Origin of the sequence: Pseudomonas lundensis (assembly GCF_015377145.2) — a bacterium.
Lineage (GTDB): Bacteria > Pseudomonadota > Gammaproteobacteria > Pseudomonadales > Pseudomonadaceae > Aquipseudomonas > Aquipseudomonas lundensis.
This window is the reverse complement of the sequence record NZ_CP062158.2, coordinates 4118001-4348686: the sequence shown is the minus strand read 5'-3', so window position 1 is coordinate 4348686 and position 230686 is coordinate 4118001. Positions and strand designations below refer to the sequence as shown.

The window sequence follows — 230686 nt, the reverse complement described above, 5'->3', positions numbered from 1 at the left end:
AAGACAGCGGCTTTTTCAAGAATAAAAAACCAATGGCACGCGCCTTGCTCAGCGCTTTAAGTGAAGTCGAAGTGCCAACTAAAAAAACCTCAGGAGCACCACCTCATGTCGCAGACGTTCTACAAGAAAGGTTTTCTGGCCCTCGCCGTTTCGGCTGCGATGGGCATGTCTTCGTTTGTTCTGGCGGATGTAAAAATCGGGGTTGCCGGTCCAATGACCGGCGCCAACGCGGCATTTGGTGAGCAGTACATGAAGGGGGCACAAGCGGCAGCGGATGCAATCAACGCATCGGGTGGCGTCAACGGCGAAAAAATCGTGCTGGTCAAAGGCGACGATGCCTGCGAGCCCAAGCAAGCGGTTGCGGTGGCCAACCGTCTGGTCGATCAGGACAAGGTAGCGGCAGTGGTGGGGCATTTCTGTTCTTCGTCCACGATTCCGGCGTCCGAGGTGTATGACGAGGCGGGTGTCATCGCGATCACGCCGGGTTCCACCAACCCGCAGGTGACCGAACGCGGCCTGAGCGCCATGTTCCGCATGTGCGGTCGGGATGACCAGCAAGGCATCGTGGCGGCCGACTACATCGTCGATGTGCTCAAGGGTAAAAAAGTGGTGGTCCTGCATGACAAGGACACCTACGGCCAAGGCCTCGCCGACGCGACCAAGGCCCAGCTTGAAAAACGCGGTGTGACACCCGTGTTGTATGAAGGCCTGACCCGGGGTGAAAAAGACTTCAGCGCCGTGGTGACCAAGATCCGTGCCGCGGGCGCGGACGTCGTGTACTTCGGCGGTCTGCACCCGGAAGCGGGCCCGCTTGTGCGTCAGATGCGTGAGAACGGTCTTAAAGACGTGAAGTTCATGTCTGACGATGGCGTGGTCACCGATGAATTGGTCACCACCGCCGGTGGTCCGCAATACGTTGATGGCGTGTTCATGACCTTCGGCGCCGACCCGCGCCTGTTGCCTGACAGCAAGGCCGTGGTAGAGCAATTCCGCAAAGGCGGCACCGAGCCTGAAGGCTACACCCTGTACGCCTATGCCTCGATCCAGGCCCTGGCAGATGCATTCAACGGCGCCAAATCCAACAAAGGCGAAGACGCGGCCAAATGGCTCAAGGCCAACCCGGTAAAAACCGTCATGGGTGAAAAGGCCTGGGACAGCAAGGGCGACCTCAAAGTCTCTGACTACGTGATGTACCAGTGGGACAAAGACGGCAAATATCACCAGCTGGAAAAACAGAAGTGAGTTGAATCCCTCGCCCGACCGTTGCCTGAGTGGCGGTCGGGCGGGTGAGGCTTTGCATCACCTGTCTTCTTTTCCAGGAGCCACGTAAATCCAGTCATTCAAACTGTCTTCGGACGGTGTGGGGGGCGTGTGTCTGCGGATTGGCTCCAGTGCGTGAGATTGCGTTATGGACGGTATTTTCCTACAGCAACTGCTGAACGGCCTGACCCTCGGGTCTGTCTACGGCCTGATCGCCATCGGCTACACAATGGTCTACGGCATCATCGGCATGATCAACTTCGCCCACGGCGAGGTGTACATGATCTCTGCTTACCTCGCGGCGATCAGTCTGGCTCTGTTGGCATACTTCGGTATTGAATCCTTCCCGCTGCTGATGCTGGGCACCCTGATTTTCACCGTGGTGGTTACCGGGGTGTATGGCTGGGTGATTGAGCGAGTGGCCTACAAACCCCTGCGAAATTCCACACGACTGGCACCGCTGATCAGTGCGATCGGCATTTCCCTTATCCTGCAAAACTACGTCCAAATCGCACAAGGTTCGCGCCAGCAAGGCGTGCCCACGCTGCTCAGCGGGGCGTGGCGGGTCGATATCGGGACCGGTTTCGTCCAGCTCACCTACACCAAGGTCTTCATTCTGGTCGCCGCCTTCGTGGGCATGGGCCTGCTGACCTACATCATCAAGTACACCAAGCTGGGTCGCATGTGCCGCGCCACGCAACAGGACCGCAAGATGGCGTCGATCCTGGGCATCAATACGGATCGGGTGATTTCCTACGTGTTCGTGATCGGTGCAGCCATGGCGGCACTGGCCGGTGTGCTGATCACCATGAACTACGGCACGTTCGACTTTTATGCCGGGTTCATCATCGGTATCAAGGCGTTCACGGCCGCCGTGCTCGGCGGGATTGGATCGCTGCCCGGCGCCATGCTCGGCGGCATCATCCTCGGCATCTCCGAGTCGCTGTTCGCCGGTCTGGTCAACTCTGACTACAAAGACGTGTTCAGTTTCTCGCTGCTGGTGCTGATCCTGATTTTCCGTCCTCAAGGCCTGCTGGGTCGTCCACTTGTGGCGAAGGTGTAAGTATGTCTGCAGCCATTAATAAACCGATTGATGTGAAAAAAAGTGTCGTGGATTCGATCCTGGCCGGGTTGATCTCACTGATTGTGTTCGGCCCGATTGTGGGGGTGGTGCTCGACGGCTATAGCTTCAATTTGCAACCCGCCCGGGTCGGCTGGCTGGTGGCGATCGTGATGGTCGGGCGCTTTGTCCTGAGCCTGTTTTTGCAAACACCCCGTGGTCTCAAAGTGCTCCAGGGTTTTGAATCCACGGGCTCGGGCGTGCACGTGTTGCCGCCGGACTACAAGACGCGGCTGCGCTGGATCGTGCCACTGCTGATCGTCATTGCGATTGTGTTTCCCTTCTTTGCCAACAAGTACCTGCTGACCGTGGTGATTCTGGGCCTGATCTATGTGTTGCTCGGCCTTGGGCTGAACATCGTCGTGGGGCTGGCGGGGTTGCTCGATCTTGGCTATGTGGCGTTCTACGCCATCGGCGCATACGGTCTGGCCCTTGGCTATCAGTATCTGGGGCTGGGGTTCTGGTCGGTGCTGCCATTGGCGGCGATTGCGGCAGCCATGGCCGGGTGCATTCTCGGATTCCCGGTGTTGCGAATGCACGGCGATTACCTGGCCATCGTGACGCTGGGGTTTGGCGAAATCATTCGTCTGGTGCTCAACAACTGGTTGTCTTTCACGGGCGGGCCTAACGGCATGCCGGTGCCATCGCCGACCTTTCTGGGCCTTGAATTCGGGCGCCGTGCCAAAGACGGCGGAGTGCCGTTTCACGAGTTTTTCGGGCTGGCCTACAACCCCAACATCAAGTTCCTGTTCATTTACATCGTGCTGTTTCTGGTCGTGCTGCTGGTGCTGTACATCAAGCATCGCCTGACCCGCATGCCCATCGGCCGCGCCTGGGAAGCCCTGCGCGAAGATGAAATTGCCTGTCGCGCCATGGGGCTCAATCACGTCCTGGTCAAACTGTCGGCGTTCACCTTGGGGGCGTCCACGGCAGGCCTGGCGGGTGTGTTCTTTGCCAGTTATCAGGGCTTTGTAAACCCGTCGTCGTTCACCTTCTTTGAATCGGCGCTGATCCTCGCGATTGTGGTACTCGGGGGCATGGGGTCGACTGTCGGCGTGGTGATTGCCGCGTTTGTACTGACGGTCGCGCCGGAGCTGTTGCGCAGCTTTGCCGAATACCGCGTGCTGCTGTTCGGCGTGCTGATGGTCTTGATGATGATCTGGCGGCCACGGGGCCTGATCCGCATCAGCCGTGTCGGGGTCACACCACGCAAGGGAGTCGCGCCATGAGCGAGCGTTCCATGGATAAAGACGTCGTGCTCTCGGTGGACAAGCTGATGATGCACTTTGGCGGGATCAAGGCCCTGAGCGATGTCAGCCTCAAGGTCAAACGCAATTCGATCTTCGCCCTGATCGGCCCTAACGGGGCCGGGAAAACCACCGTGTTCAACTGCCTGACCGGCTTTTATAAAGCCACCGGCGGCAGGATCGAACTCAACGCGCGGGGCACCCGCACCAATGTGATCAAACTGCTCGGCGAGCCGTTTCGGGTGACGGATTTTGTCTCGCCCAAAGCGTTCGGCAGCCGGCTGTATTACAAAATGTTCGGCGGCACTCACCTGGTCAACCGCGCCGGTCTGGCACGAACCTTCCAGAACATTCGCCTGTTCAAGGAAATGTCCGTGCTGGAGAACCTGCTGGTGGCCCAGCACATGTGGGTCAATCGCAGCCTGCTGGCGGGGATTCTCAATACCAAGGGCTACCGCAAGGCTGAAAGCGACGCGCTGGACCACGCTTTCTACTGGCTGGAGGTGGTGGATCTGGTGGACTGCGCCAACCGTCTGGCGGGCGAGTTGTCTTACGGCCAGCAACGGCGACTGGAGATTGCGCGGGCCATGTGTACGCGGCCGCAAATTATCTGTCTTGACGAACCGGCGGCGGGCCTCAACCCGCAGGAAACCGAAGCCCTGAGCGGCATGATTCGATTGTTGCGAGACGAGCACGACCTGACCGTGGTGCTGATCGAGCACGACATGGGCATGGTCATGAGCATTTCCGACCACATCGTGGTCCTCGACCACGGCAACGTGATCGCTGAGGGCGGGCCTGACGCCATTCGCAACGACCCGAAAGTCATCGCCGCGTATCTGGGTGCAGACGAAGAGGAGCTGATATGACGAGCACGATCCTCGAACTCAAGGAACTGGACGTTCATTACGGGCCGATTCAGGCGTTGAAAAAGGTCTCGATGCACATCGAAGAGGGCGAAACCGTCAGCTTGATTGGCTCTAACGGTGCCGGAAAATCCACCTTGTTGATGTCGATTTTTGGGCAGCCCCGCGCCAGTGGCGGTCAGATTCTTTATCAGGGTGTGGATATCACGCAAAAGTCTTCGCACTACATCGCTTCCAACGGGATTGCCCAATCGCCGGAGGGGCGTCGTGTGTTTCCGGACATGACGGTGGAGGAAAACCTGCTGATGGGCACCATCCCCATCGGTGACCAGCACGCCAAAGAAGACATGCAGCGCATGTTTGACCTGTTTCCGCGGCTCAAGGAGCGCCGTAATCAGCGGGCCATGACCATGTCCGGTGGTGAACAGCAGATGCTCGCCATTGCCCGTGCGTTGATGAGCCGCCCGAAGTTGCTGCTGCTGGACGAACCGAGCCTTGGGCTGGCGCCCATTGTGGTGAAACAGATCTTTGCCACCCTGCGGGAGCTGGCGCAAACCGGCATGACCATCTTTTTGGTCGAGCAAAACGCCAACCATGCGCTACGGTTGTCGGACCGCGCTTACGTGATGGTGAACGGAGAAATCCGCCTGACCGGCACGGGCAAAGAGTTGTTGAGCAACGAAGACGTGCGTAACGCCTATCTGGGCGGCCATTAAACCCCGCCGTCAGCATCACCCTGCTCGCCCCCTTGGGGCGAGCCGTTCTTACCCCGCCTGAAATTGTGGAAAACAAAATTGCAACCCTGCCAAAGCGCGACATAAAGACGCTGTAATTTGTTGTTTTGTCATCGTTTTGACTTGTCCCCGTTTGCTGTGGAGGTGGCTGTGGGTAACGTGGGAGTAGTTGGCTGTAGCCCTTTATTTATAAGGGCTGTAGCGGTGTGGTTGTTTTTTGATCGCTGTCTTTTCCGCGACCTCTCGGGTGATTTGTCAACAGCTTTGTTGATAAAAATACGGCCTTGAAAAAACCGCTGCGCCCTGTGGATAAGTCTGTGGTTAAACTCTGGAAAGAATGCCCTGAGCGGCGTAATTACTGGCCTCTGGCTATCCCTGCACTTTCAACTGCACGCACCTTTTTAGGGCGTGTGCATGGAGTGCGTATTCAGGTCAAGCAAAAAACCTTGGATAAACGCCTGCAACCCTTGCATGGCGGGGCTTTGCGCGTTTCGAGTTGCCCCCAAAGACTGTGGACGGGCCTGTGGATAAGGTGAGCGCACATGGCGCTATCCCTTGTGCGATGTGGTCTGGAGACGGTTGGTTGTTTATTGCACAGTACACGGTTGCCCACGCAACCTGCTTGCCGCTCAAACGCACTCGGGGCATTCTGCTGGCCGTCCCATTACCCCGGCGGACCCTGCCCGCCAGCCAAGGAGAACACGATGACTTCCACCCTGTTTATTACCGGCGCGACTTCTGGATTTGGTGAGGCGTGTGCACGCAAGTTTGCGCAAGCAGGCTGGAAACTGGTGCTGACCGGCCGTCGTAAAGAGCGTCTGGACGCCCTGTGTGAAGAGTTGTCCAAGTACACAGAAGTGCATGGCCTGGTGGTCGATGTGCGTGATCGTGGAGCGATGGAAGCGGCGATTGCCAACTTGCCGCCCTCGTTCAGCACGCTGCGCGGACTGATCAACAACGCCGGGCTGGCGGTCGGCACCGACCCGGCCCCGCAGTGCAAGCTCGACGACTGGGAAACCATGGTCGACACCAATATCAAAGGGCTGCTGTACACCACCAACCTGTTGCTGCCGCGCCTGATTGCCTACGGGCGCGGTGCCGGGATCGTCAACCTGGGTTCTATCGCGGGCAATTACCCGTACCCCGGCAGCCACGTGTATGGCGGCACCAAAGCCTTTGTGAAGCAATTCTCCCTGAACCTGCGCTGTGATCTGCAAGGCACAGGCGTGCGCGTCAGCAACATTGAGCCGGGTTTGTGCGAAAGCGAATTCTCCATGGTGCGCTTCGGGGGCGATCAGGCGCGCTACGACGCGACCTATCAGGGCGCTGATCCGATTCAGCCCGAAGACATCGCGGAGACCATTTTCTGGGTGCTCAACACCCCGGCACACATCAACATCAATCGCCTTGAACTGATGCCCGTGACGCAGTCCTGGAGCGGTTTTGCCATCGAAAGGCACGCCAAGGAGTAAACTCGCCCCTGGCAGCCCACCCGCGACCTCCTGAGGGGGTCGCATTCCATCGGGCTGAAAGGAGTTTTTGTGAGTAACCGTGGCGAGCAGATTCTGCTCAAACAATCGACTGTTCTAATGTTTGCGGTGGCCATTGCGGGCATCGTGACGGGTTTTATTTCGGGGTCGCAATCCATCCTGTTTGATGGCTTTTTCTCGTTGATCGCAACGTTTATCAAGGTGTTGATGCTCATAACGGCGCAACTCATCGCCAAGGAGAGCAACCAGCGTTTCCAGTTCGGCTTCTGGCACCTTGAACCCATGGTGTTGTTGATCGAAGGCAGCTTCCTCTTATTGATTGCGATCTATGCCTTTCTGAATGGTGTATTCGGCATCATCAATGGCGGGCGCGAGATTGAACTGGGGTTGGTCATCCTCTACGCAGCGGTGTTTACCGTGATCGAATTTGGCTACTACTTCTGGGTTCGGCGCAAAAATCGATCGTTGAAATCGACGCTGATTCAGTTCGACAACATCAGTTGGCTGGTGGATGCCATGTTGTCGGTGGGCCTGTTGATCAGTTTCCTCACGGCGCTGGCCCTGACGCATCAGGGTTATGCACAGTGGGCAGCTTATGTGGACCCGGCAATCCTGATTGTGCTGGCCCTGAGCATGCTTGCGCCTGCGTTCAAAATCCTCAAGCCGGCATTGCGCGACGTGCTGGGGATTGCCCCCGACGCACTGGACGACAAGGTGCGCGAGGCACTGGAAATCGCCTCGGCGCGGCATGGTTTTGAAGGTTACAAAACCTATGTGCAGAAGCATGGCCGGGCGCGTTTCATTGAAATTCACATCGTGTTGCCTTCGGGGTATCCGCTGACCAGTGTGAAAACCCTTGATGCCATTCGTGAGGAAATATCCGCGATGCTGGGCAAGGTTGACAGCGCACGCTGGCTGACCATTTGCTTTACCGGCGACCGCAAGTGGATTGCGTAATCATTGCGTAAGGATGGATCGCAGCCACACTCGGCTGCGATCAGGCGCGAAGCGCTCAAAATCCCCCTGATACCTCGCACTATTGAGTTATCAACAGCCCCTGACGCTCTATAAAAGCCACGATCGCATCGAGGCCCAAGCCGGTTTTCTGGTTACTGAACACAAACGGTTTGTCGCCGCGCATGCGCCGCGTATCGCTGTCCATCAGCTCCAGCGAGGCGCCCACCAGCGGTGCCAGGTCGATTTTGTTGATCACCAGCAAGTCCGACTTGCAGATTCCCGGCCCACCTTTGCGCGGTAACTTGTCACCCGCCGACACGTCGATCACGTAGATCGTCAGGTCGGAGAGTTCGGGGCTGAACGTGGCCGACAAGTTATCCCCACCCGATTCCACCAGAATCACGTCCAGGCCGGGAAAGCGGCGGTTCAATTGATCCACCGCTTCGAGGTTGATCGAGGCGTCTTCGCGGATGGCGGTATGGGGACAGCCGCCGGTTTCCACGCCAATGATGCGTTCGGGTGCCAATGCCTGGTTGCGTACCAAAAAGTCGGCATCTTCGCGGGTATAAATATCGTTGGTCACGACCGCCAGGTTGTAACGGTCCCGCAACGCCAGGCACAACGCCAAGGTCAGCGCGGTTTTACCTGATCCGACCGGCCCACCAATGCCGACACGCAGAGGTTGTGTATTCATTCAAAACTCCTAGGACCGAAACAGGCGGCTGTACTGGCGCTCGTGGGCCATGCTCGCTAAAGACAGGCCAAAAGCGGCGCTGCCCATGTGGGAAACATCCAGATGACTGGCGTGCAGTTGCGCCAGTTGCAGGCTTGGGGATAACTCGCTGGTCATGCGTTGTGCCGTTTGCTGGCCTAACGGCAGTGTTTTCATCAACACGGCCAACTGGTTCTCCAGCCAGCTCCAGAGCCATGCCGCCAACGCGTCCTGCGGGTTGATGCCCCACGCACGTGCGGCGAGTGCCCAGCCAAGCGCCAGATGCGGCTCGTCTTGCTGTAAGAGGAACTGCCGCGCGGGCTCATCCAGTTCAGGTAAGCCGCTCAGCAACTGTTGCAGGGAATAGCCCATTTGCCGGCTTTCCTGATGCAGTTCGCGGGTTTCCCGGCTGGCGCGGTGTTCGTCACAAAACCGTTGCAGGGCGGGCCAGTCTGCTTGGGCGGCAGCCTGGCAGTGAGCGAGCAATAGCGGGGCTTCGAAGCGGGCGAGGTTGAGCAGCAACTGGTCGTTGATCCAGCGCGCGGCGCTGGCCGGATCGCGCACCCGGCCTTGCTCCACCGCCATTTCAAGCCCTTGGGAATAGCTGTAGCCGCCAATGGGCAATTGCGGGCTGGCCAGACGCAGCAGCGCCCAGGCCGGGCTCACAAACGCACACCAAACTGGTGAAGTTTGGGCGCGTAGTTGAAGTCTTCTTCGCCCGCCCGGGAGTGGTGATGACCACCGCCGTAAGCGCCGTGTTCAGGCTGGAACGGGGCTTCGATGGCGTCGGTGCAGGCGCCCAATTGTTCGAGCATCGCCTTGAGCACGTAGTCATCCAGCAGTCGCAGCCAGCCGTCACCCACTTGCAGCGCCACGTGGCGATTGCCCAAGTGATAAGCGGCGCGGGTCAGTTCGAACGCGTTGTCGCACGTGACGTGCAGCAGGTGTTCAGGGCTGGCGCAGACGCGCACGATGCGCCCGTCCTGCGCCTGAAGGAATTCGCCGTCGTGCAGCGGCGTCTGCCCGCGGTCCAGAAACAGCCCGACCTCTTCACCGTCGCTGCTGAAACAGCGCAGGCGGCTTTTGCTTCGGGCTTCGAAGTTGAGGTGCAGTTCGGCGCTCCACACGGGGTGGGCGTCGACTCTTCGGTGAATGACCAGCATCGGTAGGCTTCCTGCGATTAACGATAGGCATGCTCACAGCAAGGGGCTTGCCAACCTGGCCGGGCATCGCTGATGTCGCGAATCGTATGCTCAAAAACAGAGCAGGAAGATGAAACTTGATCTAAACAAGTGCGCACACTGGGCTGTGTTGCACCAATGAGGTGCGAAGTCGCTTACTCGGTGCTGCCCAACCCTTGCCAGTGTTTGAGGCCAATGAAGATGAAGCGCAGTTGCTGGCTGATTTTGGCCTGCGGTTGCAGGTAGTCCGGCAGCGGTTCGGCGGGCGGATCAATCACATCGGGCAACGCCGCAAATACACTTTTGACCACCAGATCGGCAATCACGGTCAGCGCCGCCGGATTGAGATGGTGCAGCTTGGGCTTGGAGCCGAGGTCGGCGGCCAGGTCGGAGGTGATGTCTTCGCGCAACGCCGCGATGGCCTGCCGAACCGGTTGCGAACCGCCGTATTGCTCCCGCGCGAGGAACAGAAACTGCGAGCGATTGGCCTCGACCACATCGAGGAAAATCCGCACCGATGCGTTAATCACGCCGCCCATGAACAATTCGTTATGGCGTACCAGGCGGATGGTTTCGCGAAAGGTCTGGCCGACCTCGCTGACCAACGCCAGGCCCAATTGGTCCATGTCGCTGAAGTGCCTATAAAAGCCGGTGGGCACGATGCCAGCGGTTTTTGCGACTTCACGCAAGCTGAGGCTGCCAAAGCCGCGCCCCGATTCCATCAAGTGGCGGGCGGCGTCCATCAGCGCAAGGCGGGTCTGTTGTTTCTGTTCGGCGCGGGGGAGCATCTGGGCGGGTCTTCCTGACAAGTGCAGCGGCGCACTCTAGCAAATCAGCTTTGATGACGTCGAACGCAGTTAAAGACTCAGGCGGGTGAACGTGACGCAGTCGTTAGTGACGAATAACGCGGGGTCGGGCTTGCGATCGTTTCGCGCTGCTCGTCAGCGACGACTGCGGTGCGCTTAGCTGGCACGTTGATTCCTTTCGGCCAGACGCTCTGCGCCACCTTCGGCCAGGCGGTTTTGTTGCTGCTTCTGGGTGCGGTCGTAACCGTCTTCGGCCACACGGTTGTGTTGATCCAGCGTGCGTTGTGCGCCGTCTTCAGCAACCGGGTTCAAAGGCTCGCTCAAGGTGCTGGAGGCGGGTTGTGCCAAGGGTGCCGACTGATCTTCAGCGGGCAGGGCGAAGGCGTTAAAGGCAAACAGTGACAGGGTCAAACCAAACATGGCTGGGCGTTTCATGATGCGGGTGCTCCGTAGCAAGGCAGTCAGTGGGTACGGGGGCAATGCTACGCTTGGATTTTCGATAACAAAGTTCATACGGCCAATGGTGATAATCAACACAATTGATTGTTCAACCAAAGGCCTCTAGCCCGCTGCTTTGCGGACGGGTAAAAGAGAACACGAGGCTTTTTTGAGGCAAAGCGGCACACGGGTTAAACCTTGGACCGTCTTTGCCGGTCGTACTTTTATACGCGTCGCAATCTGGACGTTCAGACGTAATAAGGAGCCGTGTCATGACGCGCACCCGTAAAGTGCTTGCCTGGGTTGTGGGCCTGTTTGCCCTGTTGGTCGCCGTGCTGGTGGTGCTGATCGCCACCTTCGACTGGAACCGCCTCAAGCCGACCATCAACACTAAGGTTTCTGAAATTTTGCATCGCCCGTTTGCCATCAACGGCAATCTGGCTGTGCAGTGGCAGCGTGAGCCCGATGAAGGCGGCTGGCGCGCCTGGGTGCCATGGCCGCACGTGATCGCTGAAGACCTGACGCTGGGCAACCCCGAGTGGTCGAAGACGCCCCAGATGGCCAGTTTGAACAAGGTTGAGGCGCGTCTGTCGCCGTTGGCCTTACTGACCCAGACCGTAGCCATTCCGCGTATTGATTTGGTTCAGCCGAGCGCCGACCTGGTGCGGTTGGCGGATGGCCGGGCGAACTGGACCTTCACTTTCGATCCCAAGGACCCCGACGCCGAACCCTCCAACTGGACGGTGGACATCGGTGCCATCAAATTCGACAAGGGGCACGTGACCCTCAATGATCAGACCCTGAAAACCCGGCTGGATGTAGTGATTGATCCGCTGGGCAAGCCGATTCCGTTCAGTGAAATCGTGGGTGAGAAAGAAGCGAAAAAGTCGCAAGAAAAGGGCGCTGCTCCGCAGGACTACGCCTTCGCGTTGAAGGTCAAAGGCCAGTACCACGGTCAGAACCTCGACGGCACAGGCAAGATCGGTGGCTTGTTAGCGCTTCAGGACGCGAACCAACCCTTCCCGTTGCAGGCTCAAGTCAGCATCGCTGACACCAAGGTCGCGTTGGCCGGCACCCTCACGGACCCGCTCAACCTGGGGGCGCTTGATCTGCGCCTGAAACTGGCTGGCAGCAGCTTGAGCAACCTCTATCCGCTGACGGGCGTGACATTGCCGGATTCGCCGCCTTATTCCACAGATGGCCACTTGATTGCCAAGCTGCATGAGCCGGGCGGTGCCGTGTTCACCTATGAAAACTTCAACGGCAAGATTGGCAACAGTGACATCCACGGCGACCTGAAATACGCCGCCAGCCAGCCCCGCCCCATGTTGTCGGGCAAGTTGGTGTCCAATCAACTGTTGATGGCTGACCTTGGGCCGTTGATCGGCGTGGACAGCAGCAAAGCCGCCAACGCCCCGAAAGCCAGCGCAGGCGTGAGCAAGCAACCGGTGGGCAAGGTGCTGCCGGTGGAAGAGTTCCGTACCGAGCGCTGGCGCGATATGGACGCCGACGTGGAATTCACCGGCAAACGCATCGTGCAAAGCGCCGAGCTGCCGTTTACCGATCTCTACACGCACCTGGTGTTGAACGATGGTCAATTGAGCCTGGAACCGCTGCGTTTCGGCGTGGCGGGCGGCAAGCTGGACGCGCAAATTCGCCTCAACGGCCGCAGCACACCGCTGGAAGGGCGGGCCAAACTGACCGCGCGCAATTTCAAACTCAAGCAACTGTTCCCCACCTTCGAGCCTATGAAAACCAGCTTCGGTGAGCTCAATGGCGATGCGGAAATCTCCGGGCGTGGCAATTCGGTGGCCAAGTTGTTGGCCACCTCGAATGGCGGCTTGAAAATGATCGTCAACGACGGCGCCATCAGCCGTGGCCTGATGGAAATTGCCGGGCTCAATGTGGGCAACTACATCGTGGGCAAAATCTTTGGTGACGAAGACGTGAAGATCAACTGCGCGGCGGCGGACTTCGGGATCAAAGACGGCCTGGCGACGTCGCGGCTGTTCGTGTTCGACACCGAGAACGCGATCATCTACATCGACGGCACGGCTAACTTCGCCACCGAGCAACTGGACCTGAAAATCACCCCGGAGTCCAAAGGGCTGCGGTTGTTCTCGCTGCGTTCACCGTTGTACGTGCGCGGAACGTTTGGTAACCCGTCGGCGGGCGTGCAAGCCGTGCCGTTGATGCTGCGCGGTGCGGGCATGGTCGCTCTGGGGGTGATTGCTGGCCCGGCAGCCGGACTGCTGGCGTTGGTGGCACCGAGCGGCGACGAGCCCAACCAGTGCGCACCGCTGCTGCAACAGATGCAGCAAGGCAAAGTGCCCAAGACCGTGAAGTAAAGGCTTGCCCTCATTCCCACCTTTTCCCTGCGCGGGAGAGGGTGGGGGGCGAGGGCTCAAGCACGCAAAAAACCCGCAAAAAAGCCCGCCCCCACGTGACGGGGGGCGGGCGCTGTCAGGCCTGATGAGGCTTACAGGTCTTGCAGAATGTCGGCCATGTCGTCGGCGTGCTCTTCCTCTTGCGCGAGGATGTCTTCGAAGATCCGGCGGGTGGTCGGGTCTTTGTCGCCAATGTACTGAATGATTTCGCGGTAGCTGTCGACAGCAATCCGCTCAGCGACCAGGTCTTCGTACACCATTTCTTTCAAGGTCGTACCGGCCACGTATTGGGCGTGGGCGTTCTTGGACAGCAGGTCAGGGTTGAACTCCGGCTCGCCGCCCAACTGAACGATACGCTCGGCCAGTTTGTCGGCGTGTTCCATCTCCTGATTGGCGTGCTCCAGGAACTCATCCGCCGCGACGCTGGCCTTCAGGCCACTGGCCATGAAGTAATGACGCTTGTAGCGCAGAACACAAACCAGTTCGGTGGCCAGCGACTCATTGAGCAACCGCAGAATTTCTTCGCGGTCTGCGCTGTAACCTTCGGTTACGGCACCTTCTTCGACGTTCTTGCGAGCGCGTTCGCGAAGGGTTTGCTTGTCGGATAACGTTATCTCGGTCATTTCAATCTCCTCACTAATCCGGTTGCCGCCTCGCTCTGCTGGCGAAGTCGGTTCATAGGGTGTGAGTTCAGCGCACCGAGAAAGTTTTATCGGATGTTGCGCACCGGCGTGGTCCAGCGTTCCGACAGAATCACCCCGCCCAGCGTCAATGCCCCACCCACCAGATGAAACAGGTGCAACTGCTCTTTAAGCACCACGGCGGCAATCAAGGCGGTAATCAAGGGCAGCAAGTTGAAGAACAGGGTGGTGCGGCTCGGCCCCAGCAATGCAACGGCCTTCATCCAGGCCAACGGCGCAATCATCGACGCCAGCACGCAGGCGTACAGCACCAGGCCGATGTTGTGCACGGTCGGGCCGACCTTGGGCGAGATCAGGTACAGCGGCAGCAGCACCACAATCGCCACCAGCACTTGCAGGTAGAGCATCTGCAACGGCGGCAGGCGCAGTTGCCACTTCTTGAGCAGGGTGCTGTAAATCGCGTAGGCGAGGGTGGCGACGAGCATCATCGCGTCTCCCAGGTTCAAGCCTTGATCGAGCAAGGTGCCGAGGCTGCCACTGGAGACCACCACCAGCACCCCGAAAAACGACAGCACGGCGCCCACCAGCGCCCCTGCGGTCAGGCGCTGGCCGAGGCTGATGATGGACAGGGTGAGCACCATCAACGGCATCAGCGACAAAATGATGCCCATGTTGGTGGCCGAGGTGCGGGCCGCCGCGTAGTAGGCAAGGCTTTGATACACCGCCATGCCCAACACGCCGAGGATAAAGATCTTGCCCAGGTTGGGGCGGATGACCGACCAGTTGGCCAGCACCGGTTTGATCATGAACGGGGTAAACAGCAGCCCGGCCAGCAGCCAGCGATAAAAGCCGATCTCCGAGGGGAAGATCGCCCCCACGGCGAGTTTGTTGATCACGGTATTGCCGGCCCAGATAAAAATGGCCAGTAGCGGGTAAGCGTATTGCATCAGGAACAACCACAGGATTAATGAGCCGCGATTATCCGCTTGTCTGTCCGCAGGCCTATACTTCGATCCAGCTAACCTCTTCGTGAATCCAGACAGCATGCGCAAGAACCTGATCAGTGTTCCCGAGTTCGATCAATTACCGGCTCCGGTCTACTTTCGTTACGCCGAAATCGACGCGCACAGCCACGCGTGCCCACACCGGCATGCCTGGGGTTCGCTGGACTACGTGGCCCATGGCGTGATGCGTTTTGAGGTCGACGGGCAGCGGTTTATGTCGCCGCCGCAGTACGCGTTATGGATACCGCCCAATACCGAGCACAGTGCCTACAATGCCCAGGCCATTGTTTACCGTTCGGTGTATCTGGACGCAGCGCATTGCCAGCACCTGCCGCCCCGGCCGGTCACGTTGGCGATCAGCGACATCCTGAAAGCCATCCTTAGCGACTTCGCCCGCCGCGATGTCAACATTCCCGAAGGCGAGGCCGACCAGCGTCTGGCCCAGGTGCTGGTCGACCAACTGAGCCAGGCGGCCGTGCATCGATGCTTTTTGCCCTACGCCAATCACCCCGGTTTGCAAGGGGTGCTGGCCGCCTTGCAGCGACAGCCGGGGGACAACCGCCCGTTGGGGCAGTGGGCCGAACAGGCGCATGTCAGCGAACGTACGTTGGCGCGGTTGTTCGTGCGTGAGCTGGGCATGAGCTTTGGGGAGTGGCGCCAGCGCTTGCGTTTTCTGGCAGCCATCGAAGCGCTGGAGTCGTCGTCGCGCAGCGTGCAAGACATTGGTTTCGACATGGGTTACAGCACGGCGTCGGCGTTTATTGCGATGTTTCAGCGTCTGGCCTGTTGCACGCCCGAGCAGTATCGGCGCAAGGCGCGGCATGTTTAAGCGGTCATGAGGAAGCTGTAACAGAGTTTGTCTACACTGCGATGAAGTCCGCCGCGTCCGCTGCGGCCACAAGGAGAAAACTCCATGAAGATGCTGCGTGTTCCTCTGCTGCTGATGGGTGTATTGGTGTGCTCGCAAGGGTTTGCGGCCACGGCCCAACAAAACAAAATGACCGCGTGCAACGCCGAGGCCAGTGCCAAAACCCTCAAAGGCGACGCGCGTAAAGCCTTTATGAGCAGTTGCCTCAAAGCCAAGCCGGCCGGTGCGATGACTCAGCAAGAAAAAATGAAAACCTGCAATGCCACGGCCACCACCCAGGCACTCAAGGGCGATGAGCGTAAAGCGTTCATGAGCGATTGCCTGAAGAAAAAGTAGTCACTTGTCGCCCCGCGTTCTCACTGCCCCAGGCTGCGAAGCGTTGCGAGACACCGCGTTTATTCAAGCGCGGCGCTAACCGCTCGCAGCCTTGGCCAGGGCTGATCAGAGGGCCTGCCCCGTCCTCCGTCAGTCACATTATGTAGTGATCCCCGTCGAAGGCTGGCAGACTGCCCGTCCTTTTACCCTGCTTGTTTTGAGGCTGTATGCCATCGTTTTCTCAGCGTCACATCTTGCTGGCCAGCTACATCATTATTGCGGGCGGCTTGTTGCTGGTATTTCCTTTGCGCTTGTTGCCCAGCCTGTTGGCGGGTTTGCTGGTGTACGAGCTGGTCAACATGCTCACCCCGCAACTGCAACGCCTGATCGCCGGGCGCCGTGCGCGTTGGTTGGCGGTGATGTTACTGGGCACGTTGGTGGTCAGTGTGCTGGCGCTGATTTTTGCCGGTGCCATCAGCTTTTTGCTGCACGAGGCCGAGAACCCCGGTGCATCTCTGAACAAATTCATGGCCGTGGTCGACAAGGCCCGTGGCCAGTTGCCGCCGTTTTTAGACAGCTACCTGCCCGCCAGTGCGGCGGAGTTTCGCGTCGCCATCGGGGCGTGGATGAACAAGCACTTGAGCGACCTGCAACTGGTGGGGAAAGACGCGGCGCACATGTTCGTGACCTTGCTGATCGGCATGGTACTGGGCGCCATCATCGCCTTGCAGCGCATCCCTGATGTGAGCCGACGCAAACCCTTGTCCGCCGCGCTGTTCGAGCGCCTGCACCTGCTGGTTCAAGCGTTTCGCAACATCGTCTTCGCGCAGATCAAAATCGCACTGCTCAATACCGTGTTTACCGGGGTCTTCCTGGCCGTGGTGCTGCCGTTATTCGGCGTTCACTTACCGCTGACCAAGACCCTGATCGTGCTGACCTTCCTGCTGGGCCTGTTGCCAGTGATTGGCAACCTGATCTCCAACACGCTGATCACCATTGTTGGCCTGTCGCTGTCGATTTGGGTGGCGGTGGGGGCCTTGGCCTACCTGATCGTTATCCACAAGCTGGAATACTTTTTGAACGCCAAGATTGTGGGCGGGCAGATCAGTGCCAAGTCGTGGGAATTGCTGCTGGCGATGCTGGTGTTCGAAGCCGCGTTCGGCCTGCCGGGGGTGGTGGCCGGGCCGATTTATTACGCGTATTTGAAGAGTGAGTTGAAGCAGGTGGAGTTGGTCTGATCGCCGGTCTTCACCCAGCCCTCTCCTTGCGGGAGAGGGTGGGGTGAGGGCTATCAGCCGTAACGCTTTTTGGCTTCAATTGCCAGACCGCTGCCGATGCTGCCGAAGATGTTGCCTTCAACATGACGCGCATTGGGCAGCATGGCCGACACGCTCTGGCGCAATGCCGGAATACCGCTCGAACCGCCCGTGAAGAACACCGTGTCCACCTGCTCCACAGCCACGCCGGCATTGCCCAGCAGTTGGGTCACGCTGTTGCGGATGCGTTCGAGCTGGTTGTCGATCGAGGCTTCGAACAGCGCACGGCTCAGGTCAACGTTGAGCCCGGCCTCGATACGGTCCAGCGGCACGTGGCGACTGTCGTTGCGGGTCAGTTCGATTTTGGTTTCTTCGATTTCCATTGCCAGCCAGTGCCCGGCGCGCTGTTCGATCAACTTGAACAGGCGGTCGATGCCGCCGGTGTCTTCGATGTCGTAGCGCATGCTTCCCAACGCCAGTTGGGATTTTTGCGAGTACACCGAGTTGATGGTGTGCCAGGTCGCCAAGTTCATGTGGTGGCTGGTGGGCATGTAGGCACCGCTCTTCATGCGGCTGCCGTAGCCGAACAGCGGCATTACGCCTTGCAGGCTCAGTTGTTTGTCGAAGTCGGTCCCGCCCACGTGCACACCGCCGGTGGCCAGAATGTCGTCCTGGCGGTTGTCCATGCCGCGCCGCTCGGGTGACAGGCGCACCAGCGAGAAGTCGGAGGTACCGCCGCCGATGTCGACAATCAGCACCAGCTCCTCGCGCTCGATGGTCGACTCGTAGTCGAAAGCGGCGGCGATGGGTTCGTACTGGAAGGACACTTCCTTGAAGCCAATGGCACGGGCCACGTCGGTCAGGGTGTTTTCGGCTTCCTGGTCAGCCAGCGGGTCGTCATCGACGAAGTACACCGGGCGGCCCAGTACCACTTCTTCAAATTCGCGACCGGCGGTGGCTTCGGCGCGTTTTTTCAGTTGGCCGATAAACAGCCCCAGCAGGTCTTTGAACGGCATGGCCGTGCCCAGAACACTGGTGTCGTGCTTGATCAGCTTGGAACCCAGCAGACTTTTGAGTGAGCGCATCAGGCGGCCTTCATAGCCTTCCAGGTACTCATGCAGCGCCAGACGGCCATACACCGGGCGGCGTTCTTCAATATTGAAGAACACCACCGAGGGCAGGGTGATTTTGTCGTCCTCCAGCGCAATGAGGGTTTCCACGCCTGGGCGCAGCCAGCCGACGGTGGAGTTTGACGTGCCGAAGTCGATGCCGCAGGCACGGGCCGGAGAGGCGTTTTTCATGTCTGTCGTGTTCCGGTTAAAAAACGGCCGCGCAGTGTATGTCAGACGGTCACAGAATCGAAGCACGACTATTCGTTAATTCGCAGGTTTTAATCCCCTTGAAAGACTATCCTTCACCCCCAAACTTCCAGACATTGGCTTGGTGGTTGTAAGGCAATTGAGTGAAGCCCGTAGGCTGCCGATAAACTTTTGCAGCGCCGTAGCGTCGGAAGATTGAGATCGGTCAATCGACAGACTGGCTAACCCAAGCATTGTGGGTGGTCTGAGTGGCGCGATATTGATAACGGATGGTGATCCTTACATGGACTTCAAAGACTATTACAAGATTCTGGGTGTAGAACCCACGGCTGACGATAAGGCGATCAAGACCGCTTATCGCAAGCTGGCGCGCAAATATCACCCGGATGTCAGCAAAGAAAAGGACGCCGAGAGTAAATTCAAGGACGTGAACGAAGCGTATGAAGCGTTGAAAAGCGCTGATAAACGCGCCGAGTACGATGAAATTCGCAAGTACGGTCAGCACGGCCAGCCGTTCCAGGGGCCACCGGGCTGGCAGGGTCGTTCCAGTGGCGGCTTCGAAGATGCAGGCGATTTTTCGGACTTTTTCAGCTCGATCTTCGGTTCGCGCGGTAATGGCTTTGGTGGTCAATCAAGCCGCAGCGCGGGTCGTCGCGGGCAGGATGTTGAAATGGAATTACCGATTTTTCTGGAAGAAACCCTGTCGGGCGAGTCCAAGCAGATCAGCTTTCAGGTGGGCGGTACCAGCAAGACCCTGAACGTGAAGATCCCGGCCGGTGTGACCGACGGCGAACGCATTCGCCTCAAAGGCCAGGGTGGCCCGGGCATGGGCGGCGGGGCCAATGGTGATCTATACCTGATCATTCGGTTTGCACCGCATCCGAAGTTCGACGTGGAAGGCCACGATTTGGTGATTACGGTGCCTTTGGCGCCGTGGGAAGCCGCATTGGGGACCAAGGTCGCCGTGCCGACGCTGACCAGCAAGATCAACCTGACCATTCGTCCGGACAGCCAGAGCGGCCAGCGTTTGCGCATCAAGGGCCATGGTTTGATGGACAAGAAAGGTCAGCGCGGCGATTTGTATGCCCAATTGAAAGTGGTCATGCCCAAACACACTGACGAGGCGAGCAAAACCTTGTGGCAAGAGCTGGCTGACAAAGCAGCCTTTGATCCGAGAGCCCAATGGAGTAATTGATCATGAGCAGCACCCTGATCGTTCAGCTGGACATGGAAAGGTTCTGCGAGGAGGCCAATTTACCGGCCACTTACGTGATAGAGATCGTCGAACACGGAATTATCGAACCTCAGGGCCACGCACCGGAGGCGTGGCGTTTTGAAGACTATGAACTGGTCATCGCAAAGCGTGCAGCCAAGCTGCATCAAGACCTGGAGCTGGAATGGGAAGGCGTCGCCCTGGCGCTGGACTTGCTCGAAGAGGTGCAGCACCTGCGGTCTGAAAACCGCCGCCTGAAGCAGCAACTGGGGCGGTTTGTGGGCAGCAACCCCAACGCCTGACCGGCTTAAGGAGCAACCTGGTACCCCGACAGCGACTGCGCAGGGTTAATGCCCTGACATGCAGTCGCTGGCGCGCGGTATCAGGCTTTTTTCGGTAACACCACGGTAAAGGTGGTGCCTTCGGCGGCGGTTGAAGTGACTTCAATCGTGCCGCCGTGGGCATTGACCGACTCTTTGACGATGTACAGGCCAAGACCGAGGCTGGTGGATGTGCCCGGCAGGCTGACGTCTTCACTCGGGCTGCGCACCAGCGGGTCAAACAGGGTTGCCAGCGAGCCTTCATCAATGGGCGTGCCACGGTTGTGTACCGAAAGCAGAACCTGCTCGGCGCCACCGGTCAGTGTCACGGTCACCACGCGGCTGTGGCTGCCATGTTGCAGCGCATTGCCAATCAGGTTTTGCAGCAACTGATTGATCAGGCCGCGATCCCACTCACCTTGCACAGGGCCATCAATGGTTAACACCGGCTCGCAGTCCGGTTGCCCGGCGCAGGCTTCGGCCAATGCCGCGCGGCAGGCTTCGCCCAGGTCCAGGGACACCGGTTCGATCGGCAACTGGCTGCCCAGACGGCTGCGCACAAATGCCAGCAGATCGCTGACCATCGAACCCATGTGCCGCGCACCGTTCTTGATGGCGTTCACATAGTTCAGGGCATCGGCGTCGAGCTTGGCTTTACGCTCCAGCATCTCGGTGGACATGCTCACCGCTTGCAGGGGCGCGCGCAGGTCGTGCCCCAGAATGGCCAGAAAGATGTCCCGCGAGCGATTCACCTGATCGGCGTAGGCCGAGGTGGATTCGGCCAGCGCTTCATCTATGGCTTCGTTGAAGCGAATCATGTCCTGAAAGTGCCCGTGCTCCGGGAATGGCAGGCTGTCGACCCACAGGCGGATGACACACGCGCGCAGGTGCCGGAATTCGGATGTCATCTGCACCAGATCGAAACCGACCGTATGGCGCAGCTCGCCGTGGCTGGCGGCGGCCTCGTCCAGGCTCGGGGTTTTATCCGGACCTTCGCCCTCAGCCTTGGCCTGTTGCTCGCTGGCCGTCTGGGCGGTGGTCATGTCACGCGAGGCCGCCAGCAAAATGGCCTTGGCATGGTCGCGCAGGGCCACGCTGTCCATGTGTTCGGCCGCAGGCGTAATGGTTTCTGCAAAGCGCTCCCACTCATCGACGATGCGATCAGCGTTTTGCACGATGAATTCGGATAGGCGCATGCCCAAATACCCTTGCTGTAAGAGCGGTAGTCAAAAAAGGTGACGCATATTAGCGCATGCGCGAGTATCGCCCTCAACTCAATATGCCGTATATCGTAATCCCCCAAGATCGCGGATCCAGCCGATAAGCTGCAGGTCTGCGCGTGCCTGAGAATGTCCTGGCCGATTGGCTGATTCACCCGCGGCCTCCCGGCTGGGATCGGTGTGCGGGAGGGCCTGCCGGGGGGTAGATGAAAAGAACATTCGGCAGGGGCTATATATCGCTGCGCTGTATACAAATGCTCGCTCGTTCAGGCGCGATTTAACGCAACGTTTTGCGTTATTTAAAGGACGGCAATCGGGTTTAGATGTGGGAGGACTTACGCATCGAAAAGAGCTTTATATGAATAAACAACCTGCTGCCCCTGACACCTTTCATCCTCAGGCCTTGCTGCACATGGATGAAACCTCCGAAGCCGTCAAACAAAACATGCCGCTCTGGCTGTTACAGGCTGATGACGATACCCGACAAAAAGTCATTCAGGCGTTCATCACGACGCATGCCCTCGAACAGCAATTAGCCGCGCATCTTTCTAAAGTGGTTGCCCCTGCCGACTTTGCCAAAGGCTTGCTGAACCCGGCGCTTTCAGCCAGATGGGGGCGAGAGGTGGACAGCGAGCGCAATATATTTGTCAATGTGCAGCGCTTTTCCTTTAACCCGTTGGGAGATGCGATCAGAGAGCCGCTGGATATTGTCTTGCCCACAAAATGGCGACCGATTACCTCCATGACGCATTTGACGTTATTGGAAGCGGCCATGCAGAACTTCTCACGGGAAGAAGTTGAGCAGGACTTTAACGGCGTAGCCTTTATTCTGGAACACAGTGGGAGTGCCAAGCGCACAGGGTTAAATCCACAGCACTTTGCTCAGTTATGCCGAACATTAAATGTGGGCGGCCAGTATCAAACGTACTTGAAAACTCTTTTTTATCCTTATGAACGCATCGACCGTTTTCAAACGGACCTTTCCGGATACGGTATTTATTCGGACTTTATAACCCATGCAAAAAGCCAACTTGAATTACTCAGTCATCAGGCCTGTTTGACGCATGCGATTGGCGTAACGGCCTACCAGATGCTCTTGCAGTGGGTCAGGGGGGAGCCGCAGCCGCGTTGGGGCAGGCGCACGGTGCGGGTGTCTCACATGACGATGCTCAGCGTTAAACATGACGGGGTGGGGCAAGCCGGGTGCCCGATACACGGGGCCCTGGTGTTCATGCCCACGCCCCTGAACGCTGAAAATTCGCTGCCTTGTCTTGTGTATACCCCTCACGATCAGGGGTTGCCCTTGTGTGAATACGCGTCGCTGCAACGTTTCAATGACCTTTACGCCTTGCGCTTACGGGAGGAGGAGCCGAAAGCCGCATTGATCAAAGCCGTGGAACAGCGTTATCAAACAGAATTTGCCAAACAACTTGATCATGCACTGCGCGTCAAAGGTAAAACGACGTCGCTGGTATCAGTAGAGACCTGGCGGCCTCGTCCTGATTTACAGATTCAGTTGTCGGACTCGGGTCACACGCCGTTTGTGACGCTCTATACACAATTTATTGACTCTGTTTTGAGCAATGCGCGCTTTGTGATGGTGCCCACCCAAGAACAGGACACCTCCCTCCTCACCTCGTTGACTGCCTTGTTTGAAGCCGCCCTGCCTTTTTTGAATCTGGCGGCTTTTTTTGTGCCCCTCGTTGGTGAGCTTATGCTGTTTTCCACCGGCGTGCAGTTACTGTCACAGATTTATGTCGGGGTCGAAGATTGGTCCCATGGCGAGGTGAAGCAGGCGTTCGCGCACTTTGAGTCTGTGGCGCAAAACCTGATCGTATTGCTCGTAGGGGCCCGTGCGACCATCGCGTGGTCTTCCTTCAACCCTGAAATTGCCTACCCCTCGTTGATCGAAACCCTTCGCCGGGTGAATACCGCGGCAGATGAAACACGTTTGATGAAAGTCGATCTCGCGCCGTTTATCAGCGACGTTCAGTTGCCCGAGCATCTTCAGCCGGACAACGACGGGATTTACCACACCCAAGACCGCGCGTTCGTCCACATCAAAGGCCAGCCGTACGAGATTAAACATGACGAGGCCAGTCAGCACTGGCGCGTGCAGCATCCCAAGCGTCAGGGCGCCTACGCTCCGGTTGTTGAACACAATGCCCATGGGGGCTGGTTTCTGGGCGTCGAGCGTGCCGGTGAATGGGACAAGGTGGAGTCACTGCACCGGGCCTCCTCGCATAAGTCGGCGTTAAGTGAGTCCGAGGTGGAGCAGGTGCTCAACATCGTGGGGGCGCAAGACGATGCCCTGCGCTGGAGCCATGTCAATCGTGAACCGCCCCCGGCGCTGGTGCTCGATACCCTCAAACGCTGGCAGCTGGCAGATGACGTTGAGCGTCTGGTTGAACGATTGCAGGCGTCTGCGTCGGTGCAATGGAGTGATAACCGTCACATTGTGCGTTTGCTGGAGCGTATGCCCGGTTGGCCGCCGGGCACGTGGCTACAGATTTTGGGTGCAGATGGGCGTGTTCTTCAGGATGTGACGCTGGCCGGTGAATGGCGCTCGCCCCTGCGTGTGAACATGACCGATGTGCAGCAGCAGGGGATATTCAGCGCATTGGCGGCGGCCATGGATGACGCCTTGGCCGCGACATTTCTTGGAGCTGAAGCGATCACCCCGCAACAGCGTGCCGACGCGTTGCTCAACAAGGTCGCCGGTTTCGCCCTGACCCAAAAAAAGGCCTTGTTCAGCGAGGGGTACAAGGCAAGCGAAGTATTCGCTACCGGGCCCAGGCAAACACTTCATCGGCACCACCCCACGCTGCCCGCCAGTGTGGTGAGCGAAGTGCTGCGACACGCCAGCGTCAGTGAAATCCGCGTGTTGAACAGCCTCAAGAAGGTTCCGTTGCGACTGGCCGAAGAGTTGCGGCTCTATCGCCACGCGCTCAACGTGACGCGTGCGCTGGAAGGGTGCTATCTCGATACCGAAGACCCCGCCCCAACCCTTCGCCTGGTCGGGGCGCTGTTCTTGAAAACGGCTCAGGGCAAGCAATATGTGAGCGCAGGCCAAGAGCCTTTGCTGCGCAGCGCTCAAGCCGGGACGCTATTAGACAACGCGCAAACGTTGCGGGCGCTGGCGCTTGTGAAAGGGGATGCGTTGTTGCGCGATCAACTGGTCGCCTACGCCCATGACCACCAGGACGAAACCCGGGGTGCGCTGGGGTTGCAGCCCATCAAGCCGTGGTTTAAATCCCCCATGCGACTGGCCCGTGGGCGCGTGGGTTATCCCCTGAGTGGCAGAATCACGGATGCCGGGCGCAGTGCGTTTCAGATCCGCCGCGTAAAAAGCCTCTATCCGCAATACACGCATACCCAGTGCGAAGCATTCCTTCGTGCGCTGGAGACCTCTAAGGCTAATCCAGAGCTTGAACTGGTGCGCCGCGAGCTTGAATACGAAGCGCTGCAGGACGCTTTGCGCAGTTGGGTCGGCCAGCCGCTGCCGGAGTATTCAGTGGCTGCCCGCCGAGATGTCTCGCCGCTCACGATCAAGCGGGCAGCGAGCAACGTTATCAGCCGTGCCTGGCGGCGCGAGACCCGGCTGGAAGATCAAATCGGCAATCTGAATGAGTACGTGGAGGATGCAAGCCTGTCTGCCCAAGACCTGCCTGATCCACGGCGCTATGTGCTGGACCTCAGCGGCATGCCCGTCGGTGACTTGCCGACGCTGCCGGGCAGTTTTCGCCATATCTCAGTGCTCATCATGGATGACATGGCGTTAAACGAAGTACCTGAAGGTTTTCTCGAATGTTTCCCTGACCTGCGGTGGCTGTCGATGGAAAACAACCGGCTCAGCACGTTGCCGCGGGCGCTGAAGCAGATGAAAGGTTTGCTAAAGCTCGACCTCGCTCATAACGAAATAGCCCTGACCGCTGAGGCTGGCAGCACCCTGGCGGGGCTGACAAACCTCAGAGAGCTGAATCTGGGCAACAATCCTTTAGGCCAAGCGGTGGATGTCAGTGGCATGCAGCGTTTACGCCATATTGATCTGCGCCATACCGCAAGCACCCATTGGCCATCCGGCGTTGAGACCTTGAATGAAGTCGCTTATCTGGACTTGCGTGACAACAACATCACTCAAATTCCCGATGCGGTTTTCAATTCCGATACGCGCCTGAATGCGGTGACCTATGTGCATGACAACCCGCTCACACCGGTCAGTGAGCAACGGCTGGATTCATACGCAGAGCGGACCGGGATCAACATGGGCTACGTCTCCACGCGGGGGCACAGCTTTCTGACCGACCCGCGCAGCTATAGCTGGTTTTTGAGTGGCCCCGAGCCGTTGGCGGCCAGGAAACAGGAGATCTGGCAAAGCCTGGAGCAAGACCCGCAGACCCAGGATTTGCGACGGGTGCTCATGGGCCTGACAGCCACTCCGGCCTACGCCAATGAAAGTACGCGTGACTCACTGATCGAACGGATTGGCACGATGCTACTGGCCTTGGGTGACGATACCGAGTTGCGGGAAAACCTCATGCTCAGGGCCGGTCATGGTTCGACATGCGGGGATGGGCTGGCGTTGATTTTCAGTGATCTGGAAGTGCTCACTCTTGTGGCCAAGGCCAAGGAACCGGTGGGCGCGGAAGAATGCGAGCTTAAATTGCTGCGTTTGGCGCGCAGCTTATATCGCCTGGATCAAGTGGAAGTGATCGCGCGGCATTTGATGCAAGAGCGATACACCCGCGGGCACGATGAGGAACTTGGCGAGCTCAATGAACTGGACGAAGTGGAGTTCCGGCTGGCGTTTCGCATCGCGTTGGCGGAGCCGCTGGAGCTGCCGGCGCAACCGCTGGCCATGGAGTACGAGCACTTGGCGGATGTGTCGCAAATGCTCATTGACGGGGTGCGGTATCGGGTACTGGCCAATGAGCGTTCCACCAGCAATTTGTTCGACTCAATCTGTGAGCGGGAATTTTGGGTGGATTTCTTGAAGAAAAAATATGCTCACCAGTTCGCGGCCATCCTTGAACGGCACATGGTGCGCACCCACGAGGTTGAAGTCGGGGCGCATGCCTCCTCGGACGAGGCCTACAAACAATCGCTGGAAAAGATCGGTGAGGATTACAAGGCGGCCTGTAAAGCGTGGGTTCAGCGCTTGACCCATTGGGAAATGACGGTGCATCCGTTTTAACCCTGGCCCTCACGCCAGCGTGTGCTTGCGTGAGGGCATACCGGTCAAAACAGAAAGTAGCGTTGCGCCATTGGTAACACGTCGGCCGGTTCGCACCACAGCAACACACCGTCCGCCTTGACCTGATACGTCTGCGGGTCGACTTCAATGTCGGGCAGGTAGCCGTTGTGGATCAGGTCGGTCTTTTGCACGTCGCGGCAGCCTTTGACCACGGCAATTTGTTTTTTCAGGCCCAGGGCTTCGGGCACGCCGGCTTCGGCAGCGGCCTGGCTGATAAAGGTCAGGCAGGTGGCGTGGCGCGAGCCGCCGTAGCTGGCGAACATGGGGCGATAGTGAACCGGTTGCGGCGTCGGAATGGAGGCATTGGCGTCGCCCATCAGGCTCGACGCAATCGCGCCGCCCTTGAGAATCAGCGTCGGTTTGACCCCGAAAAACGCCGGGCGCCAGAGCACCAGGTCGGCCCATTTGCCCACTTCGATCGACCCCACTTCATGGCTGATGCCGTGGGTGATGGCCGGGTTGATGGTGTATTTGGCGATGTAGCGTTTGGCACGAAAGTTGTCATTGCCAATCGCGTCTTCCGGCAATGGGCCGCGTTGTTGCTTCATCTTGTCGGCGGTCTGCCAGGTGCGGGTGATGACTTCGCCCACGCGGCCCATGGCCTGACTGTCGGAGCTGATCATCGAAAACGCGCCCAGGTCATGCAGGATGTCTTCGGCGGCAATGGTCTCGCGGCGGATACGGCTTTCCGCGAAGGCCACGTCCTCGGCGATGCTCGGATCCAGGTGATGGCAGACCATCAGCATGTCGAGGTGTTCGTCGATGGTGTTGCGGGTGAAAGGCCGGGTCGGGTTGGTGGAGCTGGGCAACACATTGGTCAGGCCGCAGGCCTTGATGATGTCCGGTGCGTGCCCGCCGCCCGCGCCTTCGGTGTGATAGGTATGAATGGTGCGGCCCTTGAAGGCAGCGAGGGTGGTTTCGACAAAACCGGACTCGTTCAACGTGTCGCTGTGAATCGCCACTTGCACATCGTATTGGTCGGCCACATTCAGGCAGTTATCGATGGACGCAGGGGTGGTGCCCCAGTCTTCATGCAGCTTGAGGCCGATGGCGCCCGCTTCGACTTGCTCGATCAGCGGTTGCGGCAAACTCGCATTGCCCTTGCCGGTAAACCCCATGTTCATCGGGAACGCGTCAGCCGCTTGCAGCATGCGCGCCATGTGCCACGGGCCCGGGGTGCAGGTGGTGGCGTTGCTGCCGGTGGCCGGGCCGGTGCCGCCGCCGATCATGGTGGTCACGCCGCTGTTGAGTGCTTCTTCGATCTGCTGCGGACAGATGAAATGAATGTGGGTGTCGATGCCGCCTGCGGTGAGGATCATGCCTTCACCGGCGATCACTTCGGTGCTGGCGCCAATGGCGATGGTGACATTGGGCTGCACGTCCGGGTTGCCCGCCTTGCCGATGGCGTGGATCCGGCCGTTCTTCAGGCCCACGTCGGCTTTGACGATGCCCCAGTGGTCGATGATCAGCGCATTGGTGATCAAGGTGTCCACCACCTCGGCGGCCAGTAACTGGCTCTGGCCCATGCCGTCGCGGATCACCTTGCCGCCGCCGAATTTCACTTCTTCCCCGTAAGTGGTGAAGTCCTGCTCGACCTCAATCCACAGCTCGGTGTCGGCCAGGCGAACCTTGTCACCCACAGTCGGGCCGAACATATCGGCATAGGCGTGGCGGGATATTTTCATGATGCGTTCCTGAGCGTTAAGTCAAAACCGGTCGCCGCCGGGGGCGGCAACAGAGCGTTCACGTGCCAATGTCACGGTCAGTCCAGATCGCCCATCACGCGCCCGGCAAAGCCAAACACCCGGCGCAGGCCCGCCAGCTCGACCAGTTCCACGTCGCGGGTCTGGCCCGGTTCAAACCGTACGGCGGTGCCCGCCGGGATGTTCAGGCGCATGCCACGGCTTTCGCCGCGCTCGAACATCAGCGCATCGTTGGTTTCAAAAAAGTGGTAATGGGAACCGACTTGAATTGGCCGGTCGCCCCGGTTGGACACGCTCAGCCGGTGCGTGCGCCGACCCGCGTTCAGCTCGATCTCGCCCGCCTCGATGCAGTATTGGCCCGGAATCATTGCGGTTCACTCAAGGTTTTGAAGTAGATGGCGGTCGGGCTGTAGTGGCCGTCGGGGCTGCGGCAGTAGTTGGGCAATTCACCGACACGGGTATAGCCCAGGGCGCTGTAGAAGTTTTCGGCGGGCGATCCGGCCTCGGTGTCGAGGTGCAGCAAGCCGCGTTTGTGCTGACGCGCGCCGTGTTCCAGTGCCTGAATCAGCACCTGGCCCAGCCCGCGGCGGCGCGCTTCGTTGAGTACCAGCAGCTTCTGCACTTCGGCCCGGTTCAGGCCATTGGCCTTCTGGCACAGCGCCAACTGCACGCTGGCCAGCACCCGTTGATCTTCGACCAAGACCCACAGCAACAGGCTGCCTTGTTCCAGTTGGCTCAGCACCTCGCAGAAGTAAGCGCTGGCCTTCGGCACGTCCAGATCGTCCATGAACCCGACCGATGCGCCGTGCTGCACGGCATCGACCAACAGGGCGATCAGCCCTTCACGGTAGTCATTGAAGGTGTGCGGGGTGACTTGTAACACCTGCTCGTGGCTCATTGGCCGTGCTCCTGCGGGGGAAGGGCGCCGGGGTTGATCATCAGTTGCATGAAGGTCAGGTCCAGCCAGCGGCCGAACTTGATCCCCACTTGTGGCAGGCGGCCGCTGGTCACGAAACCGAGTTGCTTGTGCACGTGAATCGACGCGGCGTTGGCGCTTTCAATGGCGGCGACCATCACGTGTTTGCCGCAGCCGCGGGCGCGTTCGATCAGGGCGGCGAGCAATTGCGGGCCCAGGCGTTTACCGCGCTGATCGGGGTGTACGTACACCGAGTGCTCGACCGTATGGCGAAACCCTTCAAACGGACGCCAGTCGCCAAACGAGGCGTAGCCCAAGGGCACGTTGGCGTCATCCACAATCACCAGAACGGGATAACCCTGTTGTTGCCGGGCTTCGAACCATTGTTCGCGGTTGGGCAGGTCGACGGTCTGCTCATTCCAGATGGCGAGGGTGTTCAGCACGGCATCGTTGTAAATATCGCGAATCGCCGGCAAGTCGGCCGGGACTGCATCACGAATAACGTAAGACATGACGCGGCCTCAGGCGATGGGTTGATGGACAGTGACCAGCTTGGTGCCGTCCGGGAAGGTCGCTTCGACCTGAATGTCGGGGATCATTTCCGGGATGCCTTCCATGACCTGCTCGCGTGTCAGCAGGGTGGTGCCTTCATGCATCAGCTGGGCCACCGTTTTGCCGTCGCGTGCGCCTTCCAGCAAGGCGGCCGAGATGAAGGCGATGGTTTCCGGGTAATTGAGTTTTACGCCGCGCGCCAACCTTCGTTCAGCCAGCAGGCCAGCGGTGAAGATCATCATCTTGTCTTTTTCGCGGGGGGTCAGGTCCATGTCAGGGTCCGTGTTCGGCAGTTAAAAAGTAGCGGAGCGTTTGCTCTGTCCGTAACAACTGTAACGGTGCTTCAGGTACTCCAGATTCTCGGCGCAAGCGCTTCACGGCCCAGCAACGCGGGGCGCAGCAGTCGCCACAGATCAATCAGCCAGCCGCGTGCCTGGAAGGCTTCGCCCGCCAGGCAGCGGGCTACCAGCAGACCCGGCAGTTGGGTCAGGTCGCCGCGTACCGGGTGAGGCAATGAGCGACAGGCGTCGAGCAGTTCGGGGCTGACGTCTCCGGTCACCAGCAGCGTCGCAAACACCGGGTTGCCGTCCAGCCCGATGGGCGAGTCCAGCAGACCGTCGCCGCCTACAATGCGCTGGCGCTCATGCCAGAGCAACTGGCCATCGCGGCGAATATCCAGGTGCGACTGGAAGTGCCCGCGCTCGAACCGTTCGCCGCTGGCCTGCCTGCCCAGCGCAATCATGTCCCAGTAAAACAGCCGCGCATCGCCTTGCAGCTCGATGCGGGTGCTCAGTTCGGCCTGGGCCGAGCTGAAGACGATGGTTTCCTGGGGCAACCATTCCAGCGTGGCCCCCGCTGCGACCGTTAACTCAATGCGTTGATAGGCCGGGCCTGCCGCGCGATACCACTTGGCCGCGCCGGGGCTGGTCAGTTGAGCCCAGGCATCTGGGCCGACGCTGGCGCGAATGTCGAGCTGATCGCCACCGGCAATGCCGCCGGGCGGGTGCACGATGATGTGTTGGCACACCTGCGGCCCTTCGGCGTACAGGTGTTTTTGCACGCGCAAGGGGCCGCAGTGACGGCGAAAGGTCGGGCGCGTGCTGTCGCCAAAACGCCCATAGCCCAGCTCCAGCTCGGCGAGCCAGTGGGGGGTGAACAGGGCGGTGTTGGCGGGTAGATTCATGGGGGGCTCAGCCAGGTAACAAAGAGTTACAGATTAAATCGTCACGAGGCCGCGCACACCGTCTGTTTGCATATTTTCACCGCGGCCTTGCTGAATGATTTCGCCCCGTGACATCACCAAGTATTGATCGGCCAGTTCTTCGGCAAAGTCGTAAAACTGTTCCACCAGCAAAATCGCCATGTCCCCGCGTGCGGCCAGTTGCTTGATGACCGCGCCGATTTCCTTGATGACCGAGGGTTGGATGCCTTCGGTGGGTTCGTCGAGGATCAACAACCGTGGGCGGCTGGCCAGTGCGCGGCCAATCGCCAGCTGTTGTTGCTGGCCCCCGGACAAGTCGCCGCCGCGTCGATGCTTCATCTCCAGTAGCACCGGAAACAGTTCGTAAATGAACGCCGGTACGGCTTTGGCCTCGGCGCCGGGGAAACGCGACAGGCCCATCAACAGGTTTTCTTCCACGGTCAGGCGCCCGAAAATCTCCCGGCCCTGAGGCACGTAGGCAATCCCGGCATGCACCCGTTGGTGAGGTTTGAGCGAGGTGATGGTCTGGCCTTCCCATTGCACGTCGCCTTCCTTGACGGGCAGCAAGCCCATCAGGCACTTGAGCAGGGTGGTTTTGCCGACGCCGTTTCGGCCCAGCAGGCACGTGACCTCACCGACGCTGACGGCAAACGACAGCCCGCGCAGGATGTGGCTGCCGCCGTAGAACTGATGCAGTTTTTCAACCTTCAACATGTGTGTCCCCTTTTGACGGCGCCGCTGCGGGCCCGATGACTCAACGACCCAGATACACCTCAATCACGCGTTCATCGGCTTGCACGTGTTCCAGCGACCCCTCGGCCAGCACGCTGCCCTGATGCAACACGGTGACGTGGTCGGCAATCGAGCCCACGAAGCCCATGTCGTGTTCCACGACCATCAGCGAATGCTTGCCCGCCAGGCTTTTGAACAGCTCGGCGGTGAACTCGGTTTCAGCGTCGGTCATGCCGGCCACCGGCTCGTCCAACAGCAATAACGCCGGGTCTTGCACCAGCAACATGCCGATTTCCAGAAACTGCTTTTGCCCGTGGGACAGCAGCCCGGCCGGGCGATGCGGCGCGTGGGCGAGGCGCAGGGTGTGCAGGACCTCGTCGATGCGATCTTTTTGTTCGCCCGTCAGTGTGGCGCGCAAGCTGGCCCACACCGACTTGTCGGTTTTTTGCGCCAGCTCCAGGTTCTCGAACACGCTCAGCGCTTCGAAAACCGTGGGTTTCTGGAACTTGCGGCCAATTCCCGACTGGGCGATCTGCACTTCGCTCATCTGCCGCAGGTCGAGGGTTTCACCAAACCAGGCCTGGCCTTCGGTGGGGCGCGTCTTGCCGGTAATGACGTCCATCATCGTGGTCTTGCCTGCGCCGTTAGGGCCGATGATGCAGCGCAACTCACCGACGCCGATGTACAGGTTCAGGTTGTTAAGGGCCTTGAAGCCATCAAAGCTGACGCTGATGCCTTCCAGGGTCAGGATTGTGCTGTGGCGGGTGTTGAGCCCCGTGCCAGCGGCCTGCCCCAGACCGATGGCATCGCGGCTGCTGCCCTGATCCTTGTTGGGTTCGAGCATGGGTTCGAGCAACACATTTCTCATTGATCACCCCTTTTGTGCCACAGCCCGATGACGCCCTTGGGCAGGTACAGCGTGACGACGATAAACAGCGCGCCGAGGAAAAACAGCCAGTATTCGGGGAACGCTACGGTGAACCAGCTTTTCATGCCGTTGACCACGCCCGCGCCCAGCAGCGGGCCAATCAGCGTGCCGCGCCCGCCCAGCGCCACCCACACCGCCGCTTCAATGGAGTTGGTGGGCGACATTTCGCCGGGGTTGATGATCCCCACTTGCGGCACGTACAGCGCGCCAGCCAGGCCACACAGCACCGCGCTCAACACCCATACGAACAGCTTGAAACCGCGCGGGTCGTAGCCGCAGAACATCAGGCGGTTTTCGGCATCGCGCACGGCGGTCAGCACGCGCCCGAACTTGCTGCGTGCCAGGCGCCAGCCGAGGAACAGGCTGCTGACCAACAGCACCACGGTGGCGAAAAACAACGCTGCACGGGTCGCGGGCTCGGTGATGCCGAAGCCCATGATTGTTCGAAAGTGAGTGAAGCCGTTGTTGCCGCCAAAGCCGGTCTCGTTGCGAAAAAACAGCAGCATCCCGGCGAAGGTCAGGGCTTGGGTCATGATCGAGAAGTACACGCCCTTGATCCGTGAGCGGAAAGCAAAGAACCCGAACACCAGCGCCAGCAAGCCTGGCGCCAGCACCACCAGGCACATGGCCCACCAGAAGTGATCGGTGCCCACCCAGTACCACGGCAGCTCGGTCCATGACAGGAAGGTCATGAAAGCCGGCAGCTCATCGCCCGACGCCTGACGCATCAGGTACATGCCCATGGCGTAGCCGCCGAGCGCGAAGAACAGGCCGTGGCCCAAGGACAGCATGCCCGCGTAGCCCCACACCAGGTCCAGTGCCAGGGCGACGATGGCGTAACACAGGATTTTGCCGACCAGCGTCAGGGTATACGCCGACACGTGCAGCGGGCTGTCGGCAGGCAGCAACGACAGCGCCGGCAACGCCAGCAGGATCACTAGCGCGATCACGCCGATCAGCGCCGTAGCAGTCGGTCCGGCTTTTTGTGTTGCGGTGATTAGCAATGGCTGGTTCATCAGTCGATCACCCGTCCTTTAAGCGCGAAAAGGCCTTGCGGGCGTTTCTGAATGAACAGAATGATCAGCCCCAGGATAAGGATTTTGCCGAGCACCGCACCGATCTGCGGTTCCAGGATTTTGTTCGCGATGCCCAGTCCCAACGCCGCGTACACCGTGCCCGCCAATTGCCCAACACCGCCCAGCACCACCACCAAAAACGAATCGATGATGTAGCCCTGGCCCAGATCGGGGCCGACGTTGCCGATCTGGCTCAGGGCCACGCCGCCCAGCCCGGCAATGCCCGAGCCGAGGCCGAAGGCGAGCATGTCCACGCGCCCGGTGGGCACGCCACAGCAGGCGGCCATGTTGCGGTTTTGGGTGACGGCGCGGACGTTGAGGCCCAGACGGGTTTTGTTCAACAACAGCCAGGTGAGCCACACCACCGCCAGCGCGAAGACGATGATGACCAGCCGGTTGTACGGCAGCACCAGGTTGGGCAATACCTGAACGCCGCCCGACAGCCACGCCGGGTTGGCCACTTCGACGTTCTGCGCGCCAAACAGCAGGCGCACCAGTTGAATCAGGATCAGGCTGATGCCCCAAGTCGCGAGCAGGGTTTCCAGCGGTCGCCCGTAGAGGTGACGAATGATCGTGCGCTCCAGCACCATGCCCACCCCGGCCGTGACGAAAAACGCCACGGGCAGCGCCAGCAGCGGGTAGAACTCGATGGCGGCGGGTGCAAAACGCTGGACCAGCACCTGCACGCAGTACGTGGCGTAAGCGCCGAGCATCAGCATTTCGCCGTGGGCCATGTTGATCACGCCCAACAGACCGAACGTGATTGCCAGCCCGAGGGCCGCCAGCAGCAGGATCGAGCCCAGTGACAGGCCGCTGAACGCCTGGCCCAGCAGATCGCCGATCAGCAACTGGCGCGTGACTTGCGCCAGGCTGGTTTCGGCGGCGGTGCGTACGCCGGCATCGGTTTCGACGTCCGGTTGCAGCAAGGTTTCAAGTCGGGTACGGGCCAACGGTTCGCCGGTTTCGCCCAGCAGGCGCACCGCCGCCAGCCGCACGGCGGGGTCGGCGTCCACCAGTTGCAGGTTGGCCAATGCAAGGCTCAGGGCGGTGCGTACCCCCTCATCGGTTTCGAGGGTCAGGCGACGATTGAGCAGTGCGAGCTGGGCAGGGCGGGCCGTTTTTTGCAGCTGTTGCGCGGCGCTCAGGCGCTGTGTGGGGTCCGCCGCCAGCAGTTGATGGCTGGCCAGTGCGGTCTCGATCAAGCTGCGCAGGCGGTTGTTCAGGCGCACGGTTTTAGGCTGGCCATCGACGATCAATTGGCCGTTCTGTAACCCGCTGAGCAGTGTGGTTCGCGCAGGCTCGGGTTGGGCGGCCCAGCCCTCCAGCAACGCGACCTGTGTGGGCAGGCTGGCGGCGGCAAAGTCGCTGGCGTCATCGGCCTGCGCACCCAACGGCACGAGCAGCAGGCAGGCGACGATAAAGCGGTAAAAGGCAGTGGGCATCGTGTGCGTCCCTGTAAGCGCGGCGTCCTCTCCCTCCCCGAAGGTCGAGGGGAAGAGGGGCCTTTGACGGTGTTATTGACCTTTCACCGGGTGATCCGGTTTTTTGTCGTTGCCCGGGAGATACGGGCTCCACGGCTGGGCACGGATCGGGCCGTCGGTTTGCCATACCACGCTGAACTGCCCGTCCGGCTGGATTTCACCGATCATCACCGGCTTGTGCAGGTGATGGTTGGTGGCGTCCATGGTCAGGGTGTAGCCCGAAGGCGCGGCAAAGCTTTGTCCGGCCAGCGCTTCGCGGACCTTGTCCACGTCGGTGGACTTGGCTTTCTCCGCGGCCTGCGCCCACAAGTGAATGCCGACGTAGGTGGCCTCCATCGGGTCGTTGGTCACGGCTTTGTCGGCGCCCGGCAGGTTGTGTTGTTTGGCGTAGGCCTTCCAGTCGGCCACGAATTTCTGGTTGACCGGGTTTTCCACCGACTGGAAGTAGTTCCACGCTGCCAGGTTGCCTACCAGCGGTTTGGTGTCGATGCCGCGCAGTTCTTCTTCGCCTACCGAGAACGCAATTACCGGCACGTCGGTGGCTTTAATGCCCTGGTTGGCCAGCTCTTTATAGAACGGCACGTTGGAGTCGCCGTTGACGGTTGAAATCACCGCCGTCTTGCCCCCGGCCGAGAACTTTTTGAGGTTGGACACGATGGTCTGGTAGTCGCTGTGGCCGAACGGGGTGTAGACCTCGTCGATGTCTTTATCCGCTACGCCTTTGGTGTGAAGGAAGGCGCGCAGGATTTTGTTGGTGGTGCGCGGGTACACGTAGTCGGTGCCCAGCAGCACGAAGCGTTTGGCGCTGCCGCCGTCTTCGCTCATCAGGTACTCGACGGCCGGGATGGCCTGTTGGTTCGGCGCGGCGCCGGTGTAGAACACGTTGGGCGACATTTCTTCGCCTTCGTATTGCACCGGGTAGAACAGCAAACCGTTGAGTTCTTCAAACACGGGCAATACCGACTTGCGCGACACCGAGGTCCAGCAGCCGAACACCACGGCGACCTTGTCTTGCGTCAGTAACTGGCGCCCCTTCTCGGCGAACAACGGCCAGTTCGAGGCGGGGTCGACCACGACGGCTTCAAGCTGCTTGCCGTTCACGCCGCCCTTGGCATTGATCTCATCAATGGTCATCAACGCCATGTCTTTGAGCGACGTTTCGGAGATCGCCATGGTGCCGGACAGCGAGTGCAGAATGCCGACCTTGATGGTCTCGGCTGCCTGCACCGTCCAGGTCATGCCCATGGCAACGATGGAGGCTGTGAGGGTGAAAGCTTTGATCAAGTGACGACGCTGCATGGTGCGATCTCCAGAGTTCTGATGGTTGGCGAGCCAATACCTGCACTGACAAGGGCTATAGCAAGGGCTGTGCCGGATTGGTCGGTGCCTCTGAAACCGGGGTTTGCACACAAAATGTGCTTTTTTTCGCACCATCAGAGCGCCCGTCAGGGCTGGCGGTGCACGCGAGTGCGCCGCCTTGGTGCCTGGCACGGGAGACGGGCACCGGCTGCGAAGGGACGTCTGAACGGGGGCGTTTGAGACGCGCGGGATTTTATTATTTAAATATGACCTCCCTTCGGGGCGGCTCCTGATGATGTGGAAGCGCGACCGCGTTGCGCTAAATCATCTGAATCAGGAGAGTGAACGTGAGCCAATTTTTCCACGAGCGCATCGAGCGCGGCACGGCCGCGAAAACGGTGCCGCTGCCCGCCTTAAGCCCGGCGTTTGCGTATGCCGATGATGCGGCCCGTTTCGCCCACGAAATGATTGGCGATCGACGTGAGGGCGAGTACGGCGGAGTCATCCTGCAACACCATGACGGAAAGTTTTTCGCCACGTTACCCGTCAAGGGTGAGAGCAGGATGTTCTCTCACGAGCTGGTGCTGTCGACAGACGCCGACAATAATTTTTTGCACCCCCCCGGTTATACCTGCCATGCGTTCTATCACTCGCACCCCAACAACTACGCCGAGGTGAAGCGGTATTTTGCGCAGTGGTCAAAAGAGTCGGTCGAGACGTCGATGAACTTCTTCTCACCCCCCGATGTGGTGTTCACCGTGGGCATGCGCGGGTTCGCAGGCGTAGGTTATTTATCGGGCCTCAATGGTTCGCTGATCAAATATGTACCCAGCGGGTCCGAGCAAGAGGCCGCGTTGGTGCAGAACTATCAGAAAGGTTTGGTCCGAGCCAAGCAGTTGATCAGTTACGTGCATGAGTTAGCGGCTGTTGGTGAACTCAGCGTGATTCAAACCAATGACATCTGGGGCTGGAAAGTCGGAAAGGTCGACGCAGACTTTAAGATTTACAACCCGGCGACGCTTCCTCAGGGGCCAAACAAGCAGATTCAGCAACCGGCCTACAGCCCCGTGTTTTCAAGCCTGCTGGATGCGGTGAAATACACTCGGCTGCGCCTGTACCAACAACCTGAACAGCAGTTCGGCTACCTCCTCAAGTACAAGGATCAGGAGCAATACCTGGCGACTGAGCCCGTGCCCGGCGCTGAAAAACTGTTTAAACCTGACGCCGTGTTCACGCTCAACGCAGCGGGGGCTGTGGTCATCCCCCGTAATCTGGATGTGGTGGCCCAGTATTACTGCGACAACCTGTATCACGCGCCGGATCAGGTGCCCGCGCAGCAGCGTCAGGTCTACAAGCGTTTCGTCGAGCCCGACGCCATGGCGCAGGGCATTCGCCTGTCACTGGCCCTTCGGTTTGGGCGGGACGTGGCACCGCTGCCCCTCTACATCACGGTGCGTGACGGCGCCTTGCTTGAGTATCAACCGTCCAGCACGTTGGCCGAAGAACCTTATATGCGAACGCTCAGCCTGGCTGAAGGGGGTGGGCTGGCGATCAAGCGTGACCTGCTGGGCGGCCACGTTACCCCCACGGCCTATGTCCATCGGCTGGCGCAAATGGGGACGCTGAAGGTGCTGTACCACAGCGATCTGTGGGGGTTGCCAGGCACGGTCGATCAACACTGGACGCCTTATGCGCGCCTGAGTCGCAGGGCCTTGAGCCCGTCTTTTTTAACGATGGATGACGCTGCCCGTTATGTTCACCGCAAGATTAAAAAGTCACCGAATGCGGACCGTATCTTCGGAGGGTTGATATTTCAGCGCCTCGACCAGCGCTTTGTGGCCACCGAGCCGTTGGCGGGTCGCGGTGAGACCTTTGATCCTTACGGCATCATCCCCGCTGAACGCCTTGACCTGACCCCCACGGGCGGAACCATTGTGGGTTTTTACCATTCTCATCGGCCGCAAGACTCGATGTTGTTGCCGCCGGGTGTCGAACAACAGCTCTACGCGGACATGCTGGAACCCCATGAAGTGTGTGCCGCCATCCAGGACCGTGACTGGGCGCCGGTGCGCTTTCTGTCGACCCCGCAAGGCGCGTTGCTCAAATACGTGCCCAGTGGCACTGACCGGGAAAAGAAATTCCTTGCTCGCGTCGCCCCCCCGGTGAGCAACCCTGAAAACGTGCGGCACAACGCGCTGCAACTCAAGTTGCGCACGCATACGCTCAAGGCCACCGAATACGTGGGGCAGATCGTGCGCACCGGTGATTTGTATGTGGTGGAAGGCAACACCCTTTGGGGCAATCCGGGCAAGGTCACGACCCACTGGAAGCCTTCACCTGAACCGGCACCCGTGCCACTGGCGACCGAGCAGCCCGCCTTAAGCCCGGTGTTTACCCAGGCGCAGGATGCGGCGCGCTATGCCCACCACCGCATGGGGGCGCGCACGAAGCGCCAGTTCGGTTTTATTCTCAAGAGTGTTCACAGCGAAGAGTTTGTCGCGACGTACCCGCTCGAAGGTGGCGGTCTGGGGCTGGATCGGGTGTTCCCCCGCAAACCCTCCGAGCGCGACAACACACTGCCCGGCGATTTCAAAATCCATGGGGTTTACCTGGGAACGCCCGCGACGTATTTCTCATCACCCTCGCACGTGAAGGACGTGCGCAACCTCAATACGCTGCTGGGGTTTGTGACCCCTGACGATTTTGCCGACGCGCTGGGTCTGGTGAACCTGGTCAAACAGCAGCGGGGCGCGTTCACGGGCGACGTGCCGCTGTACCTGTCGACTAACGACGGCGCGTTGCTCAGCTATGTGCCGGTCAACCTGTGGGCACAGCTGACCTCCGGTCTGTTTGGTTCTTGGGGCCGCCCGTTACTGACGCAGATCCTGAACGGTGAATTGCACGTGACGGAGTACGTGCATCAGGTGGCGGCCAACGGCCAACTGGAGGTCGTAATAAAGAGCGCCCTGTGGAATGCACCGGGGCACGTTACGCAACAGTGGGTGCCTTATAAAAAGGCGGCGGCGATGCCGTTTCCGGCCACCCGACGCTTCCCGCTCAGCCCGGTGTTTGCCCACCCCGATGACGCCGCCCGCTATGTGCACGCGCACATCCCGCACCCCAACCAGTTGAATGTGGTCGCCGCCATTCTGGGCAAGGCCGACTACAACACCTATGTCGCCATTGAGCCGAACTCGGGCGGGGAAGTGGCCAATGCGCCGCAAACCCTGCTGTTCACCCACAAGCACGTGGACGGCCAGTTGCACCCGGTGCCGCTGTTTGCCGCCGGGTATTCGCGCAAGCACCTGCTGTTTTCGCGGGCGTATTCATCGCAGGCGGGTTACAGCGCGCTTGAAAATAACTTGCTGAACAACATGTTCTGGCCAGTGGATATTTGCTACGCCACCCGCCTGCTAAAAACCTATGACAGTGACAACAGTTTTGAGGTGATCTACCACTCGACCAATGATGGCGCCCTGCTCAAATACCGGCGCGGCGCGACCCTGGCGACGCAGCAACTGTGTGAGTCCATCAGCGGCTCAAACCTGACCTATGAGGGGTACTTTGCCGAGAACTATGAACCTGACCGCACCACTCGCCGTTACTACGAAAAGGCGCCCGAGCCTCAAAAGCCCGTCGAGCTGCTGACCCGCGTTCTCAATACGGGGCAACTGAGCGTGATTACGGTCAGCCGCACTTGGCCGAACAAGGGCGAGGTGCAGCACACCTTGACGATCAACATCGAGCCTGCACCGGGGTTGTTCGAGTGGGACGATCCTCGCAAGGTGCAACTGGTGCCCACCAACGGCGCGGACACGCCTTCCGCGCCCTGGCATGACGAGCTTTAGCGTTTGCGCATCAGGCCAATAAAAAACAACCCGCCAATCGCCGCCGTCGCCACGCCGATGGGCAGGTCTTCAGGGGCGATCAGGGTGCGGGCCGCGACGTCGACCCAGACCAGAAACACACTGCCCAGCAGCGCTGAGACCGGCAGCAAGCGGCGATGTTCTGCACCCACCAGACGGCGGGCAATGTGCGGGATCATCAAGCCGACAAAACCAATCGAACCGCTGATGGCCACCAGTACGCCGGTCATTAGCGAGGCGATCAGAAACACCCGCAGGCGCACGTTGCGTGCATTCAGGCCGAGGGTGACGGCGGTTTGTTCGCCCGCCATCAGGGCATTCAGCGGGCGGGCCATGCCCAACAGCAGCACCAGCCCCAGCAACACGCTGGCGCCGGGGATGGCCAGCAGTTCCCAGCGCGCCAGCCCCAGACCGCCGAGCATCCAGAACAGCACGGCGGAACTGGCGCGGTGGTCGCCCAAAAACAGCAAGGTGTTGGCCACGGCCATCATCACAAACGACACCGCCACGCCGCATAACAGCAGGCGGTCACTGTCCAGTCGGCCCTGACGGCTGGCGATGACCAATACCAGCAGCATGCTCAGCAACGCGCCAATAAAGGCCGCGATGGGCAGGGTCAGTAAACCGATGATCTCGCCCACGTGCAGCACCACGATCACGGCGCCCAAGGTGGCGCCGCTGGTGACGCCCAGCAGGTGCGGGTCCGCCAGCGGGTTGCGGGTCACGGCTTGCAGCACCGCGCCGATCAAGGCCAGCCCGGCCCCGACCAGCGCACCCAGCAGCATGCGCGGCACCCGTATCAGCCACACGATGTGTTCCTGCCCGGCGCTCCAGTTCACCTCGCCAATCCCGAACAGCTTGTGCAGCACGATGTGCCACACCACGTCCACGGGCACCCGCGCCGGGCCGAACCCAAGCGACACGACGCACGAAACCAGCAGCACAGCGCCCAGCCCCAACAGCAATAGCGCATAGCGACGCGCCATCATTGCGGATGAAAGCCTTTGGCCAGGGTCTGGATGGCCAGCACGTTGTCGATACCCGGCGTGGCCTGGACGTAGGGGATGACGATGAAGCGTTTGTGACGGATTGCGTCCACCGATTGCAGCGCGGGGTGGGTTTCCAGGAAGTGCTGTTTCTGTTCGGCCGTCACTTCGCTGTAGTCGACGATCACGATCACCTCGGGATTACGTTCGACCACGGTTTCCCAGTTGATGCGCGTCCAGCTGGCGTCGATGTCGCTGAGGATGTCGTTACCGCCTGCCGCTTCAATCAGCGCGTGCGGGATGCCCAGACGGCCGCTGGTCATGGCGCGGTCTTCACCGCTGTCATACAGGAAGACCCGCGGTTTTGAGGCGGGAAGGGTCTTTTGCACCTCAGAAATTTCTTGCTGCATGTGAGCGATCAGCGCGTTGGCACGGTCCTGCACGTCGAAGATTTTGCCGAGGTTGCGCAGGTCGTTGTAGGTGTCTTCCATGCTGGCTGGCGGGCGCTTCATGACAAACGCGCAAGACTCGGTCAGCTCGTACACATTGATGCCCAGCGGTGTCAGGGTCTGGGGAGTCAGGTCGCCGCCCACACGCATGCCGTAGTCCCAGCCGGCAAAGAAGAAATCCACATTGGCATTGAGCAACGTTTCAACGGACGGGTACTTGCTCGCCAGTTCGGGCAGGCCGTCGAGGATCACCTTCATTTGCGGGGTGACGGCCTTCCAGCCGCTGATGCCGCTGTAACCGGTCATGTGCGGCTTCAGGCCGAGGGCCAGCATCATGTGCGTCATGTTGATGTCATGACTGACGGCATGCTTGGGGGCTTCATTGAAGGTCACGTCACGGTTGCAGCTTTGGATCGTCAGCGGGTAGCGGGTGGCGTCGGCCTGGGCCAGTTGAGTGCCGAACACAGCGCAGACGCAGAGAACGAGGCGGATCAGGTTCATGGTTGGGTTATCCAGGTGATGCGCGGGTAGCCGGCCAGCGGATGTTCATCGATCAGGGCGTCGACGCCAAACACCTCGCGCAGCAGGGTGACGGTCAGCACCTCGCGAGGCGTGCCGCTGGCAACGATTTTGCCGTGGTCGATCACATACAGGCGGTCGCAAAAAGCGGCGGCGAGGTTCAGGTCATGGATGCTGGCGAGGGTGCCGATGTTCAGGCGTTTAACCAATTGCAGCAGTTGCAGTTGATAGCGCGGGTCGAGGTGATTGGTCGGCTCGTCGAGGATCAGCAGGTCCGGTTGCTGGGTCAGGGCGCGGGCCAGAATCACACGCTGTTTTTCACCGCCCGACAGGGTGGCAAACGCGTGGTCTTCAAAGCCCTGCAAGCCCACGGACGCGAGGGCGTTTTGCGCCAACTGGCGGTCGGTGACAGTGTCGCCGTCAAACAGCCCTTTGTGCGGGGTGCGGCCCATGGCGACCACTTCATCGACGGTCAGGCCAAAGGCATCGGGGAATTCTTGCAACACCACGGCAATGCGTTGCGCGCTCCAGCGGGGGGATTGTTGCCACAGGTTGTGTTGCTCAAGGTGAACGGTGCCGGCTTCGGGCTTGCTGAAGCGGTAGGCGCACCGCAGCAGGCTGGTTTTGCCGCTGCCATTGGGCCCGATCAACCCCACGAACTCGCCGGCGGCCACGTGCAGGTTGGCGTCACGCAGGTGGAACTGGTGATGACAATGACCGTGCCCCAGGGGGGACCAGGCGAGTTGCGTGAGGGTGAGGCGCGGCATAAGTGTCCAGGTCAAACGTTAAAAGGCGTAATCGGCCGTCACAAAGAACGAGCGCGGCTCGCCCATGATCCATTGCTGGCCGCCATTGTATTGGGTTACGGCGTACTGGCGATTAAACAAATTATTCAACCGCACGCCCAGGGTGGTGTTCGGCAGGGCGTGCCAGCTCACCGTGGCGTCTACCACGGTGTAGCTCGGCAGTTCGACGCTGTTGGCCGTGTCGGCGTAACGCGCATCGACATAGCGCACTCCGGCGCCTGCGTTCACGTCGTCGGTGATGACCTTGCTCACCCACAGGTTGGCGGTGCGACGGGGGACGTCGGTGGGGCGGTTGCCTTTGCGCGATACGCCGTCTTCGTTGAAGGTGTCGTATTGCGCCCGCACGATCGAGGCGTTGGCTTGCAGCGCCCAGCGGTTCGGCAGTTGCAGGTCGAGGCTGGCTTCCAGACCGTTTGACGATTGCTCGCCCACTTGCAGGGTGCGAGTGACGTTCGCGGGGTCAGTGGTCAGCAAATCCTTTTTGACAATGTGATACGCCGCCAGCGTCCATTCGCCCCGCTGGTCCCAGAACATCTGCTTGAAACCGACCTCGGTCTGACGCGCATGGGCCAGACCGTAGTCTTGCTGGCTCTGACTCAGGCTGATCAACCCGCCGACGCCATCCACGCTGGTGGCCTGCTGGGCATAGAGCGACATGTCCGGGGTCAGTTCATAGACCAGGCCGACTTTCCAGCTGTTGGCGGACAGGCCACGGTCGCTGCGGGTGGTGTCGCCGTTTTCGGCGAAATCATCGCGATCCAGGTGCACGATGTCGCGGCGCACGCCGGTGACCAGCGACAGTTGGTCGGTCAGCTCAGTGCGGTTTTCGGCGAACAGCGACACCTGCTGCGTCGTGCTGGTGAATTGATCGCGGTACGGCGAAGCACTCTCGAACTGGCCCCGGTTTGGGTGGTACAGATCGACAGGTTGGCCGTTGGGGGCGACATCGTCATACGGCGCATTGCTGTGCAGGCTGAAGTGGATGCGGTTGTAGTCCATGCCCACCAGGGTTTTGCTGTTGAGGCCGAACAGGTCGTGATTGAGGGTGAAGGTCTGACGGTCACCGAGTTGTTCCTGATCGTGCTTGATGCTGAAAAACCCGCTACGCAACAGGCTTTGGCTGGCCTGGTCCCACGCATGGTTTTCGGCGTTCTGCCAGCGCCGCTGGGCTTTCAAGTAATACAGTTCGTTGCTGGCGCTCAGGGTGTCGCTGATCTGCCATTCGGTGTTCAGGCGCGTCCACTGATCGTTGTAGTGCAGTTTGGCGTCGCGCACGTTGTAGTTTTTGTCGCGCAGACCCTTGTGGTAACGGCCGTTGATCAACGGCACGCCAAAGTCGTTTTGCGGTTGCTGGTCGCCGTAGTCGTGGCTCAGCGTGAAGGCCAGGTCATCCGTGGCCTGCCAGCGCAGGGCGGCGCTGATGAAGGTGTTTTCTGAATCGCCATGGTCGATCCAGCCGTTGCTTTGAGTGTGGTTGATGTTCAACCGGTAGCTCAGGGTGTCTGTCAGTGAGCCACCGCTGTCCAGCGCTTGTTGTCGGGTGTCATAGGACCCGTAGCCGATGCGCACGTGGTTTTCGATGTCGCCACTGAACGGTTTTTTCGGGATCACGTTGATCACCGCGCCTGTCGCGCCTTCGCCATACAGCACGGACGCCGGGCCGCGCAGGACGTCGATGCGTTCCACCGACCAATCGTCAACCGGGAAGGTCACGGTGCCTGCGCCGCTGTACAGGCGCACGCCGTCATACAGCTGCATGACCGAGCCTTCGCCGACGAAACCGCGGGCCGAGTACGCAGAGCCGCCGTTACCCGGTGTGCCGGTGTTGCTGATGCCGGTGGTGCGGGTCACGGCGTCTTGAACGCTGCGATCGCCACGGGCCCGGATCTGCGCGCCGGTCAGGTTTTCGACACTGGCCGGAGTTTGCAGACTGTTGAGGTTCAGGCGCGAACCGGTAGACGTGGCGGTCTTGAGGTCGATGTGGGAGTCATCGGCTTCAGGGGCCGTGATGGTCGCGGCAGGTAGCATCAAGGACGGTGCAGTGTCGTCCGCTTGCGCAGCGGTGACGGTCAGCAGGCAAAGGCTGGAGAACAGGTACTTATTCATCGGGGCAGTGAGTCGCTTTTCAAAGGTATGCCCGCTGCCTCCTGGCGGCGGGTGATGAAGCCTCAATAAAGCGGTTACACATAACCGCCTTAGTGGGTTTTTTATCAGCGCGCCATTATCCCCGAGTCTCTAGCGCGCGGCTCTCGAACTATTCACGTTGGTCATGAGTGCTGCTCACGTTGTGGTTTAGCGCGCATCAGCAATAACAACCGGTCAAGCACCCAGACGGCAATCAAAGACACGCCCACCAGCGGGAACAGCACCGCCAGCCCCAGCATGATCAGCACGCCGGTTTTCCAGGTGGGCAGCGCATGGCGCAGCGGCGGTACGCCCAAGCGGCCTTGTGGGCGACGTTTCCACCAGATCACCAGGCCGCTCACCGAACTGAGCAGAATCATCAGGCACACCAGCAGGATGGCGATCTGGTTCAGTGAGCCGAAGAGTTTTCCTTCGTGCAGCATCACGCCCATTTCAGTGGCGCGGGCGACGTTGCTGTAATGCTGCCAGCGCACATCGGCCAGCACTTGGCCGGTGTATTGATCGACATGCAGGGTGGCATCGTCACGCGGATCGTCAGCGAAGACGGCGACGGTAAAGACGCCTTCGGCGGTGGTCGGCAAGGTGATGCTGTAACCGGGTTCGACGTTGCGCCGGGTGGCGGTGTCGACCACCTGTTGCAGGGTGATGGTCGGCGCGGCCGGGCCACTTGCCTGGGCGCCGTGGCCCATGTGTTCGGCATGGGCGCCCGAGACGGGCATCGGGGTGTTCTCCATTGCCCAGGGCACGGTTTGACGGGCTGCGGTGTTGAGGCTGCGCGCTTCCAGGTCGGATTTGGGGACGTTGTTCCACATGGCCGCCGGGAACTGATTCCACAGGTCGGCGTATTGCTTGCCCCAGAAACCGGTCCAGGTCATGCCGCTGATCAACATAAACAGCAGCAATGCAGCGCCCCAGAAACCGGTGACGGCGTGCAGATCACGCCACAGCACACGCCCGCGACGGGTCAAGCGTGGCCACAGCACGCCTGCCGCCGATTGCCCGCGCGGCCACCACAGGTAAAGCCCGGAAATCACCAGCACCACGCCCCAGCCCGCGGCCAGTTCGACCAGGCGATCGCCCAGCGTGCCGATCATCAACTCGCCGTGCAGCGCTCGGGCCACGGCTTGCAGGTTGAGCTTGGCATCCTGCTCGCCCAGCACCTCGCCGTTGTAGGGGTTGATAAACACGTTCAGCTCGCGCCCGCCGTTATGGATGACAAACTGACCGCTGCGCTGCGGGTTGATCGGGGGCAGGTACTGGCTGATATGCCCCTGTGGATAAGTGGCCTGGACGCGGGTGAGTTGTTCGTCGGCGCTGAGGCTGTGATGACCGGGGCTGACGTTGATCAGGTGGTCGTAGAGCAACGGGTCAAGCTGGGGCTTGAACAGGTAAATGATGCCGGTCAGGGCCAGCAGGATCATGAACGGGGCAACAAACAGCCCGGCGTAGAAATGCCACCGCCAGGCCAGGTTGTAAAAAGAGGGGGTTGGTTGGCTCATGTGAGCGGCTCCGCAAGGTCAGCAATTGTTTTCAGGCATCACCCCGGCCCTTGCCTTAAGCACAGGACCGGAGTGAGGGGCAACGTGGTGCTTAGAAGCTCACGTCAATTTTTGTCCACAGCGTGCGGCCGGGCTCGTTGATCGGCGTCGGGTCGCTTGCCGGGTAGCCGTAACCTGCGTTGCCGGCCATGTTCAGGTGTTCGCTGTAGTTTTTATCCAGCAGGTTGTCGACCCCGGCGCTGACTTTCAGGTTTTTGCTGATGCGGTAGGCGCCGTTGAGCGAGAACACGCCAAAGCCTGCGCTTTTGTCGTAATCCTTGCCCACCACGTTACCGGCGTTGCGATCGATCCGGTCTTGCCGGGCCACCACGCGCCACAAGGCACCGGCGCTCCAGTCGTCTTCGCTGTAGGTCAGGCCGAGGCGGGTATCGAGCGGCGGCATTTGCGGCAGGGCCTTGCCATCCGTGGTGTTTTTGCCCCAGGCATACGCCAGTGTGGCGTCGGCTTTCCAGCGGGCGGTCAACTGATACGCGGCTCCCAGTTCGCCGCCCATGACCCGGGCGTTGACGTTCTGTGCCTGGGACGATCCCTTGGCGTAATCGAACAGGATGTAGTCGCGAATCTCACCGGCGTAGACCGAGGCCCAGGCTTCGAGGCGTTCGGTTTTGTATTGCAGGCCCATGTCGAGCTGGGTGGTCTTCTCGGGTTTGATCGCGTCGAATGCGTTCACCGAGCCTGCGGGGCCGGATGACGGTGAAAACAATTCCCAGTAATCCGGGAATCGCTGGGCGTGGCCCAGACCGGCGTAGACGGTGGTCGGGCTGTCAGCGAGGTCGTGTTCGTAGCGCACAAAGCCGCTGGGCAGTGTGTCGGCGCGGGTTTTATCGAGTGTCGGGTTGGGCTTGCTCATCATTCCCGAGCCAATCCGCGCGCGGAAGTCCTTGGCGGACGCACGGTCAAGGCGGGCACCGGTGATGACACGGTCGCGCTCAGCGGCGTACCAGGTCAGTTCGCCAAAGGCCCCGTAATTGTGGAAGTCGGCGTCTTTGCTCCAGTTCTGGTCCTTGTAGGTGTCGATGCCCATTCCCATACGTTTGCGGTGTTCGTTGGTCTGAGCGTCGATGCCGCTGATCAATTGATAGTCGGCCCAGCGCCAGGTGGCCTTGATGCGTGCGCCCAGGGTGCGGCGATCGACGTTGGAGGCCATGGGCCCGGCCATCATGCCGGTGCCGGACGGGGTGCGCAGGGTGTAGTTGTCCATCACGTGGTCGGCGTAGTTGTAGTAAACCTGCGCTTCGACCTTATCGAGCACTTCACCGATGTTGGACTTTTCAAAGCGCAGGCCCAGGCTTTCGCGCTTGTACTGGCTGCCGTCCATTCCGCGACCGGCCGAACGTGCCTCGCCGTCGCCCTTGCCGGCAGTGAGTTCCAGCAGGGTGTCGGCATCGGGGGTCCATCCGAGGGCGATGTCGCCGTTCCATTTGTCATAACGTGACGGCACCGTGTCGCCATTGCCGTCTTTGTAATCGTCGGAATGCGCGGTGTTGCCGATCACCCGCACATAACCCAGCGGGCCCCCGGCGGCGGCGTCGATGGTTTTGTCGAAGCGGCCATTGGAACCCGCCAGCACACTGGCGTTTACCCGCGTGCCCAGCTCACCAAAGTGCTCGGGTGCGCGATCAAACAGGATGGTGCCCGCTGAGGCGCCTGGCCCCCAGAGCACGGTCTGCGGGCCTTTGATTACGGTGAGTTGATCGTAGGTTTCCGGCGAAATGTAGGACGTTGGGGCGTCCATTCGGCCAGGGCAGGCGCCGAGCATCATGCCGCCGTTGGTGAGGATGTTCAGGCGTGATCCGAACATGCCGCGCAAGACCGGATCGCCGTTGGTGCCGCCGTTGCGGATCAGGGCAAAGCCGGGGATGGTTTTGAGGTAGTCGCCGCCGTCGCTGGCGGGCACGGGCTGACGCGGGTCTTTCGGGTTGGTGACGATGGTCAGCGGGGAACTGGGCGCCACGGCAGTCACTACCGTCGGGCTGAGTTCACGCACGTGCCCGGCGTGCTCATCCACGGGGTCGGCGGCCAGAGCCAGCGGGGCGAACAACGCGCAGCACAGCGCGCTCAGGGCGAAGGGGAGCACCGTCTGGGGGTGAGGCAAACGGGAGGCAGCAGTAAAACGGGACATAAACATTCCAATATTCAATCGAATACAACACGGCCACGCGCCTGCCTGGGGCAGGGCATAAGACGGGCCAAGGTGAAGTTGTTGTGTCGGTGTTTAAAGGAAGGCGGGCGGCGCGCGTGATCGGGCGCCGGGGAAGACCGGTTGCCGGGCGTGGCCCAGCCGGGGGTTGGACGCCAGATAACTTTCGGGCTCAGGGGGATTGAACAGGGCCAGGTCAACCGTGCCGGGGAGCGCGGGGCAACTGAACAGCAGTGTGCAGTACCCGCATTTTTCCCACATGGCGTGGTGGTCAGCGGACGGTTGTTGAGGCTCGGCGTGTTCGCTGTGCGCCGACACCCGCATGTCCATCGGCATGGGCATGGAGGCGTGATGATCCATCGGCATCGCTTGGGAAATCAGCGGGCCGATGAAAATCATCAACATGGCAAACAGGCTTAACCAACTGCCGCGGATCTGCGACATGGGCGGCCTGGCGCGACGGGCGCTCACGGGGCTCAAAGACCTTGGCGGTTAGTGGGCGTGCGAGGTTTCCTTGCTGGCGCCCGGTGCCTGTTTCTGCACGTTTACGTCGACTTGCACAGCGCCTGCCTTTTCAAAGTGCAGGGTCAGGGGGAAGCGCTTGCCGTCTTGCAGCAGGCTGCGGTCTTTGAGGTTGAACAGCATCACGTGGTACGCCATGGGGGCAAACGTGACAGTGCCCCCTGCCGGGACATCCACCGTGGGCACGCGCTGCATTTTCATCAGGTCGCCCTGCATGACGTGCTCGTGGATCTCGGCTTTTTCGGCAATCGGGGTGTCTGCGCTCAACAAGCGGTCGGCGGTGTCGCCGGTGTTCTTGATGATGAAATACGCCGCGACGGTCGGCGCATTGGGCGGCAGCTCCTGGGACCAGGGGTGAGCGATCTCCAGCGCACCAGCGGTGTATTGATGAGCGTTGGCGAAACAGGCAGGCAACATCAAAGCCGCCGCCATCAGGGCGTGCTTGACCAGTGACAGATTCAACATGGTAATTCTCCGGAACGATTCAAAGCGCAAAGGGGTTGCGAGGATGAATCACACCAGAGGAGAGGCGCGGGGGTTGAGGCTTGGCCATTGCTGGCGCGGGGTAGGGCGTTTCAGGTGATCCGGCACTTGGCTATGGCCGTGCTCGATGGCCGCGAAATACAGCGTCGGGACATGGGACGGCAAGGCCACCAGTGGCGCCGAGCCCGAGCAGCACCAGCAATGCTGCATGGTGGAATGATCGTCGTTCTGGCTGTCGCCAGCGTCAACCTTGCCCAGCGACACGGCTACCATTTTGGTACCGGTCGAGGTGCAAAAGCTGCTCCACATGAACTGCTCGGTGGACGCCTGACGGGCACCGCTCATCGCCCCTGCCGTCGACATGGCGAGCATGTTGAACAGCACTGCGAAGCAGGCGATCCAGGCAAATGCAAAGCGTTGTCGGGACATGACGAATTCCGTGAGTGGAGTGATCAAGGGCGCTATTTAGCCTGAATGATCGGCGTAAGTAAAAAGGCCGGGTGCGGCGAAGTGTCGCCCGGCATTGCTGGCTAACCTCAGGCCGCGCTTGCGTGGAGTTTAAGTCCGAGCGCTTTCATGACTTTAATGATCGTTGCGAACTCCGGATTGCCGCTGCTGCCGAGGGCTTTGTAGAGGCTCTCGCGGCCTAACCCGGTGTCCCGAGAGATCTGGCTCATGCCTTGGGCGCGCGCTATATCGTTAAGCGCGGCACGAATCAGGCTGCCATCACCCGGATCTTCCTCGAAACAGGCATCGAGGTATGCAGCCATTTCTGAAGGGGTTTTCAAATAGTCAGCAGTATCGAAACGGGTAAATTGTTCGGTCATTGTTCAGTCCTCACAACTCAATGTTTTTGCTATATGTTTTGCGCGTTTTATGTCCCGCACCTGTGTTGTTTTATCGCCGCCCATGAGCAACAGGTAAATGACTTCTCCCTTGCGTGCGTAGTAAACGCGGTAGCCGGGCCCGCAATGAATGCGCATTTCGTAAACACGATCCCCCACAGGTTCGCAGTCCGCAAAATGCCCTAATCCTGCGGCTCTAATGCGGGCCAAAATACGTGCTTGCCCGGTTTTGTCTTTTAATGAGCTTAGCCATTTTGCGAATTCATGGGTTTGTTCGAGAGTGATCATGGAACGAATCGTATCTCGCAGGATACAACATCGCTACTGAATACACATTCACAAATATTTTTCTTGCTTCAATACCTCAAGCACTTCCCCAACCCCCCAAAACACCCGATCTACCTCCGCCAATTCGGGGCGTTTGAGGATCAACACGGGCACGCCGCGTTCGCGGGCAACCTCCAGTTTGGGCTCGGTGGCGCAGCTGCCGCTGTTTTTGCTGATCAGTACATCGATGTGTTGCTGCTCAAACAGGCGCCGTTCGTCGTCGATCCTGAACGGGCCGCGGGCGCCGATGACCGTGCAGCGTTCGTTGCCGGGATACGGGTCCAGCGCGCGCAAGGTCCAGAATTGATCGGCGGGAATTTCGTGCAAATGCGCCAGCGGTTCTTTGCCCAGCGTGAACAGCGGGCGTTTGAAAGGCGTGAGCGCCGTGACCAGTTCGTCCCAGTCCGCCACCTCACGCCAATCGTCGCCGGGTTGCGGCTGCCAGACCGGACGCCGCAACGCCCAGCATTCAATACCGCAGGCGCGGGCGGCCAAGGCTGCATTGCCGCTGATTTGCGCGGCATACGGGTGTGTCGCATCCAGGAGCACATCGATGTGCTGCTCGCGCATATAGCGGGCCAAACCCTCGGCACCGCCGTAGCCGCCGACCCGTACTTCACAGGTCAGGTCAGTCGGCACACGGCCCACCCCGGCGAGGCTGTACACGTGCTGTGGCCCCAGGGTGCGGGCAATGGCCAGCGCTTCGGTGACGCCGCCCAGCAGTAAAATCCGTTTCATTCAAAGGCTCCCGCATGGCCCACAATCCCGCCCTGGCGGTCGATGGCGAAGACTTCAACCTGTACCTGGGTGGGCACCACGCTGCGAGCGAAGTTCAGCGCGTGCTGACACACCGCGTCGCCCAAGGCGATGCCGGCTGCATGGGCCATGGCCAAGGCTTGCTGGCTGGTGTTGGCCTGACGAATGGCGGTTTGCAGTGCGGCGTCAGCCCCAATGGCGGCGGCCCAGTCAGCCAGTTGCGGCAGGTCGATGCTGGAGTGGCGACTGTGTAAATCCATGTGCCCGGCAGCCAGTTTGCTGATCTTGCCGAAGCCGCCGCACAGGCTCAATTTATCCACAGGGACTTTGCGCAGATGCTTGAGCACCGCGCCCACGAAGTCGCCCATTTCGATCAGCGCGATCTCCGGCAGGTTGTACACGCGGCGCATGGTGTCTTCGCTGGCATTGCCGGTGCAGGCGGCGATGTGCAGGTAGCCGTTGGTCTTGGCCACGTCGATGCCCTGATGGATCGAAGCAATGTACGCCGCGCACGAGAACGGGCGCACGATGCCGCTGGTGCCCAGAATCGACAGGCCGCCCAGAATTCCCAGTCGCGGATTCATGGTTTTCAGTGCCAGCGCTTCGCCGTCGCGGACGTTGACGGTCACTTCAAACCCCCCGGCGTAATCGCAATCACGGGCCAGTTGCAGTAGGTGATCGGTGATCATTTTGCGCGGCACCGGGTTGATCGCCGGTTCTCCCACGGCCAGTACCAGACCGGGCCGGGTGACGGTGCCTACGCCCTGGCCAGCCACGAAGACGACGCCCGCGGCGGGGATCAGGCGCACTTGCGAGTACAGCAGCGCGCCATGGGTCACGTCCGGGTCGTCGCCCGCGTCTTTCAGGGTGCCCGCCTCGGCGCCCCCGGCCAGCAGGCGACAAAACTCCAGGCGCATCGTCACCACCTTGCCCTTGGGCAGGGTGATTTCAACGGCGTCATGACACACGCCACTTAGCAACAGGCGTGCGGCAGCCAGGCTGGTGGCCGTCGCGCAACTGCCCGTGGTCAGGCCGCTGCGCAGCGGCGCGGGTTGTTCAGCGGTTTCGTCACGCATCGTGGGGTTTGGTCACATCTAACAGGGTGATCGGCAGCGCTTGGCGCCAAGTGTCGAACTCCCCCAGCGGCCGGGCGTGAGCGACGTGCAGACGGGTCAGTTCCCCGCCATGCAGCGCGCGCCAGTTCATCAGGTGCAGTTCGCTTTGCAGGGTGACGGCATTGGCCACCAAGCGGCCACCGGGCTTGAGTTGCTGCCAGCACGTGTCGAGAACGCCTTCGCGGGTCACGCCGCCACCAATGAAAATCGCGTCGGGGCGTTCGAGCCCGGCCAGCGCATGCGGGGCCTTGCCGCGGATCAAGCGCAGGCCGGGTACGCCCAGCGCGTCACGGTTGTGTTCGATTAACTGCTGACGGCCCTCATCAGCTTCGATCGCCAGCGCGCGGCAGCTCGGGTAGCTGCGCATCCACTCAATGCCAATCGAGCCACTGCCCGCGCCTACGTCCCACAACAGTTGGCCGGGCAGGGGCGCGAGACGCGCCAGGGTCATGGCGCGCACGTCACGCTTGGTCAACTGGCCGTCATGCTTGAACGCGCTGTCGGGCAGCCCGCCGATACGCGACAGCGGGTGCGCGTCGTGAGAGGCAATGCATTCGATGGCAATCAGGTTCAAGTCGGCCATGTCGCAGGCGTTCCAGTCGTCGGCGCTCGCCTCGATGCGCCGTTCGGTCGGGCCACCAAGGTGTTCCAGCACATGCACCCGGCTCGGGCCAAAGCCGCGCTCGCGCAACAGCTCGACGACGGCAGTCGGGCTGCTGGCGTCATTGCTCAGCACCATCAGGCGCACACCGCTGTGCAGGTGGGCATTGAGCGCAGCCACGGGCCGCGCCACCACCGAGAGCGTCACAACGTCCTGCAGCGCCCACCCCAAACGCGCCGCCGCCAGCGAGAAAGACGACGCTGAGGGCAGTACGTGCATTTCGTCGCCGGGGATCACACGCGCCAGACTGGCACCCACGCCGAACAGCATCGGATCGCCGCTGGCCAGCACGCAGACCGGTTCGCCGCGCAGTGCCACTACCGGCGCCAGCGAAAAGGGGCTGGGCCACGTCAGGCGTTCAGCGCCGATGCAGGCTGGCAGCAAGTCCAGCTGGCGCTGCCCGCCGAACACCCGCGCAGCGCTCAACAGCGCGCGCCGGGCCGTTTTGCCCAGACCGCTGAAGCCGTCTTCACCAATTCCCACAACTGTTAGCCAGGGCGACATGCCAATCCTCTTGTTAAACGCCGAAGTCATCGTTTACCCGCCTGTGCAAGGCGGTGCGCATGATAGCGCGCCTTGTGCCTGTCGGTTGCGCACGCGTGTCAGGAGCACGCCTTAACTATGTAGCGCCAGGGGCGGGAAGGGCCACGGTAGCGTTTGGGAACACCTCTGGGGCCCGACAGGCGGTCCCGACAACCGTCAGGAGTTTCCATGAACCTTATTGCACACGCGGCGTTGACCGAGCAGGCCTTGCATGCCCTTTACCTGCGCGGTCTTGACGCTGCGCAAACAGCCGGGGTTATCGGCGCGTTTGAACATGACTGGCTGAGCCAGGCGCTGACTGCCGTGCCCGATGAAACCGGCAATGCGATCCCCGCTCACGTCAGCAGCGTGTTTTTGAGTCGGCATCAGTCCCGTACGGCGCAGTGGGCAGGTGCATTGCTGCTGACGCACACAGCCGCCACGCAGTCCCCGGTATTTCTGCTGACCCCGCTGGGGGCATTGGAAAAATTCAATGACATCGAGGCGCTGAGCGCTGCGTTGGAACTGCTGCTGGATGATCCCTTGCTGCGTGAACCGGTGCTGCGTTTTTGCCCGGTGGACGTGCGACCGTTCCTGAGCCTGACGGGCGAGCTGACCCTGCGAACCCGTGACGTGCCCGCGCCGGTCCTGACGTACCTCAGCCAGACACTGAAAGATTTTCTGACCGCCAGCCAGGCCGATACGCTGGAACGGCTGCTGGCCACGCCCACTCTGAGGGCCTTGGTGGATCAACAGTTACAGGTTCAGCTGGAGCTGCACTTTGCCGGGCAGCCCGTGACGGCTCAAAACATTCACCGGGCCAATACGCCGCAGGGTCAGACACCTGACGACCCCGGCCCCAGCCTGAGCAGCGTCGCGCTGGAGTTGTTTGTTAACGGCCAGTTAGCAACGGACCGTTCATACACCTGGACCGGCCCTTTTACCCGAAGTCCGGCAGAAAGTGACGCCGACCTGGATCGGCGATTTACGCGTGTGCTCACGGCGGCGACCGAGCAACTCATGACCCGTATGAGCGAAGCGATGTCTGTTTTTTGGGACCTGCCTGCGGGCCCCCAGCCGAGCCCGCATGCGTATGGCGTCGCACGGCTGGGTGATGTGTTTTTTCAGCACCTGGTGCAAGCCCGTCAGGCAGGCGAAATCTCTGCGCAGACGTTTCAGGCTCTGCAACAACTGCTTGCCTCACAGCATGACCCCGCACGCATCGGGGCGGCTCGCCTGTTGGTGTCGCAGGGCAATGGCACTGAGGTCGAGCTGGCGGGGTTGTTGTGCCTTTATTTTCCGGGGCAAAACAATGGCGTGTACGTGTTCAGTGCCTCGACCGGGCTGGTGAGCATATCGACCCGTGCACGGCTTTCCAGCTATGTGCTGAGCAAGCTGCGCAGCCCTGCCACATTTGACACCATTGCTCGTCATGCGCCTCAGGATCAGCATCCCTTGCTGGCCGGCATGGTCTCGCCCACGCTGCGTGTCGAAAACATTGCCGGTGCGGTCTTTGAAGATTGCATTCATGCCGTACGGGCCAAGCAGATCCGCGACCTGGTTTATCTGGCGGGCCAGTATCAGGACCGTCGACTGGCGCTGGCTGCGGTGGACCACGCACTCGATATGCGCGCGCTGATCGATCCCGGTCTGTTGGCGCTCAATAGCCGGGGGCGCTGGGACAGTCGGTTTTTGCCCGACAGCAATGGCTTGCCGCTGGCCGTCAACGAGAACGGTTTGTCCGACGTGTTGAGTCTCAAACTGCCCAAGACCCTGGCCCAGAGGGATGCGTTACTCAGGCAGTGGCCGACGCCACGGATGTGCGCCCGTCATTTATGGGTGGCGGTGTTGAATCAAGAGGGGCAACGCTTCATCGATGTCTCTGAGGTGTGGGTGCAGGTGTTTGACGCGGATGAGTCTTCAGTTGGCCGTGTGCCGGTGCGCACGCTGACAGTCATTGATGCCTTGCTTGAGCGTGTCACCGGTCGTTACCCCTTGCCGCAGAACCCGGCGTTCCTACAGGGCGGGATCAGGTCCTCAATCGATGAGGAGATCAAACCCCTCAAACGCGTGAGCGGCACCAAGTTGCTGACACTGCTGGACATGCTGGCAAAAACATTCGATCAGGCCTTCAAGCAGCAACTCTCGACCTTCTTCTATACGCCCTACACCTCGCTGGCGCCGGATACCCTGGCCCGGCATCTGGCCACACTCAGGCACGTGATGTTGCGCGCTGATCTGCGATTGATGGTGAGGGGCAATCACCTTGAGACCCAGGACAAACACGTCATTTCTACAGTCTTGACCTACCCGGTGAGTACTCAGCGTCCGGCGCTCAATCAGTTTGTGCCGGACGTATTCGGCGTGTTTCTGAATCTCGGCGCGCCGTTGAGTGGGGTCAGCCTCACCCACTGCCTGCTGATCACCGAGCGGGGCGGGCAGGCGTCTGAAAGTGCAGGTCGGGCAATCCTCTGGACGCCAGTGTCAGGCTTTGAGGGTTTTGCGTCGGTGGACCAGTGCAAGGCGCATCTGGAGGCGCTGTTACTTGATCAAAGTCTGCGCAGCGACCTGTTAGACCAGGTTCGCAGGGATGAGCAATCGCTGATTGGCGAACACCTCGACAGTCGCAGCGATTGGGCGGTGGAGGGGGAGAATCAGTGGGTCAACTTCGAGCGCTTCGACGAGGACTTTGTGTATCAGAGTCAGGAAGCGGCCATTAACAAAGTGTTGCTGGATGCCGATTACGTGTGCCGTCAGGCCCGGGATACTCCCTTGACCGCGCACAGCTTTGAAAACCTCGCCCGCAGCCTGTTGAACGAGGGCCTTGCCGGGCTCAACCTTGAACGCCATCGCGAAATGGCCGAGACGCAGCAGTTAGAACATGCACTGCCGCTTTGGTTAAAAAATGCATCCCGGGCCGACCAATTGGCGTACGCCAACCTGCTGCAACGCTACCCGTTGGCCGTGCAGGAAAATGGCAATTACTTGCAGGGCATTCCCGACATTGAGGGCTACGCCCGCACGGAGCTCAAGGCGCAGTTGGCGCTCGATTTCCCAGATCGTGCCCTGGACCCGGACGCCATTGAAGTTGTGCTCGACACTTACGTGGCCGCGCCGGTTGCGGTGGGCAGCACCCCGTCGTTCCTGGCCGCCGCCACGTCCCGTGATATCCAGCCGTTGACCCGGTTCGCGCTCAACGGCTTCAACCGGCTCGAGGGCGGATCGATGTTTTTGCGGCCCGTAAATGGCAACGCCTTGCCGCTGGCGCTGGACGCACGCTATGCCACGCGTCTGGTGCGAAGGCTTGATATCGGTCGGCACTATCAAGCCTTGCTCAAAAGTACCCTGGCTCCTGAAAGCGAAGGCGCCGCACAACGGCAACGGCAGTTCGGCGACCAATTGTTGCTGCAAGTGCTTGAACAGGGGCTAAGAGAAAAACTCAGTGGTTCATTGTCCGCCACGGCGTATGCCTATTTGAAACACGTCATCGAACGCCCCGACGGCATTGCGCGCGACCCGCTGAACGGTGTTGCGCTCATCATCCGTCCGCTGGAACTGATCGCCGACCCGGGCCGCACCCCGGACTTGGCCACAGGCCTCTATATCGTGGGCCCGCCGTCTGGCGAGGTGGGTCCACAGTTGCTGTGGGTGATGTACAACGAACATTTTTCACTCAAGGAATACGCCAGCGAAGGGCAGTTGCTGGCGGACCTCTACACCCGTGAGTCTTTGCAGAACGTGGTGTTGCAACGCTTGCCCGCCTTCGAGCGAAAAACATACGCCAATGGCGGATTTGTCGAACCGCACTTGCCGCACTATTCGGATTCGCAATTGCTGAACGGATGGCAGACCCCGCCGCCCGTGGCACTGGCCAATCGCCCTATTCTGGGCAATCTGTTCTCCACCTTGTACCGGGACAACTACCGACTGTTATTGGAAATGGCGGGCTTGCAGTCCAAGACCACGGCGCAGGCCGATTGGGAGTCCTTCACGTATTTAATGACGTTGGTGGTTAATACGACCGTTATGTTTGTGCCCGGCAAGCTGAGTATTCCCATTGTGGTCTGGCAGGCGCTGGGGCTGTTTCGTGAAGGCTTGAGCGCAGGGAAGAAGGGCCAATGGGTTGAAGCGGTGGCCAATTTCGCCCTGTCATTGGTGGTGCTGGCGACGACACGTCGCGCTTGGCATTCACTGATCCGTTCGGCGGGTACGGGCGTGATTGATGAGGTGGGAGCCGAAATAAGTGCGCGTGCCGATCTGCAGTTTCAAGGGCCTGCGCAGGGGTTGACGCCCTATCGGGCCAATGATGTCGCGCTGGTGGATTTAACCCACGACCCGCAGACACAGATTTACAGTGACCCACAGACCGGTCTGTATTACGTCCCCTTGAGCGCGCAGGTGTTTCGGGTGCAGGCGTGGCGCAATCGCTGGCGCATCTACCTGGATGAAACCCGAGAGGGCCCGTTGATTAAACTCAACGCACAACAACACTGGGAAGTGGACGTGGCTGAGCCGCTGCCGGGCGGTGGGCCTGCCGCGTCCAGGATGAGCGAGTTCGGCACCTTGGCGACCAATGCCCTGACCTATGAAATACAGGCCATCGGCATGGACAGTATCGGGCGTCGCTTTCCGGGTAAGGCGTTGAACATCCGCCAGGCCCATGAATTGGCCACGATTTATCTGAAACGCGCAACGCAGGTCCTCAAGGACCTGGATGCGCCGGGCAGCACGAACAGAAAAAACCGTGAGTTTCTGAAAACGTTTTTTGGTCTCGAAACGCTGGAGCCGGTTCATCTTGAGCACGTCAAGACACGCATTGACGCGTTACTCGCGCGGTTCCTGCACCCTGACTTGTCGCCTTACACGTCGCGTAAATACGTGGTGTGCCGCTCCCGTTTCAACTCGCGGGCCTCAGCCTTTGTCAATCGCGCCGACAGTTCAAGGCGCATCTATTTGACGGAGGTTTTCTTCAATACCTTGTTTGAGCGCTCTTATGCGTTGAACCACCCGTATTTAAAGGCCGCGTCACCGCCTTTTCGCGCCGGCCAGCATTTGCGTGCGTCGTTTCTGCTGCACGAGGTCACCCACGATGTGCTCGACACCGAGGACATTCATTATTTGAACGCGGGTTTCCCCTACCCCGACGTGTTAGACGAGGACTTGCCCTTTGGGCGCCACCTGAAAACGCTAAACCAAGAGATCCAGAGAAATCACTCACCTCACGCGACCACGGAGCATTTGTTTAAAGTGTTCAACCCCGAAACCCAGCAGTGGGAAGACATCCCCCGTGGCCCGGCTAAAACGTACATCAAGCAAATTGCGGGCGTGAGCACGTTGGATCAAGCCCGTCTGGTGTTCAGAAATGACCCTGTCAAACGGGTTGAGATGATGCTGGCCAATGCCGATACGCTGGTGCTGCTGATTGTTCAATTAGGGCGTGTCTACCCAGTATTGGCTTAGGGCAGGGCAGCGGACGAAGGAACGGCGTGGGCATTCCGTCCGGCAGGCTTTTCATGCATCGCCCCAAAGCAGGCATAATGCGCGACCCGCGATAGCGCATTGCCTGCTCTGGATTGATCCTTGACCTTGCCACCTGATTTCCCTGCCACGACGCCAGTGCGCCCTTCGGGCTGCCCCGGCTTACTGCGCATTGTCCAGGCGATGGACGGTGGCATTTGTCGCGTCAAGCTGGCAGGTGGCCTGATCACCGCTCAACAGGCTGAGGCGGTGGCGGACGTGGCGCACCGTTATGCCAGCGGCGTGATTGAGGCCACCAACCGCAGCAACCTGCAGATTCGTGGCGTCGGCCCGGCGCATCAGGCGTTGATCGAGCCGTTGCTGGCCGTGGGCCTTGGGCCAGCGAATGCCGCCAGTGACGACGTGCGCAACCTGATGCTCAGCCCGACCGCGGGCATCGATCCGCAACAGGTGATCGACACATGGCCGCTGGCACGCCAGATCCTCGGCAGCCTGGAGAGCACGCCGCGTTTTGCCGAGTTGTCGGCCAAGTTCGCGGTGCAGCTGGACGGCGGCGAAGCGCTGGCCATGCGGGAGCATCATCACGATCTGTGGCTGTGCGCTTTTGAATGCAATGGCCAGCCACTCCTGGCCTTCGGCCTTGCGGGTTGCCCGGCGCAGGATGCGGCGCTCGGTAGCGTGCCGGTCGAGCATGGGCATGCACTGGTGATGGCCGTACTCACGCTGTTTCTGGAGTGGGCGCGCCCCGAGCACACCCGAATGCGCCACCTGTTCAAAGAGCGGGCGATCACCGATTTTGTCGCGCAACTGGCGCAGCGCCTCAGCGTGGCGATCGGCCCCGCGGCCGCGTGGCCGCGCGCGCCCCACAGCAGGCAATCGCCCATCGGAACTTATCCACAGCGAGAAGCAGGTCAGGTCTACGTAGGCGCGACCTTGGCGTTGGGGCGACTCGATGCCGCCCTGCTCAGCGGGCTGGCGAAGGTCGCCACACGCTATGGAAATGGCACTTTGCGCTTTACCCCTTGGCAAGGCGTGCTGGTTCCGCATGTGCGCGCCGAACAGGCTGCGTGTGTCACTCAAGCGCTGCACGCCTTGGGCCTGTTGTGTGATGCGCAACACCCGCTGACGCAAATAGTCGCGTGCACCGGTTCCAGCGCCTGCATCAAAGGGCTGGCCGATACCAAGCAGGATGCGCGCCGACTTGCGAGCCTGATCTCGCAGCCGCAGCCCATTCACCTGACGGGTTGCCTGCGCTCTTGCGCGGCGGCCCATGTGGCGCCGGTCACGTTGCTGGCTGTAGCGCCCGGTCATTACGACCTCTATTTACGTGACCCGCAGCACGCCGGATTCGGTGTGCTGCGCGAGCGCAATCTTACTATTGAAGCGGCGGGCGCCTGGCTTGAAGCCCGCCAACGGAGCAACACCCATGATTGATTACATCCGCGACGGTCAAGAGATCTATCGCAACTCGTTCGCCATTATTCGTGCCGAGGCCAACCTCGACAGCATCCCGGCGGACCTTGAAAAACTGGCCGTGCGGGTGATCCATGCGTGCGGCATGGTCGATGCCATCGAAGACCTGCGCTTCTCGCCGGGCGCGGGCAAAGCCGGGCGAGATGCATTGGCCGCTGGCGCCCCGATTTTGTGTGATGCACGCATGGTGCTCGAAGGGGTGACCCGCACGCGCTTGCCTGCCAACAACAAGGTGATTTGCACCCTCAAGGAAGACGGCGTGGCCGAGATGGCGCTGGAGAAGGGCAATACCCGTTCGGCGGTCGCCCTTGAACTGTGGCGTCCGTATCTGGAAGGCAGCGTCGTGGTGATCGGCAACGCGCCGACCGCACTCTTTTATTTGCTGGAAATGATCGATGCCGGTGCGCCAAAACCGGCACTGATCCTGGGCTTTCCGGTGGGGTTTGTCGGTGCGGCCGAATCCAAGGCCATGCTCGCGGCTGACAGTCGCGGCGTGCCGTTTGTGATCATGCAGGGCCGTCGTGGCGGCAGCGCCATGGCGGCGGCTGCGGTGAACGCCCTGGCCACGGAGATCGAGTGATGGTGCAACCAGGACGTTTGATCGGTTTGGGTGTGGGGCCCGGCGATCCTGAATTGATCACGGTCAAAGCGTTACGCCTGCTGCGCGAGTCGCCCGTGGTGGCGTACTTCGTGGCCAAGGGTAAAAAAGGCAACGCGTTCGGCATCATCGAAGCGCACCTGCAAGGCGCACAAACCCTGATGCCTTTGGTGTACCCGGTGACCACCGAAGCCTTGCCGGCGCCGTTGTCGTACGAACAAATCATCAGCGATTTTTACGATCAAGCCGCAGTCGACGTGGCGCAGCATCTGCAAGCCGGACGCGACGTGGCGGTGATCTGCGAGGGCGACCCGTTCTTCTACGGGTCTTACATGTACCTGCATGATCGCCTCGCGCAGCAATTTGAAGCCCAAGTGGTGCCGGGTGTTTGCTCGATGCTGGGCGGTGCGTCAGTGCTGGGCGTGCCGCTGGTGTATCGCAATCAGAGCTTGTCGGTGTTGTCCGGCGTGTTGCCGCACGAAGAGCTCAAGCGCCGTCTGGCGGATGCCGATGCCGCCGTCATCATGAAGTTGGGGCGTAACTTCCATAAGGTGCGCGAAGTCCTGAGCGAGCTGGGCCTGGCCGAGCGGGCGCTGTACGTGGAGCGTGCCACCATGAGCAATCAGAAAATTGTGCCTTTTAATGACGTCGACCCCCTGTCGTCGCCATATTTTTCGCTGATCATCGTGCCCGGCGAACGGTGGCAAGGATGAGCCGCCCCGCTGCCGCCATTGTCATCCTCGGCACTGGCAGTCTGGCCACCGCCCGGCGTATCCAGCAGATATACCCCACCTCACTGATTTATGGCCTGGCTGAACGGGTAGCGGGTGCGGACCGGGTTTACACCGACTTTGGCGCCAACCTGCGTCAGCTGTATGCGCAGGACACGCCCATCATTGCGCTCTGCGCGGCTGGCATTGTGATTCGCACCCTCGCCCCGTTGTTGCTGGAGAAGGGGGCCGAGCCGCCGGTTCTGGCCGTTGCTGAAGACGCCAGCGCCGTGGTGCCTTTACTGGGGGGCTTGAGCGGGGTCAACGATCTGGCGCGGGAAATCGCTGCGGGCCTGGGGATTGCACCCGCCATCACCACCAGTGGCGAACTGCGTTTTGGCACCTGCCTGCTGAATCCGCCGAGTGGCTATGTGCTGGGTGATGTGGAGCTGGGCAAGCGCTTTGTGTCAGACCTGCTGGCCGGGGAATCCGTGCGCATCGAAGGGGACGCGCCCTGGTTGGACAGTGCGCAACTGCCCGAACACCGAGATGCGCGTCTGGCGATTCATGTGGGCAGCGAAGCGCGCGAGCCTGTGGCGGACGAGTTACGGATTTACCCGCGCAATGTGCTGGTGAAAGTCAACGCCGTGGTGTCAGCGCACACCGTTGGCGACGTGCTGCGCGAAGCGAAAGTCGCCTGGCAATCCCTGGCGTGCGTCGTGGCCGGCGAATCCCTGATGGCTGATATCCAACTGCGTGAAGTGGCCACTGAACTGGGTGTGCCGCTACGTTTTGCAACTGACGATGATGATTTTGCCGAGCAGTCAGTCGCCTGGAGTGAGCCTGTGAATGCTGTGACCGTGGGGGTGGCGCCCGTGCCACTGGTCATTGAGCGACTGGGACGTGCGCGTGGACGCCTGGCCGTCATCGGGTTAGGGCCAGGCGCTGCCGAGCTGATGGTGCCCGCCGTCAAGGCCGAGCTGGAACGGGCCAACGACGTGTTGGGCTATGAAACCTATGTGCGCATGGCCGGGCCGTTCCGTAACGATCAAGTGCTGCACTGCACCGACAACCGCGAAGAAATGCAGCGAGCCCGGCATGCCTTCGAGCTGGCGACCCAAGGGCGCTCAGTGGTGGTGGTGTCGTCTGGTGACCCTGGTGTGTTCGCCATGGCGGCAGCCGTACTGGAAGCGCTGCACGAGTCCAACAATCCGCTCTGGCACAGCGTTGACCTGGAGATCCTGCCGGGCGTGTCGGCCTCCCTGGCGACGGCGGCGCAGGCTGGAGCGCCGTTGGGGCATGACTTCTGCGTGATGTCGCTCTCGGACAACCTCAAGCCATGGGCCATCATCGAAAAACGTTTGGACCTGGCGGCCGAGGCGGATCTGGCGCTGGCGTTCTATAACCCGATTTCCCGCTCACGCCCTTGGCAGCTAGGCGTGGCACTGGACATCGTCGCCCGTCATCGTCTGCCTGCGACGCCGGTCGTCTTGGGTCGCGATATCGGCCGTCCGGGCCAGACGCTACGTGTGACGACCCTTGGCGCGTTGACGCCGGATCAGGTGGACATGCGCACCATGGTCATCATTGGTTCGTCGACGACATGCGCATTCCGTCGTGCTGACGGACTGGAATGGGTCTACACACCGCGTTGGTATGGGCAAAAGCCCTGACGTACTGAATAAATGGCCTCTTTAATGAGGCCATTTTTTTATAACGGTAATGTTTGGCCATCCTAATGCCCTAGCACTGTCGGAATATTCGTCAGTGTGCGTCAAATAAATATATGAGGCTTACTGGTTTTTATTAATGTGGCAGTGTGAATAACTCCTATGCTGGCTATATAGAGTTTGAATCAGGTGGCGTACGTGGCAAAAGCCCGTGTGCGAAGGGGGAGAGGTCGATTAAGTTAGTTGTAATGAGCTCGATGTAAGCGTCATTGTTTCTAATGCGCAGGATTCGGTTGAGGGGCAGGCCATGGGAAAGTGTTCTGGGCGTTGGTTCGGCTCTGTACGAAAAGTAATATCACAAACACTGCATCGCACAAACCGTTGAGCATCAATCGACTACCTGCGCTCATGCGCCCGCCACGGCGAGGTTGTTCGACTCTATCCGCAACCAAATCCCAGGGTACATCAAGGTAGTCAGGGCGACTCTCCAGTCCAGTCTGATAAGTGCTGTCTTATTGTTCTGTTCAGGGATGAACGTCGGATGGAGTTGATCGGGGCGGGAAGCAACGTTTTAGTAATGCGTGTTTCTGTAATATTAAGTAAGGAACCATTTTTTGTATTGTAGAAAAAGCAGGCTATGTTTTATTTAACGGGTCGGGAAGGCTCGCTAAATAAAATCAAATGGAGTGATTGTATGATTGTTAGTGAAAACGTTGCTTTTACAGACCAAGAAGCCGAACAGTTTTTTAATGCGTTGCCCGTCAAGCAAAAAATGCAATTTTTAACGACGCCTGAATCGCCAAGCGTGGGAGGCGAGACAACAGAAGAAACTGCCCTGATCGGGAAGGAAACACCAATCGTTATTGCATTTGCTGATGGTGTGGCTCCTGAGAAGCGTCAGGCGGTTATGAATATTGCCCAGCTCTCTGAAGCTTATGCCGATACAAAAGCAAACCGTAAAACCAATGCCTTGGCATGGTACGAGGCTTACCATGAATCAATGAAGGCGTGTGGTTGGACCTTCACCAATTATATATATACCACCCATGATACGAAAAATGTCAATGTCACCATGGACAGTCTCGTTTTGGAAATAGTTGCTATGGCTGCAGGGGCGAATGCCGCAGCGATCGTTCCTTTACTGGGTAAAGTCTTCGATAGAATCAAAAAAGACAATGCCATCATTACGTTGTTTGATAACAACAGTAAGGGCAGTAGCGTAGGCAGTTGTCAGATCATGCCGTGCATAGAGTCTGAGGGCGGTATTGCTGTGACTGTCCTGGCCGGTCTGGAATGTACTTTTAACTCCTCCGAAGGCGGTGCCTGGTTCTGGAAGTGGAAGGCTTCGAGTCTGAGTGTTCAAAAAGCGGCGACTCAGATGAACTTGAACTTTGATTCCTATAAGCGCCGTGAGCACCATATACTCGGTCAGCTTGATAAGTCTTCTGATGATTTTTTTGCAAACATAAATCTGAAATGATTCGTCAGCGGGGCGGCACTTTATAGTGTCGCCTCGTTCATTAGCGCTATGTCCGAATAAGGGGGATGTACATGGAGTACAAGCTCAAAGTCGTATCAGGCCAGTTAATTTTTTTACCGGATAACTTGCCTGTGCCGTTTGAAAGTGATCTTGCCTGTTCGCAATTGTTTATGCAGTTTTATGCGGACGGCAGAGCTGACAGATTCGCTGAACTCGGCAGCTGGGATCAACATATCGGTGAGGCGCGTATACAGACGAAGTGGATAACAACGCTTTCACAGAATGTTGATGTAAAGCCAAGTGAGGATGCTTTTTTTGACGTGCTCTCTGTGATATCAGAGCTAATTAATCAGGCACACACTATTAACTCCGGGGTTTCACTGAAGCTCCTGCGCGATGGGCTAAAGGCTTTAACGTGTGACGCACAGGCGCAGAAAGTGTTTTTTGATTCAGTCTTTAAGCGTTCCGTCTCTGATCTGACCCTGAATGATCAAGGTTCTTTAAATGTTTGTTTCCTGCTCAGTGTGCTCAATCCTCAGAATCAGCTGTTAACGGTTCAGGTTCGTTTGAGCGTTCATGGGGATCCGGGCGCAAATATTTTTATTCGGCCCTTAGAGGGTAAAGAACTGATTGGTACGCCCTCGCTGACGGTATCAAGTGCTGAGTTGAATACGCGCATGTACGATAAGGTCAGAGGTAATATAAATGCTTTAGTGAAAGATATAGCAGTCGATCAGATTGTCGACTTGGCGATTCATTAAAGCATCGGGCTGTTTAATCGAGTAGATACCCCATCTACCCCGCGCAACGAGTAGGGATGAAGCAGGAATGTGATTTGCCGAGCCCGGCGGGTTTGCGCGGTAACTTATTTAAAGCATACGTGCTACGAATGGAAAATACGGAATGAGTAATCGCGTCGTTATGGTCGGTGGTAGTCTTCTTTCATTTGTTGACGGATTCTCGCCCCAAGAACAACAGGATATTATGAACAGCCTTGCGCTTGCTCAATACAGTGCTGACAAGTCTTTGAAGAACGACAAACTGCTTGTGGACTGGTTCGATTTGTTCACTGAAAGCCTGATGGCGGTGGGGTGGGAGGTCGATGAAGATATGCGTTCCGGCTGGGCCGAAACAGGTATTTTTTATAGCCTGGAAGAGGCCGTTTTAGACGGCCTTAAGTACGTAAATCAAGCGTCGCTTCGTGCTTCGCTCAAGCATTCGATTGAAATGTTGAAGTTGGACAAGGCGTCACAAGACATATTTGAGAGCCGTAATCGCAATGGCTCAATGGCCCATTATCAGTTTGTTCCCTGTGAGCATCGCAAGGCCTTGGGGAGCTATATGTTCGTAAGCGGGATGAAAGTTAAATCGCGCGTCAATCTCGATAATATTTTTTTCGATGGTAAAAAAATCAAGACGGACGATGCTTTGGATGTGCAAACAGCCTGTTCCGGGTTTTATTTGAGGACCGAAAACTACAACCCTCATCGAGAGATTGTTCTGCAAAAAATGAGTGAAATTGGTGACGATTTTTTCAAAAATCTGAAGCAATAGGCCTCCAGAGAGCTTATGCAGAGCTTTAGCTATCAGCTCAAGGCACCAGATACCCCTTCACCCCGGTAAAGATGATCTGTGCCGCGAGCGCGCATACGAATAACCCCATCAGGCGGCTGACGATTTGTAAGCCTTGTTCACCGAGAATGCGTTCAATCCGGTTGGACAGGTACAACACGATGCCGACCGTCAGGCTGGCCAGCGCGATGCTGGTGATCGCCATCAGTTTGTCGTCCCAATGCGGTTGGGTAATTCCCATCACCAATAACGCACCGATGGTCCCAGGGCCGACGGTCAGCGGGATGGTGAGTGGAACGATGGTCACATCCTGCTGCACGTTATCTGTCTGCACCGCCGACTTGCCTTGAGCCATGCCCAACGCCGAGATGAACAACACACTGCCGGCGCCGATGCGGAACGCATCCACCGTGATGCCGAAGACATTGAAGATCGTGCGCCCGAACAGGTACAGCAACACGCTCGAAATCAGGGTGGCCAGGGCGACTTTCCAGGCCAGACGGCGACGTTCCTTGTTCGAGTAACCCCGCGTCAGGCTGATAAAGCACGACAGCACGAAGAACGGGCTGTAGAGCACCAGCATCTTCAAATACACACTGAACAGCACATGGAGCATGGTATGAGCTCACGTCGAAGGAAGGCGCCGAAAGTCTATCAGGCGGTTGGAGGTCTGTCGGCAAACTCGCCATTAATGTAACGAGGGCGATTGTTCCTGAGATTGACGCAGCTCACGTTGGGCAACCCAATATTCGACCAGTTCGCGCAGTTGCGAGAGTTCGACCGGTTTGGCCATGTGGCCGTCCATGCCCGCCTGACGGGCGCGGTCTTTATGTTCGGTCAAAATGTGAGCCGTCAATGCCACCACGGGTGTGCGTACCCGTTGGTTGCTGACTTCCCACGCCCGCAATTGCTCAGTGGCCGAGAAACCATCGAGCACCGGCATTTCGCAATCCATCAGCACCAGGTCATAGCGTTCGGCCTTCATGGCTTTCAGGGCTTCGGCGCCATTGCAGGCGGTGTCGGGTTGCAGATTGAGTTTGCCGAGCATGCCGCGAATCACTTTGGTGGAGATGTTGTTGTCTTCCGCCACCAGAATCCGGAAGTCCCCTGGCACAGTGGTGGGCAACGTCGGGGTGCCGGCTGTGGCTTTGCTGCTGATGACCTGACCTTTATTGCGCTGGCTGAGTTCATCGGCCAGTGTGGTTTTCAAGGTGTAACCGGCCACTGGTTTGGCCAGGATGCGTTTGATCCCGCAGTTTCGTGCAATGATTTTGCTCGGCGCATTGCTGATGCCCGTCAGCATGACCAGCAGAATGTCGTGATTGAGGCTCGGGTCTTCCTTGATTTTGGCCGCCAATTGCATGCCCGTCATGCCGGGCATGTTCTGGTCGAGCAGGACAATATCGAAATAGTCACGCAAGTGGGCCTTGGTCCGCAGCAGTGCCAAGGCTTCTTTGCCGGAGGCAGCCGCATTGACGTTCAAGCCCCACGCGGTGCATTGCTGCACCAATACTTTGCGGCAGGTGTCGTTGTCGTCGACCACTAGCACGCGGGCGCCTTTGAGCGGGCTGTCGAGGTCGGAAGTTTGGTGCTCCAGGTGCTGAGGATCCAGCGGCAAGGTCATCCACAGGCTGCTGCCTTTGCTCTGGCCGGGTTTGATGCCGAACTCGCCACCCATCAGCATGATCAATTGCCGAGCAATCACCAGCCCCAGGTGCCCGCCCAACCGCGTGGCGGCCAGGAAGTTCTTGCTGTGCAGTTCCGCGTGCAGCAGGGCATCGCGCTCCTGCTCATCCATGGGCTGGCCAGAATCCTGAACCGTGATGCGCAGGCGTGGCGGGTCGCTGCGCTCTTCAAGTGCCACGACAATCAGGATTTCGCCCTCATCGGTCTTCTTCAGCGCACTTTCGAGCAGGCTCAGCAACGTCTGGCGCAAGCGGGTTGGGTCACCGCTGATTACCCGCGGTACTTGCGGTTGAATGAAGCTGATGAGTTCGACGTTCTGTTGCTCTGCCTTGGTGCGGAAAATACTCAGGCAGTCATCGATCAGGGCGTTGAGGTCAAACTGCACGTCATCCAGCTCGATTTGCCCGGACTCCAGCTTGGAGATGTCGAGAATTTCGTTAATCAGCGTCAGCAACTCGTTGCCGGCGCTGTGAATGGTTTGCACGTAGTCCCGTTGTTTGACGGACAGCGGCGTGCCGAGCAGCAACTCCGTCATGCCCAGCACGCCGTTCATCGGGGTGCGGATCTCATGACTGATCTTGGCCAGAAATTCGGCCTTGGCATTGACCTCGGCGTTACTGGCCGCCAATTCACGGCTGATGCTGAATTCGTCTTCTGTGATGCTTCGATTGCGCTCACTTAACGCCAGGCTCATCAGGAAACCGCTGATGCAGACGATCAGCATCAGGGCCAGTACCAGCTCTTGGGGGGCTATCAGGGTCAGGCCCAGCAGGGCAGGCAGAATCACCAGCGTGCCGAGGTTGAAAATAGCGATGGCCACCACGAACAGCCGGGCCGGGCGATAGCCTTTTTGCAGGTGATAGACCGACACCAGCAAGATGCTCAGGCTCGCCAGGGCGACCAAGGCGTAGGTCATCAGGTTGAGCGGCAGGTTGTCGATGAACAGCAACAGCAGGCCGCCGAGGGCAATGATGAGGATGTCAGCCAGCAGTAGCCTGTTGATCGGGTGCGGGCCGCGCGATGAGAAAAAGCTGTAGGCGAACATCAGGCCGCAGGGGGCTGTCAGCAGTAGCGCCAGATAAGCGCCGGGTGTTTGCGCGCCATGCCATTCGGGCAACCACGGGCCCAGCAGGTTCAGGAACAGCGCAGAGCTGGTGAGCAGCAGGGCTTCACAAATCGCTAGCCACAAGCTGCTGATCGAGCGGGTGAATCCGAAACGGGTGAGGTTGTGCAGAACCAGCATCAGCAGGCAACCCAACAGCAAGCCGTAGAGCAAGGGTTTGCCCTGATTGGCCGCCAGCATGACAGCGGTGTCGAGGGTGATGTAGGGCCGTAACTGATGGTCGGAGACCAGCCGCAGATAGACGTCCAGTGTGCGACTGCTTTGGGGCAGCGGCAGCATGTAGTCACTGCTCGGCAGGGGTTTGTCGGCCTGTGTCAGGGTATTGCCGGCGGTGACTTCTTCGATCAGTTTTTGATCGTCGAGCACGTACAGGTCCAGCCGGGACACATCGGGCGCAAACACCCGCAGAATTTGCTCGTGTTTGTCCGGCACCAGCCGGAAACGCAGCCACAGGGCTTCTCCCGGCTCAGCGGCTTTGAGCTGATCGAGTTCAATGGGGCTGAATTGAGTCGCGAATCGAGATGAATGCACATCGCTGATTTGCAACGTGCCTTGAGGGTCTGACAGCACAGACCAACTGCTGCCCTGAGCAGCATGTGCCGGCAGTAAAACAAGCAGAGCGGTCAATAAACTGACAAAAAAACCAATGGCGATCCTGAGCCAGCGCACGGCGAAATCCCTTCGTAGAGTAAAGCCTGATGAATAACTATGCGCGGCGCTGGAACAGTTAGGCAAGGGTGGGGTGCCCTTGCCTATCCATCTGGATTGCTTATTCCTGACGGTCGCCACGTTCGCGTGCAATTGCACGATAACCAATGTCGTTACGGTAGAAGCAGCCATCCCACTCGATGGCTTTGGCCAGCGCGTAAGCGTGCTGCTGAGCGGCTTCGACCGTGTCGCCCATGGCCGTTGCACACAATACACGACCACCGGCCGTGACCACTTCCTGCGCGGCATTCAACGCCGTACCGGCGTGGAACACTTTGCCCTCGAGCTGCGCCGCAGCGTCCAGACCGTGAATCACCGCGTCTTTAGCGTAGTCGCCTGGGTAGCCGCCGGCTGCCAGGACAATCCCCAGGCTTGGACGCGGGTCCCATTGCGCTTCAACCTTGTCCAGTGCCTGAGCCAGTGCCGCTTCGATCAGCAACACCAGGCTCGACTGCAAACGCAGCATCACCGGTTGGGTTTCAGGGTCGCCAAAACGGCAGTTGAACTCGATGACCTTAGGATTGCCGGCTTTGTCGATCATCAGGCCTGCATACAGGAAACCGGTGTAGACATTGCCTTCTTCGGCCATGCCACGAACGGTCGGCCAGATCACCTGATCCATCACGCGTTGGTGAACCTCGGCCGTCACGACCGGAGCAGGGGAGTACGCGCCCATGCCGCCGGTGTTCGGGCCGGTGTCCGCATCGCCGACGCGCTTGTGGTCCTGGCTGGTGGCCATTGGCAATACGTTCTTGCCGTCGACCATCACGATGAAGCTGGCTTCCTCGCCGTCGAGGAACTCTTCGATTACAACGCGCGAACCCGCTTCGCCAAAGGCATTGCCAGCCAGCATGTCGCGTACGGCGTCTTCGGCTTCAGCCAGGGTCATTGCGACGATCACGCCTTTACCCGCAGCCAGGCCGTCAGCCTTGATCACGATCGGCGCGCCGACTTCTTGCAGATAGGCCAGCGCCGGTTCGATTTCGGTGAAGTTCTGGTAATCGGCGGTCGGGATCTTGTGACGCGCCAGGAAATCCTTGGTGAACGCCTTCGAACCTTCCAGTTGAGCAGCGCCTGCGGTTGGGCCGAAGCAGTCCAGGCCACGGGCGCGGAACAAATCGACCACGCCGGCCACCAGTGGCACTTCCGGGCCCACGATGGTCAGGGAAACGTTCTTCTCGGCAAAGTCGGCCAGTTGCTCAAGGGCCAGTACGTCGATATCGACGTTTTCGCACTTGGCTTCAATGGCTGTACCGGCGTTGCCCGGCGCCACGAACACTTTCGCAATGCGTGGGTCCTGAGCGACTTTCCAGGCCAGTGCGTGTTCGCGGCCACCGCTGCCAATGATCAAAACATTCATTTCAAAAACCTCGGATGACGCTGAATTCTATTGAGAGCCCAAAACGTTTCACGCTTCAGGAGACCGAACTGAAGCCGGTTGATGCCAGGCGTGGGTCTTGCTCGATGAGCGCAATTGCCGGTTGGCAATACGCATCATCGAGGTCGGCCCCACGCCGCAGAAACCGGCTTCAGCGTGGCCGTCGCCTAAATTAATGGCGGAAGTGGCGCATGCCGGTGAACACCATGGCAATACCGGCTTCGTCAGCCGCGGCAATCACTTCGTTGTCGCGCATCGAGCCGCCTGGCTGGATCACCGCCGTAATGCCAGCCTTGGCTGCATTGTCGATACCGTCACGGAACGGGAAGAATGCGTCAGAGGCCATGACCGCGCCCTGAACCTGCAAGCCGGCGTGCTCGGCCTTGATGGCGGCAATGCGGGCCGAGTTGACGCGACTCATCTGGCCTGCGCCCACGCCGATGGTCTGGCGGCCCTTGGCGTAGACGATGGCATTGGACTTCACATACTTGGCCACTTTCCAGGCAAAGATCAGGTCGTGGATCTCTTGTTCGGTCGGTGCGCGTTGGGTCACGACTTTCAGGTCTTCGCTGCCGATCATCTCGATGTCGCGGCTTTGAACCAGCAGACCGCCGTTCACACGCTTGAAGTCCCACGCCGGGGCGCGGTTCTCGCTCCACTGGCCGCAGGCCAGCAGGCGTACGTTGGCTTTGGCAGCCACGATGGCGCGGGCTTCTTCGCTCACGGACGGGGCGATGATGACCTCTACGAACTGGCGCTCAACGATGGCTTTGGCCGTTTCGGCGTCCAGCTCGCGGTTGAAGGCGATGATGCCGCCGAACGCAGACTCGGTGTCCGTGGCGTAGGCCAGTTCGTAAGCCTGGCGGATACCGCCTTCGGCATCCGGGCTGACCGCAACGCCGCACGGGTTGGCGTGCTTGACGATCACGCAAGCCGGTTTGACGAAGCTCTTCACGCACTCCAGCGCAGCGTCGGTGTCGGCCACGTTGTTGAACGACAGCTCTTTGCCCTGCAGCTGGGTGGCGGTGGCGATGCTGACTTCGGCCGGTTTGGCTTCCACGTAGAACGCCGCTTTCTGGTGCGGGTTCTCGCCGTAGCGCATTTCTTGTGCCTTGATGAACTGGCTGTTGAAGGTGCGCGGGAACTGACCGCGGTCTTCGGTGCTCAGGGTCTCGGCGGCCTGGTTCACGGTGCCCAGGTAGTTGGCGATCATGCCGTCGTAGGCGGCAGTGTGTTCAAACGCCTTGAGCATCAGGTCGAAACGCTGGGCGTAGGTCAGGCCACCGGCCTTGAGGTTTTCCAGCACATTGGCGTAATCGCTGGCATTGACCACAATGGCGACGTCTTTGTGGTTTTTGGCCGCAGAACGCACCATGGTCGGGCCGCCAATGTCGATGTTCTCGATGGCGGTCGGCAGGTCGCAACCTGGCTTGTTGATGGTGGCTTCGAATGGGTAGAGGTTCACCGCGACCAAGTCGATCGGCTTGATGCCGTGCTCGTTCATGATGTCGTCGTCAATGCCGCGACGGCCCAGGATGCCGCCGTGGATTTTCGGGTGCAGGGTTTTTACCCGGCCGTCCATCATTTCCGCGAAGCCGGTGTAATCGGCGACTTCAACCGCGGCCACGCCGTTGTCTTGCAGCAGCTTGAACGTACCGCCAGTGGACAGGATCTCGACGCCGAGGGCTTCCAGTTCACGGGCGAAATCAAGGATTCCGGTTTTGTCGGAAACGCTGATTAGAGCGCGGCGGATCGGCAGGCGGGTAGTCTGATCGGTCATCTCGATTTCCATCAAAAGCAAAGGAGTCAGCAAAAAAGGCGGCCCGTTTTACGAGGACGCCTTTCAGGTTTGATTGAATGCTTACAGCAGATCGTACTGTTTGAGTTTCTTGCGCAGGGTGCCGCGGTTGAGCCCCAGCATCTCGGAAGCCTTGGTCTGGTTGCCCTTGACGTAGTTCATGACGCATTCGAGCAAGGGGGCCTCGACTTCGGAAAGAACCAGGTTGTACACGTCCGTGACTTCTGCGCCCTCCAGGTGGGCGAAATAGTTGTGCAGCGCCTTTTCGACACTCCCGCGAAGGGTCTGGCCTTCTTCGCTCGGCGTATTGAGGTGCTGTTTCAAATTGACGTTGTCGCTCACGGGCGTTGTTCCACTCACTAATGTCTCGGTCATCATCGTCATGCGGCCACCCATCCTTCGTCCCCTGTCCCCAGGCTCTTGTGTCGTTCGGCGAAAAACGCCTGAACGTTGGCGCATTGTGCTTCCGTATCTTCTAAACGATTGAAGTGGGCGCGAAACTCCTTGGCGCCCGGCAAGGTTGCGAGATACCAGCCGACATGCTTGCGGGCAATGCGAACGCCCAACACCTCCCCATAGAAGGCATGCAATGCGGCCAGATGCTCTAGCAGAATACGTTCCACTTCGCTCATCTCCGGTGCCGGCAATAGCTGCCCGGTACGCAGAAAATGATCCACTTCGCGGAAAATCCAGGGCCGCCCTTGAGCCGCCCTGCCTATCAACAGTCCATCTGCGCCGGTCGCGTCGAGGACGTGACGGGCCTTGTGGGGTGAATCGATGTCGCCGTTGGCAAAGACCGGAATCGACACCGCCTGCTTGATCGCGGCGATGGTGTCGTACTCGGCTTCACCGGTGTAGAGGTCGGCACGGGTTCTGCCATGAACCGCCAGTGCTGTGATGCCGGCCTGTTCGGCGATTTTTGCCACGGCCAGGCCGTTTTTGTTGTCCCGGTCCCAGCCGGTACGGATTTTCAAGGTGACCGGCACATCAACCGCAGCCACGACGGCCTGCAGGATCTCGTTCACCAATGCTTCGTCTTTCAGTAGTGCGGAGCCGGCGGCCTTGTTGCAGACCTTTTTTGCCGGGCACCCCATGTTGATATCAATGATCTGTGCGCCCAGTTCCACGTTGGCCCTGGCGGCGTCTGCCAGCATCTGCGCATCACCGCCGGCGATCTGTACCGAGCGAGGCTCGGGATCACCGTCGTGAATCATGCGCAAGCGCGATTTACGGCTGTTCCAGAGACTCATGTCGCTGGTGACCATTTCCGAAACAACCAGGCCTGCACCCATGCGCCGGCAAAGCTGACGAAAGGGCTGGTCGGTGACACCCGCCATCGGGGCGAGGATCAAACCGTTGTGCAATGTATATGGGCCGATGCGTACCGCCGACATAGGACTTCCCTGTTGTGGGGCCGGATCTTGGGAGTTCGAAAAAGGGTTGGCATGATACCCGCTCTCGATGACCGGATAAAGACGCAATTGGATAAAAATTGAACAGCGCGCCAATGCCTGAGCCGCCTGTCAAGGCGCCAAAAGCAGGTCGCTGTTCAGTGGCCGCTTACGCGTTCGGGCAAAAAGCCGGGGTTTTCATTCCGGAGAATGGAAACTCAAGCTGTAATTCACCGCTTTTGGGCCCGGATCCAGAATATCCAGTGCAACGTGGATCGGGGTTTGAGGCGGCATTTCAGCCTTGCCGGCCATCTCCCCGCTCAGGTACTCGCCGGGTTTGAAGCGACGACTGGCAATCATTTTTCCGTTGAGGTCTGCAAAGCGCAGTTCCAGCAAAGGGAACGGTTGCGAAAACTGTGCGCGGTTGTAGAGGATCGCATCGACCACCAGGGCTCCGGCAAACTCGGGGTGACTGCGCACCACTAGATTGCTGCTTTTGATCCGATCAATGTCAACCTTGGAGGGCACCGTGCAGCCGAGGGTCGGGCACAGTTGCTGGAAAATCGGCCGGTACTGGTCCTGGCGAGCCAGTTCTTCAAAGTGGTAGGCAATGTATTGGGCGCCCAGCGCGGCAGCGGCCACTAACACCAGCACGAACCACAGCAGGCGCTTGCCCCAGGGGGTACGGCGCTTTTGCCAGTCGAGGTGCAGCGGGTCGTCGACCAGATTTTGCAGCACTTCTTCGCGCACAACCGGTTCGTGGCGTTTGCGTTTGTCCTTGGTGACGGAGGGCGGCGCCAATGGCTCGTCGTCATCGTTATCATCCACGGCGGACAGATGCATCAGTGGCGGTTCCGGCTCTTTATCCAGCGACAGCTGAAGCGGGGGGGGGTCATCCGGATCGTCGAGGTCCAGGGACAGCGACGGCTCGGTGCGGCCCGAGTCAGCAGGTTCGAGGCGCTCAGGCTCGGCCTCGATGGCCTCGGCACGCTCGGCGGCCGAATCGCTGAACAGGCTGTCTGACCACTGACGTTCTTCGCCCTCATCGCTGTCGCGGCGTGCGCTCAGTGTGTCTTGCCGGGTGGCGGAAGGCTGGCCGAAGCTTTTGCTGGGCTGGATCTCCAGCTCTTCGAGTCGGGCCAGCTCCTTGTCCAGATCCAGATGGTCGAGGTCCAGCTCGGCAGCCTGCCATTGCTTCTGGCTGATGGGCTCAGGCGCGGCAGGCGACTCGATCGGCCGGGGCTCGGCTGCCGGTGCAGCAACGACGGGTTGCTGTTCCTTTTCAGCGCTCTTGTTGAGCAGTTGCTGCGCAGCATTGAACACTTGCAGGCAAGCGCCACAGCGCACCACGCCGCGGGCCATGCTCAATTGAGAATGGTTGACGCGGAAGCTGGTTTGGCAATGTGGGCACTGTGTTACGAAGCTATCGCTCATGCGGCCACCCGGATTAGACAGGCGTGCATTCTAGCGCCGACGACCACTGATGCGCACCCAGCCATCGCGGTTAGCGATCGGGTCCAGATCAAAGTCGTGCGCATAGGCGGCTGCCACGTCCTCGCCTTGTTCGGCCAGGATGCCGGAGAGCGCCAGACGGCCGCCCGGTTTGACCAGGCTCGACAGTTGCGGCGCCAGTGCGACCAGCGGACCAGCCAGAATGTTGGCCACCAGTACGTCTGCCTGAACCTGCGGCAGGTCTTCTGGCAAGTAGAGCGGGAACAGTTCTTCAGCGATGTTGTTGCGGCCAGCGTTATCGCGAGACGCTTCCAGCGCTTGCACGTCGATGTCCGTGCCGACGGCCTGTTTGGCGCCAAGGAGCAGCGCGGCGATGGCCAAAATGCCCGAGCCGCAGCCGAAGTCCAGTACGTCGCAGTTTTTCAGGTCCTGACCGTCGAGCCATTCAAGGCACAGCGCGGTGGTCGGGTGAGTACCGGTGCCGAATGCCAGGCCCGGATCGAGCAGCAGGTTCACGGCCTCGGGTTGCGGCGCGGCGTGCCAGCTTGGAACAATCCACAGGCGCTGACCAAAACGCATCGGCTCGAAGTTGTCCATCCAGCTGCGTTCCCAGTCCTGGTCTTCGATCACTTCTGCGTGATGTTCAGGCAGTGGTGCGCCGGTCAGCAGCTCCAGATGGGACAGGACGAGTTCGGCTTCAGTGCCGCCTTCGAACAGTGCCAGCAAATGGGTGTGCGACCACAGCGGGGTGGTGTTGAGCTCGGGTTCGAAGATCGGCTGGTCTTCGGCATCCATGAATGTGACCGAAACAGCACCGACTTCGAGGAACGCGTCTTCGTAGGTTTCGGCTTGTTCCGGGCTGATGGCGAGGCGTACTTGCAGCCAAGGCATGGCGGGCACCTTTGAAAAATAGGGATGTGCAGCCAGTGGGCTGCGAGAAGCGCGCCAGTTTACGCGAGCGCAGGCCTCCCTGCTATGGCAGGCCATCTGTAGACGGGTGGGCAGGGCCATTCGCGCAGGAATTCGATATTGGGCTGATGGCGTTTATGGACACGTCCTACATACCGTGATCGCCAATCTGAGCACTCTCTTCCTGATTACTGTGTATGAGGTTCGTTCATTCAATGACTGGGCTTCATGGTTCTCAGCCGTGCTCCCTGAGGGGCTATGCAATAGGAGAGGCTTATGGCCTTGGGCTATTTTATTGGTCTGGACGACAAAACGACCTGCGGTGGAAAGGTGCTCGAGTCAGACCCTGGCATTACGTGGAGTGGCATGCAGCATGCCCTCGAAGGCCACTTGGTCAGTTGCGGGCAAGACGGCAAGGCCTACCCGATTTGCGGCGGCGTTGAGGGGTTTATCAGCCATGGGCGGCGGGTGGCTGGCACGCTGGACAGCCGCAGCGGTTGCCCTTGCCAGGCCGAGCTGATTGCCTCTGTGACTGTGCATTCTTATGTCACCGATTCAGCCCCGGCATTTAATGGCGGCTTGACCGCCGGGCCACAACCCATGCCCGCCACCTTCAGCACAACGTGCGACGAGCGTTTCCAATTGTTCAATCAACATGGCCTGCCCCTGAGGCAACTGGGATATGCCGTGCTGCAAAACGACCACTGTATGGGCTACGGCACACTCGATGCACAAGGCCACACCTGCTCTTGCGCCAGCGTCAGTCCTGAACCATTGAGCATCGCCATCAACGCCCCGTCACCGGTTATGAAGTAAGCAGCATGTCCTTGAATGATTTCCAGCGTACCAACGCCACAGGCCCGCAAGCCTTGTATCAACTGCCACAAACCAGCTCGCGCACCTACAGCCCCATCCATACACCGGCCAAAAAAGTGGTCGTCCAGAGCCTTGCCCTGAGCCGCTTGCCGGGCGCCATGCGCGCGATGGGCTGGCACACGTCAGCGGCCTTGATGCAGCGCTGGTTTGACAGCCCGGCGTGGGCGATGCCGGAGGCGTGGAAGGAGCGTAAAACCCAGCCTGACCCCCTCAGTCTGAAACCGGCGCAGTGCGATGAGAGCATTGTAAAAATGGAGTGGGCTATGGGGTATGAGCGCTGTCGTGAGGCTGTTGACGAGGCAGAGTCTCTGCTTACGACCTCTAATGGGATTGAGCGCTTGAAAGACCTGTTAAAGAGGTCTGGATGGATGGGGTATGGAGCGCGAAAGCTGGGTTCAAACTTAATGTCATCTTTGCAAATGGATGTTGTATCGCAAGTGAATTTCACTAGGTTCGGGTCCGCTTGGCACTCGCTCGACGACATGTACGGAGCCTTGGGTAATGCCGTTTTGAAAGTTGGAGTAGTAGGAGAGGCATTTACTGAGGTAAATCCAGTTACCAAACAACTTCGTCATCTATTTCATGTGGAAAGGGTTGGTTTCTATATTCGCGACCATTACGACTTCAATGGTCTGCAATATCTGGGCACTTGGACAGAGGATCGTGTACTGACCAAGGCAGAGACCGCTTTTACCTTGAGCCTTCATGGTCAACTCGTATTGCGTCTAAAGGAGGGGCCTTTTGCTGCTGTCACCAATGGTGATTTTCGGGACTATCGTGACAAAACAGGCAAAGGCGGCGACTTCATCATTTATTCAGATGTACTCTGGAAAAAATCTGGGCAAGTCATTGATCTTGGGGGATGGGTGTGAAACCAGCCTCACGACGGTTAGCCTTTCGCATGGTCTTTATCTGTATTGCCGGAGGGGTATGGGAGGCCTCGCAGTGGTGGGAGAGAGGCTTGGCGGAGCGTTTGGGTGATCCTGAAGTAAGCCCCGGCGGTTGTTATAGGGTTGAGAGTTTCAAACCTTTTTGGGTGCTACCCAATATTTTTCATAGGCGACCGGATCCTAACGAAGTTCACTCACCAGAGTGGTTTCCGTGGTGGGGATATCCAGGTTTTTTTCGCCTGTACGATCATCGCACTGAAGAATTGATCTCAGAAACCAAGGTTCATGACTGGGATTCGATCGTTGAGAAGGTGAGTTGGGGAGGTGGTTCAGGTCAAGTGAGGTCCGGCATGATTCGTATCGGGCCCAATCTCTCCGACTGCCCGGGTGATGTTCCCGGAAAAATGAGGCGCGAACAATGAAGTCCAGCTCGCGACGCATCGCCTTTTTCGTCACCTATATCACCATTGCGGGCGGGTTATGGACCGCTTCGAACTGGTGGGAAAGAGGATGGGCAACTAGGGACGGTGAGTCGAGTATCAGCCCTAATGGCTGTTACCGAATTGATAGTTTCAAACCCTATTGGGTGCTCCCTGATTTTTTGCATCCCATGCCCCATCCGTTCGGGGACCTGCCGCCAAAATGGTTTGCTGGGTGGGGGTATCCAGCTTTTTTGCGTCTTTACGATCATCGAAATGGCGATCTGATCTCAGAAACTGAAATCTATGATGCGGAGTCAGCAGGCGGGCAACTGGACTGGGGGAATGGATCAGGCGATGTGTGGATTGGGATGATCCGCATGGATCTCAACCTCCCCGACTGCCCGGGTGATGTCCCCGAAAAAATGAGGCGCGAACAATGAAGTCCAGCTCGCGACGCATCGCCTTTTTCGTCACCTATATCACCATTGCGGGCGGGTTATGGACCGCTTCGAACTGGTGGGAAAGAGGATGGGCTACGCGACTGGCGACCGATAGCGTCAGTCCCGATGGCTGCTATCGAATTCAGAGTTTCAAGCCCTATTGGGTTCTTCCGAATATCTTTCATCGTGAGCCTGATGTTAATGGAGTTAATTCCCCTGCGTGGTTTCCGTGTTGGGGTTATCCAGGTTTTTATCGTCTTTTCGATAACCGCAGTGGCGAGTTGATTTCAGAAACGAAAATCTATGATCTGGAGTCGGCGGGAGGCAGGCTTAGTTGGGGGGAGGGTTCTGGCTATGTTATGGCCGGTTTGATCATCATCGCCTCCAACCTCCCGGATTGCACCGGCGATCACCCCGGCGAAACAAGGCGCAAGCAATGAAAGCCATGTCTCCACCTATCGCTTCTACGCGGCCTGAATCAACCGTGTAGTCGGGTACCCAAAAACCTGGCGCCCCAGACACAACAAAGCCGCTCGAAAGCGGCTTTGTTGATCAGGAATCAAACTTACTGGTTAGCCAGTTTGTGTTCCAGGTAGTGAATGTTGACGCCGCCTTTGCAGAAGCCTTCGTCATTCACCAGGTCGCGGTGCAGCGGGATGTTGGTTTTGATCCCGTCGACCACGATTTCGTCCAGGGCATTGCGCATGCGTGCCATGGCTTCGTCACGGGTCGAGCCCCAGGTGATCAGCTTGCCGATCAGGGAGTCGTAGTTGGACGGAACCTTGTAGCCGCTGTACAGGTGCGAATCGACGCGAACGCCGTTGCCGCCCGGCGCGTGGAAGTGCTTGACCATGCCAGGGCTTGGCATGAACGTCGCAGGGTCTTCCGCGTTGATCCGGCACTCCAGGGAGTGGCCGTGAATGTTCACGTCATCCTGGGTGAAAGACAGCTTATTGCCTGCCGCAATGCTCAACATCTCTTTAAGGATGTCGATACCGGTGACCATTTCGGATACCGGGTGTTCTACCTGCACGCGCGTGTTCATTTCGATGAAGTAGAAACGACCGTTTTCGTACAGGAACTCGAACGTGCCCGCACCCCGGTAGTTGATATCGATACAGGCTTGAACGCAGCGTGCCAGTACTTCCTGGCGGGCTGTTTCGTCGATGCCCGGCGCCGGTGCTTCTTCCAGGACTTTCTGGTGACGGCGCTGCAGCGAGCAGTCGCGGTCGCCCAGGTGGATCGCGTTGCCCTGGCCGTCGGAAAGCACCTGAACTTCCACGTGACGCGGGTTGGTCAGGTATTTTTCGAGGTAGACCATCGGGTTGCTGAACCAGGCGCCCGCTTCTTCACGGGTTTGCTTGGCTGCTTCGATCAGGTCTTCTTCACGGTTGACCACGCGCATGCCGCGACCACCGCCGCCGCCAGCGGCCTTGATGATCACCGGGTAGCCGACTTCGCGGCCAATGCGCAAGGCGGTTTCAGGGTCTTCGGGCAGCGGGCCGTCGGAGCCTGGCACCGTGGGAACGCCCGCCGCGATCATGGCGTGCTTGGCCGATACCTTGTCGCCCATCAGGCGGATGGTGTCAGCTTTCGGGCCGATGAACGCAAAACCGGATTTCTCGACCTGCTCGGCAAAATCGGCGTTTTCCGCCAGGAAGCCGTAGCCCGGGTGGATCGCCGTGGCGCCGGTCACTTCGGCTGCCGCGATGATGGCCGGGATGTGCAGGTAAGACAGGTTGGCTGGTGCCGGCCCGATGCAAACGGTTTCGTCTGCCAGGCCCAGGTGCATCAGTTCCTTGTCAGCAGTGGAGTACACCGCGACGGTCTTGATGCCCAGTTCCTTGCACGCCCGCAGGATGCGCAAGGCGATCTCGCCGCGGTTGGCGATGAGAACTTTTTCCAGCTTCTGAGGCTTCAACATCGTTGGCTCCCCGTGGTTCAAACGATGGTGAACAGCGGTTGGTCGAACTCAACCGGCTGACCGTTTTCTACCAGGATGGATTCAATAACACCGGCTTTTTCAGCCTGGATGTGGTTCATCATTTTCATCGCTTCCACGATGCAGATGGTGTCGCCGACCTTAACGGTCTGGCCCACTTCAACGAACGCTGGCGAAGTAGGCGACGGGGTGCGGTAGAACGTACCGACCATTGGCGACTTGACCACAAAACCGTTCAGTGTTGGCGCAGCCGGTGCGTCAACTACGGTGGCTACCGGGGTCGCGGCAACAGGAGCAGCGGCAGCCGGCGCTTGCATTGGAGCCGGTGCGTAGAACTGCTGAGCAGGAGTCTTGCTGTGACGGCTGATGCGTACGGACTCTTCGCCTTCTTTAATTTCCAGCTCGTCGATGCCGGACTCTTCCAGCAATTCGATCAGTTTCTTAACTTTACGGATATCCATGAATCGTCAACTCCCAGTGGGTCGGTCAGGGGCGTTTAGCTTGTAGTTCAAGCTGTTCCAGGGCGGCCTCCAGGGCCAGTCGATAACCGCTGGCGCCAAGGCCGCAGATCACACCTACCGCAACGTCGGAGAAGTAGGAGTGATGGCGGAAAGGTTCGCGTTTGTGCACGTTGGACAAATGCACTTCGATGAATGGGATGCTCACCGCCAGCAGCGCGTCACGTAATGCCACGCTGGTGTGGGTAAAAGCAGCCGGGTTGATCAAAATAAAATCCACGCCTTCATCGCGTGCGGCATGGATGCGATCGATCAATTCATACTCGGCATTGCTTTGCAGGTAGAGCAAATGGTGACCGGCCTCGCGGGCCCGTAGTTCGAGATCCTGATTGATCTGCGCCAGCGTTGTGGCGCCGTAGACGCCCGGCTCGCGGGTGCCTAGCAGGTTCAGGTTGGGGCCGTGCAGCACCAGAAAGGTCGCCATCTGCTTTTCCTTGTTATGTCAGTGCGGGGCGACTATGCCGAAAAGCGTAAACGCTGTCCAGTTACCTGCAATAGCCAGCACGATGCCCGATGTTCACGCAAAGTTTGTGACTCAGGCTTTAAATCTGGTCATTTGCGTTAGCGACACGTTCGGCGAAGTCCGCGGCATTGATCTCGCCGATGACCCGTTGGTCACTGATTTCGCTGCCATTTTTGCCAAAGAACATCAGCGCCGGTGGGCCGAATAATTGATAGCGGTCGAGCAGGGCACGTTGCTCGGGGTTACTGGCCGTGATGTCAAAACGCACCAGCCGATAACCGCTGAGCAGATCCAGCACGCGCGGGTTGTTCAACACCTCATGTTCGATGACTTTGCAGCTGATGCACCAGTCGGCGTACCAATCCAGCAACACCGGCTGCCCTGCGGCCTTTGCCTCGGCCAGCGCCGCGTCCAGTTGGGCCGGGGTGTTGACGGTCTGCCATTGGCGGGTGGTGGTGTCGGCACGCTCGTCGAGGGTGACAGGCGCGGGGCTCGCCAGAGGTTTGAGCGGATCGCCTTGCCCGCTCAAGGCGCCGTACCAGCAAAAGAGCGCATACACCAGCAGGAACAGGCCCAGCAGTTGCGCCAGGCGCTGGCGCGGCGATTTAAAGGCAAACTCCAGCGTGCCCAGAAACAGGCTGACCCCGGCCGCCAGAAAACCGATCAACAGCAGGGTGGCCGGGCCCGGCAGCACCCGGCTGAGCAGGCCCACCGCCAACCCCAGCAACAACACGCCGATGGTGTTTTTCACGGTCACCAGCCACGGGCCGCTTTTGGGCAGCCACGCCGCCCCGCCCGTCGCCACCAGCACCAGCGGGGTGCCCATGCCGAGCCCCAGCACCAGCAGCTTCAGACCGCCGCCCAGCGCATCGCCGCTGGCGCTGATGTACAGCAACGCACCGGCCAGAGGCGCCGATACGCACGGCGAAACCAGCAAGCTGGACACCACGCCCAGCACCGCCGCGCCCCACAGCGAGCCGCCTTGAGTGTTATTGGCCACACGGTCCAGGCGATTGCTGATGGCGCGTGGCAGTTTGAGTTCGAACACCCCGAACATCGCCAGTGCAAACACCGCAAAAAACAGCGCGAACGGCACCAGAACCCACGCCGATTGCAGGCGCGCTTGCAGGTTGAGCTGCGCACCGAACAGTCCCATCAGGGCGCCGAGCAAGGCAAAACAGGCCGCCATGGGCAACACGTAAGCCAGCGACAGGCTGAAACCGCGCCAGCCGCCCACTTGGCCGCGCAGCACCACGCCCGACAGAATCGGCAGCATCGGCAGTACGCACGGGGTAAACGTCAGGCCCAGGCCCGCAAGGAAAAAGATCGCCAGTTCACGCCAGCTCCAGGCACTGGCGGGCGCGCTTGATGCGTCAACTGACGCGGCGGGCGTGCCTTCGATGGCCAGGCGCACGGTTTCGGGCGGGTAGCACAAGCCCTTGTCGGCGCAGCCCTGATAGGTCACGACAAGCGTGAAGGCGCGTTGAGCATCGGCCGGGCGCGGCACGTCCACGTCGACAATGCCGTGATACACCTGCACATCGCCAAAATACTCATCATGCTTGGGTTCGCCGGGCGGCAGTTGCACCGGGCCCAGGGTGATATCGGCGGGGTCGGTTTTGAACGCAAAGCGGTGCTGGTACAGGTAGTAACCGTCGGTCGGCACAAAACGCAGCTTGATGTTCGTGGGCGTGCTTTCGATCAGGTTGAGCTTGAACGCCTCGCTGACCGGCAGAAAATCGCGGCTGTTATTCACGGCGCCCAGCGTAGCGCTGGGGCGGTTGTCCAACAGTCCCGCGCCCATGGCGGGCACGGCGACGAGTAAACACAAAAGCAAAAACAGGCGGCGCATAGTGATCTCGCTAATCAAACGTGCGCGCATGATAGCGGAGTGAGAAACGCTGTGCCGAGCGGGGCTGACCGTTGACGGGGAGCGGCGGTATCGCAACGATCCGCGCGCCCGGCATCACACTCGAAACGCCTGCACCGCGGCATTCAACTCGCCCCCCAACACCAGTAAGCGCTCACCTTGCTGGCGACCCTGGCTAATGCGTTGCAAATTGTCGTCACCCAACTGATGAATGCGTTCACTGTGATCGCGTATTTCACTGACCGCGCCGCTTTGTTGAGCAGTGACGTCGGCAATGCGGATGGCGGTGTCGGAGATGGTGGCTATCGCTCCGACGATTTCATCCAGCGCGCCATCGGCGGCTTGCGCCTGCCGGGCGGTGTCCCGGGCATGTACGACTTGGGCGCGCATGCCTTCGACTGACTGGCGCGCGGCCGTTTGCAGCCCGCCGATCAGGGTTTGAATTTCGCCGGTCGCCCCTGCTGTGCGTTGGGCAAGCGTGCGCACCTCTTCGGCGACCACTGCAAACCCGCGTCCCATTTCACCGGCACGGGCCGCTTCAATGGCGGCGTTGAGCGCCAGTAAGTTGGTCTGATCGGCGATGGCGCGAATCACCGTCAGCACGCCACCGATGGTGGCCGACTCTTCGGCCAGTTGCTCGATCATTTGCGCGTTGCCTTGCACTTCACCCACCAGTGCATGCAGCCCGGTCAAACTTTGACCAATGACTCGCTGGCCTTGGGCAACCGCCACCCCGGCGCTGCGGCTGGCATCGGCCGCCTGACTGGCGTCGCCCGCCACTTGTGAAATGGTCGCTTCCAATTCACCCAGGGCGTCGCGGATTTGCGCCGTATCGCCTGCCTGCCGTTCGGCGCCGCTGTGCAAACCGTTGCTCACCTCGGCCAGCGCCTCACTGCTGCCGGCCACCTGTTCGGCGTTGACGCGCAAGGTGCCCACCAGATTGACCAAGTAATTGCGCAGGCGATTGAGCGAGGCCTGAATGTCGTGCAGTTCGCGATTGGTTTTGCCCAACTGAATGTCGCGGCTGAAATCCCCTTGTGCCCAGGTCGACAGCATCGGCACCAGGCGGGTCAACACGTTGGCCAGTCTGCGCTGTAACGTGTCGATCAGCAGTGCGATCAGCAGAATCAGGCCAATCATCGAGCCTTGAATCAGCCGCACTTCGCTTTGAATCTGCCCGTGTTCAGCGCGCACTGCCGGCTCCAGTCCGGCGATGGCTTGTTGCACTGCGCCCAGCTTTTCATGCGTGGCGTCAGCCAGTTGAGCGCGTTGTTCGATCTGGCTGCGGGTGCGTTGCAACTCGGCGGGGTAGCGGCTCAGCAGGTTGTTGAGTTCACGTTTGAGGGGGATGCCAGCGTCTTCGGTCGCGCCCGTCTGTTCGGACTCAAGGCCCATCAGTGCCGCGAAATCGTCACTGGCCGAGGCGCTGTTGGCGCTGACCCCCAGCAAAGGCAGCGCCTCGATGGTTTGCGCTTGCGCACGCATGTTGTCCAGCTCGCGCGTCACGTCCGCCGCCAGCTCACTGCGCCCGCTACTGACCAGTTTGTCGCGGCTTAAAGAGAGTTTTGCCAAGTGTTGGGAGGCATTGAGCAGCGGCACCAGATAGGCGTGGGCGTCGGGGCCGCTGGCTTGATTGGCATACTGGCTGAGTTGCTCCAGAGTGGCGCCCAGCTCCCGTTCGGCCTGCAACAGCAACGCTTGCGGGTCACCGGCCAGTTTGCCAGCGGCCAGCAGTTCGTTGCCACTGTACGTGCTCAGGCGTTCGAGGCTGGGGCGCAAGGCCTCGGCCAGCGCAACCGGGAGCGGGGTCAGTTCGGTTTTCAGCGTGTTGAGCGCGGTCGTGGCATCGCTCAGGCGCAGGGCGTCGCCGCTGGCCAGGTAATCTTCAATATTGCGCGTCACCTGGTTCTGGAACTGCTGGGACAGGCTCAAGTAGCGTTCCATCAGTTGAAACGGCCGTTCAAGCGCGTGTTGCGACCACGCCAGGGTGGCGCCGAGGGCGAGGCACACGGCGACCAGCAACAGGGTGTTGAGGTTGGTAAGCAGCTTCAGGCGCATCTGGGATTTTGCCTACGACGCAATGAGAAGCGGCTGAAGTTATTGCACGTGCGTTACAGCGATGTGACGGGATTCGGCAATTTGACCGAAATAGTGGCAATTTGCCTTGCCGGGTGAAAGCGCTCGATCCGGTTGCGCCCGTTGTGCTTGGCGCGGTACAGCGCTTCGTCTGCCTGAGATGCCATGACCAGGCCGTCTGTGTCCTCTTTGAGTTCCACCACGCCCGCGCTGAAGGTGCAGCATAAATCTGTGGGCTGGGCCGGGTAATGAATCTCCGAGAAGCGCTCGCGGATGGTGTTCAACACCGCGTGGGCCGCTTCCTGATCGGTGTCAGGCATCACAATGGCAAACTCTTCGCCGCCATAGCGCCCGATGAAATCGGTCTTGCGCAGACGCTGTTTGAGGAACAGCGCCAGGCTTTTGATCACCCGGTCGCCCATGGGGTGGCCGTAGGAGTCGTTGACCCGCTTGAAATGGTCAATGTCGATCATGGCAAAGCTCAGCGAGCGACTTTCGCGGCGGGCGCGGAAGGTGCAGTCTTCGAGCAGTTGCAGAATGTGCGTGTGGTTGTATAGGCCGGTCAGGCTGTCGCGCACCATCCGCGCCTTCAAGTGCCGTGCCCGGGCGGCGCGGTTGCGCACGGTGGTAATCAGGTGCCGGGGTTTGATCGGTTTGGTCAGGAAGTCGTCGCCGCCTTCGCTCATGGCGTCCAGTTGCTTGTCCAGGTCATCTTCGGCCGACAGGTAAATGATCGGCACGCTGACGTAGCGATCATTGTGGCGGATCACCTTGGCCAGCTCGGTGCCGGTGCAGGCGGGCATGTACATGTCGAGGATGATCAGGTCGGGCTGGAAGTCGGCCAGTTCGGCCATGGCCTGAATCGGCTCGATCAGGGTGCGGGTCACGATCCCGGCGCTGTTGAGCAGCCGTTCGGTGTGCAACGCCTGAGCCCGGGAGTCATCAATGATCAGCACTTTGTACGGTTCGTACTGCGCGACGCAGGTCAGTACCTCGATTTTTTCCATCAGGCTGGAGGCTTCGAGGGTGCCGGTCAGGAACTCCTGCCCGCCCGCGCGCACGGCGGCCAGTCGGGTGGGGGTGTCGGTTTCATGCAGGCTGAAAAACAGCAGCGGCAATTTCTGCTCCAGCCCCTCCTGCGCTTCGGCGGCCAGCAGCAGGCCATTGCTGGCGCCACTGAAATCCACGTCCATCACGATCGCGCAGGGCAGGCGTTCGGCCATGGCGCTGCGAAAGGCATTCACGCTGGGCAGCGATTGCGCGCCCAGGCCGAAAAAATCCAGTTGCTTGGCCAGTCGCTCGGCCCGGTCATGGTCCTGAAGCAGGATGTACACCGGCTTGCGCAGCGGTGGCAGAAAGGTGTGATCCAGCTGGTCGCCGTGGCGCAGACCAGTACGCGACAACCGCTGCATCAGGCGGTTGAGTTCTGTAATTAACGTACTGCTCAGGCGCCCGCGGTTGGCCTCGACCTGCTGCAAGGCCTGGCTGATGGCGCGGGCCAGTTGCGAATGCTCGGGCTGCTCGAAGCGTGCGGCAAACCGCAGCAGGCGCAGGTTGGCGTCGCTGAGTTCCGCGAGGTCTGAGGGGGCCCATTCATTGCCCTGTAAACGTTGCCAGATCTCAAGAATTTGACGTGCCTGATGGATGACCCGCTGGGCAAAGTGGTTCTTGAGGCGCTCGCGGTTCGGGTCTTCTTGCTCGGTCATATCCAGACTGCTTCGTGAGTGGGGCATGCTGAGGTTCGACTAGTGGCTCTATGCTAGCAGCTCTTTGGAAATGCACGAGCCCTCACACGAAATTAACGTTGGCCGGTTACATTTAGGCGTTGAGATCCTTCTGTGAGGGGCGCGAGCGTGGTTTATAGTGGCCGCCGCCTGTTGCCAGCGCCTTGTTGCAGATCAACCGGCAGGCGATTAAAAACAGGCATATAAGGCACGATGGGTTAGGGTTGTGGTCGAACCGTTGAATTCAGTAATCGAAAGGATATAGCCATGCTGGACTGGAAAAAACGTGAGGGCAGTGCCCGCGAGTCGGTCAAGGAGACCAGGACAGAGCCGCGTGGCTATTTCAAAAGCATCTTGCTGAGCCGCTCCATTGCCACCCTGGTGGGTGTGTATGTGCTGGTGTGCCTGGGGCTCGGCTGGTACTGGAGTCAGGAGCCGGATCTGTTCCCGGTGCAGCAAAACGCCCAGCAGGCTGCCGAGCGCGACGGCAAGCAAATGGTGCCGGGCTTCACCACCGTCGAAACCCTGAAAACCGTGGCCGGCACGTTGCTCAACAAGCCGGGCGGTTACCTGTCCAATGACCGCTTCCCGCCGGGCCTTGTGCTCGACAACATTCCGAGCTGGGAATACGGCGTTCTGGTGCAGGTACGCGACCTGACCCGTGCCCTGCGCAAAGACTTTGCCCGCTCCCAGTCGCAGTCGGCTGAAGACGCGGATCTGGCCAAGGCCGAGCCGCGTTTCAACTTCGACAACAAGAGCTGGATGCTGCCGTCCAGCGAGTCTGAGTATCAGGAAGGCATCAATTCCCTGAGCCGCTACCAGGCTCGCCTGTCTGACCCTAATCAGAAAAACGCCCTGTTTTACGCCCGTGCCGACAACTTGAACAACTGGCTGGGTGACGTGGGTACACGTCTGGGTTCGCTGTCGCAGCGTCTGTCGGCCAGTGTGGGCCGGGTCAAACTCAATAGCGCGCTGAAAACCGAATCCCTGCAACCGGGTCAGGTGCCGGTGGTTGACGAAGAAGTCGTCGAAACCCCGTGGATGCAAATTGACAACGTGTTCTATGAAGCGCGCGGTCAGGCCTGGGCCTTGTCGCACCTGTTGCGTGCCATCGAAGTCGACTTCGCGGACGTGCTGGCCAAAAAGAACGCAACCGTCAGTGTTCGCCAGATCATTCGTGAGCTGGAGGCCGCTCAAGAGCCGGTCTGGAGCCCGATGATCCTCAACGGCAGCGGCTACGGCATGCTCGCCAACCACTCGCTGGTCATGGCCAACTACATTTCCCGCGCCAACGCGGCGGTCATGGACCTTCGTCAATTGCTCTCACAAGGTTAAGTGATGGCCATTTCACCCCGGGAGGCCGCCCACCGCGCGGCCTCTGACGCCGAGCAAGTCGCTTGGGTCGATCGCGAAGACCGGCTGCTGGGCAGTTTGCCCCGTGCCGAGCTGCGTGATCGGGGGGAAATCGGGCGGGGCACCTTCATTTTGTTGTTCAACTCCTCCGGCGAGCTGTGCGTGCATCAGCGCACGCTGAGCAAGGCGCTGTACCCCGGTTACTGGGACGTGGCGGCGGGCGGCATGGTCGGGGTGGACGAAACCTATGCCGAGTCGGCAGCCCGCGAGCTGTACGAAGAGCTTGGCGTCAGCGGCGTCCCGTTGACGGCCCATGAGCGTTTTTACTTTGACTGCCCGGACAACCACCTGTGGTGCGCCGTGTTCTCGGCGGTGTGGGACGGGCCGTTGCACGTGCAGCCCGAAGAGGTCCAGCAAGCGTGCTTCATGCCCGTGGCGCAGGCCTTGCGTTTGAGTCAAACCCAGCCGTATTGCCCGGATTCACTGGCGGCGCTCAAGCGTTATCTCGACAGCGTCTGAACGCAGTCGCCTCCCTCGTCAGCGACCCCGAGCGATACACAACATTTGCGCCGATTGGCTCTTGGGCACTGGCGAATTTGCCGTTACACTGCGCGACCTTTTTCAAGCTCAAGCGGCATTCCCGTCTGAGTTGCGCTGCCCCTGCCAGAGTGGGGCTTCGCGGTCGGTATCCCATGGCGCTCCCGCGCCTTGCACCGGCCAATTTTTTGTCCTCCATCTAGAGGATTGCCGGTGGCCAAAAAAGCCGCATCCTTCGCCGCCCTTGGTGGCCTGGTATTTTCCACCGACGCAGGTCGTCACTGTCCGGACTGTCGCCAGCCGGTGGACGCCTGTACCTGCAAACAGACCCGCCTCCCCGAAGGTGACGGCATTGCCCGCGTGCGTCGCGAAAGCAAAGGCCGCGGCGGCAAGACCGTGACCACCATCACCGGTGTGCCGCTGGCTGAAGACGCGCTCAAGGAGCTGGCCACTGCGTTGAAAAAACGCTGTGGCACCGGTGGCGCCTTGAAAGACGGCATCATCGAGATCCAGGGCGATCACGTCGACCTGCTGCTGGCCGAACTGGTCAAGCAGGGGTTCAAGGCCAAAAAGTCCGGCGGCTAGCAGCCTCTGTGAAAACCACCGTTGAGCGCGCCTGTTGCCCTGTCGGGCTGACAGTGAGGGCTTGACCATGGTTTTCACAGAGCCTGTTATGACGGGTTTCTAAACTCCGCGCTGTTGCCAGGGTCTACCTTGCACAGACGAATCGTCACTTTCACGCCTTAGACTGCGCCAGCCTGGTTTCAGGTTGGGCTATTTGACTTATATATAGGGGACTTCGATGTCCGTACGACGCACACGCAAAGACGATGGCAGCCAATGGACAGTTGCGGACAGCCGCAGCGTTTATGGGATCCGCCATTGGGGGGCCGGGTATTTCGCGATCAATGAAGCCGGTCGCGTAGAAGTACGTCCGAACGGCCCGAACAGTTCGCCCATCGACCTGTACGAGCAAGTTGACGAGTTGCGCAAAAGCAGCGGTCTGTCCTTGCCGTTACTGGTGCGCTTTCCCGATATCCTGCAAGACCGTGTACGCCAGCTGACCGGCGCGTTCGATGCCAACATCGAGCGTCTGGAATACCAGAGCCAGTACACCGCGCTGTACCCGATCAAGGTCAACCAGCAAGAGGCCGTGATTGAAAACATCATCGCCACCCAGGACGTGTCGATCGGCCTTGAAGCCGGTTCCAAGCCCGAACTGCTGGCCGTGCTGGCGCTGGCCCCCAAAGGCGGCACCATCGTCTGCAACGGTTACAAGGACCGCGAGTTCATTCGTCTGGCGCTGATGGGCCAGAAGCTGGGCCATAACGTGTTCATCGTGATCGAAAAAGAATCCGAAGTGGATCTGGTCATCGAAGAAGCGGCATCGCTCAAGGTCAAGCCGCAGGTCGGCCTGCGCGTGCGCCTGTCGTCCCTGGCATCGAGCAAATGGGCAGACACCGGCGGCGAGAAATCCAAGTTCGGTCTGTCGGCGGCGCAGTTGCTGTCGGTGGTCGAGCGTTTCCGCGCGGCCGGTCTGGATCAAGGCATCCGCCTGCTGCACTTCCACATGGGTTCGCAGATCGCCAACTTGGCCGACTACCAGCACGGCTTCAAAGAGGCGATTCGCTACTACGGCGAACTGCGCAACCTCGGCTTGCCGGTTGACCACATCGACGTGGGCGGCGGTTTGGGCGTGGACTACGACGGCACGCACTCGCGCAACGCCAGCTCGATCAACTACGACATGGACGATTACGCCGGTGTGGTGGTGGGCATGCTCAAAGAGTTCTGCGATGCGCAGAGCCTGCCGCACCCGCACATTTTCTCCGAGAGCGGCCGCTCGTTGACCGCACACCACGCCATGCTGGTGGTGCAGGTGACCGACGTCGAGAAGCACAACGACGACGTGCCGGTGATCGAGAACAAAGAAAGCCTGCCTGAAACCGTGCAGTGGCTGATCGACCTGCTGGGCCCGACCGACATCGAGATGGTCACCGAAACCTACTGGCGCGCCACCCACTACATGAGTGACGTGGCTGCCCAATACGCCGATGGCAAGATCAGCCTGGCTGAAAAAGCCTTGGCCGAGCAGTGCTACTTCGCCGTATGCCGTCGCCTGCACAACTCGCTCAAGGCGCGTCAGCGTTCGCACCGTCAGGTGCTGGACGAACTCAACGACAAGCTGGCCGACAAGTACATCTGCAACTTCTCGGTGTTCCAGAGCTTGCCGGACACGTGGGCAATCGGCCAGGTGTTGCCGATCCTGCCGTTGCACCGCCTGAACGAAGAGCCGCTGCGCCGCGCCGTGCTGCAAGACCTGACCTGCGACTCCGACGGCAAGATCAAGCAATACGTCGACGAGCAGAGCATCGAAACCAGCCTGCCAGTCCACAGCCTCAACGAAGGCGAAGACTACTTGCTGGGCATCTTCCTGGTGGGCGCCTATCAGGAAATTCTGGGTGACATGCACAACCTGTTCGGTGATACCGACTCGGTGAACATCTACCAGAAAGCGGACGGCAGCGTGTACCACGCCGGTATCGAGACCCACGACACCATCGAAGACATGCTGCGTTACGTGCACTTGTCGCCTGAAGAGCTGATGAACCACTACCGCGACAAAGTGGCCAGCGCCAACATCAGCGTCAAAGAGCGCACCCAGTACCTCGACGCCCTGCGTCTGGGCCTGACCCGTTCGTCCTACCTGTCTTCGTAAGCCGTTCGAAGCCAGACAAAACGCCGCCCTCGGGCGGCGTTTTTTATGTGCGCGCAATCACCCCGAGTTCACGCGTTGGGGTTGAACCACTGGTCCTTGCGTTGCATCGCCCAGGCATAGGCCGCCAGCGTCAGGCTGCGCAGCACCATGAACAACAGAAAACTGATCCACAGCCCGTGGTTGCCCAAGCGTTGCATGGCCCAGGCGACGGGCAGGGCGAAGATCACGCTGATGACCATGGCGTTGCGCATTTCGCGCGCGCGGGTGGCGCCGATAAACAGCCCGTCCAACAGGTAACTCCAGACGGCAATCAGGGGCAGCAGCGCCAGGTACGGCACGTAGTGAAAAGCGGTTTCGCGCACACTCGGGATGTCGGTCTGCATCTCGATAAACAGATGCCCGCCGAACAGGAACAACACCGCAAAACCTGCGCTGGCGATCAGCGACCAGCCACTGGCCACTACCATCGAACGGCGCAGGGCGGTCCGGTCCCGGGCGCCAATGGCATGACCGCACAGGGCCTCCACGGCATGGGCCAGGCCGTCCAGCGCATGGGCCGCCAGCAGCAACCCGTTGAGCAGCAGTGCGTTGGCGGCCACGGTGGCATCGCCCAGGCGCGCACCTTGCAGGGTGATGAGGAAAAACACCGATTGCAGCATCAGGCTGCGGATAAAAATGTCGCGGTTGACCCCCAACAGCGGCTTCCAGTTCTGCCATACGCGTAACGCCTGCCACATCACCCTGCCCGGAAACCGTCGCAGCGCGCCGCGTGTTAGCCACAGCCCGAGCAGTGCGCCGCTCCACTCGGCAATCACCGAGGCGCGGGCGGACCCGACCACCCCCCAGTCCAGCCCCAGGACAAACCAGAGATTGAGCGCGATATTCACCAGGTTGGTGGTGAGCAAAATCCCTAGCGGGGCCCGCGCGTTTTGCGTGCCCAGAAACCAGCCCACCAGTGCATAGGTGGCCAGCGCGCCGGGCAGGCCAAACAGGCGGGTATAGAAGAAATCCAGCGTCAGTTGGTGCAACTCGGGAGAGGGCTGCATCACGGTCAGGGCCAGGGAGCTGAACGGCAGTGCGATGGCCCCTAAAAACAGTGAGAGCAGCACACTGAGCAGCAACCCCTGCAACAGGATCTGGCGCAGCGCCGTGCCATCGCCCCGCCCGGCCGCCTGGGCGGCGAAGCCCGTGGTGCCCATGCGCAGAAAGCCCATCATCCAGGCCAGAAACACATACAGGCTGGCGCCCACGGCAACGGCGCCCAACTGATGCGCGTGGGGCAAGTGGCCGATGACGGTGCTGTCGACCAGCGCCACCAGCGGCACGGAAATATTGGACAAAATCATCGGCGCCGCCAGCGCCCACACCCGGCGATGGGTCAGGCGGTCGCGCCAGTCAGCAAGTAGGGAAAACGACATGCAGGCTCCTTGAGGGAGCGGCATTGTAGCCGAAGCGGCCTTCCCTCAGCCCCTTTGCTCCGTGAGACGGCCGGGGTGAGGGGGCGTGGGGATTTGTTATATAGTCGTGCCCTTCATTGCCTAGCCAACGAGTACACCATGCTTAACAAAGGACTGTTCCTGGCCTGCGCACTGGCACTGCTGAGTGCGTGTGATGCTTCCTCTCCCGGCAACCCTCCTGCGCCTTCGGCGGCGGTTGGCACGCAAGCGGCCAAGCCTGTGCAGGATGTCAAAGCCCTCGCTGAACGCTACGCGGGGCGCGAGTTGAGTGTGGTGGATGTCTCGGAAGTGCAAGTGGACGGCGCCAGCACCTTGTCGGTGAGTTTTTCCGTGCCGCTGGACCCGGATCAGCCCTTTGGCGAAAAACTGCATCTGGTGGATGCCACCTCCGGCAAGGTCGACGGCGCCTGGGAGCTTTCCGACAACCTGATGGAGCTGCGTCTGCGTCACCTTGAGCCGCAGCGCAAACTGATCCTCACCGTCGACCCCGGCCTGCGCGCGGTCAACGATGCCGAACTGGCCGCCGAGTACGTCAGCCGTCTTGAAACCCGTGACCTGCAACCCACCGTCGGGTTTGCCAGCCGCGGCACGCTGTTGCCGACGCGACTGGCTGAAGGCTTGCCCGTTATCGCGCTCAACGTCGATAAAGTCGATGTGGAGTTTTTCCGCGTCAAACCTCAGTCCTTGCCTGCATTCCTCAGCCAGTGGGGCCGCAACAGCAGCCTGCAAAGCTATGAAGCCAAAGACCTGCTGGGCATGGCCGATCTGGTCTACGGTGCCCGGTTTGACCTGAACCCGGCCCGCAACACGCGTGAAACGGTGATCCTGCCAACCTCCGGCATCAAGCCCTTGCAGCAGCCGGGCGTGTACCTGGCGGTAATGAAAGCCTCCGGCACGTACAACTATTCAACCCCGGCCACGCTGTTCACCCTCAGTGACATTGGCCTTTCGGTACACCGCTATCAGAAACGCCTGGACGTGTTCACGCAGGCGCTCGAAGGTGGCAATGCGCTGGGCGACGTGGCGCTGGAACTGCTCGACGGCAAGGGCAAAATGCTTGCCCAGGGCACGACCGACAAAGACGGCCATGCCGAACTGGCCCTGCCGCCCAAGGCCGAGGTGCTGTTGGCGCGACAGGGCGATCAGACCAGCCTGTTGCGTTTGAATACCGCGGCGCTGGACCTGGCCGAGTTCGACATCGGCGGGCCGCAGGCGCATCCGTTGCAATTCTTCGTATTTGGACCGCGTGATCTGTACCGTCCCGGCGAAACCGTGCTGCTCAATGCCTTGCTGCGCGACCGTGATGGCCATCCGGTCAAGCCGCAGCCGGTCAGCCTGGAAGTCCGTCGCCCGGACGAGCAGGTCAGCCGCAAGTTCGTGTGGGAGCCCGATGCTGCCGGCTTCTATCAATACCCGCTGCAACTGGCGGGCGAAGCCCCCACCGGGCGCTGGCAACTGGTGTTCGACCTGGGGGGCGGCAAGCCACAGCTCTATGAATTTTTAGTGGAAGACTTCCTGCCCGAGCGTCTGGCGCTGGAACTCAAGGGCAGCGATACGCCGCTGCGTCCGGATCAAACCGCCGACATCCACGTGAACGGCCGCTACTTGTATGGTGCCCCCGCGGCCGGGAACCGCTTGAGCGGTCAGGTGTATGTGCGTCCCTTGCGTGAGGCGGTGAGCGCATTGCCGGGGTATCAGTTCGGTTCGGTGACCGAAGAAGAACTGACCCAGGACTTTGAACTGGATGAAAGCGTGCTCAACGCCCAAGGCGAAGACACCCTGCATCTGGAGAGCAAATGGAGCGACGCCAAATCGCCGCTGCAACTGATTGTGCAGGCCAGCCTGCAAGAGTCCGGCGGTCGGCCGATTACCCGTCGACTGGTGCAACCGGTGTGGCCTGCCGAGCGACTGCCGGGGCTGCGCGGCCTGTTCGACGGTACGGAAACCGATGGCGACGGCCCGGCCGAATTCGAGGTGCTGATTGCCGATGACGCAGGCAACAAGCTGGCGGCTGATAACGTCAACGTGCGGCTGGTGCGCGAGCGTCGGGACTACTACTGGAACTACTCGGACAACGACGGCTGGAGCTACCACTACAACGAGAAGTTTTTGAACCTCGGCGAACAAACCGTGAGCCTCAAGGCAGGCGGCACGGCCAAGGTCAGCTTCCCGGTGGAGTGGGGCCCGTATCGGGTTGAAGTTCAAGACCCGAAAACCGGTTTGATCAGCAGCCTGCGCTTCTGGGCGGGTTATCAGGCGCAGGACAATGCCGAAGGCGGCGCCGTGCGTCCCGATCAGGTCAAGCTGGCGCTGGATAAAGCGGCCTACGCCGAGGGCGAAACAGCCAACGTCACGGTCACGCCACCGGCGGCCGGCAAAGGGTATTTGCTGGTTGAAGGCAGCGACGGGCCGCTGTGGTGGGAAGAAATTGACGTCCCGGCCGAGGGCAAGACCTTCGCCGTCAAACTGGACCCGCGCTGGGCACGCCACGACCTGTACGTCAGCGCGCTGGTGATTCGTCCCGGCGAGCGCAAAGCCAACATCACGCCAAAACGGGCCGTGGGTGTGCTGCACCTGCCGCTGGACCGCACGCAGCGCAAACTGGCGCTGACCCTGGATGCCCCGCAGACCATGCGCCCCAAGCAGCCGCTGAAGGTCAAGGTGCAGGCTAAAAACGCCGACGGCAGCGTGCCCAAGGACGTGCATGTTCTGCTGGCGGCCGTGGATGTCGGGGTGTTGAACATCACCGATTACCCGACGCCCGACCCTTACGCCAGCCTGTTCGGTCGCAAGGCTTATGGCGCTGACCAATTGGACATTTATGGGCAACTGATTGAAGCCGGGCAAGGCCGTTTGGCCAGCCTGGCCTTTGGCGGTGACGCAGGGCTGGCCAAGGGCGGCAAGCGCCCGGCCACCAGCGTCACCATCGTTGCCCTGCAAAGCGCCCCGGTGACCCTCAACGAACAGGGCGAGGGTGAAGTCAGCCTCGACATCCCCGACTTCAATGGCGAGTTACGCGTAATGGCCCAAGCCTGGACCGACGACCGCTACGGCATGGCGCAAGCCAAAACCGTGGTCGCCGCGCCGCTGGTGGCCGAGCTGGCCGCGCCGCGCTTCATGGCGGGGGGCGATGAGACCCGGCTGGCGCTGGACCTGTCCAACCTCACGGCCACGCCGCAAACCCTTGAAGTCCACTTGAACGCCGAAGGCCAACTGAACCTGTCGGGTCTCAGCAGCCAAACACTCACCCTCAGCCCCGGCCAGCGCAGCACCTTGCAGGTGCCAGTCAAAGCCCTGGGTGGCTACGGCACCGGCAAGCTGACCGTCACCGTCAAAGGCCTGAATCTGCCCGGCGAGACACTGGCGCCCTTTACCCGCGAATGGACGCTGGGGGTGCGCCCGGCCTACCCGGCGTTGCTCAAGCACTACCGCGCCGTGCTCAACGATCAGCCATGGACGTTGCCAGAGGGCGAGCTGCAAGCCTTCGAACCGGCGGGGCGTGAAGCCTTGCTCAGCCTGTCGAGCCGTCCGCCGTTGAACCTGGGCGAGCAGATCCGTGCGCTCAAGGCGTATCCGTACGGGTGTTCCGAACAGACCACCAGCGGTCTGTACCCGGCGTTGTATGCCGACGCGGCGTTGCTCAAGCGGCTTGGCCTGGAAGGCGAGCCGGATGCCGACCGCAAGCGCAAAATCGAGCTGGGCATCGAGCGCCTGCTGGGCATGCAGCGCTACAACGGCAGCTTTGGCCTGTGGGGCGCAGACGGTCAGGAAGAGTACTGGCTGAGCGCCTATATCACTGACTTCCTGCTGCGCGCTCGCGATCAAGGTTATGCCGTGCCGCCTGATGCGCTGAAGAAAGCCAGTGAACGACTGCTGCGCTACACCCAGGAGCGCAACCTGATCGAGTCGGACTACAGCGATAATCTCGATCACACCCGGTTTGCCGTACAAGCCTACGCCGCCATGGTGCTGGCCCGCAGTCAGCAGGCGCCGTTGGGTGCCTTGCGCAGCCTGTTCGAACGCCGCAGCGATGCGCGCTCCGGTTTGCCGCTGGTGCAGCTGTCGATTGCCTTGCAGAAGATGGGCGACCAGCCCCGAGCCGATCAAGCCCTGGTCGCCGGTCTTGCCGTGACCCGCGCAGCCGATCAATGGCTGGGTGATTACGGCAGCCCGCTGCGCGATCAGGCGCTGATTCTGGCCCTGCTCGAAGAAAACAACCTGATGAGCGACCAGCGTGAAGCCCGAGTATTTGCCCTGTCGGATCAGTTGGCGGCGAGCCAGTGGCTGTCGACTCAGGAGCGCAACGCGTTGTTCCTCGCGGGCCGGGACTTGCTGGGCCAGCCTGAACAACCGTGGACCGCGCAACTGGTCAGTGGCAGCCAGACCCGTGAGCTGAACCCGGCTCAAGCCGGTCTCAAACTGGAAGGGCCGTTACTGGCGTCGCCTTTGAGCCTGCGCAATGAAGGCAGCGTGCCGGTGTACCAACAGCTGACGATTTCGGGTTATCCACAGCACGCGCCGCCTGCCGGGGGTGAAAACATGAGTATTCGCCGCGACTACCTGGGCATGAACGGCGAGCCGCTGAACCTGAAAAACCTGCAAAGCGGTGATCTGGTGCTGGTGCACCTGGCTGTCACTGCCAAGCAGCGGGTGCCGGACGCGCTGGTGGTTGACCTGCTACCGGCGGGGCTGGAGCTTGAAAACCAGAACCTCGGTCAAAGCGCGGCCAGCCTTGAGAACGCCAGTAGCCAGGTCAAACAATGGCGCGAGTCCATGCAAAACGCGGGTGTGCAGCATCAGGAATACCGCGATGACCGTTACGTGGCTGCGTTGAATCTGGAAGGCTACGGCACCACGCACCTGTTGTATCTGGCGCGGGCCGTGACGCCCGGCACTTACCGCGTGCCGCCACCGCAAGTTGAGTCGATGTACCGCCCGAACTGGCAAGCCGTGGGCGAGACGCCCGCAGACATGGTGATCAAGGGCCGCTGATGCACGAAGCGAGGCTGGAGGGGGACAGCGACGGCGCCCCCGCCGCCTCGCCGCGTGTCAGCTGATGACCCAGCTCAACACCCACAACCCCAGCAACAGCCAGATCACGCCACCGATGATGGAAGCCCGCATGAAGGCGCGCACCGCGTTGTACAAAAACAGCAGGCCGATCACCAGCACCGCAATGCTGACAATCGAGGTGTCCATGCCGAGCGCACGGGCCATGCCATCAATGAAATGACTGCCTGCCTGGGTAATCGCATTGAACAGGCCGCTCAGGCTTTCGACGATCCAGCGAACCAGCGTGCCCAACCAAAGGCCCAGATTTCCTACAAAACTTTCGACGTGCATGGGGATGTTCCGATTAAGAAGACGGCCACTGTGCCAGAGATACCCCTTGGGCAACCAGTCAGGGCGCAAAGTTGCGTCACGGGCGGATGTTAATGGGATCGCGGCTTAAAAAATGCCTGCGCGGGATACTCGCCGCCACAGTGCTGCTGTGTGCCGCGCTGTGGCTGGCCGATAAAATCTGGCCGCTGCCCTTGCCCCAGGATGATCTGGCCCGTGTCGTATTGGCCGAAGACGGCACCCCGCTGTGGCGCTTTGCCGATGCCAATGGGGTGTGGCGCTACCCGGTGAGCACGGATGAGGTGTCGCCGTATTACCTCGACGCCTTGCTGACCTACGAAGACCGCTGGTTCTTCCGTCACCCGGGCGTGAACCCGCTGGCGCTGGGGCGTGCCGCCTGGCAAAACCTCAGCGGCGGGCGCGTGTTGTCGGGCGGCAGCACGCTGTCGATGCAGGTGGCGCGGCTGCTCGATCCCCATGAACGCACGTTGCCCGGCAAACTGCGCCAGCTGTGGCGCACGGCCCAGCTGGAATGGCATTTGTCCAAGGACCAAATCCTGAACCTGTACCTCAATCGCGCGCCGTTCGGGGGTACTTTGCAAGGGGTGGCAGCGGCCAGTTGGGCGTATTTGGGCAAGTCCCCGCAACACCTCACGCATTCGGAGGCCGCGCTGTTGGCCGTGTTGCCGCAAGCCCCCAGCCGCTTGCGCCCGGACCGCCACCCGGCGCGCGCGCAGGTGGCGCGGGACAAAGTCTTGCGGCGGTTGGCCGAGTACGACGTGTGGCCGCGCACCGCCGTGGACGATGCCCTGCAAGAGCCGCTGCTCCTGGCGCCGCGCCTGGAACCCAGCCTCGCTCCCTTGCTGGCGCGGCGATTGAATCGCCCCCACAGTCCGCCGCTGATACGCACCACGCTGGATGCCAACCTGCAACGTCGTCTGGAAGACCTGTTGCTGGGCTGGCGTGCGCGTTTGCCGGATCACACCTCGGCGGCAATTGTGGTGGTCGAAACCGACAGCATGGCCGTGCGTGCTTACTTGGGGTCGGTGGACATCAACGACGCGCGGCGTTTCGGCCATGTGGACATGATCAGCGCCATGCGCTCGCCGGGTTCAACGCTCAAGCCGTTTTTGTACGGGATGGCGATGGACGCCGGGCTGATTCATTCCGAGTCGCTGCTGCAAGACGTGCCCCGGCGCTATGGCGACTACCGGCCGGGCAACTTCTCTATGGGCTTCAGCGGCCCGGTCTCGGCCAGCGCCGCGCTGGCCCTGTCCCTCAACTTGCCAGCGGTGCAGTTGCTCGAAGCCTATGGGCCGAAACGCTTTGCGGCGGACCTGCGCAACGGCGGCGTGCCGCTGACGCTGCCCGCTTTGGCGGAACCCAATCTGGCGTTGATTCTGGGTGGGGCGGGCAGCCGACTCGAAGACCTGGTCAGTGGTTACAGCGCGTTGGCCCGCGACGGCAAAAGTGCCACGTTGCGCTTGCAGCCCGACGATCCACTGCACGAACGGCGCCTGCTGTCGCCGGGCTCGGCATGGGTCATCCGGCGCATTCTGAGTGGCCAGGCACGCCCGGACCGTGACCCGCGTGCCGAATTAGTGCAACGCCCCGCGCTGGCGTGGAAAACCGGCACCAGCTACGGCTTTCGCGATGCGCTGGCGATTGGCGTAGGGCCGCGCTACTTGATTGGCGTGTGGATCGGGCGCCCGGACGGCACGCCGGTGCCGGGCCAGTTCGGGCTGGCCTCGGCAGCCCCGCTGATGCTGCAAGTGCACGATGTGCTGAGTAATCGCGACAGCCAGCGTGGCATCGTTGCCCCGGTGCAGGCCGTGCCGGGCAATGTTGGCGTGGCAGCCATTTGTTGGCCGTTGGGCCAGCCGCTGAGCAAGGGCGACCCCAACTGCCGCCGCCAGCGTTTTGCCTGGACGCTGGATCACACCACGCCGCCGACCTTGCTGGCGGCCGATCAACCATTGGGTGTGGGGTTGCGCGAGCAGGTATGGGTCAACCCGCAAGGCGAGCGTGTCGGGCCGCAATGCCCCGGCGCGCAACCTCGCGAGGTGGCCCTGTGGCCCGCGCCGCTGGAACCCTGGTTGCCAAGGGCAGAGCGACGGGACACCCGCATGCCGCCAGCCTCGGTCGAGTGCCCGCCACCGGCGCTGCATTCGGTCACGCCGTTGTCGATCGTTGGCGTGCGCGACGGTGACCGCCTGCGCAGGCCCGCGGCGAGCGTGCAAGCGTTGCGGCTCACGCTGACGGCACTGGGCGGTGATGGACGACGCTGGTGGTTCCTTAATGGCGTGCCGCTGGGCGACAGCGCCCACCAGGACGCGCTCAGCACCTCGCTCGAACAACTCGGGCGCTACGAACTCAGCGTGCTGGACGAAGGAGGGCACACCGCGCGTGTCGAATTCAGCGTGGTTGAGTGATCGGCTCAGTGCGCCTTGGCGCTGCTCGCCCGCGACGAGCGACGAGAAAACACCGTACCAATTGTGTTTATCACCTTGGTGTCGTGTGCGAAGTGCCTCTTTCAAGCGTGTTGATAATTCACGCTTTTTAAACCCTTGTCCCCCCTAATGGATTAACCCCAACGTATAGGCGCGCCCCCGCTATATAAGGGGTTAATACCAAATTGAGAATTGTCCGACGCGTCCCTCGGGGTTGTTATGTCTGCAACGGATAAACGTATTGCTGGCGACAGATCAGGAAACGTTTGAACTCAGGCAAGCAGGTGCAAGGGACTCAATCATGAATACTCAACTGTGGTTAAAAACAAGTACTGCCTTACTGCTGGTCATGACAGTCAGCCTCAGTGGCTGCCATAGCGGTGGCGGCGGGTCCAAAAGTCATGTGGCCGCCAGCACTCCCGACAGCACCACGGATGGAGGCGATGGCGGTACAGATGGCGGTACTGGCGGTGGAACGGGTGGCGGTACAGGCGGTGGCACCGGTGGTGGTACTGGCGGCGGAACAGATGGCGGTACAGGCGGCGGTACAGGCGGCGGAACTGGTGGCGGAACTGGTGGTGGTACTGGTGGCGGAACCGGTGGTGGTACTGGCGGCGGAACAGATGGCGGCACAGGCGGCGGAACCGGTGGTGGAACTGGCGGTGGAACCGGTGGTGGAACTGGTGGCGGCACAGGCGGTGGAACCGGTGGCGGTACAGATGGCGGAACTGGCGGCGGAACCGGTGGTGGCACAGGCGGCGGAACCGGTGGCGGTACAGGCGGTGGAACTGGCGGTGGCACAGGCGCTGGTACGACTCCGCTGGTCACCGGTCAGGTGGTCGGCCAGGTTGGCACGGCGCTCGGCGGGGTCGGCACGACCGTCAGTGATCTGGGCACGACGTTGGCCACTGTTCCCGTGGTCGGTGTGGCAGGTGGTCTGGTGACCAATACCGGCAACGCCGTCACCTCGGTCACCGGGGGTGTCACCAATGGCCTGGGCTCGCTGGGCACTAATAAAGACTCGCTGGGCATCACCGTGGCAGGCGCTACCAACGCCGTGAGCGATGTCGGTAAAGGCGTCACGTCATTGGGCACAGGCGTCAGCACGTTGATCGATAACACGCCGATCAGTCAGATCCCCGTGGTGGGCGGGGTGGTCAATAAAGTCACGGATGCAACGGGTGGTCTGGTGGGCAATGTGGGCACAACGGTCACCATGATCGGCAACACCCTCACCGGCGCCGCCACCACCGGGCCATTGAGCAAAGTGACCGGTGGCCTGAATGACAAAGTCGTGGTGCCCGTGATTTCACTGGTGGAAAACACCACAGGCAAAGTCGGCACGGCGACCGGACTCGGGGCGCCTGTGGATGGCCTGCTGAACAAAGTCGGCGGCGTGGTTGGCGGGTTGGGTGACAAGGTGGCCGGCACCGGTAATGGCAACCCTGTGACCGGTCTGGTGGGCGGGGTGTTGACGGGCGTTGCCGGGGCTACGGACAAGACCGGCGGCTATGTCAATCCGGCACCCGCAGCGGGCGGCGGCACGGGTGGCGGGGCAGGCGGCCTGCCGGGGATTGCGGGCGCCGGGTTGCTGGAAACCGTGGGTGGCGTGGTCAATGGGGTAAGCACCGGGCTGGCCGGTGGCAGCACCAGCGGTGTGGTGGATGCTGCCGGTGCCAATGGCAATGCCATCGGCAATACCGTGGCCTCCATTGGCGGTGCGCTGGGCGGTACCGGGGTGGCGAACAACGCCGCGGGCGCCCCGTTGGCAGCGGTCACCACCACCGTGGGCACGGCGCTTAATCCGGTCACCAGCGCCGTGACCAGCGTGACGCAAAACGTCGGTGCAGCCACGGGTGTCGGGGCGCCGGTCAGCGGCTTGCTCAATCAAGTGGGCGGGGCGGTCAGCAGCGTGGGTGTGAAAGTGGATGCGGGCAGCAACAACCAGGTCGTGAGCGCAGTCGGTCAAACGGTCAATACCGTGGGCGCAACGGTGGGTGCGGTTGGAGGGCTGTTGAACGGTGGCACCACCGCGCAAGGCGGCGCGACAACCGGTGCTGTGGGCGGCTTGGGTGGGGTACTCGGAGGCCTGGGCAATCTGGGCAAGAAAAACTAACGAATTGCACCTGGCCGGTTCGACGGCCTCACCTACAGCGCCTACGCTTGGTTGAGACGAGAGGTTCTGATGAACCTCTCGTCTTTTTTTGAGCCAAGGATCTAGGGCTTGCACCGGGTAGCGTCGCCCTGAGATGACGCGCCCACCTGGTTATGTCGCTGTTGTTGACCATGGAGTGTCATATGCGTACTTACGTTCCTCTCGTATTTGTTGTGCTGACCCCGTGCGTCATGGCCGAGCCCTTGCCGCGCTACCTCAACAGCAACGAAATGATGCAGACCCTGCCCACCCCCAACCTGCCAGTAGACGCTTACCGCCCGCAAAAGCCAGCGTTGCAATTGCCCAAGCCCGGCGCGGTCGAGCCGCCACCGTTGGTGATGGGCACCAGACTCACCATCCGCAAATTGCAGATTGAAGGCGGCACCGTGTACCCGCTCAAGGAGCTGGGCGCTGCCTATCAATCGTTACTGGGCCATGAGATCACCCTGGCGCAATTGATCGATGCCACGCGCACCATCACCCAGCGCTACCAAACCGATGGTTACTTGTTGTCGTACGCGTTTTTACCGCCGCAAAATTTTGATCAGGGGCTGGTGCGGGTGGTGCTGGTGGAAGGCTACATCCGTGATTACACCGTGCAGGGTGATGTCGGTCGGGTGAAGGGCTTCATCGATGAACTGGTGGACAAGCTCAAGGGCGAGCGCCCGCTGACCCGCAAAACGTTCGACCGCTACGCGACCTTGATGGGGCGCCTGCCGGGCGTCACCTTGCAAGCACAAGTGCCGCCGCCCGGCACCACGGATGGCGCCTCGACCCTGACCATCAATGCCAGCCGCAAACCGTTCACCACCAGCATGAGCCTCACCGAAGGCAGTCGCGACAGCACGCAGGCACTGTTCGGGGTCAGCAGCAACTCGCAAACAGCGATGGCCGAGCAATTGAGCGTCAGCGGGTTGTTCCCGCCCGGCAACGATAAAGAACATTACTACCGCATCGACTACAGCCAGTACCTGAACGCTGAGGGCACGCAGTTGAGCCTGTATGGCGCGCGGTATCGCAGCGATCCGGGGAGCAGCATTGCCACCAGTGACGGGTTTGAACTCAAGCCGCATCGCGAGAACGACCGTTTCTCCATCGGTGTCAGCCACCCGCTGATCGCAGCCCCCAACCAATGGCTCAGCGTGGGCGCCCGGTTGTACGGCGTGAATGACCGCACCGATTACGAGGTGGTCGGCTTCCCGGTCAGCCTCAGCGAGAAAACAGACGTACGCGCCCTGGCGTTTGAGGGTGACTGGCGCAAGTCCGATAACAAACAGCTGCGCATCGTCAGCGCGGGTGTGTATCAAGGCATGAAAGGCCTGGGCGCCAAGAGTGAAACCAACCTCACCGGCAATCAGTACGACCTGGATTTCTTGCGCCTGCGTTTGTCGGGCGTGCAGAGCGACACGTTTTTCGAGAATTGGCAGGGCGTGATGTCCGGCGCCCTCTATTGGAGTGCAGACAGCTTGCCCGACAGTGAGCGGGCGGTGTTTGGCGGGCAGAACTTTGGCCGCGGCTACCCCGACGATCAGGCGTCGGGCGACAAGGGGTGGGGGGTGGCGTATGAGGTCAACTACAGCTTCAACCGCGAAGGGCCGTGGGTGAAATTGCTGCAGCCCTACGCGGTGCTGGACAAGGCCAAAACCTGGTTCAACGAGTTGCCATTCAAAGGCTCGGACATGTCTTCGGCGGCGGTCGGGCTGCGTTTTGGCGACAAGCGTTACTACAACATTGCCCTTGAAGCGGCCAAGCCGATGTCTGACATGGCGCTGGACAGCTTCAACCGCCGCCCGCGCTACACCTTGAGTTTCAGTTATCAACTCTAGCTGCAGGGCTCGCGAGGGCAACCTCGCGAGTGTTCGCCACGCGGACCGGCCTCAGCCGTCGATCAACTTGAGCGTCGGCTGAGGGAAAAGGGCATTCAGGGTATCGAGCAAACGCTCGTGATAGATGGGTTTGCGAAACAGGTCCAGCACCTGCAACCGCAACAGATCGCTGACGTCATCCATGTCGGCATGCCCGGACACGACGATGACCGGCAGGTGTTGACGCGAGGTGTGTTCACGCAAGCGCTTTATCAGCGAGATGCCGCTTTCTTCCGGCATGCGCAGGTCGGTAATCACCAGGGCAATGTCGGGATGCCGGGTCAGCTGTTGCAATGCGGCTTTCACCGACGTGGCGGTGTGGCAACAAAACCCTTCGCCCTCCAGCAGTTCGGCCAGCTCAGAAAGAGCCTCCTCCTCGTCATCCACGAGGAGGAGCTGTTGGCGTGGCGAAAAGGCGGTCATGTTGCGTTCCTGTAAAAGGGGCCAGAGCAGGATTTACGCATGATGCGCATGCTTAAGTCACTGCCGTTCCGCCCAAACCTTTGACCAGGTTGTTAAACGTGGATTTGACGACGCCCGACAGCGGCGTGACAAACAGTGCGAGCACCACCGCCACCATGGCCGCAATCAGGGCGTATTCAATGCCCGAAGCCCCGTCCCGGCGCTTGATTAATTGACGGGTCTGATAGACGCAGAACGCCTGTGTCGGCACATACACTTTCAGAACAGTATCCAGAAGCATCTGACTTCTCCTTAGTGCGCCGAAGCGGGCACTGTGTAACGTAGGTGCTACATACTTCCCATTTGCCATCAGAGCATTGCCAACAAAGCCCGACCTCACAACTGTAAGAAAGGATTAATCCGAAAGTAGTAATCCAAACGGATCAGGTCATCCGCCATCAAAAACGTTAAACAAATCAAAGTCCTCGAATGTCCTGTCAGAAATAACCCGGTCAGTAATGGCGTTTTGTCCTACCTGCGCTACCTTCAAATAGCGAAATGGTTGCAACTGGCCAACCGTTCATAGCTGCCTGATTGCGCATGATTTTTTGTCTGCCGTACGCAATGGGAAAGGGAGAGCCATATGAACAATCGCCGGAGTCTGGTGCTCGCCGCGATCTTGTTTTTGGGGGCCATTGCCGCCGGTTTCTGGGGGTTGATGCTGGCCCGTCAACAGCCTGTGCCACCTGCTCCGGTGGCGCAGGTGGTGGAGCAGGGGGTGAGCCATCTCGAAGACCAGACCAAGCAAAGCGTGGTGGTGTTGACCCGCGATGTCGCCCCGCATGTGGCCCTGACTGCCGATGATTTGACGCTGGAAAAATTGCGCACGGCGCCCGCCGGGAGCCTCACCGCTATCGACCAGGCGGTGGGACGCACCCCATGGCGAGGGCTGAACGCGGGCACCTGGCTCAATGAACACAGCTTCGAAATCGGCGGGCCGCTGGCGCGCATGATTCGCCCTGACGAACGCGCGCTGGCGGTGGCGATTGATGAAGTGGCCGGGGCCGCGGGGCAGTTTGGTCCGGGGGATTACGTCGACATTCTGCTGTTTCTGCGTCAGGACACCACCAACCCTGAATCCTCCACACAAGTGGTGCTGCCTGCGGTGCGGGTGTTGAGCATTGGCGATGAATTGGGTCTGACCAGTGACGGCCAACCGGTGAGTCAGGCGCTGACCGCCGAGCAGGCGCAACTGCAAACCCAGCGCCGGGTGACGGCACGCACCGTGGTGCTGGCCATCCCCGAGCCGCTGGTCAATCAACTGATGCTTGCCGCGCAGGCCGGAACCTTGCGTCTGGCGGTGCGCAGCGCGCAAGAACAACGCTTGAGCCACTACTGGTCAGGTGAAAAAGACGCGGCGAGCAATCTGGCGGCCGCCAGACGCAGCCTCTACCAGTTCAATCAACTGGCGATGGCCACGCCGGCCAACAAGGCGCCACTGACAGCCCCGGCCGGTCCGCCTCGGGCCCGTGGGATAGAAATCATTCGAGGCACCCAGGCGCCCGCCCACTAAAACATTCCTGATCTGCAAGGAAGCCCAGCATGAGTCAACGTTGTGTGCCGCTGTTGAAACAAGTTGTCTGGACGCTGATGCTGGGCGGCCTGTGTGTTGACATGGCAATGGCTGCGTCGGCGCATTGCGCGTTATTGGGGCCATTGCCCGCGGTGCTGGAAGTGGCCCAGGGCACCCAGCAAGCACTGGATTCCCCCGTCAGCATCACCCGCATTGCCGTGGGCGATCCGGCCATTGCGGACGTCTATGCCAACGGCGACAGCGCCTTTTTGCTGACCGGCGTCGCCCCCGGCACCACCAGCCTGATGGTCTGGACCGCGTGTTCCAACAAACCGCGCCAAAGCATGGTGTTCGTCAAAGGTAAAGCCGCTGCCGGGTTTACCAGCGCGTCACTGTCCCCATCGCAAGACCCGACGTTGCCCAGCCAGGTACAGACTGATATTCGCTTTGTCGAAGTCAGTCGCACCAAGCTTCAGGAGGCCAGCACCTCGATTTTCGGTATGGGCAGCAACTTCCTGTTCGGCTCGCCGGGGTCGCTGATTACCACCGCTGAAAACGTCATCACGGGCGGCCCCCCGGCCGACAACAAGTACTTCAACATCGGTTTTGGGGGCGGTCGGGTCAAGGCCATGATCAATGCGCTGGAAGGCAGCGGGTTTGCCTACACGTTGGCGCGTCCGAGCCTGGTGGCGCTGAGCGGTCAAAGCGCCACGTTTCTGGCCGGCGGCGAAGTGCCGGTGCCAGTGCCCAGCAGTGGCAGCGACAACGTGTCCATCGAGTACAAGGAATTCGGGATCCGCCTCACCCTGACCCCCACGGTGGTCAGCCGTGATCGCATCGTGCTCAAAGTCGCGCCCGAAGTCAGCGAGCTGGACTACACCAACGCCGTGAACATCGCAGGCACGCTGGTCCCCGGCCTTAAGGTGCGCCGCACCGACACCAGTATTTCCCTGGCTGACGGTGAGAGCTTTGTCATCAGTGGCCTGATCAGTACGCGCAATAGCTCACAGGTCGACAAATTCCCCGGCCTGGGCGATATCCCGATTCTCGGGGCGTTTTTCCGCTCCTCCAACATCAGCCGCGAAGAGCGCGAGTTGCTGATGATCGTCACCCCGCACCTGATCCAGCCGCTGGCGGCCAATGCCCAGTTGCCTTCATTGCCCGGAGAAAAGCTGCGCAATTACGACCCCAACTGGTATCGCCTGTATTTTCTCGAAAACGGCAATTTCAATCGCCGTAGCGGGTTATCCAAATGAGCCAGGGACTGAGCCAGACATTTCTCGCGTTAACGCGCAACAACACCGACCTTGAATGGTTGCAAGGCGCGCTGGCGCCCATCGGCCAAGTGGTGGGCGCCAGCACTGGCAGCCTGGATGAGTTGCTGGCGCTGGTGGACGTGACCTTCGCCGGGCTGGTGTTCGTGGGGCTGGACCGCGAGAAAGTGGTCGCTCAGTGCGCCTTGATTGAAGGCGCGCTGGAAGCCAAGCCGATGCTGGCCATCGTGGCCCTGGGCGATGGCATGGACAACCAGTTGGTGCTCAACGCCATGCGCGCCGGGGCGCGGGATTTTGTCGCGTATGGTTCGCGCTCCAGCGAGGTGGCCGGGTTGGTCCGGCGCCTGAGCAAGCGCCTGCCTGCCGTCACGCCCAATGCACAATTGGGCGGCCTGACGGTGATGTACAGCGCGCAATGCAACGCCGATGGCGCCTTGCTGACCAGCCACCTGGGGCTCGTGGTGCAAAAGAGCGACCAGCAAACCCTGCTGCTGGATTTGGGCCTGCCCCGTGGCGACAGTCTCGCGCTGTTGGGGCTGCAAAGCGCGTTCTACTTCGGTGATGCCCTGCGCCATTTGCGGCGCCTGGACAGCACGTTGATCGACAGCGCCTTCAGCGTCGCCCCCGGTGGCTTGCGCATTCTGGCGTACAGCGACAGCGACGAGCCCCTGGAGCACACCAGCGCGGCCGAGTTGTACATGTTGCTCAGCGCCTTGCGTCAGCACTTTCAGCACATCGTGGTGAACCTCACCGGCCAGCCCGACAGCGAAGCGCTGCGCACCTTTGTCAGCCATTGCGACAAATTGCTGTGGTACACCGACCAGAACGTCCTCGACTGCCGACGCAATCTGGCGATTCTCAACCTGTGGCGCGCCAAAGGCATGAACCTGGAACACGCGCGGATGCTGGTGGACCGTTACCTGCGCGGCGTGGCGCCCGACGCCGACGCACTGGCCAAGACCTTCGGCCTTGAAGTGCTGGCCACGCTACCACCTGCTGACGAACTGCGGATGAACGCCAAGAACCAGGCCACCACCCTCTTCGAACTCGGCCCGCGTGAGGCGCTGACCCAAGGCCTGAAAACCCTGGGCGAGCGCCTGGCCCAACGTTCTCAAGGGCTTGCCAGGCCCTCAGCCCACTGGCTGAGCCGCTTCTGGGGGGCTAAATGAACGGTGAAAAACTGTTCGGTGCCGGCCTGCACGGGGCGCACGGGCATGCCGAGCACGACAGCCTGAAACGAGTGCTGCACCGCTACATCATCGAGGCCATTGAAGAAACCGGCAAAAACCTGCTGGAAGACGCGCGCCCCGCGCTGGCTCATTTCGTCACCGACAAAGTGGCTGAATACGTGTCGCGCCTGCACCTGGCGATTTCACGCTATGAAATGGAGCGTCTGGCCGAGGAAATCGTTGACGAACTCACCGGCTTTGGCCCGCTGGAAGTGCTGCTGCGCGATCCGGCGGTCACCGAAATTCTGGTCAATGGCCCGCACCGGGTGTTTATCGAGCGCGACGGCATCCTGCACCAGAGCGAACTGCGTTTTATCGACGACCACCACGTCGAGCGGGTCATGCAGCGCATTTTGGCGCCATTGGGGCGGCGGCTCGATGAGTCCTCGCCGATGGTCGACGCGCGCATGCCCGATGGCAGCCGGGTCAACGCGATCATCCCGCCGATTGCACTGGACGGCCCGTGCCTGTCGATTCGAAAGTTTCGCAAGGACATGCTCAAAAGCACGGACCTGATGGCCATGCAAACCATCGATCAGGCGATCTATGACTTCATTCAGGAGGCCGTGAGCAAGCGCTGCAACATCCTCATCAGCGGCGGCACGGGCACCGGTAAAACCACGCTGCTCAATATCCTCAGTCAGTTGATTAACCCCTATGAGCGGCTGGTCACCATTGAGGACGTGGCCGAATTACAGCTCGGCCACCCGCACGTGGTGCGTCTGGAAACCCGCCCGCCCAATGCCGAAGGCCATGGGGAGGTCAAAGCCAGCGACCTGATCCGCAACGCCCTGCGGATGCGCCCCGACCGCATCATCCTGGGGGAAATCCGCGGCGTTGAAGTACTCGACGTACTGACCGCCATGAACACCGGCCATGACGGCTCCATGAGCACCGTGCACGCCAACACCGCACAGGATGCGCTGTTGCGCCTGGAAACCCTCGTGGGCCTGACCGGGCGCACCGTGGCGGAGAAAACCCTGCGCCAAATGATCTGCGCCGCGCTGGACGTCATCATCCAGCTCACGCGCATGCCCGACGGGCGTCGCTGTGTCAGCGAAGTGCTGGAGGTGGTGGGTGTGCGCGATGACGTGTATGTCACCAATACCCTGTTCCGGCTGGATCGGCGCACCGGGGTCGGTTTCATGCGCGAAGCGCTCAACCCGGCGGGCGACAAGTTACGTCGCGAGCCAATCGTGAACCTTCAAGGTTGAGGGGCCCGCCATGATCCCGGCCCTGCTGCTGTTATTGATCGCGTTGCTGATGGCGTGCCTGGCGCTGTTTATTGTGTTCCGTGTGTTGCGCAATCCGACCACCAGCCGGGTGCTCAATCGGTTAGCGCAAGGGCAACCGCAACCGGCCCCGCATTTGGGCGGGCTGCTCTGGCTGGACCGCGCCTTTTTGCAGGCCGGGCTGCCCCGACCGTCGGAGCGCTTGCGGCTGTGGCTTGGCCTGTGGCTCGGGGCGATGCTGCTGGCCGGGCTCGCAGGCGGCTGGATGGCGGTGCTTGCCTGCCTGCTGCTGCCACCGCTGTGCCTGAAGCTGTACCTCAGTTGGCGCTACCACCGTCAGGTGCGGCGCATGGTTGAACAACTGCCGCCGTTACTGGATCACGCGGTGCGCAGCTTGAAGGCGGGTCGCACGTTGGCGGATGCCGTGCTCAATGCGATTGATGCCTCCAGTGACCCGCTCAAGACCGCGCTGGGCCGGGTGTCGCGCAATGTGCAATTGGGCGTCAGCTTGCCGGAAGCGGTGCAGGACGTGGCCGAGCTGTACGAGCGCGAAGAGTTTCGCCTGTTTGCCCTGGGCCTCAAGGTCAACCAGCGCTACGGCGGCAACGCCAGTGAACTGCTGGAAAACCTCATCACCCTGATTCGCGAGCGCGAACAAGGTGCCCGTCAACTCAAGGCCATGACCGGTGAGACGCGCTTCACGGCCATGGTGCTGGCCGTTTTGCCGCTGTTGGTGCTGGTGTATTTCATGTTCACCAACCCCGCTTACCTGCCCAAAATGTGGAGCGACGCCTCCGGGCAGCATTTGTTGCTGACGGCGCTGGCGATGCAGGTCATCGGCTGCTTTACCCTGTGGCGCATGGTGCGGAGCGTATGACATGGCCTTGCTGATAAGCGTTGTCTTGCTGTTGGCCGCCCTGGCACTGGTCATCAATAGCGTGATCCAGCAGCGGCTGCGCCAGCAACGTGTGATGCAGCGCCTTGAGGGCGGGAAAACCGGTACGCACACGCTTGGCACTTGGCTGCGGGCTGTCGGCAGCAGCAAAGTGGGCCAGCGCTCGGTGTCGCTGGACCACGAAACCCAAACCCTGTTGACCCGGCTGGGGTGGCGCACGGCCAGTCAGCGCTCGCTGTTTGCCGCCTTTCAGATTGGCACCCCGGTGGTGCTGGCCGGGTTGGTGTTCGTGGGGCATAACGTGTTCTACCCGGACACGGGCAATGTGTGGGTGGGGCCGCTGTTCGGGCTGGCCATCGGTTACTTGATCCCCAAACGGTTACTGGCCTACGCAGCCGCCCGGCGTCAGCAACAGGTGGCGATTGAGGTTTCTACATTTATCCCGCTCCTGCGCATTCTCTTTGAGTCAGGCATGGCGGTGGAGCAAGCACTGCGCGTGCTGAGTCAGGAGGCGCGGCAGTTGTTGCCCGTGTTGACTGGCGAGCTGCGACTGGTGCTGGCCCGTGTCGATTCCGGGCTGGAACTGGGTCAGGAGCTGCAAAAAGCCGCGAGCTTGCTGGCGGTGGATGAGTTCGACGACACCTGTGTGATTCTTCAGCAACTGATCCAGCAGGGTGGCGGCGCCATGAAGTCGTTGCAGGCGCTCAAAGCATTGCTCGATGACCGGCGCCTGACGCGCATGCAGGAATACATCTCGAAAATGTCGGCCAAGATGTCGGTCGTGATGATGGTGTTCCTGTTTCCGGCGCTGCTGATTGTGTTGGCTGGCCCCAGTTTTATCGCTATTTCACGGGCCTTCGGGTCTTGACCGGGAGTGTGAACATGAAAGCTGTGATCGTCGCGTGCGGGCTGCTGATGCTGGGCGGTTGTGCGAGCGGGGGCGCGAGTAACCCGCCGTGGCTGGCCCTGAACAGCAGTTGCGCCAAGTTGAGTGGCGATCAGGAGTTGTCAATGAACCTGGCCGACGACATGGCCAAAGAAGGCAAGCTGCACGCCAGTCTGGCCAATCTGCAAAGCCTGCCCGAGCGCTACGGGCAGGTGCAGTTGCGCAAGGCGCGCCTCTATCGTCAGTTGGGCCGCAGCGAGGCCGAGCCTCTGTATCGAAGTTTGCAGGGCACCTGTCTGGCAGCCGAGGGCGAGCATGGCCTGGGGCAACTGGCGGCAGCCCGAGGAGACAACGCCCAGGCCCTAGCCTACCTGCAAAAGGCCGCCAGCCTGGCCCCCACCGATGACAAGATCCGCAATGACTTGGGGGTGGTGTACCTCAACCTGTTGCGCCTGGACGACGCACGCTTTGAGTTTTTGACCGCGCTGGAACTCAGCAAAGAGGACGACACGTTGGCGGCGTTGAACCTGGTGACGTTGTTGATCTATCAGGACAACTGGAAGCAAGCGGCAGAACTGGTCACCCGCGCCGGACTGACACCCGAGCAAGTGACCGATGCCCAGGCCCGTGCGCAAGCACTCAAAGCCCCGGCCAGCGATCAGGTGGCGGTGCTCAAATAATCGGAGGTGTGCGATGGCGATGACTGTACGTGTCGGCGTGTTACTGGTGTGGATGCCCTTGAGCGCGCTGGCCATCGAGCCGGGGCCGTCGTCCCGCTACCAGCAGGAAACCGAAAACTGGTTGCAGGTTCAGGTCAGCGGCAAAGAGGGTTCAACGGTGCCGCAGACGCTTACCCCACAAGAGCGCGAACAAAGCCTGCAACGTTTGCTGAAAAGTTACGATCACGAAATCCCGGAGTACTACAAACAGGAATCGGGCGGCGGGGGCGGGACGTCCAATTAACGCGCGCGCCACCGCCTGTGCGCGCTGAACACCGCGAGCACAGGCGTGCGGGCTTCAGTGGGCCGTCAGCCGGTGCTGTTTGGCGCTGGCATTGGGCGACAGCGCCAGGGCCAGTTGAGTGCGGTTGTTCATGTGGGTCAGGCGTAATACTTGTGACACGTAGAGTTTGACCGTGTTTTCCGTGATGCCCAGGTCGCAGGCGATCTGGTAGTTGGTCTGGCCTTTGCCCACCAGTCGGGCCACGTCGAGCTGGCGCGGTGACAGTTGCTGGAAAATCGCCGGCATGGCGTGCGAATCCTCTTCAGCGACGCCGTCAACGCCCGCGGTCAGTGGCGGTTGGCGCACGGATTCCATGTCCTGATACAGGTCGTCAATGGAGTCCGCCAAAAACTGAAGCTTGCGGTTCAAGTGCCCGAGCTGGACGCTTTTCATCCGTTCGCGCAGTTGCTCTTCCTGACGCTGGATGCCTTCAAGCAGTTCATTGAGGTCGACCGGTTTTTGGTAGTAATCCGCGATGCCGATGCGTAAGGCTTTGATCACATCCTGTTTGTCGGCGCGGCCGGTCAGCAGGATGCTTTCGAACAGGCGTTGTTTACCGGCGTGCTTTTGCAGGTGTTGGGTGAGTTCGATGCCATTCATGTCCGGCATGTGCAAGTCACACAGCACCAGACCGATTGCAGGGTCTGCGTTGAAGCACTCAATGGCTTCACGGCTCGACTCACAGGGCACGCACCGGTAGCCACTGCTTTCCAGAAACTCGCAGAGTTCTTCGACGATCAAGGGCTGGTCGTCGACCACCAGTACTTTTATGAGAGGGCTGAGCTGGTTCACGCGGTACTCCATGCCTGGCAAGCCTGTTCAAGGCAAACTGCGCCACTCATCGTGAGCAGGCTGGTTTAAAAGTAGACCCAGTTTCCCGTGCTGTACATGGAATAAATCCTACGTCTGCACTAGGGCATGCACAGCGTAGCCAACGCAAAACCGGCCAGCAAAAAGGGCGCGAAGGGGACTTTTTTTGACAGTGGACCAGGGTCGCCGGGTGCAGGTGTTGTAACCCGTTGATACACAAGCGGCAGGATTTTTGACGCGATCAGCAGCCATAGCGCGGCACACAGGCCAGCGCCGATAAAGGTGCCCAGCACCGTCAGACGATCGGTGGCCAATGCCAGGGTTACTAGCAGCTTGACATCCCCCGCGCCGAACTTATTGAGCGCATAACCGGGCAGGGTCAGCACCAGCGCAATCAGCAGCGCCACCAGGGCTTCGCTGGGGGGGGCGCCGAGCCAGGTGTGGCCGCTCCAGAGCAGGTACAGCACTGCCAGGGCCATGCCGCCGAGGGTCAGGGTGTTGGCGATCTGGCGTTGGTACAGATCCTGAAGTGCGCACGCGGCCAACCAGAGGAACAGGATGAGTAATTGCGTCACGTAATCGGCGTCCCTTTTTGGCGAATGATTCTATGCTGATATGACGTGTGGTTTTCAGGGTAGACGCAGTCATGAAACCAGGCCTCCCCAGAAAAGAAAAAGGCGCAGCGGCCATCGAATTTGCGCTGGTGTTTGTGGCGTTTTTCGCTGTGTTTTACGGCGTCGTGAGTTACAGCTTGCCGCTCTTGCTGATGCAGTCGTTCAACCATTCCACGGCCGAGGCGGTGCGCCGCAGCGTGGCGCTGGACCCGACCGTTTCCCCCGCGACCTACACTCAGGATGTGCAAAATCGCGCCCTGAGTGTGTTGAGTGACCAACTCGCGTGGGTGCCGAGCGCCTTGAAAGGCAGCCTCAATCAGCAGGCGGTCTATAGCGGCGGGGTGCTGACGGTCACCGTCAGCCTGCCAGCCTCGGCGTTAAGCGCCATCATGCCGGTGCTGGTGCTGCCGGGAGACATCACGGTGCCCAGTTTGCCGACCACGTTAACGGCCCAGTCGAGTCTGCAGTTTTGATCAGCGGCGAGCGCTTGTTGGGGCGGCTGCTGGGGCGGGCAGACGAGCCCGTTGCGTTGGCGGATACGCCTGCCCTGCGTGTGCACGCGGGCATTCAATTGCGGCTCGATCAGCACGGCCATGTGCTGGAGCAGCATGGGCTGGCCATGGCGATGGGCAGTGGCCCGCCGCGCCTGTTGATCGATTATCTGGTGCCGGGCAGCACGCTGGCACTGGAAGGTGCGCCCCGGGATTGGCAGGGGCAAAGCCTGGACCTCATGTTTCAGGTCGGCGGCGGCCCTGTTGTCTACACCCGCGGCTGGGTCCAGCCGCACGGTGACGACTGGTTACTGCAATTGCTGGACATCAGCGATGTGCTAATGGGTCAACAGCAGGCGCGCAGCCGGGAACTCACCCACCTGCTCACCACCCACATGGGGGAGCAATTGCGTCATTGCGGCCATGGCCGGCTGCCCGCGGTGGTGACCGATCTGCTGCAGCAGGTGGCGCACCATTGGCATATCCCGTGTGTAGCCCTAGCGTTGCCCGACACCACACAGGCCGAATGGCGCATTTACAGTGTTTACCGCCAGCATGATGCCCCCGCGCTGTGGGAGGTCGATCAAGCTCTGGGCAGCACCCTCGACAGCTTCAATGGCCACGCGCCCCAGCGGTTTGAGGCGCTGTATGGCCTCAACGACAAGCCCCGGCTGAGCGGGCTGTTTGGCAACACCGATGGCTTGCTGGTGCCGTACAACGATCATCAAGGGGTGAGCGCATGGCTGTTGTTCGGCCAGTACCCGGCGAGTCGTCACGCCCCGGCCATGGGCGACATGGATTGGCTTCTGGTGTGCGCGGCATTGGCCGGGCCGCTGCTCAGTCGCTTGCGTGAGTTGCAACATGTGCAGCAGATGGAGCGCATGGAGGCATTGCAGGGCCTGCTGGGCAGCGGCTGGTGGGAGTGGTCGGCCAGCACCCGGCAACTTTTGCTTGCCCCGCCCCTGGCCGCCAGCCTGTTGCCCGATCAGCCTGCGCATGTGCCTCGAGAGGTGTGGTTGGGGCTGTTTCACCCGGCGGACCGCGAAGAGCTTGCCAGCCGCTTCAATGACCTGCTGTCCCACGACACGCCTCTGTTGCTGTGCGTGCGCTTGCACCAACCCGACAGTACGCGGCCGGTGATCTGGTACCGCATTCAGGGCCAGGTGCTGGGCGGGGAAGGCGGGCCGCGTGTTGTGGGGTTCATGCTGGATGTCAGCGACATGCAAAATCAGCAACAGCAAGCGGCGGCGGCCCATGCGCGACTCGACAACCTGATCGCCAGCTCCCCGGCGGTGATTTATGTACAGCGCTATGCCGAGGGCGCGTTGCTGCCTGAATTCTTCAGCGCCAGTTTGCAGCCCTTGTTGGGCTGGACGCGTGAAGAATGCACGGCCGCCACGTTGATTGAGTGGGTACACCCTGACGACCGTGCGCAGTACTTCGAGCGCACCCGACGCCTGTTGCGCGAAGGCAATGTGCGCAGCCGCTATCGACTGCGCGACCGTGAGGGCGACTACCACTGGTTACTGGACGAGGCCCGGTTGCTGCGCGACGACCTGGGCCTGCCGGTCGAAGCCGTGGGCCTGTGGCTGGACATCACCGACGCCACGGAAGCCGCAGAGCTGGTCAAACACAGCGAAGAGCGCTACCGCATGCTGGTGGAGGATTCCCCGGCGATGATCTGCCGCTACACCCCCGACTTGACCCTGACCTTCGGCAATCGCCCACTGGCCAATTACCTGGAGTGCGCGCCCGAGCAGTTACCGGGCATCAACCTCAGCGGCTGGTTGTCGCCGGAGCAGCAGCGGGCGTTTGTGCAACGTTTGGCCACCTTGACCCCCGAATTCCCGGTCAGCACCGCCGAAATCAGCCTGCAACTGCCGGGGCGCGAACATGCGTGGTGGGTCTGGTCGGATCGCGGCGTGTTTGATGAGCTCGGGGTGTTGGTCGAAGTGCAGGCGGTCGGGCGCGACAACACCGAAGTGCGGCGTTCGCAACAGCAACTGACCCAGAGCGCCAAAATGGCCACCCTGGGCGAGATGGCCACCGGGCTGGCCCATGAGATCAACCAGCCGCTCAATGTGATGCGCATGGCCATCGTCAATGTGCTCAAGCGCCTGAGCAATGGCGATGTGCAGATCGATTACCTGCAAGACAAACTCAATCGCCTCGACACCCAGGTGCAACGCGCGGCGCGGGTGGTGGACCACATGCGTGTGTTTGGTCGACGTTCGGAGATCGAACAGCAGGTGTTCAACCCGGCCATTGCCATCGACGGCACGCTGTCACTGCTCAGTGACGGCCTGCGCGGCAAAGGCGTGGAGATTCGCTGCGAAGGGCTGGACTGCGCCGTCCGCGTACGGGGCCATGTCGATCAACTGGAACAGGTGCTGATTAACCTGCTGGTCAACGCCCGCGATGCCTTGCTCGGCCAGCGTGAAAAAGGCCCTGACTTCGCGCCGTGGATCGCCCTTGGCATCGAAACAGACCCCGGCCACGTGCGCTTGTGGGTACACGACAACGCAGGCGGCATTGACCCGCGACTGCTGGAGCGCATCTTCGAACCCTTCTTCACCACCAAACCGGTCGGTGTGGGCACGGGGCTGGGGTTATCCGTGAGCTACGGCATCATCGAGAACATGGGCGGTCGGCTGAGCGTCAGCAACACCGAACACGGCGCCCGCTTTTGTATAGCGCTGCCGGTGGTGGGCGATCAGAGCACCAGTTGAGCGCGGCCGCCCTGATTGCAGGAAAGATTGGCACCTACTTCCGCATTACCCAGGCTGACCCCTAGCGCCCCCAAGAGCGTGTTGAGGATCGGGTCCAGCAGGTTGGACAGTAAGCCGCTTAACGCGGTGGAAAGAATGCCCGTCACTTGATTGATCAGTCCGGCCACGCCCGTCAGGGCATCGTTGGCCACGCTGCCGGTCTGTGGCGTGTACGTCACCACCATGTTGTCAGCCAGCGAGTCACCCAGACTCTTGATGATGCTTGCATTGCTATTCAGAGGTTTTTGGTAAACGGGCGGATTGTTGACCTCGGGTAGCAAAGGCGCGCTCCATGTTTGCGGCTGAGCGTTGGCCGCTATTTGCGTTTGCACCTTCAGGCCCAGCCCGCCCCCTTTGCCGACTTGCAGCGGGCCGCATAGCAAAATGATCGAGCACTTGGTGACATCAATACTGATCAGTTTTACCGGGTCCACGGCCAGGTAATTCAGCTTGTTGATTTCAATCGACGATGGAAACGCACCGTTGGCTGGCGGGCTGCCAATACTCAGCTTGGCTGCCGCGGTAGATGTTTGCGCTGTCAGGCTTTTGGTGGCCTGACTGGAGCAGTTGTAAGCGGTCACATAACTGTTGGCACTCGCCGCTTCCAGATAAATATCCAACGACGACGCAATGCTAAGGGACGTTCGCTCGCACGCCAGGACGCACTGCAAGACTCCGATTAAATCCAGATTCAGCAATTTGTTGACGATATCGGTCAGGGGCGAGAGCAGTTGGGTGAGCGCAGACACAATCTGCGACACCAGTTTGAGAACTGCCAGATCAATATGAATGTGCGTCTGAACTTGCGCTGTTTTGACGTAGATGCGGTTAGCACCGAAAACCGGATCTTTAATGGCCAGTGCCGGGTTGCCAATCACCGACATTTGCGGGGGCTCAATCACTTTGATTGACACCGTGACGGTGCCCACCAGCGCAATCGTTGACGTGATATCGGCGGCCACTGCACTTTTGCCATTTGACAGTTGCACAATCCCTTGCAACAGATCAAAGACTGTCAGATTGGTGTTCAGGCCAGCACTTGAGGTGCCATTCTGGAGCTTCAACAAGTCGCCCAATTTCAGTATTTGCGTGTTAGCGGCGATTAACTTGATGGTGGTCAGCGCTTGCACAGCAACCGTGGCGCCCGGCCCGCCTTTTTGCAGCACATTAATCGCGGCATTAATCAACTGAGTTGCAGACACGTTTGTATTGAGCAATTGCGCGTAATCACCGGCATTCAGGTTCAGGTCGATGGCCAGTTGATCGAGATAACTCAGCAAGTTGATATTGGTGTTGGCCAGCCCCTGCCACGATGCAAGGCTCAAGTTCAATTTGCCCCCCAGCAGGCCGCCCACAAGGCTGTTGAGCAACGGCGAGTTGTTTGAATTGATATCTGCCAAAGACGACCTGATAGTGAGCGCTGCCAGCGGGGAGCCTCCCGTGGCCCCCACCGCACTGGCCGTCAGTTGGGTATTGAAGCCGAAGGTCCCGTTGGAAAACAGGTTCCACAGCCCGCCTGCCACGCTGGTCGGCACGACGGTGGTGGCGATGACGCGTATCGCGTCGGACTTGCTCGCATCGGCGCTGAAGGTGCGCAGTTTGTCGCTGCCGGTCACCAGGGTGCCGCAGGTGGCGCTCAACGTTTGCGTACTGCCGGGGGTGAAACTGTTTCGCGTGGCGCTGGCGATGGCGTAGGTGCTGGCGGTCGTGGTGCCGGTTGCCAGGCAGTTACCGCCCCGGCTGACGGCCTCCAGCACGGCGACGTCAGCGACCCGTTGCAACTTGCGCTGTTCCAGATACAAGCGGCCGCTGTCGACCACCAGCAGCATGAACAGCAACACCACGCCGAGGGTCACGGCGGCCATCAAGCCGATTGCACCGCGCTGCGAACGAAGGGTGCACAGACGCGGGCCACGCAATGGGGGAGACATCGAGCACTCCTTTGCCGGCCTGCTGCCGAGCGCAACTCTCCACGGGTGAAGGGGAGTGTAGTCAAGGTGTGCGGACGCTGCGTACCCGATCTCGGCTTCGTTGCTCAGCAGCGACTACAGCCGGTGTCGTCGCTGCCGGGCGCTTAGTTCGCTGTCGGTTTGGGCGGGTAGTCGCTCAGGATTTTGCTCACGGCTTCGTGGATCGCCGCGCTGCGTTGCGCCGGGTCGGGGTTTTTATCCACGACTTTTTCCGCGCTGCCACGCCACACCAACTTGTCGGTTTTGGCGTCGATCAGGTCGATTTGCAGGGTGCCCACCTGGTAGTTGATGTTGCGCACTTCATCGTAGACCGGTGCGCCCCAGTAACCTTCCCACGGGCCACCCCAATAGCCGCCCCATGGCCCACCCCACGGGCCGCCGTAGCCATAGCCGTAATTGGTCACCACCTGTTCCTGGCGTTCGGCAACGATCAGGTAGGTTTGTACCCACAGGTCGGCTTTGGTCGCCGGGGTGACTTGGCGCAAGCCGCGCTGGTCCAGCTGATAAGCCACCGCCTGGGTGATGCGTTGTTGGGTCAGGTCGCTTTTGAGCATCGGGTTGTTGGGCACAAATTGCAGGGCAGGTTCCTTCCACGCCCAGGTGTGGAACGTGGCGAAATCAACGGACGGGTTGTAATCGTGTGTGACCTGCATCGATTCGCAGGCGCTGAGCAGCAGTGCCAGCCCCACGAGCGCTATTCGACGTAGCATGATGATTCTCCACTTCAACAATTAGTCTTAATGAGGAGGGTAGGCCTGTACTGCTTTGTTCAGCGATTCGCGCAACGCATTCCCGCGTTCGCTCAGGCTGCCCGTGCTGCTGGTTTCAGCGCTGGAGCTCCAGACAGGCTCGCCGGTCTTGCCGTCATACAGCGTCAGCCGCACCACCATGACGTCCACTTCGTAGGTTCGAACGATGGGCACGGTGTTATACATGCCGTACCGATTGCCATAACGACCGTAGCGATCCCCATAGAACCCGCCGTAACCAGCCCCATAACCATAGTCGTCCTGAACCTGACGCAAGCGTTTTTCTGCATGTAAATCGGCGCTGACCCGCACATCAGCTGGGCGGCCGGGCTGGGCCGGGCGCAAGCCTCGCTGATCCAGGGCTGCGCTCACCGCTTCGGCGATCTGTGCTGAATCGGCCCAGGCCGTTCCTGCTGGCAGGCGGCCGTTGAGCCAGGCCCAGCTCTGGTAACGGCCGTAGTCGCGTGGGGGCGCCGGGTAAGCGCTCAGGTCAATGGCGTTGGCGGCCTGCGGCGGGGCGCCAGGCATGGGCAGTGACGAGGCGGTGTACGGGTTGGGGCTTTGGCAGGCGCCCAACCCCAGGCTCAGAACCAATAGAGCAACGCGGCGATACATGACACTCCCCCCCAGTTGAACGGTTAAAGCGGGCGGCACACCCAATGCAGGTAACGGCCCAGCCCCGCAAAGGCAGGGTGGCGCCGATGAGCCAGTTCCATTTCAACCAGTGCGTCGAGTTCGGCGCGGGCCTGGAACTCCACGGGCATGTAGTCGTGGAACACGCGCACGCCACTGTGGCTTTCAACCTGCCATAGCGCTTGCATCGCCTGCGCCAGCTCCCGTGGATCAAGGGGCTGTTGCGGGGTAAGGCTCTGCTTTTCGCCCGCCATATCGTTTTTTCGCATCTTGCGGAAATGGCCTTTGAGCAAGTTGCGATAAATCAGCGCATCGCGGTTGTAGAACGCCAGCGACAGCCAGCCGCCGCTGGCCGTCAGTTGATGCAGCACCGGCAGGATCGCGTGGGGTTCGGCCAGCCATTCCAGCACCGCATGGCACAACACCAGGTCATACGGTTCGGTGAGTTGGCCCAACAGCTCTTGCCAGGACGCCTGAATAAACGTGCCCGTCTGGCCGGCGTCGGCGAAACGCTGACGCGCGCCTTCAAGCATCGGGGCGGCCGGTTCTGCCAGCGTCACGTCGTGGCCTTGCTCGGCCAGCCACAGCGACATGTGCCCCAGGCCCGCGCCGATGTCCAGTACGCGCAAGCGCCGCTGGGGCAGCGATTCTTTAAGGTCGGCTTGCAACACGGCGAGGCGGATGGCCCCTTTGGCGCCGCCATAGATTTTTTCCGCGAAGCGGGTGGCCAGCAGATCGAAGTGACGGTCGCTCATCGGCTGAAACGCCTTTCGCTGTCGGCCAACTTGCTGCGCACCACCTCGTTCATGTCCAGGCCCAGTTCGCTGCACAGCAACAAGAGGTACAACACGATGTCACCCACTTCCTGACCGGCATGGGCCAGTTGGTCGGCGGGCAGTTGGCGGGACTGGTCTTCGGTCAGCCATTGGAATATTTCCACCAGCTCGGCCATTTCAACACTGGCGGCCATGGCCAGGTTTTTTGGGCTATGGAAGGGCTTCCAGTCGTTGTTATCGCGGATGCGGTGCAGGCGTTGGGTCAATTCGTCGAGGTTCATTGCAGGTGTGCTCTCCAGAAGGCGCAAAGCTTGCGACCGAATGGACGTGGGCGCAAGGGGGGCGCTGGCGCGGCCGACACCTGCGCCGACTGGAGGTGAATTAACTCAACGGCCGCCAGCGCCCGACCATGTGCACCAGGTCTGCATGGCCATTGAGCTGAAAGTCGCCACTGGAACCGGCTTCGCTGCTGTGCAAGTTCACTTCGGCGGGCAGGCGCACCGGTTTTTTGAAGTCCACCGTGATTTCGACATTGGCCGCAGGCAAGTGCGAATTCAACGCGGCCAGCGTGCGGGCTTCAAGCCACAGCCCGTGGGCGATAGCGGTCGGCAGATCGAACAGCTTGGCGCTGGCGGCGCTCAGGTGGATCGGGTTGTAGTCCCCAGACACCCTGGCATAACGGCGCCCGATGTCGGCCGGGGCGTACCAGCGCGTCAACTCGGTCATGCCGCTCGCAATACTCGCAGCAGGCTGGGGCGCGTCGCCCGGTAAATCGACGCCTTTGCACAGCAAGGTACTTTGCGCCTCCCACAGCGGTCCGATGAGGTCGTCCACCTGAGTCACCACGTCGAACGTCGCACCTTTGGGGTGTTTTTGCAGATTGTTCGCGGACACGCCAATGCGCAGTTGAGACACGCCGCCCATGGGCCGCAGCACGCGAATCTGATTGCTCAGGTGGATCAACCCCAGCAGCGGAAACGGAAAGTCTTTGTCGGTCAGTAACTGCATTTGCAGCCCGAACGCCAGGAGGTGCGGGTAGGTCGGTGGCAACAGCGGGCTGGAAGGCAGGTCGCAGACTTCACGAAACGCCTCCAGCGGTTTGCCGTCCACCGTCACCCAGCAACGCAGCCCTTTATCAGGCAGGGTGTCGCCGGTGATTGTGCGCTTGGTCGCCGCGCGGGCGTACAGGGCGGGCAAGTGCGGCGGGGTGTCGAGGTCGAGCCAATGGACAGTCATGGGTCAGGCCCCCAACACGCTTTGGCCGCACACCCGCAGCGTTTGGCCACTGATCGCGCCCGAGCCCGGTTGAGCGAGCCAGGCCACTGCTTCAGCGACGTCCTGGGGCAAACCGCCCTGGCCCAGCGAACTCATGCGTCGACCCGCTTCGCGCAGGGCAAACGGAATGTGCGCGGTCATTTGCGTTTCAATAAAGCCCGGCGCCACGGCGTTGATGCTGATGCCGCGCTCACCGAGCAACGGCGCCCAGGCTTGCGCCAGACCGATCAGCCCGGCTTTGCTCGCGGCGTAGTTGGTTTGCCCGCGATTACCGGCAATGCCGCTGATGGAGGCGAGCAGAACGACGCGCCCGTTGTCCTGCAGGGTGCCGCTGTCGAGCAGGGCTTTGGTCAGCACTTGGGGCGCATTCAGGTTGACCGCCAGCACTGCGTCCCAGTACTCGGGGGTCATGTTGGCCAGGGTTTTGTCCCGGGTGATGCCGGCGTTGTGCACCACGATGTCGATGCCCTCCGGTAAGTGTTCGATCAGCTGCGGGGCGGCGTTTTCAGCACAAATGTCCAGCGTGATACTGCGCCCGCCGATACGGGCCGCGAGGGCTTCAAGGTCGTTTTTGGCCGCTGGCACGTCCAGCAGGATGACGTCGGCGCCGTCCCGGGCCAGGGTTTCCGCGATGGCTGCGCCAATGCCGCGGGCCGCGCCGGTGACCAGCGCCTTGCGCCCGGCCAGTGGTCGCGTCCAGTCACTGACCGGCGTTGCGCAGGCAGACAGGCGCAGCACCTGGCCACTGATAAACGCGCTTTTGGGCGACAGGAAAAACCGCAGCGCCCCTTCCAGTTGATCTTCGGCGCCCTCGTTGACGTACAGCAATTGCAGGGTGCCGCCGTTGCGCAATTCTTTGGCCAGCGAACGGCTGAACCCTTCAAGCGCCCGCTGGGCACTGGCGGCAAACGGATCGCGTTGACGTTCAGGCGGGCGGCCAAGGATCACCAGATGCGCGCCAGATTGCAGGCTACGCAGCAGCGGCTGGAAAAATTCGCGCAGCTGTTTGAGCTGGTCGGTGTGCAGCACATCGCTGGCATCAAACACCACGGCCTTGAGGGCGGGGCCCTGGCCTGGAATCCACGGGCTGGCGGCCAAGGGCTCGGCGCCATAGCTGAACACGGCGTCGGTGAGTTTATTGGCAAAAGCCTTGATGTGTCGGACCAGCGGGCCGCCGCCCATCAGCAGCGGGCCTTCTACCGGGCGCAGACGTCCGGCTTGCCAGCGTTCCAGTCGCACCGGTGACGCAAGCCCTACCGCGCCGACCAACCGTCGGCCGAGGGATGAGTTGGCGAAGTCGATATAACGGTCTGACATGGAACACTCTCCGACACATGGGGTTCAAAGGGTTGACCACAGAAAGACAAGGGTCGTTCGTTAAAGGGTGATAGCACCTACGCTTGTAACGACAAATGGTTACTCAATCAAAGGGGACGTCTTATGACTTTGCGCCGTGTAGCGATTATTGGCGGTAATCGAATTCCGTTTGCCCGGGCTAACGGGCCGTACGCGAGGGCCAGTAATCAGGCGATGCTGACGGCTGCGCTGGAAGGGCTGATCGAACGCTTCAACCTGCATGGCGAGCGTCTGGGCGAAGTGGTGGCCGGGGCGGTGCTCAAGGATGCACGCGATTTCAGCCTGACCCGCGAATGTGTACTGGGCTCACGCCTGTCGCCGCAAACCCCGGCCTACGATCTGCAACAAGCGTGCGGCACCGGGCTGGAAGCAGCCTTGCTGGTGGCCAATAAAATCGCCTTGGGGCAGATCGAGTGCGCGGTGGCAGGCGGGGTCGACACCACGTCCGATGTGCCGATTGGCCTGAATGACGGGTTGCGTCAGTGGCTGTTGCAGCTCAACCGCACCAAGGCGCCGCTGGACAAGCTCAAAGCCGTGCTGCAATTGCGTCCGCAGTTTTTGAAACCGGCGTTCCCGCGCAATGGCGAGCCGCGCACCGGGTTGTCGATGGGCCAGCACTGCGAGTTGATGGCGCAAACCTGGCACATCCCCCGCGCCGATCAGGATGCCTTGGCCCTGCACAGCCATCAGGCGCTTGCCACGGCGTATCACGAAGGCTGGGAAGACGATCTGGTCACGCCCTTTTTGGGCCTGACTCGGGACAACAACCTGCGCACGGATTTGACCCTGGAAAAACTGGCCGCGCTCAAGCCGGTTTTTGAGCGCAGTGCCAAAGGCACGCTGACGGCCGGTAACTCGACGCCGCTGACCGATGGCGCGTCAGTGGTGTTGCTGGGCAGTGAAGCGTGGGCCAAGGCGCGCGGCTTGCCGATTCTGGCGTACCTGCGCGATGGAGAGACCGCAGCGGTGGATTTCGTACACGGTGCAGAAGGCCTGCTGATGGCCCCGGTGTATGCCGTCCCACGTTTGCTCGCGCGCAATGGCCTGAGTCTGCAGGACTTCGACTACTACGAAATACACGAAGCGTTTGCAGCGCAGGTGCTCTGTACGTTGAAAGCCTGGGAAGACCCCGAGTACTGCAAAACCCGCCTGGGGCTGGACGCGCCGCTGGGGGCGATTGACCGCAGCAAGCTCAACGTCAAGGGCAGTTCGTTGGCGGCGGGGCATCCATTTGCGGCCACTGGCGGGCGTATCGTGGCCAACCTCGCCAAGTTGCTCGACGCCGCCGGCCAAGGGCGCGGGCTGATCTCGATTTGCGCGGCGGGCGGGCAGGGCGTCACCGCGATTATCGAGCGTTAACCCGCGCGTTAGGGCATCGGCGCGGCCGGGGCGTTGGGGATAAGAGGGTCGGCCGCTTGCCGACGGCGGCTGGCATAGTTTTCTGCCATCACTGAGCACACGATCAGTTGCAGCGGGTGGTAGATCATGATGGGCAGCAGGATCAAGCCCAGCCCAGGGTTGGCGCCGAAAATTAGGGCGGCCATGGGCGCACCCGCCGCCAGGGATTTCTTGCTGGCGCAGAACACGGCGGCAATTTCATCGGGCGTGCTGAAGTGCAGCGCACGGGCGGTGCGGGTGGTCATCCACAGAATGACCGCGAGCAGCACGGCGCTGCCGACAAAGGCGCTGAGAATCACTGACGATCCCTGTTGTTGCCACATCCCCGAGACCATCGAGTTGCAGAACGCCGCGTACACCAGCAACAGAATCACCAGTTTGTCGACGATGCTGGTGTAACGCTTGTGCCGGGCAAAAAAACGGCCGAACAGCGGGCGCACCAGTTGCCCCAGCACCAGCGGCAGCAACAACAGGGCGCAGAGGTCGAGCAGGGTGGCGCCGAGGTCGATTCCGCCTGTGCCGCTGCCGACCACGACACTCACCAGCAAGGGCGTCAGGAAAATCCCCAGCACACTCGACAGGCTGGCGTTGAGAATCGCTGCCGGTACGTTGCCGCCCGCGCTGCCGGTGAGTGCCACCGACGATGAGATGGTGGAGGGCAGCGCGCACAGGTAGAAAAAGCCCAGCATCAACAGCGGCGGGACATGGCTGCCCATTAGGAGGTCGGCCCCCAGCCATATCAGCGGGAAGACGACAAAGGTGAAGCCTTGCACCATCAGGTGCAGGCGCAGGTTTTTCAGGCCGTGGCGGATCTGCTCGCTGGACAGGTTGACCCCATGCAGGAAGAACACCAGGAACACGCCGATGTTGATGACCCACTCTGCGTGCATGGCGCCGCCGGTGCTGCCGAACGCGGGGAACAGGTACGCCAGAAACGTGGCCAGCACCATGCCGCACAGAAACCAGTCAGTGAATACGCGTTTGAAGTGTTTGAGCACAGGCATCGCAGGCACCGCAATGTTGTAAGAATTGATGACATAGCCTAACGTCGGCCTGATCTGACGTCTCGCGACATAAGGCCAATCCATGCCGCCAAACGGACAACGCGGCCCTCAACGGGCGATTCCCCAACTCGACGCACTGCCCCGGCCGCTTTATGCGCGGGCCGAGAGCCTGGGCGCGGGTTCCTGGACGCCGCGCCATCGGCATGACTGGGTGCAGTTTTCTTACGCCATCAGTGGCGTATTGGGGGTGCACACCGACCAGGGCAGCTTTTTCGCCCCGCCGCAGTGGGGGATCTGGATTCCGGCGGGGCTGGAGCACGAGGTCATGACCTCGATGCGCGCCGAGATGCGCAGCCTGTATGTGCGTCGTGAAGACTGCCCGTGGGCGCCCGATCATTGCCGGGTGCTGGAGGTCACGCCGCTGGCCCGCGAGCTGATCAAGCGCTTTTGTGCGCTGCCGGCCAACTACCCCGAAGCAGGCGGCCCCGAACAACGACTGGTGAGTGTGTTGCTGGACCAATTGGCCGAATTGCCGGAAGTGGGCTTTTCGTTGCCATTGCCTCACCACCCGCGCCTTCTGGTGCTGTGCAATGAATTAATTGAAACCCCTGATGCCGAAGTCAGCGTGGGGCTGTGGTCGGCCCGGCTGGGCGTGTCGGAGAAAACCTTGATGCGATTGTTTCAACGTGAGACAGGCTTGAGCTTTCGTGGCTGGCGCCAGCGGGTACGCTTGCTGTCGTCGTTGCGGGTGCTGGAAGACGGTGCTCACGTCACCCGGGCGGCTCTGTCCTGCGGCTATGAGTCGACGTCGGCGTTCATCGCCGCGTTCAAGAAACTGTTTGGCGCCACGCCCGGCGAGTTGTTTCGCCATCACTGAGCGTCGGGCGTTCAGGCGGTGCTCGCCCATCGGGGCTCGTCTATCATTCAGAAGGTTTGGCGCAGGATGTGCCGGACTGTCAGGTGTACAGGGAGTGCTTGCAAGCGACTTGGAATGCGGCGCCCCTCTCCCCGTGGTGCGCGGATTGCCGTATAACGAGTGACATTCGCGTGTTTGGTAATAAAGGACCCACAATAAAAGCTGATGAAGACTCCAAAACGCTTAGAACCCCTGATCGAGGACGGTCTGGTCGACGAGGTGCTGCGCCCACTTATGAGTGGTAAAGAAGCAGCTGTGTACGTAGTCCGCTGCGGCAATGAGCTGCGATGCGCCAAGGTTTACAAGGAGGCTAACAAACGAAGTTTTCGCCAGGCCGCCGAATATCAGGAGGGTCGCAAGGTTCGTAACAGCCGTCAGGCCCGAGCGATGGCCAAAGGCTCGAAGTTCGGTCGTAAAGAGACCGAAGACGCCTGGCAAAACGCCGAAGTGGCTGCGCTGTTCCGTCTGGCTGGCGCCGGGGTGCGGGTTCCCAAACCGTTCGACTTCCTGGAAGGCGTGCTGTTGATGGAACTGGTGGCCGACGAATACGGCGACGCGGCTCCGCGTCTGAACGACGTGGTGCTGGAGCCGGACCAGGCCCGTGAATACCACGCGTTTTTGATTCAGCAGATTGTGCTGATGCTGTGTACCGGTCTGGTTCACGGTGACTTGTCCGAGTTCAACGTGCTGCTGACCCCGACCGGCCCGGTGATTATCGACCTGCCGCAAGCGGTCGATGCCGCCGGCAACAACCACGCGTTCAGCATGCTGGAACGTGACGTGGGCAACATGGCGTCGTACTTCGGCCGGTTTGCGCCGGAGTTGAAGACGACCCGATACGCCAAGGAAATGTGGGCGCTGTATGAAGCGGGCACGTTGCACCCTGGCAGCGTGTTGACGGGTGAGTTTGATGAGCCGGACGAGCTGGCCGATGTCGGCGGAGTGATGCGCGAGATCGAAGCGGCGCGGCTGGATGAAGAACGCCGTCAGGCCGTACGGGCTGCCGATGAGGCTCCCCCGGGCAAAACCGAAGAGCCGCCTCCACCGTGGATGCAGTGATTCGATGAAGCAAAAAAACCGGCTGCGGCCGGTTTTTTTGTGGGCGTTGTTCCCCCCGCTGGCTTAAAACCGGTTCAGCGGGACTTTCAGGCTGTGTATGCCTTTGTCGTCGGCAGGCGGCAGGTTGCCCGCGCGAATATTGATCTGGATCGCCGGAATCAAGAGTTGCGGCACCGACAAGGTTGCGTCACGGGCGGTGCGCATCGCCACAAAACTTTCAAGGTCGAGGGTGTCATTCACGTGGATGTTGCGCGCCCGCTGTTCACCCACGGTGGTTGTCCAGGCCACGTCGCGGCCTTCGGGCGGGTAGTCATGGCACATGTATAACCGGGTGGTCGGCGGCATAGACAGCAGGCGTTTTATGGACTGATACAGTTGCCTCGCGTCGCCCCCCGGGAAGTCGCAGCGGGCCGTGCCGACATCGGGCATGAACAGGGTGTCACCGACAAAAATGTGGCTGTCTTCGATCTGGTACGCCATGTCCGCCGGGGTGTGGCCGGGCACATGCAAGGCGCGCACGTGCAGCGGCCCTATGTGAAACACCTCGTCAGGGGTAAACAATTTGTCGAATTGTGATCCGTCCTGCCGGAACTCAGGCTCAAGGTTGTAGAGGTCGCGGAACACACCCTGCACCTGGGTGATGGGCGCTCCAATGCCAATGTGGCCGCCGAGTGTTTTCTTCAGGTAGGCACTGGCCGACAAGTGATCGGCGTGGGCATGGGTTTCCAGCAGCCAGTGCACCGTCAGGCCACGGGACTCGACAAAGGCGGCGATCCGGTCCGCACCCTGGGTGCTGATGCGCCCGGCGGCGGCATCGTAATCGAGCACCGGGTCGATGATCGCGCAGGCGCCCGCCGTGGCGGCGTACACCACGTAGCTGACGGTGGAGGTAGCGGGATCGTAAAAGCCCTGTATTTCGGGGTGCATGGCGGCCTCACATCAGTCGATACAATTCTTAATATATTGAAAGATATATTATTGAATCGTAAACTGTCGACCGTTATGTCGGCAGGGGTTTTTTCAATGTCTGTACAGCTCACCCATCACCAAATCGGTCTGCTGCGCGATTCGGCGTCCAAAGCCTGCCTGCTGCTCAAGGCGCTGGCCAACGAAGATCGCCTGTTGCTGTTGTGTCAGTTGACCCAGGGCGAGCGCAACGTGGGCGAGCTTGAGGCGCTGACCGGTATTCGTCAGCCCACGCTGTCTCAACAGTTGGGTGTGCTGCGCGATGAAGGGTTGGTCAATACCCGGCGCATGGGCAAGTTCATCTTCTATTCCCTCGCCAGTTTCGAAGTGGTCTCGGTCATGCAAACCCTGTCCGGTTTGTACTGTGGTCAAGCGTTGAAGCAGTAACGCGCAGCGGGACCCGATCCATTCATTTTCAGTTGTGCCTGGAGTGCTCAATGGAGCAAAACATCAAGCGAATCGACGCGTGCTTTTCGGTGGCGGGTCAAATCGGTCAGTCTGATCTCCAAACGTTAGCGGGGCAGGGGTTTCGCAGTGTGATCTGCAACCGGCCCGATCATGAAGGCGGCCCCGAACAACCCGAGCACACCGCGCTCCGCGACGCCGCGCAGGCCCTGGGGTTGAGTTTTGCGTATGTGCCTGTGGCCACCACCGGGGCGACGGCGCAGGACGCCGAACAGATGCGCACCGTACTGGCGCAACTGCCGACGCCGATTCTGGCGTTTTGCCGCACCGGCAATCGCTCCTCCAAATTGTATGAACTGGCCACCCGTGGCACTCGCGAAGCGGCACCGTATGACATCGTCGTGATCGGCGGCGGCTCGGCCGGGATCTCGGTGTGCGCGAGCCTGCTCAAGCGGGATGCGGCGTTACGCATTGCCGTGGTTGAACCCAGCGCCGAGCATTACTACCAACCCGCGTGGACGTTGGTGGGTGGCGGCGCCTATGACGTGAAAAACACCGTGCGTGCCACGGCTGACGTGATGCCCAAGGGCGCCACCTGGGTCAAGGCGTCGCTGTCTGCCTTTGCCCCCGAGCGCAATGTGGTGCTGCTCAGTGATGGCAAGGAGTTGACCTATCAGCAATTGATCGTCTGCCCGGGGTTGGAACTGGCTTGGGAGAAAATCGAGGGCCTGGAAGAGACGCTGGGCCAGCATGGCGTGACCTCCAACTACCGCTATGACCTCGCGCCCTATACCTGGGAGCTGGTGCGCACGTTGCGCGGCGGTACGGCGCTGTTTACCCAGCCGCCCATGCCGATCAAGTGCGCAGGCGCGCCGCAAAAAGCCATGTACCTGGCCTGTGACCACTGGCGTAAACAGGGGGTGCTGGACGCGGTAGCGGTCGAGTTCAACCTGTCGGGCGCGGCGTTGTTCGGTGTCCCGGCCTTTGTGCCGCCCTTGATGAAATACGTTGAAGCGTACAACGCCACACTGGTGTTTCAGTCCACGCTGGTGAAGGTCGACGGCCCTGGCAAAACGGCCTGGTTTGATGTGACGGACGCTGACGGCAATGTGAGCCGTCAGCAGAAAACATTCGACATGTTGCATGTCGTGCCGCCGCAACAGGCGCCGGATGTGATCCGTCGCAGCCCGTTGGCGGACAGTGCCGGTTGGTTTGAAACCGACCCGGCCACCTTGCAGCACCCGCGCCATCCGGAGATTTTTGCCCTGGGCGATGTGTGCGGCACGCCGAATGCCAAAACGGCCGCAGCGGTGCGCAAGCAAGTCGTGGTGGTGGCTGAAAACCTGATCGCCCTGCGCAAGGGCGCTGCGCTGAGCAAACGCTATGACGGCTACGGTTCGTGCCCGCTGACCGTCGAGAACGGCAAAGTGATCCTGGCCGAGTTCGGCTATGGCGGCAAATTGCTGCCAACGTTCCCGCTGGACCCGACTGTCGCGCGTCAGTCAGCGTGGTTCCTCAAGGCGTCTTTCCTGCCGTGGTTCTACTGGCAAGGCATGCTCAAGGGGCGCGAGTGGTTCACCGACTGCTCGGGAAACTGACCGGCCTATGTTGACCATTCTGTTGGGCGTTTTGGTGGGCGTGGTGCTGGGGTTGACCGGTGCCGGGGGTGGCATTTTGGCGATTCCGGCGTTGACCCTCGGTGTGGGGTGGACGCTGGCACAGGCCACGCCGGTGGCGTTGCTGGCGGTGGGCACAGCGGCAGCGTTGGGTGCGCTCGACGGCTTGCGCAAAGGCTTGGTGCGCTACAAGGCCGCCGCGCTGATGGCGTTGGTGGGTTCGATCACTTCACCGGTGGGGTTGTATCTCGCCGCGCTGTTGCCCGCCAGGGTGCTGGTGTTGCTGTTTGGCTGCGTGATGATTTTTGTGGCCGTGCGCATGTTTCTCCAGGCCCGGGCCGATGGCCGTGAAGGGGCCAGCGAAGGGGTTCTGGAAAAAAACTGCATGCTCAACCCAGCCACCGGCCGCCTGACCTGGAATGCACGGTGCAGCCTCACGCTGGTGTCGATTGGCGCCACGTCAGGCTTGCTCACCGGGTTGTTGAGTGTGGGCGGCGGGTTCTTGATCGTGCCGGCGTTTCGCAAGTTCAGCGATGTGCGCATTCACGCCGTGGTGTCCACCTCGCTGATGGTGGTGGCGTTGGTGTCACTCGGCACGTTGGGCAATTTGATGCGTCAGGGCGTGAGCCTGTCCACCGAGGGTGTGCTGTTTATTGTCGCCACACTGGTGGGGATGATCGCGGGCCGGGTGATTTCGCCCAAGGTCTCCGCGCAGTTATTGCAGCAGGGGTTTGCCGTGTTGTGCGCGTTGGTGAGTGTGCTGATGTTCGCCAAAGTGCTCATGATGAGCCTTTGACGAAACGCCTGGCTCAGGCGCAGCAACTGCCCGACGCCAGGCCCTTGAGGATCGGGCAGTCAGGACGGTGGTCGCCCTGGCACGTATCGACCAGCTCTTGCAGGGTGTCGCGCAGGCTGGTCAGTTCAACGATTTTTTGGTTCAGCTCATCGATATGCTGGCGCGCCAGCGCTTTCACGTCGCTGCTGGCGCGCTGGCGGTCTTGCCAGAGCGCCAGCAGTTTGCCGACTTCGTCCAGAGAAAACCCCAAGTCCCGCGAACGCTTGATGAAGGCCAGGGTGTGCAGGTCGTCGTCGCTGTACAGCCGGTAGCCGCTGTCACTGCGATGGGCAGGCTTGAGCAGGCCGATGGACTCGTAATAACGAATCATCTTGGCGCTCAGTCCACTGTGCTTCGCGGCTTGACCGATGTTCATGACGACTGCCTCCTCACTCAAGGTCCTTGGGTTTCCAGAACTTCAGCAACAGTGCATTGCTGACCACGCTCACGCTGGAAAAGGCCATCGCGGCCCCGGCCAATACCGGGTTCAAAAAGCCGAAGGCCGCCAGCGGAATCCCGATCACGTTGTAGATAAACGCCCAAAACAGGTTTTGGCGGATTTTGGCGTAGGTCTTGCGGCTGATTTCCAGCGCGGCAGGCACCAGACGCGGGTCGCCGCGCATCAGGGTGATACCGGCCGCATGCATGGCCACGTCTGTGCCGCCGCCCATGGCAATGCCGATGTCGGCCGCCGCGAGCGCCGGGGCGTCATTGATGCCGTCGCCTACCATGGCGACCACCCCGGTTTTTTTCAACTCGGCCACCGTGGCGGCTTTGTCGGCGGGCAGCACCTCGGCGTGAACATCCTGAATACCCAACGCTTCGGCCACCACCTTGGCACTGCCTTTGTTGTCGCCAGTCAGCAAGTGGCTGCTGATATGGCGCTCGGTGAGCTGCTGCACGGCGGACAGTGCCCCCGGCTTCAAGGTGTCGCCAAAGGCGAACAGGCCCAGCACTTTGGGCTGTGGGCTTTGCTCGATCAGCCACGACAAGGTGCGGCCTTCGGCTTCCCAGGCCGCGGCGGAGTCGGCCAGCGGGCCGGGGGTGAGCCCGGTTTCTTCCAGCAGGCGACGATTACCCAGCGCCAGACGACGGTCCAGCAAGGTGCCAGCGATCCCTCGGCCCGTCAGCGACTGGCTGTCCGTGACATCGGGCACGGTCAACTGACGCGCTGCGCAGGCATCGAGTACGGCTTTGGCCAAGGGGTGCTCGCTGCCGCGTTGCAGTGCCCCGGCGGCTTGCAGCAATTGCGCTTCGTCCCCCGAGACGGCACTGAAATGGGCAATTTGCGGGGTGCCGGAGGTCAGCGTGCCGGTTTTGTCGAAGACCACGGCGCTGACTTCATGGGCGCGCTCAAGGGCTTCGGCGTCTTTGATCAAAATGCCATGCCGGGCAGCCACCCCGGTTCCGGCCATGATCGCCGTCGGGGTGGCGAGGCCGAGCGCGCAGGGGCACGCGATGACCAGCACGGCGACAGCGTTGATGAGCGCGGTTTCAATCGGCGCGCCGTAGAACCACCAGCCCAGTAACGTCGCCAGCGCAATCAGCAGCACCACGGGGACGAAAATCTGGCTGACTTTATCCACAAGCTTTTGAATCGGCGCCTTGCCCGCCTGTGCGTCTTCCACCAGGCGAATAATGCGCGCCAGTACGGTTTCAGTGCCCAGCGCCAGGGTTTTGATCACCAGACGACCTTCGCCGTTGATGGCGCCACCCGTGACGTTATCCCCAGGCTGTTTTGGCACCGGCAGGCTTTCGCCGCTGATCAGGGCCTCGTCGGCATGGCTTTGACCTTCGACCACTTCGCCGTCTACCGGGAAGCGTTCGCCGGGTTTGACCAGTACCAGGTCGTTGAGGCGCAGGTCGCTGATGGCCACGTCCTGTTCCTGCCCATCGACCACCCGCAGGGCGCGTTCGGGGCGCAAGGCTTCAAGTGCCCGGATGGCGCTGGCGGTTTGGCGTTTGGCGCGGCTCTCAAGGTATTTACCCAACAGCACCAGCGCGATCACCACGGCCGAGGCTTCGAAGTACAGGTGGGGCATGGTGCCGGGGGCGGCGATGGCCCATTCATACAGGCTGAGGCCGTAACCGGCACTGGTGCCCAGTGCGACGAGCAAGTCCATATTGCCTGCACCGGCTTTGACGGCTTTCCAGGCGGCCACGTAAAACCGTGCGCCGAGGATGAACTGCACCGGAGTGGCCAGCAGAAATTGCGCCCAGGCGGGCAGCATCCAGTGCAGGCCGAACGGCTCGACCAGCATCGGCAGGACCAGCGGCAATGCCAAAACGATGGCCGCCACCAGCGACCAACGCTCACGGCGCAGGCGTTTGTGTTGATCGTCTTGGGTGGCGTGGACATTTTCTGTGAGTTGGGCGCTGTAGCCCGCCTTGGTCACCGCCTCGATCAGGCGGGCGGGGTCGATAGGTCCCAGCGATTCGATGTGCGCCCGCTCACTGGCCAGGTTGACGGTGGCGTTTGTCACGCCGGGAACTTTGGCCAGGGCTTTCTCGACCCGACCTGCACAGGAGGCGCAGGTCATGCCGCCGATGTTCAGCTCTACGGTCTGGCTGGGCACGCTGTAACCGGCCTGGGCGACCGCTTCAAGCAACAACGGCAGGCTGTCGGCAGGCGCTTCGATACGCGCCTGTTCAGTGGCCAGATTGACACTGACCGATGTCACACCGGGCACCTTGGCCAGCGCTTTTTCTACGCGGCCGGCGCAACTGGCGCAGGTCATGCCGGCGATCGGCAAGTCGTATTGAATGGGCACGAACAATCCTCCTCAAGAAGTTATCTATCCATAGAATCGACCTTGACCCGGTGGGAAGGTCAAGGCGCTTGTCAACCGTGACGGCCGTCTTCTTGACGGTGCTTAATATTCGAGCTTGGCGGGCTTGAGGTAGAGGCCGCCTTTTTGCAGGGCAATGCGATATTTGCGTACATCGCCCGCTTTCAAGGTGAGGGTTTGAGACGGCGGGGCCAGCATGCCCGGCAGACAACCCGGGGCTTGGCCCGGCAACGACTTGAGGCGAATGCTGATCGGGCCGGGCGGGAAGTTAAAGGACGTGGCTTGTTCCTGGAACAAGCGGCCAGCCAGTTGATCGTCTACATAAAGACCGATTTCGCAATTGGTGGGCACCTCAAGGCGCTCGCGGGAAATGATCAACACGCCGTAGTCCTGATCAGCGTTTGCCCACAACGGCAAGCTGGCAAGACCTAAAAGGCTGACTAGGCTCAAAGCGGACCAGCGCATGGCTACGTATCCTGTTTTTAAATCGGAAGGTTTGCAGCTTGGCCGAGCGCGAAACAGATTGCCAGCCTCGTGTCACTGCACCCGGGCTTGACCTTGCCATGATGGCAAGGTGGACACTCTGAACCTCACTAACCAAGGAGTGAACACAATGCACGTTTTTAAAGTTGACGGTATGACCTGTGGCGGATGCGTGGGCTCGGTAACTCGGGCACTCATAAAGGCAGACGAAGACGCAAAAGTTGAAGTGGACTTGCAGAGCAAAACCGTGAAAGTGGAAAGCAAATTGCCTGCACTGGAAATCATCGATGTCATTACCACGGCGGGTTTTGACGCGCGCACGGCCCATTAACGCATTGTCGGGTTGTGCCTCATCAGGGGTTTATTAGCTAGCTCGCTATCTTTATGTTCAAGATCCGTCAGCACAGCTAGACTACCGGGTCGCGCTGACACTCGTCCGACCTGGATCCCTGATGAACTTTAGAACCATTTTGATTCTCGGCGCTTTGAGCGCCTTCGGTCCCTTGGCCATCGATTTTTACTTGCCGGGTTTCCCGGCGATGGCCCAGGCATTTGCGACCGATGAAAAACACATTCAACTTACGCTGGCGGTTTACTTTCTGGGCCTGTCGATCGGTCAGTTGGTCTACGGTCCCATTGCTGACCGCTTCGGTCGGCGCGTGCCTTTGTTGGTGGGCGTCGGGTTGTTCACGGCGGCGTCGTTTGCCTGTGCCTTTGCGCCCTCGCTTGACTGGCTAATCGGGGCGCGTTTCGTTCAAGCCCTCGGCGGTTGTGCGGGGATGGTGCTGTCGCGGGCGATTGTCAGTGACAAGTGCGATGCCGTGGGCTCGGCCAAGGTGTTTTCGCAACTGATGCTGGTCATGGGGCTGGCGCCCATCCTGGCCCCGATGCTCGGTGGCCTGCTGGTCAATCTGTACGGCTGGCAGGCGATTTTCATTGTCCTGACGTGCTTCAGCGCCCTGGCGGCGTTGGCCGTGGCGCTGGGCTTGCCGGAAAGTTTACCGGCCAATGTGCCACGTCAACCGTTGTCCGGTGCGTTGCGCCAGTACGGCCGCTTGCTCAAGGATCGTGAATACCTGGGGCATGCGCTGACCGGCGGGATCGCCATGGCCGGGATGTTCGCCTACATCGCGGGCTCGCCGTTTGTCTTCATCCAGTTGTATGGCGTCCCGGCCGAGCATTACGGCTGGCTGTTCGGCAGCAATGCGGCGGGCTTCATTCTCGTGGCTCAGGTCAACGCGCGGTTACTGGCCAAGCGTGGCCCGGCCTTTTTGCTGTCGCGCATGGTGTGGCTGTACCTGGCCGCTGGTTTGACGCTGTTGGGCATCAGCGCCTTGCACACGGAACAACTGTGGCCGCTGTTGATCCCGCTGTTTATTTGCATCGCCAGCCTGGGTTGCATCATTCCCAATGCTTCGGCCTGCGCCATGAGCGGGCAGGGCGCACGGGCGGGTAGCGCCTCGGCGTTGCTCGGCTGTTTGCAGTTCAGCGTGGCGGCCGCGGCGGCGTGGCTGGTGGGGGTATTGCACGATGGCAGCGCCATGCCGATGGCCATGGTCATCAGCTTGTGCGGGATTTTGGCGGTGTCGATCGCGATGGCAACCCGGCGGCTGTACACCGCGCGGATTGCCGCTCAAACCTCGATTTGATTCAGCCCGCCATTCGCTCAGGCAATCTGTGCGGGGCTTGCAAGCGTGTGCGCAGCGTGTCCACAAAGGCTCTGGCCTCCGATTCGCTGCGAAAGTTGATGGCTTGCTGGTCGATTTGAACCTGCCACTGGCAGTCGCGGGATCTTGCTAACGCTTTTATCAGGATTTTCATTTCTGGCCTCCTCAGGTTCGCAAAGGAGGCCAGTGTATGCCCGATAAGGCTGAGAAATATGACGGACATCAAGTCTCTGACTGACGGTTACACAATGGCCAGATCAGTCACGTCAGGCGTTTCTCAAAACCCTTCCAGCACAATTTTGCCCTTGGACTTTCCGCTCTCCAGCAGCGCGTGGGCGCGGCGCAGGTTAGACGCGTTGATGGTGCCGAAATGTTCGCCCACGGTGGTGCGCAGGGTGCCCGCGTCGATCAGTTCTGCGACCCGGTTCAGCAAGTGATGCTGTTCAATCATGTCCGGGGTTTCGAACAGCGACCGGGTGTACATGAACTCCCAATGCAGGGACAGGCTTTTGCGTTTGAGCAGGGCAATGTCCAGCGTCTTGGGGTCGTCGATCAGGGCCAGTTTGCCCTGGGGTGCCAATGCCTCGACCAACTGCGCCAGGTGTTGATCGGTCTGGGTCAGGCTGGCAACGTGAGTCACGGCGTCGATGCCTGCCTGCTTCAAGGCTTCGCTCAGGGGCTGGCGATGATCGACGATCACATCGGCGCCCAGTTCGCGCACCCACGCCTGGGTCTCTGGACGCGAGGCGCTGCCGATGACCTTGAGCCCGGTAAGCTGACGGGCCAGTTGTGTCAGGATTGACCCCACGCCGCCCGCCGCACCGACGATCAACAGACGTTGGTGCAGGTCAGTCTTGCCTTGCGCGATGCCGAGGCGTTCAAACAACAGTTCCCACGCAGTGATGGCCGTTAAAGGCAGTGCCGCGGCGTCGGCGAAGCTCAGGCTGTTGGGCATGTGACCGACGATGCGTTCGTCGACCACGTGACGTTCACTGTTGGCACCGGGGCGGGCAATCGAACCGGCATAAAACACCTTGTCGCCCACCTGGAACAGACTGACGTCACTGCCTACGGCCTTGACCACCCCCGCCACGTCCCATCCCAACACCTTAGCTGTGCCCGCGTCGGGCTGTGTGTTTTGCCGCACCTTGGTGTCGACCGGGTTCACGGAGATAGCCTTGACCTCCACCAGCAGGTCTCGCGGCCCGGCGACAGGTTCAGGCAGTTCAATATCTTGCAGGGCTTGCGGGTCTTGAATGGGCAGCGAATGGTAATAACCGACGGCTTTCATGGGGGCATCCTGTAGAGAGGGACAGCGTGGGGCGATGATTCGCTATTTCCTGGCGTAGTAAAACCGGCTAAAACGGCAGGCTCTTTCAATATTTTTTTGATAATAGGCGGTGTTTTCAGCATGGTGCGCTTTGACGACCTGCAAGTATTTGTCCGCGCGGCTGATCTGGGCAGCCTGTCAGCCGCGGCCCGGGTCATGGACATGTCACCTGCGGTGGCGAGCGCCGCCCTCAAGCGCCTGGAGGCTCAGTTAGGTGCGCGCCTGCTGGCACGCTCAACCCGCAGCCTGCGTTTGACGGCCGAGGGGCAGGGGTTTCTGGACTATGCGCGCAAGGCATTGGGTAGCCTGGAGGAAGGTCGGCGGCTGTTGTCCCGTGGGCAGGATCAGGTCAGTGGGGTGCTGCAACTCTCGGCGCCTTCAGACTTCGGGCGAAATGTCTTGCTGCCCTGGCTTGATGAGTTTCAGCGTGAGCATCCGCAACTGACGGTGAGGCTGCTGCTGGGGGACCGTATCGCCGATCTGTTTCGCCAGCCGGTGGACATCGCCTTGCGCTATGGCGAGCCAGAAGACTCCAGTTTGGTCGCCTTGCCGGTGGCGGCGGACAATCGTCGGGTGCTGTGTGCGTCACCCGCCTATCTGGCGCGGGCTGGCGAGCCGCATCAGCTCGAACAATTGCTGCAACACAATTGCTTGCTGTACATGCTCGGCACGCGGGTGCACGACCATTGGCGATTTGATGACGGCAAGCGTGAGACCGGGCTGACCGTGAGCGGCGACCGTTTCAGCGATGACGCTGATGTGGTGCGTTTGTGGGCGCTGGCCGGTGCGGGCATTGCTTATAAGTCCTGGCTGGACGTGTCTGCGGATGTGCAGGCGGGAAGGTTAAAGGTGCTGATGCCCGAGCGGGTGGGGGAACGGGCGCCGTTGAACATGTTGTGCGCCCACCGGGCGCAGTTGAGCAAACCGGTGAAATTGTTACGTGACATGCTCAGCGAGCGCTGTGCTGAACGGGCGCTGCGCCGGTAATCGCCGCCGCCCGCCACGGCAGCGATTACGCACACGCTTTACGGCTTGATCAAACGGGCATCCAGGCCGTTTTGCGCCAGACGCTTGGCCTGGTCTTCGGTCATGCCCAAGTGGGTGTGCAAGGCGTGGAAGTTCTCAGTCATGTACCCGCCGAAGTACGCCGGGTCATCGGAGTTCACCGTGACGTTCACGCCACGCTCCAGCATGTCGAGGATGTTGTGTTGCGACATGTGATCGAACACGCACAGTTTGGTGTTGGACAGCGGGCACACGGTGAGCGGTATTTGCTCCTCGATAATGCGCTGCATCAAGCGCTCATCTTCAATGGCACGCACGCCATGGTCGATCCGCTGAATTTTCAGCAGGTCCAGGGCTTGCCAGATGTATTCCGGCGGACCCTCTTCGCCAGCGTGGGCTACGGTCAGGAAGCCTTCGTCGCGGGCGCGATCAAAGACGCGCACAAACTTGCTGGGCGGGTGGCCCATTTCCGAGCTGTCCAGGCCCACGGCGATAAAGGCATCGCGGAACGGCAACGCTTGATCGAGGGTCTTTTCGGCTTCTTCTTCGCTCAAGTGGCGCAGGAAGCTGAGAATCAAACCGCTGGTGATGCCCAGTTGCTGTTCGCCGTCCTTGAGTGCAGCGGCGATGCCGTTAAGCACGACTTCGAACGGGACGCCGCGGTCGGTGTGGGTTTGCGGGTCGAAGAAGGGTTCAGTGTGAATGACGTTCTGCTCTTTGCAGCGCAACAGGTACGCCCAGGTCAGGTCGTAGAAGTCTTGCGAGGTGCGCAATACGTCCGCGCCCCGGTAATACAGGTCGAGAAACTCTTGCAGGTTGTTGAAAGCGTACGCTTTGCGCAGGGTTTCGACGTCGTTCCACGGCAGGGCGATCTTGTTGCGTTCAGCCAGAGCGAACAGCAGTTCAGGTTCCAGAGAACCTTCAAGGTGCAGGTGCAGTTCCGCTTTTGGCAGGGCGTTGAGCCAGTCGTACATAGAGGTTGTTCTCATCAAATCAGGTACAGATGGCGGCATTCTACAGGCCCGGGCCGACATATTTGGTAAAACCCGACCAAGCTATTTGCCGCGTCGCGGCCATTGGCGGGGTGCGCAGGGGCGGAGTGGTGCGTTCAGTGAACTAAGATGTAACGAAACGTTAGCGAGTTGCGGCAGTCTGTAACCCAACGACGTGTATTGGTTCACAGGTAAAAGGCTCGCGATGCTGACTTTATTAAAAGATGAAAAACTCCTGCTGCTGGCGATTGTTATGGCGTGTGTGGCCTTCCCGCTGGAGCCCTGGCTGCTGCATAACGGGCAAGTGACAGCGCTGGTGGCGGGTGGCGTCCTGATTGCAGCGATTGTGTGCGCGTCCATGCGTGTGGCTCATCACGCCGAAGTGTTGGCTGAAAAGTTCGGTGATCCTTACGGAACAATGATTTTGACGCTGTCAGCCGTTTTGGTTGAGGTCGTCATCCTCGCGATCATGATGAGTAATGAAGCGTCTCCAACGTTGGTGCGGGATACGATTTATTCAGCGGTGATGCTGGATATCAACGGGATTCTCGGCCTGGCAGCGCTGATGGGCGGGATCAAGCACGGCGAGCAGTCCTACAACGACGATTCGGCGCGCACCTACAGTGTGATGATTCTGACGGCCATGGGCGTGTCGATGGTGGTGCCGGAATTTATCCCCAAGGCAGACTGGAAAATTTACTCGGCGTTCACCATTGGCGCGATGGTGTTGCTGTACACGCTGTTTTTGCGCATGCAGGTCGGGCCGCACAGTTACTTTTTCAGTTACAGCTACCCCGAGAAAAAGGGCCGTAAACGTGCCCCGGAAGGGGAAGCGACCAACCTGAAACTGTCAGTCGGCGTGTTGGTGTTTGGCATTATCGTAATTGGCGCGCTCGCCGAGGTGATGTCCAAGGCCCTCGATCTGGGGTTGGAAGGGACGGGCGCACCGCCTGTCATGACTGCGATTGTGGTGGCCGCGATCTCGGCGGCTCCGGAAATCTTGACTGCGCTGCGTGCCGCCTTGGCCAATCGCATGCAGTCGGTGGTGAATGTGGCACTCGGGGCTTCGCTGTCCACCGTTATCTTGACCGTGCCGGTCATGGAGGCCATGGCGCTGTATACCGGTCAGCCGTTCCAGATGGCCATGACGCCCGTGCAGACGGTGATGGTGTTGATTACGTTGGTGGTGAGTGCCATCAACTTGAATGACGGCGAGACCAATGCGATCGAAGGCATGACGCACTTTGTGCTGTTTGCGACCTTCATCATGCTGTCGCTGCTGGGGCTTTGACGTAAAGGGCGGCGTGCAGGCGCCGCCCGATCGGTCGCCTACCAGGGAATCGTCTGGCCTTTATAGTCGATGAAGTAATGGCCCCCTTTGCCTGCATAGGCCTTCACTTGCTCAACCAGCCCACGGGTGCTGGTTTCAACGTCGATATCGGCACCTTCGCCGCCCATGTCGGTTTTGACCCAGCCGGGGTGCAGGGTCAGAACAGTAGGCCGGTCCTCGCCCAGTTGACTGATGAAGGTATTGGTCATGGAGTTGAGTGCGGCTTTGCTGGCTTTGTAGAGCGCTAGTTCAGGCGCGTCTGGCGATGCAACACTGCCCAGACCGGAACTCATAAACGCCAGCACCCCACTGCCTTTACGGATTTTGCTGACAAAGGCTTGCGCCAGGGTGATCGGCGCTACGCTGTTGGTCAGGAACAATTGACCGATGTCGGACAGACTGGCGCGCCCTGACGTTTGATCGTCCGGCCCCTTGATCCCCGCGTTCACAAACACCAGGTCAAATACGTGAGTGTTCAGCTTTTGGCTCAGGTTCCCGATAGCTTCAACGTTGTCCAGATCCAGCTGTTCGATGTTGACGTTGCCCAACGCTTTAAGCTTCTCAACGTTGCCAGGGTTACGCACGGTGGCGGTGACGTTCCAGCCATCGTTGATGAGTTGCTCGACCAGGCCCAGACCCAGTCCACGTGAGGCGCCAATGATAAGTGCGTTTTTTGCTGTCATGAGTCGCGTCCTATACAGGGTAAATGAGGTTCACCGCACACGGTTTTACTCCTTCAGGCGTCGACTGCCCACCCATGCAAGTTGGTTAAAAAACGTACAGCCATAAGCAGCCGTTACAGAATGTGCGCTCCCGTTGGGTTTGCACGGCTTATCCACAGGTTGCTCCACAGGAACTGTGCGCAACCTGTGCACCTGGGTATAAGCGCGCGCAGGGATGGTTCGAAGGGCTATAAATCAGAGTAACGCGCTGTTTGCATTGAGGTTTCTACCCTTTGAAGGCGCAGTCGATCAAAAAACGTACAAAGCGGCGCAGGTCACGCCAGTCAAGGGCTGTAGAGGAGTGTGCTCAGGTTATCCACAGTCGGGTGCACAGTGGTTGTGGGCAACTGTTTGACGGGGGATAAAGTGGGTCACTCTTCACTATTGATCGACTGGCGGGTCAGCACAATGCGGCCACGGCTGAGGTCGGCCAGTTGCTGTCGCAAGTCAGGAATCTGCGCTTCACTGACTTCCAGGACTAGCTCCACCCCGTTAGCGGTGAAGGTTTCATTGCTGAGCACGCCGTTGAGTTCAGACAGGCGCAGTTTGACCAGCGCCAATTCGCTGAAGCTGCACGCGCATTCCAGCGCGACTCGCGTGATAAGCGGTGACTTATCGGCCGCTTGCAGGCATTTGTTGGCGCCACCCCCGTAAGCGCGTGCCAAACCGCCCGTGCCCAGTTGAATGCCGCCATACCAGCGGATCACCAGGACCACGACTTGATCGCAATCCTGCGCTTCGATGGCGGACAGAATGGGGCGTCCGGCCGTGCCGCCGGGTTCGCCGTCATCGCTGCTGCGGTACTGATCGCCCAGCTTCCAGGCCCAGCAATTGTGGGACGCGTTAAGGTCGCTGTGCAGCGCGATAAAGTCCTGTGCCTGTTGAGCGCTGGTGATGGGCGCCGCATGGGTGATGAAGCGGCTCTTGCGGATTTCTTCGCGGTACTCGCATGGACCGGTCAGGGTTGAAGGCATATCGATTCCGGGCTGGGCGCGAGGCATGCAGGCTTCGCGGCGGGGCTGACGAGGGGGACGAACGTTAGCGTGTCGATTCGAGGCTCTCAAGGAAACTTTCAAGAACCAGATGGGGGCGGCGGCCTTTGCGTGTGACCGAGGCCAGGCTCAAGTCATAAAAACGGGTATCAGGTTTGAGCGCCCGCAGACGACCTTGTTGTACCCACAAACTGGCGTAATGGTCCGGCAGGTAGCCTATGTAGCGGCCGGTCAGAATCAGGAACGCCATGCCTTCACGGTCCGATGCACTGGCGGTGCACTTGAGCGCCTGATAATGCGCCTGAATCTCTGAGGGCAGACGAAACGTCGGTGCAATGGCGTCCTGATCGTTGAGGCGTTCGTCTTGCAACTGGTGGTCATCGACATAAAACAGCGGGTGGCCGACGGCACAGTAAAGCAGCGACCGCTCGCTATACAGCGGCTGATATTCCAGACCGGATAACGCACTGGCCTGGGGTACAACGCCGACGTGCAGACGGCCGTCCAGCACGCCCTGTTCTACCTCGTTGGGCGAAATCATGCGGATCTGGATTTGCACATCGGGCCCACGCTCTTTGAGTTGGGCCAATGCGTGGGTGATACGCATATGGGGGAGGGTGACGAGGTTGTCGGTAAGGCCGATGGTCAGCTCACCGCGCAAGTGTTGATGCAGGCCGTTTACCTCTGTGCGAAAACTCTCAAGTGCACCGAGTAATTGGAGTGCGGATTGGTAGACCTCGCGACCTTCTTCCGTCAGGGAAAAACCTGCACGCCCGCGCTGGCACAGGCGCAAGCCCAGTCGCTGCTCAAGATCGCTCATTTGTTGGCTGATTGCTGACCGGCCAATGCCGAGGACTGTTTCTGCCGCAGAGAAACCGCCGCACTCTACGACACTGCGAAAGATGCGCAACAAGCGAATATCGAAGTCGCTGACTTGCGCCAAGGCATCGGAACGACGGCTGCTCATAGTTTAGTAAATGCCTAACTGAAGGTTAGAAGAGTTGGATTTCACCGACTTTATAGGCGTGGCAATTTAGCTGCAACAACGATTTCGACCCGACACTGCACTCTGTCTTGCGAGGTTTTGCTGATGAACATGCCTGAAAACGCCGAGTTAAACGTAGCCAGCCAGTTCAAGCTGGATGCGCACTGGATGCCTTACACCGCCAACCGCAACTTTCATCGGGATCCGCGTTTTATCATCGGCGCCAAGGGCAGTTATCTGACCGATGACAAAGGCCGACAAATTTACGACTCGTTGTCCGGCCTGTGGACATGTGGTGCAGGGCATACGCGCACAGAAATTCAGGAAGCCGTGGCGAAGCAACTCGGCACGCTGGATTATTCGCCGGCGTTTCAATATGGCCATCCCTTGTCGTTTCAGCTGGCTGAGAAAATCACCGAGCTAACGCCGGGCAACTTGAACCATGTGTTCTTCACGGACTCGGGTTCTGAATGCGCGGACACGGCCGTGAAAATGGTGCGTGCGTACTGGCGGCTGAAAGGCCAATCGACCAAGACCAAAATGATTGGCCGGGCGCGCGGCTATCACGGTGTGAACATTGCGGGCACCAGCCTGGGTGGCGTGAGCGGCAACCGTAAACTGTTTGGTCAAGCAATGGCGGATGTCGATCATCTTCCGCACACCTTGCTGGCGAGCAATGCCTTTTCACGCGGTATGCCTGAGTTGGGCGGTATTGCGCTGGCGGATGAACTGCTCAAGTTGATCGAACTGCATGACGCTTCGAATATCGCCGCCGTGTTTGTCGAGCCGATGGCAGGGTCTGCCGGTGTGCTGGTGCCGCCTCAGGGCTATCTGAAACGTCTGCGTGAAATCTGCGATCAGCACAACATCCTGCTGGTATTCGATGAGGTCATTACCGGGTTTGGTCGCACAGGCTCCATGTTCGGTGCTGACAGCTTCGGTGTGACGCCGGACCTGATGTGCATCGCCAAGCAGGTCACTAACGGTGCGATCCCGATGGGGGCTGTAGTTGCCTCTACCGAGATTTATCAGACATTCATGAATCAGCCGACGCCTGAATATGCGGTGGAATTCCCACACGGCTATACCTACTCCGCGCATCCGGTCGCGTGTGCCGCGGGCCTGGCCGCGCTGGATTTGCTGCAAAAAGAGAACCTTGTCCAGAGCGTCGCGCAGGTGGCACCGCATTTCGAGCAAGCATTGCACGGCTTGAAAGGCGTGAAGAATGTGATCGATATCCGTAACTACGGTCTGGCTGGTGCGATCCAGATTGCACCGCGTGATGGCGATGCGATTGTGCGTCCTTTCGACGCCGCCATGAAACTGTGGAAAGCCGGCTTCTACGTCCGCTTTGGCGGTGACACGTTGCAGTTTGGTCCAACCTTCAACAGCAAGCCTCAGGATCTGGATCGTTTATTCGATGCGGTGGGTGAAGCGTTGAATCAGATCGACTGACCCCTTCTATATAGAAGAGGCTTTTTTGGATTTTCGACTGGCGCGTAGTGTTCGCGTCAGCAAACCTGTTTTGGAGTGGCAATGAGCACGATTCAACATTTGATCAATGGTGAGCTGGTTAATGATTCTGGCCGTACCGCCGATGTGTACAACCCGTCGACGGGCAAGGTGATTCATCAAGTGCCGTTGGCCAGTCGCGAGACGATTCAACAGGCAATCGACACGGCCAAGGCTGCCTTCCCGGCCTGGCGTAATACGCCTCCAGCCAAACGTGCTCAAGTGATGTTCCGTTTCAAGCAGTTGCTGGAACAGAATGAAGCCCGGATTTCACAGTTGATCAGCGAAGAGCATGGCAAGACGCTCGAAGATGCGGCGGGTGAACTCAAGCGCGGGATCGAGAACGTGGAATACGCGTGTTCCGCACCGGAGATTCTGAAAGGCGAGTACAGCCGTAACGTAGGACCGAATATTGATGCTTGGTCGGACTTTCAACCGATCGGGGTTGTGGCGGGGATTACGCCTTTCAACTTCCCGGCCATGGTTCCGTTGTGGATGTACCCGTTGGCGATTGTGTGCGGTAACTGCTTCATTCTGAAACCGTCGGAGCGTGACCCGAGTTCGACCTTGTTGATTGCGCAGTTGCTTCAGGAAGCGGGCCTGCCTAAAGGGGTCTTGAGTGTGGTGCATGGCGACAAGACAGCCGTAGACGCCCTGATTGAAGCACCAGAGGTGAAAGCCTTGAGTTTTGTCGGCTCCACGCCGATTGCCGAATACATCTATGCCGAAGGCACCAGGCGCGGTAAACGTGTTCAGGCGTTGGGTGGCGCGAAGAACCATGCGGTATTGATGCCTGATGCCGATCTGGATAATGCCGTGAGTGCCTTGATGGGCGCTGCTTATGGCTCGTGTGGTGAGCGCTGCATGGCGATTTCGGTAGCCGTGTGCGTTGGGGACCAGGTGGCGGATGCCTTGGTTGCCAAGCTGGTGCCGCAAATCGAGGCGTTGAAAATTGGCGCGGGGACTTCATGCGGTCTGGACATGGGGCCTTTGGTCTCCGGCCAGGCGCGGGATAAGGTCAGTGGCTATGTGGCGGACGGTGTAGCGGCGGGCGCGCAGTTGGTCGTTGATGGGCGTGGTTTGAGCGTCAAGGACCATGAAGACGGGTTCTTCTTGGGTGGATGCCTGTTTGATCGCGTTACACCAGAGATGCGCATCTATAAGGAAGAGATCTTCGGACCGGTTCTGTGCATCGTGCGTGTGAATAGCCTGGAAGCGGCGATGCAACTGATCAACGATCATGAGTACGGCAACGGCACATGCATCTTCACGCGTGATGGCGAGGCTGCACGTTTGTTCTGTGATGAGATCGAAGTCGGCATGGTGGGGGTTAACGTACCGCTGCCTGTGCCGGTGGCTTATCACAGCTTTGGCGGCTGGAAGCGTTCATTGTTTGGCGATCTGCATGCCTATGGCCCGGATGGTGTGCGTTTTTACACGCGTCGCAAGGCAATTACCCAGCGTTGGCCGCAACGGGCCAGCCATGAAGCGTCGCAGTTTGCATTTCCGAGTCTTTAACGGCTCTGTTGCCTAACAAGAAGCCAGCCGCAAGGCTGGCTTCTTTGTTTTAAGCTTTCGATGGTTTATGACAGAAATATGAAATTGAGGCTTGACTCAGAATTCCAGCGGCCTATAATTCGCCCCACTTCCGGCGCAGTCGAAACTGAAAACTCCTTGAGTTTCAATGAGTTAGACGGTTTTGACGATGCCAGCTTCAAATCATCGAAGCAGGAAATGAGGTGTTGACAGCAGCGTGTAACGCTGTAGAATTCGCCTCCCGCTGACGAGAGATCGAAAGCGCAAGTGGTTGATGTTACAGAGGAAGCTTTGAAAACATCTTAAAATAACCGCTTGACAGCAACAGAGGCTGCTGTAGAATGCGCGCCTCGGTTGAGCGAAAGCTTAACCAACCGCTCTTTAACAACTGAATCAAGCAATTCGTGTGGGTGCTTGTGGAGTCAGACTGATAGTCAAAAAGATTATCAGCATCACAAGTTACTCCGCGAGAAATCAAAGATGTAACCAACGATTGCTGAGCCAAGTTTAGGGTTTTCTCAAAACCCAAAGATGTTTGAACTGAAGAGTTTGATCATGGCTCAGATTGAACGCTGGCGGCAGGCCTAACACATGCAAGTCGAGCGGTAGAGAGGTGCTTGCACCTCTTGAGAGCGGCGGACGGGTGAGTAATACCTAGGAATCTGCCTGGTAGTGGGGGATAACGTTCGGAAACGGACGCTAATACCGCATACGTCCTACGGGAGAAAGCAGGGGACCTTCGGGCCTTGCGCTATCAGATGAGCCTAGGTCGGATTAGCTAGTTGGTGAGGTAATGGCTCACCAAGGCTACGATCCGTAACTGGTCTGAGAGGATGATCAGTCACACTGGAACTGAGACACGGTCCAGACTCCTACGGGAGGCAGCAGTGGGGAATATTGGACAATGGGCGAAAGCCTGATCCAGCCATGCCGCGTGTGTGAAGAAGGTCTTCGGATTGTAAAGCACTTTAAGTTGGGAGGAAGGGCATTAACCTAATACGTTAGTGCTTTGACGTTACCGACAGAATAAGCACCGGCTAACTCTGTGCCAGCAGCCGCGGTAATACAGAGGGTGCAAGCGTTAATCGGAATTACTGGGCGTAAAGCGCGCGTAGGTGGTTTGTTAAGTTGAATGTGAAATCCCCGGGCTCAACCTGGGAACTGCATCCAAAACTGGCAAGCTAGAGTATGGTAGAGGGTAGTGGAATTTCCTGTGTAGCGGTGAAATGCGTAGATATAGGAAGGAACACCAGTGGCGAAGGCGACTACCTGGACTGATACTGACACTGAGGTGCGAAAGCGTGGGGAGCAAACAGGATTAGATACCCTGGTAGTCCACGCCGTAAACGATGTCAACTAGCCGTTGGGAACCTTGAGTTCTTAGTGGCGCAGCTAACGCATTAAGTTGACCGCCTGGGGAGTACGGCCGCAAGGTTAAAACTCAAATGAATTGACGGGGGCCCGCACAAGCGGTGGAGCATGTGGTTTAATTCGAAGCAACGCGAAGAACCTTACCAGGCCTTGACATCCAATGAACTTTCCAGAGATGGATTGGTGCCTTCGGGAACATTGAGACAGGTGCTGCATGGCTGTCGTCAGCTCGTGTCGTGAGATGTTGGGTTAAGTCCCGTAACGAGCGCAACCCTTGTCCTTAGTTACCAGCACGTAATGGTGGGCACTCTAAGGAGACTGCCGGTGACAAACCGGAGGAAGGTGGGGATGACGTCAAGTCATCATGGCCCTTACGGCCTGGGCTACACACGTGCTACAATGGTCGGTACAAAGGGTTGCCAAGCCGCGAGGTGGAGCTAATCCCATAAAACCGATCGTAGTCCGGATCGCAGTCTGCAACTCGACTGCGTGAAGTCGGAATCGCTAGTAATCGTGAATCAGAATGTCACGGTGAATACGTTCCCGGGCCTTGTACACACCGCCCGTCACACCATGGGAGTGGGTTGCACCAGAAGTAGCTAGTCTAACCTTCGGGAGGACGGTTACCACGGTGTGATTCATGACTGGGGTGAAGTCGTAACAAGGTAGCCGTAGGGGAACCTGCGGCTGGATCACCTCCTTAATCGACGACATCAGCTGCTCCATAAGTTCCCACACGAATTGCTTGATTCATTGAAGAAGACGATAGAAGCAGCTTTAAGCTCCAAGCTGATAGCTCACGCTAACAGTTACAAGCTCGAAATTGGGTCTGTAGCTCAGTTGGTTAGAGCGCACCCCTGATAAGGGTGAGGTCGGCAGTTCGAATCTGCCCAGACCCACCAATTTTGTATGGGGCCATAGCTCAGCTGGGAGAGCGCCTGCCTTGCACGCAGGAGGTCAGCGGTTCGATCCCGCTTGGCTCCACCATAAACTTGCTTCTGCATCGTAAAGCTTAGAAATGAGCATTCCATGAGATGATGGTGAATGTTGATTTCTGATCTTTTGATTAGATCGTTCTTTAAAAATTTGGGTATGTAATAGAAAGATAGACTGAATGACACTTTCACTGGTGTTTATTCAGGCTAAGGTAAAATTTGTGAGTAATTGCAAGTTTTCGGCGAATGTCGTCTTCATAGTATAACCAGATTGCTTGGGGTTATATGGTCAAGTGAAGAAGCGCATACGGTGGATGCCTTGGCAGTCAGAGGCGATGAAAGACGTGGTAGCCTGCGAAAAGCTTCGGGGAGTCGGCAAACAGACTTTGATCCGGAGATGTCTGAATGGGGGAACCCAACCATCATAAGATGGTTATCTTGTACTGAATACATAGGTACAAGAAGCGAACCAGGGGAACTGAAACATCTAAGTACCCTGAGGAAAAGAAATCAACCGAGATTCCCTTAGTAGTGGCGAGCGAACGGGGACCAGCCCTTAAGCTGTATTGATGTTAGCGGAACGCTCTGGAAAGTGCGGCCATAGTGGGTGATAGCCCTGTACGCGAAAACATCTTTGCAGTGAAATCGAGTAGGACGGAGCACGAGAAACTTTGTCTGAATATGGGGGGACCATCCTCCAAGGCTAAATACTACTGACTGACCGATAGTGAACTAGTACCGTGAGGGAAAGGCGAAAAGAACCCCGGAGAGGGGAGTGAAATAGATCCTGAAACCGTATGCGTACAAGCAGTGGGAGCCCACTTTGTTGGGTGACTGCGTACCTTTTGTATAATGGGTCAGCGACTTATTTTCAGTGGCAAGCTTAACCGAATAGGGGAGGCGTAGCGAAAGCGAGTCTTAATAGGGCGTCTAGTCGCTGGGAATAGACCCGAAACCGGGCGATCTATCCATGGGCAGGTTGAAGGTTGGGTAACACTAACTGGAGGACCGAACCGACTACCGTTGAAAAGTTAGCGGATGACCTGTGGATCGGAGTGAAAGGCTAATCAAGCTCGGAGATAGCTGGTTCTCCTCGAAAGCTATTTAGGTAGCGCCTCATGTATCACTGTAGGGGGTAGAGCACTGTTTCGGCTAGGGGGTCATCCCGACTTACCAAACCGATGCAAACTCCGAATACCTACAAGTGCCGAGCATGGGAGACACACGGCGGGTGCTAACGTCCGTCGTGAAAAGGGAAACAACCCAGACCGTCAGCTAAGGTCCCAAAGTTATGGTTAAGTGGGAAACGATGTGGGAAGGCTTAGACAGCTAGGAGGTTGGCTTAGAAGCAGCCACCCTTTAAAGAAAGCGTAATAGCTCACTAGTCGAGTCGGCCTGCGCGGAAGATTTAACGGGGCTCAAACCATACACCGAAGCTACGGGTATCACGTAAGTGATGCGGTAGAGGAGCGTTCTGTAAGCCTGTGAAGGCGAGTTGAGAAGCTTGCTGGAGGTATCAGAAGTGCGAATGCTGACATGAGTAACGATAATGGGTGTGAAAAACACCCACGCCGAAAGACCAAGGTTTCCTGCGCAACGTTAATCGACGCAGGGTTAGTCGGTCCCTAAGGCGAGGCTGAAAAGCGTAGTCGATGGAAAACAGGTTAATATTCCTGTACTTCTGGTTATTGCGATGGAGGGACGGAGAAGGCTAGGCCAGCTTGGCGTTGGTTGTCCAAGTTTAAGGTGGTAGGCTGGAATCTTAGGTAAATCCGGGATTCTAAGGCCGAGAGCTGATGACGAGTGTTCTTTTAGAACACGAAGTGGTTGATGCCATGCTTCCAAGAAAAGCTTCTAAGCTTCAGGTAACCAGGAACCGTACCCCAAACCGACACAGGTGGTTGGGTAGAGAATACCAAGGCGCTTGAGAGAACTCGGGTGAAGGAACTAGGCAAAATGGCACCGTAACTTCGGGAGAAGGTGCGCCGGTGAGGGTCAAGCATTTACTGCGTAAGCCCATGCCGGTCGAAGATACCAGGCCGCTGCGACTGTTTATTAAAAACACAGCACTCTGCAAACACGAAAGTGGACGTATAGGGTGTGACGCCTGCCCGGTGCCGGAAGGTTAATTGATGGGGTTAGCTAACGCGAAGCTCTTGATCGAAGCCCCGGTAAACGGCGGCCGTAACTATAACGGTCCTAAGGTAGCGAAATTCCTTGTCGGGTAAGTTCCGACCTGCACGAATGGCGTAACGATGGCGGCGCTGTCTCCACCCGAGACTCAGTGAAATTGAAATCGCTGTGAAGATGCAGTGTATCCGCGGCTAGACGGAAAGACCCCGTGAACCTTTACTATAGCTTTGCACTGGACTTTGAATTTGCTTGTGTAGGATAGGTGGGAGGCTTTGAAGCGTGGACGCCAGTTCGCGTGGAGCCATCCTTGAAATACCACCCTGGCAACTTTGAGGTTCTAACTCAGGTCCGTTATCCGGATCGAGGACAGTGTATGGTGGGTAGTTTGACTGGGGCGGTCTCCTCCTAAAGAGTAACGGAGGAGTACGAAGGTGCGCTCAGACCGGTCGGAAATCGGTCGTAGAGTATAAAGGCAAAAGCGCGCTTGACTGCGAGACAGACACGTCGAGCAGGTACGAAAGTAGGTCTTAGTGATCCGGTGGTTCTGTATGGAAGGGCCATCGCTCAACGGATAAAAGGTACTCCGGGGATAACAGGCTGATACCGCCCAAGAGTTCATATCGACGGCGGTGTTTGGCACCTCGATGTCGGCTCATCACATCCTGGGGCTGAAGCCGGTCCCAAGGGTATGGCTGTTCGCCATTTAAAGTGGTACGCGAGCTGGGTTTAGAACGTCGTGAGACAGTTCGGTCCCTATCTGCCGTGGACGTTTGAGATTTGAGAGGGGCTGCTCCTAGTACGAGAGGACCGGAGTGGACGAACCTCTGGTGTTCCGGTTGTCACGCCAGTGGCATTGCCGGGTAGCTATGTTCGGGAAAGATAACCGCTGAAAGCATCTAAGCGGGAAACTTGCCTCAAGATGAGATCTCACTGGAACCTTGAGTTCCCTAAAGGGCCGTCGAAGACTACGACGTTGATAGGTTGGGTGTGTAAGCGCTGTGAGGCGTTGAGCTAACCAATACTAATTGCCCGTGAGGCTTGACCATATAACACCCAAGCAATTTGCGTCGAAAGGCCAGATTGCGGTGTGTGAAGACGATACAAACCGAAAGTTTGCACCTCACAAAACACCACTCTATTACATACCCATTCGCTGGAACGTTGACCGTAAGGTAAACGCACCGGCTACAGAATTTCTTGACGACCATAGAGCATTGGAACCACCTGATCCCATCCCGAACTCAGCAGTGAAACGATGCATCGCCGATGGTAGTGTGGGGTTTCCCCATGTGAGAGTAGGTCATCGTCAAGATTAAATTCCGAAATCCCTGTCTGCTCACGCAGATGGGGATTTTGTTTTTGTATAAGTACAAGCTTTGTAAAAAGCATGTGCAGTGAGTCAGGTAGTTACCTGATAAACAAAGAATAAAGTGGGGTTGACAGCAGCGTGTAACGCTGTAGAATTCGCCTCCCGCTGACGAGAGATCGGAAGCGCAAGTGGTTGATGTTACAGAGGAAACTTTGAAAACATCTTAAAATAACCGCTTGACAGCAACAGAGGCTGCTGTAGAATGCGCGCCTCGGTTGAGCGAAAGCTTAACCAACCGCTCTTTAACAACTGAATCAAGCAATTCGTGTGGGTGCTTGTGGAGTCAGACTGATAGTCAAAAAGATTATCAGCATCACAAGTTACTCCGCGAGAAATCAAAGATGTAACCAACGATTGCTGAGCCAAGTTTAGGGTTTTCTCAAAACCCAAAGATGTTTGAACTGAAGAGTTTGATCATGGCTCAGATTGAACGCTGGCGGCAGGCCTAACACATGCAAGTCGAGCGGTAGAGAGGTGCTTGCACCTCTTGAGAGCGGCGGACGGGTGAGTAATACCTAGGAATCTGCCTGGTAGTGGGGGATAACGTTCGGAAACGGACGCTAATACCGCATACGTCCTACGGGAGAAAGCAGGGGACCTTCGGGCCTTGCGCTATCAGATGAGCCTAGGTCGGATTAGCTAGTTGGTGAGGTAATGGCTCACCAAGGCTACGATCCGTAACTGGTCTGAGAGGATGATCAGTCACACTGGAACTGAGACACGGTCCAGACTCCTACGGGAGGCAGCAGTGGGGAATATTGGACAATGGGCGAAAGCCTGATCCAGCCATGCCGCGTGTGTGAAGAAGGTCTTCGGATTGTAAAGCACTTTAAGTTGGGAGGAAGGGCATTAACCTAATACGTTAGTGCTTTGACGTTACCGACAGAATAAGCACCGGCTAACTCTGTGCCAGCAGCCGCGGTAATACAGAGGGTGCAAGCGTTAATCGGAATTACTGGGCGTAAAGCGCGCGTAGGTGGTTTGTTAAGTTGAATGTGAAATCCCCGGGCTCAACCTGGGAACTGCATCCAAAACTGGCAAGCTAGAGTATGGTAGAGGGTAGTGGAATTTCCTGTGTAGCGGTGAAATGCGTAGATATAGGAAGGAACACCAGTGGCGAAGGCGACTACCTGGACTGATACTGACACTGAGGTGCGAAAGCGTGGGGAGCAAACAGGATTAGATACCCTGGTAGTCCACGCCGTAAACGATGTCAACTAGCCGTTGGGAACCTTGAGTTCTTAGTGGCGCAGCTAACGCATTAAGTTGACCGCCTGGGGAGTACGGCCGCAAGGTTAAAACTCAAATGAATTGACGGGGGCCCGCACAAGCGGTGGAGCATGTGGTTTAATTCGAAGCAACGCGAAGAACCTTACCAGGCCTTGACATCCAATGAACTTTCCAGAGATGGATTGGTGCCTTCGGGAACATTGAGACAGGTGCTGCATGGCTGTCGTCAGCTCGTGTCGTGAGATGTTGGGTTAAGTCCCGTAACGAGCGCAACCCTTGTCCTTAGTTACCAGCACGTAATGGTGGGCACTCTAAGGAGACTGCCGGTGACAAACCGGAGGAAGGTGGGGATGACGTCAAGTCATCATGGCCCTTACGGCCTGGGCTACACACGTGCTACAATGGTCGGTACAAAGGGTTGCCAAGCCGCGAGGTGGAGCTAATCCCATAAAACCGATCGTAGTCCGGATCGCAGTCTGCAACTCGACTGCGTGAAGTCGGAATCGCTAGTAATCGTGAATCAGAATGTCACGGTGAATACGTTCCCGGGCCTTGTACACACCGCCCGTCACACCATGGGAGTGGGTTGCACCAGAAGTAGCTAGTCTAACCTTCGGGAGGACGGTTACCACGGTGTGATTCATGACTGGGGTGAAGTCGTAACAAGGTAGCCGTAGGGGAACCTGCGGCTGGATCACCTCCTTAATCGACGACATCAGCTGCTCCATAAGTTCCCACACGAATTGCTTGATTCATTGAAGAAGACGATAGAAGCAGCTTTAAGCTCCAAGCTGATAGCTCACGCTAACAGTTACAAGCTCGAAATTGGGTCTGTAGCTCAGTTGGTTAGAGCGCACCCCTGATAAGGGTGAGGTCGGCAGTTCGAATCTGCCCAGACCCACCAATTTTGTATGGGGCCATAGCTCAGCTGGGAGAGCGCCTGCCTTGCACGCAGGAGGTCAGCGGTTCGATCCCGCTTGGCTCCACCATAAACTTGCTTCTGCATCGTAAAGCTTAGAAATGAGCATTCCATGAGATGATGGTGAATGTTGATTTCTGATCTTTTGATTAGATCGTTCTTTAAAAATTTGGGTATGTAATAGAAAGATAGACTGAATGACACTTTCACTGGTGTTTATTCAGGCTAAGGTAAAATTTGTGAGTAATTGCAAGTTTTCGGCGAATGTCGTCTTCATAGTATAACCAGATTGCTTGGGGTTATATGGTCAAGTGAAGAAGCGCATACGGTGGATGCCTTGGCAGTCAGAGGCGATGAAAGACGTGGTAGCCTGCGAAAAGCTTCGGGGAGTCGGCAAACAGACTTTGATCCGGAGATGTCTGAATGGGGGAACCCAACCATCATAAGATGGTTATCTTGTACTGAATACATAGGTACAAGAAGCGAACCAGGGGAACTGAAACATCTAAGTACCCTGAGGAAAAGAAATCAACCGAGATTCCCTTAGTAGTGGCGAGCGAACGGGGACCAGCCCTTAAGCTGTATTGATGTTAGCGGAACGCTCTGGAAAGTGCGGCCATAGTGGGTGATAGCCCTGTACGCGAAAACATCTTTGCAGTGAAATCGAGTAGGACGGAGCACGAGAAACTTTGTCTGAATATGGGGGGACCATCCTCCAAGGCTAAATACTACTGACTGACCGATAGTGAACTAGTACCGTGAGGGAAAGGCGAAAAGAACCCCGGAGAGGGGAGTGAAATAGATCCTGAAACCGTATGCGTACAAGCAGTGGGAGCCCACTTTGTTGGGTGACTGCGTACCTTTTGTATAATGGGTCAGCGACTTATTTTCAGTGGCAAGCTTAACCGAATAGGGGAGGCGTAGCGAAAGCGAGTCTTAATAGGGCGTCTAGTCGCTGGGAATAGACCCGAAACCGGGCGATCTATCCATGGGCAGGTTGAAGGTTGGGTAACACTAACTGGAGGACCGAACCGACTACCGTTGAAAAGTTAGCGGATGACCTGTGGATCGGAGTGAAAGGCTAATCAAGCTCGGAGATAGCTGGTTCTCCTCGAAAGCTATTTAGGTAGCGCCTCATGTATCACTGTAGGGGGTAGAGCACTGTTTCGGCTAGGGGGTCATCCCGACTTACCAAACCGATGCAAACTCCGAATACCTACAAGTGCCGAGCATGGGAGACACACGGCGGGTGCTAACGTCCGTCGTGAAAAGGGAAACAACCCAGACCGTCAGCTAAGGTCCCAAAGTTATGGTTAAGTGGGAAACGATGTGGGAAGGCTTAGACAGCTAGGAGGTTGGCTTAGAAGCAGCCACCCTTTAAAGAAAGCGTAATAGCTCACTAGTCGAGTCGGCCTGCGCGGAAGATTTAACGGGGCTCAAACCATACACCGAAGCTACGGGTATCACGTAAGTGATGCGGTAGAGGAGCGTTCTGTAAGCCTGTGAAGGCGAGTTGAGAAGCTTGCTGGAGGTATCAGAAGTGCGAATGCTGACATGAGTAACGATAATGGGTGTGAAAAACACCCACGCCGAAAGACCAAGGTTTCCTGCGCAACGTTAATCGACGCAGGGTTAGTCGGTCCCTAAGGCGAGGCTGAAAAGCGTAGTCGATGGAAAACAGGTTAATATTCCTGTACTTCTGGTTATTGCGATGGAGGGACGGAGAAGGCTAGGCCAGCTTGGCGTTGGTTGTCCAAGTTTAAGGTGGTAGGCTGGAATCTTAGGTAAATCCGGGATTCTAAGGCCGAGAGCTGATGACGAGTGTTCTTTTAGAACACGAAGTGGTTGATGCCATGCTTCCAAGAAAAGCTTCTAAGCTTCAGGTAACCAGGAACCGTACCCCAAACCGACACAGGTGGTTGGGTAGAGAATACCAAGGCGCTTGAGAGAACTCGGGTGAAGGAACTAGGCAAAATGGCACCGTAACTTCGGGAGAAGGTGCGCCGGTGAGGGTCAAGCATTTACTGCGTAAGCCCATGCCGGTCGAAGATACCAGGCCGCTGCGACTGTTTATTAAAAACACAGCACTCTGCAAACACGAAAGTGGACGTATAGGGTGTGACGCCTGCCCGGTGCCGGAAGGTTAATTGATGGGGTTAGCTAACGCGAAGCTCTTGATCGAAGCCCCGGTAAACGGCGGCCGTAACTATAACGGTCCTAAGGTAGCGAAATTCCTTGTCGGGTAAGTTCCGACCTGCACGAATGGCGTAACGATGGCGGCGCTGTCTCCACCCGAGACTCAGTGAAATTGAAATCGCTGTGAAGATGCAGTGTATCCGCGGCTAGACGGAAAGACCCCGTGAACCTTTACTATAGCTTTGCACTGGACTTTGAATTTGCTTGTGTAGGATAGGTGGGAGGCTTTGAAGCGTGGACGCCAGTTCGCGTGGAGCCATCCTTGAAATACCACCCTGGCAACTTTGAGGTTCTAACTCAGGTCCGTTATCCGGATCGAGGACAGTGTATGGTGGGTAGTTTGACTGGGGCGGTCTCCTCCTAAAGAGTAACGGAGGAGTACGAAGGTGCGCTCAGACCGGTCGGAAATCGGTCGTAGAGTATAAAGGCAAAAGCGCGCTTGACTGCGAGACAGACACGTCGAGCAGGTACGAAAGTAGGTCTTAGTGATCCGGTGGTTCTGTATGGAAGGGCCATCGCTCAACGGATAAAAGGTACTCCGGGGATAACAGGCTGATACCGCCCAAGAGTTCATATCGACGGCGGTGTTTGGCACCTCGATGTCGGCTCATCACATCCTGGGGCTGAAGCCGGTCCCAAGGGTATGGCTGTTCGCCATTTAAAGTGGTACGCGAGCTGGGTTTAGAACGTCGTGAGACAGTTCGGTCCCTATCTGCCGTGGACGTTTGAGATTTGAGAGGGGCTGCTCCTAGTACGAGAGGACCGGAGTGGACGAACCTCTGGTGTTCCGGTTGTCACGCCAGTGGCATTGCCGGGTAGCTATGTTCGGGAAAGATAACCGCTGAAAGCATCTAAGCGGGAAACTTGCCTCAAGATGAGATCTCACTGGAACCTTGAGTTCCCTAAAGGGCCGTCGAAGACTACGACGTTGATAGGTTGGGTGTGTAAGCGCTGTGAGGCGTTGAGCTAACCAATACTAATTGCCCGTGAGGCTTGACCATATAACACCCAAGCAATTTGCGTCGAAAGGCCAGATTGCGGTGTGTGAAGACGATACAAACCGAAAGTTTGCACCTCACAAAACACCACTCTATTACATACCCATTCGCTGGAACGTTGACCGTAAGGTAAACGCACCGGCTACAGAATTTCTTGACGACCATAGAGCATTGGAACCACCTGATCCCATCCCGAACTCAGCAGTGAAACGATGCATCGCCGATGGTAGTGTGGGGTTTCCCCATGTGAGAGTAGGTCATCGTCAAGATTAAATTCCAAAATCCCTGTCTGCTCACGCAGACAGGGATTTTGTTTTTGTGCCTGAAAAAGAGCTTTCAGGTATTTCTACGGGGAGCCCCATTCCGCAAGAAGAGTTACACGCCTCCGACGGCCTCAATTGACGAAACTCTTGCCGGCCAACCTTGCTTGGCCTCAACGCTACCAGCGCCAACAAAGCTCTTCCCTCCTACAGGCTCAAAGGCCCGGTTGTTCAGTCAAAGCCGCAGTGCCCATGCGCCTACTTTGCAGCTCGCAACTTGCCTTCACGCGCCTGCGCAGTGGTAAGGTTCGCCTTTGATTTTCGCCTTCTCCTAAGGATGCTGTCATGACGGTTGCTACGTCCCTCAATGCGGGTTTTATGGTGGTTCACGGTAACCGTCTTGATGAACTGCGCAGCTTGGTCGTCAGTTGGATGCGCATGTATCCCTTGGCTCCCTTGGAGAACGAAATTGCTCTCGTCCAGAGCAATGGCATTGCTCAATGGCTGAAGCTGGCCTTAGCCGAAGATGCACAGGACGATGATACGGGTGGCTGCGGCATTGCGGCAGCGATAGACGTTCAGCTCCCTGGCACGTTTTTGTGGCAGCTGTATCGCCTTGTGCTTGGCAGCGAAGAGATCCCCGCCAAATCCTTGCTCGATAAAGCCCCCTTAACGTGGCGACTGATGCGCCTGTTACCCGCCCTGATCGATCAGCCCCATTTCGAGCCTCTGCAGCGTTTTTTGACGCATGACACTGATCTGCGCAAACGCTATCAATTGTCGGAACGCCTTGCAGACCTGTTTGACCAATACCAGGTGTATCGCGCGGACTGGCTCGAAGATTGGGCCGCCGGGCGCCATCAATTACGAAATGCGCGAGGCGAAACCCCGCCGTTGAGCCCTGCCAATTGCTGGCAAGCGGAACTGTGGCGCGCCTTGTTGCTGGATGTCGGTGAAGAAGGCATGGCTCAAAGCCGTGCCGGTGTTCATCAGCGTTTTATTGAAAAGATAAACAGTCTTGAACAAGCGCCGCCGGGCTTGCCTGCCAGGGTCATCGTATTTGGTATTTCGTCACTGCCAGCTCAGGCCCTCGAAGCGCTGGCGGGACTTGCACGCTTCAGCCAAGTGTTGCTGTGCGTGCACAACCCGTGTCGCCATCATTGGTCTGACATCGTTGCCGATAAAGATCTGCTACGGCATCAATACAAACGCCAAGCGCGTAAAGCCGGCATGCCTACAGCATTGGACGTAGACATCCTGCATCAACACGCCCACCCCTTATTGGCAGCGTGGGGCAAGCAGGGCCGCGATTACATTAACCTGCTCGACAGTTTTGATGACCCCAACAGCTATCGATCTGCGTTTCGTGATGGCCGCATCGATCTGTTCAGTGAAGTGGAACCCCTCAACCTGCTCAACCAATTGCAGGACGACATCCTTGAGCTGCGCCCGTTGAGCGAAACCCGCGAGTATTGGCCTGCAGTGGATTTGGAAAAAGACCAATCCATCCGTTTCCACATTGCGCACAGTGCTCAGCGAGAAGTTGAGATTCTTCACGATCAATTACTGGCGCGCTTTAGCGAAAATCCTGACCTTCATCCACGTGATGTGATCGTGATGGTGCCGGATGTCGACAGTTACGCCCCGCATATTCGCGCCGTGTTCGGGCAGATCGATCGCGATGATCGCCGTTTCATCCCGTTCACGCTGGCCGACCAGGGCCAGCGAGGGCGGGATCCACTTTTGATTGCGGTCGAGCACTTGCTGAAACTGCCAGACAGCCGATTTCCCGTCAGTGAAATTCTTGACCTGCTCGACGTACCGGCCTTGCGTGCCCGCTTTGGCGTTCAAGAGCGCGACCTGCCCACCTTGCACCGCTGGATTGAAGGTGCAGGTATACGCTGGGGATTAAATGCCGAGCAGCGTGCAGGCCTGGGGTTACCACCGCACCTTGAGCAAAACAGTTGGCGTTTTGGTCTGCGCCGCATGCTACTGGGATACGCGGTGGGCAGCGGTGAAGGGTGCGATGGCATTGAGCCTTACGACGAAATCGGCGGTCTGGACGCGGTCTTGATTGGCCCGCTGGTGGCCCTGTTGGATGCGCTCGAAATTGCGCACCAGGAGCTGTCGCAACCGGCTTTACCGCATCAATGGGGCGAACGGCTTCAAGCGTTGATGCAGCTGTTTTTCCAGGCTGAAACGGATCATGACGACTACCTGCTGGCCCAGCTTGAAGCGCTGCGCGAAAGCTGGCTGGAGACCTGTGAGCTGGTCGGTCTGCAAGATGCATTACCCCTGACAGTCGTGCGTGAAGCCTGGCTGACCGGGCTGGACCAAGGCAAACTCTCTCAGCGCTTTCTGGCCGGGGCAGTCAATTTCTGCACGTTGATGCCGATGCGGGCCATCCCCTTCAAACTCGTGTGCTTGTTGGGTATGAACGATGGCGACTACCCGCGCGCTCAACCTCCGCTGGATTTTGACTTGATGGGCAGCGACTACCGTCCGGGCGACCGTTCCCGCCGGGAAGATGACCGGTATCTGCTGCTGGAAGCGCTACTTTCGGCCCGCGATCAGCTCTATATCAGTTGGGTCGGACGAAGTATCCGGGATAACAGTGAGCGCCCCGCATGCGTATTAATTGGCCAGTTGCGTGATCACTTGGCCAGCGGCTGGAGGCTCCCGCAGGGTGAAGACTTGCTGGACGCTATGACACAGGAGCATCCGCTTCAGCCATTCAGCACTCGCTATTTTCATGAAGGCAATCCCAAGCTATTCAGTTATGCCCGTGAGTGGCAGCAACTCCATGAGCCGCAAAGCGAAGTGCCCGTGCCCATCCATTTGTCGGCTCACGTACAAGAAGAACCGATCAATCTCACCCAGCTTCAGGACTTTTTACGTAACCCCGTGCGTCACTTCTTCAGCCAGCGGCTAAAAGTGTTCTTTGAGGCCGCGCACGTGCCTTTGGCCGACGAAGAGCCCTTCGTGCTCAATGCCTTGGAGCGCTATACCCTTAGCGACAGCTTGCTTGAGGCCGCCCTGGCGCAACCTGACCAGCTCGAAAAAGCACTGCACACTCGCGCCACCCGGTTACAAGGCAGTGGCTTATTGCCCATGGCCGGATTTGGCGAATCATTGCAGCACGAGCTGATCGAACCGTTACCTGACGTATTGCAGCGTTATCAGCAGCTATTAAGTATGTGGCCAACCCCCCTCAACAGTGCCCTACCTGTCAGGTTTGAAGACCATGGCCTGGTCCTTGAAGGCTGGTTGGCCAATCTGCATCAGCGCAGCGACAACGGCCTACTCTCCGTTACGACAATTCCTAACAGCATTGGCGCAGTCAAAACCCGTAAATGGCATCGATTGACGCGCCCGTGGGTTAACCACTTGGTGGCCTGTGCCACCGGTTTAGAGATGTCCACCGCTTTGGTGGCGAGCGATGACACCTTGCTGCTTGCGCCCCTTGATGCGAGGCAGGCCGCCGAGATCCTTGGCAATTTGATGATGGCCTGGCAGGCAGGCATGAGCCGTCCGCTACCCATCGCGGTCAAAACAGCCTTTGCGTGGCTGGGCCAAAACGATCCTGCCAAAGCCGCTGCGGCCGCCCAGAAAACCTATGAAGGCGACGGTCAGACCAGCGAAGGTGAGCGGCGTGAAAGCGCTGCGCTGTCCCGGCAGTATCCCGACTACGCAGCGTTAATGGCGGCAGAAGAATTTGAAGCCTGGTGCGATGCGCTATACCGCCCGTTGTTCGACGCGCCGTGGCGCTCCTTGACCGGCGAGGAGAGCCGCTAATGAATCAACTCGACCGTCCTTTGGCACTGGCCTTCCCGTTACGCGGCAGTCAACTGATCGAAGCCAGCGCAGGCACAGGCAAAACGTTCACCATCTCTGCGCTGTACCTGCGTCTGATTCTTGGCCACGGTGCGCAGGAAACCGGCTTTGGCCGAGAACTGCTGCCACCGCAAATCCTGGTCGTGACCTTTACCGATGCCGCGACCAAAGAGTTGCGCGACCGGATTCGTACGCGTCTTGCTGAAGCTGCGCGCTTCTTTCGCGAAGAAACCGAAGCTCCCGATGCACTGGTCGCACAGTTGCGCGAAGAGTTCGAACCCGGGCAATGGGCAGGGTGCGCCGGGCGGTTGGACATTGCCGCACAGTGGATGGATGAAGCCGCGGTTTCAACCATCCACAGTTGGTGCCAGCGCATGTTGCGCGAGCACGCATTTGACAGCGGCAGCCTGTTCACCCAAACCCTTGAGACCGACCACAGCGATTTGCTGGGCGAAGTGCTGCGTGATTACTGGCGACTGTTTTGCTACCCGATGCATGGCGATGCGCTGAATTGGGTGCGCGCAAACTGGAGTGGCCCGGCTGCCCTGTTACCACGGGTTCGCGCCTTGTTTGGCACCTCGCGGCCCGCCGCAAACCCCGATCAAACGCCAGCAGAAATGATTGAAGCGAGCCTGCTCGAACGGCGCCAGGTGTTGACCGGGTTAAAAGCACCTTGGCTGCAATGGGCGCAAGAGTTGCGCGATATTTGCCTGCAAGGTGTGGCCGATAAAACCGTCGACGGTCGGAAAATGCAGGCGCGCTATTTCGAACCCTGGTTTGAAAAACTGTCTGCCTGGGCGTCAGACGCCTCATTGGAACAACTGGACCTGGGTACCGGGTTCACGCGGCTGACACCTGAAGGGATGGCGCAAGCCTGGAAAAAGGGTGAGCCGCCACGGCATCCGGCCCTTGACGCCATGCACGAGCTCAAGGCAGCCCTGGATGCGTTGCCAAGTCCGGATGCGGCAGTGCTAGAGCATGCGGCGCGCTGGGTGAGTGAGCGTTTCGAAGAGGAAAAGCGCCGACGCGCCGAGATGGGGTTTGACGACATGCTCGTTCGTCTCGACACAGCCTTGCAGGCTGAGGGCGGGGAGCGTCTGGCCGTTCTGATTCGTGAGCAATTTCCAGTCGCGCTGATCGACGAATTTCAAGACACGGACCCTGTTCAGTACCGCATTTTTGAGACCATTTACCGCATTGAGGCCAACAGCCCGGAGACCGGCCTGTTCCTGATCGGTGACCCGAAACAAGCCATCTACGCGTTTCGCGGCGCGGACATTTACACCTACTTGCGGGCCCGGCATGCCACGCGTGGACGATTGCACACGTTAGACACGAACTTCCGCTCCAGCCATGCCATGGTCAATGCGGTCAACCATGTGTTTGAGCGTGCTGAACAACGGGACGCGGGTCGTGGGGCTTTTCTGTTTCGTGATGGGGACGAAAACCCTGTGCCTTTTGTCTCGGTCAAATCCCAGGGCCGAAAGGAAGTGTTGCTCCAGGATGGCCAACCCGTCACGGCGATGAACCTGTGGTTGCTGCCTTCTGAACAACCGATTTCAGGAGCGGTTTATCGACAGCAGCTGGCTGCGGTATGCGCAGGTCAAATTGTCGAGTTACTCAATGGAGGGCAACAAGGCCGTTGCGGTTTTGCCAAGGGCGATGACGCCCTGCGCGGCGTACTGCCGGCCGACATTGCCATTTTGGTGCGCGACGGTAAGGAAGCTCAGGCCGTTCGGCGTGAATTGTCGGCGCGTGGTGTGCGAAGCGTTTACCTCTCAGACAAGGATTCGGTCTACGCGGCGCAAGAAGCGCATGACGTATTGGCGTGGCTCAACGCGTGTGCCGAACCTGACGTCGAACGTCCTCTGCGCGCAGCGCTTGCCTGCATAACGCTCGACTTGCCGCTGATTGAACTGGAGCGTCTGAATCAGGACGAACTGGCGTGGGAATCGCGCGTGATGCAATTCCGTGGCTACCGTGAAATCTGGCGCAAGCAAGGGGTGCTGGCCATGCTGCGCCGTCTGCTGCACGACTTCAAATTGCCCCAGGCGCTGATGGCGCGTACCGACGGTGAACGCGTGCTGACCAACGTGCTGCACTTGTCGGAACTGCTCCAGCAAGCATCCGCCGAACTGGATGGCGAGCAGGCGTTGATTCGGCACCTGAGTGAGCACCTGGCGTTATCCGGGCAGACCGGTGAAGAGCAAATTTTGCGCCTCGAGAGCGATGAGCAACTGGTCAAAGTGGTGACCATCCACAAATCCAAAGGCTTGGAATACCCGTTGGTGTTTTTGCCTTTTATTTGCTCAACCAAGCCGGTGGATGGCAGCCGTTTGCCCTTGCATTTCCATGACGCTGACGGTCACGCGCACGTCAGCCTCAAGCCGACGCCCGAGCTGATTACCCAGGCTGACGATGAGCGCCTGGCCGAAGACCTGCGCTTGCTCTATGTCGCGTTGACGCGCGCCCGGCATGCCTGCTGGCTGGGCGTGGCCGACCTCAAACGCGGTAACAACAATCGCTCGGTCTTGCATGTCTCGGCTTTGGGGTATTTGCTCGGTGGCGGCGCGTTGCTGACCGAGTCGCCCGGTTTGGAGCGGTGGCTGGCCGATCTGCAGCAGGGCTGTGCGGCGATTGACTACACCCCTGTACCGCCCGCCAGCGAAGCGCATTTTTACCCGCCGCTCAATCTGGCGACGCTGCTTAAACCTCGGGTCCCTGCGCGGCGGGCGTCTGAAAACTGGTGGATTGCGTCCTACAGTGCATTGCGCATTGGTGACAGCCTCAGCCCGTCCGAGGCGCCGGAAAGTGCTTTGGCACAAAAGCTCTCGGATGACGAGCGGCTTGATCCGGATGCTCCGCGCGACGTGTTGCTCAGCGGTGGGGATATTCACCGTTTTCCACGTGGGCCGAATCCGGGAACGTTCTTGCACGGCTTGCTCGAATGGGCGGGCAGGGAGGGTTTCAAGGCAACGCCTTCGGTGGTCGAGGACGCCGTTGCGCGCCGTTGCAACCGGCGGGGGTGGGAAGGCTGGATCGAAACCCTCGGCGAGTGGCTGGTGCACCTGCAAGATGAACCGTTGCGGCTGAATAATGGCCAGCCCGCCGTGGTCCTGAGCGAATTGACCCAGTATCAGATTGAAATGGAGTTCTGGTTCGCCAGTCATAAAGTCGACGTGCTGCAACTCGATCAAACCGTGCGCCAGCACACCCATGGCGGGGCCGCGCGGCCCGCCGCTGAACCGAGCGTGCTCAACGGGATGTTCAAGGGATTTATCGACCTGACATTCGAGCACGCCGGGCGCTATTACGTGGCCGACTACAAGTCCAACTGGCTTGGGCCAGACGACATGGCCTATACCGAAGAGGCCATGACCGCGTCTATCCTGGACAACCGTTACGACCTGCAATACGTGCTTTACCTGTTGGCCCTGCACCGCCAACTCAAGGCCCGCTTGGCGGACTACGACTACGACCGGCACATGGGCGGTGCGTTATACCTGTTTTTACGGGGTACACGTTCCCAAAGTCAGGGCGTCTTTTTCACTCGGCCGCCCAGAAATCTGATTGAAAGCCTGGACGTCATGTTTCAGGGTAAGGCACCGCCCATCGTGGCTGAACCCGCGTGGGAACAGGGCGTGTTGTTATGAGTCGTTCGTTTGCCGAACTGTTGCCCACCCCGTTGACGGCCGAGAGCCTTGCGCTGTTGCAACCACTGACCCGGGCCGAGGATTTATTGCTGCTGCTTGAGCGCTGGGTCGAACGGGGTTGGCTGCGTGCGCTGGACAAAGCCTTCGTCGCCTTTTTGCATGAGCGCGCACCGCATGGCGATCCGCTGGTCTTGTTGGCCGCGGCCTTGACCAGCCATCAACTGGGGCACGGGCACGTCTGTCTGGACCTGTTCGAAACCCTCAAAGAACCCGACTTTGCGCTGTCGCTGCCGCCCGAAGGGGATGTGCAGACCGGCGCCATGCTGCTGCCTTCGCAATTGCTGGAGGCGCTGGACGGTGAAGCGTGGTGTAAGGCGTTACAGGCCAGCCCGTTGGTTGAGCACGCAGGGCATGCCTCGGCAGAAGCCGCCAACCGACCGTTAGTGATCAGCGAACGGCGTGTGTACTTGCGGCGTTATTGGGCGTATGAGCGACGAATCGACAACGCGTTGCGTCAACGCCTGACCGTGTCCGAGGTGACGCCTGACGACTTGCCTGCGCGCTTGAATACCTTGTTCGGCTGTCCGCAGGCGAATGCGCCGATTGACTGGCAAAAATTGGCCTGTGCGCTGGCCACCCGTGGTGCCTTCAGCATCGTCACGGGCGGCCCCGGTACAGGCAAAACCACCACCGTCGTGCGTTTGTTGGCCCTGCTGCAAGCCCCCGCCGTGGAAGCCGGCACGCCTCTGCGGATTCGCCTGGCCGCGCCCACCGGGAAAGCCGCTGCACGTTTGACGGAATCCATCAGCCTTCAGGTCAAATCCCTTGAAGTGCACGACAACCTTCGGCAAAAAATCCCTAGTGATGTGACCACCGTTCACCGACTCCTCGGTAGCCGACCCGGTACGCGGCACTTCCGTCATCATGCGGGCAACCGGTTGCCGCTGGACGTGCTGGTGGTCGACGAAGCCTCCATGATTGATCTGGAAATGATGGCCAACGTGCTGGATGCGCTGCCGGACCATGCGCGGCTGGTACTGCTCGGTGACAAGGATCAATTGGCCTCGGTGGAGGCGGGCGCCGTGCTCGGCGATTTGTGTCGCGATGCCGAAGCTGGTTGGTACACCCCGGCGACCCGCGCCTGGCTGGAGCGCGTCAGCGGTGAGAACCTGGCGGACAGTGGTTTGCAGCAGGACCTGGATGGCACGCACCCATTGGCCCAACAAGTGGTGATGCTGCGTCATTCACGGCGGTTCGGAGAGGGCAGCGGAATCGGGCAGCTTTCGCGTCTGGTTAATCAGCAGCAGGCGCAGCAAGCCCGTGCGCTCTTGTCCTCTGGCGAGTACGCAGACCTGTCGGCGCTGGCGCTCAAGGGGGATCAGGACACGCACTTCGAGCGCCTGGTGCTCGAAGGGCGAGGGGGCGAGGCAAAAGGCTATCGGCATTATCTGGAGGTCTTGCGCGATCAGCGTCCGGCCACCGGCGCGCCGCTCGAAGACCCTTGCTGGGCCGCATGGGCGGGCGAGGTGCTGGCTGCTTTTGAGACGTTTCAAGTGCTCTGCGCGGTACGGAAAGGCCCTTGGGGCGTCGAGGGTTTGAACGAGCGCATCACCCGCGCGCTCTTTGCCCGCAAACTGATTGAAAGCGACCAACACTGGTACGAAGGCCGACCGGTTCTCATGACCCGCAACGACTACGGCCTCGGGCTGATGAACGGGGACATCGGCATCGCCCTGAAACTCCCTGAACGCGACGGCCACACCGAACGGCACGTGCTGCGCGTGGCCTTTGCGCGTAACGACGGGCAGGGCGGCATCCGCTTTGTATTGCCCAGTCGTCTGAATGATGTCGAAACGGTGTATGCCATGACTGTGCATAAGTCCCAAGGCTCAGAGTTTTCCCACACGGCACTGGTGCTCCCGGAGGCGCTCAACCCGGTCTTGACCAAAGAGCTGATCTACACCGGCATCACGCGGGCCAAACACTGGTTCAGCTTGATCGAGCCGCGTGCGGGCGTTTTCGAGGGCGCGGTGTTGCGCAAAGTGAAGCGTCTCAGCGGATTGATGTTGGGGCTGGGATAAAGCCAACGCGTGCCTTCGATAGGAAGACTAGGGCCGTATAGGGCACAGGTGGGGGCGATGGATGAAACGTGACGTGTATCACAGGCGGTACATCGCCTGTGCTATCGTTGCGGCATCATTCCTACAAAGTTCACAGAGTATTCCTGCATGGACGTGGCTGCCTCATCTTCAGAGCAGCGTTGCAGAGGGTGGCATTTCTGGCTCCCACTTTGCCTGTTTCTGATGAGCACTCCCTGCTTTGCCCAACCTGAAACGCCGATCAGTCTGGCTGATCAGCGTGCCAAAGCCGTGACACAAGTCGTCCTCGGCATCCTCAGCTATGCGCGCTGGCCCGTCGAACCGGCCGAGCTGCACCTGTGTGTGGTCGGCCCGACCGAATACACCGATGACTTGCTCAAGGGCGCGACCCAATCCACAGGCCGGCCGGTGCAGGTCCGACGTTTGCTGGCAAATAACCCCGCCATCGTCAGCGACTGCAACGCACTGTACTTGGGAAAACTCACGGAAGAGGAGCGCAGCACGCTGTTCCAACGGCTCAATGGCCAGCCGGTGTTGAGCATCAGTGAGCGCGATGACCGTTGCACCGTCGGCACATTGTTTTGTTTGCGCGTGGGCGATGAACAAGTGTCTTTTGAGGTCAACCTCGATTCCGTGGCCCGAAGCGGCGTGCGCATTCACCCCAGTGTGTTGCAACTGTCGCGTCGGCGGGCCGCCCAGCCATGAGTGCGTCGAAAAAGCCCCAACAACGGCGCAGCCTGCGTTCGGTGCTAAGCCGTGGGCATTTAGGGCTGGCGCTGGTGGCGGTGACGATGGCCAGCGTATCGCTGACCATTTTGGGAGTGGTCGCGTTGAAGGTGTACGCCGACCACAACCTGCACCTCATCGGCCGCTCCATCAATTACACCGTCGAGGCAGCTGTGGTATTCGAAGACCGCGCAGCAGCCACCGAAGCGTTGGCGTTGATCGCTTCGACCGAAGCCGTGGCCGATGCCAAGGTGTTCACCGCTGACGGCGAATTACTGGCGCAGTGGAAACGCCCCGAAACCGACCTGTTGTCCAAAGTCGAAATGCTGCTGGCCAACAGCTTGCTGGCGCAACCCATCACCTTGCCCATCCTGCACCAGGGGCGCGAAGTCGGCACCGTCACCCTCAGCGGCCACGGCGCCAACATGCTGCGCTTCTTGCTCAGTGGCCTGCTCGGCATTCTGGTGTGCACCATCCTCAGCGCCTGGAGTGCGTTGTTTCTGTCACGACGCTTGCTCAATGGCATCACCGGGCCGCTTCGTCAGTTAGCCCGTGTTGCCCACGCGGCGCGTCAGGAGCGGGCCTTTGATCAGCGGGTGCCTGAAGCCCGGATTCAGGAACTGAATAACCTGGGCAACGACTTCAACGCCCTGCTCGACGAGCTGGAGTCATGGCAAACCCATCTGAAAAACGAGAATGAAACCCTCGCCCATCAGGCCAGCCACGATTCCTTGACCGACCTGCCCAACCGCGCCTACTTCGAAGCATGCTTGGCGCGGACGTTGCGCAAACTGAAAAAAGCCGACGAAAAAGCGGCCGTGTTGTTCCTCGACAGCGATCGTTTCAAAGGCATTAACGACACCTATGGCCATGCGGCAGGCGATGCCGTGCTGGTCGCCGTCGCGTCGCGCATACGCGCCCAACTGCGCGAAGAGGACCTGGTGGCGCGCCTGGGAGGCGATGAATTTGCGATTCTGCTGACCCCGCTGCACAAACCCGAAGATGCGCAACGTATTGCCGACAAGATCATTGCCAGCATGCTGGCGCCCATCGACTTGCCCCATCAGGTGCAGGTCGTGACCTCGCTCAGTATTGGCATTGCGGTTTACCCCGAACATGGCGCCACCCCGGACTCACTGCTCAGTGCCGCCGATACCGCGATGTACCAGGCCAAGCGCCAGGACCGGGGCGGCCAACACCTGGCGCAAGACCAGTCTCTTGCGCCCCCCGTCACCCTCAGGAGCTAACCCATGCGCGCGATGACTCAGCGTTATTTTCAGTTTTTCGGCCTCGGCGTCTTGTTCGTCATGCTGACGCTGAGCGGTTGCCAGACGGCGCCGCAAAAAGGCCTGACTCCGGCGCAAATCGCCGTACTCAAACAACAAGGCTTTGAACTGACCGAAGAAGGCTGGGCGTTTGGTTTGTCGGGCAAAGTCCTGTTTGGCAGCGACCTCGAAGTGCTCAACGCGCAAAGCCGGGAAATCGTCGAACGTATCGGCAAAGCGTTGCTGGCTGTGGATATCCAACGCGTGCGCGTCGACGGCCACACGGACGCCTCGGGTCAAGAAGCCTACAACGAGCAACTCTCAGTGCGCCGCGCCAACAGCGTGGTCAACGTACTGACCCAAGTGGGCATGCGCCCGGAAAACATCCAGGTGCGAGGCCTCGGCAGCCGTGAGCCCGTAGCGTCCAACAAAACCCGCGCCGGACGTACCGAAAACCGCCGTGTCTCGATTGTGGTCATCGCGGACTGATCCGGTATCAAAGCGGATGATCGGCAAACTTCAACGCCCGCGTTGCCCCGAGCAGCAACGGCGTATTCAGTGGGCGTCTGAATGTCATTTCACCGTTGACGGTTGGCGCCATGCCATCGTCATCCCTTCTCCCTGGCAGTGGAAGTCAATTGTCTTTGAATCCCGGCAAGCCCTTGGACGCACGCCATTCTTTTACAATCTGCGTCACACCTTCAGGGGGGTTATCTGCTCCTGGCTCTGGATAGTAGATCAAGTCTGATCCTGCTGGGTGCTCGCTTACCTGCTCGAAGTGCAACAGGAGCAAGTTGGTGTGGGCGGGTCTTGATTACAGCTCTATATCTCGATCACCCAACGCAATTTCTACTACCTGCTCTGGCGATAGTCTCTGCGAGTAGTTCACATCGCCAAAGTACTCATCCGGCCAGAAAATCAGATCGGATATACGTTCATTGGGTATGTTGATTGCCAACATGCTCAACCAGAACTCGACTTCATGGTCAGCGCCAACATCCTCCATGACCCTTCGAGCCAACTCAACCAACTCTTGCTTGGTTACATCCGTCAGGCGCCGCTCATACGGTGTTGCTAAGACTTTGCGAACCCATGTGTCGTGAGATTGCCCACCATAGATTCCCTGAAAGTCGATGAACTCAAGTGCGGTCATTGCTTCCCGGTTGAACGCTGCCACTTGACTCCGAGTTTGTTCGTGATGTCCGCAATCAATTTCTTCAGCGTATTTCGTCAGCCGAGAAACCAAGGATTCATCCAGCACCGGTGGCATTAAGTCAGGGCGAAGCTCCATATTTTCTTTTACGCTCCCTTGATTACTCTTTAAATCCCGGCAGTCCTTGAGCAGCGCGCCATTCCTTCACGACGCGTGTTACATCCTCTGCTGATCCGCTGGAGTCAGCTTCAGGATAGTAGATAAGGTCGGTGCCATCTGGATGACCAGTGATCTCGCAGAACTCCTCTAGGAGCACGTCTAATACATCATCCGTTGGCGCTACGTTTTCAGCCAGAATCTTGTGCATGAATGCGATGAATTCGTCTTCGGTAAAGTCGGTGATATCTTTCTTCATTGTCGTGTTATCCGTTCCTGTGGATGTCGATGTGGTGCTTCGGCGTGACGACCTTCAGGTTATCGACATCGTAAGCTTTACCGCCCTTGGCTACTTCGTCTGTGTGGTGGAGTTCGAAGGAACTACGTTTTCCTGCACGGTCTCTGTAACGTGCCTTTGGTGCCTTGCCTTCTCGCATTCGGTCAACGCTATTGTCTGTGAATTGCTCCACTAATCCAGTACCTGCGACAGCCTTCCAGAGCGCCCGCCTGAAGCTGTCAAAGCTAGCGAAGCTTTTGCCCCGTAGTTGATCGGCAATCTCTGTTGGTATCGGGGCGCCAAGTCCAGAGGTAGCCCCGGCGAGCCAGATACCCGTCACATCTTTCCCCTGTCCTGTAACGGTACCGGGGTCAAGCCGGACATTCATCACGATGTACAGCGGCTGAATGCCAGAGTCAGCCGGGAATACCAGAATGAAATCTTTGTAAGCGTCCGGGTAGAGCGGACTGACGATAATGTTATCCGCCTGTTCAGTGGGCGGATAAATCCAAATCTGTGGCGCCTGTGGTGCGCCTTCTAACGCTGGAATACCTAAGGTGTCGGATGGGGCAGGCGGCACCCTCGCGGCTTGGATCGTCATGAAAATCTTCGACAGCTACTACGATGTTTCACTTTTCATTCGATAGGCTCAGAACCTAGAGTTTGTAGCTCGCGATTGAGCGGGCTTTTCTTTTTTCTGTCAGTTCTTGAAGCCCGGTAGACTATTCGCACGGCAATAGTTGCCTACGGTGCGTGTTACACCTTCTGCTGAATCATCCTCGCCATCCTCTGGATAGTACAGTAGGTCGCTTCCTGCCGGATGGGGAACAATCTTGTTGAAGTGATCGACAAGCTCGCCCCTTTCGTCCTCGGTGGTTGCGTCTTCAATCGCCTGAATCAGCGACTTGAATTCCTGTTCGGTGTAGTCAGCCAGTTGGCTCTTCAATTCCATTACTCAACTCCCCTGTGAATGTCGATATGGCGTCTAGGGGTGACGACATTGATGTTGTCGGTATCGTATACCGCACCACCATCCTTGATTAGTTCGATGTGGTGCAGCTCGAATGCGATTCGTTTTCCTGCATGTCCAGCCCTCGGGCTGACAGGTGCCAGACCATTTAACATGCCTTTAAGGTTGCGTTCGTTGAATTGCTGACTTAGCTCTGGGTCTTTGGCTACAAGCTCCCAGAAGGTTTTTCGGAAAGTGTCGAAGTCCTTGAATTCCCGTCCCCGCAGTTGGTCTGCGATTTGTGAGGGAACCGGTACACCAAGTCCTACACCAGCACCTGCAAGCCATATTCCTACTACGTCCTGCCCTTGGCCTGTAACAATGCCAGGCTTTCGACGAACGTTCATCACGATGTAAAGCGGCTGCACTCCCGAGTCTGCCGGGAACACAAGGATGAAGTCTTTGTACTCGGGCGGGTAGATCGGGTTGACGATGATGCTATCCGCTTTCTCAGATGGCGGATAAATCCAGATTTGTGGGGCTTGAGGTGCGCCCTCTAACGCTGGAATACCTAAGGTGTTGGACGGGTCAGCGGCGGGTGTCCATATCAGGGTTACGCCATCGCCCAAGTCAGCCACTTGCCGGGAGCCTTGGGCAACGAACTGCACCACGGGAATCATTTCCCAGTCGCGCCGCTTCTGGGTGTTGTACCCGTACCCCTTCAAGGTGCCGTCGGCCTGCTGCTCAACGTGCAGGCGAACACGTATACGTCCCTCTTTAAGCGTCTGGAGCTGTTCTTCGGTATATAGGCTGCTGTCGCCCAAGCTGGATGGCCACAGCAATGCAACCACTCCCACCAAAAGACCCGCAGCAACACCCGTGGTGGGCCCGGACGCCACAGCACCAGCCGTACACAAACCACCACAAGACACACCGCCTGCGGTGGCAGTAGCAGCGCCGCCCAATAGAAGTGTTCCCAGTGACGAGGGTACGGAGCCGCTGATTTTCTTAAGGGGAATGTTTCCTTGTGCATCCGTTTCACGGCCGCCCAGCAAGGCAAACTCGCCATATTGGCTAACCGGATCGGTAGGGATGGCTCCGCCGGGACTGATGTAGTTGATGGTTCCGTATGGCAGCGTGCAACTCTTGGCAAAGACGCATCCGCGTGAGGCCACTTCATCCGGCGTCTTGATCGAACGCCTGCGTGCGTCAGCTTCCCGCTCGTTCCGTGCATTCGCCGCCAGTGTTCTGTCCCAAGCGGCCTGTGCTTGCTCTGTGGCCTCGGCATGTCGCCGGTTGCCATCGATCCCATTACATCCCAGGGTATTCGGGAAGATATGCTTAACCGCCATAACACCGCCTCTGCAATTTGACGATCCGTATTCACCGCCTAAGTGCAACAGGACGCTACTTCACAGATGTTTGGCTTGTCGGTAGGAAGATTCTCAAAAGTTATAAAAAGTCGTCACTGGATGCTTGAATGGGGAGGCACCCTTGAGTGGGGCGGAATGCACACGTCGGCGTATGACGAGTTACCTCCAAGTCTTGTTACAAGGCGTTGGAAATGGCTTGCTAACCCCCGTTAAATGCTCAATCGGCAAACTTCAACGCCCGCGTTTCCCCGAGCAGCAACGGCGCATTCAGCTCAGTCACCTCACGGATGTAATCCCACAGCAGGGTGATCCGCTTCAGCTTGCGCAGGTCCTCGCGGCAGTACATCCAGAACTGCCGCGTGAGATTGATCTCTTGCGGCAATACCGGCAGCAGGCGCGGGTCTTGAGCCGCCAAAAAGCACGGCAGAATCGCCATTGATCGACCTTGCTGCGCGGCGACGTATTGGGCGATCACGCTGGTGCTGCGCAGGGTGGCGCTGGCGCCCGGCAGGACGTTCGCCAGGTACAGCAGCTCGGAACTGAAGGCCAGGTCGTCGACATAACTGATAAACGGATGCTCTGCCAGATCTGACGGGCGACGAATCGGCGGGTGAGCGTCGAGGTAGTCCTGGGTCGCATAGAGTTGCAGCCGGTAGTCGCACAATTTGCAACACACATACGGCCCATGCTCGGGGCGCTCCAGCGCGATCACGATGTCAGCTTCGCGCTTGGACAGGCTGATGAAGTGCGGCAGCGGCAGGATGTCCACCGAAATGGCCGGGTAGGTGTCCACAAAATGGCTGAGCTGCGGGGTGATGAAAAAGCTGCCGAAGCCTTCTGTGCAGCCCATGCGCACATGCCCCGACAACGCCACGCCCGACCCCGACACTTGCTCGCAGGCCATGTGCAGCGTGCTTTCGATTGACTCCGCATAGCCCAGCAAACGCTGGCCTTCATTGGTCAGGGTGAAGCCATTGGTGCGCGACTTTTCAAACAGCAACGTGCCGAGTGCCGTCTCCAGCGAACTGATGCGTCGCGATACCGTGGTGTAGTCCACCGCCAGCCGTTTGGCCGCGCTGCTGGCTTTGCGGGTACGGGCCACCTCAAGAAAAAACTTCAGGTCGTCCCAGTTCAGTGCGCTCAACGAAGTGATGTTTTTTTGCATGTTAGACCGGCTTTTATGTGCGTTCTTATTAGAAGAACGCACACCTATACTCCAAAAACAGTCCCGCGACCAACCCGTCGCCCCTCCCATAAGAATAATTCCGGAGACTTCCATGACGGCTTCTACCCCGTATCAAAACGCCCGCTTGCTGATTGACGGTGAGTGGATCGAGTCGCAAACCACGCAGTGGCAAGACATCGTCAACCCGGCCACTCAGCAAGTGCTGGCCAAAGTCCCGTTCGCCACTGCAGCTGAAGTCAACGCGGCCATCGAGGCCGCTCAGCGTGCCTTCCAGACCTGGAAGCTGACGCCGATCGGTGCGCGCATGCGCATCATGCTCAAGCTGCAAGCACTGATCCGTGAACACTCCAAACGCATCGCCACCGTGCTCAGTGCCGAGCAGGGCAAAACCATTGCAGACGCCGAGGGCGATATTTTTCGTGGCCTGGAAGTGGTTGAGCACGCGTGCTCCATCGGCACGCTGCAAATGGGCGAATTCGCTGAAAACGTCGCGGGCGGGGTCGATACCTACACCCTGCGTCAACCCATTGGTGTGTGCGCAGGGATCACGCCTTTCAACTTCCCGGCAATGATTCCGCTGTGGATGTTCCCCATGGCCATCGCCTGCGGTAACACATTCGTTCTCAAGCCTTCGGAGCAAGACCCGTTGTCGACCCTGATGCTGGTCGAGCTGGCGCTTGAAGCCGGTGTGCCGCCGGGTGTGCTCAACGTGGTCCACGGTGGCAAGGAAGTGGTGGATGCGCTGTGTACCCACGCCGATATCAAAGCTGTTTCGTTTGTCGGCTCAACCGCGGTCGGCACTCATGTCTATGACCTGGCCGGCCGCCATGGCAAGCGCGTGCAATCGATGATGGGCGCCAAGAACCACGCCGTGGTGCTACCGGACGCCAACCGTCAACAGACTCTGAATGCGCTGGTCGGTGCCAGTTTCGGCGCGGCGGGTCAGCGCTGCATGGCCACCTCCGTGGTGGTGCTGGTGGGCGCGGCCAAACAGTGGCTGCCAGACCTCAAGGCGCTGGCGCAACAACTCAAAGTGAACGCAGGCAGTGAGCCGGGCACTGACGTCGGCCCGGTGATTTCCAAGCGGGCGAAAGAGCGGGTGCTCAGCTTGATTGAAAGCGGGATCAAGGAAGGGGCGAAGCTGGAACTCGATGGTCGCACGGTGAGCGTGCCGGGTTTCGAGCAGGGCAACTTTGTCGGGCCGACCCTGTTTTCGGGCGTGACCACCGACATGCAGATCTATACCCAGGAAATCTTTGGCCCTGTGTTGGTGGTACTGGAGGTCGATACGCTGGACCAGGCCATCGCGCTGGTCAACGCCAACCCCTTCGGCAACGGCACCGGTCTGTTTACCCAAAGTGGCGCGGCCGCCCGCAAGTTCCAGAGTGAAATCGACGTCGGTCAGGTGGGCATCAACATTCCGATCCCGGTCCCGGTCCCGTTCTTCAGCTTCACCGGCTCGCGGGGTTCCAAACTGGGTGATCTGGGCCCGTACGGCAAACAGGTCGTGCAGTTTTATACCCAGACCAAGACCGTCACCAGTCGTTGGTTCGACGATGACAGCGTGAATGATGGCGTCAACACCACCATCAATCTTCGTTGAGGACAGCGTCATGAACATCGCATTTATCGGATTGGGCAACATGGGCGCGCCAATGGCGCGCAACCTGATCAAGGCCGGGCACTCGCTGAACCTGTTCGACCTGAACCAAGACATTCTCTCGGAACTCGCCGCCCAGGGCGGGCACATCAGCGCGTCGCCCAAGGAGGCCGCGCAGGGGGCGCAGCTGGTGATAACCATGCTGCCCGCTGCCGCTCACGTGCGCAGCGTGTGGTTGGGTGAAGAGGGGGTGTTGGCGGGGATTGGCGAAGGCATTCCGGCCGTGGATTGCAGCACCATCGACCCGCAAACGGCCCGTGACGTGGCGGCTGCGGCGGCCAAACAGGGCGTGCAGATGGCCGATGCGCCCGTGTCCGGCGGCACGGGTGGCGCGCAGGCCGGCACCCTGACCTTTATGGTCGGTGCGCAAAAAGCGCTGTTCGATACCTTGCACCCGGTACTCGCGCAGATGGGGCGCAACATCGTCCATTGCGGGGAGGTGGGCACCGGTCAAGTGGCTAAAATCTGCAACAACCTGCTGCTGGGGATTTCCATGGTCGGTGTCAGCGAAGCCATGGCGCTGGGCGCAGCATTGGGCATCGATACCGAAGTGCTGGCCGGTGTTATCAACAGCTCGACCGGGCGCTGCTGGAGTTCCGAAACCTACAATCCGTGGCCGGGCATCGTGGAAACGGCCCCGGCGTCACGGGGGTACACCGGCGGTTTTGGGGCCGAGCTGATGCTCAAGGACCTGGGTCTGGCCACCGAAGCCGCGCGTCAGGCGCATCAGCCGGTGGTACTGGGCGCCGTGGCTCAGCAGCTGTACCAGGCGATGAGTTTGCGCGGCGAGGGCGGCAAGGACTTTTCCGCCATCATCAACAGTTATCGCAAGCCCGAATAGGGTCTTTTCCGGGAGTCCGCGTCGGGCGGGCATCCCGGTTTTTTGCGGCCATTAAAAACCCCCGGTCCTCTGCGAGTGCCGGGGGTTTTCGTTGCAGCGGCGATGAAACGGGAACGGACCCTAGCGTTGCGTGGCCAACGGTTGGCCAGTGCGCAGGCGAATACGGTAGAAACCGTAGATGATCAGCAGCCACACGGGGATGGCATACACCGAGGCGCGCACGTCGGGAATCATCCAGATCACTGACACAATCATCACCATGAAGGCCAGGCACACGATGTTGCTCAACGGCGACCAGAACGCCTTGAACGAGGGCACCACCCCTTGGACCGCCATGGCCTTGCGGAACTTGAGGTGCGTGAGGCTGATCAGCGCCCAGTTGATCATCAGCGAGGCAACCACCAGCGCAAACAGCAGTTCCAGCGCCTTGTGCGGCGCCACGTAGTTCACCACCACGCACAGCATTGTCACCAGCGCCGACACACCCAGAGCCCGCAGCGGCACGCCGTTTTTGGTCAGTTTCATCAAGGCTTTGGGCGCGTCGCCCTGTTCGGCCAGGCCGAAGAGCATGCGGCTGTTGCAGTAAACGCCGCTGTTATAGACCGACAGCGCGGCCGTCAGCACCACGAAGTTAAGAATCTGCGCCGCTGTGTTGCTGCCGATCAGGGCGAAAATCTGCACAAACGGGCTGCCGCTGTAGGCATCGCCCGAAGCGCCCAGGGTGACCAGCAACTGATCCCACGGGTACAGCGCCAGCAACACGGTCAAGGCGCCGACGTAAAAAATCAGCACGCGATACACCACCTGGTTGATCGCCTTGGGGATGACTTTTTTCGGCTCGCTGGCTTCGGCAGCGGTAATGCCCACCAGCTCCAGCCCGCCGAACGAGAACATGATGAACGCCATTGCCATCAACAGCCCGGTGCCACCGTTGGGGAAGAACCCGCCGTGGCTCCACAGGTTACTGATCGACGCCTGCGGCCCGCCGGTGCCACTGATCAGCAGATAACAGCCGAGCGCGATCATGCCGATAATCGCCACCACTTTGATGATGGCAAACCAGAACTCCATCTCCCCGAACACTTTCACATTCAAGGTGTTGATCAGGTTGACCAGCACAAAGAACACCACGGCGCTGACCCACGTCGGCACCTCGGGCCACCAGAACTGTATGTATTTGCCGACCGCCGTCAGCTCGGCCATGCCCACCAGTACGTACAGCACCCAGTAGTTCCAGCCCGAGAGAAACCCCGCATAGCCGCCCCAGTACTTGTGAGCGAAGTGGCTAAACGACCCGGCCACTGGCTCTTCGACGATCATTTCGCCGAGCTGGCGCATGATCAGGAACGCGATAAAACCGGCAATGGCATAGCCCAGGATCATCGATGGCCCGGCGGACTTGAGGACGCCCGCCGAGCCGAGGAACAGCCCCGTCCCAATGGCGCCGCCCAGGGCAATCAGCTGGATGTGGCGGTTTTTCAGGCCGCGCTTGAGTGTGATGGGGGGAGCGTTATGGTCAGCCATCAGGTGCCCTGTTCGTTGTTGTTTTCAGTGTTGGAGTCCACGTCAGGCATGGCAGGTGCCAGCCCCTCGCGCAGTAAAGTCCGCGATAGTACTCCCGGTAAAAATTCCGGCATACAGTCATGCGTGCTTCTAGGCCAATTCCTACAAGGCTACGGTGCGCGCAACGCGTCCGCCAACGCCTGTGCGTACGCCGGAAGTTGCTCGAACGAACGCGCACATAACAGCAGCCTGCGATCTGCCCACGGCTCATTGAGCGTGACCACGCGGAAGGTGCGGGGGGCTTGCCATCGCTCAATGGTGGCGCGCGGCACAATCCCCAACCCGGCGCCACGGGCGACCATGCGCAACACACCGTCAAAGCCCTCTGCGCGCAATCGCGTGGTCAGGCGAAAGCCGCTGTGCAGCGCTTGTTCCTCCAGGTACACCGCCAGCGCGCTGTGGACGGAAAGGCCGACAAAATCATGGCGCAAAGCGTCGTTAAAACACGGGGCCGCGTGCTCAGCCAGCGGATGATCAAGCGGGATCACCAGCACCAGCGGGTCATTGCGAAAGGGGCGGGTCTGTAGGTCGTGTGTGTCTACGGCATCGGAAATGATCCCGATATCGGCCGCATCCTGACGCAGGGCGTGGGTAATGCGCAGGCTGGTCAGTTCTTGCTGATCGACGCTGATTGCGGGGTGTTGGCGCACAAAGTCTGACAGCAACTCCGGCAGGTATTCAGTGAGTGCGGAGGTGTTGCACAGCAGCCGCACACGGCCTTTGAAGCCTTGTGCGTACTCCGCCAGATCGTGCCGCATACGCTCGGCCTGTTGCAGCAGCACCCGGGCATGCTGGGCCAGCGCCTGACCTGCTGGCGTCGGGCTGATGCCGCGTCGGCTGCGCTGCAAACATTCGACCCCCAGCGAGGCTTCCATGGCCCTGATCCGGGCGCTGGCAGCGGGCAGCGACAAATGACTGAGGCGGGCCCCCGCCGTGATATTGCCTGCCTGCACGATGTTCAAATACAGGCGCAAATCGATCAGGTCGACAGGCATCGTGGGGTTTCCTTCTGTTGCACCCGCAGCGTCGGGCGGCGAGATTCGGACGGTATGAGGTGATACAGCCTCTTGTCAAACAATAGGCTGGCTCTGGCAATGGCGCATTTTCTGCCCGTCGGCCGTGCGCCAGCATACGCGCATGAAGACATTAATCGAGTTTTACCAAACCCTGGGTTGGGCATTGTCGCTGCTGGTCATGCTCACGTTTCTGATGGCAGGCACGGTCAAAGGGATGATCGGCCTGGGCTTGCCTACGGTGGCGATGGGCATGCTCGGGCTGGCTATTGCTCCGGCGCAGGCAGCCGCGTTGTTGATCATTCCGTCGATCGTCACCAATGCCTGGCAATTGGCAGTCGGTGGTCAATTGCGTGGATTAATCCGCCGTTTATGGCCCATGCAGTTGGGGATTGTTTGCGGCACGGGATTCGGCATGTTGTGGCTCGGCATCGACGGCGGCAGCGGGGTGGTGCGCGCCTTGGGGGCCGCGTTATTGCTCTACGCCTTGAGCGGACTGTGTTTGCCCACCTGGCGGGTGGCGCCGGCCCGTGAGCCTTGGCTCGGGCCGCTGTGTGGCGTGGTCACGGGTGTCATTACCTCAGCGACGGGCGTGTTTGTGATTCCTGCCGTGCCGTACCTGCAAGCCTTGGGGCTGGGCAAAAAATCAGTTGGTTCAAGCCTTGGGATTGTCCTTCAGTGTCTCCACCTTGGCTCTGGCTGCCGGGCTGTATGGCCGCGGCAGTTTGGGGGGCGGCGAATTGAACGCGTCCCTGCTGGCGCTGATGCCCGCCATGCTCGGCATGTGGATCGGGCAACTCCTGCGTCAACGCGTCAGTGCGACGTTGTTCAAACGCGTCTTTTTCGTCGGCATGGCCCTGCTGGGCGCGCACTTGTTAATCAGCGGCTAGCCGAAGACGGGCTGAGCATGTCGATCAGGCGCACGTCAAAGTCGCGTGCCAGATAGTCCATGCGGTTGTCGAAAAACTGCTTCATGTGCGGCAGGTTTTCATGCACGGCCAAGTGCTCGCGGGACTGCCAGATCTCATAAAAGATGAACAGGGTGGGGTCTTGCTGATCGCGCAGCATGTGGTACTCGATGCAGCCGGGTTCCAGACGGCTAGGCGCCACGTAGGAACGAAACAGCGCTTCAAAGGCGTCAGCTTTTTCGGGTTTGGTGTGGGCGTGCAGAATAAATCCGTGCAATGGGCGCATCTCGTCGGCTCCTCAGGTCAGTGGTTTCGAGAGGATAAGGCAACAATGGGATGGGTATTTGTGACTATTGAGCAAATGTTATTTGCCGCGGCACGGGTATTTCCTAAAGGAAGGAATCGTTACTGTGCCGGTCACTTTTAAACCTTTAACTCCAACGCCGCTCAACAGCGCAGAGGGTTTATTCACGAGGCTGATGATGAAAAAAATACTCTTGCTCAACGGTGCCAAAAAATTTGCGCACTCGGACGGTCGTTACAACCAGACCCTGCACGACACCGCACTGGCATTTTTCGACCGCAATGGCTTTGACGTCAAAGTCACCCACATCGACGAAGGCTACGACGTGGCCGAAGAGGTGCAAAAGTTTCTGTGGGCCGACGTCATCATTTATCAAATGCCCGGCTGGTGGATGGGCGCCCCGTGGATCGTTAAAAAATACGTCGACGAAGTGTTCACCGAAGGCCATGGCAGTTTGTACGCCAGTGATGGCCGCACGCGCTCCGATGCGTCCCAGCGCTATGGCAGTGGCGGTTTGATCCACGACAAAAAATACATGCTGTCCCTGACTTGGAATGCGCCGCAGCAAGCGTTTGACGATCCGGCCGATTTCTTTGAAGGCAAGGGCGTCGATGCGGTGTATTTTCCATTCCACAAAGCCAACCAGTTTTTGGGCATGAGTGGTTTGCCGACCTTCCTGTGCGTTGACGTGATGAAGCGCCCGCAGCCTGAAGTGGATGCTGCCCGCTACGAGCAACACCTCACCGACGTGTTTCTTCGGTAACGAGAGGCTCGCAGCCGCGCGCTGCCCGGCAGCGACTACCATGACTGGCTATTCAATGAGGGACGCGTGTGAAAGCCAGATCGGATGAGTTGCAAATCTTTGTGTCGGTGATCGAGTGCGGCTCAATCTCAGCCGCCGCCGAACATGCCGGGCAGACACCGTCTGCCGTCAGTCGCACGTTGTCGCGGCTTGAAGCCAAGCTCGAGACCACGCTGATCAACCGCACCACGCGGCGCATGGACCTGACCGAGGAGGGCAAGTTTTTCTTCGAGCGTGCCAAGCAGATCCTTGAGCAAATGGACGAACTCGAAGAGCGCCTGATCGCTCACCAGCGCACGCCGTCCGGGCGCCTGCGCATCAATGCCGCGTCCCCGTTCATGTTGCATGCCATCGTGCCGTACATCCCCGAGTTTCGTGAGCTGTACCCGGACATTCAGCTGGAGCTCAACAGCAACGACCTGATTATCGACTTGCTGGAGCAAAGCACCGACATTGCCATTCGCATCGGCACCCTGGCCGACTCCACGTTGCATGCCCGCTCGTTGGGGTGCAGTCCGCTGAATATCCTTGCCAGTCCGGCGTACATCGCCGCTCACGGCATGCCGAACTCGGTCGCAGAGCTGGCCAGTCACAGCCTGATCGGCTTCACCCAAAACGATGGCCTGAACCAATGGCCTCTGCGTTATGCACAGGGCGATCGCTGGCCGATCGAGCCGAACATCAGCGCGTCCAGTGGCGAGACGGTGCGGCATCTGGCGTTGCAGGGGCAGGGCATCGCGTGCCTGTCGCATTTCATGACCCATCAAGACATCGCCGCCGGCCGTTTACAGGTGGTGCTGGGTGAGTTCAACAGCGGCTATCGTCAGCCGATTCATGCCGTGTATTACCGCAACTCGCAATTGGCCCTGCGAATTCAGTGTTTTCTGGATTTTATCCAGACCAAACTCGCGAGCTACGCGGCCGCCAACTTCACGCATTAAGCCTCGGGCTTCTCTTTTGTTGTTTGAAAAGGTTTCTGAAATCAGACAAGGTTCAGCACCGTCATACAAAAATAAAAGGAAGTCCCCATGCGTGTTGTCTGGTTCACATCCCTCACCTTGGCGGCTGCGATTGCAGCCAGCTCGTCGGCGTTTGCCGTCACTCTGGAAGGCGGCGCCGTGGCCGCCCCGGATCAATATGGCGCTGAAGTGGCCGCGCAAATCCTCAAAAAAGGCGGCAACGCCGTCGATGCTGCCGTCGCCACGGCGTTTACCCTGGCCGTGACCTACCCTGAAGCCGGCAACATTGGCGGCGGCGGGTTCATGACGTTGTTCATCGATGGCAAGCCTTACTTTCTCGACTACCGCGAAACAGCACCCAAAGCCGCCAGCCGCGACATGTACCTGGACGACAAAGGCGAGATCATCGAAAACATGAGCCTGGTGGGCTCACGTGCTGCCGGTGTGCCGGGCACGGTGATGGGCTTGTGGGAAGCGCACCAGCGTTTCGGCAAATTGCCGTGGTCAGAGTTGCTGACCCCCGCCGTGGGGTACGCGAAAAATGGCTTCAAGGTTGCGGACAAGCAATACCAATACCGCGAGGATGCGTTGAAGCTGTTCAACGGCACCACCAACTTCGGGGATTATTTCGGCAGCATGAAGCCGGGTGAAACCTTCAAGCAGCCAGAACTGGCCACCACCCTGGAACGCATTGCCGATCAGGGCGCCCAGGAGTTTTACCGCGGCAAAACCGCCGACTTGCTGGTCGCTCAAATGCAGCAGGACAAGGGCCTGATCACCAAGGAAGACTTGAACGATTACAAGGTCAACTGGCGTGAACCGATGCGCGTCGATTTTCGCGGCAACACCCTGTACACCGCGCCACTGCCCAGCTCAGGCGGGATCGCGCTGGCGCAACTGATCGGCATCAAGGAAGCGCGGGCGGCGGACTTCAAAGGCGTCGAACTGAACTCTGCGCCGTATATCCACCTGCTGGCTGAAATTGAAAAACGCGTGTTCGCTGACCGCGCCGATTACTTGGGCGACCCGGATTTCGGCAAGATGCCTGTGGCCGAACTGACCGACCCGGCGTACATCGCCAAGCGTGCGAAAGAGGTCAACCCCACAGCCATTTCTGCGACAGACAAAGTCAAACCGGGCCTGGAACCGCATCAGACCACGCACTTTTCCATTGTCGATAAAGACGGCAACGCGGTTAGCAATACCTACACCTTGAACTGGGATTACGGCAGCGGTGTTGTGGTCAAAGGCGCGGGTTTCCTGCTCAACGACGAAATGGATGACTTCAGCTCGAAACCGGGCGTGGCCAACTCGTTCGGCGTGGTGGGCGGTAACGCCAACGCGATTGAGCCGGGCAAGCGCATGCTGTCGTCGATGAGCCCGACGCTGGTGACCCGTGATGGCGACGTCACCCTGGTGCTGGGTACGCCGGGCGGATCGCGGATCTTTACCTCGATTTTTCAGGTGCTGAACAACCTGTATGACTACAACCTGCCGCTGGAGCAAGCCGTCAGCGCCCAGCGCGTGCATCACCAGTTGCTGCCCAAAGACACGATCTACTTCGATGCCTACGCGCCGATCACCGGGCAGGTGGCTGACCAACTCAAAGCCATGGGCTACACCCTGGAAGATCAGGGCTGGAACATGGGCGACATTCAGGCCATCCGCGTCAACGGCACCCAACTTGAAACAGCCTCCGACCCGCGCGGCCGTGGCGTGGGCAAAGTGGTGAAGTAACCTTCTTGCAGTCGCTGTCGGGGCAGGAGCGGCGAAGGCGTGCAAAGCGCTTTCGCCTGCTGAGCGCAGCCGCGCTCACCCCGTCAGCGGCTCCAGTTATCTGAGTGCTACGCAGTTTGTTACTATCTGTTTCTGAAACACCCTTCTGATCGTCCCGCTTTTAGGTACTCCATGAAATTCTCTCGTCTGCGTGCCGATGTTCTGGCCGGACTCACGACGTCCTTTGCCTTGCTGCCCGAGTGCATCGCTTTTGCGCTGGTGGCTCACCTCAACCCGTTAATGGGCCTGTATGGCGCCTTCATCATTTGCACCCTCACCGCGTTGTTCGGCGGCCGTCCCGGCATGGTGTCCGGCGCGGCCGGGTCGATGGCGGTGGTGATTATCGCGCTGGTGGTGCAACACGGCGTGCAGTACTTCCTCGCCACGGTGCTGCTGGGCGGCCTGATCATGATGGCGTTCGGGCTGCTCCGGCTCGGCAAATTGGTGCGCATGGTCCCGCACCCGGTGATGCTGGGGTTCGTCAACGGGCTGGCGATCATCATTGCCATGGCCCAGCTGGAGCATTTCAAGCAGGACGGGCAGTGGCTCACGGGCACGCCGTTGTATGTGATGGCCGGGCTGGTGGCGCTGACGATGCTGGTGGTCTACGGCCTGCCGCGCCTGACCAAAGTGGCGCCGCCCGCGCTGGTGGCGATTTTGGGGGTGGGGCTGGCGGTGTACCTGTTGGGCCTGCCGACCCGCACGCTGGGCGACATGGCCCACATCGCAGGCGGCTTGCCGAGCTTCAGCCTGCCGCAGATCCCGTGGACCTTCGACACCCTGCGCATCATCGCGCCCTATGCGTTTTTGATGGCCATGGTCGGACTGCTGGAAACGTTGCTCACCCTTAACCTGACGGACGAAATCACCGAAAGCCGTGGTTACCCGGACCGCGAATGCGTGGCGCTGGGCGCTGCGAACATGGTGTCCGGTGCGTTCGGCGGCATGGGCGGGTGCGCGATGATCGGCCAGACTGTGGTCAACCTCAGCTCCGGCGGTCGCGGGCGACTGTCAGGCGTGGTCGCGGGGGTGATGATTGTGTTGTTCGTGCTATTTCTGTCGCCGTTGATCGAGCGTATTCCCCTGGCGGCGCTGGTGGGGGTGATGTTTGTGGTCGCGCAGCAAACCTTCGCCTGGGCCTCGTTGCGGGTGCTGAACAAAGTGCCGCTCAACGACGTACTGGTGATCGTTGCCGTGACGGTGATTACGGTGTTCACCGACCTGGCCTTTGCGGTGCTGTGCGGCATCATCATCGCCGCGCTGAACTTTGCCTGGCAGCAAGCGCGTCAGTTGTACGCCGACAGCTCGCTGGAGCGTGATGGCAGCAAGCTGTACCGCGTGCATGGGACGCTGTTTTTTGCGTCGACGACCACGTTTTTAAATCAGTTCGACCCGGCCAACGACCCGGCCCAGGTGACGCTCGATTGTCGTCACCTGAGCTTTGTCGATTATTCGGCCATTGCCGCACTGATGACATTGCGCGAGCGCTATGCCAAGGCGGGCAAACACCTGCGGGTGCTGAACGTGTCCGAGCGCTGCAAAAAGCTGCTTAAACGGGCACGCGTGCAGGCGGTGTAATCAGTCGTCGTGAACCACGCGGCGAATGGTGCCCCCGCAGTTTTGGTAGCAGGCGTTGTAGTCTTCGCCGCAGGTGTCGCCAAAGCCGCCGTAGTGGTAACTCGCGGTGGGATAGCTGCACAATTTGCGCTGTTTTTTATCGCCGTTCTGACGGCAATAGTTGTACGCCGTCAACTGCGCATCGTAGAGCGCTCGCTGGGTTTGCGACTGCATCTGGGCCATCGTTTTGCACTGGCTTTTTTGACTGGAGCAGGCGTTGATGCAGTATTTGCCGGCCACGTCCGGTGGCGGCGAATACACATAAGAGACATTCGGGCCGCAGCCCTGCAAGGTCAGCAATACACACCACGCACCGATCCAGCCACACACTTTTAAACGCATTCTCGACCTACTCAAGCCTGAGCGCGCTGAAGCAGCGTCGATTCAGGGAAATAAACGGGTCAAGACTGTATCGATTCAGCGGCCGTGGCTGCCTTCACTCACGGCCGCTTTTTTTTAGATTTCTCGCCGCGCTGGCATTCAGTTGATCCGTTAATCCATGACCCCCGCGACGCGGCTGGCAATGAAGCGGGAACAGACCCTAGGGTTGGCAATCCGCAGTCAGGACCTGAGCCTGGGTCAAACCCTCGACCGAACGCCAGGGGGCGAGGTGCCATTGCGCGGCGCTGCGGTACCTGGAGGCCTGGCACTGGAGCTGTTCTGCTATCGAATGACCTGGCGCCAAGGCGTTGAACTCGGCATCCGCGCCGTGCAGCGCCATCAACTCTTTGCTCGCGGCCTGGCTGTTAAACAGCGCAACCGCTTGACTGCATGCGCTGGGTGTTACCACCAACCACCATTTGCCCTCTTTCAACACCCAGCGCGACGAATCGAAGTAGGTGGGGCATACCCGTTGATCGGCTTGATTGAACGTGAAGACCGCGTGCTCTTTCATGGTGGCCGGGTAGGTGATTTTGATAATGGGGGTGTAGGCGCGCTTGTTCTCGACGACCCAATCCAGTTGATCCTGTTGAGCGGCCGCCAGCCCGCTGCCCAGATACGGATCGTCTACGTAAAAGAACGCCATGATCGGCAGCGAATCCGGGTTTTCTGCCCAGGTCGATAAGCGCAGTTTGTTGGGTGTTTCAAAGGTGTCGTATTCAAGTTGGTCTGAGTTTTTAAGCAGCAGTGATCGGGCCTTCAGGCTGGCATAAAAGTGTTGCGCCCCCTTTTCTTCAAAGCGACCGCTGACCTCCCGGAAGCCGCATTGCTTTCTGAGGTTGCCATCGGTTTTCAAATGGTCGTCGACCCAGTCTTCAGCCGTATGAATGTTCAGTGCTTCACAAGACGTTTCGACGGCCGACGTATCGAATTGATCCCCGCACCCTTTATCGTCCCGTTTGTGCGTCCACGTCGTGAGAGGGAACGCGCACAGCACCTGGGGTGCTTTTTTTATGGGCGGGTGGGCATGGCCATAGGGGTAAAACACAAAGCCATTGAGCGTATTGGCGTCGGGGTTATTGAACCGGGTGTCGGCGCGCAAGTAGATGAAAGAGGTGCCCCCGCTTGAGACCGCAGCGCGCCCCGGATTCCAGGCGTAATGCCCCGGGCGGGCGCGTGTGTTTTTTATCATCAGGCCCGAACAGTAATAGGCCGGACGTTGCCCATCAGCACAAGATTCAACAGTGGACAGGTAGTACCGGGTCATCTCGGCGGCAATGTCATCACCCGGTTCAGCCAGAGCGTTAAACGTCAGGCCGGCCAGGGCCGTTAAATAAATCAGGCGGGAGAATGTCCGAGGGGCCCTTTTTGTTTTAATTGGCCGTGTTATCGGGGAGCGGCCGTCCGAGATGATCATTGTCGTCATGCAATGCTCTAACGGTTGAGTGGGGTGCTCCTTTATTAAGTGATTTCACGCGGTTTTTATACTGTCATAAATGACAGGTAGCCCCAGCCCCACGGGCAGCTGCGGGCCTGACGCGGGAGTGAGCCTCAGCCAGTCTGAAAACAAAAAGCCCTTCATTGAGAAGGGCTTGAGATCAACGTCGTGGCGGCTGCATCAGATTCTGAAGTGGCTCACCATCATTTGCAGCTGATTGCCCAGGCGCGCCAATTCGATGCTGGACTTGGCCGTTTCATCGCTCGCGGCGGCGGTTTGTTCCGACACGTCACGCACGTTGATGATACTGCGGCTGATTTCTTCTGCCACGGCGCTCTGTTGTTCCGCCGCTGCCGCGATTTGCTGGTTCATCGACTGGATGTTGGACACGGTCCGCGTGATGCCTTGCAGCGAAGTCCCCGCCTGACGCGTCAGGGTCACGCTGCTGTCGGTCAGGCTGCGGCTGCTGTTCATCACGCTGGCCACGTGTTGGGTGCCACTTTGCAGGGCCGCGACCAACGTCTGGATTTCTTCGGTGGACTTTTGCGTACGCTGGGCCAGCCCACGCACTTCATCCGCGACGACGGCAAACCCGCGACCGGCTTCACCGGCACGTGCGGCTTCAATGGCGGCGTTGAGGGCCAGCAGGTTGGTTTGCTCGGCCACCGCTTTAATCACGTCCATCACGCTGCCGATCTTGTCGCTTTCCTGTTGCAGCACGGCCATGGCTTCGGTCGAACGACCCACTTCCACCGCCAGACGCTCGATCTGGTCGATGGCCTGATTAACCACCTGGTCGCCTTCGCGGGCTTCAGCGTCGGCTGCCGCGGCGGCTTGCGAGGCGTCTTCAGCATTGCGTGCAACTTCCTGCACGGTGGCGGTCATTTCATGCATGGCGGTGGCCACTTGATCGGTCTCGATCTTTTGGCTGTTGACCCCGGCGCTGGTCTGCTCGGTCACGGCCGACAACTCTTCGGCGGCGCTGGCAATTTGCGTCACGCCATCGCGGATACCGCCAATCAGCTCGCGCAGGGTGGTGCCCATGCGCGCAATCCCTTGTTGCAATACGCCCAAGTCATCGCGGCGGGTGACGCGCAGGTTATGGCTCAGATCGCCCCCGGCAATACGCTCCACGACTTCCAGGGTTTCACGCAGCGGGCGGGTGATCTGGCGGGTGATGATGACGGCGGCCAGTATCCCGAACAGCAGCACCAGCAGCGTGCTGACCAATTGAATGGTATTGGCGCTGGCGCTTTCGTTGTCGCGGCGCTCCAGCTGGATGGTGTACAACGCATCGCTGCGGTTGAGGATGCCCGACCCGTAGTCGGTCATTTCCTTGCGCATGTCAGTGATGGTTTTGTCGGTGTCGGCGTAGACCTGCAAGGCGTGCTGATAGTGCGCCAACGCGTCATCCAGGGTGCGAAGGGTCTCAGGAGCGCTGGCGACGAAATAGGTGTTGAGCGCGGTCAGGCTGGCAATCGCCTCGTTGAGTTGCTGGCGTGCGGCCTGCTCGTTAGCGGTGGTCTGGGCGGCGATGTAGGCGCGGACTTGGTAGCGGGCGACGAGGAATTTTTCGCGAACGGTGGTCAGCGTTTCCAATTGCTCAAAACGGTCCTGTTCACTGGCACTGCTCTGCATGACGCGGCTTTTCAACAGGTCCATCGCGTCGCGCGCGACTTTCGAGTACTGGTCCATTTCATCGCGAGACACCGCCGATTCCACATACGCTTTGCGCATGGTGACCAGGGCCGATTGGTACTGTTTGATGATCTCGTGCTGTTCGTTAAGCAGCTTGAGGTTTTCCGGGCTCTTGAACGATGCAATCAGCTGTTTTTGCTGCACCACAAAGGCGTCCAGATTGGTCTGTACGTTTTGCGCCGCGGTTTCGTCGCCATCGGTGAGCATGTACTGCAAGCGCGCCACGCGCAGGTTGGTCAATGAACTGTTGAGGCGGGTGATGTCGCTCATCCAGTTACTGCGGTCGATCAGCTTGTCCAGGCTGAGCCAGTCGCTGATGGCCATTAATAACGTAAGGGTCAACACCAGGCCAAAGCCCAGTGCGAGTTTCATGTTGACGCTGATATTGCTCAGCCAGCTGTTCATGCGTTCCTCCAGGAACCGTTCGCTTCTTGATCGAGATTTCGCTGGAGAGTCTTTTTGTTCTGGCCCAGCAGAAGGTGTATTGGGCTGTATCGGCGGCAGGGCGCAGAGCTGAAACGCTTTTTTAAACGCCTCGATAAACGGTCAGAAGCCCTTTAAACAGTGGGGGAAAGGCTGCGCGCTCACGTTTTTTTTCACATCGGTTTCACCGATCCCCGACGTGCCTGTTCTTAGACTTCTGTTCAGTCGGCTGATGGCCTGTGCGTGCAAGGATCTGCCTTGTATCGAGGGCTTATCGGCCTGTTTCAGTTAATGAGTCCCACAGGGGTAGTGCTATTTTGACGCCAAGTCTTGGCCTTACCGACGTTAAAGGTTTCCCGCTGCGCCGTGTGTTCGCCCGTTACCGTAATGCCTGGGTGGTGCTGGCCGCCAGCGTGCTGACCATCGTGCTCACGGTGCAGTTGCTGGCGCCAGCGTCGGCGCCCAATCTGGCCCAGACGCGGCACCTTGACCGCGTGCAGGCGCTGACCCGGAGCTGGGCCCAGGGCGACGTGATTGCGCTGGTGCGTCATGTTGAGCGCTGCGACCGGTCCATTGCGCCGTGCCTGGGACCTGTCGATGGGGTGACCGTGCGCGCCACCGACACCGCCCGCCAACTGGGTGCCGACTTTCAGAAAATGGGTCTGCAAAACGTGGACATCTACAGCAGCCCGCTGACCCGAACCCGGCAGACGGCCGGTTTTATGTTCGAGCGGCCGGTGCAGGCTCAGGATTGGTTGTTCAACTGCCGTAGCACCTTGTTGAGTGATGCCCTTAAGCACAAGGTGGCGGGGCGCAATCTTGTGCTGGTCACCCACAGCGAATGCATGGACCAATTGGAGCAGTCGCTGCACGTGGCCACTGACACCACCTTTGGTTACGGCGCATCGCTGTTTATTGAGGTTGGCGCTGCAAACGCGCCGCCCAAGATGCTGGGCTACATCGAAACCGGCGACTGGGAGCGCATCCTGCCGAGGGTCGTGGCCGGGCTGCACCGCAGCCTTGAAACCTCCAGTTTCTAAGCGCTTCACGGCTCGCTCAATACACCCGGCGACCGGGGCGCACCGGACGAAACCCCTGGCGAGTCGTTACGCACCGGGCTGATGAGTTGGGTGTATTCCTCAATCATGCGGTGAATCGACTCGGGAGGATCGCACGCGCGAAATTCCATGCTGATGTGCATCTCATCGGTTTTGCGGGGGTGATGGTCGTTTTTGTCACCGCCAAAGGTGACGAAAAACTGCGCACAGTCCAGCTCACCGTTCTCCAGTGCGTGGCTGGCCTTTTGCTGCTCGGTGGCGTGCATGCGCACCGACAGATCCACCTTCATCGCTTCCAGCGCCAAACCGCGCGGTGCCACGAGCGTCACCAGCGGTACGCGCAGGGTGTGCTGTTCATCCAGCGCTACGTCGACCATTTTGGCTTTCATCGGGGTTCCCAGGTCGTCAATGTCGTAGTCGAAAAACTGGTCGAACAGTTTGATGTATTGCTGCGCCACCAGGTGTTGGGTGGCCGCAGCGGCTTGCTGCAAACCCCGGGTAATGCTGCTCAGGTCGCAGGCGGCCATGGGTTGCTTGCGTGGGTCGGGCAACGCCAGCGGCTCTTTGTGGCGATTGAAAAGCGCCATGTTTCACACTCCTTGGTGTGGGGGTAAGCGACCCCGTCGCCAGGGACGGGGCCACGTCCATAGGGTTATGCCTGGGTGTGTGCAGCCGGTGCGCCCGGCGCGGGCAAGACCCCGGCGGTCGGCAGGGCATCCAGATGCTGCGCGGTCGCGTTTGGCATCACGATGGGCTTGGTGGCGGCCTCGGTGAGGAAGTCGATCACCCGCATCAGCGCTTCGGGCGGGCCCTGACGCACCACCCGGGTGCTGATGGCATACCGCGCACGGGTATCGGTCTTGCGGGTTTGCGACGACGTGTGACTGGCCGACCCCTTGATCGACACATTGAACGGCCCCCAGCCCATCGACGCGGCAAAGCTGCCTTCGCCGCTGGTTTGCTGGGTGCTTTCGGCTTGCTGACTGATGGTCAGCTCGAAATCGATGTTGCCTTCTTCAATGGTGATGTTCGGGTGACTGATCGCCGCCAGCAGCGGGATGCGCATGTGCTTGGTGACGGTTCCCTTGTAGACGCCCTGGTCGTCCACCAGCGTTTCGTCGTAGTCAAACTGCACCGAAACCGCTTTGCCTTCCTGAATGCACACGCCCATGAGGAAGTCGGCGTACGACTTGCTGGCCTGCACCTGCGCCTGAATCATGGCCTGCAACGGGCCCGCAATCATGCGGTCCAGCGGCAGTGCGTTAATCACTGAGCCAATCAGGCCTGAATCGATGTGTGACATGGTCAATCTCCGTATTGAGGTGCGCGAGGGTGCGCAATGTCACTGTAGGGGCTCGCCCAGGAGCCGTTCAGCGGGAACCGATTACCGTGGAATCGGGGTTTCGAGGCGGCGGATATTGCCGATCTGGCGCAGGCTCAGGCCGTACTTGTCCGCCAGCCTGCTGCGCGACAACCCTTGGCAGGTTTCCTGCTGGATATGCTGATTGCGGATCTGGCGGCAGAAGTGATCGGCCTTGGGGATTTCCAGCGCCAGCCCGGCAAACCGCTTGATCAGTGCGCCCAGTGCATCGGGCGGCAAGATCTGCGACAGCGAGGTGCGTTCGGCGTGTTTGGGGATGTACTTGGGCCTGCCGCCAAACTCGCAGGTCAGTCGGTAGGCATGCTCCAGCCCCACGCAGTCAATGAGCGCTTGCAGCGAGTGGGGCAGTTGGCGAATGTTGACCAGGTTGAGGTCGTTGACGTCCATTGTTCGGTCCTTGGAATCTTAAGTGTCCATTTGGATACTAAGGACGCGTGCCACCCCCTTATAAGTAGGAAATGCACCCCTTGCAGATAGGAATTATTACCAAGTGATATCAGGTTTCACCTGAGCGCTGCACGGCGATTTTCCCTATTGCACTGAGGAAGCGGCATGCCCGACCTGGGTGGCCGGGCGTCGGGTACAGGGCTTATTTGCCGTTGAGTATGCGATCCCAGTTCTGCTCGTCAGGCAACGGCTGTTCGCTCAATTCCCGGGCGACGTGGTTTTCGATATCGACTGCGCTGAGCGTCTTCTCATCCAGCCATGGCCAAGGAGCATCGGCGTCACGCAAGTCGAGATGGTTATTCAGTTGCTGGCAGGCGAGGGCCAGCAGGTGCAGCAAATTCAATTGGCTGGCGAGGTAAGGTTTTTGCTCAATTGGGGTGCGGCTCAGAAAGGCGGTGACTTCGCTGGCTTCATTGCTCGACAGGTCGTTGCTGAGCACGCTCCACTCAATGACGCCGTGATCGGACGTGTTGCGGTTGGCCTGGGCAGGGTCGGCATACACCTCGACGGTGAGCGTCACGGTTTTCTGCTTTTCAAGCTGCTTGATCAAGTAGTCGGCAATGGGGGATTTGCGCAAAAACGCCGTGGCGGTGTTAAAGGCCCACTGGGCGTCGTAGTCGCTGAGGGTTTTGCTGGTAACGGAAAGGGTCATGGCAGGCTCCTTGACGGGTTGAAAACAGCGTCAGTGGAGCGTAGTCAATTCGCCGCGAAGGGCCATGCCAAGTCAGGTTCTATTGCGCTGGATCATCTTCGCGGCCTACGAAGCGCAGGCCGCACAGCGGTACAGGCATGAGGGGTTGTCATCGTGGTGCGAGGCTGTGCCATGGGACGCAGCCTCGCGCTGCTCGCGCTGCTCGTCAGCGATTACAACGCGTCAGCGTGATGGCTTAGAACCAAGGCTTGCGGCCAACCACGTAGGTCTGTTCAAAGTCTTCGTCGGTCTTGGTCAGGTAGATGATGAATTCGATGAAGGCGATCAGGCCGATGATCATCGAAGGCACGCCCAGCAAGATGAAGCCGAACAGGAACACCAACAGCATGATGATGCCTTGGGCGTTGTAGCCCAGGTAAAACTTGTGCGCGCCAAATGCACCCAGGAAAAACGCCAGCAGGGCCGCCGGGATTTTTTTCGAGTTACCGGAGGCTGTCGGGCCGTCCAGGAAGATGGCTTCGGCGTTGCTGGCATTGGCGGAAAAATCCACACGGCTGCCTGCCTTTGGCAGTACTGCGCTTTTCCATTGATCGACGCTGAACGCGTAACGGTTGCCGTCATCCGCCGAGATGGTGCCGGTGCGACTTGCCGAGTTGAACTCAAGAACCTTGCCTTTCATGTACTGCTCCTTGTGTTCCCCTCATTAAACGAGGGGTAGATAGATGAGTTGCTGCTAAGTCTGTTCCGGGCAAACGGCGCTCTTAAACGCGGACAGGTTTAAGGCCAATTGGCGACCGCACACGCGTCGGTCAGAGCCAATTAATGCCGAATGTTTCAAAAAGGGCGGCAATTGGAGCATGTGCAGTAGTGGCATTTCAATAGTACTGTTCATAAGCGTTCACATTGAGGTGAGCTGGCGTAGAATTCCGCGCTTAGTGTGTCTCTCCTCCATGTGTACCAAGGGATGTCCATGATCTGGTTTCTTGAAGGGCAATCCAGCCAGCGCGACGTGATTGCGGGCGCCCGTGCGGCATTGCCTGAACGTATACAAATTGTGGCCTCGCATCGCCAGAGCCGCCCCGAAATCACCGGGCTGGCGGATTTGGCCCTACGCGAACCGCAGGACAATGAAGCGCGCATCGCCTGGGTCATCGACACCGCACGCGCCCATGGCGTCAAGGTCGTGCTGGCGGGTAGGGTGGGGCACGTTTATGAAGCGCATCGGGCTGATTTTGAGCGGGCCGGGCTGGTGCTGGTCACGGGCGCACTGAGCCTCGACACCTTTGAGCGGGTTGACGACAAGTCGGTGTTCACCCGCGAGGCATCGGCGGCCGGACTGGCCTGTATCCCTGCAAACACCGTACACACCCAAGCCGAACTGGAAAGCGCCTACGCCCAGTTGTCCCGTGATGGGCAGGTGTGTGTGAAACCCACGCGCGGTATTTATGGCCAAGGGTTCTGGCGTGTGTCGGAAGACGTCGACCCGTTTCGCAGCTTCGCCAACGCTGATTCCCACGAGGTGAATCTGAATGTCTTCGCGCAGGCGTATGGCCAGTCCGAGCAGCCCAAGCCACTGCTGGTGATGCCCTATATGCCGGGCAGTGAGTGCTCGGTGGACATGGTGTGCGAAGCGGGCAAGGCCGTGGCGTTCGTCGGGCGGCGCAAACAGGGCTTGATGCAAACGTTCGAGCGCGACAGCGATGCCGTGGAACTGGCCCTCCGGGCAGCTGAGCATTTTGGCTGCGATGGCATCGTCAATGTGCAAACCCGTGATGACGCCAGCGGCCAGCCGCATTTGCTGGAGATTAATCTGCGTTATTCAGGTGGTATCGGTTACACACGAGAAACCGGCGTCAACCTGCCGGGAATTTTCGCCACCCGACGTCTGAATCTGCCGCAACCATTGGGCGCATGGCGTGACGATGTGCAGGTCAAGGCCATTACGGTGGCCGTTTCGGTTCGTGGGGAAGAGCTGTTAAGGTGAGCGCCTCTCATTAAGCGTACTGGCACAGGGGAATCAAGGAAGATGAAATTGATGCCGGGAGGCAACGCGCCTCTGCAGTCGGTGCGTTGTGAATTTAACCTGGTTTGCGCGCGGGCCGGGGCGCTGGGCGATTACGCCGGGCTGGCCTTGCTGGCGCTGGATAGCCAGCGTCAACTGGTGACTGAACCTGCGCTGTTGCATCAGCCCCAGCCCTGGGTGCAATGGCACGACACCTGTGGCCTGGCCAAGTTTGCCCTGGCGCTGGATCAACTGCCCGCCACCTGCGAACGCGTGCTGCTGGTGTTGTATGTGTACGGGGCGCTGGGGCCGCTGCGTGAGCTGGGTTCATTTGAGCTAAACGTTGAAGACCAGATCGAGCATGGTCTGTCGCTGGCTGACTACGGCGACAGTGCGATGGTGATTGCCGAGGTGTACCGTCGCCAGGACCAATGGAAGCTTCGTGCATTGGTTGAAGCATCGGCTTACGGTTTGAGTGCATTTGTCCGACACCTGGGCAGCAGTCTGGATGATCGTCACCCGCAACGGGTCAGCACCGATGCCCCTGCCACTGACGCGCGACAAAGCGCGACTGGCACCGGGTTTGCGGTCAGTGCGCAGCATATTCTGACGTGCGCCCACGTGATTGAAGGTTTGAACCATTTGTCCATCGCCTCGTTCGAGGGCCGCTTTCAGGCAGAAGCCGTGGTGGTGGATCGCACGAATGATCTGGCGCTGCTGCGGGTCAGTGGTGCGCCGCCTTTGAGCCCGGTGACGTTTCGTGACGGCATTGGCTGCGAGCTGGGCGAAAGCGTCGTCACGTTGGGCTTTCCGTTGGCCGGGCTGGCGGGTGGCGGGGTGCAAGTCTCCCAAGGTGTGGTATCGGGGCTGTTCGGTCTGCGCGATGATGCCAGCCTGATGCAGTTCACTGCACCGATACAGCCGGGCTCCAGTGGCAGCCCGGTGTTTGACCCGTACGGTCTGGTGGGCGGGTTGGTCACGTCCAGCATGGCAGATGCGCAGAACATGAATTTTGCCGTGAAGGCGGCGCTGGTGCTGGCGTTTCTTGAGGCCGCCCGCGTGCCCGCTCAGCGCGGGCGCAGTGAACGCGCGTTGAGCACGCCCGAGCTGGTTCGGGCGGCGCAGTCGGGTTTATGGCGGATAGACGCCAGCCATCTCCAGTAACGATTTCGTGCTTGTCATAACCCGTTGACTCGCGAATCGTCTCTCACTTTTTTTGTATTTCCAGGTAATCAATTTTAATGAATAGCGGTAACCCCCTGACCGGCTCCAAGGTTTTGCACGCAAACCTTAAGCGTGGTCGTCTCCAGGTTGAGGTCAATGCATCGACCTTTGACCCGGAGGCACTTTTCAGTTTCGCTGAACGTCGTAATCCCAAGCGCGCTTTTTTGTTTGTTTCCCGTGTGCTCGGTCGCCATATACCGGCGCGTCCTTCGTTGATGGCTGACAGTTTCAACGCCCTTGCGGCAAAAATTCCTGCGGACTTGCCCGGCCCAGTGTTGGTGATCGGTATGGCTGAAACCGCCGTCGGCCTTGGCGCAGGTGTGCACAGAGCCTTGAGCCAGACTCGCGATGACACCGTGTACCTGGTCAGCACCCGTCACCCGACCGGCAGTCAATTGTTTGCCCGCTTTGAGGAGGAGCACAGCCACGCCAGTTCGCATTTGCTGCACCTGCCCGCTGATGCGGTCACCCGTGAGCGGATGATGGCGGCGCGCTCGCTGGTGCTGGTGGATGACGAAGCCTCCACTGGCAATACCTTTATTAACCTGTCCAAAGCCTTGGTGGATGCCGGGCTTACGCGCATTGAGCGTCTGGTGACCGCAACCCTGACAGACTGGTCGCAAGACGCCGTGCGTCACGCGATGGGCGATCAAGTGACCAGTGTCTCGTTGCTCGACGGTCGCTACACGTTCCACGAAGATCCCACCGCTGATTTGCCGGACATGCCTGAAGTGGGCAGTGTTGCCCAAGGTGACTGGACGCTGGACCCGCGTCGCGACTGGGGCCGCATGGGGGTGAGCGAACACCGCGATACGCTGGCGCCCGACCTGCACGTCACACCCGGCGAGCGCATTTTGGTCGTGGGCACCAGCGAGTTTGTGTGGCGTCCCTTCTTGCTGGCCGAGCGCCTGGAAAAGGCGGGGGCTGATGTGCATTTCAGTTCCACCAGCCGTTCGCCGATTGCCCTGGGCCATGCCATTGACCATGCGCTGTGTTTTTCCGATAACTACGGGCTGGGCATTCCTAACTTTTTGTATAACGTCGCCCCCGGCCAGTTCGACCGGGTGCTGATTTGCAGCGAAACGCCGGCCGCGGCCGTCGACCCGGCGCTGGTCAGCGCGTTGAATGCGCAGGTGATCGTTGATGACAACTAATCGTCCGCTGGTGTTCGTCGATCTCGACGACACCCTGTTCCAGACCGCCCGCAAAATGGGCGATGAACCCCGTTTTACCGCCACGCTCGACGTTGACGGGCAGCCTAACGGCTTTATGAACGCCACCCAAAAGAGCTTTGTTGAGTGGCTGTTGGCCACCTCTGATGTGGTGCCGGTGACGGCGCGCAGCATCGAAGCCTATCAGCGGGTGCAGTTGCCGTTTGCCCATGGCGCGGTGTGCGCCCACGGAGGCGTGATCCTTGCCGCCGATGGGTCGCTGGACGCCGCCTGGCATGCACGCATGGGCGACTTGCTGGCGCAGGAACAAACCCGTTTGCACCAACTGAGCGAGCACACCCTGGCCATTGGCGCCGAACTGGGTTTTTCGCTGCGCGGCTGGGTGGTGGAGGAACAGGGGCTGGCCCATTACGTCGTCACCAAACACAACAACGAAACCGACGACGCGCTGCTGACCGTGCTGGCCGAGGTCAAGGCGCGGGGTTTGCTGGACGGTTTGTATGTGCATGGCAATGGCAACAATCTGGCGTTTCTGCCGCTGGCGCTGCAAAAGCGCGAAGCCGTGCGCGAATGGATTCGTCGCGATCAGGCGGTCAATGGCAAGCGGCCGATGCTGGGTTTTGGCGACAGTGTGTCGGACCTGGGGTTTATGGCCGAATGCGACTGGTGGGGCACGCCCCGTCGTGGGCAACTGGCCAGCCATGTGATGGCGAGTGTTGACCATGCGTGACGCGTTTGACGGTTTAACCACGGTAGGCAGTGGCAGCTATGCCCCGGATGACGTGCATTTCCTGTTGCGGGCGATGGACATCGACGTCACCGACGTAGAGGAAAAAGAGCGTCTGATTCAGACCCAACAGCGCCACTATTCGGAAATGATCAGTCAGGAACACCCGCCGTCTGACACTCACAAAAGCCTTTACCTGCAAGCGCTGGCGCAAAATGGCGCACGCATGGCCGCCGATGTTCAGGCATTGGCCCTGGCCCTGAATGAGCGGTATCAGGGTTCCTCGATTGCGCTGGTGTCGTTTGTGCGCGCCGGGTTGCCGTTGGGCGTACTGCTGCGTCGGGCGCTGGTTGAAATGGGGCGCGACGCGCGGCACTACGGCATCAGCATCATTCGTGACCGTGGCATCGACAGCGTGGCACTTGAAGCTATCATCAAGACCCACGGCGCCGAGAACATCGTGTTCGTGGACGGCTGGACCGGTAAAGGGGCGATCAGCGGTCAGATTCGCGACAGCCTGGCGGGGGATGCGCGTTTCCCGTCCGAGCCGCGTCTCGTGGTATTGGCCGACCCATGTGGTCGGGCGTGGTTGTCGGCATCGGCCGAAGACTGGTTGATCCCCTCGGGCATCCTGGGGGCCACCGTGTCGGGGCTGGTTTCGCGCTCCATCTGGCCAACTGATCCGGGCCTGCACGGGTGTGTGGTGTATGGGCATTTGGCCGAGCACGACGTGACGCAGGCATTTATCCACAGCATTGAACGCGAGCGCGCGCTATTGGCGCCACAGGCACCGGCGCTGCCGTGGACCTGCGAGCAGGCACATGCGTTGCAACACTCAGCCGTGGCTGCGGTCGAACGTATCTCGACGCGGTTCGGGGTGACCAACCCCAATCGCGTCAAACCGGGCATTGCCGAAGCCACGCGCGCGGTGATGCGCCGCGTGCCGGACCACGTGCTGGTCCGCAGCCGCGACGATCAGGATGTGCAATTGCTGATGCACCTGACCCGTCAGGCCAATATTGACGTCGAAGAGGCGGGCGATGAGCTGGGGCCTTATCGGGCCGTGACCGTGATCAGGAGTGTTCGTTGATGATCAGACATTCCGCTTATGCCTTGGGCGCCACGCTGTATATGCCCGCCACCCGTGCGGACATTCTGGATGTGGTGTTTGGCGAGAAGATTCAAGGGTTGCGCTCATTGGTGGTGTGCCTGGAAGACGCTGTCGCCGAGACCGACGTGCAGCAGGCGCTGTCCAATCTCAAGCATCTGTTATTGGGAATAGAAGCCCGGGGCGGACGACCGTCCGGCGGGCCGATTCTGTTTGTTCGCCCCCGGGATGCGGAAATGGCGGCGGTGCTCAACGAGTGGTCGTTGATGCGTCACGTCGATGGTTTTGTGGTGCCCAAATTGCGCCTGAGCAACATTCGTCAATGGCAACAAGCCGTTACCCGTCACGAACTGATGCTGATGCCGACGCTTGAAACCCAGGAGGTGTTCGATCCGGGGGCCATGGTGGAACTGCGTGACGCCATGCTGGAACAGTTGCCGGGACGTATCATCGCCCTGCGCATTGGCGGCAATGACCTGATGGGCTGCCTGGGCTTGCGGCGCAGCCCGGCCCTGACGCTTTACAGTACGCCCATGAGTTACGTGATCCCGATGTTGTGCGGGGTGATGGGCGCGGCGGGTTTTGCGCTGACGGCGCCGGTGTTTGAACAGCTCAATACACCGCATCTGCTGGAGCAGGAGCTGGCATTGGACATGGCGCACGGGCTTGTGGGTAAAACCGCGATACACCCGTCGCAAATCACGGTTATCCACAAGGCGTTGCAAGTCACCCTTGAAGATTTGAACAGCGCACGCCAAATACTGAGTGAGTCGGCGCCCGCGGTGTTCAAGTTCAACGACGCCATGTGCGAGCCGGCAACACATTACAAATGGGCGCAAACCGTTATCGAACGCGCTCATTGGCAAGGGGTTCGCACAGAGTGCGGTAACCCTTCCGACACTTTTGGAGGCAGCCTGAGATTGGCTGAATGGGTAGGTTGAACAACGTTTTAAATAAACCGGTTACAAATAAACAGGTGCTGTCGGCGTTCGACTTCGACGGCACGCTGACCTATCACGACAGTTTTGTACCGTTTTTACGCTTTGCGTTCGGCAATCGGCTGTTTGCCATGCGTCTGTTCCGGATGATTCCAGCGACGCTCAGCTACTTGCTGGGGCAGATTTCCCGCAACGACCTGAAGGAAAAGCTCATCACGGTCTATCTGACAGGTGCCAAAGTCGCGTGGGTTGAAGAGCGTGCTGAAGCATTTTGTGACGTTTCGTGGCAGCGGTTAATGCGGCCTTTGGGCTTAACATCTGTCGCCCATCAACGAGAGCAGCAGGCGCTCGTGACCATTTGCTCGGCATCGCCTGAATTGGTACTCAAACCGTTCGCCAAAAAACTGGGTATCGGCTTGATCGGCACTCAACTGGAGGCGGTAAACGGCGTGCTGACCGGCGAAATCAGCGGCACTAACTGCCGGTGTGAACAAAAAGTCATCCGTCTGGAGGCGCAATACGGGCCTTTGGACCAATACACATTGCGCGCCTGGGGTGACACCCGGGGCGATGAACAAATGCTCGGCGCCGCTCAAGAGCCCCACTGGCGTGAATTTCATGCGCTGTGGCGCCGCAAGCGGCCGCTTGACGTGTGCTTGCGTGAAGAACTGTAAGCACTGCTCGTCATATACAGGCGTTAGATTAGGTTAAACAGCACGTTGTGCATCGATGCAGACAAGGAGACGCTTCATGGCCATTTCGCTGTCCAAGAACCAAACCATTTCCCTCGAAAAAGAAGCCGGAACCGGTCTCAAGAAAATCCGCATGGGCCTGGGCTGGGACCCGGTCAAACCCAGCGGTTTTTTTGCCAAGCTACTGAACAGTGACAGCGCCATCGACCTGGATGCGTCGTGCATCGTGCTCGACAGCGACAAGCAATCGCTGGACCTGGTGTGGTTTCGCGAACTCAAGTCCAAGGATGGCTCCATCGTCCACTCGGGCGACAACCGCACTGGCGAGGGGGACGGCGACGACGAGTCGATTCAGGTCAACCTTGAGAAATTACCCGCCAACGTCAAGCACCTGGTGTTTACCGTGAACTCGTTCACCGGGCAGAACTTTGAAGCGGTCGAGAACGCTTACTGCCGTATCGTCGATGAAGTCAGCGGCAAAGAACTGGCGCGTTTTGTTTTATCGGAAAAAGGCCGTCACACCGGCCTGGTCATGGCGAACCTGAGCCGCACCTCTGCAGGTTGGGACTTCACCACCCTCGGCACCGTGGCCAATGGCCGTACTGCACAGGATCTGGTTAACGATGCCGCTCGGGCGGTGCGCGCATGAGCACATTGACGCCGGGTGCCAACACCTCCGTTTCCGCGGGCGTGCAAACCGTCACCATCACCTACACCCCGGTTGCGGGCGCTGACCTGGACGTTTCGGCGTTCTTGCTCACCGATACTGGCAAGGTGCGTGGCGACAACGACATGTGTTTCTTCGGCCAGCAAAGCGTCAACAATGGCGCGGTCAAGCTGGTCGAATCAGCGGCGGGGCGCACGGTCTTCAGTTTGAACCTGGAGGCGATCGATCAGGCCGTCGAGAAGGTCGCTCTGACGGCCACCATTTACGAGAACAAGGCCAAATTCGCGGCGTTCCCGGTTTTGAATGTGTCGATCAGTGGCGGCATCGAAGCGCCGATCCCGACCCAGGGCATGCAAGAAACTGCCTTGATCCTGGGTGAGTTTTATCGTCGCCAGGGCGCGTGGAAGTTCCGTTGTGTGGCACAGGGCTTTGCGGGCGGGCTTGCCCCTCTGGCTCAGCACTTCGGGGTGGACATCGCGGCGCCTGCTCCGTCAGCCGCTCCGACCCCCGCACCTGCGCCCGTTGCCGCCCCTGCAGCCCCGGCCCCCGCGTCGAAAGTGAACTTGTCGAAAATCACCCTCGACAAACAGCGCCCGTCGATCAGCCTTGATAAGAAAGACGGCGACTTCGGCGAGATCAAAATCAACCTGAACTGGAACCGCAGCTCTCAAAACAGTGGCGGCGGCGGTTTCTTTGCCTCGTTGCGCGGCAAGTCGGGCGGTATCGACCTTGACGTCGGTTGTCTCTATGAAATGGAAAACGGCAGCAAAGGCGCGGTACAGGCCCTGGGCAATGCCTTTGGCGATTTCCGTGACGCACCGTTTATTCAACTGATGGGCGATGACCGCACGGGTTCGGTCAGTGATGGCGAATGGCTGCGCATCAACGGTAAGGAATGGCGCCAGATCCGCCGCGTGCTGGTGTACGCATTCATTTACGAAGGCGCACCTAACTGGCAGGCGACGGATGGCGTCATCACCTTGTATATCCCCGGCGAAGCCCCGATTGAGGTGCGTTTGAGTGAAGAGGGCGGCAGCAAAGGCATGTGCGCCATCGCTTTGCTCGAAAACGTGGGTGGTAGCGTGCGGGTCAACCGCAAGGTGGAATTTTTCAAAGGGCATTCAGACATGGACAAAGCCTTTGGCTGGGGCATGCGCTGGGCTGCCGGATCCAAATGAGCGTTCTGTGAATGGCCGCCTGCCGGAGCAGGCGGCGCTCCCTCAATTTCTGACAAGGTAACTCCCATGCTCGAATGGCTGAAAACCAATGCGACGGCTGCCCGCGACAAACTCTCGGCAGAAGTCAGCAAGTTCAAGAACCGTGAATTCATGGAAGCCGTGGTTTCCGGGTGCGCGCTGGTGGCCGCTTCCGATGGCGACATCAGCAGCAGTGAAAAGCAAAAGATGGTCGGCTTTATCCAGAACTCGAATGAGCTGAAGGCATTTGACGTGAAAGACGTCATCAAGTCCTTCAACGCCGTGTGCGAAAAATTCGAATTCGATCAACAGATCGGCCGTGCCGAAGCACTGAAGTCGATCGGTCAATTACGTAAAAAAGAAGATGCCGCGCGTCTGCTGGTGCGCGTGTGCTGCGCCATCGGCAGTGCTGACGGCAACTTCGATGAAAGTGAGCGGGCTGCTTGCCGCACCATCTGCAATGAGCTGGGGCTGAACCCTGGCGATTTTGATCTCTGAGGACATCATGGAAAACACGGCAATTGGCTTTCCGCCAACGACCATCGCGGTATTTGTGGCTTTGGCGGTCATTGCTCTGGCAATCGACCTGTTCACGCACAAAAGCGATAAACCGGTCACGCTGACCAATGCGGCCGTCTGGTCGATCTTTTGGGTGCTGATCTCCCTCGCGTTTGCGGGTTACTTGTACTACGCCCACGGCCCGAGCGTGGCCAGCCTGTTCGTGACCGGTTACGCGCTCGAAAAAGTGCTCAGCGTCGACAACCTCTTTGTGTTCATGGCGATTTTTGCCTGGTTCAAAATACCGGACGCGCTGCGCCACCGTGTTTTGTACTGGGGGATCATCGGGGCCATCGTTTTCCGTCTCATCTTCGTGGCTATCGGTACGGGCTTGCTGGCGTTCGGCCCATGGGTCGAAGTGCTGTTCGCCGTGGTCGTGGCCTGGACGGCGATCATGATGCTGCGTGGGAGCGAAGACGACGAAGACGAGGATTATTCCCAGCACATTGCTTACCGGTTTGCGAAAAAACTCTTCCCGGTTTGGCCGAAGCTGCACGGGCATAATTTCTTTGTTTCACGCACAGAGCTTGAAAAAGAGATCACGAAGCCGCAGAACAAGGGAATGACCCTGGTGGGCAAGGGTGCTTTGTTCGCAACACCGTTGTTTTTGTGTGTTGTGGTGGTTGAGGTGTCGGACATCTTGTTCGCCTTCGACTCCGTACCGGCAGTGATCGCCGTGAGCCGCGAACCGTTGATCGTGTACTCGGCCATGATGTTTGCGATTCTGGGCCTGCGGACCATGTACTTCGTACTCGAAGCCCTGAAGCGCTACCTCGTTCACCTGGAAAAATCGGTTATCGCGCTGTTGTTCTTTATTGCCGGCAAGCTGGCCCTGAACGCCACCGATCACCTGTTTGGCCATGGCATCAGCATCGATCCGAACACCAGCTTGATCGTTGTATTGGTGGTATTGGCCATAGGTATCGTGGCCAGCGTCATCTTTCCCGGTAAAGATGAAGAGCAATCTGACGTCAAAAACGACACGAACGCTTGATCGCATATTTATTAAGGAGAATCACTCATGGCACTTTCCCTCACTAAAGGCGGCAACCTGTCGTTGACCAAGGAAGCCCCTGGGATGACCAAAGTCCTCGTTGGACTGGGTTGGGATGCCCGTTCTACGGATGGTACGGAGTTTGACCTGGATGCCAGCGCCTTCCTGCTCAAGGCTGACGGCAAAGTACGCGCCGATTCTGACTTCATTTTTTACAACCAGCTTAAAAGTGTTGATGGCTCGGTAGAGCACACCGGCGACAACCGTACCGGCGAAGGTGACGGAGATGACGAGGCGATCAAGGTCGACCTGTCAAAAATACCGGCTGATATCCACAAGATCGCTTTTACGGTCACCATCCACGAAGCTGAAGCCCGGCGTCAAAGCTTCGGTCAGGTGCGCAATGCGTTTATCCGCATTGTGAATCAGGACACCAACGTCGAGGTGGGACGTTATGACTTGGATGAAGACGCCAGCACCGAAACAGCGGTGATTTTTGGTGAGCTGTATCGCCACGGCACCGAGTGGAAATTCCGTGCGGTAGGCCAAGGTTTTAACGGTGGCCTCAAGCCTCTCGCTGAAAGTTTCGGTCTGAAATTTTAATCGTCACCCCACCAACTCTCTCTATAAGGGTTCACGAACATGGCAGTAAGTCTGAGTAAAGGCGGCAACGTTTCCCTGACTAAAGAAGCCCCCGGTCTGACAGAAGTGGTTGTAGGTCTGGGTTGGGATCCACGTGTAACGGATGGTACGGAGTTTGACCTCGACGCCTCGGTATTCATCCTTGGTGAGAATGGCAAAGTGCTGAATGACGGCAGCTTTGTGTTTTACAACAACAAGACGTCGCCGGACGGCAACGTTGTGCACCAGGGTGACAACCGTTCGGGCGCGGGCGATGGCGATGACGAACAGGTCAACGTGAACTTGGCCGGCTTTGCACCGGAAACCAAGAAGCTGGTGTTCGCCGTCACCATTCACGACGCCGATGCACGCAAGCAGAGTTTTGGTCAGGTTTCGAACGCGTATATCCGCGTTCTGAGCAAAGCGGACGGTAAAGAGATTGCGCGCTACGACCTGAGTGAAGATGCATCGACCGAAACCGCGATGAATTTCGGCGAGCTGTATCACCATAATGGCGAGTGGAAGTTCAAGGCCATCGGCCAAGGCTATGCGGGTGGCCTGGCGGCCCTGGCCTCAAGTTATGGCGTTAACTTGGGCTAAAGCGTTGCGTTAATTAAAAGGCTCTTTCCGGAAACGGGAAGGGCCTTTTTTATGCGGTCGCGAGGAGGGTGTCATCGATTTCGGATGTAGGCGTATTGCACGCTCAAACGCAGCCTTTTCAACATCCCTCATTTGCGCAACTTTTCGTACTGCAAACCGGCTGTTTTTTACCGGCCCCGAATTCGTCGAGTCTTAATAACCAGGGCCTGCAGCCTATTGCGCCATTAATTGCAGAGGAGTGAGCCAATAGTTGCGCAATCGAAGGCATCAAGTGTCTGTTTATATGATTTTTTAGTTGCGCTCAGCTTTCAAACCCCCGATGCATAAGGGGTTCAGCTGTTCTGGCACAAGTCTTGGATTACAGGGGCACCTGCAAACAGTATTCGCAGGTTTACCCTATGGATTCCAAGGAGAGAGTTATGGCTACGCCAGCGTATATGTCCGTCACCGGTGAAAAACAGGGGTTGATCACCAATGAAGCCTTCACGGCAGATTCAGTGGGGAACTCCTATCAGGAAGGGCATGAAAACCAGGTCATGGTCCAGGCGTTCAGTCACCAGGTCATCATTCCACGTGATCCTCAATCGGGTCAGCCAACCGGGCAGCGCGTTCACAAGCCTGTGTGCGTTACTAAGGTTTTCGACAAGGCTTCTCCATTGCTGTGGGCGGCACTGACATCAGGTGAGCGCATGAGCGAGGTTGTCATCCAGTGGTACAGAACGTCTGCCAATGGCACTCAGGAGCATTACTACACCACCAAGCTTGAAGACGCGATCATCGTTGAGATCAATGGGTACATGCATAACTGTCAGGACCCGGAAAATGCTCATTTCACGCACCTGGAGGACGTGCATTTCACGTATCGCAAAATCACCTGGACGCACGAAGTGTGCGGCACTTCGGGGTCGGATGACTGGCGCTCGCCGAATGTCTAAAGCTGGGGCTTCGCTCTAGCCTGTTATCGGCCCTTACGAGGGCCGATAACTGCTTCAAAAATGGATGTCATGCTTTCATACCAGCGGTTTAATCAGCACCCTGAGACTTGTCTTCTCAATCCCTCCCTTTCGCGCTGAGCCCCCTCTCGGTCAATCCCCCTCGATAACCTGTTGAATTGGCATAAAAAGAAGCCGATCCACTACGTTGCAGGTATCCTGCCTGCCGCGCCTCAATGGCTCTGTGTTTCGCAGGATTCTCAGCAGCCTCGATTGTTTTATCGAATTTTTCAGCGTTACAGATTGCGATAACGTCGCAGTCGGCCATTGTGTATTAGGCTTACCGGCACGCAGTGCCCCAAGTCGTCCTCTGGATCGCTGAAGGGGACGCGACTTGATGTCCGCAAGGATCCTCTCGTCGAGGCTTGGCATTCGACAAGATGGTGTGGGACGGATGCTCACCGAATGTGTAGGAATTAAACATGCTTAAGCGTAAAGGGATCATTTTGGCTGGCGGATCTGGCACCCGCCTTCATCCGGCGACATTGGCTATTTCAAAGCAGCTATTGCCGGTTTATGACAAGCCGATGATCTATTACCCGCTCACCACACTGATGTTGGCCGGGATTCGCGATATTTTGATCATCTCGACGCCACAAGATACTCCGCGTTTCTCTCAATTGCTGGGCGATGGTAGCCGTTGGGGCCTGAACATAGCGTATGCCGTGCAAGACTCACCCGACGGCCTCGCACAAGCGTTCATCATCGGTCAGGACTTTATTGGTAATGACCCATGCGCACTGGTGTTGGGCGACAACATCTATCACGGTCACCAGTTCAACGAACTGCTGCACAGCGCCATGCAGCGTGAGACAGGCGCTAGCGTGTTCGCCTACCACGTGAAAGACCCGGAACGCTATGGCGTGGTGGAATTCGACAATCAGGGCAAAGCCATCAGCCTTGAAGAAAAACCGCTCAAGCCCAAGTCCAACTATGCCGTGACGGGCCTGTATTTCTACGACCAGCAAGTGGTGGACATCGCCAAGAGCATCAAGCCTTCAGCCCGTGGTGAACTGGAAATTACCGATGTTAATCGCATCTACATGGAGCGGGGCGAAATGTCGGTTGAGATCATGGGGCGCGGTTATGCCTGGCTCGACACCGGCACGCACCAGTCACTGCTCGAAGCGAGTCTTTTCATTGCCACGCTGGAACACCGCCAGGGCCTGAAAGTCGCCTGCCCTGAAGAAGTGGCGTTTCGACAAAAGTGGATCAGTGCCGAGCAACTGGAAGCGCTCGCTGAGCCGCTGTGCAAAAACGATTACGGTCATTACCTGAAACGCCTTCTGCTAGAGAAGATCTACTGATGAAAACCACCCCTCTGGACATACCCGACGTCGTGCGATTCGAACCCAAGGTCTTTGGGGATGATCGCGGGTTTTTCTTTGAAAGCTTCAACCACCGCCAGTTTGAAGACGCCATCGGGCGTTCGGTGCAATTTGTTCAAGACAACCATTCCCGCTCCGTGAAAGGCGTTCTGCGCGGCCTGCATTATCAGCTTCACCGCGCCCAGGGCAAATTGGTGCGTGTGGTGCACGGAGAAGTATTCGACGTGGCCGTGGATATCCGGCGCAGCTCGCCGACGTTCGGCAAATGGGTAGGCTCGTACCTTTCCGCTGAAAACAAGCACCAGTTGTGGGTGCCAGAAGGGTTTGCCCATGGTTTTGTCGTGCTGTCCGACAGCGCAGAGTTCCTCTACAAAACCACAGACTATTACGCGCCGGAACACGAGCGTTGCATCAGTTGGAATGATCCTGCAATCGGCATCGACTGGCCTCTAAAGGGCGAGCCCGCATTGTCCGGTAAAGACCGTCAGGGCAAGTGCCTGGCGGACGCAGACGTTTTCTAGGATCGCGCCAAGGTTTAACCGAGGTCAGCCGCCGGTGGCGAGCTGGGAGACGATTGTTTAACCAAGTTTCTCGGCTCCACGTCTGATCCCAAAACGCCTGTGGCGGGCCGTACACACGCACGATGACCAGAAAACCTAGGCTTAGAAAACTATGCAGGGTGAGCGCGTGCCAGATGTCTTAGGCGCAGGCTGTGGTGACAAAGTATTTGTTCAACTCGAACCTGGCAATCGCCACATTCTCTAACGAGTGCCCCGACAGTGCTCGTTTGGCTTTGTTCTCTGCCTTGCGCTGGCGGCTGGCCAGGTGGTGGGCTCACGCAGGCATGAGAGCTACTTCTGACGCCGTTGTGGTGTTCCAAACATTGGCACCAGCACGCTTGGGATACCCGTTAGAACGCTGCGTGTCTGGATTCCGATAGACGGTGCTTTTTAAGCGCCACGCATTAATGAATCGGCATCGAATCTATCAAGCAAATGGCCGTGTAAACATTAGCTTGGTGACCAACTGCTGATGATCATGGCCCCTGTGCGTACGATGCTCCAGTCGTAGGTACAGAGGCTCCCAGCAAACGACTCCGTCAGTGACTACTGTGTTGGCTAAGTCGGCTCTTGAAGAATTGCTCAGTCTCTTTGTCGGTGCAGTACAGGTAGCAACCCTTCATACCGCGAGTCATCAAGGTTCGGTACGTATTTTTGATGATCAGGTCAGTTTCTTTTTTCGCCAGAGCAGGTTGCTCCTTCATCATTTTTTTCCAGCCGCGAATCGATTTATCGTGTTTGTCGCGCTCATTCGGGGATGTCACAACATTGCCATCACGTACGACCAAGTCTGGGCCGATAATGACTCCGATATAGTCGACTTCCAAACCTTGGCAGGTATGAATGCAGCCAACCTGCTCGATGGAGTTCTCAGCGATGATCCACAGGCTGCCATCCTGATCCAGGTTCCATTGTCGCGTGTAGTCACCGATGACGATATCGGCAGCGTTAGGATCTTTCTTGCTCAACCAAGGCCAACAGTAGCCCGCGACTACGCGAGCCTTATTTCCATGGTTTTTCTCATCGATGGCGTCATGTAGCGCCTGAGGCGAGTCGAACACCTTGAACTCGTACTCCGCGGTGTCGAGCGTCGGATTTGCTGTCGAGCGAATGCCAAGCACGTCATCCAGCCATGCCATGTAACCGTCAGAACCACTGCAGCGAAACTGTGAAGACAGCACATATTCCTCGACCACAGCCCCCTTGGCTTTGGCAAAGGCGCGTATCGCCTGCTTGCTGCCTATGTCGCTCAGGGTCACACGTTGGTCTTCATCGATGAAGAAAATTGAGCATTTCGCTGATTCAATCAGCTCCTTGATCTGGTTTTCGCCAAGGTTCCCATAAAGCCCGCTTTTCTCATTCAGCCGGTGAGCTTCGTCCACGATAAGCGCATCGAATGTGTTGGGCTCAGTGTCGATGAACGCCCCAGAGCCTGAAAAGAAATTCGAGAAATGGCTGCGTTTGATGGTGCCAACCAGTTTGCTTTCGTAGACCTTGCGTGGGGCGGCATTCTTCGAAACATATTTGCTTAACAGCCTCAATTCTGTGAGTCTCACCAGCAAATTGATAGCCACAACAGTTTTCCCGGTGCCCGGTCCCCCCTCAATGATTAGCACCTTTGGTGCCTGGTCCGAGGCTTCACTTGATGCCGCAAGCGCCGATTCAAAAATTGCTTTTTGATCGTCAATCAACACGAACTCTGGCTTGCCTGTCATCAGCCCTTCGAGGGCTTCGGCTAGCGCTTTGGACGGGCGGATTTTCCCATCGGAAAGTTCGTAGAGAACCTCTTTGTTGTCGCCGTGAGCAATATGCTTTTTCAGGAAGCTTCTGAGTTTAGTGAGCTCGTCCGGCCCTTTCAGGAATAGTGGGGCTTTGCTGATGTGGGCCGCGTAGTGAGCGGAGTCGATGATGCCGTCGCTGACGTAGTTATGAAGGTAGGCACACGGATGGATCTCGATGCTTTTGTCATACACCGCCTCATTGAAACCCTCCAGCAGCGCGGCGTATGACCATACCTGATAGGACGGGTGAATGGTCTCAACGAGGCCGCCACCCAATGCCGTTTTGACGATGGCATCCTTGGTAGTGGCGTTGGCCTTGCTCCATTGCTTCAATTCGATCAACACGGCTTTTTTTGCCTGATTTTCGTCGCGACCGGTCAGCAGAAAATCGATTCGCTTCGACGACTGCGGAATGTGCAGCTCAATGGCCAGACCCGCGTTGCTCGGCAGGCCTTCATCCCGAAGGACCTTGGCCATGTACGTTAGCGACCCTTGCCACGACCTGATTTCCGACCTGCCAACGGTCTTGCCGGTGGCTTCCTTGAAATGCCTGAGGATCACGTCCTCGATATCATCGTTATCGTTGTCTTTTAGAAATTGCTGTTTGGTCGCAGCGTAAACGATCACGGGCTGTCCTTAGATTCGGGTTGATCAGAGTCGGTCGTACTTTTTGCTGCTGCTTCTGGCTTTATCTACGGGATACTTCCGGCCATTTGAGGCGAGCTTCTGCGTCACTGCTTCGTTGAGGTCAATGCCAAGTACGCTGCTCAGGCGAACCAGGTACATCAGTACGTCCGCCAGTTCATCCTTTACAGCCAGGCCGATTTCAGGATCTTTAGCTGCAGAAAGCGAATCGGCATCACTCATCCATTGGAAAATCTCGCACAGCTCTCCTACCTCACCAGTGAGAGCCAGAATGAGATTTTTGGGGGAGTGGAACTGTTGCCAGTCGCGATCATCTGCGAAACGCTGAAGGGATGCGGCAAGCTTCACTACGTCAACCAGTGGCGCGGATGAGCTGTCGGAGTCACTCACGGGGTTATCTCTTGGGTATCAATGGGGGGCAAAAAATGTGCAGGGAATTTGGATTTGGATTGTAAGAGTTTTCGTTGTTCGCGCGAGTTTTTTATGTTTTTCTCTCACGCGCTGTCTGCTGGCCGAATTGCTCGCCAGCGTTCGCTATATCCTTTCGGCATGGCGAAGAGAGCCGGCTACAAACAGGTCTTCCAGTGCCTGTCGGCGGGCGGGCCCCAGCGGTGATCTTGTAGTGGTCTAATGAAACCGGACACCCATTTAGGCGAGAATGCTCGCCAGATCGAGGTGTCAGATGACCAAACAACGCCGCTCCTTTACTCCTGAATTCAAGCGCGAGGCTGCCGACCTTGTGCTCAAACAAAACTACAGCTACATCGAAGCCAGCCGTTCACTCGGCATTGGCGAGTCGGTTCTGCGCCGTTGGTGGGTTGGCCGGCTTCAGCAGAAACGCACGGGCGTCACCCCCGCAGAGCAAGGCGTTGCCCCCAGAGAAGCAAAAAAACCAGGAGCTGGAAGCTCGAATCGCTCGTCTCGAACGAGAGAAATCGATACTAAAAAAGGCTACCGAGCTCTTGATGTCGGAAGATCTCGAGCGTACGCGCTGATCCATCAGCTAAGCGTCCACGAGCTTGTTGATCGCTTGTGCCAGGTATTCGAAATCCCCCTTCGACTTATTACGGCCATCCCAGGGTGGTGAGAGAATCCGATTACGCAGTCGAGTCAACGAACTGTTCACTCAAAGTCGAAGCGCTGCTGGCAGCCGCAGTATCGTGTCGATGATGCAGGAAGATGGTGAGCAAATCGGGCGTTTCAAAGTGCGTGGCTTGATGTGGGAACTGGGGTTGATCAGCGAGCAGTCGGGCTCGCATGCCTACAAAAAAGCAACGGTTGAGCGACCTGACATTCCAAATACGCTGAATCGTGAATTAAATGTTCCTGAGCCAAGCGAGGTTTGGTGCGGTGATATCACCTACATCTGGGCGCAAGGGAAATGGCACTATCTGGTCGTGGTTATGGATCTCTATGCTCACCGGATAGTGGGCTGGGCGTTGTCAGGAAAGCCGGATACTGACTTGGTGACTAAGGCTCCCTTTAGTTCAAAATTAGAACAAGGACACACAGGGGGATACACGGCGGGAAGGTATAGGGGGAGACAGGGATGGATAGCCAGAAACAAGAAAACCCGCACGAGGCGGGCTTCTTGGGTGTTTCGCAGACTGTCTGAGACAGGTCTGGACAGCTATTTGGTGGAGCCGGGGGGATTTGAACCCCCGTCCGCCAGTACTCCGCTGTCGGTACTACATGCTTAGCCGTTTCTATTAAGTTAACCCTCAGCGACCCGAAGGGCAGGGTGCTTTGGGCGAGTTGTGTAAGTTTTAGCCGCTTCGTCCACAACGTACTGCACGGCGATCCTGTTCTATATGACAATCACTTCAGGTTTACAGGCATCCCCTAGTGATTGCTGGACCCGAAGGTACCAGGAGGATGGCTAAGGCAGCTTACGCTGCGAGAGCTTGACCCTCGTAGGTTTCGTCATTGGCAACTATAGAAAGTTGCAACAGTGGATTTACGAGTTCTGTTACCAACTCGGCATGCACCTAGAGTTTCGCAACCGGCGTCGAATCCTAAACGGCCCCGATGCTTGCTGTGCATAACCAGCAAGCTTGCGGAGTCTACGCCAATCTGACGCAGAAGGCCAATCTCAAGGCTTAATTGCTTTTGTCGCCCTTGTTGATGTCCTGGATACGCTTGAGCAATTGTGTGGTGGTGGCGATGCAAGCCGCTTTGTCGCCCTTGGCTTGTTCGGACTTTGCTTTCTCTATGCCCGTCTTGATGTCGTCGCTGGTGTTTTCGCTGGTCTGCCCGGAGGTCTCCATCGCAGAATCGATTTCCTGCAAGTTGATGGCGCACAGGTCATCTTTTGCGGGCTCATTGGCGAACACCGGAGAGGCCAACATTGCAGCAGCCACAAACAGGCCAGCAAGCGCGGTACGTTTCATGGGGAAAACTCCTTGTGCAGACGTTAGGCCCGGTGGCTCCGGGCTCGGTTATAAGCCCAAAACAATGGGGCTCAAGCCAATTGACTATAGCCGTGCTCAAGGGTTCTGCTTTTAATTGGCCATCATGGGATTAATTATTTTGTCCTGCGGTGAGCGACGGTGTGAGGGCGCGATCACGTGCGACTTCGCAGGCGCCCGCAGACGCTGAAATTGAGGGTTTCGTAGGCCTCATCCCTTTCATTCCGTCGAAACTTCCTAGAAAATCCCGTTCGCTTGCGCCAGTCCAGTTCAGGGCATAGTCTCGGCCCATCGCTGCTCATCAGCGGTCGGGTTTAGTCGCCTGGCTTTCAAACTTGGCGCAAGGCGCCACCTTCCAGAGGCGCTTTTTTTGGCCTCCGCGTTATGGTGGCCGTGCGCAGGGCGCCTTCGGGTGCGCCGGTTTCCAAGTTTGCCGGTCGACTAACCTGCGTACGGCTGCCACCCCCAATCGTTTAGTCGCGACTGTTGGCAGCTCCCTAAATTTGGAGAGCCCCATGAGCAAGATCACCCCTGATCCACCCTTGTTTACCCTGCAAGATGCTGCTCCGTGCGATTCACAGTCGCTGGACCGGGCCGCCGCCGAACGCGCCCTTCGTTATTACCGGCTCGACCTTAAGCCCACGTGGCACACGGGCACGCACCCGTATGCCGCCCCCAGCAGTGTCAATTTAGAAGCGGCTTTGGCCCAAGCGTCAGACTTGTTGCGCTGCGCGGGCGCTTCGGCGAGTGAGGCGGGGAATGGTTTGAGCGGGCACACGCGCCATTTGGTGTTGTCGGTCATGCACCTGGTGGAGCTGGCCAGGGAGCATGTCGACAAATCGCTGGACGGTTTGACGACGCACTGAGCAGGACGCGCCTGAGTGCAAGCAGGCGCGTCACATTGACCGAACGCCCTAAGGCTGTAGCGCTTTAGCCGTGGTGACCCGATCCACCAAATACACCAACCCGTGGTAGTCGATACCGCCGTGTTGCGTCAGACCAATCTCGCACGTGCGGCTGGTGGAAATGCCTTCGCTGCAGTGCTGCACGGCGTCTTTCAAGCTGCGCAGCGAGTGGGCATTGAGCTCAGGCGTGGTAAAGCCTTTATCTCCCGCAAAGCCACAACAGTGAATGCCTTCTGGGATGACCACTTCCTGGCTGCATAACCGCGCAATATCGATCAGTGCCTGACTTTCGCCCAAGTGTTGCGTGCTGCACGTAACATGCACGGCAATCGGCGCCGGTTGCGGGGTGAACCGCAACTTATCCACAAGGTAGGTGCGAATGAAGCGCACCGGGTCGTACAGGTCGAGGCGGGTGTCGCCCAGATCTTGCACCAGTCGCAGGGTACACGGGCTGGTGTCGCAGTAGATCGGGTCAAGCCCGCCACGGCTGGCGTGCAGCAAGGCGCCAATCAGTTCCTGACGCTTGTGTTCTGCCTGTTCGGCATACCCTTTTGAAGCAAACGGCTGGCCGCAACACAGGCTGTCCAGGTTGTCGGGGAAGACGACTTGGTAACCGGCTTTTTCCAGCAGCCCCCGGGTTTTGTCCAACAGGGACATTTGTTCGCGGTCGCCTGCTGCGGGGCCCATGACACGGGACACGCACGCCGCCAGGTACACCACGCGCGGGCGTGCATCGTTGATCGGCGGGGTGAAGCGTATCGCCCGCTCAGGTTGCGGCATGGCGTTGGTCCACTGGGGCACGCGCCCTTTACTGGCCTTGGTCAGGGTGGCAGACAGCCGGGCCAGACGCGGCGCGCCCAAGAGCATGCGCGCGCCATTGGCCACATGCAGCGTAAAACGCGCCCCTTGCAGCGTGGTCGCAAAGTGATTGCCCAGCCAGTCGGCCGTTTTGACATGATCGGCGTTGCGGGCGCGCAGTTTCTTCACCAGTTCGCCGGTGTTAATGCCGACCGGGCAACGTTGCGCACACAAGCCGGTCGCCGCGCAGGTGTCGATGCCTTGGTATTCGTAGGCTTTTTCCAGCTCGCGGGTGTCCACCCCGGCGCGTTTTTTAGCCTGAATGTCACGCCAGATCACGATTCGCTGGCGCGGGCTAAGGGTCAAGCCCTTGGCCGGGCACACCGGTTCGCAAAACCCGCACTCAATGCACTTATCCACAATCTCGTCGGCGGCGGGCAGGGGTTTGAGGTGTTTGAGGTGGATCTGTGGGTCGTCGCTGAGTACGACGTCCGGGTTCAGGATGCCCTGTGGGTCGAGCAAACGCTTGAGCGACCACATCAGTTGATAAGCATCGCTGCCCCATTCCAGTTCCACGAAGGGCGCCATGTTACGGCCGGTGCCGTGTTCAGCCTTAAGCGAGCCGCCGAATTCCACAGCGACCAACTGGGCTACGTCATCCATGAACGCCTGATAACGTGCGACTTCTTCCGGGCTGTTGAAGCCTTGGGTGAAGACGAAGTGCAGGTTGCCCTCTAGCGCGTGTCCGAAAAGGATCGCTTCGTCGTAGTGATGCTTGTCAAACAGCTCAATCAGGCGGTTTACGCCGATGGCCAATTGTTCGACGGGGAAGGTCACGTCTTCGATGATGACTGTGGTGCCGGTTTTGCGCACGGCGCCCACGGCGGGGAAGGTGTCTTTGCGGATGGCCCACAGCTTTGCGTTTTCGACCGGGTCTTCAGTGAAATCGACTTGTTTCTCGACAGGAAATGCCGACAGCGAGCCCATGATGTGCGCCAGTTGTTCGTGTAACAACGTCTGCGTGGCCGCCCGAGATTCGATCAAGAGTGCGCAGGCATTGGCCGGCAGTTGCTGTACGAAAGCAGGCATGCCGGGCTTGTCCTGCACAGAACGCAGGCTGCGGCGATCAAGCAGTTCAACGGCGGACACTGGTTGGCTTTTCAACACCGTCACGGCGGTACAGCAGGTTTCCACGTCCGGGAACACGATCAGCGCCGAGGCTTTGTTGGGGTGATCGATGACCGTGTCGTAGGTGACCGAACTGATAAAGCCCAGGGTGCCTTCACTGCCCACCAACAAGTGGCTGAGGATATCCAGCGGGTCGTCGAAATCCACCAGGGCGTTGAGCGACAGGCCTGTGGTGTTTTTCAGACGGTATTTGTGGCGGATTTTTGCTGCCAACTCAGTGTTTGCGCGGGTCTCGAGGGCCAATGTCGCCAGCTGTTCGAGCAGTGCGCTGTGGCTTTGACGGAACGCGGCCACGTTGGCTGCATCTTCGGTGTCGATGCGTGTGCCGTCGGCCAGTACCACCCGCATGCCCGCCAGCGTGTGGTAGGTGTTTTGAGCGGTGCCGCAGCACATGCCGCTGGCGTTGTTGGCCACGATGCCGCCAATTTTGCAGGCGTTAATCGACGCCGGATCCGGACCGATTTTGCGCCCGTACGGCGCCAGCCATGCGTTGGCTTGGGCGCCAATCACGCCAGGTTGCAAACGGATTTGCGTGCCCTGCCCACGAATTTCTTTAGCGTTCCAGTTATCCCCCAGCACGATCAGTACTGAATCACTGATGGCTTGGCCGGACAAACTGGTGCCCGCGGCGCGGAAGGTCACCGAGACGTTGTCGCGCCGTGCCAGACGCAGCAGTTCAACCACTTCGTCTTCGGACTCAACGCGCACCACCAGTTTTGGGATCAGCCGATAGAAGCTCGCGTCGGTGCCAAAGGCCAGGGTCGACAGGGCGTCGGTGAAACGCCGGTCTTGCGGGATCAGGCGTTCGGCGTCGCGCAGAAAAGCAGCGGGCAGGCTCATGCGTCCTCCAGGATTAACACCACCAGGTCTTTCGGGCCGTGGGCGCCGTAGGCCAGAACTTGCTCGATGTCGGCCGTTTTTGACGGGCCGGACACCAGCAGTGCATTGGTCGGCATGCCGGCGGCCCAGTTCATTTCACGTTGCACCTGATAGAAGTTGTCGCGGATCTCACTGGCCTTGAGCAAGGCGAAATGCACCGGCGGAACGAGGCTCATCAAGCGGGGTTCTTCGGGTGTCGGCCACAGGATCAGGCTACCGGTGGCGGCGATGGCGCCCAAGGTGGTGGTCAGGCTGGCAGGCGTGTCATTGAACAGTTCGTCTTTCCAGTCTTCAACCCGGCGGTCGTAGGCTTTAAGTGCTGGTAGCGCAGGATTTTGCGCCCAATGCGCCGTCACTTTTTGCCCATGAGGGGTCGTCGGGGCAATCAGCAGGCTGGGCAGTTGCCGGTCCGTGACCAGTTGCGCCAACAAGGCAGGCCAACCGTGCTCGCTGCTGAGGTGAATCTCGGTGTGTACGGCTTCCATCAGCTTGCGCAATTGCGGGATGCGTTGTTCCGGGGGGTAGGTCCAGGGTTGCGTCACCAGCACTTCGTCAAAGTTGTCAGCCACAGGCGTTGTGCCCGTCAGACTTTTGCGCAGTTTGTTGAGGATGTTGTGTTTGGCGCTCATCACTGGTCTCCCGACTTTTTCGCCAAATGCTCGCGGGCCATGTCGTGCAGCGAACGGGCGGCGGGTTTAGGGGCGCTGTGGTTTTGGGTCCACGGTCCTACGTTGCTTGGGGTCAAACCGCGCAGGCGGGTGGCGGCTTTCAAGAACAACCGATAGAGGTTGGGCGAGCTGTTGAGCTTGGCCCAGGCGTTCCAGATAAAACGCTCTTTGCGTGAATACTTGCTGCCCTGGCCGCGCATGATGCGCGGCTGGGTGTCGGGCGCTTTGACGTTTTCTTCGCGCAGTCGGCGCAGCAATGCCGGGATCGGGATTTTGACCGGGCAAACTTCGCCACAGGCGCCGCAGAGCGAGGACGCGCTTGGGTGATCCGGGACATTGGCCAGCCCGACCATGTGCGGTGTGATGATCGCGCCGATAGGACCGGGGTAGACCTCGCCGTAGGCATGGCCGCCAATGCGCGTGTAAACCGGGCAATGGTTCATGCAGGCCCCACAGCGAATGCAGTTCAGGGTCTGGCGCAGTTCGCTGTCGGCAAACGCTTGGCTGCGGCCGTTATCGAGCAAGACCAAGTGCACTTCTTCAGGGCCGTCGAGTTCACCGGGTTTGCGCGGGCCGGAGATCATGTTGACGTAGGTGGTGATGGGCTGGCCGAGGGCGGAGCGGGTCAGCAGTGATACCAGCGGCACCACATCGCGCAGGTTTTCGACGACTTTTTCGATGCCGGTCACAGCGATGTGCACGGGCGGCACAGTGGTCGACATACGGCCGTTGCCTTCGTTTTCCACTAGCAGCAAGGTGCCGGTTTCGGCCACGGCGAAGTTGACGCCGGAGACGCCGATGTCGGCTTCAAAGAATTTTTGCCGCAGTACGCGACGACCGATCTGGATCAGTTGGTCGACGTCCTTGGTGTATTCCACGCCGAGTTTTTCGTGAAACAAGTCGGCCACTTGCCCGGCGTTCTTATGGATCGCGGGCATGATGATGTGGGAAGGTTTTTCGTTGTCGAGCTGAACGATGTATTCGCCCATGTCGGATTCCAGGCATTCAATGCCTTGGGCGCCGAGCACGTGGTTCATTTCCATTTCTTCGCTGACCATCGATTTGCCTTTGATCACTTGCTTGGCCGCGCGACGGCGAGCAATCGACAAGACAATTTCGTTGGCCTCTTCGACGGTCTCGGCCCAATGAACCTGCACGCCGTTGCGGGTCAGGTTGGCTTCCAGTCGCTCCAGCAAGTCGGGCAGTTTGGACAGGGCGCGGGCGCGAATGGCGTTGCCCAGGGCGCGCAAGTGCTCGCGTTCGTGGGCATCACTGAAGGCCACGGCGCGTTTGGTCATCAGAGAATCCATGGCACTGCGAAAGTTATTTCGCAGTTGTTTGTCAGCCAGGGCTTCGTGGGCGCGTTCGCGGAAGTCTTCTTCGACGGCGACGGTCGGGATCAGTGTGCTGGTGCTCATTGTTCACCTCCGGTGCGCTGCCACAGAAAACTGGCCAGATGCTGGCCGCGCAGTGATTGCTTCTGTTTTTCCAGCGAGCCGTTGATGTTCATCAGGCAGCCGCAGTCGGCGGTAAGCACTTGGTGTGCGCCGGTTTCGATCAAGGAGCGGGTCTTGTCGGCCACCATGGCGCCGGAAATATCCGGCATGCGTACGCTGAATGTCCCACCAAAGCCGCAGCATTCACTTTCGTGGCTGTGGTCGATGCGTTCAACGTTGCTCAACTGGGCTAGCATTTCGCGGCCGTGCAGGTGGGTGTTCATTTCGCGGCGGGCGGAGCAGGAGGTGTGCAAGGCGACTTTGACCGGGGCGCCGTGGTCCTTGAATTGGACCTTGCACACGAACAGCAGGAATTCGGTGAGTTCGTAGGTGCGTTCGGCCAGGGCGTGAACGCGCTTCAGGGTGTCGGGTTCGTCTTTGAACAAGTCTTCATAGTGCTCGCGCAGCATGCCCGCGCAGGAACCAGACGGCACCACGACCGGGTAGTCCTCGGCAAACAGGGCCAGTTGCGAGCGAGCGACATCACGCGCCTGCTGGGTGTAACCCGAGGTGTAGGCCGGTTGGCCGCAACAGCTCTGCCCTTGCGGGTAGTCGACTTCGATGCCTTCGCGTTCCAACAAATGGATCGCGTCCATGCCGGCTTCGGGGAAGAACAGGTCGACCACGCACGTGCCAAACAGGTAAACCTTGGCTGGTTTTTGCGTGGGATACATACGTGGCACAGGCAGGGGCGGGGCGACACGGGTCGCGTTGGGCACGGCGTTGTAGAAAAGCTCGCTCATCAGGCGTCTCCGGGTGGTCCCGGTTATGTGTCCGCCAGGCGTTGAGCCAGGCAGACCGGGTCGTGAATGGCTGTCGCCGGGGCGAACCCCGGCGATTTTAACGTGCGATAACCATAGACCTATTAGTGCACCAGCATGCCGGTGAACCAGTAGGCTTGAGCCAGCGTGATCAACCCCACGATGGTGGCGAAGAACAGGCTGTGTTTCAGGGTGAAGCGGAACAGGTCGGATTCTTTACCCACCAGGCCAGTGGCCGCACAGGCGACGGCGATCGACTGCGGGGAAATCATTTTCCCGGTCACGCCGCCGCTGGTGTTGGCGGCCACCATCAAGGTGTCGCTGACGCCGATCTGGTGCGCGGTGGTGGCTTGCAACGAGCTGAACAGGGCGTTGGACGATGTGTCGGAGCCTGTCAGGAATACGCCCAGCCAGCCCAGGAACGGCGAGAAGAACGGGAAGGCTGCGCCCGTACCGGCCAACACCAGTGCCATGGTCGAGGACATGCCCGAGTAGTTGGTGACGAATGCGAAGGCCAGCACCATGCCGATGGACAGGATTGGCCAGCGCAGCTCGTAGAAGGTCTCTTTCAAAGTGGTCAGACCAGTCTTGACGTTGATTTTCAGCACCAGCATCGAGATCAGCGCCGAGAAGAAAATCGCAGTGCCGGTCGCGGAGATCGGGTCGAGCTTGAACACGGCCGCAATGGCGGTCGGTGCGTTGACGATGGGAGCCGTCTTGATGACCAGTTGATCAAGGTGCGGGATTGCAAAGTTGAACACCCAGCCGTACATCGAACCGCCTGGCGAGAACATGGCCTTGAACGGTTTGAGTGTCCAGATGGTGACCAGCACGGTCAGGATCAGGAACGGGGACCAGGCTTTCAGAATCTGCATCAGGCTGTAAGGCGATGCCATCAGGTTGCTTGGCTTGCCGAATCCACCTGCGCTGGCGGTGACGATTACGTCTGAGGTGACGCCCGCAATCTGCGCGCCTGCGGTGCGTTTTGGCTGCCAGACTTTCAGAAACAGGGTCAGGCTGACGAGGCTGGCGAGGGCCGATGTGATGTCCGGCAGCTCGGGGCCAATGTAGTTGGAGGTGAAGTATTGGGTGACGGCGAAGCTCAAACCGGCCACCAGTGCTGCGGGCCAGGTTTCACGCACGCCACGCAGGCCGTCCATCATGAACACCAGCCAGAACGGCACGAACAGTGACAGCAAGGGCAGTTGGCGACCGGCCATGGCGCCGATTTTGAACGCGTCGATGCCGGTGACCTGGCCGGCCACGATGATCGGGATGCCCAGTGCGCCGAATGCCACTGGTGCGGTGTTGGCGATCAGGCACAGGCCAGCGGCGTACAGCGGGTTGAACCCCAGGCCTACCAGCAGTGCGGCAGTAATCGCGACCGGGGCACCGAAACCGGCTGCACCTTCGAGGAAAGCGCCGAAGCAAAAACCAATCAACAGCACTTGCAGGCGCTGGTCATCGGTGATCGACAGGACGGAGCTGCGGATGATCTCGAATTGACCGCTTTTTACGGTGAGTTTGTAGAGGAACACCGCGGCCACGATGATCCATGCAATTGGCCAGAGGCCGTAGGCAAATCCATAGCCCGCTGCTGCGAACGCCATGTCGACCGGCATCTGGAAGGCAAAAATCGCCACCAGAATCGACAAGGCAAGGGTGATGCTGCCGGCGACGTGCCCTTTGAGACGGAACACGGCCAGGGCCAAAAAGAAGAACACGATCGGGATGACGGCGGCGAGTGCGGACAGGCCGAGGCTGCCGAGCGGACTATAGAGCTGTTGCCAGGTTTGCATATGGGGTGGCCCCTAATTGTTATTGGTCGTTGCTGCTGGTCGCGCTTGGCTAATTGGTATTACCAATTTACAACCGCTGTCGGCTAGGTTAAAAGCCTTATGAGGCATGTGTCAATTTGCCGCCCTAAATCTTTTGTCTGACAAAACGTCGGCCTGGCATCTGATGGGGTGTTTGCGATTGCGTCTGGCAGGTGTCTCAAGCGCGCTAATCAGCGAGAATGGCGGCCCCGGCGCGTGGTCGGGAAGGGTGGAGAGGGTTATGGGGTTTGATCAGATTCGTCAGCGCCGTTTGTCTGACGATATTGTCGAGCAGCTTGAGGGCATGATCCTTGAGGGCACGTTGAAGTCGGGCGAGCGGTTGCCGGCTGAGCGTGCGCTGGCTGAACAATTCGGGGTGTCGCGCCCGTCGTTGCGCGAGGCGATCCAAAAATTATCGGCCAAGGGGTTGTTGGTCAGTCGCCAGGGCGGCGGCAATTATGTCGCCACGTCACTGGGGTCGACCTTCAGTGATCCCCTGTTGCAACTGCTTGAAAGCAACCCCGAGGCGCAACGCGACTTGTTGGAGTTTCGGCATACGCTGGAAGCGTCCTGCGCGTTTTATGCCGCCTTGCGCGCTACGGACGTGGACCGCGAGCGGCTGCGTCTGGCATTTGAACGGTTGCAGGATTGTTACGCGCGGGTCGATGAAGTCAGTCGTGCCGAAGAGGGCGAGGCGGACGCGAGTTTTCACTTAGCGATAGCCGAGGCGAGCCATAACGCGGTGTTGTTGCACACGATTCGCGGGTTATTTGATTTGCTCAAACGTAACGTGGTGACGAATATCGGCGGGATGTACAAGCAGCGCAGCGAAACGCGAGACATGCTCATCAGTCAGCACCGGGAGTTGTACCTGGCGATTATTGAGGGACGTGCTGAGGATGCGCGGGAGGTGGCCAGTCGCCATCTGATGTATGTGCAGGAAGTGCTGGAGGAGGTGCGCCAGGAGGTTCAGCGAACGGCGCGTGCTGAGCGGCGCAATGGTTTGTAGGGATAAAACCTTCAGCAACAGCAATGCTCGCGATTGAGATCACCCCAGTCATCGGGTTGAACTCATCGCGAGCAGGCGGGCAGCAGAAGAGGTTAGTCTTCCTTGCCCTTGTTGCGTACCGCGCGTTGCAGCTCGCGATCGGAGTCGCGCTCGCGTTCGGTATGACGCTTGTCGTATTCCTTTTTGCCTTTACCGAGGGCAATTTCACACTTGATCAAGTGCTTGCTCCAGTAAAGGGAGAGGCAGACGCAGGCGTAACCCTTCTGCTGCACCGAGGCAAACAGCTTTTCAAGCTCGCGCTTGTTGAGCAGCAGTTTGCGGCTGCGCGTCGGGTCGGCAATAACGTGCGTGCTGGCGGTCGTCAGGGGGGCAATGTGGCTGCCGAGCAACCAGGCTTCACCGTCCTTGAGTAGCACGTAGCTGTCGACCAGCTGTGCCTTGCCTGCACGCAGACTTTTTACTTCCCAGCCGGCCAGGACCAGACCAGCCTCGAACCGATGTTCGATGAAGTAATCGTGTCGCGCTTTTTTGTTCTGCGCGATGGTCCCTGTGGGGTGTTTCTTCTGTTTAGCCATAGGGGCGGCATTATAGGCAGTTGCGAGCAAGTCGGCTACGGGCACCTGCGTGCTTGAGCACGTAGGTTGAATCCCGGACAATGCGCCCTCTTTTTTATCGGTTGGGCGTAGTAACGATGTCGACAGACAAGGTTTCTGTCCACGGCAGTTGGGCAAGCCGTTGGGTCTTTATTCTCGCTGCGACCGGTTCTGCCGTGGGTTTGGGCAGTATCTGGAAATTCCCCTACATGGTTGGCGTCTACGGTGGTGGCGCGTTTGTGCTGGTGTTTTTGGCCTGCATCGCGCTGATCGGTGTGCCGGTGATGCTGGCCGAAACCTTGATCGGACGCCGTGCGCGGCTCAGCCCGGCGAATGCCTTGAAGGTGCTGGCGGTAGAGGCGGGTCATTCGGCGCGGTGGTCCTGGTGGGCTTTCGCCGGGATGATTACTGCACTCCTGATTCTGTCTTTTTACAGTGTGGTCGGCGGCTGGTCGCTGGATTACATCCTCAATATGGGCAAGGGCGACTTTCAAGGGGCGACGGCCGATCAGGTCGGGGCGTACTTCGGTCACGTCATCGCTGACCCGTGGCGCCTGACGTTTTGGCATACCGCGTTCATGGTGTTGTCTGCTTTTGTCATCGCCAAAGGCGTGGTGGCGGGGCTTGAGCGCAGTTTGCGCATCATGATGCCCATTCTGTTTGTGCTACTGCTGGTGTTGCTCGGCTACAGCATGACCACTGGGCATTTCATGGAAGGCGTGCATTTTATGTTCGACTTCAACCCGGATCGGGTCATGGACGGTCTACTGGCGGCGATGGGCCATGCGTTCTTCTCTCTGAGCGTGGGTGTGGGTTCGATCATGATCTACGGCGCGTACATGCCGAAGAATGCGTCGATCTCCGGCACGGTTGTGGGCGTTGCGCTGATCGATACCTTTGTCTCATTGCTGGCGGGCCTGGCTTTGTTTCCAATTGTGTTTGCGTCGGGATTGAACCCCGGTGAAGGGCCGGGCCTGATGTTTGTGACCTTGCCTTTTGCTTTCGGCAACGTCGCGTTTGGCCAGTTGATGGGTGTGGTGTTTTTTGTGCTGGTGGCTGTCGCGGCCTGGAGTTCGGCGATTTCGTTGCTGGAACCGATGGTGGCTTATCTGGTTGAACGTACCAAAATCCGTCGGTTGTGGGTCACCTTCTGGTTGGCGTTCAGTTGCTGGTTTGTCGGTCTGGGCACGGTGTTCTCGTTCAATATCTGGAAGCAGGCCAAATTTTTCGTGAACCAAGAATCCGGTTTCCACCTCTACCAATGGGGCGCGGAGCAGGGGCTGGACTTCTTTGGTGTCGTCGATTTCCTCACCTCGCGTATCATGCTGCCTTTGGGTGGACTGTGTTTCGTAGTCTTTGCGGGCTGGATCATGGGCCGTGGTGCTGTACGCGACGAGTTGTCGATGCGCAGCCCGGTGTTGTTCGCCTTGACTCTTTTTTTGATGCGCTATGTGGCGCCACTCGGCATCCTGATCGTGTTTGCCGCCCAGCTGTGGAAGTAACGCTGACATGACTACCCATATCCAACGCTCCGCCTTGCTGCCTTATCCTGCGCAGGCTTTGTATGACCTGGTCAATGATGTGGCCAAGTACCCCGAGTTTTTGCCATGGTGCTCATCGGCCGAGATCCTTGAGAGTACCGAAGTGCTGATGCGTGCCCGTCTTGGCGTGGCCAAGGGCGGTTTGAGCCAGCACTTTGTAACGCGCAATACGCTGGTGCCGGGCCAGTCGATTGAGATGAATCTGGAGGAAGGCCCGTTTACCAAATTGCATGGTGTATGGGTGTTCAAGCCGTTGGGCGAAAAAGCCTGCAAGATCAGCCTGGACATGACGTTTGATTATGCGGGCGCGATTGTAAAAGCCACGCTGGGGCCGTTGTTCAATCAGGCTGCCAATACGTTGGTTGATGCGTTTTGCCAACGTGCCAAGCATTTGTATGGCTGAGCCAATGATTGCCATTGAGGTGGTGTACGCCTCGGTTGAGCGTCAGCGTTTACTGACGATGACCGTTCCTGAGGGTACCAATGTGCGTTCAGCTGTTTTGGCATCGGGTTTGGGTGAGGTGTTTCCAGAACTGGATTTGACGAGTTGCCCGGTCGGCATTTTTGGTAAACAGGTCAGTGATTCTGAAAATCGTGTGTTGCAAGCCGGTGATCGCATCGAAATTTACCGACCGCTGCTGGCTGACCCCAAAGAAATTCGTCGCCAACGGGCGGCGAGAGCCGCTGAGGCCAAGCGTCTTAATCCTTAAACCTGATTTTTCGCAGGCAACAAAAAGCCCGGCATGCCGGGCTTTTTTGTACCGAACGTTTATTGGTCGGTGGTATCCAGAGGTTCTGGTGTCGGGACAGGTACTGTTTCGACCCCGTCGACATCCTTCTGGATCTGGTCGAGCAATGATCCAGGCTTGGCCGGAACTTCACTCTTCTCGGTCGGAGCAGCCGGTGTGGTCACATTTGCGCCACCGTCTTTGCCGAGAATGGCTTCGTCTTTGCTGACGCCAGGCATGAAGTCACCTGACAAGCTGACGAGCTGGTCGTTTTCATTGAAGAACACGCTGACGCGTTCCTGTTGGCGTTCACCGCCGCCTGGTTGGAGGCTATACAAATAATCCCAACGATCCGGATGGAATGTATCGGTCAGCAGGGCGTTCCCCATGATAAACCGCACTTGCCGGCGGGTCATTCCCGGGCGTAACTGGTTTATCATGTCCTGCGTGACGACATTGCCCTGCTGGATGTCGATTTTGTAAACCCCGGGGAATGAACAACCGGCGAGTGCGAGCAGTCCCACAAAGGTGAAACTGGTTAGCAAGAGCTTGGTGTTTTGCATCGGTGGGCGACTTCCACTATCTTGGCTGGGACAACGTAAACGCCGATCATACCCGTATTAAGAGAAGCTGCGAAGCGGCTTCCGCGAGAAAGCTAACCATGGTTGAAAATAGCGAACTACGTAAGGCCGGACTTAAGGTGACTCTGCCACGAGTCAAAATTCTACAAATGCTTGATTCTGCTGATCAGCGTCACATGAGTGCCGAGGACGTTTACAAGGCGCTTATGCAGGCAGGCGAGGACGTCGGTCTGGCCACGGTTTACCGTGTGTTGACCCAGTTCGAGTCAGCCGGGCTGGTGATCCGCCATAATTTCGATGGCGGTCATG

At 59.3% G+C, this 230686-nt stretch carries 193 protein-coding genes, 4 tRNA genes, 6 rRNA genes, 1 other RNA gene and 4 pseudogenes (1 of these 208 running past the window's edge); 106 read left to right on the top strand and 102 right to left on the bottom strand.

The annotated features are described in order from the left end of the window. The first annotated feature begins 105 nt into the window (after positions 1 to 105). From IF654_RS20420 to IF654_RS20390, 7 genes are all read left to right on the top strand, one after another. The gene (locus IF654_RS20420) at positions 106 to 1242 is read left to right on the top strand and encodes a branched-chain amino acid ABC transporter substrate-binding protein (RefSeq protein ID WP_047273148.1); all 1137 of its coding nucleotides are present in this window, start codon (positions 106 to 108) and stop codon (positions 1240 to 1242) included. A gap of 166 nt (positions 1243 to 1408) precedes the next feature. Next, positions 1409 to 2323 (top strand): ABC transporter permease subunit, encoded by a 915-nt coding sequence (locus IF654_RS20415; protein WP_047273149.1) that lies wholly within the window; start codon positions 1409 to 1411, stop codon positions 2321 to 2323. Between the two features lie 2 nt (positions 2324 to 2325). Beyond that, positions 2326 to 3609 carry a high-affinity branched-chain amino acid ABC transporter permease LivM gene (gene livM, locus IF654_RS20410; RefSeq protein ID WP_047273150.1) on the top strand — a complete coding sequence of 428 codons (1284 nt, stop codon included), beginning with the start codon at positions 2326 to 2328 and terminating at the stop codon, positions 3607 to 3609. Positions 3610 to 3620: 11 nt separating this feature from the next. Next, a complete protein-coding gene (locus tag IF654_RS20405) occupies positions 3621 to 4496 on the top strand; it encodes an ABC transporter ATP-binding protein (RefSeq protein ID WP_047273274.1) in 876 nt (291 codons plus the stop codon). Continuing rightward, complete coding sequence (locus IF654_RS20400) at positions 4493 to 5209, top strand: ABC transporter ATP-binding protein (protein WP_047273151.1); 717 nt, start codon at positions 4493 to 4495, stop codon at positions 5207 to 5209. Before IF654_RS20405 ends, IF654_RS20400 begins: the two co-directional genes overlap by 4 nt. Before the next feature lie 722 nt (positions 5210 to 5931). After that, entirely contained in the window at positions 5932 to 6699 is a 768-nt protein-coding gene (locus IF654_RS20395; RefSeq protein WP_094987593.1) for an SDR family oxidoreductase, read from the top strand. A gap of 69 nt (positions 6700 to 6768) precedes the next feature. Continuing rightward, the gene (locus tag IF654_RS20390) at positions 6769 to 7674 is read left to right on the top strand and encodes a cation diffusion facilitator family transporter (protein ID WP_094987592.1); all 906 of its coding nucleotides are present in this window, start codon (positions 6769 to 6771) and stop codon (positions 7672 to 7674) included. Positions 7675 to 7753: 79 nt separating this feature from the next. Here the strand turns inward: IF654_RS20390 and ureG are convergent, their stop codons facing one another. The 5 genes from ureG to IF654_RS20365 form a co-directional block, all read right to left on the bottom strand. Continuing rightward, entirely contained in the window at positions 7754 to 8368 is a 615-nt protein-coding gene (gene ureG / locus IF654_RS20385) for an urease accessory protein UreG (protein WP_047273154.1), read from the bottom strand. Positions 8369 to 8377: 9 nt separating this feature from the next. Continuing rightward, positions 8378 to 9052, bottom strand: coding sequence for an urease accessory protein UreF (locus IF654_RS20380; RefSeq protein ID WP_047273155.1), 675 nt, complete (start codon positions 9050 to 9052; stop codon positions 8378 to 8380). Then, a complete protein-coding gene (ureE, locus tag IF654_RS20375; RefSeq protein ID WP_047275125.1) occupies positions 9049 to 9549 on the bottom strand; it encodes an urease accessory protein UreE in 501 nt (166 codons plus the stop codon). Before ureE ends, IF654_RS20380 begins: the two co-directional genes overlap by 4 nt. Positions 9550 to 9722: 173 nt before the next feature. Next, entirely contained in the window at positions 9723 to 10355 is a 633-nt protein-coding gene (locus tag IF654_RS20370) for a TetR family transcriptional regulator (RefSeq protein WP_047273157.1), read from the bottom strand. A gap of 174 nt (positions 10356 to 10529) precedes the next feature. Next, positions 10530 to 10808, bottom strand: a complete 279-nt coding sequence (locus IF654_RS20365) for a hypothetical protein (protein ID WP_047273158.1) — start codon at positions 10806 to 10808, stop codon at positions 10530 to 10532. A 275-nt stretch (positions 10809 to 11083) separates the two neighbouring features. Here IF654_RS20365 and IF654_RS20360 point away from each other — a divergent pair, with 275 nt between their 5' ends. Continuing rightward, the gene (locus IF654_RS20360) at positions 11084 to 13159 is read left to right on the top strand and encodes an AsmA family protein (protein ID WP_194862110.1); all 2076 of its coding nucleotides are present in this window, start codon (positions 11084 to 11086) and stop codon (positions 13157 to 13159) included. A 131-nt stretch (positions 13160 to 13290) separates the two neighbouring features. Here the strand turns inward: IF654_RS20360 and IF654_RS20355 are convergent, their stop codons facing one another. Beyond that, positions 13291 to 13821 (bottom strand): ferritin-like domain-containing protein, encoded by a 531-nt coding sequence (locus IF654_RS20355; RefSeq protein ID WP_047273160.1) that lies wholly within the window; start codon positions 13819 to 13821, stop codon positions 13291 to 13293. Between the two features lie 86 nt (positions 13822 to 13907). After that, positions 13908 to 14786, bottom strand: a complete 879-nt coding sequence (locus tag IF654_RS20350) for a DMT family transporter (RefSeq protein WP_097192982.1) — start codon at positions 14784 to 14786, stop codon at positions 13908 to 13910. A gap of 97 nt (positions 14787 to 14883) precedes the next feature. Between IF654_RS20350 and IF654_RS20345 the strand changes: the two genes are divergently transcribed. The 3 genes from IF654_RS20345 to IF654_RS20335 all read left to right on the top strand — a co-directional run bounded on the left by IF654_RS20345 (position 14884) and on the right by IF654_RS20335 (position 17264). Next, positions 14884 to 15672: an AraC family transcriptional regulator gene (locus IF654_RS20345; protein WP_047273162.1), complete on the top strand. Its 789-nt coding sequence runs from the start codon at positions 14884 to 14886 to the stop codon at positions 15670 to 15672. An 84-nt stretch (positions 15673 to 15756) separates the two neighbouring features. Beyond that, positions 15757 to 16047 (top strand): PsiF family protein, encoded by a 291-nt coding sequence (locus IF654_RS20340; protein WP_047282010.1) that lies wholly within the window; start codon positions 15757 to 15759, stop codon positions 16045 to 16047. A gap of 206 nt (positions 16048 to 16253) precedes the next feature. Next, on the top strand, positions 16254 to 17264 hold the full coding sequence (locus tag IF654_RS20335; RefSeq protein ID WP_047273164.1) for an AI-2E family transporter: 1011 nt from the start codon (positions 16254 to 16256) through the stop codon (positions 17262 to 17264). 53 nt (positions 17265 to 17317) lie between these two features. On the opposite strand, the gene IF654_RS20330 is transcribed toward IF654_RS20335, so the two are convergent. After that, on the bottom strand, positions 17318 to 18583 hold the full coding sequence (locus IF654_RS20330; protein ID WP_047273165.1) for an Hsp70 family protein: 1266 nt from the start codon (positions 18581 to 18583) through the stop codon (positions 17318 to 17320). 301 nt (positions 18584 to 18884) lie between these two features. On the opposite strand from IF654_RS20330, the gene cbpA reads away from it, so the two are divergent. Together cbpA and IF654_RS20320 are read left to right on the top strand one after the other, a co-directional pair. Next, the gene (gene cbpA, locus IF654_RS20325; RefSeq protein WP_047273166.1) at positions 18885 to 19796 is read left to right on the top strand and encodes a curved DNA-binding protein; all 912 of its coding nucleotides are present in this window, start codon (positions 18885 to 18887) and stop codon (positions 19794 to 19796) included. Between the two features lie 2 nt (positions 19797 to 19798). After that, positions 19799 to 20116 (top strand): chaperone modulator CbpM, encoded by a 318-nt coding sequence (locus IF654_RS20320; RefSeq protein ID WP_047282012.1) that lies wholly within the window; start codon positions 19799 to 19801, stop codon positions 20114 to 20116. Positions 20117 to 20196: 80 nt separating this feature from the next. On the opposite strand, the gene IF654_RS20315 is transcribed toward IF654_RS20320, so the two are convergent. Further along, positions 20197 to 21330: a sensor histidine kinase gene (locus IF654_RS20315; RefSeq protein ID WP_047291696.1), complete on the bottom strand. Its 1134-nt coding sequence runs from the start codon at positions 21328 to 21330 to the stop codon at positions 20197 to 20199. A 382-nt stretch (positions 21331 to 21712) separates the two neighbouring features. Here IF654_RS20315 and IF654_RS20310 point away from each other — a divergent pair, with 382 nt between their 5' ends. Next, complete coding sequence (locus IF654_RS20310; RefSeq protein ID WP_194862111.1) at positions 21713 to 26548, top strand: NEL-type E3 ubiquitin ligase domain-containing protein; 4836 nt, start codon at positions 21713 to 21715, stop codon at positions 26546 to 26548. 44 nt (positions 26549 to 26592) lie between these two features. Here IF654_RS20310 and ureC read toward each other — a convergent pair whose 3' ends face one another. The 11 genes from ureC to urtA form a co-directional block, all read right to left on the bottom strand. Further along, positions 26593 to 28293, bottom strand: a complete 1701-nt coding sequence (gene ureC, locus IF654_RS20305; RefSeq protein ID WP_094987589.1) for an urease subunit alpha — start codon at positions 28291 to 28293, stop codon at positions 26593 to 26595. A gap of 77 nt (positions 28294 to 28370) precedes the next feature. Next, complete coding sequence (locus IF654_RS20300; RefSeq protein ID WP_047273171.1) at positions 28371 to 28679, bottom strand: urease subunit beta; 309 nt, start codon at positions 28677 to 28679, stop codon at positions 28371 to 28373. Further along, entirely contained in the window at positions 28676 to 29209 is a 534-nt protein-coding gene (locus tag IF654_RS20295) for a GNAT family N-acetyltransferase (RefSeq protein WP_047273172.1), read from the bottom strand. Before IF654_RS20295 ends, IF654_RS20300 begins: the two co-directional genes overlap by 4 nt. Further along, the gene (locus IF654_RS20290) at positions 29206 to 29739 is read right to left on the bottom strand and encodes a GNAT family N-acetyltransferase (protein WP_047273173.1); all 534 of its coding nucleotides are present in this window, start codon (positions 29737 to 29739) and stop codon (positions 29206 to 29208) included. Before IF654_RS20290 ends, IF654_RS20295 begins: the two co-directional genes overlap by 4 nt. 9 nt (positions 29740 to 29748) lie before the next feature. Then, on the bottom strand, positions 29749 to 30051 hold the full coding sequence (locus tag IF654_RS20285) for an urease subunit gamma (RefSeq protein WP_047273174.1): 303 nt from the start codon (positions 30049 to 30051) through the stop codon (positions 29749 to 29751). A 71-nt stretch (positions 30052 to 30122) separates the two neighbouring features. Beyond that, a complete protein-coding gene (locus IF654_RS20280; RefSeq protein ID WP_194862112.1) occupies positions 30123 to 30962 on the bottom strand; it encodes an urease accessory protein UreD in 840 nt (279 codons plus the stop codon). A gap of 33 nt (positions 30963 to 30995) precedes the next feature. Beyond that, positions 30996 to 31694: an urea ABC transporter ATP-binding subunit UrtE gene (urtE, locus tag IF654_RS20275; RefSeq protein WP_047279963.1), complete on the bottom strand. Its 699-nt coding sequence runs from the start codon at positions 31692 to 31694 to the stop codon at positions 30996 to 30998. A gap of 40 nt (positions 31695 to 31734) precedes the next feature. After that, complete coding sequence (gene urtD, locus IF654_RS20270; RefSeq protein WP_083332990.1) at positions 31735 to 32580, bottom strand: urea ABC transporter ATP-binding protein UrtD; 846 nt, start codon at positions 32578 to 32580, stop codon at positions 31735 to 31737. Beyond that, entirely contained in the window at positions 32577 to 33656 is a 1080-nt protein-coding gene (urtC, locus tag IF654_RS20265) for an urea ABC transporter permease subunit UrtC (RefSeq protein WP_194862113.1), read from the bottom strand. The genes urtD and urtC overlap by 4 nt, the downstream gene beginning before the upstream one ends. After that, positions 33656 to 35158, bottom strand: coding sequence for an urea ABC transporter permease subunit UrtB (gene urtB / locus IF654_RS20260; protein WP_094987586.1), 1503 nt, complete (start codon positions 35156 to 35158; stop codon positions 33656 to 33658). Before urtB ends, urtC begins: the two co-directional genes overlap by 1 nt. 72 nt (positions 35159 to 35230) lie before the next feature. Further along, a complete protein-coding gene (gene urtA / locus IF654_RS20255) occupies positions 35231 to 36496 on the bottom strand; it encodes an urea ABC transporter substrate-binding protein (RefSeq protein WP_194862114.1) in 1266 nt (421 codons plus the stop codon). A 347-nt stretch (positions 36497 to 36843) separates the two neighbouring features. Here urtA and IF654_RS20250 point away from each other — a divergent pair, with 347 nt between their 5' ends. Next, on the top strand, positions 36844 to 40344 hold the full coding sequence (locus IF654_RS20250) for a DUF4329 domain-containing protein (protein ID WP_194862115.1): 3501 nt from the start codon (positions 36844 to 36846) through the stop codon (positions 40342 to 40344). Here IF654_RS20250 and IF654_RS20245 read toward each other — a convergent pair. The 14 genes from IF654_RS20245 to IF654_RS20180 all read right to left on the bottom strand — a co-directional run bounded on the left by IF654_RS20245 (position 40341) and on the right by IF654_RS20180 (position 54179). Then, positions 40341 to 41351, bottom strand: coding sequence for a FecCD family ABC transporter permease (locus IF654_RS20245; RefSeq protein WP_047273181.1), 1011 nt, complete (start codon positions 41349 to 41351; stop codon positions 40341 to 40343). The two genes, IF654_RS20250 and IF654_RS20245, sit on opposite strands and share 4 nt — an antisense overlap. Then, entirely contained in the window at positions 41348 to 42298 is a 951-nt protein-coding gene (locus IF654_RS20240; RefSeq protein ID WP_047273182.1) for an ABC transporter substrate-binding protein, read from the bottom strand. The genes IF654_RS20245 and IF654_RS20240 overlap by 4 nt, the downstream gene beginning before the upstream one ends. Beyond that, a complete protein-coding gene (locus tag IF654_RS20235) occupies positions 42295 to 43083 on the bottom strand; it encodes an ABC transporter ATP-binding protein (RefSeq protein ID WP_047282019.1) in 789 nt (262 codons plus the stop codon). Before IF654_RS20235 ends, IF654_RS20240 begins: the two co-directional genes overlap by 4 nt. 18 nt (positions 43084 to 43101) lie before the next feature. Next, positions 43102 to 45228, bottom strand: a complete 2127-nt coding sequence (locus IF654_RS20230; RefSeq protein ID WP_094987584.1) for a TonB-dependent receptor — start codon at positions 45226 to 45228, stop codon at positions 43102 to 43104. A 161-nt stretch (positions 45229 to 45389) separates the two neighbouring features. Then, complete coding sequence (locus tag IF654_RS20225) at positions 45390 to 46766, bottom strand: PepSY-associated TM helix domain-containing protein (protein WP_047273185.1); 1377 nt, start codon at positions 46764 to 46766, stop codon at positions 45390 to 45392. 91 nt (positions 46767 to 46857) lie between these two features. After that, positions 46858 to 48948: a TonB-dependent copper receptor gene (locus IF654_RS20220; protein ID WP_194862116.1), complete on the bottom strand. Its 2091-nt coding sequence runs from the start codon at positions 48946 to 48948 to the stop codon at positions 46858 to 46860. A 93-nt stretch (positions 48949 to 49041) separates the two neighbouring features. Beyond that, positions 49042 to 49410, bottom strand: a complete 369-nt coding sequence (locus tag IF654_RS20215) for a DUF2946 domain-containing protein (protein WP_047273187.1) — start codon at positions 49408 to 49410, stop codon at positions 49042 to 49044. A 48-nt stretch (positions 49411 to 49458) separates the two neighbouring features. Continuing rightward, the gene (locus IF654_RS20210; protein ID WP_047279972.1) at positions 49459 to 49953 is read right to left on the bottom strand and encodes a copper chaperone PCu(A)C; all 495 of its coding nucleotides are present in this window, start codon (positions 49951 to 49953) and stop codon (positions 49459 to 49461) included. 48 nt (positions 49954 to 50001) lie between these two features. After that, positions 50002 to 50400 carry a DUF2946 domain-containing protein gene (locus tag IF654_RS20205; RefSeq protein ID WP_047279973.1) on the bottom strand — a complete coding sequence of 133 codons (399 nt, stop codon included), beginning with the start codon at positions 50398 to 50400 and terminating at the stop codon, positions 50002 to 50004. A 107-nt stretch (positions 50401 to 50507) separates the two neighbouring features. Then, positions 50508 to 50798 (bottom strand): addiction module antidote protein, encoded by a 291-nt coding sequence (locus IF654_RS20200; RefSeq protein ID WP_047275159.1) that lies wholly within the window; start codon positions 50796 to 50798, stop codon positions 50508 to 50510. A gap of 3 nt (positions 50799 to 50801) precedes the next feature. Then, entirely contained in the window at positions 50802 to 51104 is a 303-nt protein-coding gene (locus IF654_RS20195) for a type II toxin-antitoxin system RelE/ParE family toxin (RefSeq protein ID WP_047275161.1), read from the bottom strand. Positions 51105 to 51152: 48 nt separating this feature from the next. Further along, complete coding sequence (locus IF654_RS20190; protein ID WP_094987582.1) at positions 51153 to 51881, bottom strand: cobalt-precorrin-6A reductase; 729 nt, start codon at positions 51879 to 51881, stop codon at positions 51153 to 51155. After that, positions 51878 to 52975, bottom strand: coding sequence for a cobalt-precorrin-5B (C(1))-methyltransferase (locus tag IF654_RS20185; RefSeq protein WP_094987581.1), 1098 nt, complete (start codon positions 52973 to 52975; stop codon positions 51878 to 51880). Before IF654_RS20185 ends, IF654_RS20190 begins: the two co-directional genes overlap by 4 nt. Beyond that, positions 52968 to 54179 carry a bifunctional cobalt-precorrin-7 (C(5))-methyltransferase/cobalt-precorrin-6B (C(15))-methyltransferase gene (locus IF654_RS20180; RefSeq protein ID WP_048376786.1) on the bottom strand — a complete coding sequence of 404 codons (1212 nt, stop codon included), beginning with the start codon at positions 54177 to 54179 and terminating at the stop codon, positions 52968 to 52970. Before IF654_RS20180 ends, IF654_RS20185 begins: the two co-directional genes overlap by 8 nt. Before the next feature lie 207 nt (positions 54180 to 54386). Between IF654_RS20180 and IF654_RS20175 the strand changes: the two genes are divergently transcribed. The 8 genes from IF654_RS20175 (at position 54387) to IF654_RS20140 (ending at position 67160) form a co-directional block, all read left to right on the top strand. Continuing rightward, positions 54387 to 59657, top strand: coding sequence for a dermonecrotic toxin domain-containing protein (locus IF654_RS20175; protein ID WP_194862117.1), 5271 nt, complete (start codon positions 54387 to 54389; stop codon positions 59655 to 59657). Positions 59658 to 59777: 120 nt separating this feature from the next. After that, positions 59778 to 61109: a precorrin-3B synthase gene (gene cobG, locus IF654_RS20170; protein WP_230683735.1), complete on the top strand. Its 1332-nt coding sequence runs from the start codon at positions 59778 to 59780 to the stop codon at positions 61107 to 61109. Next, positions 61102 to 61728 (top strand): precorrin-8X methylmutase, encoded by a 627-nt coding sequence (locus IF654_RS20165; RefSeq protein WP_047273198.1) that lies wholly within the window; start codon positions 61102 to 61104, stop codon positions 61726 to 61728. Before cobG ends, IF654_RS20165 begins: the two co-directional genes overlap by 8 nt. Next, positions 61728 to 62459 (top strand): precorrin-2 C(20)-methyltransferase, encoded by a 732-nt coding sequence (locus IF654_RS20160; RefSeq protein ID WP_047273199.1) that lies wholly within the window; start codon positions 61728 to 61730, stop codon positions 62457 to 62459. The genes IF654_RS20165 and IF654_RS20160 overlap by 1 nt, the downstream gene beginning before the upstream one ends. Continuing rightward, positions 62456 to 64129: a precorrin-3B C(17)-methyltransferase gene (gene cobJ / locus IF654_RS20155; RefSeq protein WP_047273200.1), complete on the top strand. Its 1674-nt coding sequence runs from the start codon at positions 62456 to 62458 to the stop codon at positions 64127 to 64129. Before IF654_RS20160 ends, cobJ begins: the two co-directional genes overlap by 4 nt. 691 nt (positions 64130 to 64820) lie before the next feature. Next, on the top strand, positions 64821 to 65606 hold the full coding sequence (locus IF654_RS20150) for a hypothetical protein (RefSeq protein ID WP_047273201.1): 786 nt from the start codon (positions 64821 to 64823) through the stop codon (positions 65604 to 65606). Positions 65607 to 65677: 71 nt separating this feature from the next. Further along, positions 65678 to 66367: a hypothetical protein gene (locus IF654_RS20145; protein ID WP_047273202.1), complete on the top strand. Its 690-nt coding sequence runs from the start codon at positions 65678 to 65680 to the stop codon at positions 66365 to 66367. Positions 66368 to 66509: 142 nt separating this feature from the next. Beyond that, positions 66510 to 67160, top strand: coding sequence for a hypothetical protein (locus tag IF654_RS20140; protein WP_139047489.1), 651 nt, complete (start codon positions 66510 to 66512; stop codon positions 67158 to 67160). Positions 67161 to 67197: 37 nt separating this feature from the next. Here the strand turns inward: IF654_RS20140 and IF654_RS20135 are convergent, their stop codons facing one another. The 8 genes from IF654_RS20135 to prmA all read right to left on the bottom strand — a co-directional run bounded on the left by IF654_RS20135 (position 67198) and on the right by prmA (position 77605). Further along, positions 67198 to 67794, bottom strand: coding sequence for a MarC family protein (locus IF654_RS20135; protein ID WP_047273204.1), 597 nt, complete (start codon positions 67792 to 67794; stop codon positions 67198 to 67200). A 72-nt stretch (positions 67795 to 67866) separates the two neighbouring features. Next, on the bottom strand, positions 67867 to 70656 hold the full coding sequence (locus tag IF654_RS20130; RefSeq protein WP_047273205.1) for a hybrid sensor histidine kinase/response regulator: 2790 nt from the start codon (positions 70654 to 70656) through the stop codon (positions 67867 to 67869). A gap of 100 nt (positions 70657 to 70756) precedes the next feature. Next, entirely contained in the window at positions 70757 to 72055 is a 1299-nt protein-coding gene (gene purD, locus IF654_RS20125) for a phosphoribosylamine--glycine ligase (protein WP_047275186.1), read from the bottom strand. Between the two features lie 190 nt (positions 72056 to 72245). After that, on the bottom strand, positions 72246 to 73853 hold the full coding sequence (purH, locus tag IF654_RS20120) for a bifunctional phosphoribosylaminoimidazolecarboxamide formyltransferase/IMP cyclohydrolase (protein ID WP_047273207.1): 1608 nt from the start codon (positions 73851 to 73853) through the stop codon (positions 72246 to 72248). An 81-nt stretch (positions 73854 to 73934) separates the two neighbouring features. Further along, positions 73935 to 74255 (bottom strand): DNA-binding transcriptional regulator Fis, encoded by a 321-nt coding sequence (fis, locus tag IF654_RS20115; RefSeq protein WP_019408796.1) that lies wholly within the window; start codon positions 74253 to 74255, stop codon positions 73935 to 73937. Beyond that, positions 74252 to 75265, bottom strand: coding sequence for a tRNA dihydrouridine synthase DusB (dusB, locus tag IF654_RS20110; RefSeq protein ID WP_194862118.1), 1014 nt, complete (start codon positions 75263 to 75265; stop codon positions 74252 to 74254). The genes fis and dusB overlap by 4 nt, the downstream gene beginning before the upstream one ends. Positions 75266 to 75460: 195 nt before the next feature. Next, positions 75461 to 76696, bottom strand: coding sequence for a DUF3426 domain-containing protein (locus tag IF654_RS20105; protein ID WP_194862119.1), 1236 nt, complete (start codon positions 76694 to 76696; stop codon positions 75461 to 75463). Positions 76697 to 76726: 30 nt separating this feature from the next. After that, complete coding sequence (gene prmA / locus IF654_RS20100) at positions 76727 to 77605, bottom strand: 50S ribosomal protein L11 methyltransferase (protein ID WP_047273210.1); 879 nt, start codon at positions 77603 to 77605, stop codon at positions 76727 to 76729. 294 nt (positions 77606 to 77899) lie between these two features. Here prmA and IF654_RS20095 point away from each other — a divergent pair, with 294 nt between their 5' ends. From IF654_RS20095 to IF654_RS20075, 5 genes are read left to right on the top strand one after another with little or no spacing between them, the layout of a single operon-like run. Further along, a complete protein-coding gene (locus tag IF654_RS20095; RefSeq protein WP_194862120.1) occupies positions 77900 to 78439 on the top strand; it encodes a PAAR domain-containing protein in 540 nt (179 codons plus the stop codon). A 5-nt stretch (positions 78440 to 78444) separates the two neighbouring features. Further along, positions 78445 to 79371, top strand: a complete 927-nt coding sequence (locus IF654_RS20090) for a DUF6402 family protein (RefSeq protein ID WP_194862121.1) — start codon at positions 78445 to 78447, stop codon at positions 79369 to 79371. Continuing rightward, complete coding sequence (locus tag IF654_RS20085; RefSeq protein ID WP_080960164.1) at positions 79368 to 79811, top strand: hypothetical protein; 444 nt, start codon at positions 79368 to 79370, stop codon at positions 79809 to 79811. Before IF654_RS20090 ends, IF654_RS20085 begins: the two co-directional genes overlap by 4 nt. Beyond that, positions 79808 to 80251 (top strand): hypothetical protein, encoded by a 444-nt coding sequence (locus tag IF654_RS20080; protein WP_047279985.1) that lies wholly within the window; start codon positions 79808 to 79810, stop codon positions 80249 to 80251. Before IF654_RS20085 ends, IF654_RS20080 begins: the two co-directional genes overlap by 4 nt. Beyond that, a complete protein-coding gene (locus IF654_RS20075; protein ID WP_194862122.1) occupies positions 80248 to 80691 on the top strand; it encodes a hypothetical protein in 444 nt (147 codons plus the stop codon). Before IF654_RS20080 ends, IF654_RS20075 begins: the two co-directional genes overlap by 4 nt. Positions 80692 to 80816: 125 nt before the next feature. Here IF654_RS20075 and accC read toward each other — a convergent pair whose 3' ends face one another. The 6 genes from accC to IF654_RS20045 all read right to left on the bottom strand — a co-directional run bounded on the left by accC (position 80817) and on the right by IF654_RS20045 (position 88826). Then, positions 80817 to 82175: an acetyl-CoA carboxylase biotin carboxylase subunit gene (accC, locus tag IF654_RS20070; RefSeq protein ID WP_047273215.1), complete on the bottom strand. Its 1359-nt coding sequence runs from the start codon at positions 82173 to 82175 to the stop codon at positions 80817 to 80819. A gap of 17 nt (positions 82176 to 82192) precedes the next feature. After that, the gene (gene accB / locus IF654_RS20065; RefSeq protein WP_047273216.1) at positions 82193 to 82654 is read right to left on the bottom strand and encodes an acetyl-CoA carboxylase biotin carboxyl carrier protein; all 462 of its coding nucleotides are present in this window, start codon (positions 82652 to 82654) and stop codon (positions 82193 to 82195) included. Positions 82655 to 82679: 25 nt separating this feature from the next. Continuing rightward, positions 82680 to 83135, bottom strand: a complete 456-nt coding sequence (gene aroQ / locus IF654_RS20060) for a type II 3-dehydroquinate dehydratase (RefSeq protein WP_047279992.1) — start codon at positions 83133 to 83135, stop codon at positions 82680 to 82682. Between the two features lie 118 nt (positions 83136 to 83253). Continuing rightward, entirely contained in the window at positions 83254 to 85026 is a 1773-nt protein-coding gene (locus IF654_RS20055) for a protein-disulfide reductase DsbD (RefSeq protein WP_194862123.1), read from the bottom strand. A 114-nt stretch (positions 85027 to 85140) separates the two neighbouring features. Then, positions 85141 to 87102 (bottom strand): methyl-accepting chemotaxis protein, encoded by a 1962-nt coding sequence (locus tag IF654_RS20050; protein ID WP_194862124.1) that lies wholly within the window; start codon positions 87100 to 87102, stop codon positions 85141 to 85143. A 53-nt stretch (positions 87103 to 87155) separates the two neighbouring features. Further along, positions 87156 to 88826, bottom strand: coding sequence for a GGDEF domain-containing response regulator (locus tag IF654_RS20045; RefSeq protein ID WP_047273219.1), 1671 nt, complete (start codon positions 88824 to 88826; stop codon positions 87156 to 87158). A gap of 285 nt (positions 88827 to 89111) precedes the next feature. Here IF654_RS20045 and IF654_RS20040 point away from each other — a divergent pair, with 285 nt between their 5' ends. The 4 genes from IF654_RS20040 (at position 89112) to speA (ending at position 93453) form a co-directional block, all read left to right on the top strand. Beyond that, positions 89112 to 90179 carry a DUF2333 family protein gene (locus tag IF654_RS20040; RefSeq protein ID WP_047273220.1) on the top strand — a complete coding sequence of 356 codons (1068 nt, stop codon included), beginning with the start codon at positions 89112 to 89114 and terminating at the stop codon, positions 90177 to 90179. A gap of 3 nt (positions 90180 to 90182) precedes the next feature. Next, the gene (locus tag IF654_RS20035; protein WP_047273221.1) at positions 90183 to 90716 is read left to right on the top strand and encodes an NUDIX hydrolase; all 534 of its coding nucleotides are present in this window, start codon (positions 90183 to 90185) and stop codon (positions 90714 to 90716) included. A 231-nt stretch (positions 90717 to 90947) separates the two neighbouring features. Next, positions 90948 to 91319, top strand: a complete 372-nt coding sequence (locus tag IF654_RS20030) for a translation initiation factor Sui1 (RefSeq protein WP_047279997.1) — start codon at positions 90948 to 90950, stop codon at positions 91317 to 91319. Positions 91320 to 91536: 217 nt separating this feature from the next. Then, positions 91537 to 93453 (top strand): arginine decarboxylase, encoded by a 1917-nt coding sequence (gene speA / locus IF654_RS20025; protein WP_047273223.1) that lies wholly within the window; start codon positions 91537 to 91539, stop codon positions 93451 to 93453. Between the two features lie 68 nt (positions 93454 to 93521). On the opposite strand, the gene IF654_RS20020 is transcribed toward speA, so the two are convergent. Then, the gene (locus IF654_RS20020; protein ID WP_094987569.1) at positions 93522 to 94871 is read right to left on the bottom strand and encodes an MATE family efflux transporter; all 1350 of its coding nucleotides are present in this window, start codon (positions 94869 to 94871) and stop codon (positions 93522 to 93524) included. Positions 94872 to 95009: 138 nt separating this feature from the next. Here IF654_RS20020 and IF654_RS20015 point away from each other — a divergent pair, with 138 nt between their 5' ends. After that, the gene (locus IF654_RS20015) at positions 95010 to 99902 is read left to right on the top strand and encodes an alpha-2-macroglobulin family protein (RefSeq protein ID WP_194862125.1); all 4893 of its coding nucleotides are present in this window, start codon (positions 95010 to 95012) and stop codon (positions 99900 to 99902) included. 57 nt (positions 99903 to 99959) lie between these two features. Here the strand turns inward: IF654_RS20015 and IF654_RS20010 are convergent, their stop codons facing one another. Continuing rightward, a complete protein-coding gene (locus IF654_RS20010) occupies positions 99960 to 100253 on the bottom strand; it encodes a hypothetical protein (RefSeq protein ID WP_047273226.1) in 294 nt (97 codons plus the stop codon). A gap of 92 nt (positions 100254 to 100345) precedes the next feature. Between IF654_RS20010 and pbpC the strand changes: the two genes are divergently transcribed. The 4 genes from pbpC to IF654_RS19995 all read left to right on the top strand — a co-directional run bounded on the left by pbpC (position 100346) and on the right by IF654_RS19995 (position 106681). Then, positions 100346 to 102682, top strand: a complete 2337-nt coding sequence (gene pbpC, locus IF654_RS20005) for a peptidoglycan glycosyltransferase PbpC (protein ID WP_097193015.1) — start codon at positions 100346 to 100348, stop codon at positions 102680 to 102682. Between the two features lie 383 nt (positions 102683 to 103065). After that, positions 103066 to 103644, top strand: coding sequence for a hypothetical protein (locus IF654_RS23200; RefSeq protein WP_336244835.1), 579 nt, complete (start codon positions 103066 to 103068; stop codon positions 103642 to 103644). Continuing rightward, positions 103536 to 104816 carry a collagen-like triple helix repeat-containing protein gene (locus tag IF654_RS20000; protein WP_336244834.1) on the top strand — a complete coding sequence of 427 codons (1281 nt, stop codon included), beginning with the start codon at positions 103536 to 103538 and terminating at the stop codon, positions 104814 to 104816. Before IF654_RS23200 ends, IF654_RS20000 begins: the two co-directional genes overlap by 109 nt. A gap of 182 nt (positions 104817 to 104998) precedes the next feature. Beyond that, entirely contained in the window at positions 104999 to 106681 is a 1683-nt protein-coding gene (locus IF654_RS19995) for a ShlB/FhaC/HecB family hemolysin secretion/activation protein (RefSeq protein WP_194862127.1), read from the top strand. 51 nt (positions 106682 to 106732) lie between these two features. Here IF654_RS19995 and IF654_RS19990 read toward each other — a convergent pair whose 3' ends face one another. Together IF654_RS19990 and IF654_RS19985 are read right to left on the bottom strand one after the other, a co-directional pair. After that, complete coding sequence (locus IF654_RS19990) at positions 106733 to 107143, bottom strand: response regulator (protein WP_047280002.1); 411 nt, start codon at positions 107141 to 107143, stop codon at positions 106733 to 106735. 52 nt (positions 107144 to 107195) lie between these two features. After that, positions 107196 to 107423 carry a Flp family type IVb pilin gene (locus tag IF654_RS19985; RefSeq protein ID WP_047273230.1) on the bottom strand — a complete coding sequence of 76 codons (228 nt, stop codon included), beginning with the start codon at positions 107421 to 107423 and terminating at the stop codon, positions 107196 to 107198. A 342-nt stretch (positions 107424 to 107765) separates the two neighbouring features. On the opposite strand from IF654_RS19985, the gene cpaB reads away from it, so the two are divergent. From cpaB to IF654_RS19945, 8 genes are read left to right on the top strand one after another with little or no spacing between them, the layout of a single operon-like run. After that, a complete protein-coding gene (gene cpaB, locus IF654_RS19980; protein WP_094989306.1) occupies positions 107766 to 108695 on the top strand; it encodes a Flp pilus assembly protein CpaB in 930 nt (309 codons plus the stop codon). 29 nt (positions 108696 to 108724) lie between these two features. Further along, on the top strand, positions 108725 to 109951 hold the full coding sequence (locus IF654_RS19975; RefSeq protein ID WP_094987564.1) for a type II and III secretion system protein family protein: 1227 nt from the start codon (positions 108725 to 108727) through the stop codon (positions 109949 to 109951). After that, positions 109948 to 111138: a CpaE/TadZ family protein gene (locus IF654_RS19970; protein WP_047273233.1), complete on the top strand. Its 1191-nt coding sequence runs from the start codon at positions 109948 to 109950 to the stop codon at positions 111136 to 111138. The genes IF654_RS19975 and IF654_RS19970 overlap by 4 nt, the downstream gene beginning before the upstream one ends. After that, positions 111135 to 112412 carry a CpaF family protein gene (locus tag IF654_RS19965; RefSeq protein ID WP_047273234.1) on the top strand — a complete coding sequence of 426 codons (1278 nt, stop codon included), beginning with the start codon at positions 111135 to 111137 and terminating at the stop codon, positions 112410 to 112412. Before IF654_RS19970 ends, IF654_RS19965 begins: the two co-directional genes overlap by 4 nt. Before the next feature lie 10 nt (positions 112413 to 112422). Next, positions 112423 to 113307: a type II secretion system F family protein gene (locus IF654_RS19960; protein ID WP_083333014.1), complete on the top strand. Its 885-nt coding sequence runs from the start codon at positions 112423 to 112425 to the stop codon at positions 113305 to 113307. Position 113308: 1 nt separating this feature from the next. Beyond that, entirely contained in the window at positions 113309 to 114193 is an 885-nt protein-coding gene (locus IF654_RS19955; RefSeq protein WP_047273236.1) for a type II secretion system F family protein, read from the top strand. A gap of 14 nt (positions 114194 to 114207) precedes the next feature. Continuing rightward, the gene (locus IF654_RS19950; RefSeq protein WP_047273237.1) at positions 114208 to 114891 is read left to right on the top strand and encodes a tetratricopeptide repeat protein; all 684 of its coding nucleotides are present in this window, start codon (positions 114208 to 114210) and stop codon (positions 114889 to 114891) included. Positions 114892 to 114904: 13 nt separating this feature from the next. Beyond that, complete coding sequence (locus IF654_RS19945; RefSeq protein ID WP_047273238.1) at positions 114905 to 115174, top strand: DUF3613 domain-containing protein; 270 nt, start codon at positions 114905 to 114907, stop codon at positions 115172 to 115174. Positions 115175 to 115228: 54 nt separating this feature from the next. Here IF654_RS19945 and IF654_RS19940 read toward each other — a convergent pair whose 3' ends face one another. Continuing rightward, on the bottom strand, positions 115229 to 116005 hold the full coding sequence (locus IF654_RS19940) for a response regulator transcription factor (RefSeq protein ID WP_047273277.1): 777 nt from the start codon (positions 116003 to 116005) through the stop codon (positions 115229 to 115231). A gap of 119 nt (positions 116006 to 116124) precedes the next feature. Then, entirely contained in the window at positions 116125 to 116598 is a 474-nt protein-coding gene (locus IF654_RS19935) for a prepilin peptidase (protein ID WP_047273239.1), read from the bottom strand. Positions 116599 to 116669: 71 nt separating this feature from the next. Between IF654_RS19935 and IF654_RS19930 the strand changes: the two genes are divergently transcribed. Next, positions 116670 to 117110 (top strand): TadE/TadG family type IV pilus assembly protein, encoded by a 441-nt coding sequence (locus IF654_RS19930; protein WP_047273240.1) that lies wholly within the window; start codon positions 116670 to 116672, stop codon positions 117108 to 117110. Continuing rightward, the gene (locus IF654_RS19925; RefSeq protein WP_094987563.1) at positions 117107 to 119857 is read left to right on the top strand and encodes a PAS domain-containing sensor histidine kinase; all 2751 of its coding nucleotides are present in this window, start codon (positions 117107 to 117109) and stop codon (positions 119855 to 119857) included. Before IF654_RS19930 ends, IF654_RS19925 begins: the two co-directional genes overlap by 4 nt. Here the strand turns inward: IF654_RS19925 and IF654_RS19920 are convergent. The 7 genes from IF654_RS19920 to IF654_RS19890 all read right to left on the bottom strand — a co-directional run bounded on the left by IF654_RS19920 (position 119842) and on the right by IF654_RS19890 (position 126616). Continuing rightward, a complete protein-coding gene (locus tag IF654_RS19920) occupies positions 119842 to 121827 on the bottom strand; it encodes a pilus assembly protein TadG-related protein (RefSeq protein ID WP_094987562.1) in 1986 nt (661 codons plus the stop codon). The two genes, IF654_RS19925 and IF654_RS19920, sit on opposite strands and share 16 nt — an antisense overlap. Positions 121828 to 121970: 143 nt before the next feature. Continuing rightward, positions 121971 to 122576: a DUF4136 domain-containing protein gene (locus tag IF654_RS19915; protein WP_047273243.1), complete on the bottom strand. Its 606-nt coding sequence runs from the start codon at positions 122574 to 122576 to the stop codon at positions 121971 to 121973. A gap of 27 nt (positions 122577 to 122603) precedes the next feature. Then, complete coding sequence (locus IF654_RS19910) at positions 122604 to 123230, bottom strand: DUF4136 domain-containing protein (protein WP_047282043.1); 627 nt, start codon at positions 123228 to 123230, stop codon at positions 122604 to 122606. Between the two features lie 23 nt (positions 123231 to 123253). Then, positions 123254 to 124003, bottom strand: a complete 750-nt coding sequence (locus IF654_RS19905) for a methyltransferase domain-containing protein (RefSeq protein WP_047291937.1) — start codon at positions 124001 to 124003, stop codon at positions 123254 to 123256. Then, complete coding sequence (locus tag IF654_RS19900) at positions 124000 to 124305, bottom strand: MazG-like family protein (RefSeq protein ID WP_047273246.1); 306 nt, start codon at positions 124303 to 124305, stop codon at positions 124000 to 124002. Before IF654_RS19900 ends, IF654_RS19905 begins: the two co-directional genes overlap by 4 nt. A gap of 100 nt (positions 124306 to 124405) precedes the next feature. Further along, positions 124406 to 125260 carry a MaoC family dehydratase gene (locus IF654_RS19895; protein WP_048377187.1) on the bottom strand — a complete coding sequence of 285 codons (855 nt, stop codon included), beginning with the start codon at positions 125258 to 125260 and terminating at the stop codon, positions 124406 to 124408. A 3-nt stretch (positions 125261 to 125263) separates the two neighbouring features. Beyond that, entirely contained in the window at positions 125264 to 126616 is a 1353-nt protein-coding gene (locus tag IF654_RS19890; RefSeq protein WP_194862128.1) for a 3-oxoacyl-ACP reductase, read from the bottom strand. A 123-nt stretch (positions 126617 to 126739) separates the two neighbouring features. On the opposite strand from IF654_RS19890, the gene IF654_RS19885 reads away from it, so the two are divergent. Beyond that, positions 126740 to 128014, top strand: a complete 1275-nt coding sequence (locus IF654_RS19885) for an acetyl-CoA C-acetyltransferase (protein ID WP_047273249.1) — start codon at positions 126740 to 126742, stop codon at positions 128012 to 128014. 8 nt (positions 128015 to 128022) lie between these two features. Here IF654_RS19885 and IF654_RS19880 read toward each other — a convergent pair whose 3' ends face one another. Then, positions 128023 to 129057, bottom strand: a complete 1035-nt coding sequence (locus tag IF654_RS19880) for a bile acid:sodium symporter family protein (RefSeq protein WP_047273278.1) — start codon at positions 129055 to 129057, stop codon at positions 128023 to 128025. Positions 129058 to 129139: 82 nt separating this feature from the next. On the opposite strand from IF654_RS19880, the gene IF654_RS19875 reads away from it, so the two are divergent. Then, entirely contained in the window at positions 129140 to 129934 is a 795-nt protein-coding gene (locus IF654_RS19875) for an AraC family transcriptional regulator (protein ID WP_047273250.1), read from the top strand. 204 nt (positions 129935 to 130138) lie between these two features. Continuing rightward, on the top strand, positions 130139 to 131032 hold the full coding sequence (locus IF654_RS19870; RefSeq protein WP_047273251.1) for a PA4780 family RIO1-like protein kinase: 894 nt from the start codon (positions 130139 to 130141) through the stop codon (positions 131030 to 131032). Between the two features lie 63 nt (positions 131033 to 131095). On the opposite strand, the gene IF654_RS19865 is transcribed toward IF654_RS19870, so the two are convergent. Next, a complete protein-coding gene (locus IF654_RS19865; protein ID WP_047280013.1) occupies positions 131096 to 131959 on the bottom strand; it encodes an MBL fold metallo-hydrolase in 864 nt (287 codons plus the stop codon). A 96-nt stretch (positions 131960 to 132055) separates the two neighbouring features. On the opposite strand from IF654_RS19865, the gene IF654_RS19860 reads away from it, so the two are divergent. Genes IF654_RS19860 through IF654_RS19850 form a run of 3 tightly spaced genes read left to right on the top strand, consistent with a single transcriptional unit; the run spans position 132056 to position 134815 of the window. Continuing rightward, a complete protein-coding gene (locus tag IF654_RS19860; RefSeq protein ID WP_047273253.1) occupies positions 132056 to 132385 on the top strand; it encodes an ArsR/SmtB family transcription factor in 330 nt (109 codons plus the stop codon). Positions 132386 to 132435: 50 nt separating this feature from the next. After that, entirely contained in the window at positions 132436 to 134001 is a 1566-nt protein-coding gene (locus IF654_RS19855) for a bifunctional protein tyrosine phosphatase family protein/NAD(P)/FAD-dependent oxidoreductase (protein WP_080960165.1), read from the top strand. A gap of 7 nt (positions 134002 to 134008) precedes the next feature. Beyond that, positions 134009 to 134815 carry a sulfite exporter TauE/SafE family protein gene (locus IF654_RS19850; RefSeq protein WP_094987560.1) on the top strand — a complete coding sequence of 269 codons (807 nt, stop codon included), beginning with the start codon at positions 134009 to 134011 and terminating at the stop codon, positions 134813 to 134815. Positions 134816 to 134828: 13 nt separating this feature from the next. Here IF654_RS19850 and cueR read toward each other — a convergent pair whose 3' ends face one another. The 3 genes from cueR to IF654_RS19835 all read right to left on the bottom strand — a co-directional run bounded on the left by cueR (position 134829) and on the right by IF654_RS19835 (position 138108). Further along, on the bottom strand, positions 134829 to 135230 hold the full coding sequence (gene cueR / locus IF654_RS19845; protein ID WP_047273255.1) for a Cu(I)-responsive transcriptional regulator: 402 nt from the start codon (positions 135228 to 135230) through the stop codon (positions 134829 to 134831). A 13-nt stretch (positions 135231 to 135243) separates the two neighbouring features. Next, on the bottom strand, positions 135244 to 137631 hold the full coding sequence (locus tag IF654_RS19840; RefSeq protein WP_255164184.1) for a heavy metal translocating P-type ATPase: 2388 nt from the start codon (positions 137629 to 137631) through the stop codon (positions 135244 to 135246). Between the two features lie 96 nt (positions 137632 to 137727). Then, positions 137728 to 138108, bottom strand: a complete 381-nt coding sequence (locus IF654_RS19835; protein WP_047273256.1) for a hypothetical protein — start codon at positions 138106 to 138108, stop codon at positions 137728 to 137730. Between the two features lie 148 nt (positions 138109 to 138256). Here IF654_RS19835 and IF654_RS19830 point away from each other — a divergent pair, with 148 nt between their 5' ends. Both IF654_RS19830 and IF654_RS19825 read left to right on the top strand, forming a co-directional pair. Next, the gene (locus IF654_RS19830; protein ID WP_047273257.1) at positions 138257 to 138457 is read left to right on the top strand and encodes a heavy-metal-associated domain-containing protein; all 201 of its coding nucleotides are present in this window, start codon (positions 138257 to 138259) and stop codon (positions 138455 to 138457) included. A 121-nt stretch (positions 138458 to 138578) separates the two neighbouring features. Beyond that, positions 138579 to 139775 (top strand): multidrug effflux MFS transporter, encoded by a 1197-nt coding sequence (locus IF654_RS19825; protein ID WP_047275244.1) that lies wholly within the window; start codon positions 138579 to 138581, stop codon positions 139773 to 139775. Between the two features lies 1 nt (position 139776). Here the strand turns inward: IF654_RS19825 and IF654_RS19820 are convergent, their stop codons facing one another. Both IF654_RS19820 and IF654_RS19815 read right to left on the bottom strand, forming a co-directional pair. Then, positions 139777 to 139947 carry a hypothetical protein gene (locus tag IF654_RS19820; protein WP_162841622.1) on the bottom strand — a complete coding sequence of 57 codons (171 nt, stop codon included), beginning with the start codon at positions 139945 to 139947 and terminating at the stop codon, positions 139777 to 139779. A 123-nt stretch (positions 139948 to 140070) separates the two neighbouring features. Then, positions 140071 to 141084, bottom strand: coding sequence for a zinc-binding alcohol dehydrogenase family protein (locus IF654_RS19815; protein WP_094987559.1), 1014 nt, complete (start codon positions 141082 to 141084; stop codon positions 140071 to 140073). 120 nt (positions 141085 to 141204) lie between these two features. On the opposite strand from IF654_RS19815, the gene IF654_RS19810 reads away from it, so the two are divergent. Then, positions 141205 to 142110, top strand: coding sequence for a LysR family transcriptional regulator (locus IF654_RS19810; protein ID WP_047275247.1), 906 nt, complete (start codon positions 141205 to 141207; stop codon positions 142108 to 142110). 38 nt (positions 142111 to 142148) lie between these two features. On the opposite strand, the gene IF654_RS19805 is transcribed toward IF654_RS19810, so the two are convergent. Next, positions 142149 to 143102: an adenosine deaminase gene (locus IF654_RS19805; protein WP_047273261.1), complete on the bottom strand. Its 954-nt coding sequence runs from the start codon at positions 143100 to 143102 to the stop codon at positions 142149 to 142151. Positions 143103 to 143325: 223 nt separating this feature from the next. Between IF654_RS19805 and IF654_RS19800 the strand changes: the two genes are divergently transcribed. Beyond that, complete coding sequence (locus IF654_RS19800; protein WP_070412198.1) at positions 143326 to 144411, top strand: calcium:cation antiporter; 1086 nt, start codon at positions 143326 to 143328, stop codon at positions 144409 to 144411. A 38-nt stretch (positions 144412 to 144449) separates the two neighbouring features. Here the strand turns inward: IF654_RS19800 and IF654_RS19795 are convergent, their stop codons facing one another. The 3 genes from IF654_RS19795 to IF654_RS19785 all read right to left on the bottom strand — a co-directional run bounded on the left by IF654_RS19795 (position 144450) and on the right by IF654_RS19785 (position 147131). Beyond that, positions 144450 to 145133 carry an SDR family oxidoreductase gene (locus tag IF654_RS19795; RefSeq protein ID WP_047275253.1) on the bottom strand — a complete coding sequence of 228 codons (684 nt, stop codon included), beginning with the start codon at positions 145131 to 145133 and terminating at the stop codon, positions 144450 to 144452. 410 nt (positions 145134 to 145543) lie between these two features. Further along, positions 145544 to 146146: an IMPACT family protein gene (locus tag IF654_RS19790; RefSeq protein WP_047273264.1), complete on the bottom strand. Its 603-nt coding sequence runs from the start codon at positions 146144 to 146146 to the stop codon at positions 145544 to 145546. 64 nt (positions 146147 to 146210) lie between these two features. Further along, a complete protein-coding gene (locus tag IF654_RS19785; protein ID WP_047273265.1) occupies positions 146211 to 147131 on the bottom strand; it encodes a LysR family transcriptional regulator in 921 nt (306 codons plus the stop codon). A 123-nt stretch (positions 147132 to 147254) separates the two neighbouring features. On the opposite strand from IF654_RS19785, the gene aptA reads away from it, so the two are divergent. From aptA to yfiB, 18 genes are all read left to right on the top strand, one after another. Continuing rightward, a complete protein-coding gene (aptA, locus tag IF654_RS19780) occupies positions 147255 to 148604 on the top strand; it encodes an omega-aminotransferase AptA (RefSeq protein WP_194862129.1) in 1350 nt (449 codons plus the stop codon). A gap of 81 nt (positions 148605 to 148685) precedes the next feature. Then, complete coding sequence (locus IF654_RS19775; RefSeq protein WP_047275258.1) at positions 148686 to 150179, top strand: CoA-acylating methylmalonate-semialdehyde dehydrogenase; 1494 nt, start codon at positions 148686 to 148688, stop codon at positions 150177 to 150179. A gap of 555 nt (positions 150180 to 150734) precedes the next feature. Continuing rightward, a 16S ribosomal RNA gene (locus tag IF654_RS19770) occupies positions 150735 to 152271 on the top strand. A gap of 122 nt (positions 152272 to 152393) precedes the next feature. Continuing rightward, positions 152394 to 152470: transfer RNA gene (locus tag IF654_RS19765), tRNA-Ile, on the top strand. A 9-nt stretch (positions 152471 to 152479) separates the two neighbouring features. Then, positions 152480 to 152555 (top strand) — tRNA-Ala (locus IF654_RS19760). A 235-nt stretch (positions 152556 to 152790) separates the two neighbouring features. Next, positions 152791 to 155682: ribosomal RNA gene (locus IF654_RS19755) — 23S ribosomal RNA — on the top strand. 150 nt (positions 155683 to 155832) lie between these two features. Further along, a 5S ribosomal RNA gene (gene rrf / locus IF654_RS19750) occupies positions 155833 to 155948 on the top strand. 455 nt (positions 155949 to 156403) lie between these two features. Then, positions 156404 to 157940: ribosomal RNA gene (locus IF654_RS19745) — 16S ribosomal RNA — on the top strand. 122 nt (positions 157941 to 158062) lie between these two features. Beyond that, positions 158063 to 158139, top strand: a tRNA-Ile gene (locus IF654_RS19740). A 9-nt stretch (positions 158140 to 158148) separates the two neighbouring features. Then, positions 158149 to 158224, top strand: a tRNA-Ala gene (locus IF654_RS19735). A gap of 235 nt (positions 158225 to 158459) precedes the next feature. Further along, positions 158460 to 161351, top strand: a 23S ribosomal RNA gene (locus tag IF654_RS19730). 150 nt (positions 161352 to 161501) lie between these two features. After that, positions 161502 to 161617: ribosomal RNA gene (gene rrf, locus IF654_RS19725) — 5S ribosomal RNA — on the top strand. The 16S, 23S and 5S rRNA genes sit together here with 4 tRNA genes alongside, the layout of an rRNA operon. Before the next feature lie 336 nt (positions 161618 to 161953). Continuing rightward, positions 161954 to 165403, top strand: a complete 3450-nt coding sequence (recC, locus tag IF654_RS19720) for an exodeoxyribonuclease V subunit gamma (RefSeq protein WP_048377414.1) — start codon at positions 161954 to 161956, stop codon at positions 165401 to 165403. Further along, positions 165403 to 169095 carry an exodeoxyribonuclease V subunit beta gene (gene recB / locus IF654_RS19715; RefSeq protein WP_194862130.1) on the top strand — a complete coding sequence of 1231 codons (3693 nt, stop codon included), beginning with the start codon at positions 165403 to 165405 and terminating at the stop codon, positions 169093 to 169095. Before recC ends, recB begins: the two co-directional genes overlap by 1 nt. Further along, a complete protein-coding gene (gene recD, locus IF654_RS19710) occupies positions 169092 to 171176 on the top strand; it encodes an exodeoxyribonuclease V subunit alpha (protein ID WP_194862131.1) in 2085 nt (694 codons plus the stop codon). Before recB ends, recD begins: the two co-directional genes overlap by 4 nt. 147 nt (positions 171177 to 171323) lie before the next feature. Next, the gene (gene yfiR / locus IF654_RS19705; RefSeq protein WP_047277667.1) at positions 171324 to 171899 is read left to right on the top strand and encodes a regulatory sequestration protein YfiR; all 576 of its coding nucleotides are present in this window, start codon (positions 171324 to 171326) and stop codon (positions 171897 to 171899) included. Beyond that, positions 171896 to 173167: a diguanylate cyclase DgcN/YfiN gene (dgcN, locus tag IF654_RS19700; protein WP_194862132.1), complete on the top strand. Its 1272-nt coding sequence runs from the start codon at positions 171896 to 171898 to the stop codon at positions 173165 to 173167. Before yfiR ends, dgcN begins: the two co-directional genes overlap by 4 nt. A 3-nt stretch (positions 173168 to 173170) precedes the next feature. Then, the gene (gene yfiB, locus IF654_RS19695; RefSeq protein WP_047277663.1) at positions 173171 to 173674 is read left to right on the top strand and encodes an outer membrane lipoprotein YfiB; all 504 of its coding nucleotides are present in this window, start codon (positions 173171 to 173173) and stop codon (positions 173672 to 173674) included. Positions 173675 to 173819: 145 nt separating this feature from the next. On the opposite strand, the pseudogene IF654_RS19690 reads toward yfiB, so the two are convergent. The 7 genes and pseudogenes from IF654_RS19690 to IF654_RS19660 form a co-directional block, all read right to left on the bottom strand. Beyond that, positions 173820 to 173975 (bottom strand): annotated as a pseudogene (locus IF654_RS19690) (bacteriocin immunity protein); the annotation flags it as partial. A gap of 24 nt (positions 173976 to 173999) precedes the next feature. Next, positions 174000 to 174476 (bottom strand): hypothetical protein, encoded by a 477-nt coding sequence (locus tag IF654_RS19685; RefSeq protein WP_047277661.1) that lies wholly within the window; start codon positions 174474 to 174476, stop codon positions 174000 to 174002. Between the two features lie 22 nt (positions 174477 to 174498). Further along, positions 174499 to 174753 (bottom strand): bacteriocin immunity protein, encoded by a 255-nt coding sequence (locus IF654_RS19680; protein ID WP_047277659.1) that lies wholly within the window; start codon positions 174751 to 174753, stop codon positions 174499 to 174501. A gap of 7 nt (positions 174754 to 174760) precedes the next feature. Then, entirely contained in the window at positions 174761 to 175372 is a 612-nt protein-coding gene (locus tag IF654_RS19675) for an S-type pyocin domain-containing protein (protein WP_336244831.1), read from the bottom strand. Between the two features lie 99 nt (positions 175373 to 175471). Beyond that, positions 175472 to 175723, bottom strand: coding sequence for a bacteriocin immunity protein (locus IF654_RS19670; RefSeq protein ID WP_047278554.1), 252 nt, complete (start codon positions 175721 to 175723; stop codon positions 175472 to 175474). Further along, the gene (locus IF654_RS19665; protein ID WP_194862134.1) at positions 175723 to 177072 is read right to left on the bottom strand and encodes an S-type pyocin domain-containing protein; all 1350 of its coding nucleotides are present in this window, start codon (positions 177070 to 177072) and stop codon (positions 175723 to 175725) included. The genes IF654_RS19670 and IF654_RS19665 overlap by 1 nt, the downstream gene beginning before the upstream one ends. A 238-nt stretch (positions 177073 to 177310) precedes the next feature. Next, on the bottom strand, positions 177311 to 178258 hold the full coding sequence (locus tag IF654_RS19660) for a LysR family transcriptional regulator (RefSeq protein WP_047277656.1): 948 nt from the start codon (positions 178256 to 178258) through the stop codon (positions 177311 to 177313). Positions 178259 to 178370: 112 nt separating this feature from the next. On the opposite strand from IF654_RS19660, the gene IF654_RS19655 reads away from it, so the two are divergent. Together IF654_RS19655 and mmsB are read left to right on the top strand one after the other, a co-directional pair. Further along, positions 178371 to 179882 carry a CoA-acylating methylmalonate-semialdehyde dehydrogenase gene (locus IF654_RS19655; protein ID WP_047277653.1) on the top strand — a complete coding sequence of 504 codons (1512 nt, stop codon included), beginning with the start codon at positions 178371 to 178373 and terminating at the stop codon, positions 179880 to 179882. Positions 179883 to 179892: 10 nt separating this feature from the next. Beyond that, a complete protein-coding gene (mmsB, locus tag IF654_RS19650; RefSeq protein ID WP_194862135.1) occupies positions 179893 to 180780 on the top strand; it encodes a 3-hydroxyisobutyrate dehydrogenase in 888 nt (295 codons plus the stop codon). A gap of 120 nt (positions 180781 to 180900) precedes the next feature. Here mmsB and IF654_RS19645 read toward each other — a convergent pair whose 3' ends face one another. Together IF654_RS19645 and IF654_RS19640 are read right to left on the bottom strand one after the other, a co-directional pair. After that, positions 180901 to 182304 (bottom strand): amino acid permease, encoded by a 1404-nt coding sequence (locus IF654_RS19645; RefSeq protein ID WP_047277649.1) that lies wholly within the window; start codon positions 182302 to 182304, stop codon positions 180901 to 180903. A gap of 149 nt (positions 182305 to 182453) precedes the next feature. Further along, positions 182454 to 183338 carry a LysR substrate-binding domain-containing protein gene (locus IF654_RS19640; protein ID WP_194862136.1) on the bottom strand — a complete coding sequence of 295 codons (885 nt, stop codon included), beginning with the start codon at positions 183336 to 183338 and terminating at the stop codon, positions 182454 to 182456. Between the two features lie 142 nt (positions 183339 to 183480). Between IF654_RS19640 and IF654_RS19635 the strand changes: the two are divergent. Continuing rightward, positions 183481 to 184246, top strand: a pseudogene (locus tag IF654_RS19635) (sulfite exporter TauE/SafE family protein). Here the strand turns inward: IF654_RS19635 and IF654_RS19630 are convergent. Further along, positions 184236 to 184550 (bottom strand): putative quinol monooxygenase, encoded by a 315-nt coding sequence (locus IF654_RS19630; protein WP_047277644.1) that lies wholly within the window; start codon positions 184548 to 184550, stop codon positions 184236 to 184238. The pseudogene IF654_RS19635 and the gene IF654_RS19630 sit on opposite strands and share 11 nt — an antisense overlap. A gap of 196 nt (positions 184551 to 184746) precedes the next feature. On the opposite strand from IF654_RS19630, the gene mdaB reads away from it, so the two are divergent. The 4 genes from mdaB (at position 184747) to IF654_RS19610 (ending at position 189683) form a co-directional block, all read left to right on the top strand. After that, positions 184747 to 185331 carry an NADPH:quinone oxidoreductase MdaB gene (gene mdaB / locus IF654_RS19625; RefSeq protein WP_047278542.1) on the top strand — a complete coding sequence of 195 codons (585 nt, stop codon included), beginning with the start codon at positions 184747 to 184749 and terminating at the stop codon, positions 185329 to 185331. Between the two features lie 68 nt (positions 185332 to 185399). Continuing rightward, positions 185400 to 186311: a LysR family transcriptional regulator gene (locus IF654_RS19620; RefSeq protein ID WP_047277640.1), complete on the top strand. Its 912-nt coding sequence runs from the start codon at positions 185400 to 185402 to the stop codon at positions 186309 to 186311. An 87-nt stretch (positions 186312 to 186398) separates the two neighbouring features. Continuing rightward, entirely contained in the window at positions 186399 to 188066 is a 1668-nt protein-coding gene (gene ggt / locus IF654_RS19615) for a gamma-glutamyltransferase (RefSeq protein ID WP_047277638.1), read from the top strand. A 171-nt stretch (positions 188067 to 188237) separates the two neighbouring features. Continuing rightward, positions 188238 to 189683, top strand: coding sequence for a SulP family inorganic anion transporter (locus IF654_RS19610; RefSeq protein WP_047281270.1), 1446 nt, complete (start codon positions 188238 to 188240; stop codon positions 189681 to 189683). Here the strand turns inward: IF654_RS19610 and IF654_RS19605 are convergent, their stop codons facing one another. The 4 genes and pseudogenes from IF654_RS19605 to IF654_RS23350 all read right to left on the bottom strand — a co-directional run. Next, positions 189684 to 190064, bottom strand: a complete 381-nt coding sequence (locus IF654_RS19605; RefSeq protein WP_047277634.1) for a hypothetical protein — start codon at positions 190062 to 190064, stop codon at positions 189684 to 189686. A gap of 199 nt (positions 190065 to 190263) precedes the next feature. Beyond that, positions 190264 to 191295 carry a DUF2599 domain-containing protein gene (locus tag IF654_RS19600; protein ID WP_194862137.1) on the bottom strand — a complete coding sequence of 344 codons (1032 nt, stop codon included), beginning with the start codon at positions 191293 to 191295 and terminating at the stop codon, positions 190264 to 190266. 426 nt (positions 191296 to 191721) lie between these two features. Further along, positions 191722 to 192435, bottom strand: a complete 714-nt coding sequence (locus IF654_RS23355; protein WP_371058662.1) for a methyl-accepting chemotaxis protein — start codon at positions 192433 to 192435, stop codon at positions 191722 to 191724. A 141-nt stretch (positions 192436 to 192576) separates the two neighbouring features. Beyond that, a pseudogene (locus tag IF654_RS23350) lies at positions 192577 to 193509 on the bottom strand (methyl-accepting chemotaxis protein); the annotation flags it as partial. Positions 193510 to 193979: 470 nt separating this feature from the next. Between IF654_RS23350 and pmrG the strand changes: the two are divergent. Then, positions 193980 to 194702, top strand: coding sequence for a lipopolysaccharide core heptose(II)-phosphate phosphatase PmrG (gene pmrG / locus IF654_RS19590; protein WP_048377403.1), 723 nt, complete (start codon positions 193980 to 193982; stop codon positions 194700 to 194702). A gap of 5 nt (positions 194703 to 194707) precedes the next feature. Here pmrG and IF654_RS19585 read toward each other — a convergent pair whose 3' ends face one another. From IF654_RS19585 to IF654_RS19565, 5 genes are all read right to left on the bottom strand, one after another. Next, positions 194708 to 195307, bottom strand: a complete 600-nt coding sequence (locus IF654_RS19585) for a DUF2589 domain-containing protein (protein WP_048377402.1) — start codon at positions 195305 to 195307, stop codon at positions 194708 to 194710. 65 nt (positions 195308 to 195372) lie between these two features. Beyond that, entirely contained in the window at positions 195373 to 196023 is a 651-nt protein-coding gene (locus tag IF654_RS19580; protein ID WP_047277624.1) for a DUF2589 domain-containing protein, read from the bottom strand. 81 nt (positions 196024 to 196104) lie between these two features. Next, positions 196105 to 196488 carry a transcriptional regulator gene (locus IF654_RS19575; RefSeq protein WP_047277622.1) on the bottom strand — a complete coding sequence of 128 codons (384 nt, stop codon included), beginning with the start codon at positions 196486 to 196488 and terminating at the stop codon, positions 196105 to 196107. 202 nt (positions 196489 to 196690) lie between these two features. Then, positions 196691 to 197200 carry a hypothetical protein gene (locus IF654_RS19570; RefSeq protein WP_194862139.1) on the bottom strand — a complete coding sequence of 170 codons (510 nt, stop codon included), beginning with the start codon at positions 197198 to 197200 and terminating at the stop codon, positions 196691 to 196693. A gap of 235 nt (positions 197201 to 197435) precedes the next feature. Beyond that, entirely contained in the window at positions 197436 to 197879 is a 444-nt protein-coding gene (locus IF654_RS19565; protein WP_047277617.1) for a TM2 domain-containing protein, read from the bottom strand. A gap of 291 nt (positions 197880 to 198170) precedes the next feature. On the opposite strand from IF654_RS19565, the gene IF654_RS19560 reads away from it, so the two are divergent. The 16 genes from IF654_RS19560 to rfbC all read left to right on the top strand — a co-directional run bounded on the left by IF654_RS19560 (position 198171) and on the right by rfbC (position 212540). Then, a complete protein-coding gene (locus tag IF654_RS19560) occupies positions 198171 to 199184 on the top strand; it encodes an ATP-grasp domain-containing protein (RefSeq protein WP_194862140.1) in 1014 nt (337 codons plus the stop codon). 42 nt (positions 199185 to 199226) lie between these two features. After that, a complete protein-coding gene (locus IF654_RS19555; RefSeq protein WP_048377400.1) occupies positions 199227 to 200366 on the top strand; it encodes a trypsin-like peptidase domain-containing protein in 1140 nt (379 codons plus the stop codon). Positions 200367 to 200443: 77 nt separating this feature from the next. Next, positions 200444 to 201580, top strand: a complete 1137-nt coding sequence (locus IF654_RS19550; RefSeq protein ID WP_047281264.1) for a phosphoribosyltransferase domain-containing protein — start codon at positions 200444 to 200446, stop codon at positions 201578 to 201580. Then, the gene (locus IF654_RS19545; RefSeq protein WP_048377399.1) at positions 201570 to 202328 is read left to right on the top strand and encodes an HAD family hydrolase; all 759 of its coding nucleotides are present in this window, start codon (positions 201570 to 201572) and stop codon (positions 202326 to 202328) included. The genes IF654_RS19550 and IF654_RS19545 overlap by 11 nt, the downstream gene beginning before the upstream one ends. Then, positions 202321 to 203415 (top strand): cysteine protease StiP family protein, encoded by a 1095-nt coding sequence (locus IF654_RS19540; RefSeq protein ID WP_047277608.1) that lies wholly within the window; start codon positions 202321 to 202323, stop codon positions 203413 to 203415. The genes IF654_RS19545 and IF654_RS19540 overlap by 8 nt, the downstream gene beginning before the upstream one ends. Beyond that, complete coding sequence (locus IF654_RS19535) at positions 203415 to 204374, top strand: HpcH/HpaI aldolase/citrate lyase family protein (protein ID WP_194862141.1); 960 nt, start codon at positions 203415 to 203417, stop codon at positions 204372 to 204374. The genes IF654_RS19540 and IF654_RS19535 overlap by 1 nt, the downstream gene beginning before the upstream one ends. Next, positions 204371 to 205045 (top strand): HAD family hydrolase, encoded by a 675-nt coding sequence (locus IF654_RS19530; RefSeq protein WP_047277605.1) that lies wholly within the window; start codon positions 204371 to 204373, stop codon positions 205043 to 205045. Before IF654_RS19535 ends, IF654_RS19530 begins: the two co-directional genes overlap by 4 nt. Positions 205046 to 205121: 76 nt before the next feature. Beyond that, entirely contained in the window at positions 205122 to 205712 is a 591-nt protein-coding gene (locus tag IF654_RS19525) for a TerD family protein (RefSeq protein ID WP_047277603.1), read from the top strand. Then, entirely contained in the window at positions 205709 to 206908 is a 1200-nt protein-coding gene (locus tag IF654_RS19520) for a TerD family protein (protein WP_047281261.1), read from the top strand. The genes IF654_RS19525 and IF654_RS19520 overlap by 4 nt, the downstream gene beginning before the upstream one ends. A gap of 66 nt (positions 206909 to 206974) precedes the next feature. Then, positions 206975 to 207424, top strand: a complete 450-nt coding sequence (locus IF654_RS19515; protein ID WP_047277599.1) for a tellurite resistance TerB family protein — start codon at positions 206975 to 206977, stop codon at positions 207422 to 207424. 7 nt (positions 207425 to 207431) lie between these two features. Further along, positions 207432 to 208478, top strand: coding sequence for a TerC/Alx family metal homeostasis membrane protein (locus tag IF654_RS19510; RefSeq protein ID WP_047277597.1), 1047 nt, complete (start codon positions 207432 to 207434; stop codon positions 208476 to 208478). A 27-nt stretch (positions 208479 to 208505) separates the two neighbouring features. After that, the gene (locus tag IF654_RS19505; RefSeq protein WP_047277595.1) at positions 208506 to 209081 is read left to right on the top strand and encodes a TerD family protein; all 576 of its coding nucleotides are present in this window, start codon (positions 208506 to 208508) and stop codon (positions 209079 to 209081) included. A gap of 39 nt (positions 209082 to 209120) precedes the next feature. After that, positions 209121 to 209699 (top strand): TerD family protein, encoded by a 579-nt coding sequence (locus IF654_RS19500; RefSeq protein ID WP_047277593.1) that lies wholly within the window; start codon positions 209121 to 209123, stop codon positions 209697 to 209699. A 419-nt stretch (positions 209700 to 210118) separates the two neighbouring features. Beyond that, positions 210119 to 210634, top strand: coding sequence for an Hcp family type VI secretion system effector (locus IF654_RS19495; protein WP_047277591.1), 516 nt, complete (start codon positions 210119 to 210121; stop codon positions 210632 to 210634). A gap of 479 nt (positions 210635 to 211113) precedes the next feature. Then, on the top strand, positions 211114 to 211998 hold the full coding sequence (rfbA, locus tag IF654_RS19490) for a glucose-1-phosphate thymidylyltransferase RfbA (RefSeq protein ID WP_047277589.1): 885 nt from the start codon (positions 211114 to 211116) through the stop codon (positions 211996 to 211998). After that, entirely contained in the window at positions 211998 to 212540 is a 543-nt protein-coding gene (gene rfbC, locus IF654_RS19485) for a dTDP-4-dehydrorhamnose 3,5-epimerase (protein WP_047277588.1), read from the top strand. Before rfbA ends, rfbC begins: the two co-directional genes overlap by 1 nt. 578 nt (positions 212541 to 213118) lie before the next feature. Here rfbC and IF654_RS19480 read toward each other — a convergent pair. Together IF654_RS19480 and IF654_RS19475 are read right to left on the bottom strand one after the other, a co-directional pair. Beyond that, positions 213119 to 214987 (bottom strand): DUF2075 domain-containing protein, encoded by a 1869-nt coding sequence (locus tag IF654_RS19480; protein ID WP_194862142.1) that lies wholly within the window; start codon positions 214985 to 214987, stop codon positions 213119 to 213121. Positions 214988 to 215011: 24 nt separating this feature from the next. Further along, positions 215012 to 215395 (bottom strand): nucleotide pyrophosphohydrolase, encoded by a 384-nt coding sequence (locus tag IF654_RS19475; RefSeq protein ID WP_095010398.1) that lies wholly within the window; start codon positions 215393 to 215395, stop codon positions 215012 to 215014. Between the two features lie 292 nt (positions 215396 to 215687). Here IF654_RS19475 and IF654_RS19470 point away from each other — a divergent pair. After that, a pseudogene (locus tag IF654_RS19470) lies at positions 215688 to 216484 on the top strand (IS3 family transposase); the annotation flags it as partial. Positions 216485 to 216640: 156 nt separating this feature from the next. On the opposite strand, the gene ssrA reads toward IF654_RS19470, so the two are convergent. Then, positions 216641 to 217032: a transfer-messenger RNA gene (gene ssrA / locus IF654_RS19465) on the bottom strand. Positions 217033 to 217104: 72 nt separating this feature from the next. Then, positions 217105 to 217395 carry a hypothetical protein gene (locus IF654_RS19460; protein WP_047277586.1) on the bottom strand — a complete coding sequence of 97 codons (291 nt, stop codon included), beginning with the start codon at positions 217393 to 217395 and terminating at the stop codon, positions 217105 to 217107. 533 nt (positions 217396 to 217928) lie between these two features. On the opposite strand from IF654_RS19460, the gene IF654_RS19455 reads away from it, so the two are divergent. Next, positions 217929 to 218279 (top strand): DUF6124 family protein, encoded by a 351-nt coding sequence (locus IF654_RS19455; RefSeq protein WP_094990889.1) that lies wholly within the window; start codon positions 217929 to 217931, stop codon positions 218277 to 218279. A gap of 48 nt (positions 218280 to 218327) precedes the next feature. Here the strand turns inward: IF654_RS19455 and IF654_RS19450 are convergent, their stop codons facing one another. The 5 genes from IF654_RS19450 to IF654_RS19430 form a co-directional block, all read right to left on the bottom strand. Continuing rightward, on the bottom strand, positions 218328 to 221144 hold the full coding sequence (locus IF654_RS19450; RefSeq protein ID WP_194862143.1) for an FAD-binding and (Fe-S)-binding domain-containing protein: 2817 nt from the start codon (positions 221142 to 221144) through the stop codon (positions 218328 to 218330). Then, a complete protein-coding gene (locus IF654_RS19445; RefSeq protein ID WP_048377095.1) occupies positions 221141 to 221812 on the bottom strand; it encodes a LutC/YkgG family protein in 672 nt (223 codons plus the stop codon). Before IF654_RS19445 ends, IF654_RS19450 begins: the two co-directional genes overlap by 4 nt. Continuing rightward, the gene (locus tag IF654_RS19440) at positions 221812 to 223269 is read right to left on the bottom strand and encodes a LutB/LldF family L-lactate oxidation iron-sulfur protein (RefSeq protein WP_047277577.1); all 1458 of its coding nucleotides are present in this window, start codon (positions 223267 to 223269) and stop codon (positions 221812 to 221814) included. The genes IF654_RS19445 and IF654_RS19440 overlap by 1 nt, the downstream gene beginning before the upstream one ends. Next, a complete protein-coding gene (locus tag IF654_RS19435) occupies positions 223266 to 224090 on the bottom strand; it encodes a (Fe-S)-binding protein (protein WP_047277576.1) in 825 nt (274 codons plus the stop codon). The genes IF654_RS19440 and IF654_RS19435 overlap by 4 nt, the downstream gene beginning before the upstream one ends. Positions 224091 to 224212: 122 nt before the next feature. After that, positions 224213 to 225907: a lactate permease LctP family transporter gene (locus tag IF654_RS19430; RefSeq protein ID WP_047277573.1), complete on the bottom strand. Its 1695-nt coding sequence runs from the start codon at positions 225905 to 225907 to the stop codon at positions 224213 to 224215. 259 nt (positions 225908 to 226166) lie between these two features. Here IF654_RS19430 and IF654_RS19425 point away from each other — a divergent pair, with 259 nt between their 5' ends. Beyond that, complete coding sequence (locus tag IF654_RS19425) at positions 226167 to 226934, top strand: GntR family transcriptional regulator (RefSeq protein WP_047277571.1); 768 nt, start codon at positions 226167 to 226169, stop codon at positions 226932 to 226934. A 92-nt stretch (positions 226935 to 227026) separates the two neighbouring features. On the opposite strand, the gene smpB is transcribed toward IF654_RS19425, so the two are convergent. Beyond that, positions 227027 to 227509 carry an SsrA-binding protein SmpB gene (smpB, locus tag IF654_RS19420; protein ID WP_016783457.1) on the bottom strand — a complete coding sequence of 161 codons (483 nt, stop codon included), beginning with the start codon at positions 227507 to 227509 and terminating at the stop codon, positions 227027 to 227029. 116 nt (positions 227510 to 227625) lie between these two features. Here smpB and IF654_RS19415 point away from each other — a divergent pair, with 116 nt between their 5' ends. The 3 genes from IF654_RS19415 to IF654_RS19405 are packed head-to-tail and all read left to right on the top strand — an operon-like array spanning position 227626 to position 229778. After that, on the top strand, positions 227626 to 229029 hold the full coding sequence (locus tag IF654_RS19415; RefSeq protein ID WP_083333212.1) for a sodium-dependent transporter: 1404 nt from the start codon (positions 227626 to 227628) through the stop codon (positions 229027 to 229029). Between the two features lie 7 nt (positions 229030 to 229036). Further along, positions 229037 to 229471 (top strand): type II toxin-antitoxin system RatA family toxin, encoded by a 435-nt coding sequence (locus tag IF654_RS19410; protein ID WP_047277567.1) that lies wholly within the window; start codon positions 229037 to 229039, stop codon positions 229469 to 229471. Further along, the gene (locus IF654_RS19405; RefSeq protein ID WP_047283054.1) at positions 229464 to 229778 is read left to right on the top strand and encodes an RnfH family protein; all 315 of its coding nucleotides are present in this window, start codon (positions 229464 to 229466) and stop codon (positions 229776 to 229778) included. The genes IF654_RS19410 and IF654_RS19405 overlap by 8 nt, the downstream gene beginning before the upstream one ends. A 59-nt stretch (positions 229779 to 229837) precedes the next feature. On the opposite strand, the gene IF654_RS19400 is transcribed toward IF654_RS19405, so the two are convergent. Further along, complete coding sequence (locus IF654_RS19400; protein WP_047277563.1) at positions 229838 to 230359, bottom strand: outer membrane protein assembly factor BamE; 522 nt, start codon at positions 230357 to 230359, stop codon at positions 229838 to 229840. A 98-nt stretch (positions 230360 to 230457) separates the two neighbouring features. Between IF654_RS19400 and fur the strand changes: the two genes are divergently transcribed. Beyond that, on the top strand, positions 230458 to 230686 hold the 5' portion of the coding sequence (gene fur, locus IF654_RS19395; protein ID WP_047277561.1) for a ferric iron uptake transcriptional regulator. The gene runs 185 nt beyond the window's last position; only the first 229 of its 414 coding nucleotides appear in the window; it begins with the start codon at positions 230458 to 230460; its stop codon lies beyond the right edge, outside the window.

What these genes read in the sequence shown, in the direction of transcription:
- IF654_RS20420 (WP_047273148.1), top strand. Translation starts at nt 106, where the DNA reads ATGTCGCAGACGTTCTACAAGAAAGGTTTTCTGGCCCTCGCCGTTTCG.
- IF654_RS20415 (WP_047273149.1), top strand. Translation starts at nt 1,409, where the DNA reads ATGGACGGTATTTTCCTACAGCAACTGCTGAACGGCCTGACCCTCGGG.
- livM (WP_047273150.1), top strand. Translation starts at nt 2,326, where the DNA reads ATGTCTGCAGCCATTAATAAACCGATTGATGTGAAAAAAAGTGTCGTG.
- IF654_RS20405 (WP_047273274.1), top strand. Translation starts at nt 3,621, where the DNA reads ATGGATAAAGACGTCGTGCTCTCGGTGGACAAGCTGATGATGCACTTT.
- IF654_RS20400 (WP_047273151.1), top strand. Translation starts at nt 4,493, where the DNA reads ATGACGAGCACGATCCTCGAACTCAAGGAACTGGACGTTCATTACGGG.
- IF654_RS20395 (WP_094987593.1), top strand. Translation starts at nt 5,932, where the DNA reads ATGACTTCCACCCTGTTTATTACCGGCGCGACTTCTGGATTTGGTGAG.
- ureG (WP_047273154.1), bottom strand. Translation starts at nt 8,368, where the DNA reads ATGAATACACAACCTCTGCGTGTCGGCATTGGTGGGCCGGTCGGATCA.
- ureE (WP_047275125.1), bottom strand. Translation starts at nt 9,549, where the DNA reads ATGCTGGTCATTCACCGAAGAGTCGACGCCCACCCCGTGTGGAGCGCC.
- IF654_RS20370 (WP_047273157.1), bottom strand. Translation starts at nt 10,355, where the DNA reads ATGCTCCCCCGCGCCGAACAGAAACAACAGACCCGCCTTGCGCTGATG.
- IF654_RS20365 (WP_047273158.1), bottom strand. Translation starts at nt 10,808, where the DNA reads ATGAAACGCCCAGCCATGTTTGGTTTGACCCTGTCACTGTTTGCCTTT.
- IF654_RS20360 (WP_194862110.1), top strand. Translation starts at nt 11,084, where the DNA reads ATGACGCGCACCCGTAAAGTGCTTGCCTGGGTTGTGGGCCTGTTTGCC.
- IF654_RS20355 (WP_047273160.1), bottom strand. Translation starts at nt 13,821, where the DNA reads ATGACCGAGATAACGTTATCCGACAAGCAAACCCTTCGCGAACGCGCT.
- IF654_RS20350 (WP_097192982.1), bottom strand. Translation starts at nt 14,786, where the DNA reads ATGCAATACGCTTACCCGCTACTGGCCATTTTTATCTGGGCCGGCAAT.
- IF654_RS20345 (WP_047273162.1), top strand. Translation starts at nt 14,884, where the DNA reads ATGCGCAAGAACCTGATCAGTGTTCCCGAGTTCGATCAATTACCGGCT.
- IF654_RS20340 (WP_047282010.1), top strand. Translation starts at nt 15,757, where the DNA reads ATGAAGATGCTGCGTGTTCCTCTGCTGCTGATGGGTGTATTGGTGTGC.
- IF654_RS20335 (WP_047273164.1), top strand. Translation starts at nt 16,254, where the DNA reads ATGCCATCGTTTTCTCAGCGTCACATCTTGCTGGCCAGCTACATCATT.
- IF654_RS20330 (WP_047273165.1), bottom strand. Translation starts at nt 18,583, where the DNA reads ATGAAAAACGCCTCTCCGGCCCGTGCCTGCGGCATCGACTTCGGCACG.
- cbpA (WP_047273166.1), top strand. Translation starts at nt 18,885, where the DNA reads ATGGACTTCAAAGACTATTACAAGATTCTGGGTGTAGAACCCACGGCT.
- IF654_RS20320 (WP_047282012.1), top strand. Translation starts at nt 19,799, where the DNA reads ATGAGCAGCACCCTGATCGTTCAGCTGGACATGGAAAGGTTCTGCGAG.
- IF654_RS20315 (WP_047291696.1), bottom strand. Translation starts at nt 21,330, where the DNA reads ATGCGCCTATCCGAATTCATCGTGCAAAACGCTGATCGCATCGTCGAT.
- IF654_RS20310 (WP_194862111.1), top strand. Translation starts at nt 21,713, where the DNA reads ATGAATAAACAACCTGCTGCCCCTGACACCTTTCATCCTCAGGCCTTG.
- ureC (WP_094987589.1), bottom strand. Translation starts at nt 28,293, where the DNA reads ATGAAAATATCCCGCCACGCCTATGCCGATATGTTCGGCCCGACTGTG.
- IF654_RS20300 (WP_047273171.1), bottom strand. Translation starts at nt 28,679, where the DNA reads ATGATTCCGGGCCAATACTGCATCGAGGCGGGCGAGATCGAGCTGAAC.
- IF654_RS20295 (WP_047273172.1), bottom strand. Translation starts at nt 29,209, where the DNA reads ATGAGCCACGAGCAGGTGTTACAAGTCACCCCGCACACCTTCAATGAC.
- IF654_RS20290 (WP_047273173.1), bottom strand. Translation starts at nt 29,739, where the DNA reads ATGTCTTACGTTATTCGTGATGCAGTCCCGGCCGACTTGCCGGCGATT.
- IF654_RS20285 (WP_047273174.1), bottom strand. Translation starts at nt 30,051, where the DNA reads ATGGACCTGACCCCCCGCGAAAAAGACAAGATGATGATCTTCACCGCT.
- IF654_RS20280 (WP_194862112.1), bottom strand. Translation starts at nt 30,962, where the DNA reads ATGAATCTACCCGCCAACACCGCCCTGTTCACCCCCCACTGGCTCGCC.
- urtE (WP_047279963.1), bottom strand. Translation starts at nt 31,694, where the DNA reads ATGTTGAAGGTTGAAAAACTGCATCAGTTCTACGGCGGCAGCCACATC.
- urtD (WP_083332990.1), bottom strand. Translation starts at nt 32,580, where the DNA reads ATGAGAAATGTGTTGCTCGAACCCATGCTCGAACCCAACAAGGATCAG.
- urtC (WP_194862113.1), bottom strand. Translation starts at nt 33,656, where the DNA reads ATGAACCAGCCATTGCTAATCACCGCAACACAAAAAGCCGGACCGACT.
- urtB (WP_094987586.1), bottom strand. Translation starts at nt 35,158, where the DNA reads ATGCCCACTGCCTTTTACCGCTTTATCGTCGCCTGCCTGCTGCTCGTG.
- urtA (WP_194862114.1), bottom strand. Translation starts at nt 36,496, where the DNA reads ATGCAGCGTCGTCACTTGATCAAAGCTTTCACCCTCACAGCCTCCATC.
- IF654_RS20245 (WP_047273181.1), bottom strand. Translation starts at nt 41,351, where the DNA reads ATGATGGCGCGTCGCTATGCGCTATTGCTGTTGGGGCTGGGCGCTGTG.
- IF654_RS20240 (WP_047273182.1), bottom strand. Translation starts at nt 42,298, where the DNA reads ATGAACCTGATCCGCCTCGTTCTCTGCGTCTGCGCTGTGTTCGGCACT.
- IF654_RS20235 (WP_047282019.1), bottom strand. Translation starts at nt 43,083, where the DNA reads ATGCCGCGCCTCACCCTCACGCAACTCGCCTGGTCCCCCCTGGGGCAC.
- IF654_RS20230 (WP_094987584.1), bottom strand. Translation starts at nt 45,228, where the DNA reads ATGAATAAGTACCTGTTCTCCAGCCTTTGCCTGCTGACCGTCACCGCT.
- IF654_RS20225 (WP_047273185.1), bottom strand. Translation starts at nt 46,766, where the DNA reads ATGAGCCAACCAACCCCCTCTTTTTACAACCTGGCCTGGCGGTGGCAT.
- IF654_RS20220 (WP_194862116.1), bottom strand. Translation starts at nt 48,948, where the DNA reads ATGTCCCGTTTTACTGCTGCCTCCCGTTTGCCTCACCCCCAGACGGTG.
- IF654_RS20215 (WP_047273187.1), bottom strand. Translation starts at nt 49,410, where the DNA reads ATGTCGCAGATCCGCGGCAGTTGGTTAAGCCTGTTTGCCATGTTGATG.
- IF654_RS20210 (WP_047279972.1), bottom strand. Translation starts at nt 49,953, where the DNA reads ATGTTGAATCTGTCACTGGTCAAGCACGCCCTGATGGCGGCGGCTTTG.
- IF654_RS20205 (WP_047279973.1), bottom strand. Translation starts at nt 50,400, where the DNA reads ATGTCCCGACAACGCTTTGCATTTGCCTGGATCGCCTGCTTCGCAGTG.
- IF654_RS20200 (WP_047275159.1), bottom strand. Translation starts at nt 50,798, where the DNA reads ATGACCGAACAATTTACCCGTTTCGATACTGCTGACTATTTGAAAACC.
- IF654_RS20195 (WP_047275161.1), bottom strand. Translation starts at nt 51,104, where the DNA reads ATGATCACTCTCGAACAAACCCATGAATTCGCAAAATGGCTAAGCTCA.
- IF654_RS20190 (WP_094987582.1), bottom strand. Translation starts at nt 51,881, where the DNA reads ATGAAACGGATTTTACTGCTGGGCGGCGTCACCGAAGCGCTGGCCATT.
- IF654_RS20185 (WP_094987581.1), bottom strand. Translation starts at nt 52,975, where the DNA reads ATGCGTGACGAAACCGCTGAACAACCCGCGCCGCTGCGCAGCGGCCTG.
- IF654_RS20180 (WP_048376786.1), bottom strand. Translation starts at nt 54,179, where the DNA reads ATGTCGCCCTGGCTAACAGTTGTGGGAATTGGTGAAGACGGCTTCAGC.
- IF654_RS20175 (WP_194862117.1), top strand. Translation starts at nt 54,387, where the DNA reads ATGAACCTTATTGCACACGCGGCGTTGACCGAGCAGGCCTTGCATGCC.
- IF654_RS20165 (WP_047273198.1), top strand. Translation starts at nt 61,102, where the DNA reads ATGATTGATTACATCCGCGACGGTCAAGAGATCTATCGCAACTCGTTC.
- IF654_RS20160 (WP_047273199.1), top strand. Translation starts at nt 61,728, where the DNA reads ATGGTGCAACCAGGACGTTTGATCGGTTTGGGTGTGGGGCCCGGCGAT.
- cobJ (WP_047273200.1), top strand. Translation starts at nt 62,456, where the DNA reads ATGAGCCGCCCCGCTGCCGCCATTGTCATCCTCGGCACTGGCAGTCTG.
- IF654_RS20150 (WP_047273201.1), top strand. Translation starts at nt 64,821, where the DNA reads ATGATTGTTAGTGAAAACGTTGCTTTTACAGACCAAGAAGCCGAACAG.
- IF654_RS20145 (WP_047273202.1), top strand. Translation starts at nt 65,678, where the DNA reads ATGGAGTACAAGCTCAAAGTCGTATCAGGCCAGTTAATTTTTTTACCG.
- IF654_RS20140 (WP_139047489.1), top strand. Translation starts at nt 66,510, where the DNA reads ATGAGTAATCGCGTCGTTATGGTCGGTGGTAGTCTTCTTTCATTTGTT.
- IF654_RS20135 (WP_047273204.1), bottom strand. Translation starts at nt 67,794, where the DNA reads ATGCTCCATGTGCTGTTCAGTGTGTATTTGAAGATGCTGGTGCTCTAC.
- purD (WP_047275186.1), bottom strand. Translation starts at nt 72,055, where the DNA reads ATGAATGTTTTGATCATTGGCAGCGGTGGCCGCGAACACGCACTGGCC.
- purH (WP_047273207.1), bottom strand. Translation starts at nt 73,853, where the DNA reads ATGACCGATCAGACTACCCGCCTGCCGATCCGCCGCGCTCTAATCAGC.
- fis (WP_019408796.1), bottom strand. Translation starts at nt 74,255, where the DNA reads ATGACGATGATGACCGAGACATTAGTGAGTGGAACAACGCCCGTGAGC.
- dusB (WP_194862118.1), bottom strand. Translation starts at nt 75,265, where the DNA reads ATGTCGGCGGTACGCATCGGCCCATATACATTGCACAACGGTTTGATC.
- IF654_RS20105 (WP_194862119.1), bottom strand. Translation starts at nt 76,696, where the DNA reads ATGAGCGATAGCTTCGTAACACAGTGCCCACATTGCCAAACCAGCTTC.
- prmA (WP_047273210.1), bottom strand. Translation starts at nt 77,605, where the DNA reads ATGCCTTGGCTGCAAGTACGCCTCGCCATCAGCCCGGAACAAGCCGAA.
- IF654_RS20095 (WP_194862120.1), top strand. Translation starts at nt 77,900, where the DNA reads ATGGCCTTGGGCTATTTTATTGGTCTGGACGACAAAACGACCTGCGGT.
- IF654_RS20090 (WP_194862121.1), top strand. Translation starts at nt 78,445, where the DNA reads ATGTCCTTGAATGATTTCCAGCGTACCAACGCCACAGGCCCGCAAGCC.
- IF654_RS20080 (WP_047279985.1), top strand. Translation starts at nt 79,808, where the DNA reads ATGAAGTCCAGCTCGCGACGCATCGCCTTTTTCGTCACCTATATCACC.
- IF654_RS20075 (WP_194862122.1), top strand. Translation starts at nt 80,248, where the DNA reads ATGAAGTCCAGCTCGCGACGCATCGCCTTTTTCGTCACCTATATCACC.
- accC (WP_047273215.1), bottom strand. Translation starts at nt 82,175, where the DNA reads ATGTTGAAGCCTCAGAAGCTGGAAAAAGTTCTCATCGCCAACCGCGGC.
- accB (WP_047273216.1), bottom strand. Translation starts at nt 82,654, where the DNA reads ATGGATATCCGTAAAGTTAAGAAACTGATCGAATTGCTGGAAGAGTCC.
- aroQ (WP_047279992.1), bottom strand. Translation starts at nt 83,135, where the DNA reads ATGGCGACCTTTCTGGTGCTGCACGGCCCCAACCTGAACCTGCTAGGC.
- IF654_RS20055 (WP_194862123.1), bottom strand. Translation starts at nt 85,026, where the DNA reads ATGCGCCGCCTGTTTTTGCTTTTGTGTTTACTCGTCGCCGTGCCCGCC.
- IF654_RS20050 (WP_194862124.1), bottom strand. Translation starts at nt 87,102, where the DNA reads ATGCGCCTGAAGCTGCTTACCAACCTCAACACCCTGTTGCTGGTCGCC.
- IF654_RS20045 (WP_047273219.1), bottom strand. Translation starts at nt 88,826, where the DNA reads ATGACCGAGCAAGAAGACCCGAACCGCGAGCGCCTCAAGAACCACTTT.
- IF654_RS20040 (WP_047273220.1), top strand. Translation starts at nt 89,112, where the DNA reads ATGCTGGACTGGAAAAAACGTGAGGGCAGTGCCCGCGAGTCGGTCAAG.
- IF654_RS20035 (WP_047273221.1), top strand. Translation starts at nt 90,183, where the DNA reads ATGGCCATTTCACCCCGGGAGGCCGCCCACCGCGCGGCCTCTGACGCC.
- speA (WP_047273223.1), top strand. Translation starts at nt 91,537, where the DNA reads ATGTCCGTACGACGCACACGCAAAGACGATGGCAGCCAATGGACAGTT.
- IF654_RS20020 (WP_094987569.1), bottom strand. Translation starts at nt 94,871, where the DNA reads ATGTCGTTTTCCCTACTTGCTGACTGGCGCGACCGCCTGACCCATCGC.
- IF654_RS20015 (WP_194862125.1), top strand. Translation starts at nt 95,010, where the DNA reads ATGCTTAACAAAGGACTGTTCCTGGCCTGCGCACTGGCACTGCTGAGT.
- IF654_RS20010 (WP_047273226.1), bottom strand. Translation starts at nt 100,253, where the DNA reads ATGCACGTCGAAAGTTTTGTAGGAAATCTGGGCCTTTGGTTGGGCACG.
- pbpC (WP_097193015.1), top strand. Translation starts at nt 100,346, where the DNA reads ATGGGATCGCGGCTTAAAAAATGCCTGCGCGGGATACTCGCCGCCACA.
- IF654_RS19995 (WP_194862127.1), top strand. Translation starts at nt 104,999, where the DNA reads ATGCGTACTTACGTTCCTCTCGTATTTGTTGTGCTGACCCCGTGCGTC.
- IF654_RS19990 (WP_047280002.1), bottom strand. Translation starts at nt 107,143, where the DNA reads ATGACCGCCTTTTCGCCACGCCAACAGCTCCTCCTCGTGGATGACGAG.
- IF654_RS19985 (WP_047273230.1), bottom strand. Translation starts at nt 107,423, where the DNA reads ATGCTTCTGGATACTGTTCTGAAAGTGTATGTGCCGACACAGGCGTTC.
- cpaB (WP_094989306.1), top strand. Translation starts at nt 107,766, where the DNA reads ATGAACAATCGCCGGAGTCTGGTGCTCGCCGCGATCTTGTTTTTGGGG.
- IF654_RS19975 (WP_094987564.1), top strand. Translation starts at nt 108,725, where the DNA reads ATGAGTCAACGTTGTGTGCCGCTGTTGAAACAAGTTGTCTGGACGCTG.
- IF654_RS19970 (WP_047273233.1), top strand. Translation starts at nt 109,948, where the DNA reads ATGAGCCAGGGACTGAGCCAGACATTTCTCGCGTTAACGCGCAACAAC.
- IF654_RS19965 (WP_047273234.1), top strand. Translation starts at nt 111,135, where the DNA reads ATGAACGGTGAAAAACTGTTCGGTGCCGGCCTGCACGGGGCGCACGGG.
- IF654_RS19960 (WP_083333014.1), top strand. Translation starts at nt 112,423, where the DNA reads ATGATCCCGGCCCTGCTGCTGTTATTGATCGCGTTGCTGATGGCGTGC.
- IF654_RS19955 (WP_047273236.1), top strand. Translation starts at nt 113,309, where the DNA reads ATGGCCTTGCTGATAAGCGTTGTCTTGCTGTTGGCCGCCCTGGCACTG.
- IF654_RS19950 (WP_047273237.1), top strand. Translation starts at nt 114,208, where the DNA reads ATGAAAGCTGTGATCGTCGCGTGCGGGCTGCTGATGCTGGGCGGTTGT.
- IF654_RS19945 (WP_047273238.1), top strand. Translation starts at nt 114,905, where the DNA reads ATGGCGATGACTGTACGTGTCGGCGTGTTACTGGTGTGGATGCCCTTG.
- IF654_RS19930 (WP_047273240.1), top strand. Translation starts at nt 116,670, where the DNA reads ATGAAACCAGGCCTCCCCAGAAAAGAAAAAGGCGCAGCGGCCATCGAA.
- IF654_RS19920 (WP_094987562.1), bottom strand. Translation starts at nt 121,827, where the DNA reads ATGTCTCCCCCATTGCGTGGCCCGCGTCTGTGCACCCTTCGTTCGCAG.
- IF654_RS19915 (WP_047273243.1), bottom strand. Translation starts at nt 122,576, where the DNA reads ATGCTACGTCGAATAGCGCTCGTGGGGCTGGCACTGCTGCTCAGCGCC.
- IF654_RS19910 (WP_047282043.1), bottom strand. Translation starts at nt 123,230, where the DNA reads ATGTATCGCCGCGTTGCTCTATTGGTTCTGAGCCTGGGGTTGGGCGCC.
- IF654_RS19905 (WP_047291937.1), bottom strand. Translation starts at nt 124,003, where the DNA reads ATGAGCGACCGTCACTTCGATCTGCTGGCCACCCGCTTCGCGGAAAAA.
- IF654_RS19900 (WP_047273246.1), bottom strand. Translation starts at nt 124,305, where the DNA reads ATGAACCTCGACGAATTGACCCAACGCCTGCACCGCATCCGCGATAAC.
- IF654_RS19895 (WP_048377187.1), bottom strand. Translation starts at nt 125,260, where the DNA reads ATGACTGTCCATTGGCTCGACCTCGACACCCCGCCGCACTTGCCCGCC.
- IF654_RS19890 (WP_194862128.1), bottom strand. Translation starts at nt 126,616, where the DNA reads ATGTCAGACCGTTATATCGACTTCGCCAACTCATCCCTCGGCCGACGG.
- IF654_RS19885 (WP_047273249.1), top strand. Translation starts at nt 126,740, where the DNA reads ATGACTTTGCGCCGTGTAGCGATTATTGGCGGTAATCGAATTCCGTTT.
- IF654_RS19880 (WP_047273278.1), bottom strand. Translation starts at nt 129,057, where the DNA reads ATGCCTGTGCTCAAACACTTCAAACGCGTATTCACTGACTGGTTTCTG.
- IF654_RS19875 (WP_047273250.1), top strand. Translation starts at nt 129,140, where the DNA reads ATGCCGCCAAACGGACAACGCGGCCCTCAACGGGCGATTCCCCAACTC.
- IF654_RS19870 (WP_047273251.1), top strand. Translation starts at nt 130,139, where the DNA reads ATGAAGACTCCAAAACGCTTAGAACCCCTGATCGAGGACGGTCTGGTC.
- IF654_RS19865 (WP_047280013.1), bottom strand. Translation starts at nt 131,959, where the DNA reads ATGCACCCCGAAATACAGGGCTTTTACGATCCCGCTACCTCCACCGTC.
- IF654_RS19860 (WP_047273253.1), top strand. Translation starts at nt 132,056, where the DNA reads ATGTCTGTACAGCTCACCCATCACCAAATCGGTCTGCTGCGCGATTCG.
- IF654_RS19855 (WP_080960165.1), top strand. Translation starts at nt 132,436, where the DNA reads ATGGAGCAAAACATCAAGCGAATCGACGCGTGCTTTTCGGTGGCGGGT.
- IF654_RS19850 (WP_094987560.1), top strand. Translation starts at nt 134,009, where the DNA reads ATGTTGACCATTCTGTTGGGCGTTTTGGTGGGCGTGGTGCTGGGGTTG.
- cueR (WP_047273255.1), bottom strand. Translation starts at nt 135,230, where the DNA reads ATGAACATCGGTCAAGCCGCGAAGCACAGTGGACTGAGCGCCAAGATG.
- IF654_RS19835 (WP_047273256.1), bottom strand. Translation starts at nt 138,108, where the DNA reads ATGCGCTGGTCCGCTTTGAGCCTAGTCAGCCTTTTAGGTCTTGCCAGC.
- IF654_RS19830 (WP_047273257.1), top strand. Translation starts at nt 138,257, where the DNA reads ATGCACGTTTTTAAAGTTGACGGTATGACCTGTGGCGGATGCGTGGGC.
- IF654_RS19825 (WP_047275244.1), top strand. Translation starts at nt 138,579, where the DNA reads ATGAACTTTAGAACCATTTTGATTCTCGGCGCTTTGAGCGCCTTCGGT.
- IF654_RS19820 (WP_162841622.1), bottom strand. Translation starts at nt 139,947, where the DNA reads ATGAAAATCCTGATAAAAGCGTTAGCAAGATCCCGCGACTGCCAGTGG.
- IF654_RS19815 (WP_094987559.1), bottom strand. Translation starts at nt 141,084, where the DNA reads ATGAAAGCCGTCGGTTATTACCATTCGCTGCCCATTCAAGACCCGCAA.
- IF654_RS19810 (WP_047275247.1), top strand. Translation starts at nt 141,205, where the DNA reads ATGGTGCGCTTTGACGACCTGCAAGTATTTGTCCGCGCGGCTGATCTG.
- IF654_RS19805 (WP_047273261.1), bottom strand. Translation starts at nt 143,102, where the DNA reads ATGTACGACTGGCTCAACGCCCTGCCAAAAGCGGAACTGCACCTGCAC.
- IF654_RS19800 (WP_070412198.1), top strand. Translation starts at nt 143,326, where the DNA reads ATGCTGACTTTATTAAAAGATGAAAAACTCCTGCTGCTGGCGATTGTT.
- IF654_RS19795 (WP_047275253.1), bottom strand. Translation starts at nt 145,133, where the DNA reads ATGACAGCAAAAAACGCACTTATCATTGGCGCCTCACGTGGACTGGGT.
- IF654_RS19790 (WP_047273264.1), bottom strand. Translation starts at nt 146,146, where the DNA reads ATGCCTTCAACCCTGACCGGTCCATGCGAGTACCGCGAAGAAATCCGC.
- IF654_RS19785 (WP_047273265.1), bottom strand. Translation starts at nt 147,131, where the DNA reads ATGAGCAGCCGTCGTTCCGATGCCTTGGCGCAAGTCAGCGACTTCGAT.
- aptA (WP_194862129.1), top strand. Translation starts at nt 147,255, where the DNA reads ATGAACATGCCTGAAAACGCCGAGTTAAACGTAGCCAGCCAGTTCAAG.
- IF654_RS19775 (WP_047275258.1), top strand. Translation starts at nt 148,686, where the DNA reads ATGAGCACGATTCAACATTTGATCAATGGTGAGCTGGTTAATGATTCT.
- recC (WP_048377414.1), top strand. Translation starts at nt 161,954, where the DNA reads ATGACGGTTGCTACGTCCCTCAATGCGGGTTTTATGGTGGTTCACGGT.
- recB (WP_194862130.1), top strand. Translation starts at nt 165,403, where the DNA reads ATGAATCAACTCGACCGTCCTTTGGCACTGGCCTTCCCGTTACGCGGC.
- recD (WP_194862131.1), top strand. Translation starts at nt 169,092, where the DNA reads ATGAGTCGTTCGTTTGCCGAACTGTTGCCCACCCCGTTGACGGCCGAG.
- yfiR (WP_047277667.1), top strand. Translation starts at nt 171,324, where the DNA reads ATGGACGTGGCTGCCTCATCTTCAGAGCAGCGTTGCAGAGGGTGGCAT.
- dgcN (WP_194862132.1), top strand. Translation starts at nt 171,896, where the DNA reads ATGAGTGCGTCGAAAAAGCCCCAACAACGGCGCAGCCTGCGTTCGGTG.
- yfiB (WP_047277663.1), top strand. Translation starts at nt 173,171, where the DNA reads ATGCGCGCGATGACTCAGCGTTATTTTCAGTTTTTCGGCCTCGGCGTC.
- IF654_RS19685 (WP_047277661.1), bottom strand. Translation starts at nt 174,476, where the DNA reads ATGGAGCTTCGCCCTGACTTAATGCCACCGGTGCTGGATGAATCCTTG.
- IF654_RS19680 (WP_047277659.1), bottom strand. Translation starts at nt 174,753, where the DNA reads ATGAAGAAAGATATCACCGACTTTACCGAAGACGAATTCATCGCATTC.
- IF654_RS19675 (WP_336244831.1), bottom strand. Translation starts at nt 175,372, where the DNA reads ATGACGATCCAAGCCGCGAGGGTGCCGCCTGCCCCATCCGACACCTTA.
- IF654_RS19670 (WP_047278554.1), bottom strand. Translation starts at nt 175,723, where the DNA reads ATGGAATTGAAGAGCCAACTGGCTGACTACACCGAACAGGAATTCAAG.
- IF654_RS19665 (WP_194862134.1), bottom strand. Translation starts at nt 177,072, where the DNA reads ATGGCGGTTAAGCATATCTTCCCGAATACCCTGGGATGTAATGGGATC.
- IF654_RS19660 (WP_047277656.1), bottom strand. Translation starts at nt 178,258, where the DNA reads ATGCAAAAAAACATCACTTCGTTGAGCGCACTGAACTGGGACGACCTG.
- IF654_RS19655 (WP_047277653.1), top strand. Translation starts at nt 178,371, where the DNA reads ATGACGGCTTCTACCCCGTATCAAAACGCCCGCTTGCTGATTGACGGT.
- mmsB (WP_194862135.1), top strand. Translation starts at nt 179,893, where the DNA reads ATGAACATCGCATTTATCGGATTGGGCAACATGGGCGCGCCAATGGCG.
- IF654_RS19645 (WP_047277649.1), bottom strand. Translation starts at nt 182,304, where the DNA reads ATGGCTGACCATAACGCTCCCCCCATCACACTCAAGCGCGGCCTGAAA.
- IF654_RS19640 (WP_194862136.1), bottom strand. Translation starts at nt 183,338, where the DNA reads ATGCCTGTCGACCTGATCGATTTGCGCCTGTATTTGAACATCGTGCAG.
- IF654_RS19630 (WP_047277644.1), bottom strand. Translation starts at nt 184,550, where the DNA reads ATGCGCCCATTGCACGGATTTATTCTGCACGCCCACACCAAACCCGAA.
- mdaB (WP_047278542.1), top strand. Translation starts at nt 184,747, where the DNA reads ATGAAAAAAATACTCTTGCTCAACGGTGCCAAAAAATTTGCGCACTCG.
- ggt (WP_047277638.1), top strand. Translation starts at nt 186,399, where the DNA reads ATGCGTGTTGTCTGGTTCACATCCCTCACCTTGGCGGCTGCGATTGCA.
- IF654_RS19610 (WP_047281270.1), top strand. Translation starts at nt 188,238, where the DNA reads ATGAAATTCTCTCGTCTGCGTGCCGATGTTCTGGCCGGACTCACGACG.
- IF654_RS19605 (WP_047277634.1), bottom strand. Translation starts at nt 190,064, where the DNA reads ATGCGTTTAAAAGTGTGTGGCTGGATCGGTGCGTGGTGTGTATTGCTG.
- IF654_RS19600 (WP_194862137.1), bottom strand. Translation starts at nt 191,295, where the DNA reads ATGATAAAAAACACACGCGCCCGCCCGGGGCATTACGCCTGGAATCCG.
- IF654_RS23355 (WP_371058662.1), bottom strand. Translation starts at nt 192,435, where the DNA reads ATGCATGAAATGACCGCCACCGTGCAGGAAGTTGCACGCAATGCTGAA.
- IF654_RS19585 (WP_048377402.1), bottom strand. Translation starts at nt 195,307, where the DNA reads ATGGCGCTTTTCAATCGCCACAAAGAGCCGCTGGCGTTGCCCGACCCA.
- IF654_RS19580 (WP_047277624.1), bottom strand. Translation starts at nt 196,023, where the DNA reads ATGTCACACATCGATTCAGGCCTGATTGGCTCAGTGATTAACGCACTG.
- IF654_RS19575 (WP_047277622.1), bottom strand. Translation starts at nt 196,488, where the DNA reads ATGGACGTCAACGACCTCAACCTGGTCAACATTCGCCAACTGCCCCAC.
- IF654_RS19570 (WP_194862139.1), bottom strand. Translation starts at nt 197,200, where the DNA reads ATGACCCTTTCCGTTACCAGCAAAACCCTCAGCGACTACGACGCCCAG.
- IF654_RS19565 (WP_047277617.1), bottom strand. Translation starts at nt 197,879, where the DNA reads ATGAAAGGCAAGGTTCTTGAGTTCAACTCGGCAAGTCGCACCGGCACC.
- IF654_RS19560 (WP_194862140.1), top strand. Translation starts at nt 198,171, where the DNA reads ATGATCTGGTTTCTTGAAGGGCAATCCAGCCAGCGCGACGTGATTGCG.
- IF654_RS19555 (WP_048377400.1), top strand. Translation starts at nt 199,227, where the DNA reads ATGAAATTGATGCCGGGAGGCAACGCGCCTCTGCAGTCGGTGCGTTGT.
- IF654_RS19550 (WP_047281264.1), top strand. Translation starts at nt 200,444, where the DNA reads ATGAATAGCGGTAACCCCCTGACCGGCTCCAAGGTTTTGCACGCAAAC.
- IF654_RS19545 (WP_048377399.1), top strand. Translation starts at nt 201,570, where the DNA reads ATGACAACTAATCGTCCGCTGGTGTTCGTCGATCTCGACGACACCCTG.
- IF654_RS19540 (WP_047277608.1), top strand. Translation starts at nt 202,321, where the DNA reads ATGCGTGACGCGTTTGACGGTTTAACCACGGTAGGCAGTGGCAGCTAT.
- IF654_RS19535 (WP_194862141.1), top strand. Translation starts at nt 203,415, where the DNA reads ATGATCAGACATTCCGCTTATGCCTTGGGCGCCACGCTGTATATGCCC.
- IF654_RS19525 (WP_047277603.1), top strand. Translation starts at nt 205,122, where the DNA reads ATGGCCATTTCGCTGTCCAAGAACCAAACCATTTCCCTCGAAAAAGAA.
- IF654_RS19520 (WP_047281261.1), top strand. Translation starts at nt 205,709, where the DNA reads ATGAGCACATTGACGCCGGGTGCCAACACCTCCGTTTCCGCGGGCGTG.
- IF654_RS19515 (WP_047277599.1), top strand. Translation starts at nt 206,975, where the DNA reads ATGCTCGAATGGCTGAAAACCAATGCGACGGCTGCCCGCGACAAACTC.
- IF654_RS19510 (WP_047277597.1), top strand. Translation starts at nt 207,432, where the DNA reads ATGGAAAACACGGCAATTGGCTTTCCGCCAACGACCATCGCGGTATTT.
- IF654_RS19505 (WP_047277595.1), top strand. Translation starts at nt 208,506, where the DNA reads ATGGCACTTTCCCTCACTAAAGGCGGCAACCTGTCGTTGACCAAGGAA.
- IF654_RS19500 (WP_047277593.1), top strand. Translation starts at nt 209,121, where the DNA reads ATGGCAGTAAGTCTGAGTAAAGGCGGCAACGTTTCCCTGACTAAAGAA.
- IF654_RS19495 (WP_047277591.1), top strand. Translation starts at nt 210,119, where the DNA reads ATGGCTACGCCAGCGTATATGTCCGTCACCGGTGAAAAACAGGGGTTG.
- rfbA (WP_047277589.1), top strand. Translation starts at nt 211,114, where the DNA reads ATGCTTAAGCGTAAAGGGATCATTTTGGCTGGCGGATCTGGCACCCGC.
- rfbC (WP_047277588.1), top strand. Translation starts at nt 211,998, where the DNA reads ATGAAAACCACCCCTCTGGACATACCCGACGTCGTGCGATTCGAACCC.
- IF654_RS19460 (WP_047277586.1), bottom strand. Translation starts at nt 217,395, where the DNA reads ATGAAACGTACCGCGCTTGCTGGCCTGTTTGTGGCTGCTGCAATGTTG.
- IF654_RS19455 (WP_094990889.1), top strand. Translation starts at nt 217,929, where the DNA reads ATGAGCAAGATCACCCCTGATCCACCCTTGTTTACCCTGCAAGATGCT.
- IF654_RS19450 (WP_194862143.1), bottom strand. Translation starts at nt 221,144, where the DNA reads ATGAGCCTGCCCGCTGCTTTTCTGCGCGACGCCGAACGCCTGATCCCG.
- IF654_RS19445 (WP_048377095.1), bottom strand. Translation starts at nt 221,812, where the DNA reads ATGAGCGCCAAACACAACATCCTCAACAAACTGCGCAAAAGTCTGACG.
- IF654_RS19440 (WP_047277577.1), bottom strand. Translation starts at nt 223,269, where the DNA reads ATGAGCACCAGCACACTGATCCCGACCGTCGCCGTCGAAGAAGACTTC.
- IF654_RS19435 (WP_047277576.1), bottom strand. Translation starts at nt 224,090, where the DNA reads ATGAGCGAGCTTTTCTACAACGCCGTGCCCAACGCGACCCGTGTCGCC.
- IF654_RS19430 (WP_047277573.1), bottom strand. Translation starts at nt 225,907, where the DNA reads ATGCAAACCTGGCAACAGCTCTATAGTCCGCTCGGCAGCCTCGGCCTG.
- IF654_RS19425 (WP_047277571.1), top strand. Translation starts at nt 226,167, where the DNA reads ATGGGGTTTGATCAGATTCGTCAGCGCCGTTTGTCTGACGATATTGTC.
- smpB (WP_016783457.1), bottom strand. Translation starts at nt 227,509, where the DNA reads ATGGCTAAACAGAAGAAACACCCCACAGGGACCATCGCGCAGAACAAA.
- IF654_RS19415 (WP_083333212.1), top strand. Translation starts at nt 227,626, where the DNA reads ATGTCGACAGACAAGGTTTCTGTCCACGGCAGTTGGGCAAGCCGTTGG.
- IF654_RS19410 (WP_047277567.1), top strand. Translation starts at nt 229,037, where the DNA reads ATGACTACCCATATCCAACGCTCCGCCTTGCTGCCTTATCCTGCGCAG.
- IF654_RS19405 (WP_047283054.1), top strand. Translation starts at nt 229,464, where the DNA reads ATGGCTGAGCCAATGATTGCCATTGAGGTGGTGTACGCCTCGGTTGAG.
- IF654_RS19400 (WP_047277563.1), bottom strand. Translation starts at nt 230,359, where the DNA reads ATGCAAAACACCAAGCTCTTGCTAACCAGTTTCACCTTTGTGGGACTG.